The organism is Marinobacter litoralis (assembly GCF_003336705.1).
GTDB lineage: Bacteria > Pseudomonadota > Gammaproteobacteria > Pseudomonadales > Oleiphilaceae > Marinobacter > Marinobacter litoralis.
The window spans coordinates 114,992-345,677 of the sequence record NZ_QMDL01000003.1 but is presented as its reverse complement, the minus strand read 5'-3'; the positions used below and the strand labels follow the sequence as shown (position 1 = coordinate 345,677).

Here is a 230,686-nt window from a genome sequence, read left to right as displayed (position 1 = left end):
ACGGTGAACGTTGGCGGTGGCTGGCTGTTGCCACGGTTGTACTTGGCACAATGGCAACGGTGCTCAGTGCGACGGTGGTCAACGTTGCGCTTCACGACATAATGCTGGAGTTCGGCCTGCGCCAGGGTACCGTTCACTGGTTAGCCACCGGTTTCATTGCGTCCATGACCACCACCATGCTGGCGTCCGCTTGGTTGCTTGACCGTTTCGGCGTGCGTAAAACCCTCGCGATCGCAATGGCGTTGTTTGCAGTGATTTCCGTGGCCGGTGGTTTTGCCCAAACGCCAGCCCAGTTGATCTCTGCCCGGGTGGGCCAGGGCGCCATGGCTGGTTTGATGCAGCCGATGGGCATGTATCTCGTATTCCGAATCTTTCCGGCTGATCGGCGTGGTCAGGCCATGGGTATATATGGCATGGGTGTCATTCTGGCACCTGCGTTGGGGCCGGTGCTCGGTGGTTTTCTTGTCGATCAGTTTAATTGGCGTTATGTCATGTTCGCCCCTGCCCCGGTGACCTTGATTGGTGTTTTGATGGCCTGGCGTTTTTTGCCGGTTCCGGTATCCCGGCCTGCACGTTATGCCTTTGATTGGCCGGGGCTGGTGATGCTGGGCGCGATTGTTGGTTTGACCCTGGATACTCTGACTCGGTTTCAGTCGTTTGAGGGTCATGAATTGCGGCTGCTTGTGCAGGCCCTTGTGGACGTTTTGCTGCTGATCATTTTCGTCAGACGCGAGCGAACGATCAAACACCCGCTGGTGAATCTTGCTCTGTTACGACAACCGGTTTTCCTTTACGCAACCATTGGTGCCATGGCACTTGGGCTGGCGCTTTTCGGTTCTACGTATCTGATTCCACTTTTTGTCCAGACCACGCTGGGATTTTCAGCCACCGAAGCAGGTTTGCTGATGTTGCCTGCGGGTGTGGTACTGGGCGTTATCTTCCCGCTCTCCGGCCGGCTGGCGGATAAGCAAAGTGCGCGCAGTTTGGTGCTGTTCGGTATTGCAATGTTTGCGCTTTCAGCGGTTCTGTTTGCCTCTACGGGGCAGTTTGCCGGTTTTGGCTGGCTGGCGTTTTGGGCGGTTCTGGGTCGCATCGGTATAGGCTTTATGCTGCCGGCTCTCTCAATGGGTGCCTTGAACCCCCTGCCGCCGGAACTTATGGGGGCAGGCTCCAGCAGCATTAACTTTGCCCGTCAGCTTGGTGGAGCATTGGGGGTGAATGTGGTGGCACTGACCATCGAATTTGGTGAGCACCAAAATGGTATTCCAACGCTGCAGGCATTCGAGTCCGCTTGGTGGTTGGTCGCCATTTTCGTTGCGCTGGCGGCCATACCTATTTGGAAAATGCGCGTTTAGTCAGTATTTGCGCGTTACGAAAATGCAAGATACCCGCGATTACCCAACGTCCATGGATGTTGGCGCGTATTGATGCCGATATAATAGGTTGTTCTTGCTATACGAGAACGCGGCCCGGTGATCCAAAATGAACTCTTAAGCCGAGTGCCGGTCAGTGATACCAACCGGCCTTGAACCGATGTGGAGTGTTATGCAGTTGAAATACGTTATTTCGTTGTTGCTGAGCCTTGCTCTATGGGCCCCCACGCTGGCAGCGGCTGAAACCGGCCAGGCATCGCCTGCTGGAACTTCCAAGGATGCGAGCGACGCCAAGCCCGATCGCTCACCCCGGGTGCCTACCTTTTCCCTGAACGGCGATCTGGCCGGTGACCTGCAGGTGTTCACCACAGCCTATGAAGATACCTTTGCCGGTATCGGCAACGAGCTGGCGTTGGGGTATCTGGAGCTGGTGAAGGCGAATCCGGGCATTGATCCGTGGTTACCGGGCGAGGGTACCCAGATTACGTTGCCCAGAATGTACGTTCTGCCGGATTCGGCCCGTGAAGGCATCGTGATCAATTTGGCCGAATACCGTCTCTATTACTTCACAGGGGGCGGTGTGCAGGTGTACCCGGTGGGTGTCGGTACCGAAGACAACCCTTCTCCGCTGACCAATGCAAAGGTTACCATGCCACTGGAGTCTCCAGCCTGGTACCCGCCAGCAAGTATTCGGGCGGAGTATGAAGCGTCAGGCGATTATCTGCCGCGTATGATTCCTCCCGGGCCTGACAACCCGCTGGGCACCCACGCCTTGATGTTGAGTGAGAAAGGTTACTTGATCCACGGCACGAACAAGAAATTTGGTGTTGGTATGGCGGTTAGCCACGGCTGTTTTCGCATGTACAACGAAGACATTTCCCGGTTTGCCTATCAGGTTTCAAAAGGCACCCCTGTTCAGGTTATTCGCGAGCCGGTAAAGGTCGGGTTATCCGGTGGTGAAATCTGGCTGGAAGTCCATCGTCCTGGTGAAGATTACACGCAGGAGGATCGGGAAAAGCTCTGGCGTCAGACCATGGCCAAAGTGGAGGCGTTCCAGAAACAGCATCCGGAAGTTCAGGTCAAACGAATGGCTATCGAGGTTGCCGTTGATCAGGCTGATGGCATACCCAGGATGATCGGAGAAAAGCTGACACAAGTCGCGGCAGATGAAAGCTCGGATAAATCCACGCCCAAGGCGACATCAGATTCCGGACAAACCCTGTATTTCTGACACAAAAAAAGGCCGGTTGAACCGGCCTTTTTTATGCTAAGCGTCAGCCTTACTTCTGGCTGGCACGCTCCAGCATACGCTTGGCGCGCTCGTTCGCTTCGTTAGCGGACTTCTGAGCAGCACGGGCAGCAGCCAGAGCTTCTTCAGCAGTCTGCTGAGCAGTACGAGCAGACTTGGAAGCGCTGTTCGCAGTGTTCAGAGCATTGTTAGCAGTTTGCTCGGCGGAGCTTGCAGTTGCATTCGCTTCGTCGATAGCAGCTTGATCAGTAGTGGCACAACCTGCAGTCAGAGCAGCGGCCATTGCAAACCCAGCGATTGTAAGTTTACGCATTGTAAATCCCCTTATTGGTCGTTTTATTTCCTGAGACCCGGAAGTCAGTCGGACGACTTCCTGTCAGTCATGCCAGCAGGCAATGACTACCGGAGTCGTTAAACAGTGTAAAACACTCTGGAAGAAAATGTTAACTGGGTATAGGGGAATTTGCATAGCTCATGACAACAACGTAATGCACTGATGTCATGGCGTTAATCATTGACCGAAGCGTTTAAGGCAAAATCCGGATCGGGGTTCCGTCATCGACCAGCTCCCAGATCTCGTCAATTTCTTCGTTGGTCACGGCAATACAGCCATTGGTCCAGTCCAGCCCCGTGAAGGCGAAGGCCAGATCGCCTGCGTCATTGGGCAAGCCGTGAATCATGATGCTTCCACCGGGCTTCAGGCCCCAAGCTTCCGCCGCTTCTCTGTCGTCCCGATTGGGATAGGAGATGTGAATGGATTTGTAGAAATCGCTGTTGGAATTGCGCCAATCAAGGAGATAGCTGCCTTCGGGCGTACGTTCATCGCCTTCGTAGAGCTTGTGGCCGACGGGGTTGTCACCCAAAGAAATACGATAACTCTTTACCTTTTCTTCACCGTTGAGCAAATACAGGCGGCGCTCGCTTTTCTTTACCAGGACTTCGGTGATATCAAACGAGAGCGGTGCTTTGGGTTCAGGCATGATCATTCGCTCATCGGCCCGAGCTAGCAATTCGGTGGCTGCCACCAAGCTTGGCAGAGCAAGGAACAAAGCTGTCAGAAGGGATCGAAAAATCATAAAGCCGCACTATCGTCAGAACGTTAAATTTTGTACATGGAGTTTATAGCATAGGGTGCAGGGGTGTGGGTAAGAGGGTTTTGTTACATTTGTTGGCTTTACGTACCTCTGCACAGTTTTCGGTCAGGATTCCATTTTCAGGCCGACTTTGGTCACCCGATCGGCTTCAATCGCCCTGGCAACCAACGATACCGGGCCAATGGTCACAATATCGCCGACCACCGGATGCCCTTTGGTGCGCAGGTCAAAGCACTTGGCCAGCGTCAGCTCGGAAGGCATTTCTTTGAGCTCGATGCCATAAACCTGTTCGACATCGCCAAGCAAAGCGTCTCCATTGAGCACGAAGTCCCCGAAGAAGGTCCGTTCTGCCAGGTGTTTGGGGATGTCTCGCGTGCTGAGCACCTTGCTGAGTTCCGTCACGCCCACGGGTGTTGCGAACAGCGCGAGTACATCACCGGCGCTGACGGCCAAGTCCGGGCGAGGCTGAAGGTATTCACGGTCGCGAAAAACGCCGGCGATGGCGGTGTGGTCGGGCAGGCGCAACAAACTGATTTCCTTCGGCTGGTTCCAGCTCTTGCCGCGAAGGGGGAAAAGCATCAATTCGTGGTCGCCGGTGGCAGGGACATCCAGAGGAAACCGACGAAATGGCGCTTCAGTTGCGGGTACTTCCAGTTTCAGTTTTCGGGCCAGAGGCGCCATGGTAGTGCCTTGCACAAGAAGCGAAACGAGTACGATAAAGAAGGCCGCGTGGAATACCAGCTTGGCGTCTGGCAGCCCGGCCAGCACTGGGAACAGCGCCAGCACAATAGGTACTGCGCCGCGTAAACCGACCCAACTGATAAACCCAATTTCCCTGCGGTTGAAACCGAACGGCCAAAGGGTGGCAATCACGGTAACGGGCCGGATCACAAAGATCAGAGCGAAGGCCAGAATCAGGCCGCTGCCAACCAGAGGAACCAATTCCGATGGGCTCACCAGCAGGCCGAGAATCAGGAACAGGCAAAGCTGCGCCAGCCAGGCCAGTCCGTCATGGACTTGTAGGATCAGTGGCATCATCTTCACCTGACGGTTCCCAATGACCACACCGCTTAGGTAAATGGCCAAGAAACCACTGCCGCCTACGGCATTGGTGGCCGCGAACACCGCGAGCCCCGCCGCCGCCACCAGCAGAGGATAAAGCGCGGGGGTCAGATGAATCCGGTTCACCAAGGCCACGATCAAATACCCGCCCAGCAAACCCGCAGGAGCGCCAATGCCAAATTGCTGAAGCAGCATCAGCAGCCCGGAAGCAATGGCACCGTCTTGATGTTCGCTGATGAGGGTCACCAGCATCAGTGTCAGGAAGATGGCCATCGGGTCGTTGCTGCCGGACTCGATTTCCAGGGTTGCGCTCACCCGTTCATTCAGATGCAGGCCTCGACCTTGCAACAATGAGAATACGGCGGCGGCGTCGGTGGAGGAGATGATGGCACCGATCAGTAATGCCATGAGCCAGTGAAGGTCGAAGACCCACCAGGCAACGATGGCCGCGCCCATTGCAGTCATGGCCACACCTACCGTAGCCAGTAGCAATGCCGGTTTCAGGCCGACCCGGAAGGTTTCGGCCCGGGTGCGCATGCCGCCATCGAGCAGTATGACCGCCAACGCTAAACTCGCGATGATGACGGCAAGCTCGACATCGTCAAACTCAATGCCGCCAGGACCGTCCTCGCCCATCAGCATGCCCACACCCAAAAACACCAGAAGAACCGGCATGCCGACCCGGCTGGAGAGGGGGCTGAGGACGATACTGAAAACCAGCATCAGGGCGCCGATGAGCGTGAACGTGGGATCCATGAGACTCCAGATCAGAAGGTATGCCCGAGCGTTGGCCCAAACAAAGTGTTGCTTGAACTGACATTATGCAGGGGGGCTTACCGCAATGGTAGCGTCCCCTTGTTGCCTAGTGGAGTTTAAGTCGCGGGTGCATCGCGCGGCTGATTTTGTCCATTAGCCAGATCACTCCGGTGCGCACAAAACCGTGCAGCGCAACTTGATGCATCCGGTACAGCGAGACATAAAACAGCCGTGCTACCTTGCCCTCGATGTACATGCTGCGACCTGACAGATTGCCCATTAGATTGCCCACAGTGGTGTAGTGGCTGAAGTTAATCAGTGAGCCATGATCTTTGTAGACAAAAGGTACCGGAGCTTTTCCTTCCAGCCGGTTGCACAAGGTTTTTGCGAGTGCGTCAGCTTGCTGGTGAGCCGCTTGGGCCCGAGGTGGTACTGGCCGGTCTGAGTCGGGTTGGGGGCAGGCAGCACAGTCGCCGAACGCGTAGATGTTGTCATCATTGGTGGTTTTCAGGGTTTGCTCAACCACCAGCTGATTGCCGCGATTTGTTTCCAGGCCTTCCAATTCGGCAAGAAACGCCGGTGCTTTGATGCCCGCGGCCCAGATGGTCATGTCTGACGGGATTTCCGAGCCGTCTTTCATCACCAGACAGTCGCTCCTTACTTCGCTCACTGGCTGGCCGGTTAAAACCTTAACGTTCTGTCGCTTCAGTTCTTGCGTAGCCGCAGCAGACAATCGGCCGGGCAAAGCCGGCAAAATTCTGTCGGCGGCTTCAATCACGCTCACCGAGACGTCCGAAGGCTTGAGATGGTTCATGCCGTACACCGGCAGCTCGCGGGAGGCCAGGCGCAGTTCGGCGGCAAGCTCTACACCGGTAGCTCCGGCACCGATGATGCTGATGTTCAGGGCGTGAGGATTGCCCAGCAGCGCTTCATGGTTTTTGCGGAGGAACGCGTTCAATAGCAAGCTGTGAAAACGTTGGGCTTGGTGAAGGCTGTCCAGAAACAAACAGTGTTCTTGCGCGCCGGGTGTGCCGAAATCGTTGGCGGTGCTGCCAACCGCAATAACCAGCGTGTCGTATTTGAGGCGCCGCTCCGGAACGACTTCTTTGCCGTCACCGTCGTGAAAAGCGGCGATGACGATTTCCTTATTGCTACGGTCGAGATCGTTCATGCGGCCGAGCTGGAACTCGTAATGATGCTTGCGAGCGTGAGCCCGGTAATTAACTTCGTTGGTGCTGGCATCCAGAGAACCGGAGGCTACTTCGTGAAGCAGGGGTTTCCAGACGTGAGTCAGGCCGTCGTCGACCAGAGAAATGCGCGCTTTTTTCTTTTTACCGAGTTTGTTGCCCAGGCTGGTAACGAGCTCCAAGCCCCCGGCGCCGCCGCCAACGACGACAATGTGGTGCAGACTTTCCATAACGGTGAAACCTTAAAGAAGTGAAAGCCAAACACTCTTGAACGGATCAAAAACGCTTGGCTATCGCCTCTGGTTCCAGCTGGGCGGGGGCACGTGTGGACACCAATATTAGCTGCAAAGTGGGTGTAAGGCAATTGCCTGCCTGTTGGTATTACGTCTAAAGTATATAATTATCAGTGGGTTGTGTTTGTCAGTGCTGGTTTCAAACGTTTGTTGATTTGTGTCGGAACAGTGGATCTGCAGCGAACAACTGTGAACCCGTACCGCTTGGGTATAAGCTAGTCTAAGACAATAAAAGGACCGAACAACAGGAGATAAGATCGTGAAATTAGAGGTTGGTGGTGTTACCGAAGGGCATCCGGTACCGGAGAAGTTCGCATTTGGTGTGTTCAATCCCGATAATCACATGAGTTTTGGGCCCAACCGTAACCCGGAACTCAGCTGGGACGGTGTTCCTGAAGGCACCAAGAGCTTCGTTGTGATGATGTTCGACCCGGACGTACCGAGCGTTGCGGATGACGTGAACCAGGAAGGAAAAACCATACCCGCAGACCTGCCCCGGGTAGACTTTTTCCATTGGCTGCTGGTGGATGTGCCGGCCACGACCCGCCTGATTCCGGAAGGTGAAGACAGTGACGGCGTCAGCCCGAAAGGTAAGCCGGTCGGGCCGGGGCCGGTAGGTGTGCGCGGTATCAACAACTACACCCAGTTTTTGGCAGGCAACCCGGACATGGCCGGCACCTATGCTGGATACGATGGCCCCTGCCCGCCCTGGAACGATGAAATCATCCACCACTATCACTTTGAAGTGCATGCGCTGGATGTCGAAAGCCTGAATCTGACCGGCGAATTTGACGGTAATGCGGTGCGGGAAGCAATGGCCGGACACGTATTGGCCAGTGCCCGGGTAACCGGCACCTACACGCTGAACCCTGCGTTGCGTTAAGCCCATAGCTTCTGCCCGACAGATTGTCGGGCAGAAGGTCGTAACAATTTGCCCCCGGGGGTGTCCGGTATGGGTAGAACACTGACCGGAGAAGCCTTGTGCCGCTAAAAGCCCTTTTATCTTCTTGCTTAGCCTTCCTTTTGCTGTTGGCGGTGATGCCGGTTCAGGCCGATGCCTCTGAAGCCCTGTATGCCCCTTACCAGAAGCTGTTGAGTCAATACGTTATCGAAAGAACGTTGCCGGGCAACGGCTTGGTGTCGGCTTTCGATTATTCCGGAGCGCTTGAGGATGATGGAACAGATCGCTTGCTACGGAGCCAGCGCCGGGCCTTGGCCAACTTTAACCCGGACAACCTGAAAGGCCGGGACGCGTCCATCGCCTTTTGGATCAACGCCTATAACTTTTTCATGATTGACCAGATACTGACCGACAGGCCTGAGGGTCGTTTGGTGGCATCTGTGTGGGATTACGGTGGGCGAATCAATCCGTTTGTGGATTCGGTGTTCGAGCGCGAAATCTTTAACGTGGGTGGTCGAGCCTTGAGTTTGGACGGCATTCAGAAAAATATTCTGCTGGGCAAAGCGTATCGAGCAAAAGGCTGGAAAGAGCCCCGAGTGCACTTTGCCGTGAATTGCGCATCAACCGGCTGCCCACCGCTTCGCAACCAGCTCTACACCGAGAGTAATCTGGAAACATTGCTGGCGGACAATACTCGGCGCGCACTGAATACTCGGCGGCACCTGGATATGAGCTCCGGGCAGCTCACAGTCACCGAGCTGTTTAAGTGGTATGAGGAAGACTTTGTTGAAGCATCCGGCTCGGTGAAGGCGTTTATTCTTGAGTGGGCGGCACCGGAGCTGGGGGATCAGATTAAAAACGTTTCGAATTACAGGTTCATCGATTATGACTGGACGCTTAACCGGCCTGAAAACTTCCCGGAATTAAGGTAGTTCCACGTCTGAAACTTCATCACCCCAGTTCAGAGCACGGTAATCGAAATTTGCTTCAATCGTGGGTTTAACGATTCGGAAATAAGGCGAGGCGTCAAAATCTCTCGGGGTGAACAAGGAGTGATGCTTGACCCGGTACAGCTCCCGAATGCAGTCATGGCAGTCCGGGTCGTCTGCGGGCAGAAGTTCTACGACCGGCAGAATCGGGTACCGCAACCGTTGAAAAGCTTCGGCGATAAACGTTGAACAGATGGCACGGGTGGGATCGCCACTGCCAAAGGCCAGCAGCTTGTGCCGGTGTTGTGCTGGCACCGGTGGTGTAGGGAGCAGGTAGCGGGCCAGATCAAACACGTTCCTCATATCGTACTGATGACCGATACGGCTGCGAGCGTATTCGGTCAGGGTGGCAACATCACGTTCAGACAGCCCCACTGGGCGGCAGATACGCGTGTGCGCGTGCCGGTAATGCGACAACGGCAGTGGTCGAATGCCCTGTTCAAGATCTGCTTCGATCAGTGTGTGAGTTTCGCCTTTAGCCGAGGTGCCGAGCCCGGCATCCGGCCCCAGATACAACGCAGCGTGAGACCAGGTCGATTGGGTCAGGTACTTGATGGCCACACTGATTCTGGTTGTTCCTTCCACCAGCAAAACGTCCCCGGGTTGAATCGTGGTTACCAGAGCATCCCAGGTTGAGGTGCGAATGGAGTTGTGGGAAATCTCTTTCGTCAAATAAGCGGCCAGTTGCCGGGTCAGCCAACGCAGTAGCATGGAACCTCCTGATCACAACGCTTTTTTAATTAGTAGCACAGTCATCGGTGCAAAGCCTGTGTTCCGGTATCAGGCCGCACACCGGGAGCTAAACATAAACTTTGTAACAACCCGCTTGTCAGGGTGTCTAACATTCAACCGCTTTTGTTAGCGGTGGCGGGCTTTGAGGGCTCGCAACCTGACTCCTGAACGGAGAGAGACATCATGACAACCACACATGCTCTAACCCACGCAGTTCGTAGCTTTGGACAAAACCGTCATGCCGCTTGGTGGTCGGCCGCCCTGATGACCGCCATGTTGGGCACCGGCGGTGGTCAGGCCATTGCCGGTTGTGGCCCCTGTTCCCCGTGTAAAGGGAAGTGTAAAGCCGGGCAGTACGGCAAGGCTGGCTGCAAAGCCGGGTGCAATCCCTGTGCGGCCAAGAACCCGTGCGCCAGTAAAAACCCCTGCGCGACGAAGAATCCCTGTGCACCAAAGGGCTGCAATCCGTGCGCGGCAACCGGTCAGTGCGGCGCCAAAGCCAACCCTTGTGCCGCCAAGAAGGTGACTCGGCCAGCCAGCTATCAAGCCTACATGGGTAATCCCGACACCTTGGTAGCCATGGGTAAGAAGCTGTTCAATGACCCCTCCCTCAGCAGTAACGGACTGGCTTGTGCCAGCTGTCACAATGACGGTGCGGGTTATAGCGCGACTTTTACCAACGATTATCCGCACCCGGTCGCCATGGCGAAAAACATCTTCGGTATGGATCAGGTGCATCTGGATGAGATGGTGCAAATATGCATGGTGCAGCCGATGGCCTCTGAACCCTTTCCGTGGGACAGCCAAGAGCTGGCTGCGCTCACGGCCTACATGAGCAAGGTTCAGGCTAATCAGGCTCAATAAACTATCAGAGGGCGAACGCTGTTTTCGCTGTAGCGGGTGACAACAGCGTCCGAGGAGAAACCCGATGACCGAAATTATCCGGATTCCTGAACTCACAAGCCTGAGCAGTCGCCAGTTGGCGACGTGTCTTGCCGCCATAGACGAGATTCGGGAATGCTATCGCGTACTGAAGAAAGGGGGGCTGAACATCGTCGGTGAAGTGCTCAAAGACCAAGGCCCGTTCTATGAAATGGACCACTACCCGAAAGAAGATGTGTATGACCGGGAAACGGCCTCCCAGTACTACTACCATGCTCACCGGGAGGATCATGCCGAGCATGGCCATTTCCATTTGTTTGTGCGTGATTCAGCCCTGCCAGAAAGCGCGGAGCCTGTACTTGGGCCTGTGGGCGAGGACCGGGTGGCGCATTTGGTCGCTATATCCATGGATGCCTGGGGTTACCCGACCGATTTGTTCACGGTCAACCGGTGGGTTACGGATGAAAGCTGGCTACCGGCAGAATCGGTGATAGCGGCACTGGATCAGTTTGCTATTGATCATGCGCATCCAAGTTGGCCGGTGAACCGGTGGCTGACGGCGATGGTGCGTTGTTTTAGACCGCACGTTGAAGCGTTGTTGAAGCACCGGGATACGGTGGTTAACGATGGGCAGGGGCAAGCTTTGGAGTGGGTGTTGGAGGATCGTTCCTTGGAGATAACCGGCAGTATGCCAATTGAGGTAGAAAGCTGGGCGGCTAAGCTGACAGCAGAGCAAGCCAGAAGGGCGCGAAAGGATCAGCCTTTTTTGCGGGCTTTGAGCGCCTCGGCGATGCGTTGATCAATTCGGCACATCATTTCTTCATCAGGCTCTGCATACGAGTGAGCTTGTATCAGGTCAGTGCTTGCCCGGAGGTTGCCGATAAACGAGCGGCAATGTTTACACATCATCAAGTGCATTCTGACGGCCAGACTCTGCGGTGTGGACAGCTCGCCATCAATGTAATCGCTGGCGATTTCCGCCAGATCTTTGCACATCAACATTCGCCGGACTCCTGGAAGGTTTCCACCATCAGAAAGATTTTCTGCCTTGCTCGGTGTAACAGTACTCGGAGGTTAGATGCACTGACATCCAGAATGTTACAGACATCTTCCGATGTGTGCTGGTGGGCCTCATACAGCATCAACGCAGAACGCTGGGTTTCCGGCAAGGCCGACAGGTGTTTGTCCAGGCAGTCACTCAAGGCTCCGTTTTCCAACAAAACATCGGCAGATTCATCAAATCGCAGGCGAGGCGGTTGGTCCCACCGGCGTGAAGCATTGAATCGTTCGGCCAGTTCGGGGTCCAGAAGCTCGGAGAAGTCCGTGATCACTTCACGCTTGTTGGAGCGGAGTTTATTTTTGCAGCGATTGGCCACAATCCGGTGCAGCCAGGTTTTCAGGCCCGACCGACCTTCGAACTTTTGAATGGCGTCTATCACCGTTACCCAGCAGTCCTGAACAATTTCTTCGGCGCTTGAGGGCTCCAGATAGAAGCGGGCGACGGCAAGCATGCCGGAGGAGTAAGCACGCACGGCTTTTTCGTAGGCGGAAGCGTCCCCTTGCTGGAGAGCTTCGATCAGGGCGTATTCGGAGTCTTTTTGCACCGCTGTGTCCATGAGTGTGCGTCCCGGGCGCGCTCAGCTTGCATGTGGGTATATTGAATAGTGTTTCGGAACGCCAAAAAGTTCCTGTAGTGTGGAACCGTTGTGTGAAAGATTAGGGTAAAACCGGTGTAACATCCAATGGTTGAGCGTGTCAGGGTGTGTGCAGCACTCTATCAATGCACCTCTAACAGGCCTACTTATGAGTCGACAAAAGCTTTATCTTCTCCTGGTTATCGCAGTCATTGTGGTGGCTTTTATCGGTTTCGATCTGCATCAGCTGCTGACCTTGGAAAACCTTCAGCAGCACCGGGATGCGATTGCTGACTGGATTGACCAGAACCTGTTTGTGGCGGTGATTGGTTACGCCGCTGTCTATGTGCTGGTGACGGCTCTGTCGTTGCCGGGAGCGGCGATCATGACCCTCGCCGGCGGCGCATTTTTTGGCAATTTGTATGGGCTGGCGGCGGTGTCTGTGGCATCGACGATCGGGGCATCAATGGCGTTCCTGGTCGCGCGCTTCCTGCTTCGGGATACCCTTCGTAATCGCTACCAGGACACCGTTGCCAAAATTGACCGGGGCATCGAAAAAGACGGTGCTTTCTATCTGGCAGCCCTGCGTTTGGTCCCCGTATTCCCGTTCTTCCTGATCAATTTGGCCATGGGTTTAACGGCCATGAAATTGCGTACCTACGCATTGGTCAGCTGGATTGCCATGTTGCCGGGTACCTTTGTGTTCGTGAATGCCGGCACCCAGTTGGGTCAGATCAAATCCACCGGCGATATCCTCTCCGGTGATTTGTTGCTGTCGTTTGCCTTGCTCGCGTTGTTTCCGCTGCTGGCTAAATTTGTGGTGGGCTTTATCCGTAACCGCAAAGTGTATGCGGGCTGGGAGAAGCCTAAGCAGTTCGATTACAACCTGTTGGTCATTGGCGGTGGCGCGGCTGGGCTGGTTTCGGCGTACATTGGCGCTGCGGTCAAAGCCAAAGTGGCGCTGATAGAGAAGGATAAGATGGGCGGTGATTGCCTGAACACCGGCTGCGTTCCTTCCAAAGCGCTGATTCGCAGTGCCAAAGCGGCAGACACCCTGCGTCATGCCAACCGTTACGGCCTTGAATCCGTGCCGGTGCAGGCTTCGTTCAAACACATCATGAACCGCGTCAAAGACGTGATCGCGCAAGTAGAGCCCCATGATTCTCCGGAGCGCTACCAGCAGCTCGGCGTGGATTGCATTGCCGGTGAAGCGAGCTTTGTGTCGCCCTGGGAACTGGAAGTGCGCCACAACGATGGCCGCACCGAACGCCTGACCGCCCGCAGCATCATTGTGGCCACTGGTGGAAAGCCGGCCTTGCCGCCGATTCCGGGTCTGGATGCCATGGCCCCCCTGACCTCGGACAACCTTTGGGACCTGCAAGAACAGCCGGAACGTTTGCTGGTGCTCGGCGGTGGCCCCATCGGTTCGGAGCTGGCCCACGCCTTTGCCCGGCTGGGCAGCAAGGTGGTTCAGGTTGAACGCGGAGACCGTCTGTTGGCGCGAGAAGACGAAGACGTTTCGGCGGTGCTCAAGGCGCAGTTCGAAGCCGACGGCATTGACGTGCGACTGGAGCACTCTGCCGCCGAATTCTGCCTGGAAAACGGTGAGAAGGTTGCCTACTGCGAACATAACGGCGAGCGGGTTCGTATCCCGTTTGATCAAGTGCTGGTGGCTCTGGGCCGAGCGGCCAATACGAACGGACTAAATCTGGAGCGGATTGGTGTGGAAACTCTGCCCAACGGCACCGTACCGGTTGAAGACGACATGAGCCTGCGCTTCCCCAATGTCTTTGCCTGTGGTGATGTGGCTGGCCCCTATCAGTTCACTCATGCAGCAGCCCATCAAGCGTGGTATGCCGCGGTCAACGGCCTGTTCGGGGCGTTCAAACGCTTTCGGGTGGATTACCGGGTGATGCCTTGGGTGACCTTCACTTCACCGGAAGTGGCCCGGGTCGGCTTGAGCGAAGCCGAGGCCAAGACGCAAGGTGTGGCTTATGAAGTCACCCGTTACGGCCTCGATGATCTGGACCGGGCCATTGCGGAAAGCGAAGCGCAGGGCTTCATCAAGGTGCTGACCGTGCCGGGTAAGGACAAGATTCTGGGCGCTGTGGTGGTGGGGTCTCACGGTGCAGAAATTCTGGCAGAGTTCACGCTCGCCATGAAACACGGTTTGGGCTTGAACAAGATTTTGGGCACCATCCACCCTTACCCAACCTGGAACGAGTCCGCCAAATATGCAGCCGGTGAATGGAAACGAGCCCATGCGCCCCAGAGAGTTCTGGCATTTCTGTCTAAACTGCATGCATGGCGGCTGGGAAAACGTTGATGGTGTTTGTAACAAACCGCTGCAGGCCGTGTCTGTGTTCAAGATAACTCATAAAAACGAGGAGCAACTATGCCCCTGACGGAACTTCAGACCCCCCAAGGTGAGCGCATTCCAGCGGTGGAAGTACTGGCCCCCAGAGCTCGTGACAGCTGGACTCACACACGCAGTGGCGACCCCCGTGGCTTCATCGATGCCGACAAGTTAAAAGAGCTGTGGATTCACACCGGCACCGCCTGCAATTTGGCCTGCCCGTTCTGTCTGGAAGGTTCTCACCCGGGTGATGGGCGCATTCCCGGTATGAAGCTCAGCGATGTGAAGCCGTTTATCCACGAAGCCATTGCGATGGGGGTGGAGCAGTTTTCGTTTACCGGTGGCGAGCCCTTTGTGATTCGGGATTTTGTGAACATCCTGAACTACGCCAGCCAGCACCGCCCCTGTTTCGTGCTGACCAACGCCACCGAGCCACTACTGAAGCGCCGGCATCAGATTCTGCCTTTGCTGGAAAACCCCTATCCGATTCATTTCCGCGTTAGCCTGGACTTCCCCGATCGCGCCCGGCACGACAAAGATCGCGGCGACGGCAGTTTTGATCTGGCGCTGGAAGGCATTCACTGGCTTATCGAGCAGGGTTTTAAAGTGTCTGTTGCCCGCCAAACCGACCCGGGTGAAGTGCCTGCGGATGTCGAAGCGGCGTTCCGAGCCATCTTCCGCGAACACAAAATCCCTGAAAACCTGGCGTTCACCGCATTCCCCGATTTAGGCGCCCCGGGTTCCGAAGACGGTAGCCCTGAAATAACCGAAGGCTGCATGGAGAAGTACCCAACGCCGGAATCACGGGCCCATTTCATGTGCACCTATACTCGGATGCTGGTGAAGAAAGGTGATCAGGTTCGGGTGTATGCCTGCACGCTGGTGGATGATGACCCTCAATACGATCTGGGTGGCACGCTGGCGGAGAGCATGGATGAACGCATCATGTTGCGGCATCACCGGTGTTTTTCCTGTTATCGGTTTGGGGCTAGTTGTTCGGCTCCTGTTTGAGTTTTGTTTGGGAGTGGTCGGCCTTTCGGGCAGGGGTGGCCCTCCAAAACCAACAAGCCAAAAAAAGGGCGAATCAAACAATGAATGCGACCGAAGGCACCCTGTTCTGGGGATTTCTCATGGTATACGGCGTGGTCATGTATGCGCTGTCGCCGAAGAGCAAAAACGCCAACTCGTTTTACAAAGGCGCAGACGATCAGGGCAATCCCGTTGGTCAGTGGTCACTCACTGCGAGCATTTTTATCAGCTGGATCTTTGCCAAGTCCGTGACCAATGCGGCCAACTTGGGCGCAAGTTACGGCGTAGTAGGAGGCCTGGCCTATGCCAGTTATTGGCTGTCGATCCCGGTGGCCGGCTATGTGATCTACCTGATACGAACTCAAACCGGAGCCCGAAGCCTTCAGGAGTTTCTGACCTCACGGTTTGGCCGGCTTGCGAGCCTAGCCTTTGCGGCCGCGATTCTGATCCGACTCTATAACGAAGTCTGGAGTAATACCGCGGTAGTGGGCGGCTACTTCGGCTTGCCCGGAGAGTGGGAATACTACGCAGCTGCGATGGTGTTTACCGCGTTTACCCTCGCCTACAGCCTCAAGGGTGGGTTGCGTTCATCGATATTCACCGATGTGATTCAGGCCTTTGTCTTCGTGTTCTTCGTTGGCGCTGTGTTGTTTCTGATCATTCCGGGAAACGATACCAGCGCCCTTCTGAGCAATGGTCAGTTCCGGCTGGAAAGCGGAGTGGATCTGTTGCTGGTGGCCTTGCTGCAGATGTTCAGCTACCCGTTCCACGACCCCGTGCTAACCGACCGGGGCTTTGTGAACAAAGAGAAGACTATGCTCAAAAGCTTTGTGGTGGCAGGTCTGCTCGGATTCGTGGCGGTGTTTATCTTCAGTCTGGTGGGTGTGCATGCCCGCCTGAACGGTATTGAGGCTATGGGTAACGCCCCTGCGGCGGTGGGCCAGTCTCTGGGCTTGGCGGCCTTGTTCTTTATGAGTGTGGTGATGATGACCTCGGCAGGCTCTACCTTGGATTCGACATTTACTTCGCTAGCGAAATCTCTTGCGGTGGATTTGCCGAAGCTGGCCAGGCGAGCCGGGGGTAAGTTGCCAAGCATCCGGGCGGGAGCGGCGGTGATGGTGGTGTTCGCGTTCGTGGGGAATATCCCGATGTTTGCCGGTACCGACATTCTGACCGCCACCACCATATCCGGCACCATGGTGATGGGGCTGGCGCCGGTGTTCCTGTTCTATGGCTTCACTCGCTGGTCGCCCTGGAGTTTTCATCTGAGTTTTTGGACTGGTCTCGGGCTCGGGGTATTGCTGACGGTGGGTTTAATTCCCGCGAGCTGGGCCATAGGAGAGGGAAAGTACGCCATGCTGTTGGGAGTGAACGCTTGGGGCATTCTGATCTGTACGACCGGATTCTTTGTCCCGTTGCTGGTGCGCCGATTGGCGAACGTCGTTGTGCCCGGGCGCAAGGGTGATTCCGAAGCGTGGTAACGATCAGGAACTGCCAATCCTAGCCGTGAGGGCTCCAATATTTGGAGCCCTAAAGGTTTTGGTGGCCATTATTTTTTATTGGCGCGTTTTTGGGGCTTGGACTATCTTTAGGGTTAGAGGGGGGTTCTGTGGCTAAACGCCCATGGCACAGTGGTTTTGGCGGCGTTTCAAGCTGATTCATTCCCTTCGGATCGCGCAATGGGCGCGAATCAAAGCCGGGTTTCAAGTGGTCGCCTTTGGTCGATTTGGGCGCTCAACTTGAAATATATTTCGTGGTCTATATAATTTGGACCTGAATTTTGACGCGAATTGACAACGTTATGACCTCAGAAGGATCGAATACCACCGCCATCACCCTGCGGAAACCTACCAAGGATGATGGCTTCAGGCTTTACCAGTTGGTGGCGGAATGCCCGCCTCTGGACCCCAACTCGATTTACTGCAACCTCCTGCAGTGCAGCCATTTTGCCGACACCGGCGTGGCCGCGGAGAAAGACGGCGATTTGGTCGGCTTTATCTCCGGATACATTCCTCCCCAGCAGCCCGAAACAGTATTTGTCTGGCAGGTGGCCGTTCACGAGAAAGGTCGTGGGCAAGGCTTGGCCAAACGGATGCTGAAAGAGATCGTGGGTCGTGACGCTTGCAAGGGCGTTACCCATATGGAAACCACGATTACGGAAGACAACGACGCTTCCTGGGCTTTGTTCCGCTCGTTCGCCCGTGATCTAGGTGCAGAGCTCACCTGCCACGAGCACTTTGAGAAAGGCACCCATTTTGGTGGCAAGCACGATTCCGAGTTCTTGCTGCGCATCGGACCTTTTACAAAGCCTGTCTGAGAGCTCTGATTCACAGCTAGTGAATTATTGACCGATATTTTATACAGCCCGGGCCGCCCGAGGTGGGCCTGTTATGTGGCTGAAATAAACGCCCGGTAAGTTTGTTGCGACCGACACGTTTTACCAGCAAACCGCCGAGCACAACCTCGAACCTACTATGCTAAGAGGCAAGACAATGGAAATTTTTAAGTCTACTGAATCCGAAGTACGTGTTTATTCCCGCGCCTTTCCGGTGGTTTTTAACCGCGCCAAGAACGCGCATTTGTACACCGAAGATGGCAAGCAATACCTCGACTTTTTGGCCGGTGCCGGTTCTCTGAACTATGGCCATAACAACGACATTCTTAAGAAAGCACTGCTTGAGTACGTCGAAGCCGACGGTGTGAGCCAAGGTCTGGACCTGTTCACCACCGCTAAACAGGACTTCATGGAGTCCTACAAGAAGAACATCCTTCAGCCCCGTGGTCTGAACTACAAGATGCAGTTTACTGGTCCGACCGGGACTAACTGTGTTGAAGCGGCCATGAAGCTGGCCCGTAAGGTGAAAGGTCGTACCAACATCATCTCGTTCACCAACGGTTTCCACGGTGTGACGGCCGGAGCCGTTGCGGCGACTGGTAACAAGCATCACCGTGGCGGTGTTGGCGTACCTCTGGGCAACGTTGATTTCATGTTCTATGACGGTTACCTGGGTGAGGACGTTGATTCACTGGCCATCATGGACAAGATGCTGTCTGACAGCTCTTCCGGCATCGAGCTGCCTGCCGCAGTGATTGTCGAAGCGGTTCAGGGTGAAGGCGGTCTGAACGCAGCGCGTGCGGAATGGCTGAAAGGTTTGTCTGAGCTGTGCGAGAAGCACGACATTCTGCTGATTCTGGACGATATCCAGGCGGGTAACGGTCGTACTGGCGAATTCTTCAGCTTTGAATTCGCGGGCATCAAGCCGGACATCGTAACGGTATCCAAGTCTCTGAGTGGCTATGGCCTGCCGATGGCCTTGGTACTGTTCAAGCCGGAGCTGGATATCTGGGAGTCCGGCGAGCACAACGGTACCTTCCGTGGTAACAACATGGCCTTCGTAACTGCGCGTGCAGCCATCGATACCTACTGGAAAGACGACGAGTTCGCGAACTCGGTGAAAGCCAAGTCCAAGCTGTTGGGTGAGGAGCTGCAGGCCATCTGTGACAAGTATCCGGGTGAGTTCAAGGTTAAGGGTCGTGGTCTGATGCGCGGCATTGAAGCGGCGAATCCGGAAGTGACCGGTCCGATCACCAAGCTGGCGTTCGAGAAAGGCCTGATCATTGAAACCAGTGGCCCGAATGATGAAGTTATCAAGTGTCTGATGCCGCTGACCACCAGCGAAGACGATCTGCGCCTTGGTGCCAAGTTGCTGGGCGAGAGTGTCGCTGAAGTCATGCAGAAGAGTGTCAGCGAGGCGTCTTAAGACGCCCGCTCAAACTTGTACCTCTTCTGCAGATGACAAAGGCAAGACTATGACTACGGCACAGCATACCGTCGAGAAAATTGGCGGTACTTCAATGAGCAACTACGAGGCCGTGCGCGACAATATCATTATTGGTAATCGCGATGAGGCGGACCTCTACCAACGGATCTTCGTGGTGTCGGCCTACGGTGGCGTCACCAACGAATTGCTGGAACACAAGAAAACCGGTGAGCCGGGCGTTTACGCCTTGTTCGCCGATGCAGAGTCGGATTGGGCGTGGGGCGACGACCTGACCACCCTGATCAAACTGCTGACCGACATCAACGGTGATCTGTTTACGGACCCGATGCTGAAGCAGCAGGCCGACCAGTTTATTACCGACCGCATTGAAGGGGTTCGGGGTTGTCTGATCGATCTTCAGCGCCTGTGCTCCTACGGTCAATTCCAGCTGGAAGAACACCTGCTGACGGTACGGGAAATGTTGGCGGGTATCGGTGAGGCCCACAGTGCGTTCAACACCGCGTTGAAACTTCAGCAGGAAGGCATCAACGCCCGCTTTGTAGACCTGACTGGCTGGCGTGACAGTGAATTGATGCCTCTCGATGAGAAGCTGAAGCAGGCATTCGACAATGTCGATCTCAGCCGTGAGCTGCCCATCGTGACCGGTTACGCTCAGTGTAAAGAAGGTCTGATGCGTACTTTTGACCGTGGCTACAGTGAGATGACGTTCAGCCGCATTGCGGTCATGACCAACGCCTGTGAAGCCATTATCCATAAAGAGTATCACCTGAGTTCTGCTGATCCGAACATCGTCGGCGAAGACAAGGTGGTGCCCTTGGGCCGTACCAACTACGACGTGGCAGACCAGCTGGCGAACCTGGGTATGGAAGCTATTCACCCGCGTGCGGGTAAAGGCTTGCGCCAGAACGAGATTCCTCTGCGGGTGATGAACACCTTTGAGCCGGAGCACACGGGTACTTTGATCACGGGCGACTACGTCAGTGAGAAGCCGCAAGTTGAGATCATTGCGGGTGCCAAGGGTGTGTTTGCGATCGAAGTGTTCGATCAGGATATGCAGGGTGAACCGGGTTCTGACCGGGCTTTGCTGGATATTCTGTCACGTTACAAGGTGCGTTTTATCTCCAAAGACACCAACGCCAACACCATTACCCACTATGTGGATACAACGCTTAAGCATGTGAAGCGTGTGGTGAAAGCGATGGAAGAAGCCTTCCCGAATGCTGAACTGAGCACACGAAAGGTTGCTTTGGTGTCGGCCATTGGCAGTGATATGAAAGTGCCGGGCATTCTGGCTCGTTCAGTAAAATCATTGGCCGACAACGATATCAGCGTTCTGGCGATTCACCAGTGCATGCGCCAGGTGGATATCCAGTTTGTCATTGATGAAGACCACTATGACTCCGCTATCTCTGCGTTGCACGGAGCGCTCATTGAGCCTCACAACCATGAGTATGCGATTGTCGCGGCGTCTGAGACGCCCTGAAAATTACCCGCAGGCGAACTCGGTCGCTTCGCTTGCGGGTAATGGAGGTTGTCTTGCCTCCCGATCGGGCGCCCCGGTCGGCCGTTCTATAGATGGCCGGGCGTGTCCGATCACCCTTCCCGACGCACTTTTCCTTTCTCTTGAAGCTAATCCTGCGCAGACAGTTCCCGACATTCCTGATGCGCTTTGCAACTCACCAAGTGGTCGTTGACCATACCCGTGGCCTGCATAAAGGCGTACACAATGGTTGGGCCAACGAAGTTGAAACCGGCTTTCTTCAAGGCCTTGGACATAGCTTCTGATTCCGGCGTAGTGGCTGGAACCTCTTCAATCGAGTGCCATTGGTTTTGTATCGGTCGGTGTGCCACGAACTGCCAAAGGAACTCGGAAAACCGAACCCCCTGCTCTTGCAGTGCCAGATAAGCTCGCGCGTTTCGAATAATCGACTGAACTTTCAGGCGATTCCGGATGATGCCGGGATCATTGAGCAGCCGAGCCTGATCCTGCTCTGTAAAGCGCGCGATTTTGTTCGGGTCAAAATCGGCGTAAGCGGCTCGGTAGGTGTTGTGTTTCCGTAGAATGGTGAGCCAGCTCAGTCCCGCTTGTTGGCCGTCCAGGCACAGTTTCTCAAACAGTGCCTGATCGTCATACTCTGGCCGACCCCAGACCGTATCGTGGTAATGCACGTACAGTGGGTCTGTGCCGCACCATGGGCATCGCTGTTGCGTGTCCGGCATAGTCGCTCCTAGCGTTTGGCTCGAATCGTCCTATGGTAGAGCGGGTCCCAAATGGTATCCAGAGGCTCTGCCGGTGCAAGGTTATAATCCTCCGGTGGCGGCTCCAGCAAGGTAACGGTCGGCCAATTGGCTTCGTGGTTGGGGTCGTTGGCCTGATACACCAGCGTGGCAAGAAACCCTTCGACGTAACAGCAGCAACTGTGCCACTGACGATCGGGTTGGTCGCCATACAGCTCAAAGTCTTTTCGAACTTCCAGTGTTTGCAGGTTACCGGCAATGCCCCGCCGCGTAGCTTTAAGCCAGGCCTCTTTCAGCGTCCAGACCTTCAGGAAGTTGTAGGGGTCGTTTGCCCGCAGTAACCATTCTTGCTCAACCGGTGAAAACCACCGCTTGGCAACGCCCTGCCAATCCGGCTTGCGTTGGCTGGGTTCAACATCTATGCCTAACGGCGTTGGACCAATCGCTACCGCGTTGAGCCCCTGGCTGTGGCTGAGGGACATATGCCAGCCGACCGGAAACTGCGAGGCTATGGGGCGGCCATCAACAGGGAAGCATTGTTCCGCGGGTACGTTGCCGCTTTTGCTCAAGCCTTGGCGAATCAACCAGCGGCTGGACAAATATTCTCCACGGCGTGGGCCATCCAGCTTTGCCAACGTGTCTCGCTCAAACGCGGTCAGCCAGTACGGCAAAGAATCCGGTACGCTCGAAATTTGATGGCACAGCCAGATTTGCGGTGTTTCAGGGTTGTAGTCGTTGGATCGTCCAGGCATCCGCTTCTCTCACGTATTCAAATCGGTCGTGAAGCCGGCTGGGTCGTCCTTGCCAGAATTCGATTCGCTCCGGAACCACTCGGTATCCACCCCAGAAATCAGGCAGAGGAATTTCGCCAGAGCTAAACTTGCGTTTCATTTCCGCAACTTTTTGCTCGAGTAAACCCCGTGATGTAATGGCTTTGCTTTGTTCGGAAACCCAGGCGCCGATCTGGCTGCCCCGGGGTCTTGAGGTGAAATACCTCAGTGATTCCGACTTGCTGACTTTCTCGACCGCGCCTTGAATGCGTACCTGACGGTTCAGGCCGATCCACGGGAACAGTAATGCCGCGCGGGGGTTCTCGTCGAGTTCGCGGGCTTTGCGGCTGCCGTAGTTGGTGTAAAACACAAAGCCGCGTTCGTCGAAGTACTTCAGCAATACGGTTCGGATATCGGGCATCTGGTCTGCGCCGCTCGTGGCCAGAGACATGGCATTAGGTTCCAGAATGCCAGCTTTGCGACTGTCTTCGAACCAGTTCTCGAACTGAATCACCGGGTTGTCATTTAAATGTTGCCGGTCCAGACCCTCACTTTCAAAATCCCGACGCATATCGCCGATATCCATACTGCTTTTCTCCGTTGGCGGTCACAGGAGTCGTAATTGGTTGAGGATATAGGGTTCGGCGGCCGCTGTCAGGTTTGGCTGACAAAACCGGGCTGGGAGCGCTATGCTTGGGGGATCATCAATACGTGTGAGCATACCGAATAAGGGAGTGTTTTGTGGGCCAATCAGTGGCGGGAAGTCATTGGGTAAGAAACCTGTTGATCGGGCTGTGTGTCTTGCTGGTGCTGTATGCGCTGGCAGGCTTTCTATTGCTGCCTCGGTGGCTTCAAAAAGAGCTTCCGGGCCAGTTGGAACAAAGAATGGGGTGGCAGGCTCAGGTTTCTGACATCCGCTTTAATCCCTTTGCATTCAGCCTTGAGGCCGATGGGTTTTCAGCTCAAGACTCCGATGACCGTGCGGTTGCCGCGTTTGAGCATTTGCGAGTCAATTTGGATGTGTTGCAGCTGACCAGAGGTGTGGTGGGGTTTGATGACATTCATTTGACCAAGCCGGACGTGCGTTTGGATCTGCTGGAGGACTATACCGTTAATTTTGCCCGGGACTGGCAACGAGCGAACCCGAGTGCAGACGAGGCAGCGCCCGAGGCTGATAAAGAAGCGTCTGAGCCGCCTAAACTCTATTTCCGACACTTGGCCATTGAAGATGGCCGGTTGTTGTTCAGAGATTTTACTCAGGATGACACCGTCGAATTGCAGGTTGAACCGCTGGATCTTGCGATTGACGATCTGGCGACTTGGTCGCGCGGTAAAGAGGATAGCCGCTATTCCATTACGGCCGCCATCGGTGATCAAACACTCGAGTGGGAGGGCGATCTGAGCCTTAACCCGCTGTATTCCGAGGGTCGGGTTCGATTTTCCGAAGTGAGCTATGAAACCTTGGCGAAGTATCTGGAGCCGCACCTGTCATGGCGGCTGCAGGATGGACGGGTTACGGTTGAATCGGATTACTGGCTCTCAAATGAACGTGGCTTCCAGTTGGAAACGTCCAACGGTGCGTTACGGGTAGAAAGTCTGGCGCTGGCTCTGGCAGAAGACCTCGAAGAACCTGCGTTGAGCATCGAAGCGTTGTCGGTTGATGGCATAGGTTTCGATCTGGCCGGGCGAGAAGCACAGGTCGGCATGGTGACGATTGAGCAACCGTTTGTCTCAGCAACCCGGCGAGCGGATGGCCGTATCGATTGGCAAGCGTCGTTGCCGGCCCCAGCGCCCTCTTCAGAGCCTGAAGAGCAACAGCGAGCCAGCTCGTCGGATCAGGCGTTTCGCTGGTCTGTGCGGGGCGTAGAGCTCACTCAGGGCCGCGTACGCTGGCGCGATGAGGCAACTGCCCAACCCGCTGAGTTGGAGTTGGTCGATTTTGGAGCCACCTTGGGTGAGTTGTCCCACAGTATGGATGAACCCGCCTCCTATGACCTGTCGGCCAAGCTGGCTAGTGGCGGCCAAATCACGGCTAAGGGGCAAATCACTCCGAGCCCTTTCAATTTCGAAGCGGCACTGGCCGGTTCAGGCATTGCTTTGGCAGCGGTTGATCCTTACATCCAGCTTGGCGCCAATGTCGCGGTAAGAGACGGCAAACTCGGTTTCGATGGCAATCTGGATCTTGATGGACAGGACGCGCCGATAACAGGCACCTTCAGCGGCTCGGCACAGATAACCGATTTCGACCTGCGCCTTCCGGACCAAGACGGCGAATTGATGTCTTGGCGGCTGCTGCGCCTGGCCCCGGTGGAGTTCAACGTTAATCCGGCCCGGTTGGAAATTGGCACGGTAACGCTTGAGCAGCCCTCTCTCAATTTGGTTCGGGCAGAAGGCGGTGCTCATAATGTTGAACGCATTGTAAAAGCAGACCCAGCGCCCGGTGTGTCAGAGAAATCCGGTGACGACGCTTCTGCATCGAAAGGTGATGAGCCCGGGTTTATTTTCCGAATCGGAGAGTTGCTGATTGATGATGGCACGGTGGGATACACCGACCGCACCCTCAAGCCTGTATTCCATACCACCTTTGAAGCTTTATCAGGTTCTGTGAGTGGTATCAGCAACGTGCCGCCCCAGCAGGGGCTGGTCAATTTGAAAGGCGAACTGGCGGGCGGTGCCCCAGTGACATTCGAGGGCACATTGGGTGCTTTAGGTACGGATGAAACCAGCGATTTGAAGCTGACCATGGAGGATTTATCGTTACCGGTACTTTCGCCTTATCTCGGCCGTTATCTGGGTTACGCCGTGGATGCCGGGAAACTGGATCTTGCATTGGATTACGAAATTACGGGCACGAACCTGAAGGCCTCGAATCAGCTGATTCTGGATCAGATGCGGCTTGGCCAATCGATAGCGAGCAAAGAGGCGGTAAATGCGCCGGTGAAGTTAGGCCTGGCCTTACTGACCGACCAGCAAGGCATTATTGAAGTTGATTTGCCCATTGAGGGAGATATTGCCAATCCGGACTTCCGCATTGGCCAAGTCGTGATGCGTACCTTTGTGAATCTTTTGGTCAAAGCGGCGGCTTCCCCGTTCAGTATGCTGGGGTCGTTGGCGGATTTTTCCGGCTTCAGCAGTGAGGAGTTGGGGCGTGTGAGCTTTGTGCCGGGCAAGGTTGCCCTGGCGGACGGTGAAGCTGAAAAGATCGCTGCATTGGCAAAGGCACTGAACGACCGGCCGGACTTGCTGTTAAGTATTCGTGGCGCTGCGGCACCCAATGCCGATGGCCTGGTGCTATTGAAAGAGAGCATGAAGGCGGCTGGCGAGTCGGTTTCGGGAGATGCCTGGGCTGACGCGCAGCAGGAATACCAAGCGGGTGAGCGTCAGCTTCCTCCCGAGGCGCTGAGTCAACTGGCGGCCAGACGAGGGCAAGCCATCTTTCGACTTTTGAAGGACACTCACGGTGTACCCTCGGGGCAGCTTTTCACCTTAGATACCTCGCAGCAATCGGAACTCGATGAGCAAGGGAACGTCATCGTGCCCTTCACACTGGATGTGCGCTGATCGTACCCTCAACAGGAAGCTTTGAATGAGCCTGAAAAATACACCCGCTAGCCATTTTTTTGCCTATGTGTCCCGGCTGCGCTGGATCAAACGCTGGGGCCTGATGCGTAATGCCATCGAGGAAAATGTGGCAACCCACTCGTGGGAAGTGGCCACCATTGCCCATGCGCTGGCACTGATCCGCAACACGCAGTTTGGCGGACAAGTAAACGCTGACCGCATTGCGACCGCCGCGCTCTATCACGATGCGACCGAAGTGATTACCGGGGATATGCCGACACCCGTGAAGTACCACTCGAAAGTGATGCGGGAAGCGTTCGGCGACATTGAGCACAAAGCCGAAGCCGAGCTGTTGGCGTTGTTGCCCGATGAGTTGCAGGATGCTTTTGCGCCCTACCTGCGGGAATCGCAGTGGACTGAGGAAGAAAAAGAGCTGATCAAATCCGCGGACCGGTTGTCTGCGCTGTTGAAGTGCCGGGCTGAAATCCAGACCGGTAACAAAGAGTTCGAGCCGGCGGCGGAGCAGATACTCCACCGCCTGGAAGAAGACGCTTCGCCGGAAGTGATGTACTTCCTTGAAGTATTCGCGCCCAGCTATGAGCGCCCGCTGGACCACTTATTGGGTTAGCGAGCGCTTCAGCGCTGTCAGTTGGTGCCGGCTGAAGCCACCATGCCGCTGCGCAAGCCTTGGCGAACGACATCTTCGGGGCTGCCAGCCAACTCTCGGAACATGCCCATAGAGCCCAGCAGCGCAGTAGATTCATAGGGCACGAATACGCGCTCGCCGTCTTTGGCCATGGTTGGCAGGGCCTTAATGTAGCTCTGACCCAGCAGGTAGCCAACAACGGTGCGTTTGTTTTCTTCGTTTTCGCCGATGGCATTCAGTACCAAACGAATGGACTCTTGCTCACCTTGAGCGCGCAGAATAGCGGATTCCTTATCGCCCTGAGCGTTCAGGATGGCAGATTCGCGCTGGCCTTGAGCCATGGCAATGGCTGCAGCTTTTTCACCCTCCGCTTCCGTAACAGTGGCACGACGCTTACGCTCGGCGGCCATCTGAAGACGCATGGCCTCTTCCACTTCTTCCGGCATGCTGATGTCTTGCACTTCCACACGGGTCAGTTTGACGCCCCACTTTGAGGCGGCCTCTTCCATTTCTGCCTGAATGGCGCTGTTTACTTCACTGCGGGATTCAAACAGCTTGTCCAGTTCCATCTTACCGACCACGGAACGCAGCGTGGTTTTAGCCAGTACTTCCACCGCTTGGCTCATGTTGGCGACTTCGTATACGGCCCGGCGAGGATCGATGATCTGGTAGTAAAGCGCGCCGTTAATTTTCACCGTCACGTTATCGGTGGTAACAACCGGCTGGCCCGGGAAATCCATGACGGTTTCACGGCGGTCGATGCGAATTTCATCGCTGGTCACAGGGTGGTATTCCTCACCCATGCGCATGTAACGAATCATGCTGATGGGGCGGGGTTTTTCGATAAACGGAATGATGATGTTGATGCCGCTTTCCAGTACGCGGTTAAACGAGCCCAGCCGCTCGATGACCATGACTTCAGATTGGCGAATGATCACTAGGCCTTTGGCAATAACGAAAATGCCAACAGCGACAATGATTAAGCTGATAACCAGCCCCGGGGTAATGAATGCTTCCATGATTAACTTTCCTGTTTGGGTTGGGCGAGGTGCACGATGGCGGTAGTGCCATCAAACTTGTCGAAAATGACGGCTGTACCTTCCGGTAATTCGGGGCTGCTGCCATCGGCGAATTTCAGACGATAGAAGTCGCCGTTGATTTTGATGCCGGTAGCGCCATCGAAATCGCGTAACAGCGTGCGATAGGTTTTGCCGTGTTCGACACCGGTTCCGGTGGTGCCGTAGGCCACGCCTTTGGGCGAAAAACGAGGGCGTATCCAGCGAATGGCAACGGGCACCAGAATGCCGGACATCACGCCCATAGTGACCAGCTGCCATTCAAATGAAGCGCCCAGAAAAGACGCCAGGGCTGTCAGTGCCGCCGCAATGCCGAGGGCTAGCAGCAAAAGCACGCCGGAGGTGAGTTCAGCAAGGCTGAGGACCAAGGCCAGAATCAGCCATAAGTGGGTAAGACTCCATTCCATAATCAGTTCCAAGCGAAGGGCATGAATTCAAAAGAGCTTTGATTGTAACTAATGAACTCGATGCCGTCTCGGACTGGCTGCACCGATCGGGCACCGGTGGGTTGGCTGAAACGACCTCGTTGAGAACGATTACATGCCATGGCGAGGTCAAATCTAAGTATTACTGTGCAGAGGAACTAAAATATCTTGTCAGACCAACAACAAAACAAAAGGTTGTCCGCATGAAAGATCTCAAGAATAAAGTGGCGGCGGTGACGGGAGCCGGCTCAGGAATCGGCCGAGAGCTGGCCACGTGGTGAATATCTCCAGTGTGTTCGGCTTTATCGGAGTGCCGAAACAGAGTGCCTACAATGCCGCTAAATTTGCCGTGCGTGGGTTTACGGAATCTTTGCGACAAGAGATGAAGCTTGAACGCCAGCCAGTTCAGGTTAGCTGTGTGCACCCGGGGGGTATTCGCACGAATATCGCCAACTCGGCTCGTATGGGTAAAACAGAAAATGCCGAGGCCCAGCGCAAGGGGTTTGACAAATTGGCCATCACGACACCCGAAAAAGCCGCCGAGATTATCGTGAAAGGGATTTTGAAGAATGAATCCCGGATTCTGGTCGGGCCTGATGCCTGGGGAATCGATGCCATCAACCGGTTGTTGGGAGCGGCATACCAACCCTTGGTTGAACGCTTCTCCCGTAAAAATCTCTATAACTGACCGTGTTCAAAACCGTTAGGGAAAAACGGACTAAGTGTTTTATAGTCAGTTAATCCGCGATAATAATTAGAAGCCTGATCTAAGGCAGACTCTGTATGCACATGTTAAACCACCCGGATTTGGGCAAGGCGATGACGCTGAGCCGGTCCGGGCTGAGGGATAACCACCGCCGATCGCTCGCCCGGTTTTTGTTGTGGGTGACGGGCTTGTCTCTCATGGTGTTCGCCACTCTGCAATTGTTCAGTGGCTACCCGTGGGTATCGGCCGTTGAATTTGTATTTGGCGGCCTGGCGTTCGTTGGTGTTGCCCGTATCAATCACACCCCGCATTTCGAGCGCTGGGTTTACGGTTACCTGTTTACCCTGTTCTCGTTTTTCATTGTCATCATGCTGTTGCCGGATGCCTCCATGGCGGCGTTTGTTTGGGTGTTGATGATGCCTGTGCTGGCGTATCTTCTGCTTGGCAGGCGCGAAGGCCTGTTGTTGAGCGTACCTTTCATGCTCTTGGGTTGCGCTGTATACGTTGCTTTTCTGAGTGGCATAGAGGGCCTTAGCACCGCCGATTTCGTGATTGATTTCCTGAATATGGTGCTTTGTAGCAGCCTGATGCAGGTGTTCATGTACATGTACGAAGCCCGGCGCGAGGAAGCAGAACTGCGCTTGATTGAAGTGGCCCAGACGGATGCACTGACGGGGCTGGCTAATCGAGGGAGCTTCCAGTTTACGCTGACTCGAACCATCGCCGAGAGTGAACGTAGCAAGGCAGCTTTTGCGTTGGTCATGATGGATATTGACCATTTTAAAATGATCAACGACACCCATGGCCATGAAGCAGGCGACTATGTTTTACAGGAAATTGGCAAGTGTCTGCAGGAACGATTGCGCGTCACAGACTTCGTAGGGCGGTTGGGCGGTGAAGAGTTTGGCCTGATCTTGCGGGATGTTCAGCCCGAAGCCGCCTATGAGCTGATTGAAGAACTCCGGCGGCGTATCGCCTCCCGAAAACTGCGCCTGGGCGATTCTGATATGGCGGTCACCGCCTCGTTCGGTATGGCGCACTGGCCCGAAGATGGCCGTCAGGCAGATAACCTGTTCTCGGTGGCTGATCAGCACCTTTACCGGGTAAAGCGGGCTGGCCGAAACCAGGTTGCCTCATCTTTTAACGCACAGGCCTCTCAAGCAAAAGATGCAGCGGCTGGAGGTGAAGACTGAATACGGTATGCTTACGCCGACCGTTTATTTTGCTCGAGGAACTATCGATCCATGTGTGAACTGCTGGCCATGAGTGCCAATACCCCGACAGACCTATGTTTCAGCTTTACCGGTCTGACGCGGCGGGGGGGAGAAACGGGGCCTCATAAAGACGGCTGGGGAGTGGCCTTCTATGAAGGCAAAGGCATTCGCTGCTTCCACGATTCCGATGCCAGCGCCAGTTCACGTCTTGCGGAAGTGGTACAGACTCATCCGATCAAAAGCGAAGTAGCGCTCTGCCACATCCGACAAGCCAATGTGGGCGAGATATGTCTGGCCAATACCCACCCGTTTATTCGTGAGCTCTGGGGCCGTTATTGGGTGTGTGCCCACAATGGCCAACTCACCGGCTTTCGGGCTCCGGAGGGTTTTTACGAGCCGGTCGGCAGCACCGACAGTGAAGCGCTGTTCTGCGACATGCTCAATCATCTGCGCAGCCATTGCCACCGGGACGACAGCTTGGAGCAGATGGTCGAGAGGCTGGTTAAACTTTCATCGCACTACGCCAGCCAGGGTGTATTCAACCTGTTACTCAGCAACGGCGATTGGTTGTTTACCTACTGCACCACCAAAATGGCCAGTATTACCCGCCGGGCGCCTTTCGGCCCTGCCCGACTGAAAGACACCGATGTGACCATCGATTTCGAAGCGGAAACCACCCCGAACGACGTGGTCAGCGTGATCGTGACTGAGCCTTTAACTACCGACGAAAAGTGGGATATTTATCAGCCCGGGGAATGGCGGTTGTGGCGTCAGGGTGAGGTCGTGATGAAAGGCGGTGCAGAAAACTAACTTATTGCAAACATTCGGGAGGATGCAAACAAACATGATCGAAAGCGGCAATACCCACAGTAAGATTATTGGTTACCTACTCTGGATTTTCGGGTTTCTGGGCTCGCATCGGTTTTATTACGGCAAGCCCATTACTGGCACCATCTGGTTCTTCACGCTGGGTCTGTTTTTTATTGGCTGGATCATCGACTTGTTCTTGATCCCGGCCATGGATCGCGAGGCCGACAGCCGGTTCCAGCAGGGTGAAGTTGATTACAACATCGGCTGGATACTGCTGACCTTCCTAGGTGTTTTTGGTGTACACCGCATGTACATGGGCAAGTGGATAACAGGCATTATCTACCTGTTTACCGGTGGCCTGTTCTTCATTGGTGTGCTGTACGATTTCTGGACGCTGAACGATCAGATTTCGGAGAAGAACAGCGAAGTTCGCTTCGGATAAAAACAGGTTGAGGGCCGCGCCTTAAGGGTGCGGCCCTCTCAAAGATTTCACCTTAGCTTCCAATACCTCTGCGCTGGCGGCTTCTGGGCTCACGGGGTGATCGGCCAGCAGATGAATGCGTGACCAGAAGCGCGTGGGCAGGTGAGTCAGCGCGGGCCCACCGCAATGACTGAAAAAGCTCCCCCACAGGCCGCGAAGCGCCAAAGGCACCACGGGTACAGGCCGGCGCTGCAAGATCAGCTCAACGCCGGATTTGAACGCAGCAACGTCACCATCGGAGGTCAGCCGACCTTCGGGGAAAATACACACCACGTTCCCAGCTGCCAGCTCCTCATCGATCCGCTCAAACGCCGATTCGTAGATCTCCGGTACCTTTGCTTTCGGGCCGATGGGGATGGTTTTGGCCATTCGAAAGAAGGTGCCCAGCACCGGCGTGGAGAAAATGTGGTGGTCCATGACAAAGCGAATCGGCCGTTTGACCGCCCCGGCGATCACAGGCGCGTCCATGTAGGACACGTGATTACACACCAACAGCACCGGCCCTTCCTCTGGAATTCGCTCCAGATCATGGTGCTTAACCCGGTAAATCGTGTGCGACATCATCCAGATCACGAAACGCAGCGCGAACTCCGGCACCTGCTGATACACAAAGGCTGCGACCAGCAGGTTCATGATCGAGAGCACCAAGAAAAACTCCGGAATGCTGAGCCCGATCACACCAAGCATCAACATGCCCAACAGGGCGCTGGCGACCATAAACAGGGCGTTGAACACATTCAGCGCCGCAATCACCCGGGCCCGGGTTTCCGGTGGGGTTTCCTGCTGGACAAACGCATACAAGGGCACGATAAACAGGCCGCCAGAGACACCGATACCCAACAGATCCAGCGCAACCCGGCGGTAACTGCCATCGGTAAAGATCATCCACCAATCCGACGGCACGGGCTGTGCTGGCATGTGCAGGTAGAGGTCGATACCGAACAGACTCAGCCCAAGTGAACCAATAGGAACAATGCCCAGCTCTACCTTGTGGCCAGACATACGCTCACAAACCATGGAGCCCACCGCAATCCCGACCGTGAAAATGGCCAGCAAGACCGTAACCACGGTTTCATCACCGAGCAGTTCATCCTTGGCAAAACCGGGGAACTGAGTCAGGTAGGCCGCGCCCAGAAACCAGAACCAGGAAATCGCCACCACGCTCAGCAGAACGTTGTGGTTCTCCTTGGCAATGGCCATCAACTTCCAGGTTTCTTTCAGCGGGCTGAAATTGATCTTCAGGTCTGGCGCGGCCGCTTCGGCCTTGGGAATCTTCAAAGCGGAAAGCAGCCCCAAACCCGCAACCACCAACACCGCTATGGCGATCATGGGCCCCGGCAACGGCGCTTTCATCATCACCCCGGCTACCAGCGTGCCGAGCAAAATGGCCACGAAGGTGCCCATCTCCACCAAGGCGTTGCCACCCACCAGTTCGGAGTTGTCCAAAGTTTGCGGAAGAATGGCGTACTTCACCGGGCCAAAAAAAGCGGATTGAACCCCCATCAAAAACAGCAACAGCAGCAACATCTCGTGCCAGCCGAACCAAAGCCCGACCGCCGCCACCGCCATGATGGCAACCTCCGCCAACTTGACCCAGCGAATAATGCCGGACTTCTCGTAGCGATCCGCAATCTGGCCCGCCACGGCCGAGAACAAGAAGAAAGGAAGAATGAACAGCATGGCGGCCAGATTGACCACCACATCGGAAGACAGACCGAACAAGCCACCGGCGTTATAGGTTACCAGCAACAAAAGCGCGTTCTTGAACAGATTGTCGTTAAACGCACCGGCAAACTGGGTAACAAAAAACGGTGCAAACCGCCGTTCCGACAACAAACGAAACTGGCTGTGATCTTCCATAACCTGGGGCACTCCGAATCCGCGGGGGTTTGCCGCAGACTATACGCGGCTTACCACCCGGTCAAGCACAGCGGAATGCCAGAGTCAGGCCGCTTGAGTGTCCATCTGATCGGCCGAAACAGGCAACTCCAACAGAATTCGGTCGCCATCCAGAAGCACCGGATAGGTCCGGACCTGAACACCGTCATCTTCAAGACAGACCCCGGAACGCAAACTGAAATGCTGTTTGTACAACGGCGAAGCCACCACCGGCTCACCTCCTACATCCCCGGTAATTCCCCGTGCCAGCACGTTCGAACCACTGAACGGGTCGGTATGACTGACCGCAAACAACGCCGGCAACCGATGCGGCAGATAAAACACCGCAACCGGCCCGTCTTTCGTCCAAACCGCAATGCCGGAATCCGGAACCAAGTCTTCAACGGTACAAACCACATCCCAACGAGTACGAGCTTTCATAAGTTTTCTCCAGTTTTTCTTCCGAGTATTTCACCAAGGCCTGTGAGCCAGGTGGTGTGGGGATGCTTTTCTGCAGGAAAAAAGATGTCTGAGCGAAGCGAGTTATTTTTTCCGAAAGAAAAGTATCCCCATGCCGCCGGGCTCCGCCCCTAAAGCCAAAACAGGCTACGAAGAAGCCAACTCCAAAACAGGCCGACGCTGCCCCCGCTCCGAAGTCCACTGCTGCACCGGGTCCTTCTGCTCCGGCGCATTCACAAACTCCCGGAAACGCTTACGCTTCTCCGGATCCTCAACCGCCGTCTTCCACTCACACTGATACGTGTCCACAATCTCCGCCATGTGCTGCTCCAGCTCCGCACCAATGCCCAAACTGTCCTCCAACACCACCTGCTTCAAATACTCCAAACCGCCTTCCAGGTTCTCCAGCCAAACACTGGTGCGTTGCAACCGGTCCGCCGTGCGAACATAAAACATCACAATCCGGTCAATCGCCTGAATCAGCGCCTCATCGGACAAATCCGTCGCGAACAAATCCGCGTGCCGGGGCCGCATACCGCCATTACCGCACACGTACAGATTCCAGCCCTTCTCCGTAGCAATCACCCCGAAATCCTTGCTTTGCGCCTCGGCACACTCCCGGGTACAGCCCGACACGCCCATCTTCACCTTGTGAGGCGCTCTCAGGCCCTTATAACGGCTCTCCAGAAGGATCGCCATGCCCACACTGTCCTGCACGCCATAACGGCACCAGGTGCTGCCGACACAGGACTTCACCGTCCGCAGCGACTTGCCGTAGGCGTGACCGGTCTCGAAACCGGCCGCAATCAGCTTTTCCCAAATCGCCGGCAACTCGCTTAGCGTGGCGCCGAACAGATCCACCCGCTGGCCGCCGGTGATCTTGGTGTACAGGTTGTACTCCTTGGCGACTTCGCCGAGCACAATCAGCTTGTCTGGTGTGATCTCGCCACCGGGAATGCGCGGCACGATGGAATAGGTGCCGTTCTTCTGCATGTTGGCCATGAAGGTGTCGTTGGTGTCCTGCAGAGGCACGTGATCCGTGGCCAGAATGTGGTCATTCCAGCAGCTGGCGAGAATGGAGCCGACCGTGGGTTTGCAGATATCGCAGCCTTGGCCTTTGCCATACTGGTTGAGCAGCCCACGGAAGGAGCGAATGCCATTCACCTTTACCAGATGGAACAGCTCCTGACGGGTGTAGGGGAAGTGCTCGCACAGATCGGTGCAAACCTCCACGCCGCGCTTTTCCAGTTCGCTGTCCACCACCTTCTTCACCAGCGCGGTACAGCCGCCGCAGCCAGTGCTGGCTTTGGTTTCGGCCTTTACGCCCCCAAGATCCGTGCAACCAGCATCAAGGGCGCCACAGATGTCGCCCTTGGTAACGTTGTGGCAAGAGCAGATAGAGGCGGTGTCGGGTAGCGCATCGGCACCCAAAGTGGGCGCACCGCCTTCGCTTTCAGGCAGAATCAGAACCTCTGGGTTACCGGGCAGGTCCAGACCGTTGAGCGCGTATTGCAGCAAGGTGTCATAGTGGCTGTTGTCTCCGACCAGAATCGCACCCAGCAGCTTTTTACCGTCGGAGCTGACCACCATGCGCCGGTAATGCCCCGTTTGTTCGTCGTGGAAACGGATGTTACGCGCACCCGCGGTCTGGCCGTGGGCATCGCCAATGGAGCCGACATCGACGCCCAGCAGTTTCAGTTTGGTGCTCATGTCGGCACCGGTGAAGGCAGCCTCGTGGTCGTTGTTCAGGGCCGCCGCGAGGGTGCGGGCCATGGTGTAGCCCGGCGCCACCAAACCAAAGATCCGGTTGTTCCACAGCGCGCATTCGCCGATCGCGTGAATCCGGGGGTCGGAGGTGGTGCATTGGTTGTTGATCACGATGCCGCCGCGCTCGCCGATTTCCAGACCGCAATCTCGGGCAAGCGTGTCCTGCGGACGGATGCCGGCGGAGAAGACGATCAGGTCGGTCTCGAGGTGGCTGTCATCGGAGAAATTCATTCTCAGCCGGGCTTCAGTACCTGGCACGATGGCCGTGGTGGCTTTCTCGGTGTGCACCTGAACGCCCAGTTCTTCGATCTTGTGCCGCAGCAAAGCGCCGCCCTGGTCATCCAGTTGCACCGGCATCAGGCGCGGAGCAAACTCCACCACGCTGGCCTGTAACCCCAGACTCTTCAGTGCGTTGGCGGCTTCCAGGCCGAGCAGTCCACCGCCCACCACAACACCGGTTTTAGCCTCGTTAGCGCTGGCGCGAATGGCGTCCAGATCGTCCAGAGTCCGGTACACAAAGCAGCCGTTGTGATCGTTGCCTGCAATAGGCGGTACAAACGGGTAGGAGCCGGTGGCGAGCACCAACTGGTCATACTGATAAACACCTTTGGGTGTACTGACCACCTGGTTGTAGCGGTCGATGGCGGTGACTTGCTCATTCAGATGCAGGTCAATGTCGTTGGTTTCATACCAATCGGCGGTACCCATCGCCAAGTCTGAGTGGCTGGAGCCCGAGAAGTATTCGGACAAGTGCACGCGGTCATAAGCCAGCTGTTTCTCTTCGCCAAAGACGAGGATCTGAAACGCTTTTGCCGCCGGGGATTGCACGAACTGCTCGAGAAAGTGATGGCCGACCATGCCATTACCGATCACGATCAAAGTTTGCTTACTCATGGAGTGTTCCTCTCTCAAGGCAGCGCTCAGGCTGCTGCTTCACAATAGGGTTTGCCGAAAGCAATGGCGTTTCGGTAATCGGAAATGTCTTGGGCGCTGCGAATCAGGTCCGTGTACCAAGCGCCGTTGGTGGTGTCGCCTAGCAACAGGGCACCGACCACGCGGTTGCGTTCAATCAACAGCCGGCCATAACGGTGCTTGGGGCCATCGCGCCATTGAATGGTTTCGGTATCAGGACCGGGTTCGACACGGCCGCAGGAATAAATAGGAATGCCGCTGATCTTCAGGCGGGTGGGTATCTCAACGGGCGTAAAGCCTTGGGTATCCGCTTGCAGGCACAGATGCTCGGCGAGGACTTGGGCCTGATGAAAGCCGGGTTCAACCAGTCCGAAGGTTTGGCTACCAAATTGGCTGCACTCTCCAAGCGCGTAGATGGACGGGCTGGAGGTGCGCATCTGGGGATCGACGCAGATGCCTCGATCGCAGAGCAAGCCGGCTTCCACGGCCAGCTTTGTATTTGGTGTAATACCGGTGGCAATGACGACCAAATCGGTGGCGAGCACTGTATCGTCGTGCAGTTGAACGGCTCTGACTTGTTTTTTGCCCAGCAAGGCTTTTGGCGAATAGCCGGTCAAAACATTCAGGCCACGCTGCTCCAGCAGGGCTTTTAGTACATCGCCGGAGGTACGATCCAGTTGCCGGTTTAAAACGTGGTGGCTTCGATGCAGTACCGTGACTGCCATGCCCCGCGCGCGCAGGCCTTCCGCTGCCTCCAAACCGAGAAACCCACCGCCGATCACCAAGGCGCGTTGGTGGTGGCCGGCTTTTTCGATCATGGCCCGGGTGTCTGCCAGGTTACGAAACATCCGCACGCCGTCCAGATCTTCGCCCGATAGGCCAAGGGCGGATGGACTGGAACCGGTTGCCAGCACCAACTTGCTGTAGGGCTGAACCCGGCCCTGGGCGGTGACGACTTGGCTTTGCTCGATATCAATACGGGTGACCGGTTCGTGATTGTGCACCTCGACTTGATGCTGCGAGAACCATTGGGCGGGTTTCAGTTCAAGATCGGTTTCGGTGACTTCGTTGGCGAGTAGGGAGGACAGCTGAATGCGGTTGTAGGCAGACACCGGCTCCCCGTTAAAAACCACAATCTTGCTGAAAGGGTGGCCATTGGCGACAAGGTGTTCAATCAGGCGCTGAGCCACCATACCGTGGCCGCAGATCACTAAGGGAGCGTTCGGGTTTGTCGTCATAATGAGCTCCTTTTCCCGGGTCCAAAAAAAAGCCGGGGCACCGTCCTCTCCTGAGAGAGCGCGATGAACCGGCGCCAATGCCAACAACAATGATCTTGTGGTTCAGCCATCCGTGGCCGATTCGTCGTCCCTGAATTTACTAATGCGATCTCCGTGCCAGTTTTTAAAGCATATAAAAATCAGCGGCTTGCATGATTATCTAACGGTTTTCTTGGCTATGCCTGCCCTTTGCTGGGGCGCGATGCCCGAAGATGAAGCTTTTTGGGGCTGGCCTGTTATTTGCTCGGTTGATCCTTGGCGATGTGACTCAGCCATGGTGATGACAGGAGTAATAACGTGAGCAAGATATCCGGTTCGGCCAGTCCACAGGTGGCTACCGCAGCTGATTTTCTGATCGCTTCGCGACAATGCGAAGTTCGAAGCCTGGAATATTTTTTGTTGATGGGACGATTGGTGCAGAGCACCGGGCACCTGATCCACGAGTTGCAGCGCGAGCGAGGCGTGACGAGCCTCTATCTGGGCTCGGATGGCCAGCGGTTCGGAGGCGAGCGGGCGGGCATTATTCTGCAGACGAGTGAACAGTTAGAGATGTTTTATCTGGCTTTGAACGATATTCAACATGAACTGATCAGTCAGCCGGTCAGTAGTCCGTTGCTCGGCCATATTGCCCGCGCGCTTCATGGTTTGGGCCAGCTTGAAGACATCCGCCTTCGAATCGAAAAACAGGCGATTGCGGTGCATCCGGCGGTGGACTGGTTCAGCGATACCATCCATCAGTTAATTACGGTGGTGTGTGAGGCCGCGGATACCGTTGTGGAACCCTCCATTGCGGGCCTGCTGGTCGCCTTGGTGCAAGTGATGACAGGTAAGGAGTATTGCGGGCAGGAGCGGGCAGCTGGGTCAACCGGATTTGCACGCGGACGTTTCGATCGCGCACTGTCACGGCGCATGCTGCACCTTGTTGAGGCGCAGGATCGGTGTTTTGAGGTATTTGTTACGCACGCTCCGGAGGACAGTCTTGCGCTTTGGCAGAAACTTCGTGGCCGCCCTCGGGAGACGGAGATAGAACGGCTCCGCCAGATCGCTGTATCCATCGGCCCCTACAAGCCGTTGGATCCGAAGCTGGCTGAAACTTGGTTCACGTTGATGACGGAACGAATGGACGATCTGAAACAGATTGAGGATTCGGTCGAAAGTGCGTTTCATCACCGTTGTGTGGAACGTTATACCGAGGCCCGGTGTTCGTTGGCGGATCAGTCCACGCTATTGGCTTCACTGGAGCAAGGCGTGCAGGCAGGCGGGTCGATTCTGGATTTAATTCAGGAGCAGAACCAACGATTGCAGCAGATGTCTGATGAGCTGCAAAGCGCGAAAGAAGCGCTTGAGGAGCGTCGGGTTCAGGAAAAGGCGGTTCTGCTATTGATGGAGCACCGCAATATCAATGATGACGAAGCCCATAGAGTGTTGCGCAAACTCGCGATGGATCAGGGCAAACGCCTGTCCGAGGTTGCTCGCGCGCTCATTTCCATAGCAAATGTGCTGACCTGAAGGCGAGCGCCCGGGCTTTGCCAATGCAGAGCCCGGGCGTGCATCATGCCGTGGCTTTGGCGGGAATAGTGTCGCCAGAAGCTTTCTGCTGGTTGTTTCGGCGGGTATTGATGGTTTCAAACTTCCGCTGCTTTTCGTACAGGAACGACAACACTTCTTGTCGGTAATGAACATACTCGGGGTTATCTGCCAAAGCGACCCTGTCCCGAGGTCGGGGTAATTCGATCCGCAAGTCCTCACCGACGGTGGCTGAAGGGCCATTGGTCATCATGATGATGCGGTCCGACAGCAGCACGGCCTCGTCGACATCGTGGGTGATCATGATCACGGTATTGTTCAATTCCTGCTGGATGTCCATCAACGAATCCTGAAGATGGGCTCGGGTCAGAGCATCCAGCGCCCCGAAGGGTTCATCCATTAGCAATACACTCGGTTTCATGGCCAGAGCCCTGGCGATGCCCACCCGTTGAGCCATGCCCCCGGAAATTTCTCCGGGGCGCTTGCCGGCGGCGTGGGCCATATTGACCAGTTCCAGATTGTGCAAAATCCACTCTTTACGTTCCTGCCGGCTCATCGTTCTTTTAAACACTTGTCGTACCGCCAATTCGACATTCTCGTAAACGGTCAACCAAGGCATCAGAGCGTGGTTCTGAAACACAACAGCCCGCTCCGGCCCGGGTGAATTCACTTCGTGCCCGTCCAGAACGCAGCCTCCTTTGGAGGCTTGCAGCAGCCCGGCCACGATATTGAGTACGGTGGATTTGCCGCAACCCGAGTGCCCGATCAGGGAAACAAATTCGCCTTTCTTTATTTTCAGGTTCACATTATCCAGCGCAATGAACGGACCTTTTGCCGTTTCAAACGCCATTTCAACGCCCGTCAGTTCAAGATGTAACTTAGCCATGGAATTCACCTTATTCGCTTACGGAGTGCCGAGAACGGCCTCTTCCAAAGTCAGATTCACAGAGTCGTGCTTAGTGGCCTTCGTTCCAGGCCACCTTTCGCTGAATCACTTGCATCACTCGGTCCAGAACAAACCCGATAAACCCGATGGCGAGCACCGCCACCATAATGCGGCTGAGTGACTGGCTGCTGCCGTTCTGGAATTCGTCCCAGACAAATTTGCCGAGCCCCGGGCTCTGAGCCAGCATTTCGGCTGCGATCAGTACCATCCAGGCTATCCCCAAAGACACTCGCAGCCCGGTAAAGATCATCGGAATTGATGACGGCAAAACCACTTTACGAACATGGCTCCAGAACGACAGGTTGAGTACCCGGGACACGTTCATCAGGTCCGGGTTGACTGCGGCTACGCCGACGCTGGTGTTGATAAGCGTGGGCCACAAGCTGCAGAGGGTGACGGTGATCATCGAGGTCAGGAACGACTTCTCGAACATCGGGTCGTCGCTGACATAGGTGGCGGAAACCACCATGGTGACCAGTGGCAGCCACGCCAGGGGCGATACCGGTTTGAAAATCTGAATCAGTGGATTCACGGCCGCCTGGAAGTGTCGGTTCAGCCCGAACAGGATGCCCAGCGGAACGGCGATCAGTGCCGCCACCAGAAAACCGGCAAGGACCGTGATCAGGCTGGTGCCAATTTGGTCAATGAAGGTGGGGGCACCGGGGTAGTCACGGATGCGGACTTCGGCGTCCGGGTTGTCTGCCAGAATGCGCGCGTTGCGTTCTTCTTGCATGGTGATGAAGCGGTCGGCCTTCGCGCGCTGATCCGAATGTTCCTGCCACAGCTGCCCGGCCTGCTCCCAAACCTGTGCCGGTCCGGGGAAAGTGCCCAGGGAGGTGTTTACCTGAGGCGCAGCGAGATGCCAGAAGCCCACGAACACCAAGATGCCAACAAACGGGAGGATCAATTGGCGGCCTGATGACGCCAGATTCGAGGGTGTAAAACTCTCAAGGAGCTGCCTGAGGCTGAAGCCCATGGATTGGCCGAATTTTCCGGTTAGCGAATTCATTTGCATACCCCCTTAAGGCGTCTGATCAGCTTTTAGGCCGATCTCGAAACGATCGATGTAAGCGTTTGGTGTTTTTGGTGTGAAGGGCACACCGTCAATTAACGTGCCCTGAAACGGACGCTCGAAGTTTTCTTCTGAGAAATCCGGGAAATCGCTGGCGGCCAGCAGGCCATCGTCGATCAGTGATTGGGCGGCTTGGGCGTAAAGGTCGCCCCGGTATACTTTTGCGGCAGTTTTCATGTACCAGTCGTCGGACTTGGGTTCGGGAATCTGGCCCCAGCGACGCATCTGCGACAGGTACCAGATGGCATCGGACGGGTACGGGTAAGTGGCGTGATAGCGGAAGAAAACATTGAAATCAGGCACCTCGCGGACATCCCCTTTCTCGTACTCAAAGGTTCCGGTCATGGAGTTGGCGATGACTTCCGGGTCGGCGCCGACATAACTCGATTGCGAAAGAATCTTGACTGCTTCGGCCCGGTTCGCGTTGTTGTTCTCGTCTAGCCAATGGGCGGCCCGGATCAAGGCGCGAAGCAGTCGAAGGTGGGTGTTGGGGTATTTTTCAGCCCACGCCTCGGTGACTCCAAAGACTTTTTCCGGGTTGTTGGGCCAAATCTCGAAATCGGTAATCACAGGTACACCAACGCCTTTGAACACGGCTTGCTGATTCCAGGGTTCACCCACGCAATATCCCTGAATGGTGCCGGCTTCCATGGTGGCGGGCATCTGTGGCGGGGGCGTTACCGAGAGGTGGACATCGGCTTGCAGGGTGCCGCTGGTGTCGCCGCGCTGGGGGGCGTAGTAGCCGGGGTTCAGGCCGCCGGCCGCTAACCAATAACGCAGCTCGTAGTTGTGAGTGGAGACCGGGAAAACCATGCCCATCTTGAAGCGCTCGCCACGGTCCCGAAACTCTTCAATGACGGGCTTCAGGGCTGCTGCGTTTATAGGGTGTACCGGTTGGCCACCCTCTTCAGATAGTTGTGGTTTCATGGCCTCCCAAACCGCATTGGAGACGGTGATGCCGTTGCCGTTGAGGTCCATGCTGAAGGCCGTGATGATGTTGGCCTGGGTGCCATACCCGATGGATGCGCCAAGGGGCTGGCCTGCCAGCATGTGGGCGCCGTCTAGTTCCGACGTAATGACGCGATCCAGCAGAACCTTCCAGTTGGCCTGAGCCTCGAGCTCAACAAACAGCCCTTCATCAAGGAAGTAGCCCTGTTCCCAGGCAATGGCCAAAGGCGCCATGTCGGTAAGCTTGATAAAGCCCAGCTTGAGATCCGGCTTTTCCGCAGGGCCGATCTCGGCCTGTGCCAATGAGGCTAATCCCAGCAGCAGTGCCGTTATGCCTGACCGTAGGTGTTTCAGGGTTGTTGCCATGATGTGACTCGCTCTGATCTTCAGCATCCTTCTTTAACGCAAAAGCGCCCGCCCTCCGTTGCCGGAAAGCAGGCGCCTTTGCCTAGGGGGAGTGCTGTCATGTTTTGATGGTTCACAGAGTCTTCAGCACAAGCTGTGCCAGCTCATGAAAACCCCAGAGTTACCGGCCTTCGAGCGGGTTAGGAGGGTTTGTATTCATCAATATCCGGCACCGCTGCTTGGCGCTTTCTGGTGCACCCGCGAGTGCTTTGCACCACCGTGAACCTTTTATCTGGCCTGGAACCGTGTGCAACCCCGTGTTTAGGGGCTGGCCCTTAAATTGCTACAAGTAAGCCAGGCCGAACCGGCAAAAAAGCAATAGAAGAGGACACCCCGTGAGCCGTCATCAGAATGCATCAATACCCATCACCACCACCTGCCCATACTGCGGCGTAGGCTGCGGTGTGCTTGCCCGAGTGGATGGTGTGGCCGGCGATAGCAGCCATCCAGCGAACCAAGGCCGGTTGTGCGTAAAAGGCTCGGCCCTGCATGAAACCTTGGTGACGGGCAGCGAACCGTCTTTTGGCCCGAGGGTGGGCGGTAAAGAAGTCGGTTGGGAGCACGCCATTGACCGCGTGGCTTCAGCCATCACCGACGCGGTTCGTGACCATGGCCCGGGATCCGTAGCCTTTTATCTGTCCGGCCAGCTCCTGACGGAGGATTATTATGTTGCTAACAAGCTGGCGAAGGGGTTCGTAGGCACGCCTCATGTGGATACCAATTCCAGGCTCTGCATGTCGTCGGCGGTGGCAGCCCACAAACGGGCATTCGGTGAGGATTGCGTGCCCGGCTGTTATGAAGACCTCGAGTTGGCGGACCTGCTGGTATTGGCCGGCAGCAACGCTGCATGGGCTCACCCGGTGTTGTATCAGCGCATGAAAGCGGCGCACCGGGCTGGCCGAAAGGTGGTCGTGATTGACCCTCGGCAAACCGCAACGAGTGAACTCGCTGATTTGCACCTGAAACTAAGGCCCGGCACCGATACCCAGTTATTCAACGGGCTGCTCGTGTGGATGCACGAACAACAGGCGCTGAATGTGGAATACCTGACACAGCACTGCAGCGGGGTTGAGGAAACGTTAAAGGCCGCAAAACGGTCCGCACCAGACATAGACGCTGTGGCGCAGGTGTGCGATTTAGCCCTGGAAGATGTGAAAGCCTTCTATCAATGGTTTACCGAAACCGAACGAACGGTGACGGCGTTCTCACAAGGCATCAACCAGTCAGTCGCCGGCACCGACAAAGGCAACGCCATTATCAATTGTCATCTGGCAACGGGGCGTGTGGGACGGCCCGGTGCCGGCCCCTTCTCGTTAACCGGCCAGCCCAATGCCATGGGCGGGCGCGAAGTGGGCGGTTTGGCAAACACCCTGGCAGCGCACATGGACTATGACACGCCGGGTGCACGGGAGCTGGTGGCGGATTATTGGCAAACGGATCGGCTGGCGGACGGGCCGGGGCTCAAGGCAGTGGATCTGTTTGAAGCGGTGCATCGGGGCGATATTAAAGTGCTTTGGGTGATGGGCACCAACCCTGCTGTCAGCCTGCCAGACAGTGCGCGCGTTCGTGAAGCACTGGCTCGTTGTGACACGGTGATTGTGTCTGACTGCGTCAGTACCACCGATACCACCGCGTTCGCCGATATCCTTCTGCCGGCCGCAGGCTGGGGGGAAAAGGATGGCACCGTGACCAACTCCGAACGGCGAATCTCGCGGCAACGCCGGTTTCTTCCGCTGCCAGCAGGGGTAAAGCCGGACTGGCAGATTATGAGCGAGGTTGGCCAAGCGTTGGGTCACACAAAGGCGTTTAGCTATCGCAAACCTGTGGATATCTTTCGGGAACACGCCGCCTTGTCCGGTTATCGCAACGCCGGGGAGCGAGTGTTCAACATTGCGGCTCTGGAGCACCTGACGGACGATGCCTATGAGCAGATGCAGCCGGTCCAGTGGCCGGTTAAAGCCGGTGGGTCTGGTGGTCTGCAGCAGACGTCTCGTCTATTCAGTGATGGCTGCTTCCCGACGCCGGATGGCCGGGCCCGACTGGTGCCGGTGCATACACTGCCTCCCGGCCAACAACCCGGGGAGCATTACCCGTTGGTGGTGAACTCCGGTCGCATTCGTGACCAGTGGCATACCATGACCCGTACCGGACTGGCTTCCAAGCTGTTTGCCCACCGGGATGAGCCGTTCATAGAGGTTCACCCCGATGACATGGCCGGTTCGGGGCTGTTAGAAGGTGGGCTGGCTGTTTTGAACGGGCCTTCAGGCCAGTTCATCGGTCGGGTTCGGCGCACTTCGCACCAAAGGCCGGGAGAAGTGTTTGTACCGATCCATTGGAATGGCCAGTTTGCGTCTTCGGCTTTGGCTTCAGATCTGATGGCACCGACGGTTGACCCGATATCCGGTCAGCCTGAGAGCAAACACGGTATAGCCGCTATCAAACCATTGCTGGCGAAATGGCAGGCGCGGCTGGTGTTGCCGAAGAATCAGACCGTGTTGCCCACACCGATGGCGGCGGCCTTTGAATATTGGAGTCGGCAGGTGCTGCCGAATAGCACTGGGTGGTGGCTGGCGGGTCGGCATCGGGCAGACTGGCTGGCGTTGGGCTGGCAGTGTTTTGGCCGTGAACCGGAACTTGTCATGGAGGATGAATCGAGCGGCCGGTTTCGCGCGGTCTGGTTGATGGACGAGCGGTTGGAGGCGGTGCTTCTGGTGGAGCCGGAAATCGGATCAATGCCCGGAGTTGAATGGCTGGATCAGTGTTTTGCGGAAAGTGAGGATGGGCTCGAACAACGTTGGTCGCTGCTGGCCGCAGGGCAGGCAGATGCCGAGCCGGTGGGAGCCTTGGTGTGTAGCTGTTTTCAGGTTGGTGAGAACGCGATTCTGCGTGCCATCCATGAGGGCTGCCGCAGTGTGGAAGCACTAGGTGAGACACTGAAATGCGGCAGTAACTGTGGCTCTTGCCTTCCCGAGGTACGGGCGCTGCTGGCGTCAGTGCCCGAACAAGGAACCGAGCAGGCAGACCTGTCAGCCTAGTGGGCTTAACAGTGAAAAAGGTACTCGATACAGCAGCTTGCGAGGGCTTTGGTTGACTTCGACGGTGCAGGTTTTGCGATTGACCCGGATGACTTTGCCTTGCTTCTGCTTGTTGCCTGCGCCAAAACAGACTTGATCCCCTGTTTGCCACTGGGTGCTTTGCAGGCGCGGGCTGTGTATCTCAAAGGGGGCGCTAGAAAGCTCTAACCCGGATTCGTCCGCCTGCTCGGTTAGAAAGTGGCGGGTCGCATCGGCCGCGCCGCTGGCGTGCAATTGGCCCAGTACCTCATAAAAATGACGATTATGAACCGAACCATAATGACGTTGCCCGGCGCTGTATTGCAGCAGGTGGGCAAATTCATGGCAGCAGGTATGAGCCAGCAGGTTTAATTCGCTGACCTCCCCGCCAAAATAGCCCCGCTCGCGAATTTCCCGGGAAGACAACCAGCCTTGGGCCGTCTCCGGCTGACGCTTGGCGGCAATCATTCGCGCACCGTAATTGATCAGGTGCTGCTTGGTGCGTGGGTCGTAGCGGTGGTAGGTGGCCTGCCCTGAACCAACCCGCAATACCAGCTCTGCCCGGCTGTTGCGCTCTTGCACCCAGGCCTGCGCCGGCTGCCAGAGGATGGTCCGGGTGGCCTGGCACATGAGGGTGCCAATTTGTTGGTTTAAATGACGTGCGCTGACCATGAGATCCCCAAGTATTGGGGGGCATGTTAGTCCTGAAGTCTTGTGGGCTCAAACAAAAAACGGCCAGCCCGAAGGCTAGCCGCTTTTGCATGACCGAACCTGAAAGATCAGGCTTCGATCGGCGAACGCCAGTCGTCTGCACCGGAGGTGCCTGCAACTGCGTGCTCCCAGGTGACCTTGCGGTAGGACAGAGACACGGTAACCAACTGAGTGAAGTCAGCGTTGGCCGCGTCCTGGCAGTGAGGCATGTTGCAGTCGATGTCGATGATGGTGGCATCTTCCAGGATGGTCGAGAAGAAGTGCTCCTGCTTACCTTCAACGGAAGTGCGGTACCACTTGAGTTCTACCTTCGGCAGCATTTCACCGGAAGCCAGAGCGTTGTACATCAGCGGGGTGGACTTGTTCAGAGCAGAGGTGAACTTGAACGGCTTGTGTACGCGCTGACCGGAAGGCTGACCAGACTGCGGGTCAGTCGGAACGGTAACAACGTGGCTGAATTCCTGCACCAGCACTTCGTCTTCGTGACCTTCAACGTAGATGTTACCTACGGAATCTGAAGTGAATGCACCCGCGGTGATGTTGCCCTGAGTTTTACCTTCGATACTGATATAACAAGGAGTTGGCATAGTCTGCTCCATGACGTGTGAATGAATAATGGTCCGTAGGGTCTTCCCTGGACGCACTCAGGAATTACAAGTAGCGTGCCAGTTGTTTAAAGCTTTTATAAAACAGCTGCTTAGAGATTTTTCGGGCGAGAGTTTTCGTGCGCTGGGTAAGTCCTTGCTTGGCTTTCGGGCGAGGTCTTGCTGGGTGGGCAAAAAGTTGCTCGGTCAATTCCGGTGGGCGAGCGACACCACCAAGGCAACAAGCAAGAGTGCCGATACACCTTGCCAGAAGGCCAATGGGTGGCGCTCGATCAGGGGGGCTTGATGTTGTTGGTGCCAGCGTGGGTTTGGCTGGCGTAGGTCAAACAGAAATTCCGACAGTGCCGGGTAGCGTTTGTGAGGTTCCGGGTTCAGCGCTCGCGCGAGCGCCAGATCTACCCAGCCGGGCAGGTCGTCTCGCAGCATGCTGGCGGGCTGATAGTTCAGCTTACGGAGTTGGCCTCGGTTGCGGATGCCCGGTACTCGCGTGCCGTAAGGTAGTTGGCCGGTCAGCAACTGATAGGTGATGACGGCCAGAGAAAACTGGTCAGCCTGCCAGCTAGTGGCTTCCCCTAAAAAGCATTCAGGCGCGCTGTAGAGTGCAGCCCCGCGAGGCCAGCAAGGCTCTTCATGGCCAATGACTTCCTGTAGGCCAGCAATTCGGGTGGCACCAAAATCAATCAATATTACCGTGCCCTGTTGGTCAATCAGGATGTTTTCGGGCTTTAGGTCCTGATGCACCATCTCCAATCGGTGAAACGCGCGCAGCCCGCGAGCAATTTGCTCGATCAGCTGACGAACGGTTTCCAGCGGTGGTTTGGGGTTGTCCAACAGCCATTGCCGAAGGTTGGTGCCTTGCACGAAAGGTGTGGCCAGATACAGGGCACTGCGCTGCCGTTCCGGGGCAAAGGCTTTGATGACATGGGGGCTGTTGATGCGCTGAGCAACCCAGTGTTCGGTCGCGAAATGCCCAAGGGCGCGGACATCTTGTTGTAATTCAAGCGCGGGAAGCTTTAGGGCGACCTGTTGGCCGCTGTCGTCATCCAACGCAAGATAGACATGGCTTCGGCTACTGGCATGAAGGAGACGAAGGATTCGATAACCGTCCAGCACCTGACCGGGTGACAACTCTGGAAGCAGAGGAAGTTGATGTGCCCCCTGTTGGGCTTCATCCCGGTTCAAGGCATTCGCTACGGAGTCTATGCGAATAATCTGTACGGTCAGGTTGTCTGTGCTGCCGTTCGCTAGCGCAGTACTGCAAAGCTCTCGGGCGGCCTGATTTAGATCACCATTGAATTGATGGATCGTTTTTGCCATGTCCCGAGCAGATACATGCTCGTAGATACCATCTGTGGCAAGCACAAAGGTATCGCCCGGCCACACGGCTGTTGTGAGGTGGTCGATGTCCAGTTGTTGGCTCAGGCCCATGGCCCGGTTCAGGCAGCTTTCTTCCGGAGATAGCCAAACTCGGTGGTCTGTGGTGAGCTGCTCTAGGGTGCTTCCTTGCATCCGGTAGATGCGGGCATCGCCGACATGGAACACGTATGCGGTAGCCGATTTAAGAATCACCACGCTCAGAGTCGTGACATAGCCCCGATCCTGGTCATAGCGGTATTGGCTTTGCCGGGTTTGCGCGTGCAGCCATGCATTGCTGGCACGCAGTACGCGCTGGACTGACTGTTTGACCGACCAGCTTTCCGGGGTTGAATAGTAGTCGCTGAGAAACCCTGCCACGGCGGATTCACTGGCAATCTGGCTGACATTGCTGGAGCTGATGCCATCAGCGATGGCCACGGCGATGCCTTTGGATTGGAGTTGGTGGTCATCAGGAATCAACAGGCCGTGGAAATCCTGATTAACGGACTTCTTGCCCGCTTCTGAGTGTTGCCCGGTGGTGACAGAAAGGTGGGTCATGCCTTGCTCGGCTCCAGATGCCAACACAGCCCGATAGATACGGCTATCAGGCTGTGGGAGGGTAGATATCAGTTAGAGCGCGCGAGCTCTGCGTTGTAGCCAGCAGGCACGGTACGTTTAGGCGCAGTGCGGATGTGGGTGGCGTAAAGGGTAAGCCCCGTGAAGGACAGGCCACCAACAAGATTGCCAAGAACGGTTGGAACTTCATTCCAGATAAAGTAATCCATAATCGAGAACTCGCCACCCATCATCAGGGCAAACGGAAACAGGAACATGTTAACGATGGAATGCTCAAAGCCCATGTAGAAGAACAGCATGATCGGCATCCACATTGCTAAGACTTTACCGGGTACGGTGGTGGAAATCATAGCGCCGACCACGCCCATGGATACCATCCAATTGCACAGCATGCCGCGCAGGAAGATTGTCATCCAGCCGGCTACCCCGTACTCGGCGTAGCCGAGCGTGCGTGCTTTGCCGACACTCGCGATTTTATCGCCAACAGCACCGGGATCGGTGTTGAAACCGTAGGTGAAAACAAAAGCCATGATCACGGCAACGGTTAATGCGCCGCCGAAGTTACCCAAGAACACCCAGCCCCAATTGCGCAAGACGCCCCCGATATCAACGCCAGGGCGACGATCCAACAAGGCCAGTGGTGTCAGCATGAATACCCCGGTGAGCAGGTCGAAGCCCATCAAATAGAGCATACAAAAACCGACAGGGAACAGGACGGCACCCAGCAGTGGGCTGCCGGTTTGTACCGCGACCGTGATCGCAAAGACGGCTGCAAGGGCGAGGATTGCACCGGCCATGAAAGCCCTGATCAGTACATCCCGGGTGGCCATGTAGATTTTGGACTCGCCGGCGTCCACCATTTTGGTGACGAATTCCGAAGGCATGATGTAGGACATAAGTTAACCCCTGATTGTTCGCTTCCATAAAACCGAAGAACGGCGCGCTTACCCCCGTATCGAGCGGTAGCAAGCAGACGCCGTTGTCTGGATGAATCGTGTGTTTGGGCAGAAATCGGTTTCTGCTGGGAAGAGCTCAGCAGGTGCCGTGCCAGCTTAAGTGGTCGCTAAAATAGTGTTTGCTATTCAGTGGGTTGTGGTTTTTCCTGACGGAGCAGGTAGGCCGGGCTTAGCTGACATTGCACCGAGCGAGTGCGCACTGTGCTGCCTTGGTGCGTAGGGCTATCTGAGCTGGAAGCGAACCGGCAAGGCATAGGTGAAGCTTTTGCCACGCATTTCCGCGGGTACTTTCGGTAGGGGCGCCGCTTTGGCCAGCATTTGCATGGCGGCGTCATCCAGCAGGGTGTGGCCGGAACTGTCGCGCAGGGAGTGGTTAATTAGCGAGCCATCCCGGCGGAATTCGAACACCACAACCGGAGCGCCCTGCTGGCCGAGGCGGCGGGCCCTTCGGGGATAGTTGTAGTAGCGGGCCAAGTGCCGGCTGAGTTTGTTCAGATAACTCTGGATTTCCGACGCACTGCCCGCGGTTTGTAGTGGCACGGATGTCTGCTGTTGTTCGGCCTGGCCTTCGTCACCGGAAGACACCGAGGTTTCTGTGGTTGGTGTTTTCGGGGTTTCCGGTTCTGAGGCCTCAACCGGGGCTGGCGCAGGCTCCGGGTCTGGCTCGACAATGGGCTCTGGCTCTGGCTCTGGCTCTGGCTCTGGCTCTGGCTCTGGCTCTGGCTCTGGCTCTGGCTCTGGCTCTGGCTCTGGTTCAGGTTTGGCGACCGGCTGGGGAGGAGGAGACGGCGCGGGCTCGGCAACCGGCTCCGGGGTTTGGCGCCCTGCCAGGCTGATCTTAATCGCAGGGGCGGAATTCACCGCGTTGTCTCCCAGGGTGGGGAGTTGCAGCGGTTGGTTAGGCGCGGCGAGCGCCAAGGCGGCCACCGTGGTGCCAACGGCAATCACCAGAAACAGAACTTTGAGGCCTTTGGGTGGCGTGTTCATGCGCCCGGCTCCGTTAACAACAACACTTCGGTGTGGCCCCCGTCTTCCAGCACCCGCAACAGGTGCTCCAGATCGACCATTGTGAGGCTTTGGTCTGCCGCGAGTTTCAGCGGTTCCGAAGCGTCCGGCTCTGGCAGTGCGGCCAGCAAGGTGTCTTCCGTGAGTGTGCTGCCGTTGACCTGCCACTGACCATCGGCTTTTACAATCAGATCGGCCTCCGGTGCCTGCTCCTGTGCCGATTGGGTGCCGCCGGGCAATTCCGGAAGAGGCTCCTCGGTCAGTTGCCCGGCCACAATGAAGAACATCAGCAGCAGAAAAACCAGGTTGATCAACGGCAACAGCGCGTCTTCAACCCGGTCCAGCAGGCCTTTTCCGGACGTGGTCGGTGGTGGTACCAGTGCCGTCATGGGGTTTCACGCTTCCAGTGCGCGGTAATGCCAGCGTTGTCGAGTGCGCTCAGGGTGCGGGTGAAATCGGCCAGCGCCGAGTCGGGCGTGGTGCTCAGATTTGCTTCGTCTATGCCAGCGGCCTTCAAGGCTGGGAGCAATTCCGGCAAGGAATACGGGTTCTCTCGCCACAGGACGGAGCCGCCGGCGGATATTTGCAGTTCTGGCAAGGGCTCGCCCGCTTCGCTCTGGCGGTCTTGGGTGCTGTTGGCCAGTTCAAGATGGTCCAGCGGCATCAGCCGTGTGGTCAGCATGAAAAACACCAGCAAAATAAACACCACATCAATCAGTGGTGTAATCCGAATGGGCATTGGCCGGCTAGGCCGGGGCTCAACCAGCTGCATGAGCAAGGCGCGGGTTGTTATCGAAATGATCGGACGCAGGGTTTGATTCTGTTACCGCTACTTCCGCCTGCTTTGGTTCGGGCTGAGTCGCATCGGCTGTGGCGGCGACGATATCGTCAGCTGGCAGCACGTTAAATACACTCACCAACGCACTGTTGATGGTTTTGTGGATCCGCCTTAGGCGAAACTCGATCCATGCTGCCAGCGCAGCAAATGGAATTGCCACCACCAGCCCCGCTGCTGTTGTGGCCAAAGCCTCGTAAATACCCCCGCTGAGCTGGCTGGCGTTGGCCCGGCCCTCGGTAGCTGCCATGGCACTGAAGGCTTCCATCATCCCCATCACCGTGCCGAGCAGACCCAGCAGGGGCGCAAGTGCGGCAATCACTTCAATGATTTTAAGCGGTGCTTCAAAGGGTTCGAGCGCGTTCTGGGCGTCTCGTACCGCGGTTTCCCGTACTGCCGCAATGTTGGTGCCCGACTGGCAAGCCGACATAGTATTGACCAGCAAGTGCATCAAAGGATTGGCACGCCCGAAACGGCTGGCATTGGCACGAGTAGCTTCTACCCGGGTGTCGGCCGGTGATTGCTGCCAATGTGCAACGAGTCGCTGCAGCGGCTTGGTAAACCGGGGCGTGTAAAACGCGCCAAACAACATAAGGTAGAGGAAAGTAGCCACGCCGATAAAGGCAATAGCGATCAAAACGACCATCACAGGGCCGCCCATGCTGATTAATTCGGCAAGAGGGCCGTTATCGGTGAGGGCGGATAGAGTGCCTTGGGATGAAAACATACGTTCTGTCCGATCGATGGATAATTGATCGAAATGGTAATGATTATCAGTTGAATTGCAAGTTACGATTGCAGAGAGTGTTGGTGGCTAAAGCAGGCTCAAGGGTCAGCCTGTGGCCGCTTGCCACAAAAGTCTCAGCGCCAGCAAAGTGAGCACCACATTGAAGGCGGTGCTGAACCAGCGGTTGCTCATGGTTTTCAGGATATGGAGTCCAATCCAGGTGCCTGCGAAGCCGCAGGCAATCATGGCGAGGATAAACAGCAGCCAATCGGAAAAAATAAAACCGGTAAATCCGAATATGAACGCCTTGGGAGCGTGCTGCAGGGTCATCGCTGTTGCGAAGGTTGATACGGTTTTGAAGCGGTCTTCGTGGATCTGTTTGATAAACGCCGCTACCAACGGACCGGTGGCGCCAACAAACAAGCTGATGAAGCTGGTAATGCCAGAGGCTACAAAAATACCGGTCGATCCAAATGAGGTTTTCGGCAGTTTCGGCCCCCAACAGAGATACAACACGAACACCGCGATAGAAAGTTGCCAAAGCTGTGGGGGCATATCGATCAGAAGCCAGGCGCCCAGCGCTGCGCCCACCAGCACGCCGGGGGTAAATGCGAGAATCACGCGCCAGTCTATATGGCGCCAGGTCAGCACTGCACGGCCAGAATTTGAACCCAGTTGGATCATGCCATGAACAGGAATGATTGCTGCTGCGGGCATCCACGAGGCCATGAGCACCAACAACAATACCCCACCCCCGGCTCCCAGCATGGCGGTGAGCATGGAGGTTACGACGGATGCCCCGAGCAGGAACAAGGCGACGGCAGAGCTGAGGGCTTCGGGAAGTAGGGGCAGGTCCATGGCACTCACTTTGGTAATGACGTAAGCTCCTGAGTTTCCGGTTTATACGACAAATGTCTATAGGTCTTTGGGTAGATAACAACAACAGGGTTACCGATGAAACAGTCTGAATATCTGTGCTATGACGCCACGGCCTTGGCGGATTTGATTCGCAGGGGTGAAGTGACATCACAGGAAGTGGTGGAAGCGGCCATCGAGCGCGCCAACACCGTCAATGGCAAGCTGAACGCAATCTGTCAGCCACAATTCAGTGAAGCGAAGGAGCAATTGTTTCCCGCTGACGGTCCGTTTGCCGGTGTTCCCTTGTTGTTGAAAGATCTGGCTCAGGAGCAGGCGGGCTACCCTTGTACCTACGGAAGTCGCGCTTATCGCGACCATATACCGGCCCAGGATTCAGAATTTGTTTGCCGCGCCCGCAAGGGTGGTCTGGTGTTTCTTGGCCGCACCGCTACCCCTGAATTTGGTTTGAAAGCGGTGACGGAGTCGGAGCTTTGGGGGCCGACCCGAAACCCTTGGGATCTTAGCCGAACGCCCGGTGGTTCCAGTGGTGGTTCAGGAGCAGCGGTTGCTGCCGGCATTGTGCCTATGGCGGGCGCTAACGACGGTGGCGGCTCGATTCGCATTCCAGCCGGGTATAACGGACTTTTTGGGTTGAAGCCGTCCAGAGGTCGTATTTCACCGGGGCCCAACGTGGGTGAAGCCTGGACAGGCGCTTCTGCCGACCACGTGGTGACCCGCACGGTGCGTGATAGCGCTGCCATGCTGGATGTTCTGGCGGGTCCGGCCAGTGGCGACCCGTTCCGAATTCCCGAGCCGAAAATGCCGTGGCTGAAGGCGATGCAGCAATCGCCGGGTAAACTGAAAATTGGAGTGTTTACGTCATCGCCCTATGACACCGACGTTGCTCCGGAGTGCGTGGCGGCGGTAGAAGAAACCGCCCGCCTGCTGGAAGGCATGGGGTATAAAGTGGAATATGCTCGCCCCGAATTTGATGGTCTGGCCCTGGCCCGTTGTTACCTCTCGTTGTACTTTGGTGAGGTCTCGGTGATGGCCCAGCGCGCTAAGGAACACTATGGCGCGACCGACAAAGATCTGGAGCTGGATACCCGCCTGCTGGCGATGCTGGGTAACACCATGCCTTTGCCCGACTATGTTGCCCGGCGCCAGCAATGGAACGACTTTGCCCGGGCACTGGGGGCTTATTTTGAGCGGTTTGATTTGTATTTGTGCCCCACAGCCGGGCAACTTCCTGCCAAAATTGGTGAGCTTGATACGCCTGCACATCTGAAAGTCGCTGCGAAACTGATGTTGGCTCTGAAAGCCGGTAAATTGGTGCATCGCAGCGGTCAGGTGGACCAGATTGCCATGGAGAGTCTGGCTCGCACGCCGTTCACCCAGTTGGCGAACCTCACCGGAACACCGGCTATGTCCGTGCCGATGCACTGGACTCAAAGCGGCCTGCCCGTTGGCGTGCAGTTTGGTGCGGCGCATGGTGGCGAAGCCCGGTTGTTGCAGCTGGCGGCTCAGCTGGAAGAAACGAATCCGTGGTTTGAGAACTATGAGCGCCTGAACGACGTATTCTGAATGACGCGGCAGGATTTGGGTGCAGGGTTGAGATCTGCGCCCAAGCCCCCACGTTTATCTTTTCTACAGTGAACACGCTATGCTGTATGTCAGGGGCAGGTCCCCTGACCACTCTGATGGCATCGAGGAGGCGAGCATCTTATGAACCAATCGATGGCAATCGACGATCTGGTATCCGTAGCACAGGCGGAAGCCATGGGGGAGTTAGATGCCCCGATGATGGCGATCGTGCTGTCCAGTGACCAAAGCTATGACCTACCCATCCAATCGCTGGAGACCGATGCCGACAAGGCCCGTTGGGGTTTGATTCTGCGGGCGGCGCGAGAACACGTAGAGGCCGATGCGGTCGCCGTGCTCTACCCTGCCTGGACAACCGTTCGGCGTAAACCCACCGAAGAGCAGGCCGCGGAAGCGGCGGTAGACGATGACGAAAATCCGGACGACGATGCCGGTCCTATCGACACCTTGTTTGTGCAGCTGCATACGCGGGATCGTATCTATTGGCGCGGATTTGAGCAGATCAGGGATCCCAGGCACCAGCGCATCATCGGTTTCCGGCGGATCAAAGCGTTGTCTTCCGATTATGATCGGGACAGCGCCCCCAACATTGCGGCATGGCTGAACACCCTGTTTGAGCCTCTGCCCGATGAAGGCGAAGAAACGGCTATCGATCGCGAGCTGGCAGACCTGCTGGAAGAGCCGGAAGTCAGTGCCGCACTTTACCCCAGGCAGTTGCGTTCTTTGCATTGATGCGGTGAGCGCCTCCCGCTCCGGGTAAGGGCAACTACCCACAAACGGCCCTTGGACAGTGGTTCGGGTTTGGCCGCCGAATACGTTATAATCGGCGGCTTTCACTCTGCCCCACGACGCTTTGACGAAAGCGCTTATCCAAGGCACTGACCATGATTGTATTTGACGAGGTAAGAAAGTCGTACCAGGTAGGTGGCCGGGACATTCCCGCGTTGCGCCCTACCAGTATGACCATCGAAACCGGTGAGGTTTTTGGCATTGTTGGCCATTCCGGCGCAGGCAAATCCACACTGATTCGATTGATTAACAAGCTCGAACCGGTTTCCGGTGGCCGCATCTTGATTGAAGGCGAAGACATTACCGGCTATTCCGCCGCGGAACTGCGTGCTTTTCGCCGCAAAGTTGGAATGATCTTCCAGCATTTTAACCTTTTGTCCTCAAAAACGGTTGCCGATAACATCGCGTTTCCGATGAAGCTGGCCGGGATCTATAGCAAAACCGAGATCCGCGAACGGGTTGAAGAGCTGCTGGCACGGGTGAGCTTGAGTGATCACGCCAACAAATATCCCTCGCAGTTGTCAGGCGGGCAGAAACAGCGAGTGGGCATCGCGCGCGCATTGGCATGCCGGCCGACCGTGTTGTTGTGCGACGAGGCCACCAGTGCATTGGACCCTCAAACCACCCAATCGGTATTGAAGCTGCTGGCCGATATCAACAAAGAGCTTGGCCTGACCATCGTCCTGATCACCCACGAAATGGACGTAGTGCGCCGGGTGTGTGACCGGGTCGCCGTGATGGATGCCGGGCGCGTGGTTGAAATGGGGCCGGTCAGCGAAGTGTTCCTGCACCCTCAACACCCGACTACCCGGGATTTCGTGCTGGAAAGCGAAAGCATCGACGGTGATGAGTTGCAGGAAAACCTGCAGAAAGCGGAAGGCCGGATTCTGCGCCTGACTTTCAAAGGCGAGTCTACCTATAAACCCCTGCTGGGCAGCGTCGCTCGGCAGTCCGGCGTTGATTTCAGCATACTGTCTGGGCGTATCGATCATATTAAAGACACGCCCTACGGCCAGCTGACCCTCTCACTGATCGGCGGTGATGTTGAGGTGGCGCTGAAAGCCCTCGAAGCCGCAGAGGTACACGTGGAGGTGGTGCGCTGATGGAAGCTTTAATGGAAAGCCTGATGGGCAACGTCGATTGGGCTGAAATCGGTATCGCCAGCTGGGACACGTTGGTGATGGTGGGTATGTCACTGTTGTTCAGTGTGCTGATCGGGCTGCCGATCGGCGTGCTGCTGTTTTTGTTCGGCAAGCGTCAGTTGCTCGAGCAGCCGGTGGCTTATGCGGTGCTGTCGTTCGTGGTCAACGTGTTACGGTCCGTGCCGTTTATCATTCTGTTGATCGTGATGATTCCGTTTACGGTCATGCTGATAGGCACATCCTTGGGCGTGGCCGGTGCGATCCCGCCGCTGGTTGCGGGTGGTGCGCCGTTCTTCGCCCGCTTGGTTGAAACGTCTCTGAGAGAAGTAGACCGGGGCATTATTGAAGCCACGCAGGCGATGGGCGCGAACATCCGCCAGATCGTATTCGGTGCCTTGCTGCCTGAAGCACTTCCGGGCATCATCGCGGGTATTACTGTTACAGCGATCACATTGGTTTCTTATGCCGCCATGTCGGGTGTTATCGGTGGTGGTGGCTTGGGCGATTTGGCCATTCGATTCGGTTACCAGCGTTTCCAGACCGATGTGATGGTGATTACCGTCGCTCTGCTGGTGCTTTTTGTGCAGTTGCTGCAAATGACGGGTGATCGTCTGGTGCTGTATTTCAGTCGTAAGTAATCAAGAATAATGAGCTATTAAAGCAGGAGTATGTGTAGATGAATCTGAAGAAAACACTGGTGGCTTTGGCCGCCGCAGCGACATTCTCAACCGCGGCATCAGCAGAATCCCTGTCTGTAGCCGCCACTCCGGTACCTCACGCCGAGCTGCTGGAATTTGTGAAGCCGACGCTGGCCGAACAAGGTGTCGAGCTGGACGTGAAAGTGTTCACCGATTACGTTCAGCCCAACATCCAGGTTGACCAGAAGCGGATGGATGCGAACTTCTTCCAGCACCAGCCGTATTTGGATGAATTCAACAATGGCCGTGGCACCAGCCTGGTTACGGTAACCGGCGTTCACGTTGAGCCGTTCGGTGCCTACTCCACCAAGATCGAGTCTCTGGACGATCTGAAAGAAGGTGCGGTTGTGGCGATCCCGAACGACCCCACCAACGGTGGCCGTGCGCTGCTGCTGCTTCAGAAAGCTGGTTTGATCACTCTGAAGGACGAAAGCAAGATCACTGCGACCCCGCGTGATATTGCCAATAACCCGAAAGACTTGGACTTCAAAGAGCTGGAAGCTGCAACTCTGCCACGTATCCTGAATCAGGTAGACGTTGCCCTGATCAATACCAACTATGCGCTGGAAGCGGGCCTGAACCCATCTGAAGACGCCTTGATTATCGAGGGTTCTGAGTCTCCTTACGTCAACATCCTGGTTGCGCGTCCGGACAACAAAGACAGCGAAGCCATGCAGAAGTTGGCCAACGCATTGAAATCCGATGCGGTTAAAGACTTCATCATGGAAAAGTATGAGGGTGCGGTTGTTCCGGCATTCTGATCGCCGGCAATTGCTAACTCACGGAAATAAAAAAGGGCAGGTATGACACCTGCCCTTTTTGCGTTTACAGCCTGCAGTGATTAATCGCCGCCCCAGTTGGTTTTGGGGTCTGGGGTCATCCGCAGGTAAGACTTAACGGCCTTATAACCTTTCGGGAAACGTTGCTTGATTTCCTCTTCGTCCTGAAGCGAGGGCACGATCACGACATCGCCACCCTGTTCCCAGTTGCCCGGTGTCGCCACTTTGTGGTCGTCGGTCAGCTGCAGGGAGTCGATCACACGCAGAACTTCGTTGAAGTTCCGGCCGGTGGATGCCGGGTACGTGATGATCAGGCGAACTTTCTTGTTCGGGTCGATCACGAACAGAGAGCGAACCGTCAGGCTGCTGTCTGCGTTCGGGTGAATCATGTCGTACAGCTCGGAAACCTTGCGGTCCTGGTCTGCAATGATCGGGAAGTTCACCGTGCAGCCTTGGGTTTCGTTGATGTCTTTGATCCAATCATGGTGAGAGTCGACCGGGTCAACACTCAGGGCGATGGCCTTCACGTTGCGCTCGGCGAACTTGTCTTTCAGCTTGGCAGTCAGGCCTAGCTCGGTTGTGCACACAGGGGTGAAATCGGCCGGGTGCGAGAATAAAACACCCCAGCTGTCACCTAACCATTCGTGGAAGCGGATAGTGCCTTCGCTGGATTCCTGTTCGAAATCCGGTGCGGTATCTCCTAGGCGTAAGCTCATGCTCGGTCTCCTTTCACGCATTGTTGTAAAAACAGGGGTTTTGGCGGCGCTGGTGCACAGCCAACTGGAAAGCCCAGTGTATACAACTAACCATGGAGCCGCAGTGGGGTAAATGCAAGGGGGCTTGATCTACCTCATCTGCGGCGCCCACTTCCGTGTGGGTGGATTCGTGGTTCGAATCAGTGCGTGCCCGGGCTCATCTGTTTATCAAAATAGTCTTTGGTTAGGCGGAATACCACCGGGCTGAGCAGCAGCAGGGCAATCAGGTTGGGCAAAGCCATCATGGCGTTCAGAGTATCGGCCAGCAGCCAGATGAAACCCAGATTAACGGTGGCGCCCACGGGGATCGCAATGATCCAGACAATCCGATAAGGCACAATCGCTTTTACACCGAACAAGAACTCGATGCTGCGCTCACCATAGAAAGACCAGCCCAGAATCGTGGTAAAGGCAAAAATCGCCAGTGCTATGGCCACCATGTAATTGCCCAGACCCGGAAGGCCTGTTTCGAAGGCCAGAGAGGTCAAGGCGGCGCCGGTTTCGCCGGATGTCCAAACGCCGGAGGTGATAATCACCAACCCGGTAATGCTGCACACGATGATGGTGTCGATAAAGGTACCGAGCATGGCCACCATGCCCTGACGAACCGGGTCTTTAGTTTGCGCGGCCGCGTGAGCGATGGGTGCAGAACCCAGACCTGCTTCGTTGGAGAAAATGCCACGTGCAACACCAAAGCGGATTGCCGCCCAAACCGCTGCGCCGGCAAAACCACCCTCGGCAGCCGCTGGGCTGAAGGCATAGCTGAAAATCAGTTCAAATGCTTCGGGAATTTCATTGGCGTTAATGGCCAGAACCACCAGCCCGATCATCACATAAGACACCGCCATGAAGGGTACTAGCGCACTGGCAACCTGCCCGATGCGCTTGATGCCGCCGATCAGAACCATGCCCACCAGTGCCATAAGCACCAGGCCTGTAACCCAGTGTGGAATGCTGAAGTTAACTTCCAGCACATCGGCAACCGAGTTCGCCTGCACGGTGTTGCCAATGCCGAATGCCGCGACCGAGGCAAAAATGGCGAACAGCACACCCAGCCACGCCCATTTCTTACCCAAACCGTTGCGAATGTAGTACATCGGTCCACCGACGTGGGCACCGCGCTCATCCACTTCGCGGAACCGAACTGCCAGCACCGCTTCGGAATATTTCGTAGCCATGCCGACCAGTGCCGTTAGCCACATCCAGAACAAGGCTCCCGGCCCCCCTAAAAATACGGCGGTGGCTACACCCGCGATATTGCCCGTGCCAACGGTTGCCGACAGCGCGGTCATTAACGCTTGAAACGGTGGGATATCCCCTTCGTCGTCTCCGCCGCGAGCCCGGCCGTTCCACATCAGGCGGAAACCGGCGCCGAGTTTCATGATGGGCATGAGTTTGAGGCCGAGACTCAGAAATAAGCCGACACCCAAAATCATGACCAACATGGGTGGGCCCCAAACCAACCCGTTGATTTCATTTACGAAGTTAGAAATTGCTTCCATGAGGACTCCCGGTGATTGCAATGGATTGTGCGGCGGCTATGGTGCGTTAAGAGATAACTGCTTGAGTTTAGTTGATAATTTCCACCTATGAAATGCTTGGCTGTGACGGTTTCCCATTTCGCAAAGAATTGCCTATGTTTAAAGAAAGATCTATCTGCCAGATAAGCGATTCATAACCACGATCAAGGGGGTTGCCGATGCATTCATTGAAGGTTTCTGAGGTTATGTGGAACCACATAGAGCCGATTAGGTGCGGGGAGCCCCTGACCAATGTGGTTAAAACGTTGTTGGCCAATCACGTTACCGGTTTGCCAGTGGTGGATGCGCAGCGACGAGTGTTGGGCTTTGTCTCTGAACAGGATTGTATCCACGCGCTGTTGGTCAGTAATTATCACAGCGAAGGTGAGCCCAACGTAGACGACGTGATGTTTCGCAACCCTGTGACGGTGAATCCGGATATGTCCGTGGTGGATCTGGCGCAGAATCTGGGCGCGGGTAAGCCGAAAGTTTATCCGGTGGTGGAAGACGGTAAGCTGGTAGGCGTGGTTACCCGTTCAGCGATACTGGCGCAGTTAGCCAAAGCAGGCCAAACCATGGAGCGGTCACGGTTTGCGGACGCTGAAGATTAGCATCTTGGGAATTACAGGTTTCTGAACCCCCAGATCAGGCTGAAATCCATGGATGGCATCACTTCCGTATCTTCAAACCGGATAATGGCGTATTCGGGTTCATAGGTGTTCCGCTCGAAGGTTCCGGTATAACGCTGCCCTCTTGGACTGATGATGCTACTTACCACGGCTCCCCGGTGGCCTTCGGGGCGCTTTTTCACGACACCGATTTCATCGTTCGCAAGGCGCACCAGCACCCCCGGCGGGTAGTCGCCGAGTATTTCGAGTAAGGCTCTCGGAATAGAAGGCCGAAACTGGCCATTACTGAGGGTATGTAACAGTTTTCGGGCCGCAGCAACGTCCATTCGGTCTCGGTAAGCCCGTTTTGTAATCATGGCAACGTATCGCTCTGCCAGCGCTAAAATTTCTGCTTCCGGCAATATGTCTGACCCTGTCAGGCCGGCAGGGTAGCCCGAACCATCGGCTTTTTCGTGATGCTGCATGATGCACTGCAATATGCGAGTGTTCGAAATGCCAGCGGCCCGAAGCGCTTCTACGGCCCGTTCGGGATGTTTGCGAATGACGGCGCGTTGCTCGGCGGTCAGGACATGGTTTGAAGCATTTAACTGGTCGGCAACCGGGATCAGGGCGAGATTAGCGGTCAGCGCGGAGACGACCAGCGACGTAGTGCGCTTATGCTCTAAATTAAATTGGCGAGCGATGAAGTGGCTAAGGATGCCGTAGAACAGAGTCTGTTCATAGATGTTCGGGTTGACCGAGTATAAGTGGACCAGTGCGAGGGTTGCGTCAGGTGCCTGCTTGCAAATCCGCTCAAGCATGCGCGCGGACCCCAGTAAACGACTCTTCGCGCTCGGTGCCCGGGACGCTACAGCAGACAGGGTCGTTTCAAGCGTTGCCAGCAGTTCAGCGTATTCGGCGAAGGGGTTACAGGGGCGCTCGTCAGTGTGTTGCTCGAGCTTTCGGGGCCTGGGCGCAATAGGTTTGAATTGACCCCGTTCATACAATTGTTCGACTTGAGCGTCTGAATGAATAATGTAGCCCTGCCGTAACAGCACATTGCCGTCCACATCGTAAACGTCCCATGGCAGAGGTTTTCCTATAACCAGCGCTCCAGGCGCAATGCGGACCAAGCTCGTCAAAATTCACATCCCTGTTTATGCCGTCAAGCGATACATACCACTATTATGATCTTATACTCGCTGCCAATACAATTTAGCCAGCTTTAGGGGATACTTTCGAACAAGATTGTGTCTTTCAATGCATATTTGTTAAGAATCGTAGCCACTTGGCGACCATCGCCCGAGCGTGCGCTAGGCTGAGGATTCTCCACCACTTTTGTTGGGCACTACGCTGCATGCTCTACCGCCTGAAAAACGATTTCCGGTTGTCCATCGTTACTCTGCTATCGGGCAGTGCGATTCTTGGTGTCACACCTTTTGCCATTATGCGGTTTCTGGATGGCAACTTACTCGCAGGCTTCATTGATCTCGGCATTTTGGTGGCTCTTGCCGGAAGCCTGGTTTACGCTTGGCGCACTCACGACACCTATCGCTCCGGTATTTTCGTGGCCATAGCCTCCTGCTCCGGTGCGGTCGCGGTGGGTATGTTAGTGGGTGAAGTCGCTTTGTTTTGGCTCTATCCTTGTTTGGTTACAACCTTCTTTCTGGCGCCCAGTCGAATCGCGGCGATTGTGAATCTGGCATCGGTTCTGGCGATGATGACCGTCGAGAGTGCGTTCACCTCTTCCGTGCAGATGTGGACATTCTTTGCCAGCACCACGATTGTGAGCGCCTGTTCATATGTATTTGCCATGCGCAATAAAGAGCAGCGAGATCGCCTTGAGCAGTTGGCGACGATTGATCCATTGACTGGCGTGAAGAATCGCCGATCAATGGATCAGGAGCTGGATCTGGCGGCGGCCAATGCAGAGCGGACCGGATTGTCCTATGCACTGGTGATTCTGGATATTGATTACTTCAAGAAAATTAATGACGAGTACGGTCACGGTGTCGGTGATAACGTCCTCCGTGATTTGGTCGGTTTGATTGAAGAGAACACCCGCCGAACCGACCAGCTGTTCCGGTTTGGCGGGGAAGAGTTTGTGGTGTTGTTTCCCGGTGTAGATGAAACCAACCTGAAAACCGTGGTGACCAACCTCCAACAAGGGGTGCGGAAATCGCTCAAAGGCCCGGGAGGCCCGGTCACGTCGTCCTTCGGGGTGGCCCTGTTGCGTCATGGCGAGAGTGTGGCGAGCTGGTTGTCGAGAGCCGATCACGCGCTCTATCGGGCCAAAGAATCCGGCCGTGACCGGGTGGTCTATGGCGATGATTTCTGAAGAAATCTGGTAAACCTGACACTTTTCCCTCGGTTATTCACCTGGTTCCGCCTCAGGTTGGTAGCGGAACAAACGCCATCCAAGGAATAGGCTGGCGGACGTTAAACCGGCGGTAAGTCCTACCCAGAACCCTGCAGCGCCAAGCGAAGGCGCGATCCAGTCGGTAAACGTCAACACGTATCCCAGCGGCAACCCTACCACCCAAAACGAAAACAGCATGATCAGCATGGGTATCCGAGTGTCTTTATAGCCTCGCAAAGCACTGATGCAGGTCACCTGGATAACGTCAGCGATCTGGAACATGGCGGCAAAAGAAAGTAATCGAATGGTCACCGCTTGTACCTGGGGGTCGTTGGTGTAAAGCGCTGCAATGGAGCCGGAAAACACGAAAAGCAATGTCGCAAACACCAAGGCGACGGCTGAGGCCAGCAGCAGCGAGCTGCGGGAGATCAACCGGGCGCTGTCGGGCGCTTGGGCACCCACCAGAAAACTCACCCTTAACGTAAGTGCCATTCCAATGCTCAGGGGTAGCATGAACAGCAATGACACAACGTTCAGGGCGATTTGGTGGCCGGCGACGATCACCGGCCCCAGCGGTGCCAAAAACAAGGCGATTACGGAAAACATGCTGGCTTCGACAAAGATGGTAAAGCCAATTGGCACGCCAAGTTTTAGAATGTAACGAATGCCCGCCATATTGGGCTTAACCCGTTCCGCCAGCAGATGAAACTGCTTGAAGGTTTTGCTGCGATTCAAGTAGACCAGCAGTGCGATGGCGGCAATGCCGTTTGATAACGACGTGGCCCAGCCACAACCCACTCCGCCCATGGCAGGTAACCCAAGCTTGCCGTAGATGAAAATGTAATTGAGCGGCAAGTTAATCAGGGTGCTGAGCACCGAGAACATCATGATTACCCGGGTATGGCCTAAACCGTCTGTAAGCCCACGCAGTGCGTTCATCAGCAACATGGCAGGAATGCCCCAGGCAAACGCATTCAGATAACCTTGGGTGATGAGTGCCGTGTTGGCGTCCATATTGAGCAGGGCGAGTACAGGGTGCACGTTGGTCAGTAGCAAGGCCATGATGACGGTGCCGCCGAGGGCAATATAAATGCCCTGCCAGGTTGCCGGCATTATTTTGCTGGTAGTGCGGGCACCGTTGTAACCGGAAATAATCGGCTGCAGGGCACCTAACAAGCCCATAAAGAACAGGAAAAGTGGCATCCACAGGCTGCTCCCGATGCCAACGGCCGCAAGATCTTCAGCGCTGGCGTGGCCTGCCATGACGGTATCGATAACGCCGTTAGCCATTTGTGCCACTTGCGCGATCAGGATTGGCCCGCCGAGCAATGCCAAGGTTTTCCATTCGGTGAGCGTGCGGCCCACTAAAGGTTGTCGGGTTTCGGGTAACGGCTGGTGTGTCTCGTCCATGGTGCTTAGGGCTTTGCTGCAGGTGTGTGAGAACGCGATATTCAAAGAGAATGGGCAATCTTACTGCATTCATGTGAGCGGCGCTTATAGGGAGTTGCACCGCTGCTGACGCTGCAGGGAGCGGTTAAAACAAGTAAAGTATGACCCCGGATATTCTAAGGTATCGCGATATGTTTTTTTTGCTTCTGGTGACGGTTCTTTGGGCCTTCTCGTTCAGTTTGATCGGCGAGTTTCTCGCGGGACAAGTGGATAGTGATTTCGCTGTATTAAGCCGGGTATTGCTGGCCTCTCTCGTGTTTTTGCCGTTTACCCGTTGGCGCGGTGTGCCGAACGGTATGAAATTGTGCATCATGGCGACCGGCATGCTGCAGTTCGGCATCACTTACGTTTGTCTGTACCGTTCTTTTGCTTACCTGTCGGTCCCTGAAGTTCTGTTGTTTACCATTTTCACGCCTTTGTACGTCACGTTGATTGACGATGCATTTTTCCGGCGCTTCTCGCCGGTTGCTTTGCTGGCTGCGGTTGTTGCAACGCTGGGAGCAGGTATTATTCGCTACGATGGATTGAGTGAAGACTTCCTTACCGGCTTCTTGTTGCTGCAGGTTGCCAACATCGCCTTTGCCGCCGGCCAGGTAGGCTATAAACATGTCATGCGCAGGTACCCGTTGGATCTTCCCGGCTACCGCACGTTCGGGTACTTCTTTTTCGGCGCGCTGGTGATCGCGTTGCCGTCGTTCCTGATTTTTGGCAACCCCGACAAGTTACCCGCCACTAGCCTGCAATGGGGCATTCTTGCGTGGTTAGGACTGGCGGCATCCGGTCTGGGCCTGTATCTCTGGAATCGCGGGGCTTGTGAGGTTGATGCGGGCACGCTGGCGGTGATGAACAACGTGTTGGTGCCCGCTGGCTTGTTGGTCAATTTATTGATTTGGAATCGGGACGCGGACCTCGCCAGGTTAGCGCTTGGCGGCGCGGTAATCGCGTTGTCACTCTGGGTGAACGCAAAGTTTCACCCACGTGCACGAATGCAGTTGGCCAGCTAAAGTCTGAAAAGGGACGGTTTCCCTAGCCGCAGCTTATCGCCTGCTAAGCTTGCAACCTATCTACGATCTCTCGGGGTATCTCGTACTATGCGAAAAAATCTTCCGGTCACCGATAAAGAAATTGAGGTGGCCGCTGGCATGCGGCTGATCAGTGCCACCAATCTCAAGGGTGTGATCACCTATTGCAACGACGATTTCGAAACCATCAGCGGGTACCCGCGTGACGAGCTGATTGGCCAGCCTCATAACCTGATTCGCCATCCTGATATGCCGGAAGCGACCTTTGCCAACATGTGGGGCTATTTGAAAGCAGGTAAGGCCTGGATGGGCGTGGTAAAGAACCGCACCAAGTGCGGTGGCTATTATTGGGTGAATGCCTACGTTACGCCTATCTGGGAAGCGGGCGAAAAAGTGGGCTATGAATCGGTGCGTGTTGCCACCACCCGAGAGCAAGTTGAGCGTACCCAAAAACTGTATGCACGGCTTTCGGCAGGTCGGATGCCATCGGCGCGTATCAGTCGCGTTATGTCTACTTTGCGCTCAGGCGCTCCGTTCATTCTCTCGCTGGTGCTTACCTTGCTCGCTCTGCAGCTAACGTCGCCAGTATGGGCGGTGGTGGTTGCGGTGCTCGGGCACGGTCTGGCAGCGGCGTGGATGTACGGCTCCTTGACCAAGCGCCTGAAAAACATTCTTGGCCTTCGGGAAGATGCTTTTCAGGATCCCTTGATTGCCCAGACATACTCTAATGAACAAGGGCTGTTTTCGAGGTTGGCGTTGGTGTTGGTGAGCGAGGAAGCGCGTTTGCGAACGGCACTGGCCAGAATTGATGATCAGGCTGAGTATTTGAATGCGCAGGCGCAGGCGTCCCACACCTATATTGCCGATGGAGCAGCGGCCATTGCCCGTCAGCGGGCTGAAACGGACCAGACTGCGTCAGCGATCAATGAAATGACGGCGTCCATTCAGGAAGTGGCCTCGGCCGTTAACGATAATGCCCAGGAAGCCGAGCAAGCGCACCGTCTGGCCCATGATGGTAGTGCGCGCAGCACCGAAGCACTGGCGGCGATCGAGCAATTGGTCGATCGGGTCAGTAGTATTGGCGCCTCTGTTAGTCGTTTGGGCGAGTCCACCCAAACCATTGGTGAAGCGGCTAATCTGATTTCCGACATTGCCGATCAAACCAACTTGTTGGCGCTGAACGCGGCGATCGAAGCCGCGCGAGCAGGGGAGCAAGGGCGTGGCTTTGCGGTAGTTGCGGATGAAGTGCGCTCCTTGGCCCAGCGCACACGAGAGTCTACGGTGAAGATTCAGGAAGTCATTGAAAGTTTTCGGGCTCAGGTCGAAGAAACCAATAAAGCCGTTCGGGCCGGTGAGGCCATCGCAGGTGACGGGCTGAGTAAGGTCCAGGGAGCGGTTGGTGCGCTGAATGCGATTGTCAGTTCTGTTGATTCGATTTCTGACAGTTTCATCACTATGTCGGCGGCGTTCGAAGAGCAGAGCCAGGTTTCTGATGAAATCAATCAACAGATCGTGAACATTGCAGGTTTGGCGGATCAGAGTGACGAGCAGGCCGAAGCCGCCCGGAGCAGCAGTGACAAACTGAGCACTATGGCTCACGGTTTGAAAGACTTGGTTGCGCGTTTTATCGATAAAAACCGTTAAACATCGGTAGCTTGGCAAGAATAAGCCCGAGCCTCCGGTCGCCTCTGAAAAGGCCAGCACTGGCATCATGTCGCCAGTGCTGGCAGAATTCTGCACCAACTGCGCCAGAGCCCTGCGCCGGCGCGCACAAATTAGTAGTTTCCTCAGCCAAAAGCACAGGAAGAAAAACACATGACACAGTCTAACTCCGCAGCTGGTTCCCGCGGACTTTGGTCGTCAAGACTTGCGTTTATTCTGGCGGCGACCGGGTCAGCAGTCGGCCTGGGTAACGTCTGGAAGTTCCCGTATGTAACCGGTGAGAACGGTGGCGGTGCCTTTGTACTGGTATACCTGCTTTGCATTTTTATCATCGGTATCCCCATCATGATGGCGGAAGTGTTTATCGGCCGTAATGGTCGTCACAACCCGATTGCCAGCTTTCGTTTGGTCGCCGAGCGCAACCTGGCGTCTCCAGCCTGGCGCGCCTCTGCGATTATCGGCATGTTGGCCGCTTTTATCATTTTGTCGTTCTATTCCGTGATCGGCGGGTGGGCTGCCTCTTATATTGGCCACTCGGCCATGGGCGATTTCACCGGTGGCACCGCTGAGAGCGTAGGCAAGCTGTTCGGCGACCTTCTAGCCAGCCCGGTTCAGCTATTGGCATGGCACACTGTGTTTATGGCCTTGGTGGTCTTGGTGGTGTCTCGCGGCTTGAAAGGCGGTCTCGAACGTGCGGTTACTATTCTGATGCCGGCGTTGTTCGTGCTGTTGCTGGTGGTGGTTGGTTACGCAACGACAACCGGCCATTTCGGTGAGGCAGCCAGCTTCCTGTTCACGCCGAATTTTGAGGCCCTGACGGTTAAGGGTGTGCTGGTAGCTCTGGGCCATGCCTTCTTCACGCTGAGTTTGGGTATGGCCATCATGATGGCCTATGGCTCGTATTTGAGTCGTGACGTGCCTATTGGCCGCACGGCTGTCAGTGTTGCATTGATGGACACTGTGGTTGCTCTGCTGGCCGGTTTGGCGATCTTCCCCGTGGTGTTTGCCAACGGCCTGGAAGCGGGCGCCGGTCCTGGCCTGATCTTCCAGACGCTGCCTTTGGCGTTCGGTAACATGCCAATGGGCGATCTGTTTGGCACGCTGTTCTTCGTACTGCTGTTGTTTGCGGCCTGGACCTCCGGCATTTCGCTGTTGGAGCCCGTGGTTGAGTGGGTCGAGGAAAAAACCGAGATGGGTCGTACCTTCAGTGCGATTCTGGCCGGTGGCGCGTGTTGGGCGCTGGGCATTGTGTCCATCTTGTCCTTGAACGTGTGGTCAGATATCACGCCGCTGGGTATGTTTGCCGCGTTTGAAGGCAAAACCATGTTCGACCTGTTGGATTACTTCACCGCGAACATTATGCTGCCGCTGTCCGGTTTGCTGACGGCCCTGTTTGTGGGCTGGTTTGTGGCCAAGGAAACGCTGCAGTCTGATCTGGTGATGACCGGCGGTGCCTTTACGCTTTGGCACGTGCTGATTCGCTATATCACGCCGGTAGCGGTTGTGATTGTGTTTGTGTACAACCTGATCGGTTAACAAGCACAAGCCTGTTAGAAGAAAACCCGGTGCTGTTTCCAGCGCCGGGTTTTTTTGTGCCTGCTCAGATGACGCTGGTTTCAGTGCGCAGCGGGCTAAACTTTTCCGCCGAGCAGAATCCGCACGGCCGTACAGGCATCCTCAAGTTCGTCTTCTCTGGGCTCCCTGCCGCCGATAATGTCGCTGTACAGGCAGGACTCCGCGATGCGAACCATAAAGTAAGACAGACTCTGGATGTTCATGGGCGGAGTCAGGTGTCCGGTGCGAATCTCGTCCTTCAGTAAGCGGGTATTCACTTCTACGGTTCGGGCGTGCAACGTGGAGTGCGATGACGTGAGCATCTTCAAGGCGTATTCCGGGTCTTGATGCAGGAACTTGCGCAGGGGTGAAAAATGCAGAATGGTGGTGTTGATATGGCGGAACACACCGACCACGTAATCAACGCCATGCCCGGGTGTGATCTCGCGGGCTTCTTTATACAGTGGCTCGTAAAGCGACCATAAAATCTCACCAATCAGCAGATCACGATTGCCAACCCAGCGGAACAGGGTCGCCCGGCCGATACCTAAATCGTCGGCAAGGGCGGCAAGGCTGATTTTTTCCCCTTTTAACCACATTCTTCGCGCCCGTTTGAAGGCGTCGATGGGGGTTGTTTTGATGATGGATTCGGTCACTTTTGGCTCTTAGCTATGTTTGTCCTCATTCTAGCGGTTGCAGAGGGCTTGGGCTATGGTGGCCTATACCCACAGATCACCGATGGGGGTGTCCGGGCTGAAATGATGGGCAATTTGCGCCTGCAACAATTCGGCCGTCGCAATGGCATCGATCAGGGCGTTGTGACCGGCATAGTGGGGTAAACCATATCGGGTGCGACTGTCGGGCAGGCGGATTGATGTGGGCTTCTTACCCACGAGTTGCTGCCAGCGCGAAGGGCGACGCCGAGGATGCAGGTAGGCTTCGATGGCCATGGTGTCGATGACCGGGAAACGAAGCTGTTCGTTCAAGCGCCACTGCAGGGCAGTATTGAGGAACGGCCGTTCGATGTTGCGGTAATGTACCACCGGTATTCGCCCGGTCAGGTGTTCGAACAGAGGGTCGAGCACTTCTTCCAGATCCGGTGCGTCCTGAACCTCCGCGTGGGTGATGCCGTGAATGGTGACCGACTCCTGATGCAACGGCAGTTTCGGGCGCACAATCTGATGCCATGCTTTGCCAAGCTGGATACCTTGCAGGGTAAACGGAACCAGGCCGATACTCACGATTGAGTTCTGGGTAACATCCAGTCCGGTGGTTTCGAAATCCAGCGCCAGCAGCGTCACGTCTTTGATCGGCGTCTCCGGGTTGGGACAGCCGGCTTCGTAAAAGGCACGGATCCTCGGATCAACGGCCTTTGTTGCCTGTGTACGATAGTTTTCCGGCCAGTTTTGTTTGCTGTTTCGGCTCTTGATGTTACTAGGCATTCCTGACTGTCCCTGCGTTGTAGCGGAATCTCAGGAATCTCTGAGCATTGCTGACAATCTGAAAGGCGTCTTTCAGGTGGCTTCGTTCGAAAGGTGACAAGTCTTCGGGACGCACGTTGTTGTCCGGTTCACGGCCCTCTTCGATGGCTAAGGCCTGATGGCGAACCCGGACAATGGATATAAACTCCAGGGCATCACGCAGGTTGCCGGCATCGTCGTCGACCAGCAGTTTGGTGTTGGCGATGTCTTTCAAGCGCTCAAACGAGTTCTGTGAGCGCGAACCGCAGGCCAGTGCGTGTACACGGATCAGGTCTGACAGAGGCGCGGTGCCGCGCCGTTTCAGGTTGAAGGATTTTTGATGCTTGCCGTCTTCTTCCAGAACGAAGGTGCGGAAGAAGCCCAGTGGCGGTGTCCGGTTCAGCGCGTTGCGTGCCATCAATGTCAGGAAGCGCTGGCTGCTGGAGGCTTTGTTGGCGACCAGAGTTTTCAACTGTTCGGCGAAACCGGTTTCACCGTGAATGCCATCCAGGTCGAAGAAAATGTTGCTGTTGAGCAGGGTCTGGCCGTTGGGGTTTTCGATCCAGTCCGTAAAGTACTTTTTCCAGACGCGCAGGGGTTGGCGCCATTTGGGGTTGGTAGCCATGATGTCGCCGGTGCAGTAGGTGTAGCCACATTCTGCCAAACCGTCTGAGACAAACTTGGCCATCGCCAGAAAATACTCGTCGTGCTCTTCCGGAACAAAGCTGTCATCCAGGATCAGAGCATTATCTTGATCGGTGACCACCAGTTGCTCATCCCGAGCCATAGAGCCGAGTGCCATGAAGCAGTAGGGAACGGGTGGTGGCCCGAGCTTTTCTTCCGCAAGTTCCAGCAGGCGCTGGCTGAAACTGCGGCCAATACCGGCCATGGCGCTGCCCACCATGTGGGAGTTAGCATCTTCGTTGACCATGCGCACGAAACTGTCGCGTACGTCCACACTGATTTTCTTCAGGCCCTTCACATTTTGCTGGCGGAAGATGTTGCTGACCAGATAGATGCTGCTCTGGCTTTCGTATTTGATGATGTCCGACAGTGCGATAACGCCGCGCACTTCGTTACCGTCCATCACGGGCAGGTGATGCACGTTGTTGTGCAGCATGGTCAGCATGGCTTCGAAGATAAAGGCGCGGCTACTGATGGTAATTAACCCTTCGGTCATGATCTCACTGACCGGGGTTTCAGAGGCTAAGGCATGGTTTACGGCCCGGGTGCGCAGATCCCGATCGGTAATGATGCCCACCAATTTCGGCGAGTCGCCGCTTTCATCCATCAGTGGCAAAGACGACACGCCGTTGTCGGTCATGATTCGCGCCGCTTCCTGCAAACGCACGGTCGTGGGAGCGCACACCAGCGAGCGGGAAATCAGCCGGGTCACCTTCGCTGTCATAAGCTGGTTTGATTTTTCCCGCCGGGAAACGGCGGAACGTAAGCGACTGCGGTCTTCGATTTCAACAAAATCGGCGAAGTTGTCGTCATGCTCCCAAAGATAGTGAAAGACATGATCGGGGATTTTGTAGATGAGGCTGTCTTCTATGGCTTTGACCGGGAAGCGCACCTTCTTGTTCATCATCAAACCGAACTGGCCGAAGATCTCGCCTTCACCAACCCGGCTGTATAGCTCGCCTGAGCGCCGATAGATCTCAACGGCGCCGCTGCGAACGTAGTGCAAACTATCCGCTTGATGGCCAAGCTCGACGATCTGTGTGCCGGCCCGAACGTAGACCACCTCGATGTTGGTGACGATTTTGTCCAGCAGTTCATCGGACATTTCATCAAAGGGAGCGTGTTGGGTAATGTGATTTTGAATGTCCAGCAGTTCGGCCTGCATGCTATCTCCAGCTAGTGCGTATACTCGCCAAACTATAGCAGTTGTGCATTTTTTTGGTGTACCTTTGCGCACTTACTTATGGGCCTTCAGGAGGCTTGGCATGGCTAACAAGTTGCTGGTGATCGGTGGTATTCGTTCCGGCAAAACCGCGATGGCAGAGCAGCGAGCGCAAGCGGCTGGAGAGCCGGTGGTGTATGTCGCAACCGCCACCGCGGGTGATGACGAGATGGCGCAGCGCATTACCCGGCATCAGGAGCAACGACCAACCCGCTGGGGGCTGGTGGAAGAGCCGTTGCAGTTGGCCAAGGTGCTTAAGGACGCTCAGACCGAAACGGCTAACCCCCCTCTGTTGCTCATTGATTGCATGAGCTTATGGGTGAGCAATTTGCTGTTTGCTGGCGACGAGGTCTTTGCTCGGGAGCGGGAGGCGTTTCTTAACGCGGTAGAGCACTATTCCGGCTCGGTGGTGGTGGTCACCAATGAGGTGGGGCTGGGCACCATCGGTATGGACCCGCTCACCCGACGCTTTGCGGATGAGCTGGGCTGGTTGAATCAGGCGCTGGCCCAGCGCTGTGATGAGGTGGTTATGTCAGTCGCTGGCCTGCCGCTCGTGCTCAAGGGTGCTTAAAAGCATAGCGTTTAGGGCTGGTGGCTGATCACGCTGCGAAACAGACCAAATTCAGACTGGTCGATCTGAATACGGCTGCGGCAGGCGTAAGGCACGGCAAAGCCGGTGAACGATTTTTCAAGCGGTATGCCCAATACGTCTGCCAGTGCCATTCGGATAACACCGCCATGGCAGACCACCAGCACCTTTTGCCCGGACAGCTTGTCCTGCCAGTGATGGATGCTGTGGATAACGCGGTCATAAAAGTCGGGCACCGGTTCACCGCCGGGTGGGATGAAGTTGATAGGGTCCTGCCAGAAGCGGTTCAGACGATCACCGTAAGCTTCTTCGACTTGTTCAGCCGTCAGCCCTTCCCACTCGCCAAAGCCGATTTCCCGCAGCTCGTGTTCGATGTGCAGCGGAATGCTGCGTTGCTCGGAAAGCGTTTCGGCAAACCGTTGGCAGCGCGCCATGGGGGAGCTGACAATGGCGTCCCAGTGGTCGGTGCTGGCGATGGCAGCTTGCATTTGCTGCCAGCCTTGCTCGCTTAACGGGTCATCCTTGCTGCCCCGGAACATGGGGCCGCCTTCGGGTTCACCATGGCGGATCAGGTCGAGAATGGTGGTCATGGTGTTTTACTCTTCTGATTTTCCGCTGATGTTGGCATCTGCAAAGCTTGCCATATGATTGTGCAAAGCACAGGCCGAACGAAGCAAAGGCACCGCCACAGCCGCGCCGCTGCCCTCACCCAAGCGCATGCCGAGATCCAGCAAGGGCGAAGCTTCCAACGCTTCCAACACCGCGTTGTGGCCGGGTTCCGCTGAGCGGTGGGCGAACAGCAGCCAGTCTCGCACGCCCGGTTGCTGGTGCACGGCAATCAATGCGGCGGCCGAGACGATAAAACCATCTACAAGCACCGGAATGCCCCGGGCGGCACTGCCCATAATGGCACCGACTAGACCAGCAAGTTCGAACCCGCCTAATGAGGCCAGTACGGTCAGTGGGTCTTTGCTGTCACCGTGGCGAGCCAAGGCTTGCTCAACCACTGCGGCTTTTCGAGATACACCTTCCGCGTTTAGACCGGTGCCCGGCCCGACCAACTGCTGGGGGCTGTGGCCCAAGAGCGCACAGGCAATGGCCGAGGCGCTGGTGGTGTTGCCAATGCCCATGTCGCCACCGATAAATAATCGGCAGCCCGCCGTTTTGGCTCGCTCGGCAGCGTTATCTCCGCTGGTCAGCGCCGCTTCGACCTGTTCGCGAGTCATGGCGAAGGTGTGCGCCATATTGGCTGTGGAGGGTGCGATGACCTGGTCAATGACACCGGGTAGCTCGGGTACTTCTCCGACAGTGCCCAAATTCACCACTTCCAGACTGGCGTTTAGTTCCTTCGCCATGACGCTGATGGCAGCGCCGCCATGGGCAAAATTGGCAATCATTTGCGCGGTGACAGCCTGTGGAAAAGCGGATACGCCTTCGGCGCAGACACCGTGATCACCCGCGAAAATAACCATACGAACCGGATCAACGGCCGGCGTTTCGCTACCCGACAGGCCTGCAAGCGTAATAGCAACCTGCTCCAGTTTCCCCAACGAGCCGGGGGGCTTGGTGAGCACTTGCTGACGAGCCAAGGCAAGCTCGGAATGCGCTTGGGAAGGCGTGGGGGGCTGCTGAAGCCAGCTTTGGGGCAGAGGCATGGCGTGTTCCTTGTGAACAGAAAGTGGGGATGGTCTATCTGTGGCGGAATAGTGTCAAGGAGAGGTGCCGGTCGGGTAGACTTGCCGGCATTCGTAGGAGGGTTTGGTTTTGGAAGCGTTTTCGATCTCGGTTGCCGTATGCTGTGTCGCGGTTTTGCTGGATGCTTTGGTGGGAGAGCCGCGTCGCTGGCACCCGTTGGTAGGCTTCGGCCATGTGGTTGCCTGGTTTGAAGCGCGCTTTAACCGTCAGCCGCAACAAGCGTGCCGCAGCCTGATTTCTGGTGGACTCGCCGCGGTGCTGGTGATGGCGCCAATGGTTGCCGTCGCGGTGGTTTTGCAGACGCTGTTGAATGGCTGGGCGGCGTTGTTGGTGCACGCGATTGTAGTGTGGCTGGCCATTGCGCTGCGTGGCTTGGCTGAGCATGGCAAGGCGGTATCGGACGCTTTGCTGCAAGGAAACGGTGAGCAAGCTCGTGAAGCCGTTGGGCGCATTGTCAGCCGGGATGCCGAATCGCTTTCTGACAGTGGTGTGGCCGCAGCCGCTGCCGAGTCCATGCTGGAGAACGGTGCGGATGCAGTCTTTGCCAGTTTGTTCTGGTTCCTGGTAGCGGGTTTGCCGGGGGTGGTTTTGCATCGCATGGTGAATACGCTGGATGCCATGTGGGGCTACCGTAATGAACGCTACCTGTATTTCGGACGCTTTGCCGCTCGCTTGGATGACCTTATGAACTGGTTGCCGGCCCGATTGACGGCGCTGACCTACGCGTTGGTGGGAAACACTCGGGTGGCTATGAAGTGTTGGTTTAGTCAGGCCAAAACATGGGATAGCCCCAATGCCGGCCCTGTGATGGCGGCCGGGGCCGGAGCGCTGGCCGTTTCGCTGGGTGGCCCTGCGCCCTACGCCAGCGGAATTAAACAACGGCCACAGTTGGGCTGCGGCCCAGAAGCAACCGCTCATACGGTGGACGGCGCGATTGCGCTGGTACAGCGCGGCGTCGGCCTGTGGTTGATCGTCTTGGTGGTGTTCGCGCTCGGTTTCTGGGCCGGAGGTGCAGGGTGATTCCGTTTTGTTCTTCTGAGAGTCCAGAACACGGCGGCAGGCTGGAAGCCGCGGTGCGGAAATGGGGGATCCCCCGAGAGCAGTGGCTTGATCTTTCTACGGGTATTAACCCCGTGCCCTACCCGGTTCCTGTGATCCCAATGGAGGTATGGCAACGCCTGCCCGAGCCGGATGACGGGTTGGAAGACATCATCCGTAACTGGGCTGGCGCACCGGCCGATGCGGCCTGTCTGCCCGTTGCTGGCAGCCAGCAAGCCATTATGGCTTTGCCGGCAGTTCGTACGCGCCTGCATGGCCTTGGCCAAGTGGCGGTACCCATGCCGGGTTACCGGGAACACGGTCATGCCTGGCACCGGGCCGGTTTTGACGTGGTGGGTATTTCCGCTGAACAGGCGCTGGCGGATGATCTGGACTGGCTGGATTCGGTGGATGTGGTGGTTTGGATTAATCCGAATAATCCTACCGGCCAAGTGCTGTTGCCTGAACGATTGTTGGCTTGGCGGGAGAGGCTGCAGCGGAATGGTGGGTGGTTGGTTGTGGATGAGGCGTTTATGGACACTACGCCAGAATTCAGTGTTTGTTCCGATGCAGGTTTGCCGGGACTGACGATACTACGCTCGTTAGGTAAATTTTATGGCCTAGCAGGCGTACGCGCAGGTTCTTTGCTCTGCGATCCCTCCATAGCTGAACCGTTGCAGAGGGTGCTCGGCCCTTGGGCTCTTGGCGGCCCCGCTCGCTATATTAAGGCGCGGGCGCTGGTGGATACCGAGTGGCAAGACAAGAATCGCGTTCGCTTGCAGCGGGAGGCTAAGAAATTGTCGGATATTTTGGGCGCTGCAGGGCTAGCATTACTCGGCGGCACAGCACTGTTTCAGACCGTCAGAACTGACGATTCTCTGCTGTTGGCGGACAGGCTTGCTGCACAGGGGGTGCTCGTCAGAGCTTTTGATGCCCCCCGTATGTTGCGGTTTGGGTTGGCGGCAGATGAAGGGCAGTGGCGACGGCTTGAAGCAGCATTGGAGGTCGCGACTAGTGATTAGTCATTGACCAGACATTAACGCATTGTTAGCCTTGCCCCGCGTTTGTAGGTGCTGCTATGGCAAAATCATCATTGTCAGATCAGTGAAACGGGAAGCCGGTTAAAGTCCGGCACTGCCCCCGCAACGGTAAATGAGTGAACGGCAAAGACGGATGCCACTGTGCACATGCATGGGAAGGCTTATGCCGGTCAGAATAGCTCATGAGTCCGGAGACCGGCCTACAAATACACCGAACGCTGCGGAGGGCAGTTGCGGTGGGTAAACACCGGACTATCTCACGGAATTTCCCCACCCTTTTAATGCGTTAATCTCGCCTTTAGCCAGTACCTCCTCCCTTTGCAGCATGTTATTAATCAGCCATACGGGTGCGTATGGTGTGACTTTGAGTGAGCTCAATGAAATTCTCCCGCATGTTTGCCAGAACTCTGGTGATCCCTTTCGCCTTTAGCCCCCTTTCCATTGCTGTTGCGCAGGATGCTCAGGAAGAGCCTTTAAACGTTATTGTTGTTACCGGGACCTATGGCCCTAAAACAGTTGGAGAGAGCCTGTCATCTGTTACCGTTATAACGGAAGAAGAGATTCGCTCCAAAGCACCGGCTGATTTTTCTGAGCTTTTGCGCAGTCAGCCTGGCATTAACGTAGTTGGTAACGGTTCTTTCGGAAAATCAACGAGCGTGAATGTTCGTGGCGTCCGTAATGCAGGAACTGTATTTCTTGTCGATGGTGTAAAAATGCACTCAGCGACTAGTGGTGGTGCTTCTTGGCAATATTTTCCTACCGAGCTCATTCAGCGTACAGAAATTGTTCGTGGTCCGCGCAGTTCACTCTATGGTGCAGATGCTATGGGGGGGGTGGTCCAGGCTTTCACCCTGGATCCAAAATACGGGCAACGCGGCTGGGTTGAGGCCGGTGCCGGAAACTTTGATACCCAAAAGGTAAGTGCCGGTATCTCAGGTTCTGCTGGCAATACCCGCGTTAGCCTCAGTGGTTTGCATAAGGAAACTGACGGTACTGCAATCGTTGAAGATGGAGAGGACAAGGGATTTCGTAATACAGCCGGACTTGGGCGGGTCGTGCATGACTTCGATAATGGCGGTCAGGCGAATGTCGTGATGCTTCAGTCGGAGGGTAATACAGAATACGAGGGCGGTAATATTGACTACATGGTACGCACCTTCGGCTTCGGCCTGATGACGCCCCTGAACGACTATTGGAAAACGGGGGTTCAGTTTTCAGAGTCGAGGGACGAAACGGATACATATGCCAGTTGGGGTGACTCCACTTACAACACACGGTTACGACAAGCCCGCTGGGAAAATACTTTTTCGTATAGTGTCCACGAGTTAGTTGTCGGCACTGAGCTGCAACAAGATGAAGTAAACAGTACTCAAGACTACTCTGAAACCAGTCGCACCAACACTGCTGTGTTCGGCCAGCTGCGCTTGAACTTTGGCCCCGTTGATACCCAGCTGAGTCTGCGCAGTGATGATAACGAAGCATATGGCACCAAAGAAACTGGTGGCTTGGCAGTTGGTTACAGCTTTGATCGTTCCCACCGTGTTCGTGCCAGCTACGGAACTGCTTTCCGGGCACCTACGTTCAATGACTTGTATTGGCCATTGTCTTTTAATTATCAGGGCAACCCAAATCTGAAACCTGAGAAATCAGAAAATTACGAACTAGGTGCCAGCGGAAACTATGACCGCTGGTTCTGGGATCTGGCAGTGTATCAAATGGATATTGATGACCTGATTGCTTCTGGACAGATTGGTGGTGTCGATACACCGGTTAACGTTAATGAAGCGCGTATCCGGGGTACAGAAGTTTCCGGCGGCTATGAGTTCGATGGTTGGCGAACGTCTATCGCACTGACTTATATGGACCCAGAAGATCGTGAAACTGGTAATCAGCTGCGGCGCCTTACGAAGCAGACTGCCCGTATTGATTTGGATAAATCGGTTGGCAACTTTGTGTTTGGTGGATCAGTGATTGCTGAAGGCGATCGCTATGATGATGCGGCCAACAAGAATGAGCTGCCGGGCTTCGCGACCTTAGACCTGCGGGCTGGTTGGCATTTTGCGCCCGGCTGGAGCACGCGTCTTACCTTGGCAAACGTATTGGATAAGGAATACTCGACGGCTCGCAAGTCCGCTACTCAGAACTACATCGCGGCTGGCCGCACTGGCATGCTGACTGTGCGTTATGATCTCCACTGATAAAGTGAGCTGACCCATGACTCTATGGCCGGTTAGGACACTGTTTTGTGCACTTTTGCTCATGCCCGTAATGGTGTGGGCAGAGGTGTGCGCTGAAGATAATATGGGGCAGCAACTGTGCCTGCCAGAACCGGCCAAACGCATCGCCACCTTGTCCCCCGGCGCCACGGAACTGGCGTTTGCGGCAGGCGCAGGCGATAAGGTGGTCGCTGTGGTGAACTACAGCGATTATCCTGAAGCAGCCCGCAAGTTACCCTTGGTGGGCAATCACACCCGAATAGATCTGGAAGCTCTGCTGGCGCTTAAGCCTGATTTGGTGATCACGTGGCGAACCGGTAATCCCCCCGCGCAAATGGAGATGCTGCGGGCATTAGGTTTGCCCATGTTTGCCATTGAACCCCGCACCTTCGAGGGCGTTTCCAAAGTCATTGAACAGCTCTCGATTCTGGCGGGCACCGAACAGGAAGGTTTTGCGGAAGCGGAACGTTTCCGGAAAGGGATCTCCTTGATTGCAGAGCAGTACAGGGATGCAGAGCCTTTACCGGTCTTCTATCAAGTTTGGCAAACTCCGCTGATGACGATCAATGATAACCATCTGATCGGTAAGGTAATTCGGCTTTGCGGTGGGGCGAATGTGTTTGGCGACATGCCGCGACTGGTGCCGAGAATCAGTGCAGAAGTGGTGTTAGAGGCCGATCCTCATGCAATCATCACAGGAAGTGTTGAGGGTGCCGAAGATAACCAGCTTGATCGCTGGCAGAGTTACACCGGAATGACTGCTGTGGCAAAAAATAACTTGTTCTTTGTCCCGGCATCACCCATCTCAAGGCCGACGCCCAGACTTCTCGAGGCGAGCCGGGACATTTGCCAAAGACTGGATGTTGCCCGTGAACGCGAGTAAGGCCTGCAAACACCCGTGTAAACAGGTGCCAGTAAGATGACTCGCTCTTTGCTGGTACTCGGCGCGATTTCTCTGGCCGCGCTGATATTGGCCTTGGCCATCGGCAGCGTGAATATTGCGCCCTCAGAACTCTGGGCTGTCATCCAGGGCGAAGGCAGCGCATTGCATCGTACCTTGCTGCTGGACCTGCGTCTGCCGCGCACCCTTGCGGCTTTCGCGACCGGTGGCCTGTTAGCGGTAGCGGGTGCCCTGATGCAGGTGCTACTGCGCAACCCGCTGGCGGACCCTTATGTGCTGGGATTGTCTGGTGGCGCCGCTGTTGGTGCGCTCTTGGCAATGCTGACCGGAATGGGAGCCTTGGTGATCTCGGGGTCAGCCTTTGCCGGTGCCATGCTGGCAATGGTGTTGGTGTTTGGCCTTGCCCACGGCACGGGCAGTTGGACGGCCTCGCGTCTGCTGCTGACCGGTGTTGTAGTGGCTGCCGGCTGGGGAGCAGTGATTACGCTCATGCTGGCGGTTACCCCGTCTTACAAGCTTCCCGGCATGTTGTATTGGCTAATGGGCGATGTTTCCTACGCGCGCGCGCCTTGGCCCGCATTGGTGGTTCTGATATTCGCGATCGCGGTGATTTTACCGCTTGCTCGTAATCTGAACGTGCTGGCGCGTGGCCCGATGCAGGCCGCGGCACTCGGGGTGTCGGTACGGCCGCTTGAGTGGACTATCTATGTGCTCGCCAGCCTGCTGACCGCGACGGCGGTAACAACCGCAGGCAGTATCGGGTTTGTAGGCCTGATTGTGCCGCATATGCTTCGGCTGGTATTGGGCAACGATCAGCGCATTATTTTGCCTGCCAGCGCCTTGGCTGGCGGGACTCTGCTTGTGTTGGCAGATACCCTCGCTCGCACAGTGATCGCGCCTGAGCAGCTTCCCGTGGGCGTTATTACTGCATTACTGGGCGTCCCGACCTTCCTGTATCTTCTGCACCGGAGCCGTTAATGAGCACGCTGCACACCCGCGACCTGATCATCAATGTGCCCGGTAGAACAGACGGCTTCCCTCTGAATCTGAGTGTTGAGCCCGGTCAGACTTGGGGCGTGTTGGGCCCTAACGGGGCCGGCAAAACCACTCTGCTGCATACCCTCGCAGGCTTGTTACCTGCACGCAGTGGCCGGGTAGTCTTGAGCGACGCTCCGCTGATTGCGCTAAAACGCCGCGACATTGCGCGGCAACTGGGATTGGTATTTCAGGAACGGCAAGACAGTTTTCCCGCAACGGTCATGGAAACCGCACTGATTGGTCGTCACCCGTGGTTGTCGCCTTGGGAAAGTGAACAAGCTGATGACCAGATCCGTGCGCAACAGGCGTTGGCGGCGATGGATGTTGATCATTTGTCTGGGCGCTTGCTGAGCACCTTGTCGGGCGGTGAGCGTCAGCGGGTTGCGATCGCAACACTGATGACTCAGAACCCGGATATCTGGTTGCTTGACGAGCCGACTAACCACCTCGACCTACACCATCAGGTCAAAGTAATGAGCCTGCTGAGAGACCAGTCGGTTGCAGGAAAGGCAGTGTTCATGTGCCTGCATGATCTGAACCTGGCCGCACGGTGGTGTAGCCACGTGTTGCTACTTTACCCCAACGGTGACGCTTGTTGGGGGCCTGCCGACAGCATGTTGAAACCATCCGCACTTGAGCAATTGTATAACCAAAAGCTGGTGACGGTAGAGGCCGATGGCGCCCCGGTGTTTGTCCCCGTGAGCCCCAGTTAATAACGATGACAGTGGTGAACTTATGAGCAAATCCGTACCGGCAGTCATGATTACTGGCCCCGCCTCTGGGCAGGGGAAATCCATGGTGACAGCGGCGTTGGCCCGTCTGCACCGGAATGCCGGGCGTAAGGTGCGAGTGTTCAAGCACGGGCCGGATTATCTCGACCCAATGGTGCTGGAGGTCGCATCCGGCCACCCTGTCTATCAATTACATCCATGGATGACCGGAGAAGATGAGTGCCGCTGGCGGCTGTCTGAGGCGGCACAAGACGCCGACCTTATTCTGATCGAAGGTGCGATGGGGTTGTTCGACGGCGATCCATCCAGCGCTGATTTGGCAAAGCTTATGGGTATTCCTGCGCTGCCCGTGATCGACGCGGGTGGCATGGCCCAGACCTTTGGTGCGCTTGTATTGGGGCTTGCTCGCTTTGACCCGGAGCTGTCCATTTATGACGTGATTGCGAACAAAATTGGTAGCCCCCGCCATGGTGAAATGCTGAAAGAGCGACTACCAGAAGGGATTCGTCTGTTGGGGGCTATCCCCAGAAACGACGCCATGAGCATACCCGAGCGACACCTGGGATTGATGCAACCGGCAGAGCTGGGCAACCTCGACCAGAAACTGGATGACGCTGCCCAAGTGCTGAAAGAAGCGGGGCTCGACGAATTGCCGAAAGCGGTGGAAATTCCCGCCGTTGAACCGGCAACTAAGCCGAAAACGTTGTTGGCCGGTGTTCGTATAGCGATCGCTCGTGACGCCGCCTTCAGCTTTATCTATCGCGCCAACACCGAGCTGTTGCTGGCCATGGGGGCTGAACTGCACTATTTCTCCCCGCTGGAAGACTCGGAGCTGCCGCCCGCGGATGCCCTTTGGCTTCCAGGTGGTTACCCGGAGCTGCATGGCAATACTCTGGCAGAGAATACCGCGATGGCGAATGCTATTCGTGCCTTTCATAACGCGGGTAAGCCGATATTGGCGGAGTGTGGCGGCCTGATGGCCTGCGCGGAAGAATTGTCGGATAAAGAAGGCCGTGTGCATTCCCTGTACGGTTTAATCCCGGGGCGGGCGGCTATGGCGAAGCGTTTACAGGGTATAGGTATGCACAGCCTGACGGCGGAACAAGGCGAGTTGCGGGGCCACACTTTTCACCGATCCACGCTGGACACCACGTGGCAACCTGCTGCCCACACTCGAAAACAGGCGGGCACGGGCAGTGAAGCCGTTTTTTCTAAGAACGCTCTCGTGGCCAGTTATTTCCACGGCTATTTCCCCTCAGCCCCCGAACTTGTGGCGGCGATGTTCCGCGGTGAGGCGCTGACATTCCCCGGCTACTCCGAGAACGATCATTCGTAATCGACCATAACTCGTGAAAGGGCATTCTACGAATGCGATATCTGAAGGTATTTCTGGCGGCCATGACGGTCATGTTTTGGGCGCCTTCAGTGATGGCGGCTACCGTCGTGGGCATTATTTCCGAGCGTTCAGCCGCAGAAATGGCGGCGGGCGCTCATCGGTTTTTAGACCACAACCCAGACCACCGCGTGTTGCTGCGAACTCCCGATCAACTGGCCACTCAGAGCGACCAACAAGTGCTCGAGTTGCTCAAGAACGCTGATGCCATCGTGTTGGCGGCGGTGTTTGGTGACCAGGTGGAGCGCCTTGCCGGGTTGGTGAAAGTCGTCGTAGCGGGTGACGCTGCCGGGCAGATGCCAGTGCTAGGTATCAACAGTGATTGGCGTATTTCACGGCTGTCTCAGCTCAATGGACAAAAGCCATTGGCGGAGCTGGATGCCGCTGGACTCAAGGCCTTGGTCGCCGCGCCGGCAGCCGGAGTTGATGCTGCTGAGGATTTGGTAAACCGGCAGGCCCGGTTTCCCGGCCAGGCTGACTGGTTGGAAGGCCGTGCTTTCTATCAGGGCCGGACGCCGAACCATCTGGATGGCCTGATACGGTGGCTGTTGGCCAAAGCGGGACACGGCATGGATTACGAAAAGCCCAAGCCCCGCGCCAGTATCCGTTATTACCAGAATGGTGAAGCGAGCGTTGATGCTTCAGCACTGACGCTGACCGACGCCCCCGTAGTCGTGGTTCTTGATCTGGACAGCGGAGACCGGCCGGGAGATCGGGATTTACTGGACGATGCCTGTGCGGCTTTGGAAGCTCGGGAGCTTCAGTGTTTTGCGATCCTATCCCGATGGGGTGGTGCCAGCCTTGATGCCTTGCACACGCTCGAAGAAGCGATTCAACCCGCAACATTGGCGGGCATTGTCAGCCTGCAGGATTTCACCATTGGCGGAGGTGAGGGCCGCCGGGAGGTGACGGAAGAGTTGATCCGTCTCAACGTGCCTGTCATCAAAGGCCTTAGGCTGGCTTCCCGGACTCGGAATCAATGGCAGCTTTCCGTTGATGGTATCCCCACCGATCAGGTGCATTACAACCTGGCCATGCCGGAACTTCAGGGTGTAAGCCAGCCCATGGTATTGGCAACGGCGGAGCCTGAAGAGATCGATCCCCAAACTGGCGTTGCGTTGACGCTGACACAACCGGTTCCAAACCGTGTTGCTGCATTGGCTGAACGCCTTCAGCGTTGGCAGGTGCTGCAAACCAAAGATAATGCCGACAAACGGGTGGCTATTGTTTATTACAACCATCCCCCCGGGCGCCAGAACATAGGCGCGGACAACCTGGATGTTCCAGCTTCACTGTTCCAAATGCTGAGCTGGCTAAAAGCCGAGGGGTACAGCACCGGCCCCCTACCTGACAGCCCGGAAGCCTTGCTCGACCTGGTTCAACAGCGCGGGGTTAGTCTGCCGGATGACCCGCGCTCGATGAAGGAAATGGCGACTGGGGTCCCTTCGATGAGCGCGCAAACCTACCAGGGTTATCTGCAATCTCTACCAAACGTTGTGCAGCAAGAAATAACGCACGGTCCGCTGGGGTATTTGCATGAACGCTTGGAACAAGCCCATGAATTGGGGGAGCAGGACTTGGCTCTGGGCCTTCTGGATCGCGGCGTTAAGGATCTGCGCAATTTAATCGAGCATGTACAGCACCCGAACCGGCCTACAGCCCTCGCCCAGCTTGATCAATACGAAGCGCTGTGGAGCCAGCGACTAAAAGAAGGTGGGCACAAAAGCGAATTGAACGAACAGCGAGCTTTATTGGCCGATACGGGCATACCGGGGCTGAAAGGCTGGGGTGAAGCGCCGGGGCTGTCGATGGTGGTGGACGACCGCTTGATCTTCCCCGGCCTGCGATTCGGGAATATTTTCATTGGGCCCCAGCCACCAAGAGGCTGGGAGGTGGATGAAGAGCTGCTGCACGCGAATACCACTTTCCCACCAACGCACCAATATGTGGGCTTCTACCATTGGTTGAGAGACCACTATAAGGCCGATGCGCTGGTATACGTGGGGCGGCATTCCACCCGTGAATTCCTGCCACGGCGTCGCGCTGGCCTGACTGAGGATGATTACCCTGATTTGCTGGGGGGTAACCTGCCATTGATCTACCCCTACATCGTCGACGGAGTTGGTGAAGGCATTCAGGCCAAGCGGCGTGCGCTGGGCGTGATGATCAGTCATCTGACACCGCCCCTAGCGGTTACTGAGCTGTACGACGACCTGCTTGAAATAAGGCAGTTGGTGGAAACCTGGGAGTCGGCGACCGATCCTGATAGCCCAACCCGTGAGCGGGCGTTGCAAATGCTGCGAGAAAAAATCTTGCTGCTGGACATCGACGACGATATCGAGCAGGAAATTGCCAATGAAATGGGGCTTTCCGCCGATGAAGTTTCGATAGAAGAGCTGTCGCCCGAGCTACTGGTTCACGAAGCCGGGCACTATGTAACGGACATTCAGGAGCATTTCATGCCTCTGGGGTTGCATGTGTTTGGGAAGGACTGGACCGACGAGATGCTGGACACGATGCTGACCTCAATGGCGAGCAAGTCGGGTAAGCCAGAACCGAGCTGGCGACAGAGGTTGGCGATGTCACCTGCGGCTGAGCGGAAGAGCTGGCTGAACGCGCTTAATGGTCGTTTTGTAGCGCCCGGGCATGGCAACGACCCGCTGCGAACTCCGGAAGTCTTGCCAACGGGGAGAAATTTTCATGCGTTGTCTGACGACCTGATTCCGACGCGAGTGGCCTGGTCACTGGCCGAGGATTTAGCCGCAAAAGCAGAAAAAACGGGCACCCGACAAAGTAACGAAAGTGATGCATTGGTTCTCTGGGCGTCGGACACGGTGCGTGACGAAGGCGTGATGATTGCCTTCGGCCTGAAACTTATGGGTATCCGCCCGGTGTGGAATAGCCGAGGCATTGTTAATGGTCTGGAGCGACTGCCCGCAGGACCGGGCACAGATAACCCGGTTCGGCGTAATGTGCTCTTTACCACATCGGGGCTCTTCCGGGATCTATACGGAAGCAAGCTGGAGTGGTTGGATCTGGCTTCTCGGTACGCGCTGGCGGGCGCAGCAAAAACCATAGCAACTGAGCACCCGGATTTGGTGCCCGCACTCGATCAGGCTTTGTCGGTTTTACCGGTAGCCCTGCAAGAACGCGGTAGCGAATCGCTGGAAATCAATGGTGTGGCCGCACGCTGGGTGGCTGATACTCGGGTTCTCTTAACTGCCGGACAGTCGGCACAGGATGCAGGTAATCAGGCGGCCTACCGGGTGTTTGGCACAGCGCCGGGAGCGTACGGAGCTGGGGTGAACCGGCTGGCTACCCGCACTGGCGCATGGCAGGGGCGGCAGCAGCTGGGCGATGCCTATCGTCGTCGAATGGGGCATGTTTACGGTAAAGAAAGCCTAGGTGAACCGGCGCACGAAGCCTTTGATCGCCAGCTGCTTTCTGTCGACAAAACCTATCTGGGACGATCCAGCCATTTGTATGGTCTGCTTGATAATGATGACGGCTTTGACTTCCAGGGCGGGTTGTCCAATGCGGTTGAGCATTTTCGGGGTGAGCCGCCGGAGAATATGGTTTTACAGTACAAGGATCCGAAGAACCCGACAGTGGACTCGCTTCAGCGGGCACTGCAGGTTGAGCTTCTTGCCCGAAATTTGAATCCCCAATGGCTCGCACCGTTGATGGAGCATGGGTATGCCGGTGCGCGCACCATGGGCAGTGATTTTCTGGATAACCTCTGGGGCTGGCAGATTACCAGTCCACAGGTGCTTCGCTCGAGTGTCTGGGATGAAATTAATGAGGTGTATTTTCAGGATCGCCACGGGCTGGGCCTGAGTGACTTCTTGGCAGAGGGGCACAATGTTCACGTAAAGATCCATATGCAGGCCATTGCCCTACTGGCAGCCAAGCGTGGTTTCTGGGAAGTGAATGTGTTCACCCTGAAGTCCCTCGTGCGTGATTTCGCCGGCAATATCATTGACCATGGCTTGCCCGGAAGCGGCCACACTCGCCCGGATCATCCCTTGATGGACTGGGTTGCGGGCCAGTTAGACCCGCAACAGCGGGAGGCTTTTGATTCCGCCCGCAAGGGTGGATCTTCGACTTATCAGCTCGCACCCCAGGGCTGACATTCCAAAATGACCAGGAGAATACCCATGCGTGAACGCGCTAAAGATCCCGAACGCCACGCCAAGCGAATGGCGGCCAAGCAAAAAATCATGCAGGAGCGCATAGCCAAAGCCCAAAAAGAGCAAGGCATATTGCTAGTGCTAACTGGCCCGGGTAAAGGTAAGAGTAGCTCCGGCTTCGGCATGGTGGCCCGCGCACTGGGTCATGGCATGAAAGTGGGCATTGTTCAGTTCATCAAAGGGGCGTTCAGCACCGGTGAAGAAGCTTTCTTCCGAGATCTGCCGAATGTCACCTACCACGTGATGGGCCAAGGCTACACCTGGGACACTCAGGATCGGGAACAGGACGTCAAGAGCGCTAACGAAGCCTGGGACATCACGGCAGCCATGCTGAAAGACGACAGCTATGACTTGATCCTGCTGGACGAGCTGAACATTGCACTTAAGTACGACTACATCGACCTTGATCGGGTGCTAGACGATCTGCAAGCCCGCCCCGAGATGCAGCACGTCGTAGTAACCGGCCGCGGTGCGCCACAAGAGCTGGTTGATTTGGCCGATACGGTTACGGAAATGGGCGTAGTGAAGCACGCATTCAAAGACCAAGGCATCAAAGCCCAGAAGGGTGTGGAGCTGTAAATGCCCACCTTGATGGTTCAGGGCACAACGTCGGATGCAGGCAAGACCACGGTTGTAGCTGCTTTATGCCGCTGGCTGGCCCGCCAAGGTGTATCGGTAGCACCGTTCAAACCACAAAACATGGCGTTGAACAGCGCGGTGACGGTGGATGGCGGCGAAATTGGCCGGTCCACCGCGTTGCAGGCCTTGGCGTGTGGCCTGGAACCGCACAGCGATATGAACCCGGTTTTGCTGAAACCGCAAAGTGACTGCGGCGCTCAGGTGATTTTGAGAGGCAAAGTTCACGGCAATATGGATGCTTTGGACTATCACGCCTACAAGGCCGAAGCCATGGCGTCAGTGATGGCCAGTTGGCGCGCGCTGAGCGAGCGCTACGATGTGATCATTGCCGAAGGTGCCGGCAGCCCAGCGGAGATCAACCTACGAGCCAACGACATCGCCAATATGGGCTTTGCCGAGGCAGCGGATTGCCCCGTACTGTTGGTGGGCGATATCGACAAAGGCGGTGTCTTCGCGCAGTTGGTCGGCACCCTGGAGTTGTTGTCTGAAACCGAGCGGGCGCGAACAGCGGGTTACATCATCAACCGCTTTCGGGGCGATATTGCTCTGTTGGAACCGGGGCTCGACTGGCTTGAAGCCCGCACGAGCAAGCCGGTGTTCGGCGTACTGCCGTATCTTCACGGGCTGGTGGTGGATTCCGAAGACAGTGTCAGCACCGAAGGGAGTAGCGAAGCCGGCGCGTTGAATGTGGTGGTGCCGGTACTGCCCCGCATTAGCAACCATAACGACTTTGATCCGCTGCGGCTGCATCCGGGGGTGAACCTCACCTTTGTCGGCCCGGACCAACCCATACCGCCCTCTGATTTGATTATCCTGCCGGGCAGCAAAAGCACCCGTCACGACATGCAGTGGTTGAAACAGCAGGGCTGGCCGGATGCCCTGCGCAAACACCTGCGCTATGGCGGCAAGGTGTTGGGGATTTGTGGTGGTTTCCAGATGCTGGGGCAATGGGTGGAAGATCCTGACGGCCTTGAGGGCGAAACTGGCCGCACCGAAGGCTTGGACCTGCTGGAGATGAGCACGCGAATGGTGTCCGGTAAGCAGCTGAAGCAAGTGTCCGGTACCTTAACGCCCAGCGTCGCCGGGGCGACGACAAGCGTGACGATGCACGGCTATGAAATGCACAATGGAGTGACTGAAGGTCCGGCACTGGCTCGCCCTTTTGCAGTGCTGGAAGGCCAGCCCGACGGCGCGGTCAGTCAAGATGACCAAATAGCCGGCACTTATGTGCATGGCCTGTTCGATGCCCCCGAAGCATGCGATGCCATCCTTGCATGGGCGGGTTTGAATCGGGCGGCTACGCAGGCTGTGGATTACCAGAGCCATCGGTTGCAGCAGCTAGACCGCTTGGCGGATCAAGTAGAAACCTGTTTGGATACCGACCGGCTAAGGAGCCTGTTGCAGCTATGAACAATCACAATGATCCGTTCACCGAAGCCCAGCGAGAAGGGCTGTACCGCGCTATTTTTGAGCGCCGAGACGTGCGCTCGCAATTTCTGCCCGACCCTATTCCGGACGATGTATTAGCCCGCATCCTGAAAGCGGCCCACCACGCGCCGTCTGTGGGCTTTATGCAGCCGTGGGACTTCATCGTGATCGACAGCCTACCGGTACGGGAGCAGGTGCTGGCCAGTTTCGATGAAGAGAACGCCAAGGCCGCTGAAAACTATACCGGTGAGCGCAAGGAAACCTATCGTAGCTTAAAGCTCCAGGGCATCATCGAAAGTCCGATCAACCTGTGCATCACCTGTGACCGTTCCCGGGGTGGCCCGCATGTTTTGGGCCGAAACTCCATCATGGAGATGGACCTGTTCAGCACCTGCCTGGCGGTACAAAACCTCTGGCTATCGGCCCGGGCGGAAGGCATTGGTGTGGGTTGGGTCAGTATCTTGGATCAGGACCGGTTGTCGGATATTCTGCAATTGCCTGAGCAGGTATACCCTTTGGCGTATCTTTGCCTGGGCTATGTCAGCGAATTTCTGGGCCAGCCAGAATTGCAGGCGAAAGGTTGGCGCTCTCGCCTTCCCCTGGAAGAACTGGTGCACGGAAATGGTTGGGGTAAGCCGTTAGATCAGGTTGGCTTGTCTGAGCAATTGAAGAAGCATTGAACATGCCTTGCGTCGTTTTAAAGGTCTCAAATTGGGTACGTTAATCCCCTAAATGGGGCTTTATTCGGGAGGGATATGGAATTTTCCGTTTTCTATCAACAGGCCCTTGCCCGAAAAGGTGGCGAGGAAGCGATGAAGACACTTCTGCCGACGTTGCCGGAGCGCGGGCGACTGATGGATGTGAGCGATGACCGTTACCTATCCGAAATCACCCGCTGTATTTTCAAGGCCGGGTTTGTCTGGCGGGTGATTGAGAACAAATGGTCAGATTTTGAAGCGGCCTTTGAAGGTTTTGTGCCCGCCTACTGGCAGCAGGTTCCGCCAGAAGTTCTGGAAAAACTGGCCGAAGATACGCGAGTTGTCCGAAATATGCAGAAAATACGCACGGTGCCGGAAAACGCTCGGATGATTATGGAAGTGGCACAAGACCACGGCAGTTTTGGGCAGTTTTTGGCGGAGTGGCCCAGCGAGGATCAGGTTGGCCTGCTGATGTATTTGAAGCGTAACGGCGCTCGGCTGGGCGGAAATACGGCCCAGTATTTTCTGCGCCGGGTGGGTTGGGATGGCTTTATCATGTCTCATGATGTGGTCACGGCCCTGTCCCGCGCGGAGATTCTAGACGCGTCACCCACCAGTAAAAAAGGCCTGACTCAGGCGCAAAGTGCATTCAATCAATGGCATGAAGAAACCGGTTTGCCCATCAGCCACTTATCGCGAATTGTCTCGTTTACGGTGGATAACGGCTAAACCGTCGACTTCACAGGAACATCAATAGCGCCAGTTCGCTGAACACCACGCTGGCGCCCAACGCATCCCCGGTGTAGCCGCCTAACTGGCTGCGTAGGTACGCGCCCCAGCACAGCGCCACCAACAGCACCGCTGGCAAGGTGCCGATGATCAGAAGCGGGTGCCAGAATGACAGCACCAGGCTTAAAACCACCACAAAGGCCGCCGCGATGGCCAGCCGCAAGTTAGAAAAACCGTCGGCAACCGGTTTGGATTTGCTTTTGTCCGGGTCGGTGACATACGGCAGAGTCGCCATCAACAACAAGGGCGTTAGGCGGGAAACGGCCGGAGCGACCAGCAGCGCCAGCCAGATATGCTGTGCGTCCACCAGCAGTGTGACCTTCAACAACAGCGCCATCACCAAAGCCACGGTACCGTAGGTGCCAATCCGGCTGTCTTTCATGATTTCCAGTCGTTTCTCAATGGTATAGCCACCGCCGAGCGCATCGATACTGTCGGCCAGACCGTCTTCATGGAAAGCGCCGGTGATAAACAAGTGCCCAATGGTGACCAGAATGATGGCAACTAATGGGCTGGCAACCATCGAAAACAGCGAGAACGCCACGGCGTAAATAACGCCCAGCAGCAGGCCGACGAGAGGAAAGTACAGGCTGCTTTGGTTCATCAATCGCTGGGAATAGTTGATCTTGGCCAGCATCGGAATGCGGGTCAGAAAACCAACAGCCAGCCAGAAGGCCTGCCATTCATTGTTCGGGGAAGGTTTGGTCGCCATGAAAACTCCGCTAAGTCGTAAGCGGAGCATTGTACCTTCAGGCCAAAGGGGATTCCTTCCGGATATCGCTGTTAAGGACGGGTAATTTCCTGCTGCTATGTTGGATATTGGAAATCACTACTTCACCGCATATCTCTAAATGGTATATGCTTATTCAAAATTTATAAGTTAAGCCAGAGGGTAGTGCCATGAGTCAGCCCATCGTCCAACATTTTTTCGATGAACCCACCAACACGTTCAGCTATGTGGTGAGAGATCCGGACAGCCAGGCTTGTGCCATCCTCGATTCGGTTCTGGACTTCGATTACGCCGCAGGCCGAACGGATGTTCGTTCCGCCGACGCCATTATCCAGTACGTCCGCGACAACGATTTGTCGGTTGAATGGGTACTGGAAACCCACGTACATGCGGATCATTTGTCCGCCGCACCGTATCTGCACGAACAGCTGGGCGGCAAAACCGGCATCGGCGCCCGTATTACCGATGTTCAGGAAATCTTTGGTAAGGCCTTTAACGCAGGTGCCGAGTTCGCTCGGGACGGCAGTCAGTTTGACCGGCTGTTTAAAGAAGGCGATACCTTCAGCATAGGTGGTCTGGAAGGTCGTGTGCTCCACACGCCCGGTCATACCCCGGCCTGCCTGACCTACGTTATTGGCGATGCCGCCTTCGTAGGCGACACCCTGTTCATGCCGGATTACGGTACGGCCCGCTGTGATTTCCCAGGCGGTGATGCCCGCACCCTATTTCGGTCGATCCAGAAGGTGTTGGCCCTACCGGAGCAGACGAGAATTTTCCTTTGTCACGATTATAAAGCGCCGGGCCGGGAGGAATTCCATTGTATGACCACGGTGGCGGAGCAGCGCAAAGCTAACGTGCATGTGCACGAGGGCGTTTCCGAAGACGAGTTTGTGAAGATGCGCACCGAGCGTGATGCAACGCTGGGGATGCCTCGCCTGATCTTGCCTTCGGTACAAGTGAATATGCGGGCCGGCGAGATGCCGCCGGCAGACGATAGCGGGCAGGTCTATCTGAAAGTCCCTGTGAATCTGTTCTGAGCCGGGTATGAACCTGAAACGTTACTTGCCAATTCTGCAGTGGGCGCCGGGCTACAGTCGTGGGGACGCCACCAGCGATTTGATCGCGGCGGCGATTGTGACGGTGATGCTCATTCCCCAGTCGCTGGCTTATGCGCTGCTGGCGGGCCTGCCGGCTCAGGTCGGTTTGTACGCCAGTATTTTGCCGTTGGTGGCTTATGCCGTGTTCGGCACCAGTCGCACCCTTTCTGTCGGGCCGGTGGCGGTGGTGTCTTTGATGACGGCAGCCGCTTTGGCACCGTTAGCGGAACTGGGCTCAACCGAATACATTGCGGGTGCGGTGTTGATAGCGGTCATGTCAGGCCTGATGCTGACTGTGATGGGTATCCTGAAACTGGGGTTTCTGGCGAACTTTCTGAGCCATCCGGTGATCTCCGGGTTCATTTCAGCATCCGGTTTGGTGATTGCCGCCAGCCAGTTGAAACACCTCTTGGGCGTTCAGGCATCCGGCCATAATTTGCTGGATATTGGCACCTCGTTACTGGATGCCTTCGGTGACATCAATACGCCGACGCTGTTGGTGGGCGCGGGAACGCTGCTCTTCTTATGCTGGGCGCGGCATGGCCTGAAACCTCTGTTGGTAAAGTTGGGCCTGACGCTACGCCTAGCCGACATCCTGACCAAAACTGCCCCTATCCTTGCTGTTCTGATCACAACGCTACTGGCTTGGTACTTCAGACTGGACCAGCAGGGCGTGCGCCTGGTTGGGGAAATTCCATCGGGTTTGCCCTCGTTTACATTACCGAGTCTGGATACGGCGCTTTGGTCGCAGCTGGCGGTCAGTGCGCTGTTGATCAGTGTTGTCGGCTTTGTTGAATCGGTCTCTGTGGGCCAGACCTTGGCGGCGAAGCGGCGCCAGCGCATCGATCCGGATCAGGAATTGATTGGTTTGGGTACGGCCAACCTCAGTGCCGGCTTTTCCGGGGGCATGCCGGTTACGGGCGGTTTCTCCCGCTCTGTGGTGAATTTCGATGCGGGTGCCGAAACCCCCGCGGCGGGAGCCTACGCAGCAGTGGGTATCGCGCTGGCTACGCTGTTTCTCACTCCGGCAATTGCGTGGCTGCCTCAGGCAACCTTGGCCGCAACCATCATTGTGGCCGTGGTCACCTTGGTTGATCTACCCGCCCTGCTCCGCACCTTCCGTTACTCGCGCACCGATTTTGGCGCCATGCTGGCGACCATTGTGCTGACCTTGGTGCACAGTGTCGAAGCCGGCATCATCGCCGGAGTAGGCTTGTCGATCGGCTTGTTCCTGTACCGCACCAGCCGCCCGCATTGCGCGGTGTTGGGCCGAGTGCCGGGCACTGAGCACTTTCGGAACATACTGAGGCACGATGTTGAAGTTTGCCCGAAAGTTACCTTCCTGCGGGTGGATGAAAGCCTGTACTTCGCCAACGCGCGCTTTCTGGAAGAGACCGTCATCGAACTTGTGGCCCGGGAACTAGAGCTGAAGGATCTGGTGTTGGTGTGCCCGGCGGTCAATCTGATCGATGCGTCGGCGCTGGAAAGTCTGGAGGCGATGAACGAACGTCTTTCTGATGCAGGCGTCCGGTTGCATTTGTCGGAAGTGAAAGGGCCGGTGATGGATCGACTGAAAGGCACGGAATTGCTGGAACGCATGGGCGGTCAGGTTTTCTTGAGCACGTATCAAGCTTGGAGAACGCTGACCGGGCACCATAGTGCGATGGCGCCTTCCGAACGCTGAGTCAGCGTCAGCGCCAGCGGGAATGCTTTTGCAGTTTACGTTGCAAGGTTCGGCGATGCATGTTGAGTGCGCGCGCAGTCGCGGAAATGTTGCCGTCGTGTTCGCTTAATACGCGTTGAATATGCTCCCATTCCATTTCTTCAACGGAAGGGGGCGCGGGGCGTAGCTCGGGCTCGCTTTCAACCGGGTCAAAGCCGCGCATCAGTTGTTGAACGGTGACGGGCTTGCACAGGTAGTTCACCGCGCCCCGCCGAATCGCCTCGACGGCGGTGGCAATGCTGCCATAGCCGGTCAGTACCAGAACTTCGAGTTCCGGCTTTGTTTTGAGCAGTTCTGGCAATAATTGCAGACCACTTTCGCCGGCCAGGTTCAGGTCCAGCACGCAGCGTTTAATGCCAGCTTCAGTGACGGCTGCCAAAGCCGAGGCGTGATCGTGGGCCGTTTTTGCTTCAATCCCCTGTCGGGCGAGCGACCGAACCAGCACTTGGGTAAACGCCTGATCATCATCCACTAATAACCAATGTTCTTGTGGCATATCAGTGGGCTCCGCTCGTTTTACCCGTGACAGCAGGCAGTACAATCATCATGGTGGTACCCGATCCGCTGGTTTTGGCCTTCAGGCTTCCGCCGAGCCTTTGAATGGTGGCATTGGACAGAAAGAGCCCGACCCCCAAACCATTGCGAGAATCGACGATTTCTTCCCCCGGCGCACCTTGTAGCGAAGATTCCAGGCCGTCACCGTGATCTTCAACGATAATCTCAACCTGGTCGTCATCCGATAATCGGCTGCTGACGGCGACCCAATACGGGCTTGCGGTCAGAGCGTTGTCCAGTAAGTTGAGCACCGCTTGGTCCAGTGTTGCGTCCACGTTAACGCTGGCCTTGGGGTAGTTCGTGGGCCAGTGCAGTGGGCCGGAAGGCCACAACAAGGTGGCGGACTCCCGCAGCCGTGCCAGCCAGTGTTTGACCGTTACGGTTTCCAGCTGTGCGGTTTTGGCATCCACCGCTGTTTTGGTGAGTTTTTGCAGGTGGCCACTGCAGAGCTGCACTTGCTGCTCCAGCATGTCCAAATCTTCAGACAGTTCCGGGGAGGCCTTGCTTTGCGTGTAGGCACGGACTTCGTCAATCAGCAGTGTCATTGTGTTTAGGGGCGTACCCAAGCGGTGCGCTACGGCGGCAGAGGACAGTCCCAAGGCAATCACCTGTTCATCCCGAAGCCGGCTTTCACGAAATGTTGCGAGCTGACTTTGTTGATGTCTCAGGCGGCGGGCAAGTGTACCCACCACCAACAACAGAATGCCGGCGGTCAAAGTAAAAGTGGCCCACATTCCGATCAGATGCAGTTGGGCCAGATCGCCGTCTTGGTGATGAAGTACCACCGGGGTATGCCACAGCGCCAGGGCCGTGTAGACCGCAATACCTGCGAGTGTGAGCACAAGGCTTTGTCGTGTTGGCACCAGAATAATGGCCACGGCAATGGGCAACAACAACAGGGAAACCAGTGGGTTGGTATAACCGCCCGTGAAGTACAGCCACCACCCGATCAACGCGAGATCAATGGCCAGGGTCAGGCTTACGGGCGAGGCCGCTTGCGGAGGACGACGGTTGAACCAGAGCCACCCTAATGTGGCAAGTACGCCGTACAGCAGGCAAACCAGCAGCGCTTCAGCCCGGTGGGCCAGTTGAACCATGGTTTCAGCAATGGCAATGGCCACCAACTGGATGGCCATGATGGCTAGCCGCATGCTCAGCAGATAGCGAGCTGCCTGACGAAAACCGGTTTGAGAGTGAGTGAACCATTCCATTGCCGCATTCTAGCAGCAAGCGCCACTAACGCCTCCGGGTAAGCTGCGACTTATTGTCTCGGATCAACCGGTGAAATAGCACACCAGCTGCTGACTGAGGACATCTCCGGTCAGTTGCAGATGGCCTGAAGTCAGGGAGTGTACGTGAACGGCCGCGGCGACCGGGTTGTCGGGTTCAGCTTTGCTGTCGGCATTGTCCGGGTGCAAACGGTCCGGGTGGTATTGGCAGTGTGGCATGTCCGGGAACAACGCCCCGTAAGCGATGCCGCTTTCAACCAAATCCTGAAAGAAGTGCGAGCCGTAGGACAAGTCCGGCACCATGTCACCGGCGTTCTCCGACACTTCAATCAGTGCGGCGACGCCGGCAATATCGGAAAATCGCGCGGGTACGCCGAGTTCCGGGCTGCTGGTGCCCCAGCGGCCGGGGCCAACCAGCATGGTGGGTTCGGCCGACAAGCGCATGATTCGTCCAATCAGCCGGGCCACTTCGTAGCGTTCGGTGGTGTTCAGGTTGGCATAAACCGAAGCATCCACACGAATGACCCGGGTGATGGCAAGGTTGATGTTGCCACCCATAAAATGCCCTCGGGTTTGGAACAGCAACCGGGATCGCGGTAAAGGGTCTGGAATGTGTACGGGCCCGGTTTCACCGATGGTGGCCAGCGGGCGACATTGCACCAGATTGAAGGAAGTCTCGCCCTGGTCATTCAAGTGCAGAGTGAACTCCACGTCTACGGGGTGTCGGTAGCCGGCTTCAAGCGTGGTCAACAGGCTGGATAATTGGGTTATAAATCGGCTGCCTTTCACCAACGGTCGGAACGTCAAACGCCAGACTGGGCCTTCAAGGCCGATTTGCTCCGCTCTGTTCGTGGCGGCTCGGTCTAATTCCGCCAAATATTTCATGGGCAGAGTTTTTGCTGTCTCGAGAAGCTGTCTGAGCGGGCGGGTTTCGAGGTCCCCGGTTTCCAGGTCCAGCAAGTCGACCAGATGCTGGGAATATTGGAAGCTTTCATCCTGATCGCGAAACGGCTGCCGGGTGGGGTAATCCAATGCCATCACACAGGCGTGGTCGCCCTCGATGCGGTCAACGGCCCGGGTGCCTAGCCCCATTACCAGCCGCACCATGCCAGCCTTGGGGTCCATTTTGCTGTCCCAGGCGAAGGTGTTGCGCGATACGCCTACGCCAGCCGCGTCCGGCAGGTAATAGCGGTCATGAAAGCGGCCGTTTACGCGTTGAATCAGTAGGGCCATGGGTTCTTCACGCTGGTCCAGCCCTCGTCGTTTTCGGTACACCAGCGCATCCTCGCTCATGGAGGAGGCATAGACTTCCCGGATGGCATTTTCCAGAGCGGCCAAGCGTTCTTCGGGGGAGCCCTGATTTACCAGAAAAACACTGTCGTATTTTCCCGCAAAGGCGTTGCCAAACCCGTCTTCCTGCAGGCTGGAGGAGCGCACCAGAATCGGGTATTGCCCGTAGTGATCAAGCAGTCGTTCCAGATCTGCCCGAATTTCGTCTGGAAACTGGCCATCCAAAATGCCTTTTTGCAAAGCCGGTGCTTCGCTCAAATAACCGCCGTCGGAGCGTTGCCGCATGATGGCCGGCCACAGGCCGTTATGAACCAAAAACGCGTAGTAGGCATCGGTGCCCAGATAACTGGAGTCGTGAGGTTCCAATAACTCGGCCCATTGCTCAGGGTCGTCTTTTAGCAGGATGTTGCGGGCCACCAGCATGCCCGTGGCTTTGCCGCCGATATAACCGCTGCCGATTAGCCGGCTGCGGATGCTGAGCAAATCTTCCAGTGATAAATAGCGCCGGGCCAACTCCAGTATTTGCGGGTCCCGGCTAATCAGAACCTGCAGGACCTGTTCCTGCAACGCGGCGATGGTGTCAGGGTTCTGGTTGGCTAAGGCTCGGCTGGCATCCTGAAACAGGCGGTCCCAATAATCCAGTAACGGTTGATGGTGAAGGCTTTCCTGCTCAAGGGAGGCTTGGACCCTCGTCGCATCGCTACTGTAGGTAATGGGATGAAACTGCCCGTGAAGTTCTCGGTGAGGCAAGAACATCGTTGGTGATTGCCGCCGCCAGACTTTGATCGGTTGCACCTGCACATCGTCGCCATGGCGGTGTACGTCCAGAAGCACTTGGGTGGTCTGCCGGATGCGGTCCAGTGTCATCCGGGAGTGGCGGTCCGGGTGCAGAGCAAACCAGGCGACCGTGTCCAGCTCAAACAGAAACGGGCAAATAACCCGAAAGAAATTGCCCACCATGGCATCGGTGGCCCAGGCATTGAGCAATTCGCTGAGGCTATCGCTGATGTAAAACGCGCCCCGGCCATGTTGTTCAATCAGGCGCCAAACCCGGCTGGTGAAGCTTTCGAAACCGCCAAGAGCGTCTATTTCGATGGTACGTACGGCGGGGTGGTTTTCAATGATCGGCGAATGATCGCCAAAGCGAAGATAGAGAATTTGTCGGCCTGAATTTGCGGCCGCTTCTACAAAGGGGAGAACGAAACGGCGATAGTCATCAAGGTCGGAAACCCGCCAGACAACGTTATCGCCGATTCTGAGATGATCCAGAACCTCGTCCAGCCCTGCCAGACCGGTGGATACCCGGTCTGGTGAGTGGCGAGGCTGGTCTTTGTTCATGACAGGGTCAGATAACGCCCATGGCGGTCATGGCCTTGGCGACGCGCAGGAAGCCGTTGACGTTCGCGCCCAGCACGTAGTTACCTTCGGAGCCGAACTCGGCAGCCGTTTCGTAACAGTTCTTGTGGATATCGATCATGATTTCCTCAAGGCGCTTTTGGGTGTAGTCGAAGGTCCAGGAATCGCGGCTGGCGTTCTGCTGCATTTCCAGTGCGGAGGTGGCTACACCACCGGCGTTGGCTGCTTTGCCCGGGCCGTAACAGATCTTGGCGTCTTGGAACAACAGGATACCTTCCGGAGTGGTCGGCATGTTTGCGCCTTCGGCCACGGCAATACAGCCGTTTTCAACCAGAGTTTTGGCATCGCTGGCATTCAGTTCGTTCTGAGTGGCGCAAGGCAGAGCCACGTCACACGGAACGCTCCAGATGTTGCCGCCTTCAACGTACTTGGCATCTTTATGGATTTCAGTGTAGGCGCTGATGCGGCGACGCTCAATTTCTTTGATCTGCTTGAGAGCCTTAAGATCGATGCCCTTCTCGTCTACGATAATGCCCTGAGAATCGGAGCAGGCAATGACTTTAGCGCCCAGTTCATGACACTTCTCGATGGCGTAGGTGGCTACGTTGCCGGACCCGGAAACCACAACGGTCTTACCGTCCAGAGAGTCGCCACGGGCTTTCAGCATTTCGTGGGTGAAGAATACGGTACCGTAGCCAGTGGCTTCGGTACGGGCGCGACTACCGCCCCAGTCCAGACCCTTGCCGGTAAATACGCCGGACTCATAGCGGTTGGTGATGCGCTTGTACTGGCCGAACATGTAGCCAATCTCGCGACCGCCTACACCGATGTCGCCGGCAGGTACGTCAGTGTACTCGCCCAGATGACGGTAAAGCTCGGTCATCAGGCTCTGGCAGAAACGCATGATCTCGTCATCGGAACGACCCTTCGGATCGAAGTCGCTGCCGCCTTTACCGCCGCCGATGGGCAGGCCGGTCAGTGCGTTCTTGAAGATCTGCTCAAAGCCCAGGAACTTGATGATGCCCAGGTAAACAGAGGGGTGGAAGCGCATGCCGCCTTTATAGGGGCCCAAAGCGCTGTTGAACTCTACGCGGAACGCGCGGTTGATGTGGATCTCGCCTTGGTCGTCCTGCCAGGGCACACGGAAGATAATCTGGCGCTCAGGCTCGCAAATGCGCTGGATAATTTTCTTGTCTGCGAACTCAGGGTACTTAACCAGAACTGGGCCGAGAGTTTCCAATACCTCGTGCACAGCTTGGTGGAACTCCTTCTCGCCCGGGTTACGGTGAAGGACGTCCTGGTAGATCGGTACCAGCTTTTCGTCGAGTTTTGCTGTCATAGGAATAGCCCTCGGGATACGCGTATTGAAACCCGATAAAAATTCGGGTGCCCAAAAAAAGGGCAGTGATTGCACCACAGTTGTGCACCCTTTGGCAAGTGGGTTGCTCAATTATTGGGATTTTGCTTATTAGTAGGTTTCTAATTTTCCGAGGTAAACCTGCTTCAGCCAGATGAACCGCCTTCCCAATAACGCTGCATCTTCATAAACAGGAACGAAGCGCTCCAGGTAATCAGTACCAATCCTGTGAGCCCTTCGATGCCGGTCAGAAAGCGCAAAGCGCCAACGGGTTCTATGTCGCCATAACCAACAGTGGTGAAGGTGCTGAACGAAAAGTAGATGCAGTCCAGAAAACTGCCGTTAAAGTTACCTTGCAATGAACCCCAGGTGTCGGCGTGGTGCATGAGATAGTAGGCAACCGCAAATACCCACACCTGGGCGGTGTGTGCAATGAGTACGCCTAAAACAGCCGTCACCAAGCGTAGGTTGTGGCGAGTGTGCATGATTTTCAACAGGGCGCTCAGGCGAACGAGCGCCTCGCGGTGCATAAGTACGACAAGCACTACAATGAAAGCATTAATGAGTGTGGCGCTTGCAAGATTGGCATAATCTGCTGAGAACAAACGTATAGTACTCCTGACCGTGCTTTTTATAGCAATCCGGAGATGCCTCCCGGAAGTATATATTGCTATTCGTCGCCTTGTTATGGCGGAACTTAATTTACCTTAGCCGGCTAACTCGCTATGTCCAAAAGAATTATACCCGTCATTATTCTGATCGCCGGGGTGTTGGGGTTTCTTTATCTGAAGATAACTCGCCCGGAGCCTGCTCAGGTCACTGCCGTTGAGCGTGGCTGGAGAGTGCAGGTTCAATGGGTTGAGCCAAAAGCCCATACACCGGTGCTACCTTTATACGGCGAGATAGTCGCACCCGAGCAGGTATCCGTGGTCGCCGCAATGGCTGGGCGCATCGCCGAACGGCCGGTTACAGAGGGGCAGAGAGTAGAGGCGGGTACCTTGTTGGTCGCGCTGGACAGCCGGGATGTGGAGCCGCTACTAGCGCAAGCAAGCGCCCAGGTGGCGGACCTTGAAGCACAAATTCGTTCAGAACAGGTGCGCTACCGAAATGATCAGGCCTCGCTTAAAAGCGAACAGGCTATTCTGGCCAATGCCCGCCGGCAGATGGAGCGTGCTCGGGCGCTGGTGGAGCGCAAGCTGGCCTCGCGGGAAAACCTGGAAGCCGCTACAGACTCCGCCGCGCGCGCCGAGCTGACAGTGAGTGTGCGCCAAAGAGCCGTAGACGAACATCCGGCGCGCCTGCAGAGTCTGAAAGCCAGGCTGGCTCAGGCGCAAGCGACTCTTGTGAGCACCCAGCGAGATGCCGAACGTGCCCGGGTTGTTGCGCCTTTTGATGGCGTGGTCACTGATGTGCAAGTTGCCGTGGGTGATCAGATATCTCGCAATCAGAAGCTGCTTTCGATTTACGACGTTAATGGTTTGGAGCTGCGAGCCAGAGTGCCCGACCGGTATCGGGCAGAGTTACTTGCTGCGTTGGCTGAGGGCGGGGAGCTATTGGCCTATAGCGACCAACCAGAGATTCGTTTCAGGTTGGAGCGTTTTTCCGGCACCAGCGACCCTGCCGGAACCGAAGCTATTCTCTCGCTCACCGAAGGGGCGGGGGGATTGCGGCCCGGGGCTCTGCTGCCCGTTAGCCTCGAACGGCCCGTGCGCAGAAAAACAGTGGCCATACCGTTCGGCGCTTTGTACGGAGCAGACAGCGTGTACCTGATGACGGATGAGGGTCGGATGAAACGCGTTGAAATTGAGCGAATCGGAGAAGCAGTAAGCGAAAATGGAGAGCGCCGATTATTGATATCTGGCGAGCAGCTTACGCCCGGGGCCCAATTGATCACCACTCATCTTCCGAACGCGGTTACAGGCCTCAAGGTTGAGCTGGCGGGCGCTGCGGGAGAAGCCGTCCAGTGAAACGTAAAAAGGGTGTGATCGGGTTCTTTGTTCACCATCGGGTTGCCGGCAATCTGGTGATGTTAGTGATGATTCTGGGTGGGGTGCTGGCGCTGACCCGCATGAATCTCCAGTTTTTCCCGACTTTTGCGTTGGATTACGTCAGTGTTCGCGTGGTTTGGAGCGGTGCCTCTGCGGAGGATGTCGAGAGCGGGATAACCGGCCCGCTGGAGCAGAGGCTGCGAAGCGTCGATGGTTTGAAGAGCATGACATCCACCTCGGCCCAAAGCATATCGTCGATTACCCTGGAGTTTCACGAAGGCACAGATCCCATTCAGGCGGTGGACGACGTACGCCAGCAGGTGGACGAATTTAACAATCTGCCCGCGGATGCAGAGGAACCACGGATTACCCGCATCGAGCGCTATGAGCCGGTCGCCAGAGTGCTGATATACGGCGATGTGAACCGGAGTGAGCTGCGCCAGCTGGCCTATCGGTTCGAAGATGAGCTGCTGACCCGGGGTATTGATCGGATCAGTATTCGTGGCTTACCTGAACAACAGGTCAGTATTGAGGTGCCCGTTGAACGTTTGGAAACCATCGGGCTGACGCTGGAGCAAATAGCGAACCGGGTGGCCTCACTGTCCCGGGACCTTCCCGCCGGCATGATGGCACAGCAAGACGCCACCCGGGAGTTGCGCTCGGTGGAACAGCGCCGAAGCCCCCAGGATTTCGAGACCCTGCCATTGCTGAGTGGGGACAGGGTGCGTTTGCAGCTGGGTGATATCGCCATTATTCGACAGGAAAACCGCGATAGCCAGCGGCTGATGGAAAACAAAGGGCAGCCGGCGATAGAGCTGCAGTTGCAGCGAGTAGAGAACGGTGATTCTTTGGCTGCCGCCGCCGTTCTGGAGAACTGGTTGGCTGACACGCGCCCTGTGCTACCGCCCACGATTCAGCTGGAAGTCTACGACGAAACCTGGCAATTGCTGGAAGACCGGATTTCCCTGTTGGTGACCAACGCCTTGAGTGGTCTGGTTGTGGTGATCACGCTCCTGTATCTGTTCTTGCCCGGCCGGGTGGCTGCGTGGGTAGCCATTGGTATCCCGACGGCATTTCTGGCGGCGATGGCGGTGCTTTGGTTGCTGGGTGGCTCCATTAACATGATCTCGCTGTTTGCCTTGATCATGGCCTTAGGGGTGATTGTCGATGACGCCATCGTGGTGGGCGAAGACGCCGATGCTCATGCCCGCATGGGAGAAGAATCACTATACGCCGCCGAAGGAGCCGCCAAACGGATGGTCTGGCCGGTGCTGGCGTCATCGCTCACCACCGTGGCGGCATTTATGCCGCTATTGGTCGTGGGCGGCATCATTGGCAACATCCTGGGTGATATCCCGCTGGTGATGATCTGCGTTTTGGTGGCATCGCTGCTGGAATGTTTTATTGTCCTGCCGTCCCATTTGCGAAATGCTTTCAGGGTAAAGGCGAAGGGTGATCGAACCGGCGGTATGCAGCCGCCCAATAGCAATCCGATCAGCCGTTTTCGGGATGGCTTCGAACATACGTTCGATCGTTTTCGGGAAGGGCCGTTCCGCCGATTCTCCCTCCGCAGTTTGCAATACCGGGGCGTCACGGTGGCCGCGGCCTTGGCTCTGGCGCTTATAACGGTGGGGTTGTTGGCCGGTGGGCGGCTGGGCTTCAATTTTTTTCCCACGCCCGAACCCTCGGTCTTCTACGCGAATGCCAGTTTTGTTGCCGGCACCGACCAGCGCACGGTGCACGCGTTTATGCGGGAGATGCAGGAAACTCTCTCGGAAACCGAGGCAGCGCTGGGCGGCGGCCTGATTCAGCACGCAGTCACCACCTACGGTGCCACGTTGGGCGCAGAAGGCAGTTCTCGCAGCGGCGACGAATTGGGTTCCATGCTGGTTGAGCTGGTGCCTTCTGACCGCCGCTCGGTGCGTAACCCGGAGTTTATACGGGAGTGGCGCAGCCGACTGAACCTGCCGGCAGGTCTGGATGCGCTGAACATCAACGAGCGCCAGGCAGGCCCGCCCGGGCGAGACGTGAATATTCGATTGACGGGCAACAACGCTAACGACCTGAAAAAGGCGGCCGATGAGCTGGCCCAAGCACTCTCAACTTTGCCCGGCGTACTGGATGTTGAAGACGATATGCCGTGGGGACGGGAGCAGCTGATTTATCAGGTAAGCCCCTTTGGCGAGGCGTTAGGCTTGACGACCGTTGATCTGGGGCGTCAGTTGCGTGCTGCGTTTGATGGGCGGGTGGCTCAGATCTATCAGCAGGGGCGCGATGAAGTGGAAGTGCGGGTGCAGCTGCCGCGAGCCCAGCGCGAGCAATACTCCACCTTGGAACGTATGACTGTGCGTGTGCCGGATGGCCGATTCGTGCCTATGGCACAGGTGATGAACCTTGATCACCGGCAGGGCTTTCAGGCATTGCGGCACGCCGAGGGTAGGCTGGCGGTGGAGGTTGCATCGGCCCTCAATACCCGGGTTGCAACCACGGATCAGGTGCTCGAAAGCCTGGAAGCCGAGGTGTTGCCCGAAATCGTTAGCCGCTATGGCGTGCGCTACAGTTTCGAGGGCCGGTCAGCGGACCAGCGCGAGACCATGGACGATATGAAGGCCGGCCTGGTGATTGGCCTTGGCTTGATGTACGTGGTGTTAGCCTGGGTGTTTGCTTCTTGGGTGTTACCCCTGATCGTGATGGCGATTATTCCGTTTGCCTTGATTGGCGGGTTGCTGGGGCACTGGCTGATGGGATTGCAGCTTACGATTTTATCGTTGTTCGGCCTGTTTGGCCTGTCCGGTATCGTGGTTAATAACGCGATTATTCTGGTGGCTTTCTACAACCAGCAAAGGCAGAAAGGACTGGCTATAACAGATGCCTTGAACGAAGCCGTTGTGCAGCGGGTTCGGGCGGTCCTGCTCACCTCTCTCACCACCATTGGCGGGTTGACGCCCCTGCTGTTCGAAACGTCGCTGCAAGCCCAGTTCCTGATTCCCATGGCCACGTCCATAGCCTTTGGCTTGGCCCTGTCTACGGTTCTGGTGTTGCTGGTTATTCCGGCCCTGTTGTCGTGGGTGGAGCATTTCCGGGCGTGGCGGAGCGAACATCAATAACGGTTTCGTTTTGCTGGGCACTGCGTTCAAGCAATTCTCTCAGCCGCATACGCTCTTCTTCCTGCGGGGTGAGCATATCGACAATGATCTCGACCCGGCGGTTCTTGGCGCGGCTTTCCGAGGAATCGTTTTCAACCCGCGGTTCGGTATCCGCGAGCCCTTTAACCGCCAACCGGGTGGGTTCAACCGCTCCGGTTGCCAGCAGTGCGTTGGCAACGGCTGCGGCGCGGGCCGCTGACAAATCCCAGTTGCTGTAAAAACGCGAGTTGCGAATCGGAATATCGTCGGTATGGCCTTCAACGGTCAGCTCGCCGGGGATATCCGCCAGTACCTCGGCCATTTCCAGCAGCAAGGTTTCAAACTCCCAGGTCAGCTCGGCAGAACCGGATGGGAAGGACCCTTTCTCCTCAACCCGAATAACGATACGGTGCTGATCCAAGTCGGCTTCAACGGTGATTCGCCCGTCCTCAAGAGCTTCTGCCAGTACCTCGCGAATCCGTGACGCGTTGTCCTCGAGGGCCTCCTTGGCCGCCTCTTCCCGAGCTTCCTCTGTCGGGCTCTTGAGCGTCTCCAGCTCGGGCTTTTGGTCGGTGGTGGTCTGACGGATTTCGTTTACCACCGTGGGCTCCGGTGGAGCCGGAGAGAACTTGTCAAAAATAGGGCTGGTACCTTGAGGAATCTCCAGCGCGGGAACCTCACGCTGCACCCCGAAAGCTTTCGAAAGTTCACCGGCAATCTGTTTGAACTTCATGGCGTCGATCTCGGAGAACGACAACAGAAGCACAAAGAAGCACATCAACAACGACATCAGGTCGGCGAAGGTGACCACCCATGCCGGAATGCCCGGTTTTTCTTCTTCTGGCAGTTCTTCCATAGTGCTTATCCGCCGCTAGGCTCGGCCTCAGGCGCTTTGTCTCGCTGATTCGGGGGCAGGTAACTCGACAGCATCTGTTCGATAACACGAGGGTTAGTGCCTTGCTGTATGGCAACCAGGGCGTCGGTGTAGAGCATTTGCATGCGAGCCTCTTCGGTCATCCGAAGGGAGAGCTTGTCGGCTATGGGTGATGCAATCATGGTAGCGATCATCGCGCCGTAGAGAGTCGTGAGCAGCGCTACTGCCATGGCTGGCCCGATGGATTTCGGGTCTTCCATGTTGGACAGCATTTGTACCAGGCCGATCAGGGTACCGATCATGCCCATCGCCGGCGCAACATCGGCCATGGCGGTAAATACTTTGGATCCGGAGCGGTTGTAATCCAGGGTCATCAAGCGCTCTTTGTCCAGCAACTGTTTGATGGTTTCGTCATTCTGACCGTCGACCAGCATTTGAATGCCGCTGGCGAGAAACGGTGAGCTGACATCCCGGCCTTCCAGCCCCAAAGGGCCTTCTTTTCGGGCAATGCTGGCGATTTCGACCAGCTCCTCAATGCTGTCCTGGGTTTCCGGCAATTTAAACTTAAAGGCTCGGAGGGCTGCTTTAAAAGCGCCAAGAAACTGAGGAATGCTGAATTTGGCTAACACCACGAACATGGTGCCGCCCACGACAATCAGCAGGGAGGACGAGTTAATGAAAACATCGGGAGATACGCCGAGAATAACGGCTGAAGCGATGAGTAACAGTGCGCCGACAAGGCCGACCAGAGTAGCGAAATCCACATGCGCTCCGGAAATCTATTGAGTGGGGGTTGGTTGAAGGTTACTGACTGTCCATGGTTCAGGCAATTGCTTTATGTATCTATTTGCTATCTGAAGAGAGTTCTTTCCACGCTGCATATTTGTGCAAATCCGATTCGACCCATTTCAAGCAAAGCGCCACGACACCTGCATCATCAAGAAACCCGAATCCGAAGATGAGATCAGGGATCAAATCCAACGGATTCATCACGTACAGTAAGGCGCCAGCAACCGCGGCAATGGTTTTCCATGGCACGGCGCGGTAACGACCGTTCCAATAATCCCGAATCAGGGAAAACATCAGTTTGATGTCGGTGCCAAAACGTTGGAGGCGGCCGCTGCTTTTAACTTTTGCCTCGATCGCCTCTTGCCGTTGCAGCAGTGTTTCCAGATCGTCCTTACGGACCTTACTGGCTTCTGCGTTCAGTTGCTGTTCTGCGGTTCTTTTGGAAAACACTGCCATGACTGTACGCCTATAAGTTTTAGCCTACGAAGATGCGTTTGGCCAATCCTGCACCTTTCAGACCCTGAATGGAAAGCGTGGTGATCAAGCCGCCAATCATCGCGCCGACAAGGCCGCAGGTCAAAATGTCCTGCCCGGTCAGGTACAAGCCGGGGATGTCGGTTTTCGGCCTTAACCAGCGTTGTTCAAAGCGCTCAGGGGTATGGTCCAGTCCGTAGAGTTCGCCTTCTTCATAGCGGCAGAACCAGGCGGTGGACAGCGGCGTGGACGTTTCCACGTAATCGATCTTACCGCGCAGCTGAGGCAGCTTGTCGTAAACTTCTTCCAGCAGCCTGTCAGTAATCTCGGCTTTGAGTGCCTCGTACTCCTCGCCGCGCTTGCCCCAAGTGCTGCCTTGCCAGGACTCGAACATCTCCCAGGAGGTAGGCGCCACCACTTCCAGCGTGGATGTGCCCAGCCAACGGTTCTGGTAATCCGGATCTTTTGCCGCCGGAAACGACAGGTAGACCACCGGGAAAGGCGCGTTGTGAGGGTCTTTCAGGAAGTTATCCACACTGGCATCGTGATCCGCACCCGGATAAATCCAGAAGTTGGTGCGCGGTAATCCGAGTTCTTCTGGCGTGCCTTTCAGACCAATGTACAGGCCGATATGCGCCATGGAAGGTTTGATGTGCTTGCGGTCTTGTGGATAACCGACCTTTTCGGACACTTCCTTTGGCAGCAGTCGCTCATAGGTGTTGATAACCCCTGCGCCACTGATGATCTTCGGCGCCCGGATTTCTTCACCGTCGGCCATGCGAACGCCCACGGCTTTGCCCTTCTCAATCAGAATGTCGGTGACATCGGCGTAGGTAAATACTTCGCCGCCCGCGGCCTGAATGCCCGGAATGATCGTTTTGGCGATTTCCGATGCACCGCCGACCGGATAGTAGCCGCCGTGCAAATAATGTTTAGCGATGATGGCGTGAATCATGAAGCTGGACTGCTTCGGGGTTACACCGCAGTCGCCCCATTGGCCGGTAATGGCCCCGATGAGTTCTTCGTTATCGGTTAGCTCTCGCAGCACGTCGTAGGTGGTGCGGTTAAAACAATCCGGCAGTACTTTGTTCAACCCTTTCGATACCAACGGGCTAATCAAAGAGGGCGAGAGTTTGGACAGGGTATACCACTGCATGCCGCTGGTGACCTGATCAAGCAGCGCAACGTAACGATCGATGGCCTCGCCTTCGTCGGGGAATGAGGCCAACAGCGAATGGCGCAGGCCTTCTTTACCGGCCCGCAGATTGACGACTTTGTCGCCGAGGAAGAAACGGTCGTAGTTTTCATCCATCGGGGCCCACTTGAGCTTGCTGTCGGTAATGTAGTCGAACAGACGCCGGGCAAGCGTGGTGCTCACACCCATATCACCAATGTAGTGGACGCCTACATCCCATTCGTAGCCGTTGCGGGCGTAGCTGTGAGTATAGCCGCCGGCCGTGTAATGTTGTTCCAGCACCAAGACTCTCTTACCCGCGCGGGCGAGACATGCCGCTGCAGTCAGCCCACCGATGCCTGAACCGATGACAATGGCATCGTAGGGGCCCTTCAAGCGGTTGGCGCGGTACCGGGTGCCGATTCTGATGGTGCTGGGTTTGAGTTTTATTGGAGTTGTTGTCTCTGCCACTGCGGTGTCCTCAAGATCATGGATCGGGGCGGTCTGCTGAAGGGCTTCCAGTCAGCCGTCCCGGTATTATTTTTGGTATGACTTTTAGGATCCTATGGTTCGCTTTGCTTGTCCAGATTTACACGCTGAACCTTTGAAGAGAAACGCCGATGTCTCGCTGGTTACTAACGCCCTTGCAGCATGAAGGTTTCGTATTCGAGCCGGTCGAACTTCCGAGACAGCAACGCCAGCCCGATGACCGATGACAGGAAGGTCGCGCCTGCGTATCCGTAACCGTAGAAATTTGCACCCAGTTCGATGGTGGTGAAGGTGAAGATCACGTTGCTGGCGAAAAAGATCACGCACAGAGACACGTTGATGTGGCGAGAATCCAGATAAAACAGCACGTTCTGGATCGCCAGCAAAATCAGCTGCATGCTCACCGATACCAGATCAATGTAGAACATGGGCAGGTATAAGGTGGAGATACCGATAGCGGCGAGAATCTCGTCGGCCCAGATGAACAGAATGATCAGTGTGAAACTTTGCACCTTGCAGATTTCGTAGATGCCATTGCGGGCCACCCGCACCATGTCATCACGAAAACCGTTAATGTGGGCAAGGGTATCGCCTTCCCGGACGGCGGTGTAGAAACGGTCGTAGGCTTCGGAAAAATCGGTTTCCATACGGACAAGAAACACCGCCATGCCGGGAATGATGGCGAGATAAGCCAGGAAAATGGCAAGGTCGTAAATAGCCGATGCCCGCAGAGTCCCGATCACGTGCTGCGAGGTGTCCGGATGAAACCAGAAGATGAACTTATCGGCCCAGACGGCGGCGTTAAACAGCAAACCGGTTGCGATCAGTGCAGGAAAGATTTGTGAGCGCCGGGTGAAGCTGAAATCAATCAGCTTGTCGCTGGGGTATTGCCGAATGATGGTGAACAGGAAACTGAACAGCAACAGACTGTGCCCCAAAAGCAGTCCGCCTAACAACCCCTCGAGCCCGAGGCCCGAAAGCAGTAATGAAGCGATAATCGCTGTGGTGTAGCCAACGGCGAACAGCACCACGATCAGGTAGTAGGATTTCATCCCCGACAGGAAGATGGTGACAGGCCAGAGATTGCACAGGACCACGAAGTTAGCCAACATCAGCAGTTTATAAAGCGTGCTGGTGTCCGGCAGTAAAAACAGGATGGCAGGCAAGCCGCCGAGCAGGGCTAGCACGGTTGAAAGCCACAGCACGCCCATCAGGTTGGGCAGAATCAGATGGTTGCGTTTTTCATAGAGACGGTCGGCAACCCAACGTGTAAACACATGCTGGAATAGCCCGGAAAGCACCAATGAAATCGCCATGAGGTAGGTGACCGAAACCAGAAACTGCACGATTTCCAGATCACGGACGGCCAGTGTCAGACTCACGATACCGATCAGCATCACCCCGAGTACCGAGAGCACCCATGGGCCTGAGCTGATGATGCTGGCAAGCCCGTAGGCACCGATCAGGCTGCTCAGGCTATCGCGTTTGAGTATGCGTCTGAGTTCGAATCCTATACCCGCCATCAGTTTTCCCGGTTTTCGGCCGATAACGCCGTGTCGTAGATGTTTTGATACGAATCGTACATGGAGTCCAAGGTGTAAAATTGTTTAACGCGAGCCAGCCCGGCGGTGCTGGCGGCTTGCCAGCGTTGCTTGTCCAGCAGAAGCCGGGTGGCTGCTCTGGCAGTGGCTTCCGGATCGGCAATGGGCACCACCGCTCCACTGCTTCCTAAACGCCTGTCTTCAGCGGTGCCGCCTTCGATTAGCTCCCGACAGGCGCCCACGTCGGTGGCAAGGCAAGGCAGGCCCGCAGCATTGGCTTCCAGTATGACCAGGGGCAAGGCCTCGGAAATCGAGGTCAGCACCATCAGCCCAAGCTTCGGGAGGATGTCGTTCACGTTCTGGAATCCCAGGAATTTAACGCAGTTTTCCAAGCCCAGACTGCTGACCAGTTCCCGGCATTCTTTCACATAGACGGGGTCTTCTTCTTCCGGCCCGACGATCCACCCTTCAACGTTGGGAATCACCTCGTATACGGCGCGCATGGCACGGATAAAGGTTTTTATGTCTTTGATCGGAACCACGCGCCCTACAAGGCCCATTACCATTGGCGTTTCCTCGGGACGAGCGGCTAAAGCGCCTTCGAATCGCCCGGGATCAATTCCGTTGGGAATGATATGGGTGCGAGCGGGTTCCGCACCGTCTGCCAGCTGGCGTTGCTGGTTGCCAATGTAGAGCGAGATGATGGGGTCGGCCATTTGATAGGACATGCGCCCCAAGGATTCGAAAAAGCGGATCCAAAGCTTGCGAATGTAACCTAAATCGTCATTCAGGTTAGTGCTGACCTTGTCGGTGACGTCTTTGATCCACGCAGCCTGTGACAGGTCGATTTTTCGTTCTTTGGTATAGATGCCGTGCTCGGTCAGAATGTAAGGGATGCCCCGAGTCTCTTTTAGCATCGCACCCATCAAACCAGCGTAACCGGTAGACACCGCGTGAACCGCCCGGGTAGGCGGAATGTTCCGGGCGATCTCGGCAATTCGAAACAGCGGCCCATGCATGATTTTGATGGTCCAGAAGTAATCGATGAACGAAGGGTCGGTGCAATATTTGTTGTAACTTTCGTCGATTACTTTCCAGCTTTCTTCGCTGTACAGAAAGTCTTCTTTACTGATGCCGCCTTTGCGGCCGAGGCTTTGAAAGATCTCACTGAACACCCCTTTCGGCACAGGGGCTTTGTTGCGCAGCTGGTTGTGTAACTTACGCTGGGTGTCGAACGCAGCCCGATTGCCCTTGCGGGCTTTCGGCTTGGACTCCACCAATGGGTCCATCAGGTAATGACATTCCAGGTGAACCACGTTCTCCGGCAGCTCGTATTGCTGTTCGCCGTAATGGCTGCGGTCCCCGCCCAGAAAAATCAGCGAGAAACGGTACTGGGGCAAGCCGGAAATGATCTGATGTACCCAAGACGAAACGCCGCCGCGGACAAAGGGGTAGGTGCCCTCAAGTAACAGCGTGATGTCTGCCAAGGGTGTTTCCGGCGCTGCGGTTTTTCGCCAGATCATAGCCAACCCTCCATTAATTCTTTTACCGGGGCAGACGGGCCGAAACGTGAACAGTTGGCCAGATGGAAACGCACTTTTTGGAAGTCTCGAGCCAGAAAAGCGACTTCGGCCAGATACGGGTAAATCAATTCGGGGGGTGCTCCGTTAGCCAATGAGGCTTCGAATGCGTTGTTGGCCGCTTCGACATGGCCCAAGGCCAGCTCAATACGGCCGAGCAAACGCCAGTCGTTGTGAAAAGACTTTGCCTCTGTCAGTTGGACCAGCAGATGACGGGCGTTTTCCAAGTAATACTGTTTTAGCCCGCCTTGGGCCAAGCCCAGATACGCGATTTCCCACCAGGTATGGGCTAGCCGACGAGTCAGCCGGTGTCGGTCAGGGTGATCCGGATTGTCGAGCAGCCTTTTCAGTTCCTGGGCTCGGGTGGCGAGCTGCTTTTCCTTTTGTTCGAGCATCGAATACGCCAGCAGCCGGATGTCGTCGGAGGGGTCTTTGAGTGCTTCTTTCAGAACGTCGACGGCTTCCTGATCGCTTAATTGCCGGGATGCGAGCAATGCTTTCAGGCGTTTTTCGGAAGAGCTTGCCTCTCGGAGCACCTCTCGCAAACCACCGTCACTGAACCCCAACTGATCATCCATATCCATCGGACGATAGGGCAGCTCCGGTATGTCGGTTTCTTGCCAGGGGTTGTGTTGCTCGGCTCGGGGCAGTCGCAGCGGCAGCAATATACCCGTGAATACGCCAATGGTGCCGATGACAGGCATGGCGAATTGCAGTGTGAATAAAAAGATACCGGCCAATACCAGTTTGCGTCGATAGCTGGCGGGTAACAGCGGCAGGCACACTACTGTGAACACCAGTGTCGCCAATGCGTGCGCTGTTAAATAGGCCGACAGTGCCAGTAATGAAGGCAGCTCCGTAAACAGCGCAGCAAGGCCTCCGGCCTCCAGCGTTAGCCCAAGCGAAATGAGCCAACCGCTCATGCCGGCTCCTTTTGTTGGCGCTCGAGCCATTCCGTTGGGTTGGTCTTCTTGCCCAATGGCAATTGCTGAATGCGTGCGAACGATTCCAGATAACGTCCGGATTGTTGTTGTACGGCATCGGCCAAGCGCTGCAGGTAGGCAGCAGCGCCAAGCTCGTCGGTCAACGGCAGCAGCACAACAATTTGGGTGTCTTCCGCTTCCGGGGGCTGAGTAATCACGTCTAAGCCTCGACGCATCTGCTGTATCATTTGGTGGACATGATTGGCTGACGCTGCGCTGTTGAAGTCGAAATGAACGAGCGTAGAGGGCAAGTTGTGGTCACGGGCATCGCTATTGACCCGCGCAAGCTGGAACAGGAAGTGGCGCCAATCAGCCTGTGCTTGACCAGAAACCTGGCTGTGTTCCAGCAACATATCGGTCATGTGTCCCGCCATGATTGCCAGCAGACGGAGTGTTTTAGGCTGGAAACTGAAAAAGGGCATGGCCTCGACAGCGACAACACCGATCATGTGCTGCTCTGAATCAATCAGAGGGAGCGCGAGCAATAAATGAGTGTCCAAATCACCGCGGTTGTCGCGGTATTCGGTGTGCACGGAAACCAGAGTTCTCTGTTCCAATGCATGCACCAACAGCGGGTCATCAGGATTGAGCCGACCTGAGTTGCCCACGGTTGCCACGGGCTCTTTGACCAGCTCGCCTGCGTGGATCGGATAGATTGCCGCCACTTGTAATTGCCCGTAGCGGACCAGCAACCGCATGATCAACGCTCCGGTTTCGGCGTTGAGTCCGGTGCCCCGGGCATGCGATATCTCGCTGTAAAGCCGCCGCAGAGCTTCGCGAAGGCTGTTGGAGTTGCCGGCAAGTTGTTGCTCTAGGCGATCGTGGGAAACTTTCAGAAGGTAAAAGTTGCGAGTAAATTCTTCCAGACGCACGTGGCGGTATTGATTGGCCGCAACAAGCTTTTCAATGCGCCGGTCCCAATAATCCCGGAACTCCCCTGCGAGCAAGCTGGTTGCCAGAATCCCGACACCCCAGGTGTAAGGTAGTTGGTCACCCGGCACCACGCCGGCCCGGTACATTAGCGCAGCACCGGTGAACATCAGGGCGGAAGATACCAGAGCCATCATAAAACCGTATCTCAGGCCTGCGCCCAACGCAGCCAGTACCGGCCACGGGAAGGTCTCCCCGATAAACAAGGGATTTTCCGGATTCAGCCAAATCCCTACAGCGAGAAACAGCAGGGTCATGAGAATGGTTTCCAGCCATTTCACCCAAGCAGCCGTTTCTTTGCTAGAGAGGCTAAGATCGCCGTATACGTCGGATTTTATCATGTCGGTTTAACGCGCAGTTTCTATCACAGGCATTTCGTCCAGCAGATCTTCCAGGACTTTGTGGCCGGCAACTGCAACGCCTTCGCGGCCCCAGCCAGTGCGGGCTCCGGTGCCGGACCAGATCACTGAGTTGTCCTCAGCATCGCGGAACACCAGTGTCAGGCCAACGGCCGGCTCTCCATCGAGGCCATTCTTATAGCGCCATTCATCAACGGTGCCTTCCACGATGATATCAGCGCCTTGGTCCATAGCGGAGGCAATAGCATCTTGCTGACGATCATGATTGTCGTAAATCAGCGGGTTGTCATCAGCCGGGAGGTAAAGCTCAACCTCTGCAGCGCCTCGCGCACGCAGCAACGCGCTGAGAATGCTGGCCGCTTGATCGCCGGCTTGCGGGGTCTGTGACAGGTTGCCCAGTGGAATTACCGCGAAGCGGCTATCGAGATCGACGGGCTCGGATTGAGTTTGGCTCTGCATAACTGAGCAACCAGCCATTAAGGCCAGAGAAAGCCCGACGGTAAGGGATCGCATGAGCATCATAAAAACTCCTGTTAGTGACCTAAATAAAGGGTATACGTTAATTTTGCGTTTGCACGGGGCTGGCCGCCCAGACTGTCGGAGCTGTAGCCAGTGGATAGAGCCAGTTCGTCATCGCCCACAACGCGCCATCCCAGCCCGACACGGGCGCCGAAGTCAAAGCTGCCATTGGATAGTACGTAACCAGTGTCCAGCGCTAAAAAGTAACGCGGCGAAGGCCGGGTTCGATACAGGGCATGAGGTTCACCGTGGGACCATTCGGAGGTGAAGCCGATGCGCTCATAATCCTCGCTCAGCAAGTCGCCGGGTGCGAGTGGCGTTTCCAGCAGTGATAAGGCTTTGGGTGATAAATCATCACCAACGTTTAATGACTGGCGTTGATAATTCAGTGACAGGCGCCAAGCGGGATCACTTTCGAACAGACGATAGGTGGCTTGCAGATTGGCGTTGTACCCGGTGCCTATCTGACCAACGAAGGCTTCATCGATAGTGCGGTGATCTAGGATTCCGCTGAGCGTCAGTCTGGACCACGGGGTGTAGCTTGTCGCGAGCGTCAGACGGTTGCCCGAGGTAAGCCACCATGCCTCGGCGCTGTCGCTGACCCGCTCGTTAAAGGAAACGCTGGCGGAGAGTGTCACGCTGTCAGTGGGTTGGCTGTCCAGTTTGATTTGGCCGGTGGCTTGTTCTCCGCCCGCGAAGGTATAGGTGCCAACTTCGGCTGTGAACAAGTGATCGACAAAGTTGTTCTGCCACTGCAGTGTGCCGCTTGTGCCCGGTTTCGGTGTTTGTTTGAGCTCGCCCTGATCGTTGGCGCGGCTTTGTTCCGCCGAAAACAGCCAGCGGTAACGGTCGTGACTGAATTGGCCGGATACGCCAGCAGTGTTCAGAGAGAAGCCGCCGAGGTCGCGTAGCTCGACACCGGCTTGCAAGGCGCGATTGTCGGACTGGTAAAGTGGTTCTCGAGCCGATGGTTCAGGATCCCGAAGTTTTGCGTAGAGTCGGTCAATAACCTCGGGGCGCAGCGCTTCACGTTCTTGTGCGTGCAGAACGGCTTGTTGTCGCAGCGCTTCGGCTTCTGCATGTTTACCGGTTTCGTAAGTTTCTGCGTAATCGGCCAGAGCGAGGAGCTGGTTTGGCTCATCGGTCAGTTGTTGGCGTGCCGCGCTTAGCCATGCATTCGCCTTTCCGGGGTCCCCCAGTGCGAAGTGGCCATAAACCTGAAGGGCGTAGTCATTGGCTGCCGGTGAGTTTTCCAATAGGGCTAAGATTAGGGGCAAGCGCCCGGGTAAAAGGTCTGGCTGGCTTATCAGGAACCAGCCCCAGCTTGCCAGAAGCCCGGTGTTCTCGGGCGCCAAGCGGTAGGCTTGAACATACGCGTTCTGCGCTGCTTCGGTATTGTTTTGGTGTTGGTGCATTCGTGCACTGAGACGCCAGAACAGCGGGTCGCGTTTCGTTTGGCCTAAGCGTTCGCTCCAGGTTTTGAGCGATTTCGACAGCTCCTCGAAACGGCCCAGCGAGGCTTGTAGCTCGGCGATGATCGCTAAATGGCGGGTTTCTCCGGTTTCCTGATATTGCTCCTCACTCAAACGAAGTGTTTCTTCGGGTGTGCCGAATTGCCAGGAATAGCCAATTAGTTGATCTCTTGTATCGACCGTCAACGTACCTGCAGGCCGTGCGGTGAGACGATGGTAGTACTGCTCAAGAATGTCAGTACGGTTCAGAATGCGGGCCAAGTTCAGTCGCATGGTTTCGACTTCCTGTGCCAGTGCTGGTTCTGTTGGTGAGAAATCCAGCGCGGCTAAAGCGGCTTCCGGATTTCGAGTGCGCCAGTGCAGGTTGGCTAGCTGAACTTGTTCTTCATCTGTCAGGTTCGGCGCGGCTTCCAATAGATCAATCGCCTCGAAAAATTGGCGATTGTTCGTTAACAGAGCCAGTTCACGTTGCCGAAGTGTGGAGCTGGCGGGGTATTGTTGGGTGCCTTCCAACAAGTAACGGGTGGCGGCTTGAAAGTTTCCGACGCTGACCAGTGCGTCGGTGAGCTGTATGTAACCCTCTTCGGACAGCTGACGGCGCTTGGCCCGAACTGTGTGTAGCTCAACCAGCGTGGGCCACTGAAACAAGCCTTCCGCCAGATTTGTGGCCCGATCGTAAGCCCGCGTGGAGTCGTCAGTCGGGGATTGTTCTAAAAACAGTGTGCGCCAATACGCCAAAGCTTTTTTCGGTTGATTGCTCCATTCATAGAGCTGTGCCAGTTTTTCCTGGTCGGTTCGGCTGAGATTCTTGCCGCTGGCCTCCATGCGTTGTGCTGTTTTCAGTGCCTCGCGGAGGTTGTTTTGCCCGAGCTGATGCGCCAGCAATTGGCGCTGGATGTCGATGTTCGACGGTTCGGCTTTTGCCAGTTGTGCTAACCAGCGATTGCCGATTTCGGGCTGCCCGGCAAAGTTGGCGAGGCGGATACCTTGGCGCAATTGTTGTGGATTTAGCTCGCTTGTGCCGTGCAGGGTAGTGAACCGTTGTAAAGCGCGCTTTGGTTCATTGGTCGCCAGATCGAGACGTATCAGGTTCGCTACGAAGGCTTCTTTTTCCCCTGATGGTACGAGTTTTTCAACAGAATCCAGTGTGTAAGCGGCATCCCTTGGATTGCCCGTCGCTTCCTGAAGTTTTGCAAGCGCTTGGCCTGCTCTCAGCCGTTTAGTACCGGTTGCCAGTTCAAAGAATTGCTGTCGAACGGTCAGTTGATCGTTGATTGTCAGTAGTGGCAGGTTGTCTGCCATGAGCGTTTCTTTTTCCACAATGGTATAGGGCTGTAACAGAGCTTGTCTTAACGTGGTGGCAAGTTGGCTGCGCACCAGTACCTGCCCCAGCGACGTTTGAGCGCGAAAAAATTTTCCCCGAAGCAGCTCGGTGTAAGCGGACATGGCTTCGATAGATACATCGGCCTGCTTGATCAGGGGCGAGAGTGTGCTGATTGCTTTAGTGTGTTCCCCAACTTTTTGTTGCATTCGGCCCAACGTAAGGCGCAACGCCTGATTATCCGGGTCAGATTTGAGGAGAGTTTCGAGATAGGCCAGTGAGAGACTGTCGGGTGATTCGAGATACCCGGGGTCTTCGTAAATCGCCTGCCGTGGAAACAGCAGGTATAACGTAACCATAATCAGCGCCGCCAGGGCCAATAACGCAGGAACGCTGAAGAAAGCCGGTTTACGTTGACGCATGGATTAACGGCACTCCATATCGAAGCGGCCAGCCTGTTGAGTGCCAGAGCGGAAGTGCAGTAAATCGTTGCTGGTGTTTTGGGACAGCTTGGTTCCCCTGACGCGGCATTCTGAAGTGCCTGACAACGCAAAGTCCAAGGGCTGATAACCTTTCAGCTCGAATTGAAGATGCCAGCGCCCGTTTTTGCGGCTGCGCTGCCAGTCTACGAGCTCAGCGTTGGCGGAATCGAGCATAGGACCCGGTGAAGGTTCGGGCGCGAGTACTAACAAGGGGTCGTTCCCGGCGAGATGCACGAAACGCACGTCGCCCACATCATGATAGCCCGCAACGCCTTGGCTCCGGGCCATATCGGGGAATTGATTCTGACTAATACGCACGGTGGAAGGTGCCCGTGCGCCCCGCCAGCGGTAGCTGTTCGGGGCGGGTTGCAACAGAGCGGAATAGTACTGCCCCTGAACGCGCTTGGCGTAATCACTCAGATACAGGGGCGTTACCGGTTGTGACAGCGCGTAATCGTAGATCTCTTTCAACGCCTGAATCGCCTCGGGCTTGGTACCAGAGTAAAAATGGTAGTAGATACCGATAGGCTTCAGGCGATGGTGGGATTCCAGAATTTTGAAGCTTTCGATGACGTTACGATAGCCGAAGAATGGACCCGTCCAGAGGTTGGTGTACACGTTTTCATTCATCACCGGTGCATAAACCTGTAATTCATCACCGATTGGCCGTGCATCGGGCCAAACCCCGGCCAATTCAGAATCGAACGGTAGTGGGTGGGTGTCGCCACCGTTCACGTTGACCAAACCCAATTCCCGAACAGCTCTCAGGGCTTCCGGCCCAGGGCGTGCATCTCCGGTCCAGAGGAAGACGGATGCCGGTTTGTTCTTCGGTGCCAGGCGCCGATTGATGTACGCAATGGAATCGTTAATTTCCCGGTTGATGAGCGGCGTATAGCGTGGCACCTCCATGGAGTAGCCGTAGAGCGTTTCATCCAGTTTCGGCGCTGCCCGGGTGTCACCTTCAAGCATGGCCCAGAAAAAAGGGTGACTGTAGGAATGCGAAGCCACTTCTACCTGATCCATGCGGAACATGGACCGGGCACTGGCCTCCGCTTCAGCGCTGACATCGGGGTAAAGGCCTTTGGGGGAGGTTTCGGCTTCAATCACTGAGAGGGTGTGGGGAATGTCGTACACCTGAAGGATTTTCTGCTGGATGGCTTCTGAGCCGAGTGGCCGGCCGGGCAGCTCGGCGCGGGAAACCAGGCCGTCGCCGTCAATATGCGCGGTAAGGATGCGCCGACCGCTTTCCGTGGTGCTGTCGATGGCCGGAAAATCTGACAGTTTCAGCGCTTCTTTCAGGAACGCGAACGGATCAAATAACCAATAGGCCTGATCATCCGGCCCTTTCTCGAAGATAAAGCCTGTGGTGGCGACGGCCCCTTGTGCGTGGGTATAAACCGGCATGAAGCGCGCACCGGACGCATCGGTGACCGTTAACCATGAATTCGCTGCGCCGGGTTGAGGCAGTGGGTCGAAAGCCGCCGAGGGAATACGAGTGCTCTCGAAGTTGCCCATGGATGGGTGGTCTTTGGATACTTTCAGCTCCCCCTGAGGGGCTGCTGTGCGCCGACTTTGCATGAGCTTGTTGCATTGGGTTGCAGTCGGGCGCAGGCCGAACAATACCACCGGAAAACCGGTCGATTGTGCTTTGCCGGCCCAGCGGCAAAATCGGGATTTTCTTGCATCAGTTTCCCACCAGGTGACAATGCCGACGTATCGATCGGTTACCGGCTCGGTCGGAAAAGGTTGTTCGAGAGAGCGATAAACCGGCACCAGCCCCAGCCGTTCCAGAACAATGCCAAGCCGCCGATGGGCAGCGCTGCGGTCGGTTTCGGCTTCTGGCAGGTCGTGATAAACCAGCACGTGGCGCTTTTTAACCACAGGATTTGTTGGGCCAAGGCGGTTCAGGTTGTGGTCTGAAACATAGGGAATAAAGCCATCCTGCCTGAGTTGCTTCGACAACTCGAAGGCGTCGTCTTCTGAGCGGGTATAATCAATGGCAATGACGGGAAGTTCCGGGTGTTTTTCACGCCAGTGGCTGAGTTGGCCCGCAAGCCACTCCCGGTCCTGGTCGGATACCTCGTAGTACCGGCGTCCACCCGCCTCGAAACCGTTGCGCCATGACTCGAAAGCAAGAGCATCGACTTTTTTATGGACTGATTCGGGCAAATGGAAGCCGCGATTGATAATAATGAGGCTGTCGGGGAAGCGTTCGCGGATCGTGGCGATTAACAGCCCCTGCGCTTCTGCGAATGCTTCCGGGTTCTCCCGGCCTTCAGCAGTCAGAAGGTGGCTGTCCAGAGTGTCGAGAAAGACTCCTTTGAAACCGCGTGCCATGGCCGGAGCAACTAACTGTTCGACCATAAAATCACGAACACTCTCTTTGCGAATGTCGAGCACATAGCTCTTCCACGCAGTGTTCTCTCCAAGCACCCAATCTGATTGCATACCTTGTACGGCCTGATCGGTAAAAGCCATTTCCCCAGCGCTCAAATAGGCAATCGGGTGAGTGTTACCTTTATACAATAAGTCGAGGCGGGCGTTGGTGGTCTGGCTGGGCTGGAGCACCAGCCAATCGTAGGCATAGAGATTGCCGATAGGTGCTTCTTTACCGTAATAAAAACCAATATTCCGGGGCGAGTCAGGGTTTGGCTGGCTGGCCGCCAGTGTGTGTATCGACAATAACATTGACGTGAGGAACAGAAAAAATCGATACATCGGGCGCAGGGCGAGTTCTCTTTTGTTCAGAGGGGTGGTTGCTCGATACCGGTCCCCAAAGTTTGTCTTAGCTGGCCATTGAGGTTATAGCTTTGCTACGTGGGACACAAGGCTCGCCGAGTTCGAAATGCATGGTGCGGCGGATTGATACTCATGGAACTTAGAGCACTCAATGCGGTCCTGTAACGAATTGATGGCTAGAGGATGAGGTATGACAACCATTCGGTTATGGGATATGCCCACGCGATTGTTTCACTGGCTGCTGTTGTTGGCGGTTACGGGGGCGGTTATTACGATAAAAACCGGCATGCCCGAGTGGCATGGCCGTTTCGGTTTGTTCGTGATCGGTTTGTTGAGTTTTCGGCTTATTTGGGGTTTTGCCGGTTCCACCTACGCGCGTTTCCGTTCATTTGTTCGTGGACCGTCAGCGATTGTTCGATACCTCCGCGGCCAATGGCAGGGTGTGGGCCACAACCCTCTGGGGGCGCTGTCGGTGTTGGCCTTGTTGGGTTTGTTCGGGTTTCAGGCCGTAACGGGATTGTTTGCCAACGACGAGATTTCCTTTCAGGGCCCGTTGTACCCGCTTATTTCCTCAGGTTGGAGCGATACGCTGAGTAGCTGGCACAGGCTGACCGAGTGGTACCTGTATGGCTTGGTGGCTCTGCATGTGCTGGCGGTTCTGTGGTACTCGAAAGTGAAGAAAGACAACATCGTGACACCGATGATTACCGGAAGAAAACGAGTGCCATCGGGCCTTGCATCGGATGCGCAGGGGGGCGGCACCGTGGCTTTTCTGGTGTCTCTGGTATTGGCTGCGGGTGTTGTTCTAGGCGCCAGCGGTAGTTTGGTGTCACCGCCGCCGGCTCCGGAGCCACCACCCCAGAATCTGGGATGGTAAAGCGCGCTACTTACTTAGCACGGAAGTTGTCATGGCAGGCCTTGCAAGTCTTGCCCACGGCCGCAAACTGGCGGGCCAGTGCGGCTTTGTCACCCTCGGCGGCAACTGCTTGAAGTTTGTTGGCTTCGCGGCCAAAGTTCATGCCCACTTCCCGGGCTTTTTCCGGCTGTTCGAAAAACTCGGGCTTAAGCCGGGTGTCGTCAGCCTTGTCTAAAGACGATTCCGGGCTGAACAAGGCGCCCATGCCGGAGTTGGCAACAGCGGCAATGGCGTTTGCGGCGGCTTTCATCTGGTCCGCGTTGTAGGCAATATCGCCATCGACGGCTTGCGCTTTGATTTTGCTCATGTTCCAGGCCATGAACTGGTAAGCGCCCTGACGCGCTTTGATCTGGTCTTCAACGCTCATTTGGGCGGCTGCGGGCAGGGTAATCGACAGTGCCAGAGCAGCGGTGGCGATTAGGCGTGTTTTTTTCATTTTTGATCCCTCTCTTTCTAGTTCTGGTGGTACATGGTAAAAGCGTTTATAAAGGCGTGGTTCTAAGCATGCTACCTGTATAGACTCACCCCATGACAACTACATGCGATTAAAGTTCAACCCGGAGACACTTCACAATGGCAATTTGGACAGTAACCCCCAGTATTGAACAGATGACTGAGGCCAGCAAGAACACAGCGGTCGGTCATATGGGCATTGAATACCTCGAAATCGGTGACGATTATGTGAAAGGTCGTATGCCGGTGGATGAGCGCACCATCCAGCCGTTTGGCATTTTACATGGAGGCTCTTCGGTAGTGCTGGCGGAAACTCTGGGCAGCATGGCAGCCAACTGTGTTCTGAAGGACAAGGGTACCGTTGCGGTAGGGCTCGACATCAACGCGAACCATATTCGTCCGGTGAGTAGCGGCTGGGTGTATGGTACGGCTAAGGCCCAGCACATTGGCAGTGCGACTCAGGTTTGGGAAATTCGCCTAGAGAATGAGCAGGGTAAGCTGACCTGTATTTCACGATTGACCATGGCGGTGACCAAACGCCGGTAATCGCGTTGCGTTGAGGAGCAGGGTCAGTCGGTATAAATGGAGATTCGGTCGCGACCCTGCTCTTTGGATTGATAGAGCGCTTGATCAGCCCTTTGAAGAAGGGCTTCGAGATTGGGGTCGTTTGGCCTGTTACTGGTAATGCCAAAGCTGGCGCTAAGTTCGATGGTATGGCCTTCATGCAGCACACCCAAAGCGCGGATGATTACTCGCAGTTGCTGAGCGATTTCGCAGGCTTTGTTGATGGGCGTTTCGGGTAGTAGCAGTACGAATTCCTCCCCGCCCATTCGGGCTATAAGATCTGAATCGCGCAGCCGTGCTTGCATGACTTCAGACACTCGAATGAGCACTTCGTCACCGGCCTGGTGGCCATAGGTGTCGTTCACTCTTTTGAAGAAATCCAGATCGACCATCACCATCGACAGGGTTGAGCGATTGCGCAGAGCTTGATGCAGCATTTGCTTACCAAACTGGAAGAAGGCGCGGCGATTAGGGAGCCCGGTAAGCTCGTCTTCAAGGGCGGCGGTTTGTGCTCGCTCGTGGGCTGCCTGCAAGGCCAGCTCGATTTGTTTTCGCTCGGAAATGTCGGTGGCAATTTCCAGGCGCACGAGTTTGCCGTTGGGCCAAGGGATGGCTTGATCCCGGCACTGATACCAGCGTTGGTCAATGGGATTCCGGAATTCCCACACGTGGGGCGGTGTGGGAGAACCCTCGGGTGTACGTAACAAATGGTTGGTGCAGAAGCTGCAAGGGCCGTCGGCATTTTGAAGCACCTGCCAGCATTTTCTGCCGTCAATTTCACCCCATCTCTGTCGCCCATAGGCATTCATGTATAGGAGCTCGTGGGTTTCGAAGTCAGAGACGTAAACCAAGGCATCGAGATTATCGAGTACAGCTTGCAGTCCGCCCGCAGAAATCATTGCGGCTGGTGAATTCGTATCCGGCTCGTCCGGGAGCTCGGTAGACGGGATTTGGGATGACATGGCGGGTGGTGCCTGCATTCAGTTCCGTTGATCGCTAAAGTATGGCCCAGATGGCCGTGACTTCCAGTGTGTCGTTTTTATTTGCATATTGGGTGGTGTTTGGCGTGTTTTCAATTAGACCATAGCCGTCTAGGTGACGTTTTATTGTTTCAAGAGCGAGAGTTTTATGGATGTAGCGAACTCACCTGCAGTTTGCCCGTGCGGCAGTGGGGCAGATTACTCACGTTGTTGCCAACCTTGGCATCTCGGCCAGTCAGCACCCACACCGGAAGCATTGATGCGCTCCCGGTATGCGGCTTTTGTTAAACACAATAACGATTACCTGCTTGCGACCTGGCACAGCGATACGCGCCCTTCTGAACTGAACTTGGAAGGCTCGCCGGAGTGGACGTCGCTGCAGGTTATCGAGGCCAGCGAGACGGCGCATCAGGGAAAGGTTCATTTTAGGGCGCTATATCGGTCGGGTTCCGGCTGGGGCTATCTGGAAGAGCAGTCTGATTTCATAAAAGAAGACGGGCGCTGGTACTACCTGAGCGGAGCAACGAGTGAAGGCCAGCTTAAACCCGGCCGAAACGATGTCTGCCCTTGCGGCAGCGGCCGCAAATACAAAGTATGTTGTCTGCGTAAGTGAGTGATTCATGAACAAGGCGGTTTCGGAAACCAGTAAAGGTGTGGCCTATGGTTTGGCGGCCTACACCATGTGGGGCAGTTTTCCGCTGTATTTCGCGCTTTTTGAGGGCATTCCCGCCTGGGAAGTGTTGATTCATCGGGTGGTCTGGTCCTGCGTATTTCTGGCCGTGGTTATTTCGCTGCTGAAACGTTGGTCTCCGGTTAAGGTCGCATTGAGGCGTCCCAAGCGTCTTGGTTTCGTGTTGGGCTGTGCCATTTTTATCGCGCTGAACTGGGGAATCTATATCTACGCGGTGGAAACGCGGCAAGTGATGCAGGCTAGCCTGGGTTACTTCCTGACGCCGTTAGTTAACGTGGCCATGGGGATGCTGATTCTGGGTGAACGCATATCCCGGCTGCAGGTGGTGGCCGTGGTGTTGGCGGCTGTGGCCATCGTCTACCAGATTGTTCTTCTGGGCGTTTTGCCGTGGATTACTCTGGCGTTGGCGTTCAGCTTCGGAACCTATGGGTTGATGCGTAAGAAGGTTGATCTGGATGGTTTGTCGGGTTTGTTTGTGGAAACGCTTTTGCTGTTACCGCTCGGCCTGCTCGCGTTGGCATGGCTCTCGGCGCAGGAAATGTCGCATCTGGCTGAAAGTACCAACAGCGCCTTGCTATTGATGTCCAGCGGTATCGTGACGGCCATTCCACTACTGGCTTTCGCCGGCGCTGCCCGGCGGTTACGCCTGTCCACCGTCGGGTTTCTTATGTACATCAACCCTACCCTGCAGTTTCTGATTGCAATGTATGTTTTCCACGAACCGCTGGGTACTGAGAAACTGATCAGTTTTGTCATGATATGGGTGGCTTTGGCTATCTATTCCTGGTCGGCCTGGAACGGCAGGGCCCGGGCATGAAACAGCCCATTGCCGGTTACCACAAAGACATTGAAAACCATTGGGTCGCCCAGTTAGGCTGCGGGCACAACCAGCACGTGCGCCACGATCCGCCTTGGGTGAATCGGCCGTGGGTCATAACGCCCGAGGGTAGGGAATCCATGCTGGGGTTTGAATTGGACTGCAAAAAATGCGATCTCGGCGCACCGCCGGATGAACAGCCTTAAACCATGGTTTCCAGATAGGTTTCCAGCTCGTTAGCCAGCCAGCCGACCACGGCACCACCTTGGGCCTGCTCGGTCTCCAGTGCACTGAAGACTTTCCACCACCGAGCACTCCGGTGCTTGATGGTCTTCAGTTGTTCTTTTCTTAAGGCCTCTGCGATCAGTGGTAAAGGCAAGTCGGCCCAGCCCGCGCCCTCTATAACGGCATCCCGAATCAATTCGTACTGCGTAAAAGCGAGATAGTTTGCCGTCTCTGGCGACTCCGCCACCAACTGAGCATCTTCCATATAGGCGATGGTGACTTCGGTGTGGGCTATGAGCTGGTCTTGTGTCACGCGCTTCAGCTGACACAGTGGATGATCGGGAGCAGCCACCGTGAGCATGCGCACGTCAGCCAGTTCCCGGAACCATTGATACCCCTCGCTCAGCAGTTCGGGCATCAGGCCGTAGGCAACATCCACGGATTGATTGCGCACCAGATGCGTGAGCTCTCTGGGAGGGGCGAGGTACACCGACAAGCTGGTTTGGGGGAACTTCTGTTTCAGCCGTTTAAGAATATCCCGCCAGATGACTTCCGGAATGGCATCGTCCCGGGCGATACGCAGCACTGACTCCGCGCCACTCAGGTGATGCTGGCAGCGGGATTGGATTTGCCCGGCCACTTGGTCAAAACGCCTGCAGTCCGTCACGATCGATTGGCCGATCGATGTCAGGTGCAATTGATTGCCACTGCGATCAAACAGGGCGACACCCAGCTCATCTTCTAGCGCGGCTAAAACGGTGCTAATGGTTGTACGGCTGCGGTTCAGTTGGCGGGCTGCGGCTGCGATGCTGCCGTTATCGACGATGGCCAGAAATGTTTTGATTTGAGAGGTTTTCACGATGGCTTCTTCCCGACGGTTTTTCCGTCGCTCAGTGACTCACGCCGGCAAATTGATCCCGTTAATATGGCGCTATATTAACAGGAGGTCAAAATGTTTACTTCTCTAGCGCGGGAAAATATGGCGCTAAAACTATCTGCAGTCGGGGCCGGCTTGTTTGCAGTTGCCGGTATCATCTGGGGTCTTTGGGTAGATTCTCTAGTCATTCTTTTCGACGGTGCCTATTCCTTGGTCAGTTTGGCGCTATCACTTTTGTCACTGTATGCCGCTAGGATTATTCGCCGCCCCGCAACGGAAGACTATCCGTTTGGTATGGGTGCCGTAGAGCCGCTGGTTATTGCGTTTAAAGGTCTGGTTATTGGCCTGGTGTGTGTGCTTTCGTTTGCCTCGGCGGTTGTGTCTATTTTACAGGGCGGCCGCCCGGTAGAGGCTGGCATGGCGCTGATTTTTGGCGCTGTCAGTGTTGTGGGTTGTTTGGTGGTTTGGGTTTATTTGCGCTGGACCAGCCACCGCAATGGCTCTGGCTTGGTGTTGGCTGAGCAGGGTCAATGGTTGATGGATACGGTATTAAGTGCTGCGGTAATGCTGGGCTTTGCTATCGCATGGTTGATAGAACGCAGTGAATGGTCCGCGATGGCGGTATACGCCGACCCGGTGATGATGCTGCTGATTTCCGGTTATTTCATGACCGTCCCCGTGAAAATGGTTCTGGGAGCCGTTCGGGAGCTGTTGCTTGCGGCGCCTGCGGATGAGGCCATGGATGAAATTCATGACGCCTTGAAAGATCTGGGGGTGAATCCGGACGCGGTGAAGGTGGCGAAGCTTGGTCCGAACTTGCTGCTAGAGGCAAAGTTGGTTCGTATGGGGTGAGCTTGCGCTCCGAGGTGAAAATTTGGTTAGACTGCGCTTAAGTTGCGGCTGTAATGGTCGATACCCATGTCAGCTAAAGCCGTCTTAAGGCTATCGTCAAAACTAACAATAACCCGGAGTCACCGATATGCCCCTGATAAGCGCCCTGCGAATACGAACTCGACTGTTGATCGGTGTCCTGGTACCGGTACTTCTGACCGCAGGAGCTATTGCTTGGATCACGGCTGTAGAAATTAATGCCAATGGTCAGGCCGAGCTGGAGCGTCTCGAAGAAGAGTTGTTTGCAGCAAAGAAACAGGGGCTTCAGGATCTGATTGAAGCCGTCAATGATGTTGTTGAAGAGGCCAAGAATAACCCAGCCCTCTCACCCGAAGAAGCCAAAAACGAGGCGCGGAAACGCATTCGTGCCATCTCGTTCGGCGAATCCAATTACGTGTTTGCGTATACCCGAGATGTCTTCAATCTGGCGTATGCGCCGAGCCCCGAAAAAGAGGGGCCGACCACCAATCCCAAGGTCCGCAGACTGGTAGGTGATTTGTTTCAGGCGGCAAGTCGAGATGGTTTTTACCAATACGAGTGGCCGAACCCGGCCTCGAGCGGCGCTATTGAACCAAAATTGTCGTACACCACGTTGGTGCCAGGGTGGGACTGGATGATCGGCGCAGGTGTCTATATTACCGATATTAATCGGGTGCTGGCTGCGGCAGAGCAAGACATCGAAGGCACCATATCCGAGGCCATGTTATTTACCTTGGTTGCAACCATCGTTGTTGTGATCGTTGCGCTGATAGTGGGGTTGTTGATCGGTCGCACGGTGACGGTACCGCTGAAGAAAGTCAGTGACATGATGCAGGAAATCGCAAACGGCGACGGCGATTTGCGCCAGCGCCTGCCGGAAGATGGCACGGATGAGTTGGCGGAGTTGGGGCGCCGGTTCAACCAATTTGTGATCAAGATGCAGAACACCATCCGTGAAGTGGGTATCACCACGGACCAAGTGGCTTCCGCCGCCGAGGAGCTCAGCCGGGTGGCGAATGAAACCAGCCAGTCTGTGCAGGAGCAAGGCTCGGAAACGGATCAGATTGCCTCGGCGATTAATCAAATGGCGGCGACAATCCAGCAGATTTCCGGCAACACCAACGAAGTGGAAAGTGCCGCGTCAGATGCGGATCGCATGGCCCGTGAAGGGGGTGAGACCATCGCGAGTGCCCAAGTTGCCGTTACACAACTGTCTGGCGAAATCGAAAGCACCGCTGCCAGCATCAATGCGCTGGCTGAGAAGTCTGGTGACATTCAGCAGGTGTTGGATGTGATTCATGCGGTAACAGAGCAGACTAACCTGCTGGCCCTGAACGCAGCGATCGAAGCCGCACGAGCGGGCGAGCACGGCCGTGGGTTCTCGGTGGTTGCCGATGAAGTACGCCAGTTGGCGCGCCGGTCTGCGGAATCTGCAGATCAGATTGGCGAAATGATTGGCGGCTTTGTGGCGGAAACCAAAGCCTCGGTTGAGCGGATGAACCATTCCCGCCGAAGTTCGGAGGAAACGGTTGAACGCATAAACCACGCGACCTCCGCACTGAACACGATTGTGAGTTCGATTGCTCAGATTCATGACCAAGTGACTCAAATTGCCACCGCTGCAGAACAGCAAAGTCAGGTTGCGGAAGAGGTAAACCAGAACGTCGTGCGCATTGTTGATGCGGCGCAGCGAAGCGACACCGGTGTTACTCAAACCAATGAGGCCAGTAACGAACTGGCACGTTTAGGTGAAAGCCTGCGCGACTTGGTTGCCCAGTTTAAGGTTTAACGTTGATTGCAGTCTTGCCGACAAGAGCACAAAGGGCGAGACTGTGCGTTTAGTGTGGTTTAATAACAGGTTACTGCCTGTGACCTATAGCGATAATAACGGAACCTTTTCTATGTTTATGCGTAACACCATCCTGGCCGCCTTCGCTGCGGTTGCTGTCCTGGCCAGTCCCTTTGCGGCAGCAGATAAAACCTACACCATCCGTCTTGCGGAAACTTGGGGCCCTAACTCCGGATTGCTGGGCGACACGCCCCGAAATATGGCCGCCATGGCTGAGAAAATGTCCAATGGCCGCTTGAAGTTTCGAATTGATTCTTCCAACAAGCACAAAGCCCCGTTCGGCATCTTCGATATGGTGCGCAACGGTCAGTACGATATGGGGCACACCGCCTCGTACTACTACAAAGGCACCATTCCGAACGCCATGTATTTCACCACCACACCGTTCGGTATGATTGCCCCGGAAATGTACGCCTGGTTCTACCATGACGACGGCATGGAACTGATGCAGAAGGTGTACGAGCCTTTTGGTTTACTGTCTTTTCCGGGTGGTAATACCAGCAACCAAATGGGTGGCTGGTTCCGCAAAGAAATTAACTCTCTGGATGACCTGAAAGGTCTGAAAATCCGCACGCCCGGGTTTGCCGGTGAGGTGATGTCCGAGCTGGGTGTCGCGGTCACCAACTTGCCACCGGGCGAGCTGTATACTTCTCTTGAGCGTGGCACCATTGACGCGGTGGAATGGGTTGGCCCAGCGCTGGACCTGAAAATGGGCTTCCACCAGATTGCCGACTATTACTATTCCGGCTGGCAGGAGCCAAATGCCGAAGTTCAGTTTCTGATTAACCAGAAAACCTGGAACAAACTGCCTGAAGATCTGCAGGAAGTGCTGCGAGTGGCAATGCGTACGGCGGCTTATGACATGTACATCCAGAGCACTCATGAGAGTGGGGCCGCTTGGGCGAGCATGAAGGAAGAGTACCCGAATGTGACCCACAAGGTGTTCCCGCCAGAGGTGATTAATGCCCTTCGTGAGACCACCAACCGTTTGTTGAATGAGTTCGCCGCCAAAGATGAACTGGCGAACGAAATCATTACGTCTCAGCGCGACTACCTGAAGCAGGTTCGTCCTTGGACAAACATTTCGGACAAGGCGTATTTGAACAGCGTAGCTGACCAGTAAAACCGTCCTTTAAAGCGAAGGGGCGCGGGGTTGTGGAATACCCTGACGCCCCTTTTTGTTGGCCGGGGTTTCTGGAAAAATACGCCGCTAACTTTTTAGGCGGCGGCCGATGAAACAGACACTGCTTTCTTTGAGTAAGCTCTCCAAGCAATTTGATGACCGCAAGGTATTGGATTCGCTGGATCTTGAGATTCTTGACGGTGAGTTTATTACGTTGCTGGGCCCTTCCGGCTGTGGAAAAACCACGCTTCTGCGCATGATGGCCGGCTTTGAGCACCCTGATGAAGGTTCCATTACTCTCGGTAGCCAAGACCTGACCCACACACCTCCAGAGGCTCGACCTCTGAACACCGTGTTCCAGAACTATGCGCTGTTTCCGCACATGTCGGTTTTCGACAATGTGGCCTATGGCCTGAAAATGGAAAAACGCCCGAAGCCGGAAATCCAGCAACGGGTCGAAGAAGCGCTGGCCATGGTGCAACTGGAAGAGTTTGCCAAGCGCAAACCGCACCAGCTTTCCGGTGGACAGCAGCAGCGGGTCGCGATTGCCCGGGCCGTGGTCAAACGACCGAAAATGTTGCTGCTGGACGAACCCTTGTCCGCGTTGGATTACAAACTGCGCCGCACCATGCAGGTGGAGTTGAAACGTTTGCAGCGAGAGCTGGGCATTACCTTTGTGTTCGTGACCCACGATCAGGAAGAAGCCTTGTCGATGTCTGATCGCATTGTGGTGCTGAAAGACGGCTTGATTCAGCAGCTTGGCACCCCTCGTGAAGTCTATGAGCGCCCTGCTAACCTGTTTACCGCACGATTTGTGGGCGAGACCAACTTCTTCCCGGGGCGGGTGGATACCCTCAACGAAGACGGCACCATTATTGTGGATGTCTTCGGTCTGAAGCGTCGATTCCGCAAACCAGACTTTTCCGTTGTTGAAGGGCAATCCTTGCACGTATTGCTGCGGCCGGAAGACATCCGTGTGCTGGCGCCGGGCGATAACGACGGCGTAGCCGGAAAAGTGGTGGAGCGGAACTATAAAGGCAGCACATTGGATTCGGTCATCCATCTAACCGACGGCACCGAAGTGTTGGCATCTGAATTCTTCGATGAAGATGACCCCACCTTCGACTACCGCTTGGGCGAGCCGGTCCGGGTCAGCTGGGTTGATGGCTGGGAATGGTTGCTGCCGGAAGAACCGGCGGTTGTGACCGAGGAAGACACCGTTGATGGGTAACACATTGCAGCAGCCGTTCAGAACCGCAGTGCTGGTTCTGGTATGGGGTTGGTTGCTGTTTTTGGTGTTCACCCCCAACCTACTGGTGGTTGGTGCCAGCGTGATGACCCGGGACCCGAGCAACTTTATTGCTTTCCCGCTTAATCTGGATGCCTACCGTCAACTGCTGAACCCGCTCTATCTGGATGTGTTTCTGCACTCTCTGTATATGGCGGCTATGACCACGTTGATTTGCTTGCTGATTGGCTACCCGTTTGCGTGGTCGTTGTCCAAAGTCGCCAGAAAGAATCGAGTATTACTGATTTTCCTGTTGATCGTGCCCTTCTGGACCAACTCGTTGGTGCGTACCTACGCCCTGAAGTTGATTCTGGCGACCAACGGATTGCTGAATAACGGCTTGATGGCCATGGGCATCATCGATGCACCTATGCAGATGCTGTATACCGAAGGCGCAGTCATCATTGGTTTGGTGTATCTGTTGTTGCCGTTCATGATTCTGCCGTTATACACGGTGTTCGAGGACTTGCGTGAAGACTTCCTGCGGGCTTCCCACGACCTGGGCGCGGGCCGTTGGTCAACGTTTATCCACGTTATTGTGCCGTTGACCCTGCCCGGCGTTCTGGCTGGCGTCATGCTGGTGTTGTTGCCGGCCATGGGCTTGTTCTTTGTACCGGACGTGTTGGGTGGTTCGCGCAACTTGCTGGTGGGTAACGTCATCAAAAACCAGTTCCTGGATGCCCGAAACTGGCCATTCGGTGCTGCGGCTAGCATCATGCTGACCTTGGCCATGGCGTTTTTGATGTTTGCCCATCGCTTGAGCAAACGGCGAATCGGGGAGGATGGCGTATGAGCCGCTGGCTGCCACGGACCTACCTGACCTTTGTTTACGTGTTGCTGTATGTGCCCATTGCCGTGCTGGTGGTGTTTTCGTTCAACGATTCCCGTACCGGCTATGAATGGGGCGGGCTGAGCCTGCGCTGGTATGAGGCGCTGTTTAACAACCGTGCCATGGTACAAGCCATGTGGAACTCCCTGTGGCTGGCGCTTTCGGCGGCAACTGTCTCGACCCTGATTGGCGCACTCACAGCCTTAGCCTTGCACCGGTACCGATTCCGGGGCAAACAGGTGCTGAACGGTATGTTGTTTATCGTGATGATGTCGCCGGAAATTGTTCTGGCGATCTCGCTGCTGGGATTGTTCCTGATGGTGGGGCTGCAGCTGGGTTATGTGTCCTTGTTGTTGGCTCACGTCACCTTCTGTCTGCCCTTTGTGGTCATTACGGTGATGGCTCGTCTGAGTGGTTTCGACGAGCGCCTGCCGGAAGCAGCTCGGGATTTGGGCGCGAGCGACTTCACCATGACCCGCACCGTGTTGATCCCGGTGATCATGCCGGCATTGCTGGCGGGGTGGCTGCTCGGCTTTACGCTATCGCTGGACGATGTGGTGGTGAGCACTTTTGTCAGTGGCCCCAGTTATGAAATTTTGCCGTTGCGCATCTACTCTATGGTGCGAGTGGGCCTGAAACCGGAAGTGAATGCCCTAGGTACGCTGTTGCTGGTGTTTTCACTGGTGATGCTGATGTTATCTCAATGGATTCTGTTAAGGAGTAAACGATGAAGAAACTGGCACTGGCCACTATGCTGGCGGTTGGACTGACCGGCTGCAGCAGCTCTGAAGAAACCCAAGTGTTGAACCTGTACAACTGGTCGGAATACATGCCGCAGGAAGTACTGGATCGTTTCACCGAGGAAACCGGCATCCAGGTGGTTTACACCACCTATGACAGCAACGAAGCCATGTACGCGCGCCTAAAACTTCTGGACGACAGCGCGGCGTATGACTTGGCCGTGCCATCGACTTACTACGTGAGCAAAATGCGTCAGGAAGACCTTCTGATGCCGATCGACCGCAGCAAAATTGAAGGCTTCGAAAATCTGTCGCCTGAGCTGGTCAATCTGGATATCGATCCTGAAAACGCCTACAGCGTGCCGTTCTTGTGGGGCACCACCGGTTTGGGTGTGGATACCGCCGATGTGGAAGGCGAAGTGACCGCCTGGGCTGACCTGTGGGATGAGCGTTTTGAAGGTCGCATCGTGCTGACCAACGACATGCGGGAAGTGTTCCACGTTGCTTTGCGAGTGTTGGGCCACTCTGGCAACAGTACAGACCCCGAGCATATTGAAGAAGCGTACGAGAAGTTGACCGAGCTGATGCCATCGGTTCGCACCTTTAACTCTGACGCTCCGCGCATGCCCTTCCTGGAAGGCGAAACCGACATTGGCATGATCTGGAACGGCGAAGCCGTAATGGGCCGTGACGCTTTGCCAACTCTGGATTATGTGTACCCGGCTGAAGGCATCATCGCCTGGTTGGACAGCTTCGTGATTCCGAAAAACGCGAAAAACCCGGAAGCCGCACACCAGTTCATCAGCTTTGTACTGAGGCCTGAAATCTCTGCATTGATCAGTGAAGACATCGGTTACGCCACGCCAAACCTCGCAGCGCGTGAGTTGCTGGATGAATCGGTGGCCAGTGATCGCGCCAGTTACCCGACGGCTGAAGACCTGATTAATGCAGAGTTCCAGACCGATATCGGTGACGAAGCGTTGCAGATCTATGCGAAGTACTGGGAAAAACTGAAGTCCGGTCTTTAATACGTTAGTGCGCACGAAATTGAAAAAGGGAGGCTTCGGCCTCCCTTTTTCGTGAGCGGTTTTCACATAACCGTCATATATGGTCTATAACTTCCTGATAACAAGAAGTTAGCTAAGTGCTTCGCCACTGAAACCAGAGGAAGGAACGACCATGAAAGCGAATAAAACACGGAACGCGGCACTGTTGTGTAGCTCTCTGTTGGCTGTATCGGCTTCCAGCTCTTTGTTAGCTGAAGAACTCCGACTGATCACATGGGGTGGTTATGCTCCGGATGAGGTAGTGGCGCAGTTTGAAAAAGAAACCGGCATTGATGTAAAGATTACCCTGTCGAACAACGAAGACATGATTTCCAAATTGCGGGCCACCGGCGGTGCCGGTTTTGATCTGGCTCAGCCGAGCCAGGACCGGATCGTTGGGGTTCAGCGCCAGTTCAATGTGTACAAACCCATCGATTACAGCCGAATCAATACCGACCAACTGCAACCGTCTATGGTCAAAGCCACTCAGGAAGCCACCGCATTGAATGGCAAATTTTACGGTGTGCCGGCTGTTTGGGGCACCAGTGGCTTGATCGTACACAGCTCCGTGGCGGATACCGTCAAGGATTACACCGACCTGTGTGATCCGGCTGTCGCTGGCAAAGTGAGCTACCGCCTTAAGCGCCCGACCCTGATGGGCTTCGCGTTTGCCATGGGAATGGACCCGTTTGCCGCCTACAACGACCGTGATGAATACGCCTCGATCATGGCGAAGGTGGAGGACAAGCTGATCGATTGCAAAGCCAACGTGAAAACCTACTGGACCGGTGGTGATCAATTGCTGTCGCTGCTGCGTACCGAAGAAGTGATCGCCGCCATGGCTTGGGATGCCGGCGGTTGGAAACTGAATGCCGAGAATCCGGAGATCCAATTTGTTGCGCCGGAGTCTGGCGCGTTGGGGTGGATAGATACCTTTGCGATTCCACGCCGTAGCGAAAACGAAGAGGCGGCCTATAAGTGGATCAATTTCGTGATGCAGCCAGAAATTGCCGCGAAGATTACCAACGCGTCCGGCAACTTCACGGCGTCGAAAGCTGCCGATGAATTTGTAAAGGCGGATCTGCGTGATGCCTACCGAGCGAGCTTTGACGAGCAAGCCATCACCAACATCAAGTGGTACCCGCCTGTGCCGCCGGGACTGGAAGCCACTGAAGGGCAAGTGCTGGATCGTGTTCAAGCGGCGAACTGATCTGCTGCATGGCTACACAATCAGACCTTTCCTGTAACGGGCTGGTGCGGCGCTTCGGCGTCCACGCAGCGGTCAATAACATTTCACTGGATGTGCCTGCGGGCACGTTCTTCTCCATTCTCGGCCCGTCCGGTTGTGGTAAAACCACGCTGCTGCGCTTGCTGGCGGGCTTCGATAAACCGAATGAGGGTGATATCTATATCCGCGGTGAGCGGATGAACGATGTGCCGCCCAACCGCCGGCCGGTGAACATGGTGTTTCAGCATCTAGCTTTGTTTCCCACCATGTCGGTGGGCGACAACATCGGCTATGGCTTGAAACGGCGGAAAGTGCCTGCGGCCGAACGCCGGAAGCGGACGGCAGAGGTGCTGGAGCAGGTAGGCCTACCGGGGCTCGAAAACCGTAACCCGATGGAATTGTCCGGTGGCCAGCGCCAGCGGGTGGCCCTTGCCCGTTGTTTGGTGCTGAAGCCTACCCTGTTGTTGCTGGATGAGCCGCTAGGTGCCCTTGATCTTAAGCTGCGGGAACAGATGAAGGTGGAGCTCAAGCACCTTCAGAAACAGTTCGGCACAACCTTCGTTTACATTACCCATGATCAGTCGGAAGCCATGGTGATGTCCGATCAGGTGGCGGTGATGAAAGACGGCCGCTTTGATCAGCTGGCCCCACCAGAGGTGCTCTATCGGGAACCCGCGACTCCGTTCGTTGCGGGCTTTGTTGGCGATAACAATCGGCTGGCGGGAGATGTGGTCTCACTGGCAGACAACCTGGCCCAAATCCGGCTGGATAGCGGTGAGGTGGTACGGGGCCGATTGGCTTCCAATGAGTTGCGGCCGGGTGCGCGTGCGGAGCTGTATATTCGCCCCGAATCTCTGACGTTTGCGGATTCTGCGACGAATAACGATTATTCGGTGATGCAGGCGAGTGTGAAGGCAACACTGTTCGACGGTGCGAATAGCCGGGTTGAGGCGGAAAGCAGTGGCAGCCCCGTGTATGCCCGTTTACCCCAAGACGGTTCCGCGCCAGCTTTGACCAGCGACAGTACGATCAAGCTGGCTTGGGACCCGATGCTGGCTCGTGTGTTCGGGGTGGATGGGGCATGAACTCTTCAGCGAGTCGTCTCTCACTCTGGCTGCTGCTAACCCCCTTTCTGTTGTGGATTGTGTTGTTGGTGCTGGTGCCCCACATACAGATGCTCAGAGTGTCGTTTCAGGTTCGCGAAAGCTGGGATACGCTGGCTTGGGGGTTGGAGCAATATCAGAACTTCTTCACAGAATCGTATTACTGGCGCACCTTCGTACGCACCGGCGTGATGTCATTGTTCACCACATTTCTGACCCTGCTGGTGGCTTTCCCGATTGCTTGGTACATCGCCAAAATGGCCCGCGGCCGCAGCAAGGGCATTTTGTTTCTAGCCTGCCTGATTCCTTTCTGGGCCAGTGAGTTAGTACGTACTTACGGTTGGATGATTCTGTTGCGTGAAAGTGGCTTGTTCAGTTCTTGGTTGCAGGCGCTGGGCTGGGCCGATGGCCCGGTGGAAATGCTTTATAACGATGTCGCGGTCATTATCGGACTTGTCTATAACGGCTTGCTGTTCATGGTGGTGCCTCTGGTGACCACGCTGGATGGTATGGACGAGAATCTGGTGGAGGCGGGTTACGATCTTGGCGGCGGCCACGCCACTGTACTTCGTGAAGTTGTGGTGCCTTGGGCCATGCCTGGCATTGTGTCGGGCTGTATTGTGGTGTTCATGTTAACGCTCGGCAGTTATCTGACCCCGGTTCTGATGGGCGGCAAAGACAGCGCCTGGTTTACCGAACAAATCTTCACCCAGTTTATTACCCGCTTCAATTGGGAACAGGGCGCTGCGTTAGGGGTTTTGTTGCTGGTGTTGTCGTCGGTGATGGTGTGGCTGGGGCTGAAATTGTCGGGCCAGTCTCTGCGCAAGGTAATGGGGTGAACACATGATTCGTTCCGTACCTCGTTCCCGCTTGTTTGATGGCCTCTACTTGGCTTATCTGGTGGCCTTTTTCGTGTACCTGGCAATGCCGCTGCTGGTGACGGCCGCCTTTGCGTTCAACGATTCCCCGTTTCCCTCGCTGCCCTGGCAAGGCTTTTCGCTGGATTGGTATCTGGCGGATGGCAGCGAAGGGCGAACGGGCCTGTTCCATGACGATGGCCTGCTCAGTGCCTTGTGGGTCAGTACCAAAATTGCTTTTTGGGTGACGCTGGGCAGTGTTGCATTGGGTTGCGTGAATGCGGTGTTGTTTGAGCGCCTGCAGTTTCGCGGCAAGGAATTTTTGTATCTGCTGATGCTGTTACCGTTGGTGATTCCCGGGGTGATCCTCGGGGTTTCTATTCTGGTGTTCTACAGCGGGACGGCGAACGAGGTGTCGCGGTTGTGGGGAATCGAGCTGGATATCTTTCGACCGGGCATGACGCTGGTCGTTATGGGGCAAGTGACCTTTATCACAACATTGGCCACGCTGGTCATTGGCGCACGGTTGCGAAAGTTTGATCCACAACTGGAAGAAGCGGCGCTGAATCTCGGCGCTACGCCATTGGTGGCGTGGTTCACCGTGACTTTGCCTTGGTTGATGCCCTCGATTTTCGGATCAGCCGCTATGGCGTTTCTGATGTCGTTCGAGAATTTCAATACCACGGTCATGCTGACCGGTAGCGACACGCCGTTGACGGTAGCGCTCTTTAATCGATTGCGAGAGGGGTCGACCCCGGTGCTTAATGCTGTGGCGCTGTTCTTGATGGCCGTGTCGGGGCTGTTAGCGATGCTGACGTTGCGTCAAAACCGAGGAGATCAATAGTTCGCGGAAAGGAAAGAAGTTGCCCTGCAGCTATCACCGGATAGCTGCAGGGCATTACAGATCAGTGCCAGATATTGCTGTCGATCTTCTCGTGCAGCTCCGGATAATCTTTTGATTTGAATTGCGGGACCAAGCCTTCTTTGCGCTGCGCCAAATAGTCTTTGGTCAGTTTAACCACTGTGCCGGACAAGAGCACAATGGCAATCAGGTTGATCACCGCCATCAGACCCATGGACGCATCCGCGGCATTGAATACCGTGACAACGGCCTCGTAGCCACCCCAAATCACCATGCCTAAAGCGGCCAGGCGCAGAATCGTCAGGCCCAATGTGTTGCCGCCTTTCAAGTACACCAACGCGTTTTCAGCATAGGTGTAGTTGGCCACAATGGAGGTGAAGGCAAAGAACAGAATGGCTACAGCAATGAAGTAGCTGCCGAACTCGCCAAGGTGAACTTCCATAGCCTGCTGAGTCAGTTGGGTGCCTGTCACGCCGGAGCCTGGCTCAAGAACGCCGGCGAGCAGGATCATGACCGCCGTGGCGGTGCACACAACGATGGTGTCTACAAACACGCCGAAAGCCTGTACCAGGCCCTGAGAAGACGGGTGATGTGGCGCAGGTGTGGCGGTGGCGGCGATGTTCGGCGCCGAGCCCATACCCGCCTCGTTGGAGAACAAGCCGCGCTTGATGCCGTTGAGCATGGCGGCGGTGATGGAGCCTGCAGCGCCACCGGCCGCTTCTTCAAGGCCGAAGGCACTTTTAACGATCAGGGCCAGCACGCCCGGTACTTCCGTAATGTTCATCGCCATGACAACCAGCGCCAACAGGACATAAGCGCCGGCCATAAAGGGCACGACGAACTCCGCAAAACGAACGATTTTGCGCAAACCGCCGAAAATGACCAAGCCCGCACACGCGGCAATCACCACACCCACACCCAGTTTCGGGGTGCCAAAGGCGCCCTGCATGGCATCGGCAATGGAGTTGGCCTGAACGGCGTTGAACACAAGCCCGAAGGAAATGATCAGGCACACCGCAAAAATGGCTGCGGCCCATGGGGCTTTCAGGCCCTTGGCGATATACACCGCGGGACCACCCCGGTATTGGCCTTTGCCGTCACGAACTTTGTAAAGCTGTGCCAAGGTGCTTTCAGCATAGCCGGTGGCCATTCCCACCAGCGCAACCATCCACATCCAGAAAATGGCACCTGCGCCGCCCAGATAAAGAGCGACCGCTACACCGGCGAGGTTACCGGTACCTACACGTGAGGCAAGACTGGTGCACAACGCCTGAAAAGGGGAGATACCGTGAACGTCACTCTCACGGGAGCCGCGGATAGCGCGTACCATTTCTCCGAAATGACGAAACTGAAGAAAACCGAGGCGAACGGTGAAGAAAATGCCTACAGCGAGCAAGCCGTAAACGAGAACATAGCCCCAAATAATAGAGTTGAGAAAATCGACAATTGCGGTCATCGACTAGCGCCTTGTGATTTGTGAATGAAAGTTAACCGAGAGGCGCGGCAGTTTATCACGGTGAAATTTCACGCAGCTTGCGGATATCCGTGATACCCCGACAGCAAAAAATCTGCTGTCGGGATTGTTCAGAAGGACGCGAAATGCGTCAGACAACCAGTACGGGGCATTTCGCTTGGGAGGCCACCCGGTGAGAAACGCTGCCCAAAAACATGCCGTCTTTGTCGCTGTTGGTGCCTTTGGTACCGACCACGATGAGGTCGGCGTCCTTTTCCTGGGCGAACTTCACAATCACCTTGGAAGGTCTGCCCGCTTTCACGAAACCGCGCACTTTTGTGGCACCGTGCTCTTTCGCAAACTCCTTCGCGTGGTTAACCACTTCTTTAGCGTATTCCGACAAAACCTTATCCGGGATGTCCATGTCGTCGGGCCGCCCAATGGATAAGGAGGCTTCGAATAAACTGTGATGTTTGTAAACGCAGAGGATGAAAATCTCAACCTCTGGCAACAGCCGTTGCAGTTCAATCGCCTTGTCCAGTGCCCTCAGCGAAGTTTTGGAACCATCAACGGCCGCCAGAATTCGATTAAACATAGCAGTCTCCTGTTATTGGCCGGGTATCCGGCTTACTGTGGGTAAGCCAGATCCCTCAGGAACAGCGCAATTTGCGGGAAGGCGATGATCAGGCCAGCGGCTGCTACCAGCATGAAGATAAACGGCGGCGTGCCACGGATGACTTCCAGATACGGCCGTTTGAAAATCGCAATCGCGGTGAATATGTCGCAACCGAACGGCGGTGTGGCAGAGCCAATGGCCACCTGCAAGGTGATCAGAACGCCCACCAGAACCGGATCAAGGCCGGTGGACTGGATCGCCGGCGCGAAAATCGGTGTGAGCACCAAGATCACCACGATGGGGTCCACAAACATGCAGGCAATGAAGAACGCGATACAAATCGCGATCAGAACGCCCACCGGGCCGGCTTCGTTAACGCCAACAGATTCCAGGATCGCTTGTGGAATCTGAGCGAAGGAAATAATCCAGGAGAAACCGTTACCTACTGCAACGAGAATGAACACCACCGCTGTGATCAGACCGGTAGATTTGGCGATGCGGTAGACGTCATTGAGTTTCAGTGAGCGGAAAATAACGAATTCCAGCAGGAAGGCGTATAGCACACACACCGCCGCCGCTTCCGTCGGGCTGAAGATGCCGCCATAGATGCCGCCGACAATAATAACCGGGAACATCATGGGCCAAGACGCATCCCGTACCGACAGGGCACGCTGTTTCCAGCTGGCTTTTGCTTCGGTGGGTACATCGTTCTTATAGGCGTAGATCAGGCAATATATTGAAAACATAAACAAAATCAGAAGGCCCGGGCCAATGCCGGCAATAAAGAGCTCGGCAATGGAGGTTTCCGAGATAACGCCGTAAATGATCATGCCGATACTGGGCGGAATCAGGAAAGCGATGTCACTGGCGTTGATGATCAGCGCCAAAGTGAATGAGTCTGAGTAGCCAGCTTTCAGCATTTTAGGGCGCAGCGGAGAACCCACGGCGACAACGGTTGCCTGCGTGGAGCCGGATACCGCGCCGAACAAGGTGCAGGAGGTGGCGGTACTGATCGCTAGGCCACCTTTCACGTGGCCGATAAACGACATCACCATGTTGATCAGGCGGTCGGCTGACTGGCCGCGGGTCATAATGTCCGCTGCCAGAATAAACATGGGTACTGCGATTAACGATGCCGGCCGGATGCCACCCATCATTTGCTGGATGAACGTTCCCATCTGGCCGAAACCGTCGAACATCATTACGAAGCCAATCACTGCGGCAGTGATCAGCGGAATCATCATCGGGAAGCCCAAAAGCAACAGCCCGATCATGGTGAGCATCATGATAGTTGCCATAGTATACGTGTCCTCAACCTTCCAGGTTTATGCTGCTTTTAGACTTCTGACTCAGTGTCGGCATAACCGTCAACCACCCCTGTTGAAAGGTAAACGTCCTTGCTGGTGAAGTTCTTGATGGCGGTGAGGAAGTACTGAATACCCGTGACGGCAAATCCAATGGGTGCCCAGACGTAAATCCACCAGATAGGTAAGCCTAGCGCAGGCAGGATTCGACCTCGGCTGTACAGCGTTTCGATGTAACCGTAGGAGTAGTAACACAGGAAAAACATCACAACAGAGGTAAAGAGCGCGATGATGATCATCAGAACTTTCCGACCGCTGGCCGGAAACGCATCGTAAACTGCAGACATGCGTATATGGCGACCGTGCCGGGCTGCATAACCAATGCCGGCAAAGGTGATCAGAATAATGAGGATTCGGTTGATCTCGCCGGAGAAAAACAGACCTTCCCCGAAAACAAAACGGCCAATCACGTTAATACAGGTGTTGATGGCCATCAGGATAACGCCGGCAGCCAGCATGACTGCTTCGGTTTTGGCAATCCATTCGTCGATGGTGCCAAGAATGCCGGGCAAACCGGATTCATAGGTGCCGGTATCGTCTTCAACAGCCTCTTGAGGATGCTCAGACATGGGTGGTGCTCCACAACTGAATGCTCCCGGCGGGCAAAGACTCCGGCGGGGCGGGTTTAAACCTTAGCCGGACAACAAAGGGTGGCCTGAGCCACCCTTTGAATCCTGCCGCTTATTCGCCTTTAACGGCTTCAAGGTCGGCTTTGAACTGTTTCAATAGTTCTTTGCCACGCTTACCGGTCATATCGATGAACTTCTCTTCAACCTGCGGCGCGCGGGCGCGGAAGGCTTCGATCTGTTCTTCGTTCAGGCGGGTAACGGTGACTTCGTCGCTCTTCGAGGTAATCTTTTTCAAAGCCTCGTCGGCCAGACCATCGATATGCTCAATGATCTCTTCGAAGGCGTAGTCGGCTGCATCCTGAACCAGCTTCTTGTCTTCATCGGACAGGCCGTTGTAGAAGTTCTGATTGGCCATCATGGCGGTGGTGAACCAGCCGTGACCGGTGAACACCAGGTTTGGAGAAACCTCGTACAAGCCGCCGGATTCAATCCAGAAAATCGGGTTTTCCTGACCCTGGATCATGTTGGTTTGCAGTGCACCGTAAACTTCACCCCAAGGCAGAGGTGTCGGGGTAGCGCCGAAAGCCGAATAGGTTTCTGACAACAGCGGGTTGGTCATAACCCGGATCTTTTTGTTGTTCAGTTCTTCAGGGGAAGTGACGGGCTCGTCAACGGTGACCACCATTTCACCTTCAGGGTACATTTGCAGAAGTTCCAGACCCTGTTCGGCATACAGCTTGGGGAAATCCTCGTTGATCGCCTTGGATTCACGGAAGAATTCGATCACCGTGTCCATGTCGGTTGGCATCAGATAGGGGATAAAGAAAATCTGGGCTTCAGGAATCAGCGCGCCGGTGAATCCCGGGGACTGGTTCACGAAATTCAGGATGCCAGCCTGGGTCTGCTCCATGATGTCGTCAGACTCACCCAACTCGCCAAAGCGGAAGATCTGCAACGTGTGGTCTGAGTTTTCTTCGATGTATTCTTTGAATTTGTAGGCGTAGACGTCTTGAACATCACCCTCGTATTCTTCGTGGGCGTAACGCCAGTTGGCGGCATTTACTGCATTGGCAGCGGTCAGCCCGGCAAAAGCCAATGCTGAAATACCGACCAGTTTCCGGAATTTGTTTGTGCTGTTCATTGCGTGATCTCCGCTCGCTTTTTTTAGTTAGTTCCTTGTTAACTTTACAAAGACTGGCAAAACAAAGCGGTTTTCGCAAGGAAACTGCCAAAATTAGAATAGGTGTAAAAGCGAACAAGCGGAGAATGCAACGCTCTGATTTTAGTCTGGATTCTGTTGGAGTAAACACACTTTCAGGAAGCGGCGAAACTCTCTCGATACCCTGCCCACACTGCTCTCAAGCCGATGCCCGTCGGGTAATACCAAGGCTTCCAGTTGCTGCTGACGAGCAAGCTCGAGAACGGGCATGACCGGCACCACATCGTCGTTCCAGCCATGAATGATTTTTACGTGTTCAGCCCGGATAGTCGGGCTTGATTGCGGGTACTTCGCTAAAGCGAGCGCCGGGGCCAAGAGAAAACAACCCAGTACCGGTGTATTGGCACTGGTTTGTGCACAAACCCAGCCGCCCATGCTGGAACCAGCCAGAATGGTTCGCTCCGGGGTGGCACCCGCAGCATCCATAGCATCCCGCATTTGTTGCAGGCGGGTTTCCGGGTCTTTGGTGCTGGTGTGGTCGATCGCCTCTGCGATCACACCGGGAAACTCTTCGGCCACGGCTTTCATGGCCTGAACTTTGGTGCCTTTCGGGCCGCTTTCGAGCCCGTGTGATAGAAAAACGAAAAAACGGTTATCCGTCATTGGACAAACTCTCGGCCAGAATGTTGAGTGCGTGCCGGCGCTTCTCCGGCTCGTAAATATCGACAGTAAACATGAGCTCCTCGATCTGTATATCGGAAAGTAACTCGTCAAGCTGCTGCTTGATGTCCGTCGAGTTGCCGAGTACCTGCAAGCCCAGAAAATCTTTCACGCCGGCTTCTTCGGCGGCGTTCCAAAGACCTTCCATGGAATCGACCGGCGGTTTCATCCATAACGGCTGTCCCCGGAACAGCGCCAGAATCCGCTGGTAGCTGGTGGTGGTCAGGCGTTTGGCTTGGTTCATCGAGTCAGCCGGTACAGCCGGGATGGCAAGCATGGCGTAAGGCTGTTGCAACTGCTCCGAGGGTTGGAAGTTTTCGCGGTACACCCGCAGTGCTTCCCGGTACAAACGAGGCGCAAAGTGGCCAGCAAAGGCGTAGGGCAGTCCCCGCATAGCCGCCAGTTGAGCGCTGTAGAGGCTGGAACCCAGCAACCAGATGGGTACATTGGTGCCGGCGCCCGGAATGGCTTTAACCTGCTGCCCCGGCTGCAGGGGTCCGAGCAAACTTTGCAGGTGTGCAACATCTTCCGGGAATTGCTCGGCGCCAATGCCGTCCCGGCGCAAGGCGCGGGCGGTTATCTGGTCTGTGCCCGGTGCCCGGCCAAGCCCCAGGTCAATACGGCCCGGGTACAGGCATTCCAGCGTGCCAAACTGTTCGGCAATGACCAATGGCGGGTGATTTGGCAGCATAACACCGCCAGAGCCGACCCGAATGCTGTTGGTCTGGCCGGCAATGTGACCCACCAGCACCGACGTGGCAGAACTGGTGATGCCTTCCATATTGTGATGTTCGGCCAACCAAAAGCGTTTAAAACCGAGCTTCTCCGCGTGCTGGGCGTAAGCAACGCTGTTCGCCAATGTGGCGGAAACGGAATCACCTTCGCGCACGGAGGCCAGCTCAAGCAGCGAATAGTCGAGTTTTTTAGACATGTAGCTCCCGGATCATGAAAAAGGTGTGGCATGGCTATCTAAACATGGCGTCGATGAGGCAACTCTTCAAGGGCACTGCTGGAAATGGCAAGGCGAGAATTTGCTACTATATATGTATTGCGCAAGCACTTGCCCCAACGGTAGTTTGAAGGTCTTCCGCGCTTATTTGGTAAAGGACGGGATTGATGGTCGAATTCACGGCAGTCGTGGTTGAGCAGTTAAAGAAAAATCTTGGGGATACGCTGAGCGCCTTTGGCGGCCACGATTATGAATGGCGTGAAGTGGGAGCGTACGTTCTCAGTCAGATGCTGATTTCGATTCTGTATCTGGCTTTGTTTTTCGGGGCTTACTTGGTGTTGATTGGGCTTATTCGGCTAGTGATCGGTAAGCGCAATGTTGAGCGTTCCGCCTTCAAGCACGGGAGAAGCGGGCTACGGTATTTGGCCGGGCTGGGTGCGTTGCTGGTTATCCTGGCGCAATTCGGAGCGGGGGTTGAGTTTCTAAAAGCGGTCGCGAGGGCCGGTTTGCTGGCGCTGGGCTTCTACGTGGCCTGGCTGGTTATCCGTCGCCTGACGGCCGAAACGCTGCGCCGTAACCGGTTGGATGCATCTATTCAGCAGTTGGCGGGCAATGTGTTGTCGGTGGTGATGGCAACCTTTGCGGTGGTTACGATCCTCGCGCAGTTCGGGTTTGACCTGTTGTCGATTGTCGCGGGCCTCGGGATTGTCGGTATAGCCGTGGGGTTCGCAGCCCAGTCGACGCTTTCAAACTTCATCGCCGGTATCACGTTGTTGATTGAGCGGCCGTTTCGCATTGGTGACTGGGTCACCATCAATGGCCAGGATGGCAAGGTGGTGAAGATTGCGCTGCGCACCACGTGGCTGCGGACTCGGGACAATATTTTTACCATGATTCCCAATGACAGCGTCGCTTCGTCAGAGATCGTTAATTACAGTGCCGAAGGCGCTACAAGGCTGAACATCTCGGTGGGTATTGCCTACAAAGAATCGGCCAAGGCCGCCCGAGACGCGATTATGCCGGTACTTTTGGCGCACCCGGAGGTGCTGCAGTCACCGGGCATGGAGCCACGGGTAGTGCTTAAAAATCTGGGTGACTCGTCGGTGGATCTGGAAGTCAAAATCTGGATTACACCGGATAACCTGGATGTGCAGCCAACCATCATGGCGGACGTCCTGGAGCAGATTAAAGAGACGCTGGATGAGGCTGGTATCGAAATACCCTTCCCGCATCTTCAGCTCTTTGTTGATGAGGCTAAAGGCCTGAAGCCGATCCTTGAGCCACTTTACCCAAAAAACCGGGTAGATCGTGCCGCAGAGACTGGGGGCGATAGCGCGTGAGTGAACTGTTCTACGATGCCGCACCCAATGCCACGCGGGTCGCTCCAGCACGGCCTGCACCAAGAGCATATCCAGCGAAGCCCACCGAGGTGACGCTGTTTGGAACCTGCGTGCTGGACCTGTTTTTTCCGGAAGCCGGACTGGATGCCATTCGTTTGTTGGAGCGCGAAGGCATTCGGGTGCATTTTCCGCAGCAACAATCCTGTTGTGGTCAGCCGGCTTGGACATCCGGTTATGCAGATGAGGCAAGGGACGTAGCCCGATCTCAACTGACCGTGCTGGATAACGGCCTGCCGGTGGTGGTGCCGTCCGGGTCCTGCGCCGGCATGTTTCGCCAGCATTACCGGGAAGTCTTCGCGGAGGAACCTGCAACGCTGAAACGGGTCGAGGATTTAGCTAGCCGAACGTTTGAGCTGACCGAATTTTTGCTTCATGTGTGCAAGGTTGAGTGGCGGGACTTGGGCCAGCCCACTCAGGTTGCACTGCACACGTCTTGCTCGGCCCGCCGGGAAATGAACACCCACCTGCACGCCCGGGAGCTGCTGGGCAAGCTGGATAAGGTGGAACGGTTGGACCACGATCACGAAAGCGAATGCTGTGGTTTTGGTGGCACCTTCTCTGTGCGCATGCCGGAAGTGTCCGGCGCCATGGTGCTCGATAAAACACGAGCCTTGCGGAACAGCGGAGCGGTCGAAATGGTGACCGCCGATGGAGGATGTTTGCTGAATATCAATGGCGCGCTGGATAAGCAAAAGCAGGCCTTCCGGGGCCGGCATCTGGCCAGCTTTCTGTGGGAGCGAATCAGTGGCGAGGGCGCGTCATGAGCCAGCGTATTCCGGTGACAGAACTCACCAGCAGCTTCCGTGGCCGCGCCACAGACGCTTTGGCGGACAGCCAACTGCGGACAAACTTCCGGGTGGCCATGGATTCGCTGATGCAAAAGCGCTCCGATGCCTTTCCCGATGAGGATGAGCGTGAAGGGCTAAGAGAGTTAGGGAATCAGATCAAAGCCCGGGCCCTGTCCCGGTTGCCGGATTTGCTGGAACAGCTGGAAGCGAAACTGACCGAAAACGGCGTTCACGTCCATTGGGCAGAAACCACGGAAGAGGCCAATCGCATTGTGCACACCATCATCGAGTCGAAACAGGGCTCGCAGGTGGTGAAGGGCAAGTCCATGGTCAGCGAAGAAATGGAGATGAATGATTACCTGGCCGAACGGGATATCGAGTGCCTGGAGTCCGACATGGGCGAGTACATCGTCCAGCTGGATGGCGAAAAACCGTCCCACATCATCATGCCGGCGATTCACAAAAACCGCCGGCAGGTTTCGAAACTTTTCCACAACAAGCTGGGTGTGGACGAAACCGACGATGTGAACGAGTTGATTCAGATTGGCCGGCGCACCCTGCGCAAGAAGTTTCTGGAAGCGGACGTCGGGGTGTCGGGTGTGAACTTTGCGATCGCGGAAACCGGCACCTTGCTGCTGGTGGAAAACGAAGGCAACGGCCGCATGAGTACCACGGTTCCTCCGGTGCATGTGGCGGTTACGGGTATCGAAAAAGTAGTGGCAAACCTTCGGGATGTGGTGCCTTTGTTGTCGCTCTTAACGCGCTCGGCACTGGGTCAGCCGATTACCACGTACGTGAATATGATCTCTGGCCCTCGCAAAGCGGATGAACTTGACGGCCCGGAAGAAGTGCATTTGGTGCTGCTGGATAACGGCCGAAGCGGAGCTTTCGCGGACGCACAACTGCGCCAAACCCTGAACTGCATTCGCTGCGGTGCCTGTATGAATCACTGCCCGGTGTATACCCGAGTGGGTGGCCACACCTACGGCGAAGTGTATCCCGGACCAATTGGCAAGATTGTCACCCCGCACATGGTAGGCCTGGATCACGTGCCCGATCACCCCAGCGCTTCATCATTGTGCGGTGCTTGTGGTGAGGTATGCCCGGTGAAAATTCCCATTCCGGAATTGCTGCAACGGCTGCGGCAGGAGAACGTGAAAAGCCCGGAGGAACCACCGGTTGTCAAAGGAAGCGGTGCGAAATACTCCCGCAAAGAGCGCGCCCTTTGGCGCATATGGGCAACGTTGAATAGCCGGCCATCGTTGTATAAAGGTTTGCTATGGGCCGCAACCCGCTTTGGCAAGCTGACGCCCGGAAAACTTGGCCCATGGACCGATAATCACACTGCGCCGATACCGGCTCGCCGTTCTCTGCACGATTTGGCGAAAGCCCACCTGAACGCCCAGACAAAATCGGGAGGCCAACCATGAGCGCCCGCGACAATATTCTGAACAAACTCCGGGCCGGCTTAGCGGGAACAACGCCAAGGCCCGATCAGTTTGACGAAGCGCTGGTAACCGAGCCTTGGCAGTACGCGCCAGAAGACCGAGTCCAGCGCCTTCGCAGCCTGATGGAAGCCGTTCATACCGAGGTGTATACACTGGCTGCAGCCAACTGGCCTGCGAAAGTGCAGGAGTTATTGGATAGCCGCAAACTCAGCAACCTGCTGTACGCACCGGGTACCGAGCATGGGCAGCAGCTGGCGGAGTTCTGGGCGCAAGTCGCTGCCGAGCCAAACCTGCTGGCCTACGATCGCCCGATAGAGGAATGGAAAGAAGAACTGTTCTGGCAAGTGGATGCGAGTATCACCAGCACTGCCGGTGCCATTGCTGCAACCGGCTCTCTGGTGTTGTGGCCAGACCGGGATGAACCGCGTTTGATGAGCCTGTTGCCACCGCTGCACATCGCTTTGCTGAAGGCCAGCGAGATCGAAGACAACCTGTACGGCATGATGCAAAAGCAGAACTGGTCGGCCGGTTTGCCGACCAACCTTTTGTTGGTGTCCGGGCCTTCGAAAACCGCGGATATCGAGCAGGTACTGGCCTATGGCGCCCACGGCCCGAAAGAGTTGGTTGTCCTCATCCTTGAAGACGCTTGATTCTCTTCGTACGAAGCCTGTGCTTACTTCAGGCCAAAGCCGCGTTTGTTCAAGAACTCTTTCATATGGGCGCGCAGTTTGCTGGTGAACAAGGGTTTTAACTGTTCAGACCAGTTGGTGCTTTTGTTGCCACCTGTGCGTTCCCGATAGTAACGAGCCATGGTGTCGTCAAATTCCGCCACCAATGCCTCATCACTTGAGTCGTCGTAGACGTCCTGTTTCAAAATGCTGGCCAGTGGCAGGCGAGGTTTCACTTCCGGGTTTTGGTCCGGATAGCCCAGGCACAAACCGAAAACCGGATAGACATGCTCGGGTAGTTTCAACAGCTCGCTGACTTCTTGCGGATTGTTGCGAATGCCGCCGATGTAACAAATGCCTAAACCTGCCGATTCAGCTGCAATCACCACGTTCTGAGCCATCAAAGCGACATCTACACTGGCAACGAGGAGTTGCTCGGTCATACCGCGGGTAACGTCGGCACCCGATCGCTCGGCGGCTTCGGTCGAGCGCTTCATGTCGGCACAGAACACCAGAAAATCGGAGGCGCTTTCGACATAGGGCTGGCCGCCCGCCAATTCCGCCAAGCGCGCGCGGCTTTCCGGATTAACCACATGAATCACGGTGTAAGCCTGCACGTGGCTAGAAGTGGCCGCGCTTTGACCTGCCCGAATCAGCTCCTCAAAAAGCTCTCTGGGGATCTGCTGATCTTTGAACTTGCGGATGGAGCGGTGTGACTTCAGAAGTTCGATGGTTGGATTCATAGCCCCTCATTGGTTGTGAATAAAATCCTAAGCAAGGCTCCTATCCTCGGTTAATTGCGTGTACTATGCTACTGTATAAATATACATGCATTTAACGACTGCGAGGACGCCTCATGGCAGTGCAATCATTATACTTTTCTGATCGGGACGGACTGGAAATGGCGCTAAGCAACCCAGATACCATGCTCTTTCAAAGCAAAGCCGAAGCCGATGCACGGGATAAAGTGCTGGAGCTGGCAGAGAATGTAGCGCTCTGGTTGGAGAAAAACGTAGAAGGGCTTTCTGAAGACTTGGCAGAGCAGTGTGCGATGAGCATCGCCGAAAACAAAGACCTGTTCGCGAAAGCCATGAAAAAGCCGGAATTGCTGGCCGAGGCTGCGCCCGCAGAAAGCTGAGCGCCTGCTAAACCCTGATAATTACGGATTATCCCCGATTCAGTTCGTAAGCCGCCATATTCACGGCCGAGGCCAGATTCAGAGACTCAATCGCCGCTGCGCCAGGGATGGTGTATCGATGAGCGTTGAGCTTGGTTAAGGCTGCGGCAGGCACGCCACGGGCTTCGTTGCCGAACAGGTAACAATCGTGGTCTTGAAAACCGGGCTCTGTAAGGCTGTCACCACCAATGTCCAGGCAGGCAATGTTCGGGTAACGCTGGCTCAGGGCATCTAAGCTGATGTCGATTTCCAGTGGAACATGAAAAATAGCACCCATGCTGGAGCGGACGACTTTCGGGTTGTAAGGATCAACACTGCCGGGGCTAAGTAGGCAACGCATCCCGCCAAACCACGCCAGAGTACGCAAAATGGTGCCAAGGTTACCGGGGTCTTGCACTTCGTGCAGGTAAACGGCTTTGCCCTCGTTGGCTGACTCGGTGCTGGCGGGGGTAGGCAAAGGAACCACCGCGAGAATGCCCTGCGGGGTTTTGGTGTCAGCCAGCTGAGCCATTTGCCGATCACTGATCACTTGCTTGTGCCACGGGCTGCGCCAGCTTTCGTAGGCGCTGGTGACAAACAACTGAGCCCGCTTCCAGTGTGGATTGCTGGCGGCCGCCTTTTCCAGCTCGAGCACCAAGTGTTCGCCTTCCACCAAGAAGTGCCCCAAGGATTGGCGATATTTCTTTTGATGCAGTTTCTTGATGTCGTCCAGCTTCACGGCAGGTTTCCAGTGTTAAGCATTGCGTGGCGGTGTTGCGCCATTGTACTGGTGCGCCTGATGCTTGTCAGGCGCTTGGCGGCTTTTGCGGTCGTGTAGGCAGCGGCGTACAATGGCGCTTTCCCGCAGTAAACAGAAGACTATTCCGATGGCCCGTTCAAAAAGCAGTAACCGCTGGCTCGAAGAGCACGTCAACGATCCCTTTGTGAAGCAGGCTCAGTTGGACGGCTATCGCTCCCGCGCCAGTTATAAATTGCTGGAAATCAACGACAAAGATCGGCTGATTCAGCCCAATGGTTTGGTAGTCGATCTTGGCTCAGCGCCGGGCGGATGGTCGCAGGTGGCGGCCAAGCTGGTGGGCCACAAAGGCCGGGTGTTGGCATCGGACATCCTTCCCATGGATAACATCGCCGGGGTTGAGTTTATTCAGGGCGATTTCACCGAAGAGTCGGTGTTTGACGAACTGATGGCTGCATTGGATGGCGCCAAAGCCGATGTGGTCATTTCTGACATGGCGCCTAACATCAGCGGCGTGAATGCTGCAGACCAGGCTGCGTCTATGTATTTGGTGGAGCTGGCTTTGGACATGGCCTGTCAGGTGCTGAAACCGAAAGGCAGCTTTGTCGCCAAAGTGTTTCACGGCGAAGGTTACGATGAGTACGTCAAAGCGGTGCGCGCTGCCTTTGACAAGGTGTCCGTGCGCAAGCCGGATTCCTCAAGAGCCCGGTCCCGGGAAGTTTACTTGGTGGCCAAGGGATTCAAGGGCGCCTGATTCATTAAGGGGCCCTCCGTCCCCTTAAAACCTATTGTTTTATAGGGTTCTCCTTCCTGAAAGTGCTCCTCCTTGGGGCGACTTCTTGTCTTGTGCCGTCCCTGAGTAGCGCCTTTTTCCCTCTTTTTTAAAAAAATCCGTGGATTTGCTTCTGATTTTGCCAATCGAGGTTCGGCTATATCCGTCTAACTGAATGATTTAAAAGATAATCTGATCCGTGGTTTTGTTCCTCTCTTGGGGTTCCAAATAAACTTACTCGAAAAACCAAGTAAAAACCATTGATTGTATGGGTGTTAATGCCTAGTATTCTGTTGGAGAGTAAATCCTAAGCAGTAGCATTTCCAAATTCCGATGGATGGAGAACAAAAACAATGTCCGTGCAGAAGAGACCAACAGGTGGCGAGCAGCCATCAGCGTTAGGGGCGTTAAAATTGCGCGTGCCCTTCGTGCACTACAAACTAGAAATTCCGGATATTTTGCAGGGTGCGATACTTTGTGTTGTTCCATTGAGTATCACGGCTCTTATGACTTCAGTGTTGGGTATTCCGTTTGAAATCGCGGTTGCCTTTGTACTCTTCAACAACATTCTTTATTTGCTGCATACGCATTTTGGTGACCCAACCGTTGCTGGCTGGATCACCGCGGGAATCCCTCTGTACGTGGCATTTTTGATGGGCTATCCAGAGGGGGAGGCGAGGATACTGGCGCTCATTGCACTGCAGTTAACGGTCGCCTTGGTTTTCTTGGGGCTAGGGGTTTTTAAGGGGGCTGACTCGCTAGTACGAAAAATGCCCATGTCTCTAAAGGCAGGCATCCTTATCGGTGCCGGGGTTTCTGCGGTGATGGGTGAATTTGCGGCTGATGGTCGTGTTTGGACGATGCCAATCACCATTTTGACGGGCGCCGTGCTGGGCTTCTTCATGCTCTTTTCCGAAACCGCAGGACCACTCCGCGCTCGTTACGGTTTTTTCCGCTTTGTTGCTCAGTACGGTATCGCGATACCTTTTCTAATCGCTTACGTGTTCGGCTTGATTATCGGAGAGGTCGAAATGCCCGTAATCGAGTGGGGTTTCACGACGATTCCGGTAGGTACAATCCTTCAGGAATACAGCATCATTGGTCTTGGAATTCCGCCGTTTCAGTACTTTATTGATGCTATCCCGCTGGCTTTGGCTGCTTACATCATTGCCTTTGGCGATATCCTGGTGATGGACTCGCTATTCAAAAATGCCGATAGCGCACGCAAGGACGAGAAACTTGTCTTTAGCCCCCGCCGTAACAGCATCATCGTAGGGATTCGGAATACTCTTCATGGCATTTTTGCGCCTTTCATCAGTCTGTCGGGTCCGGCTTGGACCGGTGGGCAGGCGCTGGTTATTAACCGCTATATGAACAATCCACGTTCGGTCATGGACAGTTATTGGGGTGGCGCAACCAGTCTGTACTGGGGGATGACTATCGCTATCGTGTTGGTGCCCGTTGTGACTTTGTTTAAACCCGGCCTCAATATTGGTATGGCACTGACCTTGCTGATTCAGGGTTACTTGTGTGGGTATTTAGCGATCGAAATGCTGGAGCGAGAGAGCAACCTTGAACGAGGCGTTGCAATAATCGTTGGATCAGTCCTGGCAGTCAAAGGTGCTGCATGGGGCTTGGGTATCGGTCTCGTGCTGTGGCTAGCATTGGAGAAAAACTGGTTCGCAAGTGCCTGTGCAGCGACACACCCAAGTAATGATGAGCCTGCTGGCGATGCAGAAATAGCTTCCGAGCGAAGCTAAAGGCGGCAGCGCCTTTTAGATAGAAAAACAAGAGGTTAAGTGGAATGGAAAATATGTATGAGGCAGGGCTCGATAAAACAGAGGCGAATTATACGCCGCTGACACCGATCACCTTTATCCAAAGAACGGCCCTGGCGCATCCGTCACGCACAGCGGTTATTCACGGAAGTATCCGCCGGAATTGGGCAGAAACCTATGAGCGCTGCCTGAAAATGGCCTCCGCTCTGCGCAAACTCGGGGTGCGTAAAGGCGATACGGTCGCTGCTTTGTTACCGAACATTCCTGAAATGCTGGAATTGCATTTCGCGGTGCCGATGATCGGTGCGGTGTTGAATGCCCAAAACACCCGGCTTGATTCAAAGACTATGACCTTCATGCTTAATCATAGCCGTGCCAAAGTATTCTTTACCGATAAAGAATACAGCGGCCGAGCCAGGGAAGCACTTCAGGGTTGTGATGCCAAACCCACAGTCATCGATGTCGACGATCCGAACTTCGACGGCGGCGAGCTAATTGGCACCTTGACCTATGACGCTTTGCTGGCGACCGGTGACGATGATTTCCAATGGGATATGCCTGACGATGAATGGCAGGCCATTGCTCTGAATTATACCTCTGGCACTACCGGTAACCCAAAAGGCGTGGTTTACCATCACCGTGGGGCCAATTTGAACGCCATGAGTAATGTGATTGGGTTTGGATTGCCTGCAGGAGCTGTTTACTTATGGACACTGCCGATGTTCCATTGCAACGGCTGGTGCTACCCGTGGGCAGTGACCGCTGTGGCGGGCACTCATGTTTGCCTGCGCTCACCGCAGCCTAAGGCCATCTATGAGGCGCTTTCAAAACACGGTGTTACTCACTTTTGCGCAGCACCGGTTGTTATGAACATGCTCATTAATGCCCCCGAGGAAGATAAGAAACCGTTTAGCCAGCACGTGACAGCCGCAACTGGAGGCGCGGCCCCCCCAGCTGCAACCATTGAGGCTATGGAAGCCATGGGCGTGCAGGTGGTTCACTTGTATGGATTGACGGAGACCTACGGTCCGAGCCTGATTTGCGAATTCCAGGACGAATGGAATTCCATGGATGCCAAGGACAAAGCCAGTAAGATGGCGCGGCAAGGGATCATCTCTCTGTCTATGACAGACATGATGGTGGCAGATCCTGTCACGCTTGAGCCCGTTGCAAAAGACGGGATGAGCATTGGTGAGCTGTTTGTCCGAGGCAACTCCGTGATGAAGGGTTACCTTAATAACCCAGAAGAAACTGCCAAGGCGTTTAATAACGGTTGGTTCCACACGGGTGACCTAGGTGTATGGCACCGCGATGGCTATGTGGAAATCAAAGACCGTTCCAAAGACATTATTATCTCCGGCGGCGAAAATATTTCGACGTTAGAAGTCGAAAGCACACTATACGAGCACCCGGCGGTATTGGAAGCGGCGGTCGTTGCGGCTCCGGATGATCATTGGGGTGAAATTCCGTGTGCCTTTATTACCCTGAAATCCGGGAGTGACGGTTTGACGGAAGCGGATATGGTGGCTTTTTGTCGCACCAAGCTTGCCGGATTTAAAGTACCTAAGAAGATCGTATTCGCAGATAATTTGCCGAAAACATCAACCGGTAAACTGCAGAAGCATGTGTTGAGGAGTCAGCTGACAGCATAGCGGTGGGCTTGTTGTAAAGCTGTAGCTATTTCCCCCGGCCTCGGCCGGGGGCTTTTTTTGGCCCAAAAAAACCCGGCTAAAAGCCGGGCATAAGCAGTGAGAAAGCAACCTAGAGGGCAAAGCCCCCCAATTTGGTTTCCAGATATTCTTCAATACCTTCCTGCGCGCCTTCTCTTCCGAGCCCGCTGTTTTTCATGCCACCAAACGGCGCTGAAGCGCTGGTCGGGTTGATGTCGTTAATGCCAATGATGCCGAAATCCAGAGCTTCAAATGCCCGCATGGCAGTGGTCATGTTGTTGCTGTAGATATAGGCAGCTAGGCCATACTCGGTGTCGTTGGCCATAGCGATGACATCATCTTCTGAGCGATAGGTGATGACCGGAGCAACCGGGCCAAAGGTTTCCTCCCGATAAATTTTCATCTCAGGGGTTACACCGGATAGCACGGTTGGAGCATAGAAGTAACCGTCTGACAGGTCGTTATCCATCAAACGTAAACCACCGGTCTCTACCTTTGCGCCTTTGGCAACTGCGTCTTTAACCTGACTATCAACCTTCTGGATGGCTTGGTTGTTGATCAACGGGCCAATACCCACTCCTTCGGTCATACCGTTACCGGCCACCAGACGGTTGGCGCGGCTGGTGAGCTCCTTAATGAACGGCTCCAGCTGATCTTCGTGCACGAAAATACGGTTAGGGCTGATGCAAGCCTGGCCAGTGTTCAAGAATTTGACCAGCGACAGGCCTTTGGCCGCATGCACCGGATCGGCATCAGGGAAGACAATGGCCGGTGCATGGCCACCGAGTTCCATAGAGACGCGCTTCATGTTAGCGGCGGCCAAACCGTTTAGTTTTTTGCCGACAGGCGTCGAGCCGGTGAAGGTCAGTTTGCGCACGCGCGGGTCGGTACAGAACGCATCGCCCACCCGGGAAGGATCCTGTACGGTCAACATGTTAACCACGCCAGCTGGGAAGCCTGCTTCGGCGAAAATTTCCATCATGGCCTTTGCACACAAGGGTGTGCTTTCAGCCGGTTTCAGGATGACGGTACAGCCAGCGGCCAGTGCGGGAGCAAGCTTGCGGGTAATCATGGAGATCGGGTAGTTCCAGGGCGTAATCGCGCCGACCACGCCAACCGGTGATTTCTGCACCATAAAACGCTGGTTTTCACGGGCAGAAGGAATACTTTGTCCGTATACGCGTTTGGCCTCTTCGGCAAACCACAGTAGAAAATCGGCACCGTACTGAACTTCGTTGAGCGACGCCTTCAGGGGTTTGCCCTGTTCGCGGGTCATCAGCTCAGCCAGTTCGCGCTTTTGCCGGATCATCAGTTCCCAAGCCCGGTAGAGTAATTGGGAGCGGTGGTAAGCGGTGGTCTTTCGCCATTCTTTAAAAGCACAATCGGCGGCCGTAATGGCCGCCTCAATATCCTGATCTGTGCAATCGGGCACCTGTCCGATGACTTCACCCGTTGCGGGGTTGGTTACCGAGAGCTCAGGGCGCCCGGTTAACCATTCTCCGTTAATGTACATGAGGCGATACCTCTTGGTTGTTATTAAAAGTCTGTTTCCGATAGCGCCATGATGGCGTCGTCACCGGATCGCATCGAGCTCAGGTGCGCAGAGCAGCGTGGCAGAATGTGATCGATGAAAAAGTTCGTGGTGGCCAGTTTGTTTGCTGCGAAAGCACTCTGGTCAGCCTGATCATTTGCGGCTGCAGTAGCGGCTTTTAGCATCAGCCAGCCTGCTGTCACGATTGAACTCAGCATCAGGTAGTCGAAGGCAACGGCACCAGTGAACTGGTCGTCATCGCCGCGTTCCAGAACTATTCTGGTGGCATCTTCGAGGAACGCCACTGCTTGGTCAAATCTAGCCTGGCGCTCAGCGGTGAGCACTGAGCTACTTTGCAGCGGGCCGGTGAGTGGGCGAATATCATCAATCAGCTCGGCCATGGCCTGGCCTTTGTCACGAATCGTTTTACGGCCGATCAGGTCAAGGGCCTGAATGCCGTTGGTGCCTTCGTATATGGGTAGAATGCGGGCATCTCGATAGTGCTGTGCAGCGCCGGTCTCTTCGATAAAACCCATGCCGCCGTAACATTGAATACCCAGAGAAGTGACTTCCTGTGCAATTTCTGTGCACCAACCTTTAACCAGGGGTGTCAGCAGGTTAGCCCGTCGGGTGTAGCGGCTTTTGATCTCGTCTGGCAGGTTCTCAGCGTTGGCGTAATCAACAGCGACGCAGCCTGTGTAGGCGAGCCCGCGAGCAGCCTCCGTTAAGGTTTTCATGATCATCAGCATGCGGCGGACGTCCGGGTGCTTGATGATCGGGGAAACACCTTGTTCGCCGGGAGCTGTGCCTTGAGTTCGCTCGAAGGTATAGTCCCGCGCCTGTTGGTAAGCGCGTTCGGAAATGGAAACGCCCTGCAGGCCAACGGTTAGCCGTGCGTTGTTCATCATGGTGAACATACAGGCTAGGCCACGATTCTCTTCGCCCACCAGATAACCGATGGCGCCTTCATTATCGCCATAACTCATGACGCAGGTGGGGCTGGCGTGGATGCCAAGTTTGTGTTCAAGTGAGACCGCGTGACAGTCGTTTCTTTCCCCAAGTTCCCCAGAAGCATCCGGCAGATACTTGGGGACTGCAAATAGTGATATTCCTTTGACGCCGGGAGGGGCATCGGGCAGGCGAGCAAGTACAAGGTGGATGATGTTCTCCGCCATGTCGTGCTCACCCCAGGTGATGAAAATCTTTTGGCCTTTTATCCGGTAGGCATTGCCATCCGGACGGGCTTGGGTACGAATGTTGGATAAATCTGAGCCGGACTGTGGTTCGGTCAGGTTCATCGTCCCGGTCCATTGCCCGGAAATCATTTTGGGCAGCAACTGCTCTTTCAGTACGTCGCTGGCATTCTCGGAAAGCGCCTCTACGGCGCCTTGAGATAACAAAGGACAGAGCCCCCACGCCATGTTGGCAGCATGCCACATTTCCTGAACAGGAATGGCCAAAGAAAAAGGCAAGCCCTGACCACCGAACTCCGGGTCAAACTGCAGGCTGGCCCAGCCGCTCTCTGCGTATTGCTGGTAAGCCTCTTTAAAGCCTGCCGGGGTGGCCACCTTGTAGCCGCTATCCAGGCGCACACCGGTTTGATCACCGGTGACGTTGGTTGGGGCGATGACTGAACCGGCAAAGCGAGCGGCTTCTTCAAGAATGGCTGCAACGACATCTTCGGAAGCATCTTCGTAGCCGCAGGCTTTTGCCATTTCTGAAAACCCGGCGACTTGCTGCAGGGTAAACGCCATCTCACGGGTGGGTGCTCTGAACTCTGTCATGGTGTACTCCCTTAAGCCATGTACTGGCCGCCGTTAACCGACATGTTAGTGCCGGTCACGAAGTTGGCCTCATCCGCGGTCAGGTAAGCTACGGCTCTGGCGATGTCTTCAGGCTTGCCAAGGTGGCCAACCGGAATGCCGGCAACAATGTTGTTCAGTACTTTTTCAGGCACCTGACGAACCATTGGGGTATCGATGTAGCCAGGGGAAACCGAGTTGGCGGTTACGCCTTTACGGGCGCCTTCCTGAGCAATGGACTTAGTGAAACCATAGATGCCGGCTTTTGTGGCCGCATAGTTACACTGGCCGAACTGACCCTTCTCGCCATTCAACGATGAAATGTTCACGATACGGCCAAACCCACGCTCACACATGCTTTCAAATACCTGTTGGCACATGTTGAACATAGACGTCAGGTTTACGTTGATGACCTGGTTCCACTGTTCGGGTTGCATTCTTTTTAGTGGAGCATCATTGGTGATGCCGGCGTTGTTAACAAGAATGTCGATTGGGCCAAGATCTTGTTCAACGGCGGCAACAAATGCTTTGCAGCCGTCAAAGTCGGTGACGTCTAGTGCGTAAATGGCGGCATCGATGCCTTCCTCGCGGAGGTTTGCCTGCCAGTCATTGGCTTGCGCCTCTTCGCCGGGCAAGTGAGTGCCTACTACTTTGCGACCCTGAGCGGCCAGCGCTTTAGTCATGGCGGTACCCAGGCCACCGTTTGCTCCGGTAATAACTGCGATGCGATTAGTCATGGTGTTCTCCTTTCGTTTTACGGATTGTCTATTTCAAGAGTTTCTTGATGTGTGATGATTGGGAAATGACTCCCTCGGAGGTGTACCGATTGCTGCGGTCAACAATCTTCGGTAGCTCGTACAGGTAATTCACCATCAGGCCGGCAGATTGCTTCAGGCCTTTGTCTGAGGTGTCGGCCATCCAATTAAGTCTCGCAACCTGAGCACCGTTGCTTAAATGGAAGTTGGCCACCGGGTCGTTGGCACGCGGCTTACCGGGTTTCAGGGAACACAGGTAGGACGCCGCCAACTTCATGATGGCTTCTTGCTGGGCTCCGGTAGGATCGGCCTGGCATACTCGAACCGGATCTCGGGGCGGTGGCGAACTTAGCCATTCTTCTCCGCCCGGCAGCTGAGTCAGTTGATCTGCCGGTGTGTTTTCCAGCCAGCGTCGGAAACCCGGAATGGGGGATAGCGTGGCGAACTGTTTTAACTGGGGGAACTCCACCTGAAGCTTGCTGACCACCTGCTTGATGAGGAAGTTACCAAAGCTGATGCCAGCCAATCCCTGCTGGGCGTTGGAGATTGAATAGAAAATCGCAGTATCAGCTTTGTCGATGTCCTGGGTGGGGGCGTGCTCGTCCAGAAGCTTTTGAACGTTATCAGCGAGGCCGTTCACCAAAGCCACTTCAACGAAAATCAGCGGTTCGTCGGGCATATTCGGATGAAAAAAGGCAAAGCAGCGGCGGTCGAAATCAAGGCGATTTTTGAGGTCGCTCCAGCTCTTAATGGCGTGGACGGCCTCATAGGCAATCAGTTTCTCCAGAATGGCACCACTGGAATTCCAGCTGATTTCTTCCAGTTGTAACAGGCCGATGTCGAACCAGGTCGCCAGCAGGTCACGGAGGTCGGTTTCCAGTGGTTTCAGTTCCGGATAGTCTTTGCACAGCTGTAGCAGCTCTTCGCGCATATCCACGAGAAACTTAACCCCGGAGGGTACGCCGTTGAACTGTTTCAGCAGCGCCGTGCGGCTAGGAATCAATGCCTTACGTAACGACTGCGCGGCTTTGGTTTTCTCGTTGGCCTTGGCGTTATGCCATTGATCTATGGCGCTCTCTACGCTGGCTTCATTCACACCATAGTGTTCTGCAAGCAGGCCCAAGAAACGGGTTCTTCCCGTCATAGACAGCTTTAGATAAGCGCGGCCGAGCAAGGCTGCACGCTTGCGAGCTTCTACTTGGCCGCCGTTTTCGGCAAGGCAGTCATCAATCCATTCTTTAACAGTGGCAAGATCCGACTCGGGTAGGTCTTCGGCGATGTTCATGATGTCTGAGCCACGACGGCCCATTGATTCCAATCCGCCCGGAACCAGTTTTTTAAAGGCTCTTTCAAAAATGCTTACGGGTTGCCTCTGCATAACCGCGACTCCCTATGTACACAGCGGTGTTGTCTTTGTGAATGACAGAAGGCTACCAGAGCATTTTAGAAAAACCAAGTAAAAGTACTTGGTTTGATGGATATAAACCAGTAATGTAGTAGGCGTATGGATCAACCAGAGGAAACAACAATGCAAGAATTACATGGCTACTACCTAGAAGACCTTGAAGTTGGAATGGAGGCGTTTTACGCCAAAACGATTACCGAAGCTGATGTGGTGTTGTTTGCCGGTATTAGTGGTGATGACAACCCGGTGCATATTAACGCTGAGTATGCGAAGACCACGCCGTTTAAAGAACGCATTGTGCACGGCATGTTCAGTGCAGCTCTGATCTCTGCCGTACTGGGTACACGCATGCCTGGCCCAGGCGCCATCTATATCGACCAGCAGATTAAGTTCAAAGCGCCGGTTCATATTGGAGACACTGTTGTTGCTTCTGCCAAGATTATTGAGATCAATAAAGAGCGACGTCGAGTAAAGCTGGAAACCGTCTGTAAGGTTGGCGACACCGTGGTCGCTGAGGGCGTTGCTACAAACATGGTTGACCGCCGCCCGGCGTAAGTCTGGAGATTATTATGTTAATGGATCAAGAGAATTGCATCGTTGCCGTGATCGATGTGCAGGCCCGTTTGTTGGGCGGGGTACATGAAAACGAGAAGCTGGTGAACAACTGCAGTTGGTTGGTGCGCCTTGCCGGGTTGATGAACGTACCGGTGATTGGATCTGAGCAGTACCCGGATGGCCTTGGCCATACGGAAGAGGGTTTACGCGAGCTGGTGGGGCCTGCCAACATTTACGGCAAAACTTTCTTTGCGTGTATTGACGACCCGGGTTTCGAAAAGGCGTTTCAGGCGCATGACCGCAAGCAAGTCATCCTGTGTGGAATGGAGTCTCAGGCTTGCGTGATGCAATCGGCCATAAGGCTTCTGGATAAGGGGTTGGAGGTGTTTGTGGTAGCGGATGCTATTTCCGCACGCAACTCCTACGACACTGAAGTGGCGCTGCGCCGGATGGAGCAGGCCGGAGCCAGAATCGTTACCAAAGAAATGGTTGGGTTCGAATGGCTTCGACGCTCGGATGCGGCCCAGTTCAAGGCCTTCAGCAAGGAATTTTTGCGCTAGTCAGTCGCGGGGCCCAGGCACGTTGTGGCCAAGGGCCCCGGAGACCTTCAGAATAGGGTTGATTAACGCACCCTGAGTTCCAGAGAATCCCATAGACATGAAAAACCGCACCCCGGAAGAAGGGCGAACTGCACTGACGGACGATGCCGAACGTAACCGCTTGCTGGCGGAAATGGCGGAACAATCTACCGATATGATCTCTCGGCACACACCGGAAGATTGGCGGTTTATCTATGCTTCTCCGGCGGTAACGCACTTGCTGGGGTATTCTGTTGAGGAGATAGTGGGTATCTCCGCCTACGACTTGTATCACCCCGATGATGTGGAAGATTTCCGTTTGCGGGCGCCTACGGTTAATTACGACCGGGGTTTGTATACCCATACCTATCGGTTTCGATGTAAAGATGGCCATTACACGTGGCTGGAAAGCACGAGTCGAACCATTCGGGATCCTGAAACTAATGAGATTCGGGAAATCTTGGTGGTGTCCCGAGATGCAAGCCACCGAGTTAAGGCTGACAAAGCAAGTCGTCGGTTAGCGCGAGTCCTAGAAAGTACTCAGGATCTGGTTATTTTTGCGAACCTCGATTTCACGGTTTCACACCTGAATGAAACGGCTCGCAATGCGCTAGAGCTGGAGCATACGGACTATAGTGCTTTTCCTCTATCCTGCTTTGTCACCGAAAAGGGCCTCACGACCTTGATGGAAGAGGGCTTTCCTACCGCGAAAAAAACGGGGAACTGGCGTGGGGAGCTGACCATGCAGAGCCTGAAATCCGCCCGTATACCGGTCATGCTGGAGCTGCTTGCCCACCGCTCCTTGCATGGGGATATCGAGTATTTCTCATTGGTGGCCCACGACCTAACCGAGAAAAAAGCCGCAGAAGAACAACTCAAGCAGTACCAGGCTGACATCAATCACGCTAGTCGGCTGGTAACCATGGGTGAGCTGGCGTCGAGTCTGGCCCATGAATTGAATCAGCCACTCTCGGCGATGGTGAACTATCTCCGGGGGATTGAACGACGGTTTGCCGATAAGCCTATATTGTCTTGGAGTGACGTAGAGTTACCGATTACCCGAAGCATCAAGACAGCGTTAAGGGCCGGTGAGATTATCCACCGAATGATGGACTTTACCCGCAAACAGGAGCCGGTTGTTACCCGCCTCAGCTTGCCGGAATTGATCGGTGAAATGATCGACTTTTGCGAGAACATGGCGGAACGGCATAACGTCCGGATCGTGTTTGAGCAGCCTTCAGAATTGCCTCTCGTCAAAGGTGATAAAATTCAGCTGGAACAGGTGTTGTTGAATCTGATCGTGAACGCGATAGAAGCAAGCGCCTCAACCGACGATGAAGAAGCGACCACCACCGTGACAATCAGCGTTAAACCTCATGAGAACGCGCAATTGCGGGTTGAAGTGGATGATCAGGGGCGGGGGGTTTCGGAATCGGATATGGCTCGCCTTTTTGATCGTTTTTTTTCAACCAAGGAAGCCGGTCTTGGAATGGGGCTGGCCATCAGCCGTTCATTGGTAGAGAATCTTGAGGGTGAACTCTGGGTAGAAAACATCCCTGCCGGAGGAGCTCGCTTTTCATTTACTCTTAATATTGCTGATTGATCACTCATGAACCCGAATAAAGATGCACAAACAGTTTTCGTTATTGATGACGATACGGACGTAAGAGACTCTTTAAAGTGGCTGCTTGAGTCTGTCGGCCTCAAAGTGCAGTCCTACGAAAATGCGTTGGCCTTTTTCGAGGGGTTCGATGCGAGTGCGAGCGGTTGTATTGTGATGGATGTGCGAATGCCCGGCCTCAGTGGCATTAACGCCCAGAAGAAGTTGCCCGAATACAATATCGAACTGCCTGTGATCATGATTTCTGCCCACGGTAATGTGGATATGGCCGTGACTGCGTTGACGCAGGGTGCCACTACGTTTATCGAAAAGCCCTTTGATGATCAGGTACTGATCGATCACGTTCACAATGCTCTGGAAAAAGACCGAACCCGATTTGCGCAGCGCCGCTCCCAGTCGCGTATCCGGGAGCGCTACGACAGCTTAACCCGCCGAGAACGCCAGGTTTTGGAGCTGATTGTGAAGGGCCTATCGAACCAAGATGCGGCCGATGAACTCGGTATCAACAGGAAAACCGTTGAAGGGCACCGGGCGAACATGACAGCAAAAATGAAGGTAGATTCGTTTGCCGAGCTGGTGCAAGTAGCCATAGCATTGGGGCTTGTGCAGGGTATAGCACAGTAATATCTAGCTTAACCGGTGCCTGCTTCTCCCTCTGTTGGGCACCGTATTTCCTCTCTTTTGCAGCGTGCCTTCTCGGTGCGTTTTTCAATTATTTTCCATGACCGACGGCGTGCACGAAATCATGAGTGTTTGCGCCTGTCTGCTCTTGTCTCTGTAGCATCTATCCCTCTTTATACTTCGCCTTAATTTATCCAAGTAAAAATAATTGGTTTAAATCAACTATTTCGAGTACATATACTTGGTTTTGGTCTATGCTGTCATGAGAAAATAACAACAGTAAGAGGGCTTGATCGATGAAACCTGAGCATGAAATCGAAGGAACGCTGACCAGCAGCCATTGGGGAACCTACCGTGTTTGTACCAAGGATGGGAGTGTTGTTGCGCTCAAGGGATTCGAGAGGGACGAAGACCCTTCCCCCATCGGTCAAGGCATAGTCGATGTCTTAGATGGCCCGACACGTATTAAAGCGCCGATGGTTCGACGAGGATGGCTGGAAAACGGACCGGGCCACGCCAAAGGTGAGCGCGGAGCTGATGACTTTATTGAAGTTTCATGGCCTAGGGCGATCAAGCTGGTCGTGGAAGAATTAAACCGCGTGCGAAGTCGTTATGGTAACCAAGCTATTTATGGTGGCTCTTATGGGTGGTCCAGTGCAGGGCGTTTCCATCACGCGCAAAGTCAGCTCAAGAGGTTCCTCAATTCGATTGGCGGCTATACCTATTCTCTGAATACCTACAGCTATGCGGCAGCGGAAGTCACTTTGCCTCACGTACTTGGCGACTTTTACTCCATGGTGAATGGTGCAACCAGCTGGGAGGTTATCAAGGAACACACTGACCTGTTTGTGGCGTTTGGTGGGGCGCCGACTAAAAATGGCCAGGTCACCAATGGCGGTGTTGGTCGTCATGTGCAGAAGCGCGGCATGCTGGAGGCAACGGCCAACGGAACGAAGGTGGTGAATGTCAGTCCCTTGCGCTCAGACGTTCTGGAGGAAATGAACGCTGACTGGCTAGCGATCTACCCTGGCAGCGATGTCGCATTGCTGTTGGGTATTGCTTACACCCTCCAAGAGGAAGGGTTAGCCGATACAGAGTTTCTATCCACCTACACGGTAGGCTATGAGAAGTTTCTAGAATACCTAGTGGGAAAGGTCGACGGTATAAAGAAAGACAGCGCGTGGGCAGAGGTTAAAACAGGTCTATCTGCAGCATGCATTCGCGATCTTGCGCGGGATATGGCTCGCCAGCGGACGATGATTTCTGTGAGTTGGTCTCTGACGCGCCAAGACAATGGCGAGCAGCCATACTGGGCTGCTATAGCGGTTGCTTCAATGTTAGGACAACTTGGCCTTCCGGGTGGAGGCATCGGCTTTGGTTACAGCGCCATGAATGCTATAGGTGCTAATTATCAAGGCATTCCCGGGGCGGCTCTGCCGCAAGGGAACAACCCAGTACAGAGCTTTATCCCCGTTGCACGAATTACAGACCTATTGATGAACCCTGGTGAGAAATTCGAGTACAACGGAAGAACCGGGACCTATCCTGAAATCAAGCTGATCTACTGGGCGGGCGGAAACCCATTTCACCACCATCAGGACCTCGTTCGTATGAGGGAGGCCTGGCAGAAACCGGATACGGTGATTGTCCATGAATGGTGTTGGAACGCTCAGGCGAAACACGCCGATATTGTGTTACCTGCAGCGACGTTTTTGGAACGTAATGATATTGCGTCGTCCAGTCGCGATCCTTTCCTTATCTATATGCAGAAAGCAGCGGAGCCAGCGGGACAAAGTCTGTCGGACTACGAGATCTTTAGTAAGCTGGCCGAAGAGCTTGGTGCCCGAGAAGACTTCACGGAAGGACGCGACGAAGAGCAGTGGTTAAACGTGATCTACAACGAAACCCGGGAAAAGGCGGGTGCCAACGGCATAGAGCTGCCAGATTTCGAGGCGTTCAAGAAAAAAGGCTGGTTTGAAAATGCGATGCCACAAGAGCCGCAGGTTCTCCTGAAAGCCTTTCGCGATGATCCGAAGGCAAATGCACTACGAACACCCAGCGGAAAAATAGAGATCTTCTCAGAGACGGTGGCAAGCTTTGGCTATGAAGAATGCCCGGGATACCCGTTCTGGAATGATCCTAAAGAGTGGTTAGGGCAGGCAAACCCTGAATACCCTATGCATCTGATTTCTAACCAACCAAGAACCAAACTGCATTCTCAGCTGGACCATGGTTCCCACAGCCGGAACTCGAAGATCAATGGGCGTGAACCGATTGTCATTCACCCGATTGACGCAAAGATCCGGAACATTAACGACGGCACCTTGGTACGCATCTTTAATGGCCGGGGCGCTTGTTTGTGCTCAGCGGTGGTGAGTGACGAAGTGCGCCAGGGTGTTTTGCAGTTAAGTACCGGGGCTTGGTTTGACCCACCAGAAGCGGGCAACTCGGATGTGTCATGCCGGCATGGTAACCCGAATGTTCTGACACGAGATGAAGGAACTTCACGTCTGTCGCAGGGCCCAAGTGCTATGACCTGCATGGTGGATATTGAGGTCTACTGTGGTGAGGTGCCGCCTATGAAGGCGCACACTCCACCTGTGATTCGGCGCGAAACGTAAAGGCCCCATAGCCCTCGGTGCCTTGTGTGGCCGAGGGTTTTAGGAGGTTTTCTTAAGCTTCACCATCATCTTGGTATAGCCACGCACAAAGTTTGATTGCACATACTCCGGCTCGCCCAGCACTTCGATATCATCAAAGCGCTTCAGAATTTCTTCCCAAAGAATGCGCAACTGCATTTCCGCCAAACGGTTGCCCATGCAGCGATGTACTCCAAAGCCAAAGGATAGGTGTTTTCGCACGTTCTTGCGGTCGATGATGAACAGGTCTGGGTCTTGTTCGAATGCACGTTCATCCCGGTTGCCGGAGGCGTACCACATCACTACTTTGTCGCCCTTCTTGATCGTTTGGCCGTTCAGTTCAACGTCCTGCTTTGCAACGCGGCGCATGTAAGCCAACGGCGTTTGCCAGCGAATGATTTCCGACACCATGCTGGGGATTAGACTCGGATTCTGTTTGAGCTTGGTGAATTCTTCCGGGAACTGATTCAGCGCTAACACGCCGCCGGTCATGGAGTTACGGGTAGTATCGTTTCCTCCCACGATCAGAAGCACCATGTTGCCAAGGAACTCCATGGGGCGGTTAATCATCGTGCGGGTGTTTTCGTTGGCTAGCAGCAAACTGATGAGGTCGAACCCGGGCTCTTCTCCCGCGGCTTTCCTGGCTTCTTTTTCGCGCCACAGCAAAGACATTTGCTTGGCCATATCGGCTGATGCAATGAAAGATTCATCAATGTCTGCGGTCCCGCCGGTAGATTCCGGCGGTGCTGCGGCCATGTCAGACCAGTAGGCCAGTTTGTGGCGTTGTTCATAGGGGAAGTCGAATAGAGTGGCCAGCATCCTGGACGTCAGGTCGATGGACACCTTCTGAACCCAGTCAAAAGGCTCATCGATAGGCAAGTGATCCAACACGTCTTCTGTGCGACTGCGAATCAGACTTTCCATTTGCGCCAGATTTTTAGGCGCCACCACGCCTTGAACCGCCTGACGTTGAACATCGTGCTTGGGAGGGTCCATGGCGATGAAGGTTTCTATTTCCAGGCCGGGTGGGGGCGGGCCGAGGGAAATGATGGGCTCGGCTGAAAACAGGTCGTGGTGGGTATCCACAAACATGATGTCTTCATAACGGGTAACCGACCAGAAGGGCCCGAAGGGGCTGTTCTTCTTATAGTGCACCGGACACTCGTCCCTAAGCCGCTTGAAATAGGAGTGCCACAAGCCTTGCCGGTACAGAAACGGGTTGCTGACATCGATGTCTTCCAGCGCCAGTTCAGACACGGCTGGAAGCGGGACCTCTTTGAAAACGGGCGGCTGTTCACGCTTCCCGATACGCTTCTTCAGATTTTGAAGCGCGTGCATTCCTTTGATCTGCCAATCAATAGGCAAAGTGGCCGCGGCTTTGTTCGCTACGGGTTCAAGGAAGGGACTAAGTCGGCTCATGCAAACCTCCAGGGTCAGCTTTTTTATTGAATAGTTATCATCGACCAAAAACCGGATTCATAGGCGCCAGCCTACATTTGAAACTCTGGCAGTCGCACCACCAGCCCGTCTAGGGATTCCGAGAGGGTGACCTGACAGGACAAGCGCGAGGTTTCAGATTTGTCGGGGGTGAGCTGCAGCATGCCCAGCTCATCGGCATTAATACTGCCGGTGGCATGAATCCAGTTGTTGTCCACAATGACATGGCAGGTGCCGCAGGCGCAGGCTCCGCCGCAGTCCGCGTCGATTCCGGGAATACCGTTATCCACCGCCGCCTGCATCAGGGATTGGCCCTCTTCGATCTCCACCACATGCTCTGTGCCGGTGTGTTCGATAAACGTAATCTGCCCCATAAACACCTCGTTTGTGTTATCTCAAGGAATGGTTGTGCTCAGCTCAGGTTACGTTTTGCGGTGTGCTCCAGGCAGGTCATTACTTGACAGGCGGGGGTCATTAAAAGACTCTTGATTAATGTGTGATCGATAAGCAGCACGCTTCAGCAACACATTAACGAACGGATATAACAATAATGACGAGCGTAGTTGATGTTGATGAACCCAGCATTCCTTCCAGTTATAGCCGCCTAGCTGCCCGAGAGTTGGGCTTGCTGGCCCGTGACGTGTCGGAGGTGCTAATAGGAGCGCAGCTGTCTGTGGAGCAGTTTCTACAGGAAAGCACCCTGCTGACGCCGCGTCAGCAACTTCAGATTCTGAGAAACTGTTTGCGGATCGCGAAGGACGACGCCTTCGGGCTGCGTTTTGGTCAGAGGCTGACCTCGCCAACCCACGGCGCATTGGGTTTTCTGGTGAACAGCAGCCCGAATTTGCTCACCGCTCTGAAGGCATTTCAAGCGTACTTGCCAACGCGCATGAATCTGGCCCGGCTTGATCTGGAGATTGAGGGCGAATGGTTGGAGCTAAGCTGCGAATACGCTGTGGATCTCGAAGATGAACTTCTCCGCTTGCTAAGCGAGATCTTTACCGTGATTTTTTTCGACACGGCTGAATTCATTATCGGGCGCCCGCTGCGTGAAGCCAACATCGATTTCATGCACCAAAAGCCGGCTTACGCGGCGCGCTACGACGAACACATTCCCGCAACTATTGGTTTTGGTGCCCTTGCCTATGTGCTGAAGATCCCGCTCGAGGTCTGCCAGATTCCGAACGCCTCTGCTAACCACGAAAGCTATGTCATGGCGCTCAGGCATTGTGACGCCATGTTGGCTCAGCTGAAGCCGAATAAAAGTACTTGTAAGTACCAGGTTCAGAAGATGATGTTATCGCACCCGCCGGGCGTGTTGAGTGAGGAGGAAGTTGCCGCGGCTCTGTTTATTTGTAAGCGCACGCTGGCCCGGCGATTGAAGCAGGAAGGCACCAGCTTTCGAAAGGTACGGGATGAAATTCTGTCGCAACAGGCGGAGGGGTATTTGCTCGACAGCACGCTATCGGTGGAGGCAGTCGCCGAGCTACTGAACTACCACGACAGCGCGAACTTTCGGCGGGCGTTTAAACGCTGGTTCAACCTGACACCGGACCAGTATCGCCGTCAACATTCGGCCTCTGAGAACAGCGTATTGGGCTGATTGTTTCAGGAACTTTGTTGGTTCTGCCTGCGATACTCACCGGGAGACATGCTCATCCACCGCCGAAATGCGCGGGTAAAGCTGGCGGTATCGGTGTAACCCAGGTGAATGGCCAGCTCATCCAGTTTCATGTCGCTGCCGCTGAGTATTTGAGTGGCCGTTAGGCGACGTTCCTCCTCAACGATGGCCCGGAAGCTGCTGCCTTCCTGCTCCAGCTTTCGGCGCAGGCTACGGGATGACATGGCGAGTTTACTGGCGACTTCGTCGAGGGTGGCGACTAGGCCTAAAGAACCCAACACCTGTTGTCGCACCAGTCCTGTCAGGCCACTGGTTTGCCTTTGCTCAAGCTGAAGTCGGCACTGGTCATCCAGCATGCGCACGAGTCGAGGACTAAAGGTCGGCAGCGGCTGATCCGCCGCTTCGGCAGAAACCAGCATGGCGTTACGGCTGGTATGGAAGCGTGGGGCTACGCCCATGGTTTCGGTGAACAGTTCAGCGTAATCGGGCGGCGGTCCCTGAAATTCGGCTGCACAGATGCTCAGGCCCGATAAGCTCAGTTCTTTCAGTAGATTTATTCCGGTGGCCAGGTCCCGTTCCAGCAGAAATTGGCGCAAATGTGGGGGGATGGGGTCTGGATCCAGTCCGATCCCAAAGCGGCCATCTTCCTCAAACGTGTACATACGGCAGTAGGCCGTGCTCAAGGGTAGGTAGCGCAGCGCCGTGTTGGCCGCATCTCGCAGGGTTCGGCAGGTGCGTAAGGCAAATCCCCACACACCGAAGGTTGCCACGTTGTATTGCAGCCCCAGTTTGAAGCCCAGTGCAGGCTCGTCCGGCAGTGCATGAATCAGGTTCTCAATCAGCCGGATTTCCTGATCCCGGGTAATCAGCGCTTCCCCGTCCTGTAAATCATCGCGAGTGATGGCCGTTCCGTTCAGACAAATCTCTGCCGCAATACCATGGCTAGCAGCAAAGTTAATCATGACCTGACTGATGGCAATCGGGTGAAGCGTGGATTCTTGTTTTAGCATGGTCGAAGTTTAGCTGTTTCGGTGACCGCATGGTACTTGGCCGAAAGAGTCCCGCGATTGGCCATAGATGTCCTTGGGCAATGGGTTTCGGGCGACTAATCTGCATGGGTGATCGAATTCTAAGCATGAGACCGAGGCTATGGGGCACAACAAGAAGAATCCTAACCGCGAAGCGGTGGAGTACGCCAAACTCTATATGGGCGAGATGGCCTGGCCAACGGTGGTGCTGGTGGCGTTGGTGCTAACAGGCTATGTGGCGGGTTTGTGGTTGTTTGCCATCGGGTGGCTGAGCCCGCTAGCGACCGTGCCGGTGTTGGCGATGTTGACGTACATGTCGTATACGCCGGTGCACGAGGCTGTTCATGGCAATGTGCATGGTAAGCACGAGAGCCTACGATGGCTTAATGACGCGTGCGGCTACTTAATGGCGCCGTTTATTGCCATACCGTATGCGTCCCACAGGCTGGAGCATATGACCCACCACCGGTACACCAATCAACCGGATAAAGACCCGGATTTTGTGATTAGCGGTATCGGTAAAGGGCCTCTCGGCGCTGTGATCACCGTATTCAAGTTTCTTTGGCTGCAAAATACGTTTTTTGCCCGTACTCATTGGCATAAAGCCACCACCAAAGAGCGGGTGGTTTATTGTACGGAAATCGCCGTGTCCCTGGGTTGGCGGGTAGCCTTCGTCATGCTGGCGGACGTGGCCTATGCCGGGTGGGTGCTTTTTTCGAGTTATTTCATCGGCGGTTTCTTCACTGCGTATTGGTTCGCTTACCGGCCGCATATTCCCTATAAGGATTCTGCTCGTTACCGCAACACCAATAGCTTGATCATGCCTGTCTGGATGAAACCGTTCGGCTGGTTCTGGTTAGGGCAGAATTTACACTCCATTCACCATCTGTTCCCGCGCGTGCCGTTTTACCGTTACCAAGCTCTGCATGATGACATTGAACCGATTTTACGTGAGCAGGGCACACCGATTGTCGGGATTTTCAGCCGCCAGCCGATCGAGAAATCGGGGGCTGAATCGCCCCCGGTGGAACGGTCATCCGTTATGCGTTGGTTTTTTTGAACCGACGGGACAGACCCAGCCCAAGCATGCCCAGAGCAATCAGACCAAAACTGCTTGGCTCGGGAACCGATGCGCTCGGATCGCTGGGGTTTGACGCAGAATCGGGGCCGTCAAGCCAAACGCTCCAGTTCGGTCCCATGCCGCGACCGTTTGCGGGTTGATCCCAATCGGCCAGTGCAATGGGTGCCTCGCTGTCAAACGCGAAACCATCACTGATATTGTTGCCCAACGCAAAGTTATCGTAGGTGGCTACGGAGAAGATGTAGTCGCCTGCGGCCAAACTGGCCAGAGAGAACCCGGAGTCATAGTGGGTTTGGGTCGCCGGATTGATGCTGTCATCGTCATCATTCTCGAAAAGCAACGTGCCGTCGCCCTTCCATAATGCGGTGATCGGATCAAAGTTATCCCCATTGAGATAGGAGTCTGTCCAGACACGAACGTTCGTGGTGTCTTGATCCAGCGTGAAGTAGGTCAGCACAACATCGTTGTGGTAGTCGATCGTGCCTTGAAAATTGATTAAAGCAGCATTTGCAGTGGTTGTGGCGGCAAGGAGCGCAGCGCCGGCAATTAAAGATTTTAGCTGTGTCATAAACGGATCCATCCTGGAATGTTTTATAAAACATCGCCATACAGCGACGGCCGCTTAGTCAGCAATGTTTGCGCCAAAGCCATTTAACCTGCTGTTTTATATTTATATTGTGTTTTAGTTGAGCGTGGGCGCTGGGCGCCCTGTAAAAGGATCTGACACTACGAAGACAATCCCTGTGCTCGTAGTGTGATGAGAAACCGGGGGGAATGCGGCCTGCTCGGTTCTAATCCGGCAGTAGCGCACCATAGAGTTTGCGAAGCAATGGGCCATCAAACAGGGCGAATAGCGGGCTGTCCAGCGTGGCAACGCCAGCCCACTGCTGGTTCCAGTTGCCCGAACAGCCGTAGGTGATCAATCTGTCGTTGCTTCGATCGTAGTCTAGGCACTTGCCGCTGGCTTCGTTCCGCAGCTGTAGTAGCTCTGCGTTGTAGGCCCAGCGCTGGTCTGCGCGTTCATCGAGACAGGGTGCCAAGCCGATGCGGCTGGCCACAGGTGTCAAGCACTGCCACGGGGCATCAGCTGGATGGATGCGGCCTCTTAGATCTCTGATCCAGTGGCTGGCATTGCTGATGTCGTCAGGCAGTTCGGTCAAAGCAATGTGAGTGGCATCCTCTAGGTTGCTGTCGAAGTAGCGACCATTTCCTCGGATGACATCTCCAATGGGGACCAGCTCGTCCGGCGATTGAGCTAATCCGTTATCGGTCAATGCCTGAAGCAGATGCTCTCGGGTTTTCTGGCTAGACCACTGGTCGCGTTCTGCTTTGCCAAGAAGGATGGCAATCTGGCGGACGGCAGCCTGTTGTTTTTCCAATCGCTGTAGGAGCCCCCACGCTGCTTCGGGCAGATGGTTCTTCAGTTCAGCCGCGCTATAGCTGGCTACTTTAATCGCCAGCGCGTCATCCAGAATATTGAGTCGGTTTGAGTCCATCGCCTTCAGTGCTTGGGCAATATGTACCATATCTTGCTCACGAAGCTGCTGATACGCCGCGCCTTGGCCTACAACGGCAACGGGTGGCAGATCGGGGATCTCACCGTCAAACGCGGTTTGTGTGAGCATTTGATCGATACCATCTCGACGGCAGTGCAGGCTGGCATTTGTTGGCCGGAAATCGGCGGCCAGGTTGAAGTGGAACTGGTTAATGCTGTTTGCGTTGTGTCGAGACGCTGCGATCTGGATGCGTTTTTGTTCATCGGATTGGTTTTTAACCGTTACCCAGCACTGGTTGTTCGTCGCGTTGAGATCGGGCTCGGGAAGATCAAACACATTGCCGTAGTTGCCGTGGAACACCGGGTAAATCACAGCCGCTGTACCATCCGGATCATAGCCCCCTAAAAGGGTTGCGACAGGCACGCCGGTACGGACCGGAACGGGGTGTTCGCTACGGTAATCCTGGTATTGCCCGGTGGTGGTGTCCCATTTTTTGTAGCCGCTCGGGTAATTCTCATCGGGAACGGGGAATTTGGCGATGTCATTCTGGATAAACCTGGCGGAATAGCCGGTGTAGTGGGTGTAAACCGAGAAAGGCCCACCGTCAGAGCCTCCGGACATGGCATCGCGTTTGAAATTATAGCTGCCGTCTTCGTTCAGCCCGAACAGGTTGGCACGCATGCGGTTGCGGTGGGCAATATAGCCCCAGCCACTATCGGCGTGGTGCACAGCCCAGCGGCCATCGTCGGTTAGCCCTTTGCCCGGGTAATGGCCAAGGCCATACGCGTGGCCCCACTCGTGACTCGCCTCGTTGCCCCAGGAATGATAGAGCGTGCCGATGCCATTGCCCCCGCTGAGGCCGTGGTCAACACGGCCGTTGGCATACATGCCCCAGGCGTGATGGTTGGTGATTTGTTTAAAAACGTGGGGATGGCCTTGGTTCATGTGGTGGCTGGTATAGCCGAAGTTGGCCATGTTAATGCCTACACTGACTTGCGATTTGGCGACGTTTTCCCGCATATCACCAGAATAGACACTGCCTTCAACGGCGCTGGCGCCGTCAATGTCTTTATCGTAGATAACCCCGGATCGAATGATCACCCGATCGAGTATCGCATCGGCGTAGCTGCCCATGACCAATCTTGAGACGGGTAGTGTCTGGAAATAATCCGTTGCTGCCATGACAGGGTCGCGAAGCGTATAGTGGCCGTTGACCTGCGAGGGGGCTGTTAGCATGCCCAAGCGAATACTTTGGAGCACAAGTTGCGAGGCTTCGCCGATCTCTATCTCAGAGGAAGGTAAATTCCCGAATGTGCGAGATCCAGCATCCTTATTGGCGACAAATCGCAGGGATAAACCGTTACGGACGGCATCCCACGGTAGTCGCACGGACCAGGCTTGCTTGGAATATTGGATGCCGTTGGTACCGGTTACATCAGACTCGGGAAGTGCATTAGGGTGCGCCATCGGCAAGGTCATCAGTGGCTCGCCGTTCACGCTGACTTCTACGTGTACGGTGGTTGGCTCTGTATCGTTCGACGGAATGAACAGTAGAAGGGCATCCCGAAGGGCCGTGAGCTTGGGCATGTACCGGCTTTGTGTTTCATCTCCGATGTTGCGCTCATAATTACCCGCAGGTGCCACCGAATGTGACTGCACGAACTGAACCTCGCCGGCCAGTGCGCCGCCAGACAGGTCATTTCTCAGTGCTCGGGGTTCCCCCTCGAAGTTGGTCGAGTAGAAGTCCAGCGCCGGTTGCTCAAGAAATGCCTCGGCGTGTTCGACCACGATCGTACCTTTTAGAACCAGGCGGCGGGAGTCGTTGGAGACGATAACGGAAACGGGGCTTTCAGCGGATGCGTCCTCTGGTCCGGGAATGCCCGCAATGAGGCCGGTTTCAGGGTCAATGGTGGCCCAGCCAGGCAAAGTGTCGGCACTGTATTTCAGGTTACCGGCGAGTGCGTCGTGTTCTGGCTGAAACTGGTAGGTGAGTGAGGTAACGGCATTCGGGACTTCGAGAGTGTGCTGGGACACGGTCAGTTGGTTCGCGGAGTTATCTTTGTTCTCGCCAGAGGAGCTTCCGCCGCAGCCTGCAATCACTAGGCTGGTTATTCCGCACATCATTATCCGCCCAAATACCATCTCGAATCCCTGCAAGTTAACGTGGTTTAACAAAGGGTTGGCATTGTGTGCTGTTATCTGTTGAGGCTAAACGCATGATTTGTAGACGAAGTGTAATTGTGTGAGCGAAGTCACCCGCGGGGTGAGAGATAGCGCCGTATGATCGACCGCAACGTCTGACTAACGCATGCTTTGCAGTGAGTGATTGAATGTGTCCAGATCAACGGGGCGACTGAAATAGAAACCCTGGAAGTAATCGCAGCCCATCGCGGCCAGCAGCTCATGTTGCCGGAGGGTTTCGATGCCTTCAGCCACGACATGCATATTTAGTTTGTGAGCCATCGTTATGATGGTTTCAATGATGATCCACTCGTTGCTGTTTTCACGAGTGTCTGCCATCTGAACAAACGATTTATCAATTTTTACCTCGTCAAAGGGTAGTCTGGACAAATAGGCCATGGACGAGTAGCCGGTCCCGAAATCATCCATAGAGATCTGAATGCCATAGACTCTGAGGGCCTGCATTTTCGCCATCGCGTTGTCCAAGTCATCGAGTACCATCGATTCGGTCACTTCGATGCACAGACCAGTTGGAGCTGACTTGGCTTGCTGCAGTGCCCGCACGACGCTTTCGACGAAGTCGGGTTGGTAAAATTGTTTCGAGCTTACGTTGACGGAAACACGCATGTGTTGTGTCTCCGGCATGCTTTGCCAAAGCGCCAGCTGTTGGCAGGCGGTTTCGAGAACCCACAAGCCTAGCGGTACAATCAGGCCGTTGCTTTCAGCAATCGGAATGAACTCGGATGGCGGTATGTTGCCTTGTTCGGGGTGTTGCCAGCGGAGCAGCGCCTCCACACCGGTGGCCCCGCCATCGAGGCCGACCTGCTTTTGATAAGCGAGCGAAAGCTCCTGACGTTCTACGGCTTGCCGCAACTGGCTTTCAAGGCGGAACCGTTGTGCGAGAACGGACTGAACTTCTGAGTCGTGAAATCGAATGACGCTCCGCCCCGCAGATTTGGCTTCGTACATTGCCGTATCTGCGCGTTTTAGAAGTTCTTCTTGAGGCTGACCAACCCCCTTGAACAACGCAATGCCAATACTTGCTTCGCATTTATACTGGTGATTTTTCAAGTAAATCGGCTTACTTAGAGCTTCCAACAGGCTCTCAGCCATTTGGTGTGCATTTTTGGTTGCGGCTTCTTCTGATGTTCCCAGATCATTGAGGATCATTACGAACTCATCGCCACCCAGGCGAGAAACGGTATCGGTTTCACGAAAATTACGGGTGATGATTTCGGCTAGATTCCGTAGCAGCGTGTCCCCGAACGAGTGCCCCAAGGTGTCGTTAAGACTCTTGAAGTCATCCAGATCCATATAGAGCAGGGCGCCATATACCTGATGCCTGGCAGAAGCTACGAGGGCTTGCCTCATGCGGTCTGCAAAGAGCCGTCGATTGGGCAAGCCTGTCAGCTCGTCATAGAACGCCAGTTGATGAATGCGCGCCTCTGCCTGTTTTTTATCACTGATATCGGTGATAAAGCCGCTCCAGATGATGCTTCCATTGTCCTGGCGCTCCGGGATCGAGTTCGCGGCTAGCCAGAGCTCCCGGTCGCTTAACTGCACGCTGTATTCAAAGTTCTAGGGGGGCCATGTTCTCGGCCGACTCGGTGATGGATGGCAGAAGCTCTGCCAGATCATCCGGGTGAATGGCATGGAAAAGGTTGTCAGCGTTGTTCGTTACATCGCTGGGTTCGATACCGTGTAGAAACCGTATCGCCTCGCTTACGTAGGGCATGCTCATGGTGCCATCCGGATCTAGCTGGAACTGGTAGACAGCCCCTGGCAGGCGCGTCACCAATCGTTGAAAGCGATGTTCCAATTTCCGGGCTTCGTGTTCCGATTGTTTAGCCCACTTTTCGGACGCCAGAATCCGGGAGCGCAAGATAACGGTGACCGTTGCTACAGTTAGAATGGCGATGCTCGTAATGACGGCAGAGGTAACGAGCAGGGTGCTATCAAGGGCATGATTCGGTAGCGGGAGCACAGTTTCTTCGGCAGGTAAAAATACAGTCGCCGCCATCGCAATGTAATGCAGACTGGAGATCGCAAGGCCCATGAAAATGGCTGTGACGATGTTCGTTTCGAAACGGCCTTGAAGGCTCGCCAGCGCGCGCGGGACAGCCAAAGCCAAGCTGGCCATGATAAACGCGCTTAAAATAGAAAGTGTAAATAAACCCGGCTGATAGAGCATTGTTGCGCTCACTAGCATGCCGCCCATACCAATGTAATGCATGAACGCTATGCCCAGCCCCGCCAATGTGCCGCCACATAGAATCGTGACGCCGCTTGGCTTCTCGTTTTTCAGTACGTGCAGAACGATATACCCAGAAAAAATCGCCGGCAAAACGGACGCTGCGGTTGTCAGAGGCTCAAAGTACACCGCCAACGGTAACCGGAAAGCGGCCATTCCAACAAAATGCATGGTCCATACACCAATGCCCATCACGATGGATCCGATGATGTGCCAGCGCTGAACGCTCGAGGGGCGATGGGTTAGGCGCATCAGATCGATGTGACTTACGCTGGCAAAGGCGGCGAAAATTGCGGATGAAGCATGGGGCAGCCTATGTCAAAGTGGGTTTCCTTACTATAAAACACCTGCTCCAATATGTAGCAAAAAAAACGTGCAAAAATCACATATTCTGTCCTGATTGAAATAATAAAACGCCCGACGAGCTACGGCTTCATCCATTCTTAACCGATTGATGCTGTACGGAAACAGAACGTCAGCACCAAACGGAGGGTGGTCTATATTGCTAGGGAGGAAAAACGCTGATTTTGATTCGATTTTTCAGGGAAAGGTCCCTGGCCATGATGGAAACAGAAGCGATTCATAGGTAGATTCGATCGAACCGATCGGAATTTTCTAATAAGAGCCACGGAATGACTTGAGAGGATCAATGGCCGACAATCATTTTTGGACCGATGAATTGCACCAGGACGAGCCTCACCGTCTTGCTGCACTGATCAAGCGCAGAGGGCTGGATTTACCCCCGGATCGCCATTTCGATGACCTTGTCGAACTGGCTGCACAAATCACTGGGAAGCCGACTGCGGTGGTGTCTTTGGTGCCCTTTGGGCGGCAGTGGTGTAAGGCGACCAAGGACGTTTCGTTCGAAAAAAATGGTTGGGATGAATCGTTTTGTGCTCAGACTATACAGGATGCCGGCCTTCTTGAAGTGCTTGATACACAGGCGGATGAGCGTTTCGCCGAGAATGCGTTGGTCGTTGGCGAACCGCATATCCGGTACTATGCCGGAGTGCCGTTGGTTGGTCGTTCCGGTTATGGATGCGGCACCTTGTGTGTGCTTGATACTTTGCCGAACCGCCCTCTTACCGAAGAGCAGCAGGCCGGTTTGGAGCGCCTTGCGCGATTAGCCGGTGACCGCCTTGAGGACTGGACCCATCGGCAACAGGCGGATGCTAATTCAAGAATCTTGTCGACCCTGCTCGATTCAATGCCAGACGCTGTCGTGTCCTGTGACAGTGACGGTAATCTCGCCGAGTTTAATTTTGTGGCCAGACAATGGCACGGCGTTGATCCGCGCTCGTTGCCGCCGGAGCAATGGGCTGAGCACTTTGATTTGTACGGGCCAGATGGCCAAACCTTACTTGCCACTGAACAGATACCGCTCCTGCGAGCATGGCGCGGAGAGCAGGTTCGCAATGCCGAACTGGTGATCCGGGCAAAGGGGCAGCCGCCAAGAGTGGTTCTATGTAATGGGCAGCACCTTGTGGATGCTTTCGATAGGCCCTTTGGTGCCGTAGTAACCATGAGCGACATTACCGAGCTAAGGCATGCCTACAGCGATTTACACCAAACCCGAGCCTACCTTCAGTCTGTCATCGATGCATCTGTGTGCGTTTCCATCATTGCAACCGACACCCGTGGATGCATTTCGCTTTTTAACCCTGGGGCAGAAATGCTGCTTGGTTATCGCGCCGACGAAGTGGTGGGCCGTCATACGCCAGCGTTGTTTCATCTGGACTCTGAAGTGGCTGCGCGTGGGGCAGAACTTTCTAAGCAGCTTGGCAGGCGGATAGAAGGTTTCGATGTTTTTGTCGCGTCGGCAGAGGCGGGCATTCCTGAGACATCCGAATGGACATACGTTCGTAAAGACGGCGAGCATCGAACGGTGCAGTTGTCTGTCAGTGCGCTTAAAGATGACGGGAATGAGGGGATCGGCTATTTAGGCATGGCCGTTGATGTGACGGATCAGCGGCGTGCTGAACAAGAAGCACGGCTTGCTAACGAACGGTTCGGCGAAGCGTTCAACTCGGCTGCGCAGGGCATGGCCCTTGTATCGCTTGAGGGCCGTTGGCTGGATGTGAACGATGCGTTGAGCAAACTGTTCGGCTATTCGCGAGAGGCGTTATTGGCGACCGATTTCCAGACGCTGACCCACCCGGAAGATCTGGAGTCAGATCTGACATTGCTGCATGATTTGCTGGCCGGTCGAATCGACCAATATCAGATGAAAAAGCGTTACTACCGGCGTGACGGTTCAGTCATGCACGCTATGCTCTCTGTTGGCCTGGTTCGTGATGACGACCGACGGCCGCTGCATTTCGTATCACAGGTTCAAGACATCTCCGTTGAACACCAAGCGCTGAACGAACTAGAGGCTAACAGTGCCTTCCTGATAAAGCTTTTCGATTCGTTGGCGGATGCCGTATTAGTGCTGGATACCGAAACTCGGATTATTAACCACAATCTGGCAGCTGTAGCTCTTTTCGAATTACCCGCCGATGCGACCGGGTCGCCTTTAAGCGCCCGTTTGCCAGAGCTGATCGAACGCTTAGACGGAGCTCCCGAGCAGGGCTCAGGGGCATTGCTTGCCAGATGGAATACATCACTTGTTATGGCGGGTAAGCCGCCGTTGCCGCTGGAGCTCAGTCTCACGCAGGTGCTGAGTTCCAGTAAGTTGGATCAGCGATGGGTATTGGTCGCTCGAGATTTGTCCGAAAGCCAGAAAAATGAGCTGCTTAAGAATCAGTTTGTTTCTACGGTTAGCCATGAGCTGCGCACACCATTAACCTCAATTTCAGGATCGTTGGGGCTGATTGCCGGAGGAGCCTTGGGCGAAATCCCTGAGCGGATCTGTGGGATGCTGAGTATTGCACAGCAAAATACACAGCGATTGATTCAGTTGGTTAACGATCTGCTGGATCTGAATAAGCTGTCATCCGACGAGATGAACCTCGACATACAGCGCATTGAGGTGTCGAAGATTCTGGAGCAGGCCATGGAACAAATGGAGGGTTACGCCATTCCTTACGGTGTGCAGCTCAGAATCACCGGCGATACAACTGGGCATGTCAACGCTGACCCAAGTCGGCTTTTACAGGTTTTGTTCAATCTTGTGTCTAACGCCTGTAAGTTTTCCCCGCGCGGCGAAACGGTCGAGATCCATTGTGAGCCAAATGCTGAAGATGGTGCTTTGATCAGTGTGGTGGATCGTGGCCCCGGAATTCCGGAAGTCTTCCGCAGTCGCATTTTCGAACGTTTTGCTCAGGCCGATTCTTCTGAAAACCGCATCAAAGGTGGCACCGGTTTGGGCCTTGCCGTCACCAGAGAACTGGTCGAGAGAATGGGAGGCGTGATTGGGTTTGAGTCGAAGGAAGGTGAGGGCGCCCGCTTCTGGTTCCGGTTCCCGCGGGCAGAGGTTCGCCTGCCTGCGGAATCAACCGTTGCGCGGGTTCTGCATGTAGAAGATGACGACGACCTGGCTGCGGTTGTCAGAGGGCAACTGGGTGCCGTAGCGCGAGTTGATCGGGCCGAAACATTGCGAGCAGCCCATGAACGACTCCGGCAGACGTCGTACGACCTGATTCTTCTTGATCTCAAACTGGAAGATGGTGACGGGCTGTCACTCTGGGAAACGGTACACCGATCTCAGCCTGATGTGCCGGTTGTTATCTTGTCGGGGTACGAAGTGCCACGGGCGATCGCAACGAAAGTGGCGGCGGTCGTACAAAAAGCATCGGTAACGCCGGATGAGCTGGAAACCCGAGTGGTTGCTTTGCTCAAGAGTAAACGCGGTCAAGCAAACTGAAGAAGGGGGAAAGCCATTAAAATGGCGCGCCCGAGAGGATTCGAACCTCTGACCTCTGCCTCCGGAGGGCAGCGCTCTATCCAGCTGAGCTACGGGCGCATTCGAAATCGATGGCTGGCATTAATTTCGAGTGCGCAATCTTACGTGCGCGGGAGGTTTCTGTCTAGCCCTTGGGGGCAAGTCACTGCATCATTGTTGCGGCAGGCGTTGTTCGGGCGTGATGCTGACCAGACTGGCGTCGTTACTGAAGGTCACTTCGCCATCCTGGATCGAAACCTGAAGCGTCATCGAGCGTTCCGCCAGAGTTGCCAATTCGGCAATCGGGTCAGCGGGAAGTTCGACCACGGTCAGGTTGCCAAATCTCGTTAGCTTGTTATGGTGTTTTTCCCACCACACCGGCACCGCTCGGCCGCCGTAGGTGTACAGTATGACCTGTTTCGAACGGTTGCAGGCTTTACGGATGCGGTCTTCGTCGGGCAAGCCCAGCTCTATCCAGAGTTCGATTTCGTCAGACAGAGACTTTTGCCAAAGCTCCGGCTCGTCGTCACTGCTGAGCCCTTTGGTAAACTCCAGCGTGTCGTTGGCATTCAGGGCAAAGGCCAGTAGCCGGATCATCATGCGTTCGTCGGTTTCAGACGGATGGCGCGCGACGGTCAGGTGGTGGTCGCCGTAATAGTGCTTGTCCATATCGGCGATATGGAGCGTGGCTTTGAATATGGTGGCTTTCAGTGCCATTGAGAATCCTGTCTGTTAAGTCGGGCAGGGCCGTAGTGTAAAGCAAATTAGAAGAGGCAGTGCATAGCAGTATGGTGATGTTGCGTGGTTTTCTGGTTTTGGTGGTGTTCTTTCTGCTTGGGGAAGCGCTGCGTGTGATGGCTGGGTTACCGGTTAGCGGTGGAGTGCTCGGCATGATCATGGTGACCTTCACGCTAATGCTCAGGGGTAAGGTCAGTGATGAATTGGCTGAAGCCAGCCGGGGCCTGATCTCGGTGTTGGTGCTTTTGATTACGCCGGGCGTGGTAGGTGTATTTTTTATCGTTGATCAATTCACCGGTTACTGGACCACGGTTGTAGTGGCGTTGGTTGTGGGAACGCTACTTAGTGTGTTCACCACGCTGGTGTTAATGAAGAAAGCTGCAGGCACGGCAGAAGACGGTGGTGATCATGACTGAGACTAATGCATTAACGGTTTTGACAGCCGGGCCGATGCTGTCCGTCGCGTTAACGTTGGGCGCTTTCATCGCGGCGCAATGGCTGTTTTCCCGTTTCCGAAAACCCTTGTGGATGCCTCCGGTTCTGATCGCCGCGGTGTTATTGGCTGTGGTGGTGGCGATTTCCGGCCTGGGGTTTGATCGATATTACAACGGGGCCGCCTGGCTGACTGTATTGCTGGGCCCGACAACCGTAGCCCTGGGTGTCCCGCTGTACCAGCAAATGCATCACATTCGCGCGCTTTGGAAACCCATTGTGATGACGTTGCCGCTCGCGGCAACCCTCGCGGCTGTGTATGCGCTCGGTATTGCCTGGTTGATGGGGGCGACTCCGCTGGTTCTGGCGTCGCTGGCACCGAAATCCGTAACCGCTCCTATCGCTATGGGGATTGCGGAGCAAGTTGGAGGCTCAGTATCACTCACGCTGGGCGCTTTGCTGATTACCGGTGTGCTGGCGTCGTTGTTCGTGGATTGGATGGCGAGGTGGCTGAAGATCAAGGACGACCGGATTATTGGTTTCGCGCTTGGCTTGAATGGTCATGCCATTGGCACCGCAAGAGCGTTCGAGATCAGTCCTATGGCGGGGGCGTTCGCGTCTTTGGGGATGGGCCTGACCGGTGTTTTTACCGCGTTGATCCTGCCGTTGATCTGGAGCTTAGGCTAGCTCGATATATTGGTCGGTGCTATTGTTAAGCAAAAACAACTAAACGATGTTGAGCGCGGCTTAACGTCAGTGCCGACTGAGGAGCCATTGTCATGGCTGATCCTGCATCCATCCTGCCGGAATGGCTGGATATGACGTTCATGGGGCATGGGCACTGCTATCTCTGGCGGTCTGACCTGTTAGCTCTTCATGCTATTTCCGATACGCTCATCGCTGCCGCCTATTTTACGATTCCCCTCGCTTTGTACGTGCTGCTTCATAAACGCAAAGACATCGAGTTTGAATGGATGTTTCTGCTGTTCGCGCTGTTCATTTTTTGCTGTGGCGTCACCCACCTGATGGCGGTCTATAACATCTGGAATGGCGCGTACTACCTGTCCGGTTTTCTCAAGGCATTGACGGCCGTGGTCTCTTTGATCACTGCGGCTTTAGTGTGGCCGCTGATTCCGAGGGCGATGGCCTTGCCTCGCCCGGCCGAGCTGCAAGCTGCCAACCAGGGTTTGGAATCGGAAATTGTCCGCCGAACCGAATCTGAGCAGAGTCTTAAAACGGCAAGACGTGAGCTGGAGGAGCAGATAGAGGAGCTGACACGCACCAAGCAGCGCCTAGAGCAAGAAATCGAGCAAAGGACACAGCTTGAACAGCAGCAGCAGCAGCGTCAAACCCGCGCGCTGGAGCGGTCGAACGAAGACCTTGAACAGTTTGCCTTTATTGCCTCTCATGATCTCCGGGAACCGCTACGGAAACTGATGGCGTTTACCCAGATGCTATTGAGATAACAACCCGTCCGAGTGAGTTGCCGGGTCGTTGTGAGGTGACCGTCACCGACAATGGCATTGGGTTCGACGCTGCTTATAAAGACCAGATATTTGACGTGTTCAAACGCTTGCATGGTCGAGGTGAATTCGAGGGTACCGGGATGGGGCTGGCCATTTGTCGCAAGATTGTCGAGCGACACGGAGGCACTATCTCGGCTGAGGGCAGGGAGGGCGAGGGTGCACGGTTTCGGTTTGACTTGCCGCTGGCCACTGAGTCCGGAGGCAGCCTTTGAATCCCGTGCCGACATCGCCAAGCCTGTGGATTTCGAAAAGCTGGTGACCCAGGTGAAAGCGTTCAACGCCTATTGGTGTTCAGTTGTGGAGCTGCCTAGTGGTTAGCAACAAGAAAACGATTCGGGTGCACATCATCGACGATGACCCCGCCGACTTCCTTATTCTTGACGAGCTGCTTCTTGGTTCAACCCGGTTTCGGTACGAGCTGAGCCATTTTGGCTCCTTTGATGAAGTGCGTCAGGAATTGTTGGCCCCTGAATGCGACGTGTTTTTGGTGGATTACTTTCTGGGTAGAGACACCGCGGGTGACATCCTGCGGGAAGCCAGAAGAGCCCATTGCGAAGTGCCCATCGTTGTTTGGACCGGAGCGGATTCGCCAACATTAGATGACGAGGTACTCGAGCTTGGGGCCGCCGATTTTTTGCCCAAGGACGAGATCAGTTTGCCTTTGCTGGAACGGACGGTCCGCCACGCGATCCGGCACAAAGAGGCTGAACTCGAGCTTCAAAGGTTAGCGAAGCGAGATCCGTTAACAGGGTTGGGCAACCGGCTTCTGTTTGAAGAGATTCTTGAAAGCTCGCTGGCTCGATGTAAGCGTTCTGGTGGCAAGCTGGCCGTGCTTTTCCTAGACCTTGATCGCTTCAAGGAAATCAATGATTCGCTCGGACACCCGACGGGTGACTTACTGTTGTTGCTCATATCAGATCGCTTGAAGGCCGTGGTCCGGGAGTCGGATTTCATTGCGCGGATTGGCGGTGATGAATTCACCATCCTTATTGATGAACTGCACAGTGTTGACGATGCCTTGATCGTTGCGCAGAAGATCGTACGAGCTCTCGCGCACCCCTCTCCGGTCGGAGGCCATGAACTAAACATAACGGCCAGTGTCGGTGTCGCCCTGTATCCAGAAAACGGCGATACGCCCATCAAGCTGATGCAAAAAGCGGACATTGCGCTTTATGAGGCGAAACGAAAGGGTGTCAGTAAAATCAAGTGTTTCACCTCGAACTTACAGACCCAGCTGGAGAGGCACCTTTACCTCGAAAAAGGGTTGAGGCATGCACTTGAACACGACCAGTTTGAACTGGTTCTCCAGCCTCAGTGGAGGTTGGAAGACCAGGGGTTAACCGGCTTTGAAGCCCTGTTGCGCTGGCATGCCGGTGCGGACGGGATGATATCCCCCTTTGAATTCATTCCGGTTGCCGAGAAAACAGGCTTGATTGTGCCCGTCGGTGAGTGGGTGGTTTCCAAAGTTTGCGAGTACCTGCGTGAGTGGAAACAACACGGAGTTTCGGATTGCCGGATTGCACTCAACGTGTCGCCACTGCAGCTGAAGTCGGGCAAGTTCGTTGAGGCCCTGGAGTCTATGGCGGTGGCCCACGGGGTGGCGTTGGATCAGATAGAGGTAGAAGTCACAGAGGAAAGTTTGCTGGATGGCGTTGAGGAACATGGTCGTGTTTCAAACGAGCTGGTTCGTTTGCGCGAACTGGGGGTCAAAATAGCCATTGATGACTTTGGAACCGGGTACTCGTCTCTGCGCTACCTGCGGCAATTCCCCGCCGATATCGTGAAGATCGACAAAAGCTTCGTGTCGGAAGGTTCGGTTGCACTGAAAGAATCTGAAATTTGCACGGCTATAGTGACGATGGCGAGGTCCTTAGGCATGGAAGTGATTGCTGAAGGAATTGAAACGACGGAGCAGTTGTCCTCGCTTCGTGAAATAGGGTGTTCGCTGGGTCAGGGGTACCTCGTATCCATGCCCTTGAGTTTTGAAGAAGCCAGTGATTGTGTCTTGCAGGGGCGAACAGACAGCAAGAAACAGTGACTGTAGCGGCAGCAAGTATAGGGAGAGACGATGCTGTATCCACGAAGAGTTGGTTTGAACGTGTGGCTGATTGCCGCGCACAAAGAAGGTCAGGATCTCGAAGAAGCGCTGCGGATGAATGCCTTGGGCCACAACCTGACGGTGTTGGCTAGCGAAGCAGAGTTTGACGCGTGCGCGGCTGGTCTGGAGGCGGATTCCGAGTCCTTTCCCCATCTGGTGATGTATCTGATCAGCGAGAATACGGCCAATGCTGAGGAGTGGGTCCTGACTATGAAGGCCTCCGGAAAGTTCCGGCACGTACCACTCATCGTTTTCTTCGTGGACCCCCCCAAATTTGATCTTACCGGTCTCTACGCACAAGGTGTTGCTTCGGTGATTCGTGTGCCAGTCCGCTTTCAGGGGCTGGTTGAGGTTATGCGGGTCATTGAGGCCTATTGGTTCAAGGTGGCGTTAACGCCTTGAACTGCCAAGGCAGCGAAAGCGTCCTCTCCATTTTCTTCTGAAAGAACCCTGACTAATAATTTCTATTGATGTAACGTATTTTGCCAGCTAGTTTTGAGCTTAGACGTCGAATGCATATACAGCATCGATGCATCCAAAATTCTTATAATGGCGATGGGATACGCGATGAAAAAATTATTGGCAGCTTTGATCGGTTCGATGGCGCTGGCTTCCGCGCCAGTGGCTTTGTCCGCTGAGGCAACGAAAGAACTGAAGGTGGCGTACGATTCTGATCCAGTCACTCTGGATATCCACGAGCAACTGTCTGGCGGTATTCTGCAGTTGTCCCATATGACGTTTGACCCGCTCGTGCGTTGGACAAAAGATCTCGGCTTCGAGCCGCGTCTGGCGGAAAGCTGGGAGCGTGTGGATGAAAACACCATGCGCTTTACCCTGCGTAAAGGCGTGAAGTTCCACTCAGGTAACGAGTTCACCTCGGCCGATGTGAAGTTCACCTTTGACCGTCTGAAAGAAAGTCAGGACTTCAAGGCCATCTTCAAACCGTTCAGCGGCATCAACGTCATCGATGATTACACCTTCGAGCTGAAGACGTCAGAGCCGTACCCGCTGCTGCTGAACACGGCGACCTACATCTTCCCGCTGGACAGCAAGTTCTATAGCGGCAAAACCGAAGACGGCAAAGACAAAGGTGCCATCCTCAAACACGGCAACTCCTTCGCCTCTGAGAATCTCTCCGGTACCGGGCCTTTCACGGTCGCCGACCGCCGCCAGGGTGTGCGTGTTGAGTTTGAACGCTTCGATAACTACTGGGATACCGAGTCGCCGGGTAACGTCGGCAAAATCGTGCTGACTCCGATCAAAGAAAACGCGACTCGCGTGTCGGCACTGCTGTCAGGCGGCGTGGATTTCATCGCGCCGGTGCCACCGAATGATCTGGACCGCATCAAGCGCGATCGCAACAGCGAACTGGTGACCATGAGCGGTACTCGTATCATCCTGTTCCACATGAACCAGGAGCGAGTCGAAGCCTTCAAGAACCCGAAGGTGCGTCAGGCCATTGCGTATGCCATCAACCAGGAAGGCATCGCCGCCAAGATCATGAAGGGCTTTGCCACGCCTGCAGCCCAAATGTCGCCAGCCGGTTATCAGGGCCACAATGAAAACCTGAAACCACGGTTTGATGTGGCGAAAGCTAAGCAGTTGATGAAAGAAGCGGGTTACGAAGACGGTTTCACCATCACCATGATGGCGCCGAACAACCGCTACGTGAACGATGACAAAATCGCGCAGGCGGCTGCGGCGATGTTGGCGCGGATCAACATCAAAGTGGATCTGAAAACCTTGCCGAAAGCTCAGTACTGGCCGGAGTATGATAACCGCGCCGCGGACATGATGCTGATCGGCTGGCATGCCGATACCGAGGATTCTGCGAACTTCTTCGAGTTCCTGACCTTCTGCCCGGATTCTGACTCTGGCTCTGGCCAGTACAATGCAGGCAACTACTGCAACCCGGAAATCGATGCGCTGGTGCAGAAAGCCAACGTTGAGACCGACCTCGACAAGCGTGCAGCCATGTTGCAAGAAGTTGAGCAGCGCTTGTACGATGACGCCGCTTTTGTACCCTTGCACTGGCAGGATCTGGCATGGGCCGCCAAAAAAGGCGTCAACATCGCACCTGTACTCAACGTGATGAACTTCCCGTATCTGGGTGATCTTGTCGTTGAATAACAGGCACTAGTTCCTGCCTTCAAACCCCTCTCCCGCAAAGGGAGAGGGGTAAATTAGTACTCACCAACGGTAAAACCTTCATGCTAGCTTTTTTAGTTCAGCGGATATCCCAGGCGTTGCTGGTTATGTTTGTAATCAGTGTGATCGCCTTTGCCATACAGGATGGCCTTGGGGACCCGCTTCAGGAAATGGTGGGCATGTCCGTTTCAGAAGAGGAACGGGAAGCCATTCGAGAAGAGTTGGGATTGAACGATCCCTTCCTCGTTCAGTATTTTCGATTCGCCGGTAACGCCATTCAGGGCGATCTCGGCAACTCCTATTTTTACAGCAAGCCGGCGCTGGAAGTGATCGGGGAGCATCTGCCCGCCACCCTCGAGCTGGTGATCGGTGCCAGTTTAATCATTATCTTTTTATCGGTTCCGATTGGCGTCTATTCGGCCATCCGTCCACAAGCATGGCTGTCTAAATTTTTTATGGGCGTGAGCACCGTGGGTATCTCCATACCGGTGTTCCTCACGGCCATTGTCTTGATCCAATTGTTTTCCATCGGTGTCACCGTGAACTGGTTTCCGGGCGACACCGGTTGGGGGCAGTGGATGAACGAATTCCTCACCACCGAAGGCGGATTGCCGTCTTACGGCCGTGGTGATGATCTCGTTCACTTGTTTGGCACCTGGCATTCTGGATTGTTTACCCGCGAAGGCTTGGCGCACCTGCTGCTGCCGTGCATCTCGCTGGCCTCGATCATGTTGCCTTTGTTTATCCGCTTGATCCGCGCGGAAATGATGGAGGTGTTGCAGAGCGACTACATCCGTTTTGCCCGCGCCAAAGGCTTGAGTGCCGGCCGCATTAACTTCCTCCATGCCTTGAAAAACACCATGCTGCCGGTCATTACCGTGGGAGGTGTGCAAATTGGCATCATGGTGGCCTACACGATTCTGACCGAGACGGTGTTCCAGTGGCCCGGATTAGGGCTAATGTTCCTGGAAGCCATTACTCGCAGTGACATCCCGCTGATTGTGGCTTACCTGATGGTGGTAGGTCTGATCTTTGTGATTACCAACACACTGGTGGATTTGATCTACGGACTGGTCAACCCCACCGTCAAACTGGCAGGTAAGAAAGCATGACAACGGCAACGGTTTCCCGCTGGGACCGCTTCCGCGAGTCCTTTTTCTGGTACAGCTTCAAGCGCGACAAAGTGGCCATTCTCAGTTTTGTTGTCTTGTTGCTGATGGTGCTGGCGGCGGTGTTTGCGCCGATGCTGGCGCCCGCTGATCCCTACGATCTGGCACAGATCGATATCATGAATTCCGAGTTGCCACCGGCCGGGCTGGATGGGGCTGATCCTGCGTTCCCGCTGGGCACCGATGCTCAGGGGCGTGATTTGCTCTCCACCATTCTGTACGGCACCCGGGTGTCGTTGATGATCGGTTTCGGCGCCGTGTTGCTGCAATCGATTCTCGGCGTTCTGTTCGGTCTGATGGCCGGCTACCTGGGCGGCAAAGTAGACGCAGTCCTGATGCGTATTGCCGATGTGCAGCTGTCTTTCTCCACCCTGATGGTCGCCATCATTGTGGGCGCGGTTTTCAAAGCCAGCTTCGGCAACCTGATGTTCGGGGAAATTGCCATCTACATGCTGATCTTCATCATCGGTGTGGCCGAGTGGCCACAGATTGCCCGTACCGTGCGAGCCTCGGTGCTGGCGGAGAAAAAGAAAGAGTATGTCGATGCGGCCAAGGTGATGGGTTTCGGTACGCCTCGCATTATGTTCCGCCATATCCTGCCTAATACGTTGTCGCCGATTTTTGTCATTGGCACGGTGCAAATCGCTAACGCCATTATTTCCGAAGCGGCGCTGTCGTTTCTGGGTTTGGGTATGCCGGAAACCCAGCCGTCATTGGGTTCCTTGATCAAATCCGGTTTTGATTTCATTCAGAGCGGCTCCTGGTGGATTACTTTGATCCCGGGGTTAGTGCTGGTGGTGCTCGTGCTGGTCATCAATCTGTTGGGTGACTGGTTGCGGGATGTGATGAACCCACGGCTGTATAAGGGGTAACGCCATGGCACTGTTGGAAGTGAAAAATCTGGATGTACGTTTTGCGGTGCGTGGTGGTGATCTCACGGCCTTGCGCGGCATCAGTTTCAGCCTGGATAAGGGCGAGCGCCTTGGCTTAGTCGGGGAGTCCGGGGCCGGCAAATCGGTGGCGGCATTCTCCATCCTGAATCTGATCGCCAAGCCGGGCTACATTGCCGGTGGCCAAATCCTGTTTGAAGGCAAAGACCTCGCTGCCATGAGCGAGCGAGAATTGCGCAAAATTCGGGGCAATCGCATTGCGATGATTTTTCAGGATCCGATGATGACCCTGAATCCGGTGCTGACCATTGGCACCCAGATGGTTGAGGCCATTCTGGCGCACCGGAAAATCAGCAAAAAAGAAGCCCGCGCCATTGCCTTGGATCGACTTCAGAAAGTGCAGATTCCGTCGCCGGAGAAACGGCTGGATCAATACCCCCATGAGTTGTCTGGCGGCATGCGCCAGCGGGTGATCATTGCGATCGCCCTGTTGCTGGACCCGGAAGTGATCATCGCCGATGAGCCAACCACCGCTCTGGATGTCACCATTCAGGCCGAAATCATGGATTTGCTGCTTAACCTGTGTGAGCAGGAAAACGTCGCGCTGATGCTGATTACCCACGATCTTGGCGTGGTGTCTCAGGTGACCCAGCGGATGCTGGTGATGTACTCCGGCCGTATCATTGAACAGGGGCCGACTCGGGACATAATCGACAACGCTCAGCACCCATACACGGTTGGTCTGATCAGCGCCTTGCCGCAAATGGGCGAACCGGGTGCAAGGCTGTTTCAGATTCCCGGCTCTATGCCGTCGCTGAAAAACGTGCCCACGGGTTGCCCGTTCCACCCCCGTTGCGACTATGCGACCGATCAGTGTCGGCAGGCTATGCCGGACTATGTACATGCGGGAAATGTGGATGTGGCGTGTTTCGAAGTCAGCAAACGGATGGAACAGGAGAAACACATGCAGGAGGAGCGCTCATGACCTCCCCCTTGGTTGAAATTCGCGGCCTGGAAAAACAGTTCGATCTGTCCGGCAGTCTGCTCGAGCAAATCACTTTCAAAGACGGTCGCTTCCAGCGCAAACAGGAGGCGGTTCACGCCATCAATGGGGTAGACCTGCAGGTGCAGAAAGGCGAGGCCCTGTGTGTCGTGGGTGAATCCGGTTGCGGCAAATCGACGGTGGCCCGCACCGTGATGGGGCTGTTATCTCCCACCGCTGGCGAGATCCATTACGACGGCAAGCGCATTGATAACCTGAAGGGGCGTGATGCACTGCCGTATCGCCGCAAAATGCAAATGATCTTCCAGAACCCCTATGCGTCGTTGAACCCGCGCATGACTATTCAGCAAACTCTGGAAGAACCGGTTCGCTTTCACCAGCCGGATCTGTCCCAGAGTGACGTGCGCGCCAAAGTTCAGGAAGTCATGCAGTCGGTCGGGATTGATCCGGATTGGGGTAGCCGGTTCGGTCACGAATTCTCCGGCGGTCAGCGCCAGCGTATCGCCATTGCCCGCGCGCTTGCTGTCGACCCGGAGTTCATTGTGGCCGATGAGCCCATTTCGGCGCTGGATGTGTCCATTCAGGCGCAGGTGCTCAACCTGATGATGGAAGCGCAGGAAACCCGCAACCTGACCTACCTGTTCATCACTCACGACTTGGCGGTGGTAGAGCACTTTGGTACCCGGGTGGCGGTGATGTATCTGGGCCGGGTGTGTGAGTTGGCGGATACTAAATCCTTGTTCGCAACCCCTCGGCACCCGTACACACAGGCACTGCTGTCAGCGATTCCCCGATTGGAAGATGAACGGCCTAATTACATTCGCTTGCAGGGAGAAGTGCCTACGCCGGTGAACTTGCCGTCAGGGTGCGTTTTCCACGGTCGTTGCCCGCACGCCAACGAGCGCTGTCGTACCGAAGTACCAAAGCTGATTGCCACCGACGCCAATGTGCAGGTTGCCTGCCACGGTGTGGAAGAAGGGCGGCTGTAACGAGCTAGGGCAATCCAGGAAGACAGCAGGGAGGCTTTCTTCAACCCTATTTACTGAACAGGAACCCGACATGCCGGACACCGATTTGCTGATGCTTCAGCGCGATCACATCAAAACGCTTCAAGCCCGATACCAGGCCTCGCTGGCGGAACACGGGTATGATGGATTGCTGATCAGCTCCGGAGCGTCGCCTTTGCAATACGGTGACGATCAGGGCTGGGCGTTTCAGGGCTATGGCCCGTTTCTGCATTGGACCGGCCTGGCCGGGTTTGAACATGCGTGGCTGTTGATCCGGCCCGGGCACAAACCGTTGTTGTCGTTGTATCAACCGGTGGACTTTTGGCATGCGACTCTGGAGCTCACGCCGGAGCCCTGGCATGAAGACATCGAACTGACCTACCGCGACCATCGCGCCGCTCCTGAGGTTGAGGGTGTAAGCAAGCTGGCGGTTATCGGCGACCCAAACCTGCTTTCCGGCTTGCCCGGCACTCATAACCCGGAGGCTCTGTGCGCAGCGCTGGACGAAACCCGGGTGCACAAAACCCCCTATGAAATAGCCTGCCTTGCCAAGGCCAACGTGTTGGCAGTGGCCGGCCATCGCGCGGCACGCGATGCCTTTTTGGCGGGCGCCAGTGAGTTTGATATTAATCTGGCCTACCAGCAGGCAACCCGACAGCGTGAGGCTGATGCGCCGTACCACAGCATCATCGGCATCAACGAACACGCCGGCACGCTGCATTATCAGTACTACGACACCGCAACGCCGCTAAAGTCACGCAGTCTGCTGATCGATGCCGGTGTACGTTATCGAGGCTATTGCTCGGATATTACCCGCACCACAGCCGGGGTAGAGGAGGGGCGGTTTGCCGCCTTGGTGCACGGGCTTGAGCAATTGCAGTTCCGTTTGTGCGACATGGTGGCCCCAGGGGTGGAGTATGTGGATATTCATCGCCGGACCCATCAGGGGATTGCGGCTCTTCTGAATGCGGCGGGCCTGGTTACCGGGCTGAGCGATGAAGAAATGGTGGAGGAGGGCATTACCCGTGCGTTTTTCCCTCACGGCATTGGTCATTTTCTCGGTGCTCAGGTACACGATGTTGCCGGTAAACTCGTACCGCCACCTGCCGATGCACCTTTCCTGCGTCTGACTCGCACGCTGGAGCCGGGCATGGTGGTGACCATCGAGCCGGGGTTGTATTTCATACCCTCCTTGCTCGAACCGATACTGGGCGGGCCTCTTGGGCAACACCTGAATCGCGAAAGGTTGGAAGTACTGCAAGGCTGCGGGGGCATCCGAATTGAAGACAACGTGGTGGTGACAGAGGCAGGAAATCGCAACCTGACCCGCGAAGCAGAATCCTAATCCCGCAGGTTGCACAAAAATAACGCAACCGGGGTTGCAATCGGGGATGTGAATGACAATAATTATCACTAACATTGTTATCGTTAGTGAGATCCTCGTATGTACGTATGCCTTTGCCACGGCGTAACAGACAGAGACATTCGTGAAGCTGCCGAAAATGGCGCTTCTTCCGTTCGCCAGTTAGGCAAAGAACTGGGTGTCGGTACCCAGTGCGGCCGTTGCGCCAGCATGGCCCGCAGCATATTGAAAGAGGCTCGTTCTTCAGACTATCTGGCGATGGCCAACATGCTGGCGACCCCCGCCTGACGGGTTTTTCCCCTCTCCGATTTAGAAAACTGCAATAACACGCTATCCTTGTCTGGTGAAACGCGAGTTCAGTATGAATTCGCAGGACCCGAACCAGCCGCTGGCCATCGTTTTCAGTTTGAAACGGCCACGGAGATCAAGGAGAGCTGCAATGAAAGGTGATAAGAAAGTCATCCAGTACCTGAACAAGGTACTCGCCAACGAACTGACGGCCATCAACCAGTATTTCCTGCATTCACGCATGTACAAAGACTGGGGCATCACCAAACTCGCCGCCAAAGAATACGAAGAATCCATCGATGAAATGAAGCACGCCGATCAGCTGATTGAGCGTATCCTGTTTCTCGAAGGCCTGCCCAACCTGCAAGACCTGAACAAGCTTCTTATTGGTGAGCATGTGCAGGAAATGATCGAATGCGATCTGAAAATCGAACACATGGCTCATGTGGATCTGAAAGAAGCGATTGCCTACTGCGAGCAGGTGAACGATTACACCACCCGACAGCTGTTCCGCAGCATTCTAGACAGTGAAGAAGAACACATCGACTGGCTGGAAACTCAGCTCGAAATGATCAAACAGATGGGCATCCAGAACTACATTCAGCTTCAGTCATCCGCAGCGGAGTAATTACTTACAATGGATTTGTCTTGTTTTAAAGCCTATGACCTGCGCGGCAGCGTGCCGGACCAACTGAACCCCATCCTGGCCGAGAAAATCGGCCGGGCGTACGTCGAAATCACCGGTGCGAAAAAGGTCATCGTCGGCTACGACATCCGCTTGTCCAGTCCGGAAATCGCCGAAGCCCTGAACTCTGGCTTGATGGCGGCCGGTGCCGACGTACTCGACATCGGCTTGTGCGGCACCGAGTACGTGTACTTCGCGACCAGCCATTACCGTGCAGACGGCGGCATCATGGTCACCGCCAGCCACAACCCCAAGCATCACAACGGCATGAAAATGGTCGGCCCGGAATCCCGGCCCATCAGCTCGGACAACGGCCTGAACGAGATTCGTGATCGGGTAAAAGAGCCGTTTGCCGATGCCCCGGTACAAGGCAAATACGAAACACTGGAAGTCACCAGCGCCTACATTGACCACCTGCTGGGTTACATCGACGCGGCTGCCCTGAAGCCGATGAAAATCGTGGTAAACGCCGGCAACGGCGGTGCCGGATTGGTCATTGATGAACTCGAAAAGCACCTGCCGTTCGAATTCATCAAAGTGCATCACCAGCCCGACGGAAACTTCCCGAATGGCGTGCCCAACCCCATCCTCGAAGAAAACCGCGCGGCCACCGCCGACGCCGTTAAAGAGCACGGCGCCGCCATGGGCATTGCCTGGGACGGCGACTACGACCGCTGCTTCTTCTTCGACGAAAACGGCCGTTTCATCGAAGGCTACTACATCGTCGGCCTGCTGGCAGACCAGTTCCTGAGAAAAACCGGCCCCGGCAGCGTCATCCACGACCCAAGACTGGTCTGGAACACCCAGGATCTGGTAGAAGCTGCGGGCGGCAAAGCCATCGAAAGCAAAACCGGCCACGCCTTCATCAAACAAAGAATGCGCGACGAAGACGCTGTATACGGCGGCGAAATGAGCGCCCACCACTACTTCCGCGACTTCGCCTACTGCGACAGCGGCATGATCCCGTGGCTACTGATCGCCGAACGCCTGTGCCAATCCGGCCAAACCCTGTCGTCCCTCATCGACGCCAGAATCGAAGCCTACCCGGCCAGCGGCGAAATCAATCGCACCATCAACGACCCGGCGAAAGTCATCGCCGCCATCGAAGAGAAATACTCCTTCGGCGCGAAAAACATCAGCTTTGTTGACGGTTTGAGCATCGAGTTCGACAACTGGCGCTTCAACCTGCGTATGTCGAACACCGAACCGGTGGTTCGCCTGAACGTAGAATCCCGAGCGGATATCGCCCTGATGGAAGAGAAAACCAAAGAACTGCTAGAAGAAATGGAAAGGCTGAACGCGTAACGAAAGGCGTTCAGCACAAAGATCGGGAACAAGGTGCGGGGCACCCCTCTGAAACTATCAGGGAAACCACGTTTTCCGTTTCAGAGGGGTGCCCCGCACCTTGGTTTACTCTAGTGTTCAGAGCCAGTCGTTCAACATCACCCCAATGCCAAACCGCTCAATCCGCACGTTATAGTCAATCAAGCTCTCCCCATACCCGTTGTAATACTGGAAGAACCCCTTCAACGAATCCCCCATAGGAAAGCTATAACCAAACTCCACCGACGTCCGGTTATCCGACCGCAAATTATTCAACAGCTTCAAAGAAAACGTACGATCCTCAGTCAGCTTATACACCGCATGATAGCTGGCGTGCCCCAAATACCGCTCAATGTCCGCATTATCATCATCACTGCTTCGCTCAGGCAGCCGCAACCAAGGCTTCACCATAAACAGCCACCGGTTATAACTGTAAGCCGCCGAGCCAATAATGCGATTCCAGCTCCGCGAACGCGGATCCGCCTGCCCGTTCGATTGATGATTTAGCCCCACCGACACCGTATTTAGCGTACCCGGGCCAATGTTCCAGTTCAGTTGATGGCGAAAAAACAACTCCGGCTCGTAATTGGTTTCCCGGAACGGAGCCGACTCATCCTGGTTATACACCTGCCAAAGCGACTTCTGGGTATAACCAAACCAGAACGTGGTTTTCTTATCGAAAATCCCCGTTAAAAGAGGAATCTTGAAGCTGAGCTGATATTTCGCTTCCTCACGGGTGAGATCGTAATCGTAAAAGGTACGGCCTAACCGGGGGCTGTAAGGTGTGTAATTCGGGTCTTTCACCCAAGTCACGGGCAAAATGTAATTGGGTTTGTGGGAAACAAAGCTGCCGGTGAAGTAAAACAGACTCTTCTCTGCCTCCAGATAACTGCTGACCAACGAATCCATAACGCCGGAATCCGGATCGTCCTCCAAGGCATTACCCACAATCTCCTCGCGCTTCTCCTTGTCTACAGCCAAGACATCGGCGCGTTGGTTTGCTTCCTCGACAGATTCTTCCTCTGCATTTTCCCTCGCCGCTTTCGGATTATGCTGAGCATCGTAGCAAGCAAGCCGGCGAACACCGTCCAAAATGAGCGCGCAGTTCACATTATCCGGATCTTTCTTCGTATCGGCCCAAGCCGGTAACGCCATTGTCAGCGTGACAGCGCACAGCGAGAAGACAAAGTAAATTCGTGACGTCATGCGTAATTCCTTTAACGGGCGTTGAGACTGATCCACGTGTTGCCTATGCCGTATACCCAAACACCCAGCAGCGTGACGGCGAGTAAGGCAAAAATCACTTTGTGGCGACTGCGGCGCTCATCCGTGGCCGCAGCCACCCAGCGTAGATACATCAGGCCGATAAAACTCAGAAAAACACCAAGGCTGGCGAACGCCGGAACTAATAGCCAGGCTGGACTGATCGGATGATCGGCGCTGGACTGACTACTGAACCAGCCCATCGAGAACAGGAGAATCGCCAAAGAGCTAAACTCGAGAATCAGCAGGGGTTTGCGCCGCTTATCGGGCTGGTTGTCAGGTATTTGGGGCATATTAAAGCTCACAGATCGTGAAGGGTGGTACAGTAGCGCCTATGGTAACCGGAAATGATTGCTATTGGGTTGCGGCCTACAAAACTGTCATTAAATGGGTTGAGATCAACTTCTGATTCTGCTGTTTGGTTTTTTTGCAGGGGCTCAATCGCTATAATGCTTCGACCGAAATATTATAACGCTCAAATGCGAGGTGCATTGTGAAGATGAAGAGAGTCCTGGCTGTTGGTTTGCTTGGCTTTAGCCTGGCTGCCGGTACTGCACTGGCAAGTGTTGAAGATGAAATCCGCGAGCGCATCAAGCCGGTAGGCGAGCTGTGTTTGCAGGGTGACGAGTGCGGCCAAGCGGTTGCCGCATCGGCCAGCTCCGGGCCGCGTTCAGGCAGCGAAGTTTATGAAGCTTCCTGCACGGCATGTCACGCTACGGGCGCTGCTGGCGCGCCGGTTGTTGGTAATGCCGATGCCTGGGCTCCTCGCATCGATAAAGGCCTGGAAACCTTGTTTGAGCACGCGCTCAACGGTTTCAATGCCATGCCTCCGAAAGGTGGTTGCGCCAGCTGTGCGGATGAAGAAATCACCGCAGCGGTTGAGCACATGGTTGAGTCAAGCCAGTAAAATTGGTTTGCAATGCAACAAAGCCCCGCAATGCGGGGCTTTGTTGGTTTAAAGGCCAAGGTCTCCGATCAGTGCGCTGAGAGTCGCTTTGCCTTTTTTCTGATTGGCTTCTTTGTCCTGATCGCCCAAGCCCTCCCACTTCACGTCTTCTTCCGGTAACTCGTCCAGAAAACGGCTGGGGATGGTTTCCAGTTTTTCGCCGTATTGCTTGCGTGAGGCTGCATAGGTCAGCGACAGGGTTTCCCGCGCGCGGGTGATGCCCACGTACATGAGCCTGCGTTCTTCCTCGATATTGCCTTCTTCAATGCTGCTTCGGTGCGGCAGAATTTCTTCTTCAAGCCCCATGATAAACACGTGCGGAAATTCCAGCCCTTTGGACGCGTGCAGCGTCAGCAGCTGTACCTTGTCGCTGTCGTCTTCCTCTTCCCGCTGTTCCATCATGTCGCGCAGAATCAGTTTGGCGATGGCATCTTCAATGCCCAGCTCATCCGCGGTGCCTTTGCCGTCGTCCAGCATGCGCTGGATCGATTCCACCAGATACCAGATGTTTTCCATCCGGCGTTCTGCCTGTTTTGGGCTGCCGGAGTGCTGATGCAGCCATTCTTCGTACTCAATGTCGGTAAACAGTTGCTTGATCACCGGAATCGGGTCTTCAGAAAACAGCCGCTCGCAGGTTTTGTCGACCCAGTTAGCAAAGCGGCGGAGGCGATCCAGACCTTTCTCGGTGACATGGGTTTCTGCGCCCATATCACTCAAGGCCTTAAAAAGGCTGACGTTGCGTGATCGGGCGTAATGGCTCAGTTGTTCCAACGTGCGAGGGCCGATTTCCCGGCGGGGTACGTTCACCACTCGCAGAAACGCCGCATTGTCATCCGGGTTAATCAGCAACCGCAGGTACGACATGGCGTCTTTGATTTCGCTCTTGGAGAAGAAAGACTGGCCGCCGGATAACCGATAGGGAATCTGATAGGCCTGCAGCTTCATCTCCAGCAACCGGGCCTGATGGTTGCCCCGGTAGAGCACCGCAAAATCCTGGAAATTCAGGCCGTTTTTAAGCTTTTGGTCCAGAATCTCGGTGGCAACGCGTTCCGTTTCGGCATCTTCGCTGCGGCACCGGATGATGCGGATTTCCTCACCGATGGTGTGGTCACTCCACAGTGCTTTTTCAAACACGTGCGGGTTGTTGGCGATCACGGTGTTGGCGCTGCGCAGAATTCGGCCGGTGGAGCGGTAGTTTTGCTCCAGTTTAACGATTTTCAGGCTTGGGAAGTCTTCTTTGAGCTGCACCAGATTCTCCGGGCGCGCGCCTCGCCAGGCGTAGATCGACTGGTCGTCGTCGCCTACCACGGTAAACGCGGCGCGTTCGGCTACCAACTGTTTGACCAGTTCGTACTGACAGACGTTAGTGTCCTGATACTCATCCACCAGCAAGTAGCGAATCTTCTTGCGCCACTTGGCCAAGACGTCCGGGAAATCCCGGAACAACTGCACTGGCAGCAGAATTAAATCGTCAAAATCGACAGCGTTATAGGCTTTTAGGTACTCGTTGTACTGCTTGTAGATGATGGCGATGCGTTGTTCCCGCTCGTCGGCGGCTTTGCTATAAGCCTCGGCAGGGCTGCGCAGTGCGTTTTTCCACGACGAGATGGTCATCTGCACGTCGTTGACCTCGTCGCCCGCCTCGGCGCTGCCACCGCGCATCATCAGGTCTTGCAGCAAAGCTTTGGCGTCTTCCGCATCGAAGATCGAAAACCCGGGGTGGTAACCCATATGCGGGTGTTCATCCCGAATAATGTTCAGTCCCAGGTTGTGAAAGGTCGATACAATCAGACCGCGCGCTTTCCCGCGGTCAACGATTTTGCCGACTCGCTCCTTCATTTCCCGCGCGGCTTTGTTGGTAAACGTCAGCGCGGCGATGTGGCGGCCGGGAATGCCCAGCTCTTCAATCAGATGGGCGATCTTTCGGGTGATCACACTGGTTTTGCCACTGCCCGCTCCGGCCAGCACCAATAGGGGACCGTCTGCGTAACGAACCGCTTCTCGTTGTCTGGGATTGAGCTTGTTCACAGTATTGAGGCCAAATAAAAGAATCGTGCAGGGGGTGTCACTGTTTTTCTATTCTACACCAGCCCGGCAGTATGTACCTTCGGGATCTATACGCTATGCTAGAAACTACGGACGTTACGCTTAACGATACATGGATCTCGTGCGATGACTTTGCCACCCGACAGCAGGCACGACCGCCTGCGTCTTCTTGTTTTGACCCCCGAGTACACAGATTTTTTGTGGTATCAGGACATGCTGTCCGGGGATGCGGAATTGAGTCTGGATGCGACTTGGTGCCCCGACCTGATTGATTGTGACGACCTGATCTATAACGCCAGCTTTGATGTCATCGTTTGGGATTGCGTGTTTCATGCCGGATGTGAATCTTCCTTTCTTCAGTATTTAACCGTCTCCGGTGGTGATAAGCCGGTTCTGGCGATCAGTGCTGAGGTCGGCGAAGAAAAAGGGCGCGAGATGGTCGCTGGCGGAGCGGCGGATTATGTGTGCCGGCAAGGCCTGGAAGCTTGGGGCTTTCGGCGCTCTGTAAAATGCCTGTGGTATCGGGAGCAGCTTGCCGGGTTGTCGAACGGTCAGTTAGGCCGCGAGGTCGCCTCGGGCTTTATCAATCGGGACCTGTTTTTTGACCGCTTGCAGCAAGCTTTGCTGCGCGCGGAACGAAGCAACAGCCGGCTCGCATTGATGCACTTGAACGTGGACAGTTTTCGCAGCATCAATGAGTCCTTCGGTTATCAGAAAAGCGATCAGCTCATTGTCCAGCTGGCTGACCGGCTGAGGCAGAAGTTGCGGCGCGTGGATTCGCTGGTTCGTATTGGTGGCGATGAACTGGCGATTATTATTGAGAAAGTCGAGGATTCTCTAGATCTCAGTCAAGTCATTCGAAAGCTGGTAATGACGGTGCCCGAGCCGGTGATGATTGATGGACAGAGTATCGTGATCAGCGCCAGTCTGGGGGTGGCGACATACCCGGAAGCCGGCGACAGCCCGGAAGAATTAATGCGCAGAGCAAATCGGGCCATGTTTGAGGCCAAACGGGATACCGGCACCAGTTACCGGTTCTATAACCGTGAATTGCATATTTCAACCGGGTACCAATTGCGACTGGAAACGGATTTGCGCCATGCAATCCGGGCTCAGGAGTTGGAGTTGTATTACCAGCCGCGGATTGATCTGGCCACAGGGGAAGTGCGCGGTATGGAGTGCCTGTTGCGCTGGAATCACCCGAAACGAGGCATGATCGGGCCTGACGAATTTATCCCGGTGGCGGAACGCAGCGGGCTTATTGTGCCCATTGGCTACTGGGTGATCGAACAAGCGTGCCAGCGCTTGCAGGAAAGTGCCGAATTGGGCTTCCCGGGGTTGGTGCTGGCGGTAAATTTATCGTTCCGGCAATTCCACGATCCGAAAATGACCGAAACCATATTTCGGATTATTTTCAATGCCAATGTCGATACCAGCTTGCTCGAGCTGGAACTCACTGAAAGCGCCATGATGCACGATCCTGAATACGCCCAGCGGTGCTTGCGTGAGCTCAATCAACTGGGTGTCAGCTTTGCTCTGGATGATTTCGGCACCGGATATTCCTCTTTGAGCAACCTGCAGCACTTGCCGATCTCGCTCGTGAAAATTGATAAGTCTTTCATTCAGGACTTGGGAAAATCCGCGGATGCGGAGCACATTATTCGAGCGATTATTACGCTGGCCCACAGCCTGCATATGAGTGTTGTCGCTGAAGGTGTGGAGACCAAAGAGCAGCTCGAGTTTCTGCAACAGCAGCATTGTGACGAGATCCAGGGCTACTACTTCGCACGACCCATGCCGTGGAACGAACTTGTTCAATTTTTGACCCAACAGAGCCGGTCCGCTTGCCTGTAAGAGTAAGCCGCTGTACCTTTGCGCTTTAATTTCGCAAGCGATATCACAGAGGTTGCATGAACAGTATCTCCCAGCGCATTGCTGAAGAACTTGGAGTACGCGAGCAACAGGTTAACGCCACGGTTGCTATGCTGGACGAAGGAGCCTCGGTTCCGTTTATTGCCCGCTACCGGAAAGAAGTAACCGGCTCGCTGGACGACAGTCAGTTGCGAACCCTGGAAGAGCGCTTGCGTTATTTGCGAGAACTCGAAGACCGTCGCGGGGCGATCCTCAAGAGTATCGACGAGCAAGGCAAGTTGACCGATGAGCTGCGCGCCAGCATCAGTGCCGCCGATACCAAGAACCGCCTTGAAGATTTATACCTGCCCTACAAGCCCAAGCGCCGGACCAAGGCCCAGATAGCTCGTGAAGCGGGTCTGGAGCCCCTTGCGGATGCGCTTTATGACGACCCCACTCAGGATCCGGAAACCACTACTGCAGGCTATCTAAATGCCGAAGCTGGTATTGACGATACCAAAGCCGCGTTGGATGGCGCTCGCTATATTCTGATGGAGCGCTTCGCCGAAGACGCTGAGTTGTTGGGGGCTCTGCGAAACTTTGTTTGGCAGGACGGGCAATTGAAAGTCACCGTAGTGGCCGGCAAAGAAACCGAAGGCGCCAAGTTCCGCGATTATTTCGACCACGTTGAGCCGCTTAAGAAAGTACCCTCGCACCGGGCATTGGCGATTTTGCGTGGCCGGAATGAGGGTGTGTTGACCTTTTCGATTGTGATGGGCGATGCGGAAGACGATCGCCGTCAGCCGCACCCGGCCGAACAGCGCATTGCCGCGCATTGGAATATTCGTGACAACGGCCGTGCCGCCGATAAGTGGCTCAGCGAAGTGGTGCGCTGGACCTGGCGCGTGAAACTATCCACCCAGATCGAAACCGATCTGATGGCGCAGGTGCGCGAAGCCGCCGAAGCGGAAGCGATCAACGTCTTTGCTGCTAACCTAAAAGACTTGTTGTTGCTGGCACCTGCCGGACCTCGGCCAACCCTGGGCTTGGACCCCGGCCTGCGCACCGGTGTCAAAGTGGCGGTTATCGACGGCACCGGTGAGGTGCTGGATCATGGCGCTATCTTCCCCCATGCACCCCAGAATCAGTGGGACCGTTCCATTGCCCAGCTGGCGGCCTGGTGTCAGAAATTCAAAATTGAGCTGGTGGCTATTGGTAACGGTACCGCATCCCGGGAAACCGAAAAGCTGGTGGCGGACCTGACCAAGCGGTATCCGGAATTGAAACTGGCCCGTATTGTGGTGAATGAATCCGGTGCTTCCATTTATTCCGCATCGGAATTTGCCTCGCGGGAACTGCCAGATCTCGATGTGACCATCCGTGGCGCGGTGTCTATCGCTCGCCGCCTGCAAGACCCGCTGGCAGAACTGGTGAAGATCGAGCCGAAATCCATTGGCGTAGGCCAGTACCAGCACGACGTTTCCCAGGTGCAGCTGTCCCGCAGCCTGGACGCGGTGGTCGAAGACTGTGTTAACGGTGTTGGCGTAGATCTGAATACGGCTTCCGTTCCGTTGTTGGCGAGAGTGTCTGGCTTGAGTCAGACCATCGCGCAAAATATTGTGGATTTTCGGAGTCAGAACGGTGTTTTCAAAAGCCGTAAACAGCTGCTGAAGGTTGCTCGCTTAGGCGAGCGGACGTTCGAACAGGCGGCAGGTTTCCTGCGGATCGCCAGCGCTGAAAACCCGTTAGACGGTTCTTCGGTGCACCCGGAAGCCTACGGCGTGGCCGAAGCCATCGCCAAGCGCAACAACCGGAAGGTGGAAAACATCATGGGTGATACCAGCTTCCTTCGCAGTTTGAATCCGCAGGATTACGTCACCGAACAGTTCGGTTTGCCCACCGTGAAAGATATTATCGCGGAACTGGAAAAACCGGGCCGGGATCCTCGTCCTGAATTCCGCTTCGCCAGTTTCGAAGAAGGCGTTGAAACCCTGAGCGATCTGAAACCGGGTATGGTGCTCGAAGGGTCTGTTACCAACGTGACCAATTTCGGGGCTTTCGTCGACATTGGCGTTCATCAGGACGGCTTGGTACACATCTCTGCCTTGTCTAATACTTTCGTCAAAGATCCCCGCGAAGTGGTGAAAGCGGGTGATATTGTGAAGGTCAAGGTCATGGAAGTGGACATCCCCCGTAAACGGATCGCCCTGTCTATGCGTATGGATGATCAGCCGGGCGCTGATACATCCGCCAAGCCTGCCAAAGGCAATGATCGGGCAGGCAAACGTTCCAGTAGCAAGCCGCAGGGCAGCCAGGGCCAAGGTGCCATGGCTGGCGCGCTGGCCCAGGCTTTGGCCTCAGCGCGAAAAGACGGTCGCTGACCCCTATTCATGATTCAGTAGCGGCATACGCAATAATTGGGTGTGCCGCCATACAGGAGCATACGATGGCTGATTCCCGCCACTCCCTGTTTTACCAGTTTTCTGCGTCCGACTGGGACGGCTTTCTCAAGGGTGTCGAAAAAGAAGGTTTGCGGGCAGATGCCAGCGGCTTTATCGCGCAAACACCGCATCCGTCTGCGCTCGGGGCAGCGTTAACGCATCCTCAGATCACCACGGATTACTCCGAGGCTCTGTTAGAGCTGATCACTCCTGTGTTTAGCAGCACCGACGACATGCTCGCGTCGCTGCGGGATACCCACCAGTTCGTGCAGCAGAACCTTAACGATGAGGTGTTCTGGGCTGCCAGCATGCCGTGCGAGATTAATGGCAACGAGAGTATTCCGGTAGCGGAATTTGGTACCTCTAATATCGGCCAGCTTAAGCACGTCTACCGTCAAGGACTGGCGGTGCGTTATGGGCGCATCATGCAGAGTATTGCGGGGGCCCATTACAATCTTTCGCTGCCCGACAGCTTCTGGAAAAAGTGGCAGGAAGTCACCGGGAATACCGGCGCGCTGAAAGACTTTAAATCCGAACAATATTTCTGGATGATCCGGAACTTCCGTCGCCGGAGCTGGTTGCTAATGCTGCTGTTTGGTGCCTCGCCGGCCCTGGACGCCAGTTTTGTTGCCGGTGTAAAGCACGACCTCAAACGCTTTGATGATCGCACTTGGGCCGGGCAGTATGCGACCTCGCTGAGAATGGGCGATTTGGGGTATCACAACAATGCTCAGGCATCGTTGAACATTTGTTTCAACGAGCTGACCACCTACACCCAGACGCTGGATCAGGCTATTCATACCGACTGGCCAGACTACGAGGCTATCGGCACGCGCCGGAATGGCGAGTTCATTCAGTTAAATACCAGCATCCTGCAGATCGAGAACGAGTATTACAGCGCGATTCGCCCCAAGCGGACGACTGAACGCGGCGAAAAGCCGATCCAGGCGCTGGATGCCCGTGGAGTGGAATACATTGAAGTGCGGTGTCTGGACCTCGACCCGTTCTCGCCGATAGGCATCAATCGTGAGCAGGTGGACTTTCTGGACCTGTTTTTGCTGGACTGCCTGCTTTCAGACTCTCCGGTGATTGGAAAAGACGAGTGCGACCGCTTGGACGACGGCTACAAAGACGCTGTTGCCCATGGGCGCTGGAAAGATCTCACTTTATGTCAGGGTGGTAGCCGGGTATCAGTTGGCTCCGCGGCGAACGAGCTGCTGACGCGCTTGCGGCCTTTAGCTGAACTGCTGGACCGCTGGCAGGGCTGTGAGACCTATCAGGCGGCGTTGTCGGCTCAACAGGGTAAAATCGAAGGTGACGACTGGTCTGTGCCCTCGGCGCGGGTGATGGAGGCCATGACAGCTTCCGGTCTGGGGCATCGGGATTGGGTGCTGTCTGTGTCGCAGCAACATAAACAGACACTCACCGAAAAACCGATGCCGGCGGAAACTTTAGCGCGCTTTGAAGCCATGACCCGAGATTCCAAGGCTGAGCAAGCCGCTATGGAAGCCGCTGATACTCAGCCCTTTTCTGAGTTTCTGGAAGACTATCTGAAATCCTGAGCGGCACTGTGCGTCCGGTCGAAAAGGGACTTGACGCACAGATTGCAGATTTGGGTTTGCGGCCTCAGTTACCTGCTGTTACGTTGTGTAATACAAAGTAGGGAGGCAGGTTATGGCAAAGGATAGTGGGCTCGGTTGGGATGTCGAAGCGCTGAATAAAGCGTATCGCCAAGGTGCGATGGCTGGGTCTATGGGCATGGATAAGTCCCGTTGCCCTTATCGTGGCGAGGTGGTGATCGCAGCATGGGAAGCGGGCTGGGATGACGCGCAAGAGACTGTCGAAGCTCAGAAACAGCAGCAGAACGACAACCTGTTCGCACGCATCGCATAAATCGGCGCTTTAACGCTGCACCACAAACTCAGTAAACAACACGCCGGTAATTTGCTCTCCGGTTTGTTGTTCTTCAAGTACGCCGTTAATTCTTCGAGTCGCTTCTTCCCGCAAGGCTTGTTGCCCTTCCATCGAGGATAGCGTGTCCAAATCGGTTTGTTCTCCAAACAGCATCACCAGTTCATGGCGTAGCCGTGGTGTGTGAGCTTCTACCGCAGGCCTTACCGACTCGCTGGAAGCACGCAGAGTAACGGCGGCTTTCAGGTAGTTTATCTTGTTGCCCGGTTTTCCTACGTGGGTAACGAACGCAGGCTTCATTTCAATGTAGTCGGTGACACTTTTCTCCTCGGGGGCGCTTTCTTCGGCCTCATCAGCCGAAGCTACGCTCTGCCACAAGCTTATCGAACAAATTACCAACAGTAGGCGTAAGTAAAATAGACCGTTTATGGTCATGTGCTTAGCGTTGTTCATGGGTTACGATTGGATCCTTCAATTAGTTGTAACTGACATCATGATTCCGAGGTGACGTTTTGACAAGTAGATGGGTGTTCGGCTTTGTGTTTTTAACCTGTGCGGCGCTGTTAGGTGTGGCGTTTTATATGGAACACGTCATGGGCCTGGCGCCATGCCCACTTTGCTGGTTGCAACGTTTCGCGTTTATGGGGGCAGGCTTGGTCAGTCTGATCGCTTTTCTGCATGGCCCCGCAGAGATTGGTTGCCGGATATACGGATTCCTCCTGGTCATCACGTCGGGTGCCGGTGTGGGTATCGCAGGTCGGCAGCTTTGGCTGCAAAACTTACCGGCGGATCAGGTGCCGGCGTGCGGGCCTTCGGTTGATTACCTGTTGCAGGCTTTGCCGTGGCTCGATGTCCTCAAAACCGCGCTTCGCGGCACCGGAGATTGCGCCGAAGTGGTATGGCGATTCCTCGGTTTAAGCATTCCGGGGTGGACCGCCGTATTCTTTGCCGGATTGGTTCTGGTAGGTTTGGCTATGTTGTTTTGCCCCCGTTGGTTCGGCCATAAGTTGCAGAACTGAAATAGTTGCGACTCACGGTAGCCTTGGGGTAACTTGATTAGACGAAAGCGAAACCACTCGAATAATAAAACCAGTGAACTGGTTGCTTGGTCGAAGGGAGACAGGCGTCATGTTGGAGAATTGTCGGAATGCCAAGGAGCGCTGGGGCGGCGTCAGTGAGTTGATTGACCGCTGGTTAAAAGAACGGCAGCAGCTACTGGTTCATTACTGCGAGTTGTCCGGCGAAAACGATCGCAGCCCATCGGAAGCCCTGAGCAAAAAGTTCATCCGGTTGTGCGAAGTCCTGGTGGATTATGTGTCGGCGGGGCACTTTGAAGTCTATGAGCAACTGATACAGGAGGCTCGGGACTTTAACGACGGTGGCTTGGAATTAGCTGCCAAGGTGTATCCGGAGATTCAGAAAACCACCGAAGTGGCATTGGCTTTCAACGATCAAGTGGATAGTCGTATTCTGACGCAAGAAGACGTAGATACCTTGTTTAACGAACTGTCCCGCTTAGGCGAAGTGCTGGAAAGCCGGTTTGAGATGGAAGATTTCCTGATCGAGAATTTGCACGATGCCCACGCGGAGAAGATGGCGTCGGTCTAATGCCGGCATTGCGTTACAACTTTGTTGGGTTCCATAAAAAGCCGGTCTGGGGTTGCCCCTCAGACCGGCTTTTTTAGGTGCCGACCGTGATTATTCGGCTTCTGGATTAATCTTCAGAAGCTCAACGTCAAAAATCAGCGTTTCGTTTGGAGCGATGGCTTGGTTGCCGGCGGCACCGTAGGCCAGCTCGGCCGGGATATAAAACTTGTAACGAGCGCCTTCGCTCATCAGCTGCAGGCCTTCAATCCAGCCAGGGATCACCTGACCCACACCAAAGGTGGTCGGCTTGCCACGCTCGCGTGAGCTGTCGAATACCTCTCCGTTGATCAGCTCGCCGGTGTAGTGCACTTGCACGCGATCTGAAGCGGTTGGTTTCTCGCCTTCGCCTTCTTCAATCACTTCGTATTGAAGGCCGGATTCAGTCGTTTGTACTTCTTCACGCTCGGCGTTTTCGGCTAGAAAAGCGTCGCCAGCTTCTTTGTTCTTCTGGGCCAGCTCTTCGTACTGCTCTTTTTGCTGGCTTTGCAGCTCTTCCTGATAAGCCATAAGCGCTGTTTGGATTTCTTCGCGAGTCAGCCGCTTGGCCTCTTCGTCTCCAGATTGACCGTGCTCAAAACCCTGAATGAACTGTTGCAATTGCAGGTCGGGAAGGTCATTGCTCATGCGCTCGCCCATGACAAGGCCCATGCCGTAGCTGACTTTCTCGGGTGTGGTTTCCAGCGAGGGATCCGGCTCGGTGGTTGAGCAACCGGCAACAACACCGGCCATGGCTACGGCTAAGAGTGTTTTCTTCATGAATCGTTCCTTTGCACATGTTTCAGGGCTCTGCGGCCCTGTTGGAAATTTAGGGTCAACAACTTAACGGGTTCTGTAAGAGGATGCTACTGAACAAGTGTTAAGGCTGCGGCATGATGATTGTCATGATTCTCTTTTATAGGCTGGGCTGTTCAGCGAGAAGGGCGCGCTGTAAGGCGTCTGCCAGTCTCCACCTGCAGTGCCAGAGGGCGCCTTTTTAGAGGAAGGCTCGTTGCGCTCGATAGCCAACGCGTTCCATTGGCCTTGAGCGGGCGGCTGATCGGCGTAGTGCCAGTGTCCGTCGGTGTCTTTCCACTTGAATACGATGTCAGGCCCATTAGTGGGGGCCGGAGAAGGAACGAGCCCTTCGAAGGGGGGCAATGTTTCCTGAGTTTCTGCGTTGCGCACCGGCTCGGCCACTTGTTCCGGGTCACCCAAGCCGAAAAAGATCAGCAGTAACAGTAAACCAAGAGCAGGAAACGATAACCGTATCAGCCATTTCATCAGCATGGCTCGGTGCTCCGGGGAGAGTGCTCAGCCAGCAGGCCAGCAAGTTTGGTGATCTGGGTCATTGGGTGCAATTCCCGTGTCGTGAGTGGAGCCGCGCTAAGTAAATTCTGCACGGTAACGGTCGTGCAGTTTTGCATGCTCGCAACTTCCGGGTTGCGTTCATAAAGCGTTTGCCATGCCAGCGCCAATTCAGTTTGCTCCGCCTGTAACTCAGCTTTTGCAAGAGCGCTCCGGAGTTCTTGTGTCGGGCCATGGTCCCGGGGAATCGATTTCCGTGCGGAGCGAATGCGACCGGTTACATGCTCGCGCCACTCTGTTACCTTAGCATCCTCGATACCGGTGAACGTACGTCCGTTCACGCCTAACCAGCCAGCACAAAGAATACGGGTTACGCTCCAACCTTGCGCCTGAAGATCCAGGCAGGTTTCGGCCAATTCCGGTTTTTGCCAGCAGGCCAGTGCATAACGCCAAAGGGGGTTGTCCGGTTCCATTAAGGCCGGCAGAGTCAGTGGATCTGTCTGCGTAATGGTCACGGTAGTCCTCTTCCTTGGCTGACATCCATGAATTAAAGTTGCTCTATGTTAACGATAACCGATCTCAGTTTACAACGGGGCGGCGTCTGGTTGCTAGAAAACGTCAGCGTGACGGTTCAGCCGGGCCAGCGTGTTGCCATTGTCGGTGCCAATGGTGCCGGTAAATCCAGCTTGTTTCAGCTCTTATTGGGCCATTTAAGCCCGGAGCAGGGCAATGTTTCGTTGCCTGGCGGGTGCCGAATTGCGCACATGGCGCAAGAGGTGGCATCGTCATCCCGGTCAGCGCGAGATTTCGTACTCGACGGCGACCTGGAGTTACGCCGGCTGGAAGCTGAGCTGGAGGCTGCCGAAGCCCGCGGGGATGATTACGCCATTGCTCACATCCACGGGGAGCTGGATATTCACGAGGCTTGGTCGGCAACGCGACGGGCCGAGGCTCTGATCCGGGGGCTGGGTTTTGCCGATAGCGATGCAGACCGCCCGGTTTCGGCTTTTTCGGGGGGCTGGCGTATTCGGCTAAACCTGGCACAAGCGCTAATGCGGCCGTCGGATCTGCTGTTGCTCGATGAACCGACCAACCACTTGGATCTGGATGCGTGTCTCTGGCTCGAAAACTGGTTGCGCAAGTATCAGGGCACTTTGCTGTTTATTTCCCACGACCGTGATTTCATGGACCGGGTTTCTACCCATCTGGTGCACTTCGACCAGAAGAAGCTGGAACTTTATACGGGGAATTATTCAGCGTTTGAAATCCAGCGCAGTGAACGATTGGCCCAGCAGCAGGCTAGCTTCGAGCGACAGCAGGCACGCATTGCTGAAATTCAGCGCTTTATCGATCGCTTCAAAGCGAAAGCCACCAAGGCCAAACAAGCGCAAAGCCGAGTCAAATCGCTGGAGCGCATGGAGCGGATTGCGCCGGCACACGTAGACTCGCCGTTCAGCTTCGAGTTTCCGGTTGCCGACAAGGTGTCGAGCCCGTTGTTGTCGATTCGTCACGGGTCGGCGGGCCATGGCGATACGACGATTCTAAAAAACATCAACATCTCGTTGTTGCCCGGTTCTCGCATCGGTTTGTTAGGCCCCAACGGTGCAGGTAAATCGACCTTTATGGACGCGCTTCGGGGTGAAGGCACGCTGATGTCGGGGGAGCGCTCGGCAGGTGAGAATCTGGCCATAGGCTATTTCGCCCAGCACCAACTCGAGTCTTTGGATTTGGATGCCAGCCCGTTCCTTCATCTTCAGCGGCTTGATCCTCGGGCATCCGAGCAAAAGGTAAGAAACTTCCTCGGTGGTTTTGATTTTCATGGTGATGAAGCTCTGAGTCCGATCCGTTCGTTCTCCGGTGGTGAAAAAGCCCGGGTGGCGTTGGCTGTGATTGCCTGGCAGAAACCCAATCTGTTGCTGCTCGACGAGCCCACCAACCATCTGGACCTGGAAATGCGCCAAGCCCTGACCATGGCGCTGCAGAATTTCGACGGTGCCATTGTGGTGGTTTCGCACGACCGTCACTTGCTGCGCAATACCGTTGACGAATTCTGGTTGGTATCTGATGGCGCGGTGAAAGAATACGACGGTGCTCTGGAAGATTACGAGCGCTGGCTGGCGGAGCGTCGCAAAGACGATGAAGAGCCACCCCAGCGGCAGGTTGTTGAGGAAACCATTGGCAATAAAACCGGCACGGCTACTTTGAGCGCGGACGAACGTAAAGCCAGGAAACGGCAGGAAGCCGAGATTCGTAAGAAAATCAGCCCGTGGCGTAAGAAGCAGAGCACACTTGAAGCGCGCATGGACCAGTTGCAGGAAAAACTGTCATCGGTTGAAGCGTCGCTATCTGACCCGTCGGTATACGACGATAACCAGAAAGTGCGGTTAAAAGAACTGCTGGCGGAACAAGCGCAGTTTAAGCGCGAACTGGAAAACACCGAAGCCGAGTGGCTGGAGGTCAGTGAAACCGTGGAAAGCCTCGAAGAAGAGCTGACGCTCAGCTCGGCCGAGTCCTGATTTCCAATGTAAAATCTTGTCGCGCCAGATAGTCTTGCTCGTTGTGCAGATCGGCCAGCGTCAGCGGCCGATCGTCCAGCCAGCCTTCCGGGAACTCGACAGTCAGCTTGTTTTCCTCGGCGTTGAGGACAAAGTCCGGGGCTGGCTCAAGATTTCGGGAGTGCTGGATGACTACCGCCAGTCGCAGCAGAATGCACAGGTATCGGAGCCGGGGCTTGTCTTCTGGTTCTACGTACTCGAACACTGAGGGGACAAGTTTTCGACGGTGCCCACGTACTAAGGTGGCTAACGCTCTCTGAAATTGCAAAGTAAAGCCCGGTAAGTCCGAGTAATGCAGTAAGTAAGCGCCATGCTTATGGTATTGCGAGTGGGAAATGGTCAGGCCGATTTCATGCAGCCGGCAGGCCCAGCGCAGGGCGTCTTCGTCTGTCGGGGTGTGTAAATTCCAAGAATTTGCAACCTGCTCCCAGGCGGCAAGCGCAGTGTGTTCTACGGCAGTGCCATGAGCCTGATCGACATGATAGCGCTCCTGCAGCGCGGCAATGGTTCGCTCACGAACGTCTTCATGCTGAATGCGTCCAACCAGATCGTACAACAGGCCTTCCCGGAGCGCGCCGTCGGCAAACTCCATCTCGTGAATGTCCAGTGCCCGAAACGCAGCCAGAAGGATGGCAAATCCGGCCGGAAAAATGCTCTGGCGGTCTTCCCGAACGCCCAGCTCAGCAAGCTTATCGATATTGCCCATATCCACCAAACGTGTGCGAAGTTCTTCCATTGCTTCGCGGGTAATTCTGCCGTCGGTGAGCTTGAGGGTGGCTAAAACGTTGGATATTGCCTTGATCGAGCCTGACGAGCCCACGGCACTTTGCCAGCCCACCGCGCGATAACGCCGCCGGATGCTCTGCAGTTCCTGCTCGGCGTGAGTCACGGCCTTGTCCATTTGCTTGCGGCTGATCTTGCCATCCGGGAAGTACAAATTTCGGAAAGACACACAACCCATGTGCATGCTAGAGAGTTCTTGCGGTTCAAAACGCTCACCGATAATAAATTCGGTACTGCCGCCGCCGATATCGATCACCAATCTGCGGCCTTCGTCATCCGAGAGTGTGTGAGACACACCAAGGTAAATCAGACGGGCTTCTTCCCGGCCGGCGATAACTTCCACGGGATAACCCAGCACTTCTTCCGCTTTGTCGATGAACTCCTGAGCGTTGCGGGCGACTCGTAGCGCATTCGTGCCTACGATCTGTACGCCTTCTGGGGGTGTGCCCTGCAGCCTTTGTGCAAATCGGCGGAGACACTCAATGCCCCGTTGCTGCGCTTCTTCACTCAGATTGTTGTCCGCATCCAGCCCAGCACCAAGCTGAACTTTCTCGCCCATTTTCTCAACGGTACGGATTTCACCGTGAACCAGACGAGCGACAACCATGTGGAAACTGTTGGAACCCATATCAATGGAGGCCAGCAGGTCTGGGGTAGGGGCGTCGTACTCGGCAATAGAGGCGGCCGTCACGGTGATAAGTGTCCTGTGTAGAATGAGCTTGGCTGTACTATAAGGGAAACATCATCAAAGTGTCAGTAGCCGAATGCGGACAATACTGACGACAATCCAACCGGCCGTGGATACAACTTACTTCACATACACGCCGCCAATCGCGTAAAGTATTGGCTATCAACTTTCGGGTAGGCGGCTTCAGTGAACAGAAGTTTAACCGTCTGCTATAGCCAACAGCGACTCCAGTGCTGATACGGAATCAGCTTGGAGCGCCTGAATCAGGAATACGTAATGAGCGGAAATATCGTTAATGTCACCGACGCTTCCTTCGAGCAGGACGTACTGAAATCTGACGTTCCGGTACTGGTAGACTACTGGGCCGAGTGGTGTGGTCCTTGCAAAATGATCGCGCCGGTTCTGGAAGAAATCGCCGACGAATACGAAGGCAAGCTCAAAGTCTGCAAACTGAACATCGACGAAAACGAGCAGACTCCACCGAAGTTCAACATCCGTGGCATCCCGACTCTGATGCTGTTCAAGAACGGCAACGTGGACGCGACCAAAGTAGGCGCGCTGTCCAAATCACAGTTGGCCGCCTTCCTCGACAGCAATCTCTGATCTGCTGTTGATGAAAACCGCCCCTGAATACGATTCACGGGCGGTTTTTTTGTGCCATGAATAAGCCCGAACGCATAATCGGTCTGCTTTTGGCCGGCGGAAAAGCCAGCCGGATGGGCGGTATAGATAAAGGTGCCATGCTCTGGGAAGGTGAGCCGATGGCCCAATGGGTGCTGCGAGCGCTCAGCGTAGTTACGCCACGCTGCTTTATCAGTGCCAACCGGTCAGTGCAGGGTTACCAAAGTCTTGCCTCTGGCCGAGTTCTGCCAGACCTCGAGCATCTTCGGGACCAGGGGCCGCTCGCCGGCCTGCTGACCGGGCTGATCGCCGCTCGGCAACAAGGTGCCAGCGCTGTATTGGTGTGCCCCTGCGATACTCCGGGCATCACCCCGGAGATCTTTCAAAGCCTTCTCAGTGCCTGGGAGAAGCAGCCCAGCCGACCTGCCATTGCCGAAAACCACGGCCGAATTCACCCGTTGCACGGGGTTTACCCGGTTAGCCTGATAGAGGTGCTGGAACATTGGTTGGCAACGGGTAACCGAAGAGTGATGGGGTTTGTAAAAAGCGTAGGGGCAGTGACAGTAAATTGTCCGGAAGCCGAAGAGGTGTTCAAAAACCGGAACCGGCCGGAAGACTTAATCCGCTAAAAAACTACTCCCAAGCCTGAGTACGAACAACATCAGAAGCCTTTTGCTCAACCCAATGCTCTGAGTCTCCCGTAATCTCCTTCTTCCAAAAAGGTGCCGAAGTTTTTAGAGCGTCCATGATGAACTCGCAAGCCGAAAATGCATCCGCTCGATGGGCACTGCAAATCCCGACAAACACAATTTGATCTGATAGCGCCAAGCGACCAACCCGGTGAATCACTCGCGCCTGCCGGATATCCCAGCGTTGGCACGCTTCATCAATCAATCCTTGAATTACCTGCTCCGTCATCCCCGGATAATGCTCCAGAAACAACCCCGTCACCCCGGACACATCGCCGGAATCCCGCACCAGCCCGGAAAATGTCGCAATCGCACCCGTACCCGAGCCGCTAGACCGTAATGCCTCGTACTCGGCACCCACATCGAAATCGTCTGTCTGCACAGAAATCATCTCAACCTCCCGTCACGGGTGGAAAGAATGCGACCTCATCACCGGCGTGAACCTGTGTAGAGTGTTTCGCCATTGCCTGATTTACGGCCACCATCACCGGTTGAGTCCCCTTGAGCTGAGCCCAGGCACCGCCGCGGCTCGCCAGTTCAGACAGTACATCGTTGACGGTTTGGCCCGGAACAGCCGGTAATTCAAGGCTCTCGGTGCCAAGCTCCTCCCGCAGGCGGGCAAAAAAACGGATGTTCAGGATCGCTTTCGACATAATCAACTCATCAACTCCGCGAACGAGTAGTAAGTAATAACATCCCCCCGGTTGACGGTCGAGTTCTCCGGTATCACGGCAAGGCCGTCCCCCCAGCACGCTGAGCTGAGCACCCCGGAGCTCTGATTGGGATAGGCGGCGACCGACAGGGCACCGTTAGAAAATTCTTTCCGGGCCCGGACGAATTCACGGCGAATAGAGGCGGAGAGGATGTCAAAGCCTGCCGGTAAACGCTCTCCCAATGGTTGAACCTGCGGGCGCCCTTGGCAACGGCGAATATAAGGCATAGCTGCCACCATAAAGGTGACCAAAACCGCCGCCGGATTGCCGGGCAAACCCAGAACCGGAGTGCCATCGACTTCGCCAAAGGCCAAGGGCTTTCCGGGCTTGATCGCCAGGCGCCAGAGCGACAGTTTGCCTGAGGCTTCCAGCACGGCCCGGACATGGTCTTCCTCGCCCACGGAAACACCGCCGCTGGTGATCACCAGGTCCGCCAAGGCACTTGCACGCTTTAATGTGCTTTCGGTAGCTTCGCGAGAGTCTCTCAGCGTTTCACACAGCACCACGTCACAGCCTGCCTCCGCCAGAAGCCCCAGCAGAGTGAAACGATTGGTGTTGTATATTTGCCCCGGAGCAAGCGGCTCGCCCGGCTCGACCAGTTCATCGCCTGTGGTCAGAATGGCTACCTTCAGACGCCTGAACACGGTGATCTGATTAAGCCCCATTGATGCCAATAAGCCCATTTCCTGCGGCCTCAGGCGTGTGCCTTGGGCCAGCGCAAGATCACCGTCAGCCAAATCCTGCCCCCGGCGGCGAATGTTTTGGCCGGGCTCAACCTTCGCCTGAATGACAATGCGATTTCCGTCGCGATCAACCCGCTCCTGCATGACAACGGCGTCTGCTCCGGCCGGTATCTCCGAACCGGTAAATATGCGGGCCGCGGTGCCGGGCTGAAGTGGTGTCGGGGCAACTCCGGCAGGGATTCGGTCTGATACCAGCAGCGGCTCATTGGCAGCCAGGTCACTGTAGCGGATGGCATAGCCATCCACGGCACTGTTGTCGGCCGGGGGGACATCTGCAGGCACCCGGTAGTCCTGCGCCAGAACCCGCCCCAAGCTATCGCTGAGATTTACCGTTTCTGTTCGGGTAACCGGTGACGCATGATTCAGTAGGTGGCTCAGGGCGTTGTCCAGCGAGGTTAAGTTTGTCTTGGTCATGGTGCCCCCTGATTAACGTTCAGCAACTGTGCCAATGACTTCGTTCAGGCGCCGGAAGGCCCGGTCCGGTTTGCGCAACACCAAGGCGGAAAAGTTGCACGGGCCATGACGGCTGTCCAGCTGACTTTTCAGAATGCCGTCCCAGCCCGTACGACAAGCGCCGGTCGATCCGGGTAAGCAAAAAATGACAGTGTGGTTGGCTAATCCACCGAAGGCGCGTGACTGTATGGTCGATGTACCAATCTCGCCTGCCGAAATGCGGCGGAATTCCTCTCCGAAACCGTCAATGGTTTTATCCAATAAGGGAGCAATGGCTTCTGGCGTACTGTCGCGTTCGTGGAAACCTGTGCCACCTGTGATCATAACCACATGAATCTCCGGGTCCGCGATCCATTGGGCAACCAGAGCCCGCATAAGGTAGGTGTCATCCGGCAGGATGCGGCGGGCAACCAGGCGATGTCCTGCCTCCAACACGCTGTTTTCCAGGAATTGGCCAGAGGTGTCCTGTTCCGCCGAACGGGTATCCGATACGGTAAGAATGGCGATATTCAGGGGGGTGAGTGCGTTGGTGGAATCACTGCTCATGACAAGGCTCCGGACCGGGTGAGTTCGAGTGTTTTCCTAGTATCCGCATCAAGAGGGCGGATGGGAAGGTTGGTTTAATTTTGGGCAAGGACTTGACATATCCGGTCAAGGTGGTCGATTATGCTGACTGCCCGGCGAACAGTTGTTCCCACTCTACTGGCACTAGCAAATATATCCGGCTTCCCTCTGCACCGGATGCTCCATCTGCCAGCACCTTGTTTCAATATATATTTATGATCAACGCGTTCAGGGGCATCCCTGCAATTTCAACCGTCGTTTACTTCCATTCCTGAAAAATCCTACAAATTATGAATCTTACTGAACTCAAGCAGAAATCTGTGCCCGAATTGCTCGAAATCGCGCAAGAAATGGGCCTCGACAACCTCGCCCGTTCGCGCAAACAAGACGTCATCTTCAGCATTCTGAAGAAGCACGCCAAGAGCGGCGAAGACATATACGGTGATGGTGTACTGGAGATTCTGCAGGATGGCTTCGGCTTTCTACGTTCTGCCGATGCGTCCTACCTGGCCGGCCCTGACGATATCTACGTGTCCCCGAGCCAGATCCGCCGCTTCAACTTGCGGACCGGCGATACGGTTGCCGGCAAGATCCGCCCACCGAAAGACGGTGAGCGTTACTTTGCTCTGTTGAAAGTGAGCGAGATCAACTTCGACAAGCCCGACAACGCCCGTAACAAGATTCTGTTTGAAAACCTGACGCCGCTGTTCCCGGATGAGCGTTTGGTGCTGGAAGTGGGTAACGGCAGTACCGAAGACCTTTCTTCACGAGTACTCGATCTGGTATCACCGATCGGTAAAGGCCAGCGTGGCTTGATCGTATCGCCACCCAAGGCCGGTAAAACTCTGCTGATGCAGGGTATCGCCCAGTCTATCGTTCGGAACAACCCAGAATGTCATTTGATGGTGCTTCTGATTGACGAGCGTCCGGAAGAAGTGACCGAAATGCAGCGCACGGTGCGCGGCGAAGTGATTGCCTCTACCTTTGACGAGCCGCCGGCCCGTCACGTTCAGGTGGCCGAAATGGTGATCGAAAAGGCCAAGCGTCTGGTTGAGCACAAGAAAGACGTGATCATTCTGCTGGACTCCATGACCCGTCTGGCTCGCGCCTACAACACGGTGATTCCGTCTTCCGGTAAGGTACTGACCGGCGGTGTGGATGCCCACGCTCTGGAAAAACCGAAGCGCTTCTTCGGTGCGGCTCGTAATGTTGAAGAGGGTGGCAGCCTGACCATTCTGGCGACTGCACTGGTAGACACCGGCTCCAAAATGGATGAAGTCATCTACGAGGAGTTTAAAGGTACCGGTAATATGGAAGTCCACCTGGACCGCAAGATTGCCGAGAAACGCGTTTACCCGGCCATCAACGTGCGTCGCTCCGGTACTCGCCGTGAAGACCTGTTGATGTCAGAGTCGGAAATCCAGCGGGTCTGGATTCTGCGTAAGTTGCTGCACTCCATGGACGACGACACAGCGTCACTGGAGTTTCTGCTGGACAAGCTGCGGGATACCAAAACCAACGACGAATTCTTCCAGTCTATGAAGCGTCGTTGAGTTTGAACTTCGGAGTCGGGCGAGCACCGCGTATGCGCGGAACCCAAGCCTAACGTTCGAAGAACCAAGCCGGGCGAGGGGGCCAAAACATTCAGGAAAACCACGTTTTCCGGTTTGGCCCCCTCGCCCGGCTTGGTTCCAACTCCCCAGTCCAAACACTGACTTTAGCCCTCCGAACCCTCCATGGACGGCTAAAAGCGGAGCATAAGATGAAATACAACGACCTGAGAGACTTCATTGCCCAGCTGGAAAAACTGGGCGAGCTAAAGCGCATCAGCGTAGAAGTTGACCCCCACCTGGAAATGACCGAAATCTGCGACCGCACCTTGCGGGCAGGTGGCCCAGCGTTGTTGTTTGAAAATCCCAAAGGCTATGACATGCCGGTGCTGGCTAACCTGTTCGGCACGCCCAGACGGGTTGCTTTGGGCATGGGGCAGGACGATGTCACGGCTCTGCGTGAAGTTGGCAAGTTGCTGGCATTCTTAAAAGAGCCGGATCCCCCAAAGGGCTTCAAAGACGCTCTGGAAAAGTTACCCATCTTCAAGCAAGTCATGCGCATGAGCCCGAAAGTGCTGCGCTCCGCGCCTTGCCAAGAGGTGGTGATCGAGAAAGATAAAGTCGATCTCTACCAGATTCCGGTTCAGCACTGCTGGCCCGGGGATGCCGGCCCTCTGGTGACCTGGCCGCTTGTGATTACCCGTGGCCCCAATAAAGAACGCCAGAATCTGGGCATCTACCGGCAGCAGGTCATCGGCCGCAATCGTCTGATCATGCGCTGGCTCAGCCACCGCGGGGGTGCGTTGGATTATCAGGAATTCCGCAAAGCGAACCCTGATAAACCCTACCCGGTCGCGGTTGCCTTGGGGGCCGACCCGGCCACCATTCTCGGCGCAGTAACGCCGGTGCCGGATAGCCTGTCAGAATACGCTTTTGCGGGTCTGTTACGCGGTTCACGTACCGAACTGGTGAATGCCGGGCTCAGTGATCTGCAAGTGCCGGCCAGTGCCGAGATCGTGCTGGAAGGTTTTATTTATCCCGATGACACGGCGCCAGAAGGGCCGTTTGGGGACCACACCGGCTATTACAACGAAGTAGATGAGTTCCCGGTGTTTACCGTTGAGCGCATCACCCACCGTAAAGACCCGATCTACCACAGTACCTACACAGGCCGTCCGCCTGATGAGCCAGCGGTCTTGGGCGTGGCTTTGAACGAAGTGTTTATTCCGATTCTGCAGAAGCAATTCCCGGAAATCGTCGATTTCTATCTGCCGCCGGAAGGCTGCTCCTATCGGCTAGCCATTGTTACCATGAAAAAACAGTACCCCGGCCATGCCAAGCGGGTAATGATGGGCGTATGGTCGTTTTTGCGGCAGTTCATGTACACCAAGTTTGTGATCGTCACTGATGACGATGTGAACGCTCGGAGTTGGGAAGACGTGATCTGGGCGATGACGACCCGCATGGATCCGACCCGGGACACCACGCTGGTCGACAGTACGCCGATCGATTATCTGGATTTTGCCTCGCCGGTCTCTGGGCTTGGCTCCAAAATGGGGCTGGATGCGACCAACAAATGGCCGGGTGAAACCGATCGCGAATGGGGCGTCGCCATCACCATGACCGACGAGGTGAAGCAGCGGGTGGACGACATGTGGGACAGCCTGGGGATTGAAATTCCGGATAAGTCCCCAAAATGAGGGGGTAGCATCCGTGCATTGCGTTCGCTTGCACCCGGCAGGTCTGAGTTATCCGGTAAACCGCACCGATGACTTGCTTTCGGCAGCCGCAGCAGCGGGTATTCAGGCACCGGCGGCATGCCGCAACGGCGTTTGTGAAATCTGCGAAGCCCGGCTGGTTAGCGGGCAAGCTTTGAATACCCGGAACCAGCAACACATACTAACCGGAGGGCGCCTGATGATGTGTCGGACTCAGGCCCTCTCCGATATCGAATTGGAGATACCCGCCGTTATGGCAACAGGAAATCATCAGCCCCGTATATATCAAGCCAAGGTGGTGGACGTAAGCTCCATCAACCACGACGTATACCGGGTAGAGTTGAAGTTGCCCCGGCGCCGGGATGTGAGCTTCCATGCCGGTCAGTACTTATCGGTTAACCTGCCAGACGCAGATCCCTGTTACTTTTCGATTGCCAGCAGCCCTTCGGCGGAAAACATCGTTCTGCATATTCAGGCCACGCCTGAGTGGGTTTCCGCACAGAAGGTGATCGATGCGCTGACATCAGGAGAAGATGTCTCGGTGCAGTTGCCTCACGGTAAGGCGTGCCTGGCGGCCGCGCCGGATAAACCGTTGGTGCTTGTAGCCGCGGGCACCGGCTTTGCGCAGATGAAGAGCTTGGTGGAGTACCTGAAAGAAACCAACTTCAGTCATAGCATCAAGTTGTTCTGGGGCGTTCGTAAACACGAAGATATGTACCTCCGCTCTCTGGCTCAGCGCTGGCACGACGAGTGGGATGCCTTCACCTTTATGCCGGTGGTCGGCGATGATGAAGATAACGACTGGGGTGGCCACCACGACCAGTTGGTTCGTGCGGTGCTTGCAACGGGTATCGACTGGCGCTCGGTAGAAGTGCACGCCAGCGGCTCACCGACGATGGTGTACTCCCTGATGGATGCGTTGGTAGAGGCAGGGCTTTCCGAGCAGGATTTCTTATCGGATGTTCTGGAGTATGCCCCAAGGGCCTGATAAATCAGGCCTTGGGCATGGGTAACTCGGGCAGGGCGTTGTCTGATTCAAGTTCTTGCATGATCAGTTTTACGCTGCTTTCTTCTTCGCCCATATGGGCATTCAGTCGGCTCAACTCGGCCATGGTCTCACGATCCCGCTTCAGCTTCAGGCTGGCGGTAAAGTACTCTTTAGCTTTCCCCCACAGCTGATTTCGCAGGCTCAAACGCCCCAATGCCAGCAACAATTGCGGGTTGTTGGGACGGTCTTTGTACCATTGTTCTGCGGTGAGTAGCTGTACTTCGGGGTCGCTGCCTTCCAGTCGCCCGTAGAGATTGATCAACTCGTCGCTCCAGTGGTTTCTAAGCACCTTGCGCAGCAGGGTTTCGGCTTGCTCTTCATCGCCCAATCGCGCGAGCAATCGTGCGTAGTCATGAATGGTGTGTTCGTCCCGGCGCACGAAGCGAGGCAGCTCGTCCCACAAGCGGGTGAGGGGCTCTAAAGACGCTTCCGGATCGTTCTCACGTTTGCGTTCGCAATCTTCAGCCGCACGTTCCAGCAAGTTCTTCCAAACCTCACGCTCCAGGTCGTCCAGCTCTCGCTCGGTCAGCACGCTGCGCTTGCGCAGTTCCGGCACCAACTTGGAAAGTTCTTTCCAGTCTTCCAGTCGCAGGTAGGTGGTTTTCAGCAGCTTTAATACGAAAGGATGGTGGGGTGCTTCTTTGCGCAGGCGAAGCAGTGTCGCCAGTGCCTGCTCCAAACGGTTGGCGGATAGCTGCAGCTGGGCTTGTGTGATGCCAACGGCAAGGCTGGAGCCCGGCGTGCTTTCAAAGGCAAGTCGCAACAATTCATCAGCGCCTTCATGATCGCCGGTTTCCGAGGCTGCCTGGGCAGCCGCCAGATAGTTGATCAGGGGAGTGTCGGCATGACTTGCTGCACTGGACAGCAGTTTACGGGCTCTTGGCCAGTTGCCCTCTGCCAAAGACAGTAGCCCTTTGGTGGTGCGACGTCTGGCGCGGCGTTCATGGCCCCGGCTAATCCAGGTTGCCATCAGGCTGGTGCCTCTGCGGAAGCGCTTGATGGTATTGATCACAAGCAGGCTGACAATAACCAGCAAAACAATCAGCGCCAATCCGACCCAGAAATTGGTTTCGATCAGATAGTTGCCCAAGCTAATTCGGATGTAGCCTAAATCGTAGGCCAGACCAAGCGACAGACCTGTTCCAATCAGCAGCGCACCTAGAATGATCAGCAGCAGGACAATCATGAATCTTTACCCTCGCTGTCGGTCGCCAGTCGGCCCGCGAGGCGCTCTTTAAGCAAGCTGAGCGATTGGCTGACATCCGGCAACTTCGGGTCAACGTGCTTGTCGGCCAGTTCAGTAAGGATGTCGGACAAACCTTTAACGGCCGGGTTGCTTGAATCGTACCATTCACTGACGGTGCGTCTGGCTTTGTCGAGGGCGCGTTCGTACAGTGTTTGGTTGCCCCGAAGGACCGCCATTTCAGCTTCTTCCAGCATGAGCTGCAGGTTCAGCCGGGCCCAGGCGCTTTGGTCCGGAGACATCAAAGGCTTGATCGTTTCATCCATTCGGCGCACCACAACGACGTCTTTTAACGTGCTCAAGAAGCGGTTCCAGCCGCGGGTAAACATGTTGCTGCCATCTTCAGGGGCGTTGGTGTCTTCGGTCATGTTGAAACCCGGTGCCTGATCGTGAATCAGTGCTTGGGTTGTCAGCTCGTTCACGCTGGCAATGGCCGCTTCAAGCTTCAGGTACAAGCCGGTACGATCAACGCCCTGAATGCTCTTGAGCGCCAGGATTTCCTTGGCCAGTTGCTCGCGAACCGGATACACACCGATGTCATCGGATTCCGCCAGCACCTCATCGGCGGATTCCAGAGCAGAGAGCGCGCCGCGAATGTCTTTTTCGATCATCAAACGCTGGTTGCCTACGCGCAGCAGGTATTCGGCTTCCGCCAATAACCAGTCCGTGCGGGTGCGATTGCCGGCTTCCAGTAGTTCCCGGGCGTTGTGATCAATCTGCCGTTGCTGAGTGGCGATCAATTCACGCTGTTCGGCCAGTTTGTTTTCGAGTGTTTGAATGCGCTGGCTTTGCTCGCTGCCACGACTGCCGTAGAGGTTTTCAAGTTGCTCGGTGTCTTGTTTCAGATCCTGAAGGGCTTGCAGGCTGGTGTTTTGCCGGTTCCATTGCTGCCAGTTCCACAAAGCAAGCAAGATCACCAAGACCAAGGCGACGATGGCGATGATCCAGACAGGCCAAAGGCGCGGTTTTTGGGCGTCGGTTTCTTCAACCGGGGCGGGCAATTGGTTCGTTGTCTCAGTCACGGGCATCCTTACTCGGTTATCCGTTGTTGTTAGCGTTTCGCTGCAAGCGTCGACGCGACGCTGATTACCAGATTTTGATCGTCCAGACCGTCGGGAACCATCAGGTTTTGGAATCCGGATTCCTCGGCCTGCCGAGCTACTCGTTCGGCCGGCACCACCACCAGAATGCGGTGCAAGCTGGCGTGGTAATCAGGCGCAAGTGCATTGAGATTGTTCAGGGTTTCTCCGGAAAGCGCAATGACCACTTCAGGCCGGAAATCGCCAAAAATCTCGTCTACCTGTTCTGGAGGATAGTACGGCTGAGCCCGTCGGTACAGTGGCATAACGGAGACTTTCGCGCCCCGTTGCTCCAGAGTCTGGCGAATTAGCTCACGGCCTTGCTCGCCTCGGGCCAATAAAACCTTGTCTCCGGCCAGACTTTGCAGCGACGGAAGCTCAAGCAACGCTTCGCTGGTCCAGCCTTGTTTGGGCTGGCGTGCTTTCAATCCGTGACGGGCAAAGACAGAAGATGTCCCCGACCCTACGCCGTACCATTGAAGGCCTAGCGGAATTTGAGGCCACCAGTTGTCAATGTGATCGAGTAACAGGTTCGCCGCAAAAGGGCTTACGGCAATGACATGGCTGAAGTTATCCAGTTCCTGCAGCAGCGTTCGCTGTTCAGGTGTCTCGGGCAGGGGTTCCCGAACCAGCAACGGCATGGTTCGGCATTCCGCGCCGGCGGCCCGGAAAGCTTCAGCAAGGCGTGACGCTTCCGGTTCCGGTCGGCAAATGAGGACTCGTCGGCCAATCAGGTTTGGCCGATCCTGTTGTCCGTCAGGTTGGGGTGTGGCCATACACTTCAGCCAAAACTTTATCGGCTCCCATGCCTAGCAGCTGTTCAGCCAGCTCCCGGCCCAGACGTTCGCCTTCGGCTCTTGGTGCCCGGCCTTCAACACGAAGGATTTGGGTGCCATCAACCGACCCTACCAGGCCTCGAAGCCACAAGGTGTCATCGTCTTCCAGCAGGGCGTACGCCGCGATTGGTACCTGACAGCCGCCTTCAAGGCGGCGGTTCATGGCGCGTTCCGCTTTAACCCGGTCTGCTGAATCTGCGTGATTCAGCGGCGCCAGCATGTCTCGCAATTCGTCATCGTTCAGCCTGCATTCGATACCGAGGGCGCCCTGACCGACTGCGGGTAGGCAGAAGGTGTCCGGCAAGCAGTAACGGATGCGGTCACTGAAGCCCAAACGCTTCAAGCCGGAACTCGCCAGAATGATGGCGTCGTAGTCGCCAGCATCAAGTTTGGCCAAGCGGGTGTTGACGTTGCCCCGAAGCACTTTGATTTCGAGATCCGGGCGGTTGGCGCGGATTTGAGCTTCCCGGCGCAAGCTGGCGGTACCCACTACAGCTCCGGCAGGCAGCTCGTCAATGTTGGCGTAGTGGTTGCTGATGAAGGCATCTGTTGGGTCTTCACGCTCACAAATGGCAACCAGCCCAAGCCCTTCCGGAAATGCCATGGGTACGTCTTTCATCGAGTGCACGGCCAGATCAGCACGGCCATCCAGCATGGCTTCTTCCAGCTCTTTGACGAACAGGCCCTTACCACCAATCTTTGCCAAAGGCACATCCAGAATTTTGTCGCCTTGGGTTTTGATTTTGATCAGTTCGACGGTGATATGGCTGTGAAGCCTTTCCAGTTCGGACTTGATGAATTCTGCCTGCCACAATGCCAGGGCACTGCTGCGGGTTGCGATGCGAAGAATACGTTTGGACATTGCACTCACTGTCGTTGAGAAAAATGTATCTACAAGGTTACCTTGAGAGATTAGAAAAGTCCCGTAAGGTGCCTGGATGTACCTCTTTTGGATAGTTCGAGCACCCCGTCAGGGGGAGGGTTGATGCTCCTGCAGCCACTGGCGCACCGAACTGGCGTGCCTGCGGCTGACCGCGAGTCGGCTGGCCACACCGCGTAGTTCCAACTCGTTCTGGCCGTCGCCGGTTCGCCGCAGTGCCTGAATATAGCGCGCGCCCACCAGTGTGTGCCGGTGGATGCGCAATAGCTGCTCGGGGTAAGCCTGCTCGAGTTCTTTCAGGGTGTAGTCACAGACGGTTTCACCGCGGCTATGGTGAAGGGTGACGTACTTCTGATCCGCTTCGCAGTAATGAATGTCCGCTAACTCGATCAATTCAGTGCCGCGATGGGTGCGAACAGCAAGTTGCTCACCTGTTGTTTCCGCTTCGCGGTTTAACGCCTGCAGCTGCACCCGGTTGATTTTCCCCGCTCTGGCCAGCGCATCCGCCAGAGCCTCGCGCCGCACAGGTTTTAGCAAGTAGGCGACGGCGTGTACCTCAAAGGCCTGAATGGCGTAATGATCATACGCGGTGCAGAAAATGACGGCCGGCGGGTTGTTCAATTGGCTGAGTTTTTCGGCCGTTTGCATGCCGTCCAGCCCTGGCATGCGAATGTCCAGTAATACGATGTCAGGATCAAGTTCGGCTACTTTGAGCAGCGTATCGTTACCGTCGGATGCTTCGCCACAGACCTGATAGCCATCGTGTGCCTCCAGCAATCGCTGGATGCGCTGACGGGCAAGGGGTTCGTCGTCAGCGATGAGAATGCGTTGTGGTGCTGTACTCATGATGACCTTATATCTTTATCGTTGGCTCTGTTGGTTAGCTGTCCGGCGCGGCAAACGCAGCGTTACGGTATAGGTATCGCCCTGCTGGCTCTGTTTGAGTATGGCAGGTTCGCCAAACAGTGCTTGCAGTCTGGCCCGCGTATTGGCAAGGGCGACCCGATTACCTTGGTGTTGTTGCTGCTCGGTATCTGGTTTGGGATTCTGCACCATCAAATACACGAAATTACCCTTTGCGTAGGCTTCAATGCGAACGGTGCCTCCGGCCGCCCGGGGTTGGATACCATGGTAAATGGCATTTTCAACCAGTGGCTGCAAGGTAAGCGGGGGGATGGCCTGCTGCTCCAGGCCGGTTTGTATCTGCCACTCAAGATTGAGCCGATCCCCCAATCTTAATGCTTCGATGGCCAGATAGCGTTTGCTGAGCTCCAGCTCTCGTTTAAGAGGCACCAACTGGTCGTCGGTGCGTAAGCTGGCGCGAAAAAGCTCTGACAAATCGAGTACGGCCTCTTCCGCCCGCTCCGGACTGCTGGCGATCAGGCTCGCAATGGTGTTCATGCTATTGAATAGAAAGTGGGGTTGGATTCTGGCCTGCAGCGAGGTGAGCCTGGCCTGCATCTCGGCTTCGGTTTGCTGTTGCCACTGGTATTGCAGATAGAAATACCGGAGTACCATGAGCGAGATCAGCAGCGCCAGTAGCAGTTTTTTGGCAATGCTTTGCCAGGGCGTGAGCGCTTGCTTCGGGTTCAGAACAGTGTCGGCGAACAGGCTGAAAGCCAGCACGTCGAGCAGCACTATACTGACGATGACGAACGTAGCATGGGCCACGCTACGGCGGGCTAGCCAGGGCCGAAGTGAACAGATCAGTGCAGTGCTGGTGAGCGTGGTCCATTGCACGAATAGCGACAGCAGTCCGAAATAGTTCCAGTCGATCCAGGTGCTTTCGGCTTGCACAATCGCGAGCACCAACACCAGCAACTCGCTGGTAACAAGCAACATGAACACGGCTCTTACCCGGCATAAGTCGGGTACGAAAAAATTAGCAGTGCTGGAAACGGGTGAGGTGTTGCTCGGTTTCAGGGAAGTCTCCTTAACCCGGGTCGGAATGTTATACTGCCCAAAATTTCATTTACCCACGGCCGGCCTGATGATGCCGGGCTATCAGCAGGAAAGATAGACCATGACGGATCAGAAAAAACCTGACCAGACCACATCCTCCGAAAAACCTTGGGGCGGCCGCTTCAGTGAGCCGACGGACGCTTTCGTCGAGCGCTTCACGGCGTCGGTGGGTTTTGATCAGCGTCTTTATCACCATGATATTACCGGCTCGATTGCTCACGCCACCATGCTGGCCAAGGTGGGTGTGCTGACCGATGCCGAGCGTGACCAGATCATCGAAGGCTTGAAGGGCGTAAAAGAAGACATCGAGGCCGGTCGTTTCGAGTGGTCGGTGAGCCTTGAAGATGTGCACATGAACATCGAAGCCAAACTGACCGAGCGCATCGGTATTACCGGTAAAAAGTTGCACACAGGCCGCAGCCGGAATGATCAGGTGGCCACCGATATCCGTCTGTACCTGCGCGATGAAATTGACGTGATTGCAGAAGAGCTGACACGCCTGAGGTCTGGTCTGCTGGATCTGGCCGAGCGTGAGGCCGCCACCATCATGCCGGGCTTTACCCACCTGCAAACGGCCCAGCCTGTGACTTTTGGTCATCATCTTCTGGCTTGGTACGAAATGCTGGTGCGGGATGCCGAGCGCCTACAGGACTGCCGTAAGCGTGTGAACGTGATGCCATTGGGCGCGGCGGCGCTTGCTGGCACCACCTATCCAATCGACCGCAACATGACGGCAGAGCTGCTGGGCTTTGACCGTGCCTCCGAAAACTCGCTGGATTCCGTCAGTGACCGGGATTTCGCCATCGAATTCTGCAGCTTTGCGTCTTTGTTGATGACGCACCTGTCCCGCTTCAGCGAAGAGCTGGTGTTGTGGACATCGGCTCAGTTCGATTTCATCGATCTTCCAGACCGTTTCTGCACCGGTTCTTCGATCATGCCCCAGAAGAAGAACCCGGACGTACCAGAACTGGTGCGTGGCAAAACTGGCCGGGTGAACGGTCATTTGATCAGCCTGTTGACCCTGATGAAGAGCCAGCCTTTGGCCTACAACAAGGACAATCAGGAAGACAAAGAGCCGCTGTTTGATACCGTGGATACCATCAAGGGCTGTTTGAAAGCTTATGCCGATATGGTCCCGGCCATTAAAGCGAAAGCGGACAACATGCGGGTAGCCGCTAAACGCGGTTTCTCTACAGCGACCGATCTGGCAGATTACCTGGTGAAAAAAGGTGTGCCGTTCCGCGATGCCCACGAAATTGTCGGTAAGTCTGTCGCGTTTGGTGTTGCTGAAAACCGTGACCTGTCTGAAATGACTCTGGAAGAACTGCAGCAGTTCTCTGACGTTATCGGCGAAGACGTGTTTGATGTGCTGACGCTGGAAGGCTCGGTACAGGCTCGTGACCACCTGGGTGGTACCGCACCGAACCAGGTTCTGGCAGCGGTTGCCCGCGCCCGAGCAGCGCTGTAACGAGTAAGTGCTCAACAGAGTGCCGGCCCGCATAGCGGCCGGCACTCTGTTATCCCCCGATTCGCCCGGTGCTTAAGTCCACCACCGCGGGCGTTAGGTCTTCCAGTGGTTGCGGCCGTGCCAGCCGGAAGCCCTGTCCGAAATGAATGCCCAGCGAGCGCACTTTGCGAAGTGTTTCGTCGTTCTCAATAAACGTCGCAACGGTTTCTTTGCCGGTTGTTTCGGCAATTCGGTGCAGGGCATCCACCATAATCTGTTGCACCGGATCACTTTCAAGCTGATGCATAACCCGCTTGTCGAGTTTGATGATATCGACCGGTAAATTGGCCGCCAGGCTGTAGCTTTCCACCGAGGCCCCTGCACCTTCCAGTGCCACGCGGCATCCGATTTGGTGCAGCGAATCACAGAGAACCGCAACTTCGTCGGGATAGCGCGTCGCGTGGGATTCGCGAATCTCCAGACAAAAACAACCGGCGGTAAAAGGCGTTGTAGCCACGGCTTGTTCCATAAAATCGGTAAAAGTGTCATCCAGAACCGATGCCAGAGACAGGTTGAACCCGCAGTATTTCAGGCGTGGCACCAGTAACCGGTGCTGACTCAGCCAAGCCAGGGTTTGCCGGATCACTTGCCGGTCCAGCATTTTGGCCAGGTCGTAGCGTTCGGCCACCGGCAGAAAATGTTCGGGTTTGAGCAAGTCGTTGTCCGGGCCAGCCGGAATGCGACACAGTATTTCGATGTGATCGCCCCAAGTGACGCTGGCCACCGGTTTCAGTGCCTGAAATTCCAACACCAAAGCCTCGTCATCCAGTGCCTGGCGCAGCTGTTGCAGTCGCCGTTCGCTCCCGCTGTCACTGTCTTTTTCCGTTGGTAGGGCATGCGCGGTGTGAATCCGGTCCCGGCCGGAGGTTTTCGCTGTGTGGCACAAATCCGCGGCTTGGCTCAGGAGAATATCGGGTTGTTCCGGGGCATCCTTGTCAATGACGAGCAAGCCGCCGCTGACGGTTGTCTGAAGGACAGTTCCCTGCCACTCGAATTGAAA

At 55.4% G+C, this 230,686-nt stretch carries 204 protein-coding genes, 1 tRNA gene, 1 pseudogene and 1 riboswitch (2 of these 207 cut by a window edge); of the genes and pseudogenes, 108 read left to right on the top strand and 98 right to left on the bottom strand.

What is annotated here, in order from left to right:
* Window positions 1–1,355, top strand: the 3' portion of a protein-coding gene (locus DOQ08_RS11310) for a DHA2 family efflux MFS transporter permease subunit (protein ID WP_114335030.1). It extends 37 nt beyond the left edge of the window; only the last 1,355 of its 1,392 coding nucleotides appear in the window; its start codon lies off the left edge, out of view; it ends in the stop codon at window positions 1,353–1,355.
* Window positions 1,356–1,545: 190 nt separating this feature from the next.
* A complete protein-coding gene (locus tag DOQ08_RS11305; protein ID WP_114335029.1) occupies window positions 1,546–2,604 on the top strand; it encodes a L,D-transpeptidase family protein in 1,059 nt (352 codons plus the stop codon).
* A gap of 49 nt (window positions 2,605–2,653) precedes the next feature.
* On the opposite strand, the gene DOQ08_RS11300 is transcribed toward DOQ08_RS11305, so the two are convergent.
* From DOQ08_RS11300 to DOQ08_RS11285, 4 genes are all read right to left on the bottom strand, one after another.
* On the bottom strand, window positions 2,654–2,935 hold the full coding sequence (locus DOQ08_RS11300; protein WP_114335028.1) for an Lpp/OprI family alanine-zipper lipoprotein: 282 nt from the start codon (window positions 2,933–2,935) through the stop codon (window positions 2,654–2,656).
* A 214-nt stretch (window positions 2,936–3,149) separates the two neighbouring features.
* Window positions 3,150–3,698 carry a L,D-transpeptidase family protein gene (locus DOQ08_RS11295; protein ID WP_114335027.1) on the bottom strand — a complete coding sequence of 183 codons (549 nt, stop codon included), beginning with the start codon at window positions 3,696–3,698 and terminating at the stop codon, window positions 3,150–3,152.
* A 123-nt stretch (window positions 3,699–3,821) separates the two neighbouring features.
* Complete coding sequence (locus DOQ08_RS11290) at window positions 3,822–5,534, bottom strand: potassium/proton antiporter (RefSeq protein ID WP_114335026.1); 1,713 nt, start codon at window positions 5,532–5,534, stop codon at window positions 3,822–3,824.
* A 106-nt stretch (window positions 5,535–5,640) separates the two neighbouring features.
* Window positions 5,641–6,951 (bottom strand): NAD(P)/FAD-dependent oxidoreductase, encoded by a 1,311-nt coding sequence (locus tag DOQ08_RS11285; RefSeq protein WP_114335025.1) that lies wholly within the window; start codon window positions 6,949–6,951, stop codon window positions 5,641–5,643.
* 322 nt (window positions 6,952–7,273) lie between these two features.
* Here DOQ08_RS11285 and DOQ08_RS11280 point away from each other — a divergent pair, with 322 nt between their 5' ends.
* Window positions 7,274–7,897, top strand: a complete 624-nt coding sequence (locus DOQ08_RS11280) for a YbhB/YbcL family Raf kinase inhibitor-like protein (protein WP_114335024.1) — start codon at window positions 7,274–7,276, stop codon at window positions 7,895–7,897.
* Window positions 7,898–7,995: 98 nt separating this feature from the next.
* Window positions 7,996–8,847 (top strand): DUF547 domain-containing protein, encoded by an 852-nt coding sequence (locus DOQ08_RS11275; protein ID WP_227537613.1) that lies wholly within the window; start codon window positions 7,996–7,998, stop codon window positions 8,845–8,847.
* On the opposite strand, the gene DOQ08_RS11270 is transcribed toward DOQ08_RS11275, so the two are convergent.
* Complete coding sequence (locus DOQ08_RS11270; protein WP_114335023.1) at window positions 8,839–9,615, bottom strand: YiiX/YebB-like N1pC/P60 family cysteine hydrolase; 777 nt, start codon at window positions 9,613–9,615, stop codon at window positions 8,839–8,841. The two genes, DOQ08_RS11275 and DOQ08_RS11270, sit on opposite strands and share 9 nt — an antisense overlap.
* Before the next feature lie 204 nt (window positions 9,616–9,819).
* On the opposite strand from DOQ08_RS11270, the gene DOQ08_RS11265 reads away from it, so the two are divergent.
* Window positions 9,820–10,500, top strand: a complete 681-nt coding sequence (locus DOQ08_RS11265) for a cytochrome-c peroxidase (RefSeq protein WP_227537612.1) — start codon at window positions 9,820–9,822, stop codon at window positions 10,498–10,500.
* Between the two features lie 64 nt (window positions 10,501–10,564).
* Window positions 10,565–11,317 (top strand): DUF6969 family protein, encoded by a 753-nt coding sequence (locus tag DOQ08_RS11260; RefSeq protein ID WP_114335022.1) that lies wholly within the window; start codon window positions 10,565–10,567, stop codon window positions 11,315–11,317.
* On the opposite strand, the gene DOQ08_RS11255 is transcribed toward DOQ08_RS11260, so the two are convergent.
* Together DOQ08_RS11255 and DOQ08_RS11250 are read right to left on the bottom strand one after the other, a co-directional pair.
* Window positions 11,275–11,520 carry an anti-sigma factor family protein gene (locus tag DOQ08_RS11255; RefSeq protein ID WP_114335021.1) on the bottom strand — a complete coding sequence of 82 codons (246 nt, stop codon included), beginning with the start codon at window positions 11,518–11,520 and terminating at the stop codon, window positions 11,275–11,277. The genes DOQ08_RS11260 and DOQ08_RS11255 overlap by 43 nt on opposite strands.
* A complete protein-coding gene (locus DOQ08_RS11250; protein ID WP_114335020.1) occupies window positions 11,514–12,134 on the bottom strand; it encodes an RNA polymerase sigma factor in 621 nt (206 codons plus the stop codon). The genes DOQ08_RS11255 and DOQ08_RS11250 overlap by 7 nt, the downstream gene beginning before the upstream one ends.
* A 187-nt stretch (window positions 12,135–12,321) precedes the next feature.
* Between DOQ08_RS11250 and DOQ08_RS11245 the strand changes: the two genes are divergently transcribed.
* From DOQ08_RS11245 to DOQ08_RS11220, 6 genes are all read left to right on the top strand, one after another.
* Window positions 12,322–14,478: an FAD-dependent oxidoreductase gene (locus DOQ08_RS11245; RefSeq protein ID WP_114335019.1), complete on the top strand. Its 2,157-nt coding sequence runs from the start codon at window positions 12,322–12,324 to the stop codon at window positions 14,476–14,478.
* A 69-nt stretch (window positions 14,479–14,547) separates the two neighbouring features.
* The gene (locus tag DOQ08_RS11240; protein WP_114335018.1) at window positions 14,548–15,519 is read left to right on the top strand and encodes a radical SAM protein; all 972 of its coding nucleotides are present in this window, start codon (window positions 14,548–14,550) and stop codon (window positions 15,517–15,519) included.
* 80 nt (window positions 15,520–15,599) lie between these two features.
* Window positions 15,600–17,018 carry a sodium:solute symporter family transporter gene (locus DOQ08_RS11235; RefSeq protein ID WP_114335017.1) on the top strand — a complete coding sequence of 473 codons (1,419 nt, stop codon included), beginning with the start codon at window positions 15,600–15,602 and terminating at the stop codon, window positions 17,016–17,018.
* A 320-nt stretch (window positions 17,019–17,338) separates the two neighbouring features.
* Window positions 17,339–17,854, top strand: a complete 516-nt coding sequence (gene ectA / locus DOQ08_RS11230) for a diaminobutyrate acetyltransferase (protein ID WP_114335016.1) — start codon at window positions 17,339–17,341, stop codon at window positions 17,852–17,854.
* 175 nt (window positions 17,855–18,029) lie between these two features.
* Window positions 18,030–19,298 (top strand): diaminobutyrate--2-oxoglutarate transaminase, encoded by a 1,269-nt coding sequence (gene ectB / locus DOQ08_RS11225; RefSeq protein WP_114335015.1) that lies wholly within the window; start codon window positions 18,030–18,032, stop codon window positions 19,296–19,298.
* Between the two features lie 49 nt (window positions 19,299–19,347).
* Complete coding sequence (locus tag DOQ08_RS11220; protein WP_114335014.1) at window positions 19,348–20,802, top strand: aspartate kinase; 1,455 nt, start codon at window positions 19,348–19,350, stop codon at window positions 20,800–20,802.
* A 146-nt stretch (window positions 20,803–20,948) separates the two neighbouring features.
* Here DOQ08_RS11220 and DOQ08_RS11215 read toward each other — a convergent pair whose 3' ends face one another.
* The 3 genes from DOQ08_RS11215 to pdxH are packed head-to-tail and all read right to left on the bottom strand — an operon-like array spanning window position 20,949 to window position 22,913.
* A complete protein-coding gene (locus DOQ08_RS11215; protein ID WP_114335013.1) occupies window positions 20,949–21,539 on the bottom strand; it encodes a DNA-3-methyladenine glycosylase I in 591 nt (196 codons plus the stop codon).
* An 8-nt stretch (window positions 21,540–21,547) separates the two neighbouring features.
* The gene (locus DOQ08_RS11210; RefSeq protein ID WP_114335012.1) at window positions 21,548–22,309 is read right to left on the bottom strand and encodes a 4'-phosphopantetheinyl transferase family protein; all 762 of its coding nucleotides are present in this window, start codon (window positions 22,307–22,309) and stop codon (window positions 21,548–21,550) included.
* Window positions 22,278–22,913: a pyridoxamine 5'-phosphate oxidase gene (pdxH, locus tag DOQ08_RS11205; RefSeq protein WP_114335011.1), complete on the bottom strand. Its 636-nt coding sequence runs from the start codon at window positions 22,911–22,913 to the stop codon at window positions 22,278–22,280. The genes DOQ08_RS11210 and pdxH overlap by 32 nt, the downstream gene beginning before the upstream one ends.
* Window positions 22,914–23,068: 155 nt before the next feature.
* Here pdxH and DOQ08_RS11200 point away from each other — a divergent pair, with 155 nt between their 5' ends.
* Window positions 23,069–25,888, top strand: a complete 2,820-nt coding sequence (locus DOQ08_RS11200; RefSeq protein ID WP_206074862.1) for a DUF748 domain-containing protein — start codon at window positions 23,069–23,071, stop codon at window positions 25,886–25,888.
* 25 nt (window positions 25,889–25,913) lie between these two features.
* Window positions 25,914–26,516 carry a 5'-deoxynucleotidase gene (gene yfbR / locus DOQ08_RS11195; RefSeq protein ID WP_114335009.1) on the top strand — a complete coding sequence of 201 codons (603 nt, stop codon included), beginning with the start codon at window positions 25,914–25,916 and terminating at the stop codon, window positions 26,514–26,516.
* 17 nt (window positions 26,517–26,533) lie between these two features.
* Here yfbR and DOQ08_RS11190 read toward each other — a convergent pair whose 3' ends face one another.
* A complete protein-coding gene (locus DOQ08_RS11190) occupies window positions 26,534–27,553 on the bottom strand; it encodes an SPFH domain-containing protein (RefSeq protein ID WP_114335008.1) in 1,020 nt (339 codons plus the stop codon).
* A gap of 2 nt (window positions 27,554–27,555) precedes the next feature.
* Window positions 27,556–28,017, bottom strand: a complete 462-nt coding sequence (locus DOQ08_RS11185) for an NfeD family protein (RefSeq protein WP_114335007.1) — start codon at window positions 28,015–28,017, stop codon at window positions 27,556–27,558.
* A gap of 286 nt (window positions 28,018–28,303) precedes the next feature.
* On the opposite strand from DOQ08_RS11185, the pseudogene DOQ08_RS11180 reads away from it, so the two are divergent.
* The 4 genes and pseudogenes from DOQ08_RS11180 to DOQ08_RS11165 form a co-directional block, all read left to right on the top strand.
* Window positions 28,304–28,723, top strand: a pseudogene (locus DOQ08_RS11180) (SDR family NAD(P)-dependent oxidoreductase); the annotation flags it as partial.
* Window positions 28,724–28,818: 95 nt separating this feature from the next.
* Window positions 28,819–29,934, top strand: a complete 1,116-nt coding sequence (locus DOQ08_RS11175) for a GGDEF domain-containing protein (RefSeq protein WP_114335006.1) — start codon at window positions 28,819–28,821, stop codon at window positions 29,932–29,934.
* 51 nt (window positions 29,935–29,985) lie between these two features.
* Window positions 29,986–30,765: a class II glutamine amidotransferase gene (locus DOQ08_RS11170; protein ID WP_114335005.1), complete on the top strand. Its 780-nt coding sequence runs from the start codon at window positions 29,986–29,988 to the stop codon at window positions 30,763–30,765.
* Window positions 30,766–30,799: 34 nt separating this feature from the next.
* Window positions 30,800–31,207 carry an NINE protein gene (locus DOQ08_RS11165; protein ID WP_114335004.1) on the top strand — a complete coding sequence of 136 codons (408 nt, stop codon included), beginning with the start codon at window positions 30,800–30,802 and terminating at the stop codon, window positions 31,205–31,207.
* Between the two features lie 21 nt (window positions 31,208–31,228).
* Here the strand turns inward: DOQ08_RS11165 and DOQ08_RS11160 are convergent, their stop codons facing one another.
* The 4 genes from DOQ08_RS11160 to DOQ08_RS11145 form a co-directional block, all read right to left on the bottom strand.
* Window positions 31,229–33,106 (bottom strand): MFS transporter, encoded by a 1,878-nt coding sequence (locus DOQ08_RS11160; protein WP_114335003.1) that lies wholly within the window; start codon window positions 33,104–33,106, stop codon window positions 31,229–31,231.
* Window positions 33,107–33,190: 84 nt separating this feature from the next.
* A complete protein-coding gene (nirD, locus tag DOQ08_RS11155) occupies window positions 33,191–33,565 on the bottom strand; it encodes a nitrite reductase small subunit NirD (RefSeq protein ID WP_114335002.1) in 375 nt (124 codons plus the stop codon).
* A 165-nt stretch (window positions 33,566–33,730) separates the two neighbouring features.
* Complete coding sequence (gene nirB / locus DOQ08_RS11150) at window positions 33,731–36,244, bottom strand: nitrite reductase large subunit NirB (RefSeq protein ID WP_114335001.1); 2,514 nt, start codon at window positions 36,242–36,244, stop codon at window positions 33,731–33,733.
* Window positions 36,245–36,270: 26 nt separating this feature from the next.
* Window positions 36,271–37,500 (bottom strand): NAD(P)/FAD-dependent oxidoreductase, encoded by a 1,230-nt coding sequence (locus tag DOQ08_RS11145; protein ID WP_114335000.1) that lies wholly within the window; start codon window positions 37,498–37,500, stop codon window positions 36,271–36,273.
* Window positions 37,501–37,836: 336 nt separating this feature from the next.
* Between DOQ08_RS11145 and DOQ08_RS11140 the strand changes: the two genes are divergently transcribed.
* Entirely contained in the window at window positions 37,837–39,048 is a 1,212-nt protein-coding gene (locus DOQ08_RS11140; protein ID WP_227537610.1) for a nitrate regulatory protein, read from the top strand.
* Between the two features lie 43 nt (window positions 39,049–39,091).
* Here the strand turns inward: DOQ08_RS11140 and DOQ08_RS11135 are convergent, their stop codons facing one another.
* The 3 genes from DOQ08_RS11135 to DOQ08_RS11125 all read right to left on the bottom strand — a co-directional run bounded on the left by DOQ08_RS11135 (window position 39,092) and on the right by DOQ08_RS11125 (window position 42,398).
* The gene (locus DOQ08_RS11135; protein ID WP_114334999.1) at window positions 39,092–39,952 is read right to left on the bottom strand and encodes an ABC transporter ATP-binding protein; all 861 of its coding nucleotides are present in this window, start codon (window positions 39,950–39,952) and stop codon (window positions 39,092–39,094) included.
* A 70-nt stretch (window positions 39,953–40,022) separates the two neighbouring features.
* Window positions 40,023–41,021, bottom strand: coding sequence for an ABC transporter permease (locus DOQ08_RS11130; protein ID WP_114334998.1), 999 nt, complete (start codon window positions 41,019–41,021; stop codon window positions 40,023–40,025).
* 12 nt (window positions 41,022–41,033) lie between these two features.
* Window positions 41,034–42,398, bottom strand: a complete 1,365-nt coding sequence (locus tag DOQ08_RS11125) for a CmpA/NrtA family ABC transporter substrate-binding protein (RefSeq protein ID WP_227537609.1) — start codon at window positions 42,396–42,398, stop codon at window positions 41,034–41,036.
* A 374-nt stretch (window positions 42,399–42,772) separates the two neighbouring features.
* Here DOQ08_RS11125 and DOQ08_RS11120 point away from each other — a divergent pair, with 374 nt between their 5' ends.
* Window positions 42,773–45,472, top strand: a complete 2,700-nt coding sequence (locus DOQ08_RS11120) for a nitrate reductase (protein ID WP_227537608.1) — start codon at window positions 42,773–42,775, stop codon at window positions 45,470–45,472.
* Here DOQ08_RS11120 and DOQ08_RS11115 read toward each other — a convergent pair.
* The 9 genes from DOQ08_RS11115 to DOQ08_RS11075 form a co-directional block, all read right to left on the bottom strand.
* Complete coding sequence (locus DOQ08_RS11115) at window positions 45,464–46,162, bottom strand: hypothetical protein (RefSeq protein ID WP_227537607.1); 699 nt, start codon at window positions 46,160–46,162, stop codon at window positions 45,464–45,466. The genes DOQ08_RS11120 and DOQ08_RS11115 overlap by 9 nt on opposite strands.
* A gap of 107 nt (window positions 46,163–46,269) precedes the next feature.
* Complete coding sequence (locus DOQ08_RS11110; protein WP_058342275.1) at window positions 46,270–46,788, bottom strand: Hcp family type VI secretion system effector; 519 nt, start codon at window positions 46,786–46,788, stop codon at window positions 46,270–46,272.
* A gap of 204 nt (window positions 46,789–46,992) precedes the next feature.
* Window positions 46,993–48,720: a bifunctional protein-serine/threonine kinase/phosphatase gene (locus DOQ08_RS11105; RefSeq protein ID WP_114334996.1), complete on the bottom strand. Its 1,728-nt coding sequence runs from the start codon at window positions 48,718–48,720 to the stop codon at window positions 46,993–46,995.
* Between the two features lie 68 nt (window positions 48,721–48,788).
* On the bottom strand, window positions 48,789–49,634 hold the full coding sequence (locus tag DOQ08_RS11100) for a formate/nitrite transporter family protein (protein ID WP_114334995.1): 846 nt from the start codon (window positions 49,632–49,634) through the stop codon (window positions 48,789–48,791).
* Between the two features lie 282 nt (window positions 49,635–49,916).
* Entirely contained in the window at window positions 49,917–50,681 is a 765-nt protein-coding gene (locus DOQ08_RS11095; RefSeq protein WP_114334994.1) for an energy transducer TonB, read from the bottom strand.
* The gene (locus tag DOQ08_RS11090) at window positions 50,678–51,088 is read right to left on the bottom strand and encodes an ExbD/TolR family protein (protein ID WP_114334993.1); all 411 of its coding nucleotides are present in this window, start codon (window positions 51,086–51,088) and stop codon (window positions 50,678–50,680) included. Before DOQ08_RS11090 ends, DOQ08_RS11095 begins: the two co-directional genes overlap by 4 nt.
* The gene (locus DOQ08_RS11085) at window positions 51,085–51,438 is read right to left on the bottom strand and encodes an ExbD/TolR family protein (RefSeq protein ID WP_227537606.1); all 354 of its coding nucleotides are present in this window, start codon (window positions 51,436–51,438) and stop codon (window positions 51,085–51,087) included. The genes DOQ08_RS11090 and DOQ08_RS11085 overlap by 4 nt, the downstream gene beginning before the upstream one ends.
* Before the next feature lie 19 nt (window positions 51,439–51,457).
* Window positions 51,458–52,261, bottom strand: coding sequence for a MotA/TolQ/ExbB proton channel family protein (locus DOQ08_RS11080; protein WP_114334991.1), 804 nt, complete (start codon window positions 52,259–52,261; stop codon window positions 51,458–51,460).
* Window positions 52,262–52,366: 105 nt separating this feature from the next.
* The gene (locus DOQ08_RS11075) at window positions 52,367–53,119 is read right to left on the bottom strand and encodes a sulfite exporter TauE/SafE family protein (RefSeq protein WP_114334990.1); all 753 of its coding nucleotides are present in this window, start codon (window positions 53,117–53,119) and stop codon (window positions 52,367–52,369) included.
* A 96-nt stretch (window positions 53,120–53,215) separates the two neighbouring features.
* Here DOQ08_RS11075 and DOQ08_RS11070 point away from each other — a divergent pair, with 96 nt between their 5' ends.
* From DOQ08_RS11070 to DOQ08_RS11050, 5 genes are all read left to right on the top strand, one after another.
* Window positions 53,216–54,703, top strand: a complete 1,488-nt coding sequence (locus DOQ08_RS11070) for an amidase (RefSeq protein ID WP_114334989.1) — start codon at window positions 53,216–53,218, stop codon at window positions 54,701–54,703.
* A gap of 141 nt (window positions 54,704–54,844) precedes the next feature.
* Window positions 54,845–55,453, top strand: coding sequence for a hypothetical protein (locus DOQ08_RS11065; RefSeq protein ID WP_114334988.1), 609 nt, complete (start codon window positions 54,845–54,847; stop codon window positions 55,451–55,453).
* Window positions 55,454–55,605: 152 nt separating this feature from the next.
* Window positions 55,606–56,613: a methionine ABC transporter ATP-binding protein gene (locus tag DOQ08_RS11060; protein ID WP_114334987.1), complete on the top strand. Its 1,008-nt coding sequence runs from the start codon at window positions 55,606–55,608 to the stop codon at window positions 56,611–56,613.
* Complete coding sequence (locus tag DOQ08_RS11055) at window positions 56,613–57,290, top strand: methionine ABC transporter permease (RefSeq protein ID WP_114334986.1); 678 nt, start codon at window positions 56,613–56,615, stop codon at window positions 57,288–57,290. Before DOQ08_RS11060 ends, DOQ08_RS11055 begins: the two co-directional genes overlap by 1 nt.
* A gap of 38 nt (window positions 57,291–57,328) precedes the next feature.
* On the top strand, window positions 57,329–58,111 hold the full coding sequence (locus tag DOQ08_RS11050) for a MetQ/NlpA family ABC transporter substrate-binding protein (RefSeq protein ID WP_114334985.1): 783 nt from the start codon (window positions 57,329–57,331) through the stop codon (window positions 58,109–58,111).
* 80 nt (window positions 58,112–58,191) lie between these two features.
* Here the strand turns inward: DOQ08_RS11050 and DOQ08_RS11045 are convergent, their stop codons facing one another.
* Together DOQ08_RS11045 and DOQ08_RS11040 are read right to left on the bottom strand one after the other, a co-directional pair.
* A complete protein-coding gene (locus DOQ08_RS11045; protein WP_114334984.1) occupies window positions 58,192–58,845 on the bottom strand; it encodes a peroxiredoxin in 654 nt (217 codons plus the stop codon).
* Window positions 58,846–59,024: 179 nt separating this feature from the next.
* Window positions 59,025–60,386, bottom strand: a complete 1,362-nt coding sequence (locus tag DOQ08_RS11040; protein ID WP_114334983.1) for an alanine/glycine:cation symporter family protein — start codon at window positions 60,384–60,386, stop codon at window positions 59,025–59,027.
* Between the two features lie 197 nt (window positions 60,387–60,583).
* Here DOQ08_RS11040 and DOQ08_RS11035 point away from each other — a divergent pair, with 197 nt between their 5' ends.
* Window positions 60,584–61,015 carry a CBS domain-containing protein gene (locus DOQ08_RS11035; RefSeq protein ID WP_114334982.1) on the top strand — a complete coding sequence of 144 codons (432 nt, stop codon included), beginning with the start codon at window positions 60,584–60,586 and terminating at the stop codon, window positions 61,013–61,015.
* 11 nt (window positions 61,016–61,026) lie between these two features.
* On the opposite strand, the gene DOQ08_RS11030 is transcribed toward DOQ08_RS11035, so the two are convergent.
* A complete protein-coding gene (locus DOQ08_RS11030) occupies window positions 61,027–62,154 on the bottom strand; it encodes an HD-GYP domain-containing protein (RefSeq protein ID WP_114334981.1) in 1,128 nt (375 codons plus the stop codon).
* A gap of 215 nt (window positions 62,155–62,369) precedes the next feature.
* On the opposite strand from DOQ08_RS11030, the gene DOQ08_RS11025 reads away from it, so the two are divergent.
* Entirely contained in the window at window positions 62,370–63,350 is a 981-nt protein-coding gene (locus DOQ08_RS11025) for a GGDEF domain-containing protein (RefSeq protein WP_114334980.1), read from the top strand.
* A 33-nt stretch (window positions 63,351–63,383) separates the two neighbouring features.
* Here DOQ08_RS11025 and DOQ08_RS11020 read toward each other — a convergent pair whose 3' ends face one another.
* Window positions 63,384–64,781: an MATE family efflux transporter gene (locus DOQ08_RS11020; protein ID WP_114334979.1), complete on the bottom strand. Its 1,398-nt coding sequence runs from the start codon at window positions 64,779–64,781 to the stop codon at window positions 63,384–63,386.
* 170 nt (window positions 64,782–64,951) lie between these two features.
* On the opposite strand from DOQ08_RS11020, the gene DOQ08_RS11015 reads away from it, so the two are divergent.
* The 3 genes from DOQ08_RS11015 (at window position 64,952) to DOQ08_RS11005 (ending at window position 69,040) form a co-directional block, all read left to right on the top strand.
* Window positions 64,952–65,824: a carboxylate/amino acid/amine transporter gene (locus DOQ08_RS11015; protein ID WP_114334978.1), complete on the top strand. Its 873-nt coding sequence runs from the start codon at window positions 64,952–64,954 to the stop codon at window positions 65,822–65,824.
* Between the two features lie 87 nt (window positions 65,825–65,911).
* Window positions 65,912–67,486 (top strand): methyl-accepting chemotaxis protein, encoded by a 1,575-nt coding sequence (locus DOQ08_RS11010; RefSeq protein ID WP_114334977.1) that lies wholly within the window; start codon window positions 65,912–65,914, stop codon window positions 67,484–67,486.
* A 171-nt stretch (window positions 67,487–67,657) separates the two neighbouring features.
* Window positions 67,658–69,040 carry a sodium-dependent transporter gene (locus DOQ08_RS11005; protein WP_114334976.1) on the top strand — a complete coding sequence of 461 codons (1,383 nt, stop codon included), beginning with the start codon at window positions 67,658–67,660 and terminating at the stop codon, window positions 69,038–69,040.
* Window positions 69,041–69,135: 95 nt separating this feature from the next.
* Here the strand turns inward: DOQ08_RS11005 and DOQ08_RS11000 are convergent, their stop codons facing one another.
* The 3 genes from DOQ08_RS11000 to DOQ08_RS10990 all read right to left on the bottom strand — a co-directional run bounded on the left by DOQ08_RS11000 (window position 69,136) and on the right by DOQ08_RS10990 (window position 72,367).
* Window positions 69,136–69,714 carry a QsdR family transcriptional regulator gene (locus DOQ08_RS11000; RefSeq protein ID WP_227537605.1) on the bottom strand — a complete coding sequence of 193 codons (579 nt, stop codon included), beginning with the start codon at window positions 69,712–69,714 and terminating at the stop codon, window positions 69,136–69,138.
* Between the two features lie 63 nt (window positions 69,715–69,777).
* The gene (locus DOQ08_RS10995) at window positions 69,778–70,500 is read right to left on the bottom strand and encodes a 3'-5' exonuclease (RefSeq protein ID WP_114334975.1); all 723 of its coding nucleotides are present in this window, start codon (window positions 70,498–70,500) and stop codon (window positions 69,778–69,780) included.
* Window positions 70,493–72,367 (bottom strand): putative nucleotidyltransferase substrate binding domain-containing protein, encoded by a 1,875-nt coding sequence (locus DOQ08_RS10990; RefSeq protein WP_114334974.1) that lies wholly within the window; start codon window positions 72,365–72,367, stop codon window positions 70,493–70,495. Before DOQ08_RS10990 ends, DOQ08_RS10995 begins: the two co-directional genes overlap by 8 nt.
* Before the next feature lie 100 nt (window positions 72,368–72,467).
* On the opposite strand from DOQ08_RS10990, the gene cobU reads away from it, so the two are divergent.
* A complete protein-coding gene (gene cobU / locus DOQ08_RS10985; RefSeq protein WP_114334973.1) occupies window positions 72,468–72,995 on the top strand; it encodes a bifunctional adenosylcobinamide kinase/adenosylcobinamide-phosphate guanylyltransferase in 528 nt (175 codons plus the stop codon).
* Between the two features lie 11 nt (window positions 72,996–73,006).
* Here the strand turns inward: cobU and DOQ08_RS10980 are convergent, their stop codons facing one another.
* The gene (locus DOQ08_RS10980) at window positions 73,007–73,603 is read right to left on the bottom strand and encodes a histidine phosphatase family protein (RefSeq protein WP_114334972.1); all 597 of its coding nucleotides are present in this window, start codon (window positions 73,601–73,603) and stop codon (window positions 73,007–73,009) included.
* 6 nt (window positions 73,604–73,609) lie between these two features.
* Window positions 73,610–74,662 carry a nicotinate-nucleotide--dimethylbenzimidazole phosphoribosyltransferase gene (gene cobT / locus DOQ08_RS10975; protein ID WP_406565366.1) on the bottom strand — a complete coding sequence of 351 codons (1,053 nt, stop codon included), beginning with the start codon at window positions 74,660–74,662 and terminating at the stop codon, window positions 73,610–73,612.
* 115 nt (window positions 74,663–74,777) lie between these two features.
* Here cobT and cbiB point away from each other — a divergent pair, with 115 nt between their 5' ends.
* The 12 genes from cbiB to DOQ08_RS10915 all read left to right on the top strand — a co-directional run bounded on the left by cbiB (window position 74,778) and on the right by DOQ08_RS10915 (window position 90,749).
* The gene (gene cbiB, locus DOQ08_RS10970; RefSeq protein ID WP_114334970.1) at window positions 74,778–75,728 is read left to right on the top strand and encodes an adenosylcobinamide-phosphate synthase CbiB; all 951 of its coding nucleotides are present in this window, start codon (window positions 74,778–74,780) and stop codon (window positions 75,726–75,728) included.
* Window positions 75,725–76,768, top strand: a complete 1,044-nt coding sequence (gene cobD / locus DOQ08_RS10965) for a threonine-phosphate decarboxylase CobD (RefSeq protein WP_227537604.1) — start codon at window positions 75,725–75,727, stop codon at window positions 76,766–76,768. The genes cbiB and cobD overlap by 4 nt, the downstream gene beginning before the upstream one ends.
* Window positions 76,769–76,797: 29 nt before the next feature.
* Window positions 76,798–77,004, top strand: a riboswitch (cobalamin riboswitch).
* 159 nt (window positions 77,005–77,163) lie between these two features.
* Window positions 77,164–78,984, top strand: a complete 1,821-nt coding sequence (locus DOQ08_RS10960; protein WP_227537603.1) for a TonB-dependent receptor domain-containing protein — start codon at window positions 77,164–77,166, stop codon at window positions 78,982–78,984.
* A 61-nt stretch (window positions 78,985–79,045) separates the two neighbouring features.
* Entirely contained in the window at window positions 79,046–79,885 is an 840-nt protein-coding gene (locus DOQ08_RS10955) for a cobalamin-binding protein (protein ID WP_227537602.1), read from the top strand.
* 36 nt (window positions 79,886–79,921) lie between these two features.
* Complete coding sequence (locus DOQ08_RS10950; RefSeq protein WP_114334968.1) at window positions 79,922–80,881, top strand: FecCD family ABC transporter permease; 960 nt, start codon at window positions 79,922–79,924, stop codon at window positions 80,879–80,881.
* Window positions 80,881–81,654 (top strand): ABC transporter ATP-binding protein, encoded by a 774-nt coding sequence (locus DOQ08_RS10945; RefSeq protein WP_114334967.1) that lies wholly within the window; start codon window positions 80,881–80,883, stop codon window positions 81,652–81,654. The genes DOQ08_RS10950 and DOQ08_RS10945 overlap by 1 nt, the downstream gene beginning before the upstream one ends.
* 22 nt (window positions 81,655–81,676) lie before the next feature.
* Window positions 81,677–83,008, top strand: a complete 1,332-nt coding sequence (locus DOQ08_RS10940; protein ID WP_114334966.1) for a cobyrinate a,c-diamide synthase — start codon at window positions 81,677–81,679, stop codon at window positions 83,006–83,008.
* Between the two features lie 32 nt (window positions 83,009–83,040).
* Entirely contained in the window at window positions 83,041–87,195 is a 4,155-nt protein-coding gene (locus tag DOQ08_RS10935; protein WP_114334965.1) for a cobaltochelatase subunit CobN, read from the top strand.
* Between the two features lie 27 nt (window positions 87,196–87,222).
* Window positions 87,223–87,834: a cob(I)yrinic acid a,c-diamide adenosyltransferase gene (gene cobO / locus DOQ08_RS10930; RefSeq protein WP_114334964.1), complete on the top strand. Its 612-nt coding sequence runs from the start codon at window positions 87,223–87,225 to the stop codon at window positions 87,832–87,834.
* Window positions 87,835–89,304: a cobyric acid synthase gene (locus tag DOQ08_RS10925; protein WP_114334963.1), complete on the top strand. Its 1,470-nt coding sequence runs from the start codon at window positions 87,835–87,837 to the stop codon at window positions 89,302–89,304.
* Window positions 89,301–90,002, top strand: a complete 702-nt coding sequence (bluB, locus tag DOQ08_RS10920) for a 5,6-dimethylbenzimidazole synthase (protein ID WP_114334962.1) — start codon at window positions 89,301–89,303, stop codon at window positions 90,000–90,002. The genes DOQ08_RS10925 and bluB overlap by 4 nt, the downstream gene beginning before the upstream one ends.
* Window positions 90,003–90,077: 75 nt before the next feature.
* Complete coding sequence (locus DOQ08_RS10915; RefSeq protein ID WP_114334961.1) at window positions 90,078–90,749, top strand: DNA-3-methyladenine glycosylase I; 672 nt, start codon at window positions 90,078–90,080, stop codon at window positions 90,747–90,749.
* A gap of 10 nt (window positions 90,750–90,759) precedes the next feature.
* On the opposite strand, the gene cobS is transcribed toward DOQ08_RS10915, so the two are convergent.
* Entirely contained in the window at window positions 90,760–91,521 is a 762-nt protein-coding gene (gene cobS, locus DOQ08_RS10910; RefSeq protein WP_114334960.1) for an adenosylcobinamide-GDP ribazoletransferase, read from the bottom strand.
* Between the two features lie 188 nt (window positions 91,522–91,709).
* On the opposite strand from cobS, the gene DOQ08_RS10905 reads away from it, so the two are divergent.
* Window positions 91,710–92,576 carry an MBL fold metallo-hydrolase gene (locus DOQ08_RS10905; RefSeq protein WP_114334959.1) on the top strand — a complete coding sequence of 289 codons (867 nt, stop codon included), beginning with the start codon at window positions 91,710–91,712 and terminating at the stop codon, window positions 92,574–92,576.
* A gap of 7 nt (window positions 92,577–92,583) precedes the next feature.
* Entirely contained in the window at window positions 92,584–94,320 is a 1,737-nt protein-coding gene (locus tag DOQ08_RS10900) for a SulP family inorganic anion transporter (RefSeq protein ID WP_114334958.1), read from the top strand.
* A gap of 7 nt (window positions 94,321–94,327) precedes the next feature.
* Here the strand turns inward: DOQ08_RS10900 and DOQ08_RS10895 are convergent, their stop codons facing one another.
* The 5 genes from DOQ08_RS10895 to DOQ08_RS10875 form a co-directional block, all read right to left on the bottom strand.
* Window positions 94,328–94,855 carry a response regulator transcription factor gene (locus DOQ08_RS10895; protein WP_114334957.1) on the bottom strand — a complete coding sequence of 176 codons (528 nt, stop codon included), beginning with the start codon at window positions 94,853–94,855 and terminating at the stop codon, window positions 94,328–94,330.
* Between the two features lies 1 nt (window position 94,856).
* Window positions 94,857–96,125, bottom strand: a complete 1,269-nt coding sequence (locus DOQ08_RS10890) for a sensor histidine kinase (RefSeq protein ID WP_114334956.1) — start codon at window positions 96,123–96,125, stop codon at window positions 94,857–94,859.
* A gap of 63 nt (window positions 96,126–96,188) precedes the next feature.
* On the bottom strand, window positions 96,189–98,771 hold the full coding sequence (locus DOQ08_RS10885; RefSeq protein WP_114334955.1) for a PEP/pyruvate-binding domain-containing protein: 2,583 nt from the start codon (window positions 98,769–98,771) through the stop codon (window positions 96,189–96,191).
* Between the two features lie 7 nt (window positions 98,772–98,778).
* On the bottom strand, window positions 98,779–100,128 hold the full coding sequence (gene gdhA / locus DOQ08_RS10880; RefSeq protein ID WP_114334954.1) for an NADP-specific glutamate dehydrogenase: 1,350 nt from the start codon (window positions 100,126–100,128) through the stop codon (window positions 98,779–98,781).
* Between the two features lie 164 nt (window positions 100,129–100,292).
* The gene (locus DOQ08_RS10875) at window positions 100,293–100,676 is read right to left on the bottom strand and encodes a potassium channel family protein (protein WP_114335480.1); all 384 of its coding nucleotides are present in this window, start codon (window positions 100,674–100,676) and stop codon (window positions 100,293–100,295) included.
* Window positions 100,677–100,871: 195 nt separating this feature from the next.
* On the opposite strand from DOQ08_RS10875, the gene DOQ08_RS10870 reads away from it, so the two are divergent.
* Both DOQ08_RS10870 and DOQ08_RS10865 read left to right on the top strand, forming a co-directional pair.
* On the top strand, window positions 100,872–102,113 hold the full coding sequence (locus DOQ08_RS10870) for an efflux RND transporter periplasmic adaptor subunit (protein ID WP_114334953.1): 1,242 nt from the start codon (window positions 100,872–100,874) through the stop codon (window positions 102,111–102,113).
* Window positions 102,110–105,241: an efflux RND transporter permease subunit gene (locus DOQ08_RS10865; RefSeq protein WP_114334952.1), complete on the top strand. Its 3,132-nt coding sequence runs from the start codon at window positions 102,110–102,112 to the stop codon at window positions 105,239–105,241. The genes DOQ08_RS10870 and DOQ08_RS10865 overlap by 4 nt, the downstream gene beginning before the upstream one ends.
* On the opposite strand, the gene DOQ08_RS10860 is transcribed toward DOQ08_RS10865, so the two are convergent.
* The 11 genes from DOQ08_RS10860 to DOQ08_RS10810 all read right to left on the bottom strand — a co-directional run bounded on the left by DOQ08_RS10860 (window position 105,180) and on the right by DOQ08_RS10810 (window position 120,934).
* Entirely contained in the window at window positions 105,180–106,115 is a 936-nt protein-coding gene (locus tag DOQ08_RS10860; protein WP_114334951.1) for a MotB family protein, read from the bottom strand. The two genes, DOQ08_RS10865 and DOQ08_RS10860, sit on opposite strands and share 62 nt — an antisense overlap.
* Window positions 106,116–106,120: 5 nt before the next feature.
* Entirely contained in the window at window positions 106,121–106,897 is a 777-nt protein-coding gene (locus tag DOQ08_RS10855; RefSeq protein ID WP_114334950.1) for a MotA/TolQ/ExbB proton channel family protein, read from the bottom strand.
* Between the two features lie 79 nt (window positions 106,898–106,976).
* The gene (locus DOQ08_RS10850; protein WP_114334949.1) at window positions 106,977–107,378 is read right to left on the bottom strand and encodes a YkvA family protein; all 402 of its coding nucleotides are present in this window, start codon (window positions 107,376–107,378) and stop codon (window positions 106,977–106,979) included.
* A 19-nt stretch (window positions 107,379–107,397) separates the two neighbouring features.
* Window positions 107,398–109,041: a phytoene desaturase family protein gene (locus DOQ08_RS10845; RefSeq protein ID WP_114334948.1), complete on the bottom strand. Its 1,644-nt coding sequence runs from the start codon at window positions 109,039–109,041 to the stop codon at window positions 107,398–107,400.
* Window positions 109,042–109,205: 164 nt separating this feature from the next.
* Complete coding sequence (gene pelG / locus DOQ08_RS10840; RefSeq protein ID WP_114334947.1) at window positions 109,206–110,582, bottom strand: exopolysaccharide Pel transporter PelG; 1,377 nt, start codon at window positions 110,580–110,582, stop codon at window positions 109,206–109,208.
* Window positions 110,582–112,123, bottom strand: coding sequence for a GT4 family glycosyltransferase PelF (gene pelF / locus DOQ08_RS10835; RefSeq protein ID WP_114334946.1), 1,542 nt, complete (start codon window positions 112,121–112,123; stop codon window positions 110,582–110,584). Before pelF ends, pelG begins: the two co-directional genes overlap by 1 nt.
* Window positions 112,120–113,103 (bottom strand): HEAT repeat domain-containing protein, encoded by a 984-nt coding sequence (locus tag DOQ08_RS10830; RefSeq protein WP_227537601.1) that lies wholly within the window; start codon window positions 113,101–113,103, stop codon window positions 112,120–112,122. Before DOQ08_RS10830 ends, pelF begins: the two co-directional genes overlap by 4 nt.
* Window positions 113,100–114,434: a PelD GGDEF domain-containing protein gene (locus tag DOQ08_RS10825; RefSeq protein ID WP_114334944.1), complete on the bottom strand. Its 1,335-nt coding sequence runs from the start codon at window positions 114,432–114,434 to the stop codon at window positions 113,100–113,102. The genes DOQ08_RS10830 and DOQ08_RS10825 overlap by 4 nt, the downstream gene beginning before the upstream one ends.
* 6 nt (window positions 114,435–114,440) lie before the next feature.
* Window positions 114,441–114,974, bottom strand: coding sequence for a hypothetical protein (locus tag DOQ08_RS10820; protein ID WP_165823657.1), 534 nt, complete (start codon window positions 114,972–114,974; stop codon window positions 114,441–114,443).
* A gap of 11 nt (window positions 114,975–114,985) precedes the next feature.
* A complete protein-coding gene (locus tag DOQ08_RS10815; RefSeq protein ID WP_114334943.1) occupies window positions 114,986–118,186 on the bottom strand; it encodes a tetratricopeptide repeat protein in 3,201 nt (1,066 codons plus the stop codon).
* Window positions 118,187–118,189: 3 nt separating this feature from the next.
* Complete coding sequence (locus DOQ08_RS10810) at window positions 118,190–120,934, bottom strand: endo alpha-1,4 polygalactosaminidase (protein ID WP_406565361.1); 2,745 nt, start codon at window positions 120,932–120,934, stop codon at window positions 118,190–118,192.
* A gap of 241 nt (window positions 120,935–121,175) precedes the next feature.
* Here DOQ08_RS10810 and DOQ08_RS10805 point away from each other — a divergent pair, with 241 nt between their 5' ends.
* Window positions 121,176–121,862 carry a cytochrome b/b6 domain-containing protein gene (locus DOQ08_RS10805; protein ID WP_114334941.1) on the top strand — a complete coding sequence of 229 codons (687 nt, stop codon included), beginning with the start codon at window positions 121,176–121,178 and terminating at the stop codon, window positions 121,860–121,862.
* A gap of 10 nt (window positions 121,863–121,872) precedes the next feature.
* Here DOQ08_RS10805 and DOQ08_RS10800 read toward each other — a convergent pair whose 3' ends face one another.
* Window positions 121,873–122,337: a c-type cytochrome gene (locus DOQ08_RS10800; protein WP_114334940.1), complete on the bottom strand. Its 465-nt coding sequence runs from the start codon at window positions 122,335–122,337 to the stop codon at window positions 121,873–121,875.
* A gap of 137 nt (window positions 122,338–122,474) precedes the next feature.
* Between DOQ08_RS10800 and DOQ08_RS10795 the strand changes: the two genes are divergently transcribed.
* On the top strand, window positions 122,475–122,900 hold the full coding sequence (locus tag DOQ08_RS10795; protein ID WP_114334939.1) for a hotdog fold thioesterase: 426 nt from the start codon (window positions 122,475–122,477) through the stop codon (window positions 122,898–122,900).
* 23 nt (window positions 122,901–122,923) lie between these two features.
* Here the strand turns inward: DOQ08_RS10795 and DOQ08_RS10790 are convergent, their stop codons facing one another.
* Window positions 122,924–123,880 (bottom strand): sensor domain-containing diguanylate cyclase, encoded by a 957-nt coding sequence (locus DOQ08_RS10790; protein WP_114335478.1) that lies wholly within the window; start codon window positions 123,878–123,880, stop codon window positions 122,924–122,926.
* A gap of 166 nt (window positions 123,881–124,046) precedes the next feature.
* On the opposite strand from DOQ08_RS10790, the gene DOQ08_RS10785 reads away from it, so the two are divergent.
* From DOQ08_RS10785 to DOQ08_RS10775, 3 genes are read left to right on the top strand one after another with little or no spacing between them, the layout of a single operon-like run.
* Complete coding sequence (locus DOQ08_RS10785; RefSeq protein WP_114334938.1) at window positions 124,047–124,511, top strand: YchJ family protein; 465 nt, start codon at window positions 124,047–124,049, stop codon at window positions 124,509–124,511.
* A gap of 7 nt (window positions 124,512–124,518) precedes the next feature.
* Window positions 124,519–125,406 carry an EamA family transporter RarD gene (gene rarD / locus DOQ08_RS10780; protein WP_114334937.1) on the top strand — a complete coding sequence of 296 codons (888 nt, stop codon included), beginning with the start codon at window positions 124,519–124,521 and terminating at the stop codon, window positions 125,404–125,406.
* Window positions 125,403–125,612, top strand: a complete 210-nt coding sequence (locus tag DOQ08_RS10775; protein ID WP_114334936.1) for a DUF3565 domain-containing protein — start codon at window positions 125,403–125,405, stop codon at window positions 125,610–125,612. Before rarD ends, DOQ08_RS10775 begins: the two co-directional genes overlap by 4 nt.
* Here the strand turns inward: DOQ08_RS10775 and DOQ08_RS10770 are convergent.
* Window positions 125,609–126,490, bottom strand: a complete 882-nt coding sequence (locus tag DOQ08_RS10770) for a LysR family transcriptional regulator (RefSeq protein ID WP_114334935.1) — start codon at window positions 126,488–126,490, stop codon at window positions 125,609–125,611. The genes DOQ08_RS10775 and DOQ08_RS10770 overlap by 4 nt on opposite strands.
* Before the next feature lie 93 nt (window positions 126,491–126,583).
* Here DOQ08_RS10770 and DOQ08_RS10765 point away from each other — a divergent pair, with 93 nt between their 5' ends.
* The 11 genes from DOQ08_RS10765 to DOQ08_RS10715 all read left to right on the top strand — a co-directional run bounded on the left by DOQ08_RS10765 (window position 126,584) and on the right by DOQ08_RS10715 (window position 138,285).
* Window positions 126,584–127,360 carry a cation diffusion facilitator family transporter gene (locus DOQ08_RS10765; RefSeq protein ID WP_114334934.1) on the top strand — a complete coding sequence of 259 codons (777 nt, stop codon included), beginning with the start codon at window positions 126,584–126,586 and terminating at the stop codon, window positions 127,358–127,360.
* Between the two features lie 127 nt (window positions 127,361–127,487).
* Window positions 127,488–129,167 carry a methyl-accepting chemotaxis protein gene (locus tag DOQ08_RS10760; RefSeq protein ID WP_114334933.1) on the top strand — a complete coding sequence of 560 codons (1,680 nt, stop codon included), beginning with the start codon at window positions 127,488–127,490 and terminating at the stop codon, window positions 129,165–129,167.
* A gap of 112 nt (window positions 129,168–129,279) precedes the next feature.
* Window positions 129,280–130,350 (top strand): TRAP transporter substrate-binding protein, encoded by a 1,071-nt coding sequence (locus tag DOQ08_RS10755; RefSeq protein WP_206074860.1) that lies wholly within the window; start codon window positions 129,280–129,282, stop codon window positions 130,348–130,350.
* 109 nt (window positions 130,351–130,459) lie between these two features.
* Complete coding sequence (gene potA / locus DOQ08_RS10750; RefSeq protein ID WP_114334932.1) at window positions 130,460–131,581, top strand: spermidine/putrescine ABC transporter ATP-binding protein PotA; 1,122 nt, start codon at window positions 130,460–130,462, stop codon at window positions 131,579–131,581.
* On the top strand, window positions 131,574–132,431 hold the full coding sequence (gene potB / locus DOQ08_RS10745; protein ID WP_206074858.1) for a spermidine/putrescine ABC transporter permease PotB: 858 nt from the start codon (window positions 131,574–131,576) through the stop codon (window positions 132,429–132,431). Before potA ends, potB begins: the two co-directional genes overlap by 8 nt.
* Window positions 132,428–133,198: a spermidine/putrescine ABC transporter permease PotC gene (potC, locus tag DOQ08_RS10740; RefSeq protein WP_114334930.1), complete on the top strand. Its 771-nt coding sequence runs from the start codon at window positions 132,428–132,430 to the stop codon at window positions 133,196–133,198. Before potB ends, potC begins: the two co-directional genes overlap by 4 nt.
* Window positions 133,195–134,235, top strand: coding sequence for an extracellular solute-binding protein (locus DOQ08_RS10735; protein ID WP_114334929.1), 1,041 nt, complete (start codon window positions 133,195–133,197; stop codon window positions 134,233–134,235). The genes potC and DOQ08_RS10735 overlap by 4 nt, the downstream gene beginning before the upstream one ends.
* Before the next feature lie 151 nt (window positions 134,236–134,386).
* Window positions 134,387–135,463 (top strand): extracellular solute-binding protein, encoded by a 1,077-nt coding sequence (locus DOQ08_RS10730; RefSeq protein WP_114334928.1) that lies wholly within the window; start codon window positions 134,387–134,389, stop codon window positions 135,461–135,463.
* 8 nt (window positions 135,464–135,471) lie between these two features.
* Window positions 135,472–136,566, top strand: a complete 1,095-nt coding sequence (locus DOQ08_RS10725; protein WP_114334927.1) for an ABC transporter ATP-binding protein — start codon at window positions 135,472–135,474, stop codon at window positions 136,564–136,566.
* Window positions 136,563–137,423 carry an ABC transporter permease gene (locus DOQ08_RS10720; RefSeq protein WP_114334926.1) on the top strand — a complete coding sequence of 287 codons (861 nt, stop codon included), beginning with the start codon at window positions 136,563–136,565 and terminating at the stop codon, window positions 137,421–137,423. Before DOQ08_RS10725 ends, DOQ08_RS10720 begins: the two co-directional genes overlap by 4 nt.
* 4 nt (window positions 137,424–137,427) lie before the next feature.
* Window positions 137,428–138,285: an ABC transporter permease gene (locus DOQ08_RS10715; protein ID WP_114334925.1), complete on the top strand. Its 858-nt coding sequence runs from the start codon at window positions 137,428–137,430 to the stop codon at window positions 138,283–138,285.
* 61 nt (window positions 138,286–138,346) lie between these two features.
* On the opposite strand, the gene DOQ08_RS10710 is transcribed toward DOQ08_RS10715, so the two are convergent.
* The 7 genes from DOQ08_RS10710 to DOQ08_RS10680 form a co-directional block, all read right to left on the bottom strand.
* The gene (locus tag DOQ08_RS10710; RefSeq protein ID WP_114334924.1) at window positions 138,347–139,759 is read right to left on the bottom strand and encodes an alanine/glycine:cation symporter family protein; all 1,413 of its coding nucleotides are present in this window, start codon (window positions 139,757–139,759) and stop codon (window positions 138,347–138,349) included.
* A gap of 148 nt (window positions 139,760–139,907) precedes the next feature.
* The gene (locus tag DOQ08_RS10705; RefSeq protein ID WP_114334923.1) at window positions 139,908–140,351 is read right to left on the bottom strand and encodes a universal stress protein; all 444 of its coding nucleotides are present in this window, start codon (window positions 140,349–140,351) and stop codon (window positions 139,908–139,910) included.
* A gap of 32 nt (window positions 140,352–140,383) precedes the next feature.
* Entirely contained in the window at window positions 140,384–141,670 is a 1,287-nt protein-coding gene (locus DOQ08_RS10700) for a TRAP transporter large permease (RefSeq protein ID WP_114334922.1), read from the bottom strand.
* Window positions 141,671–141,708: 38 nt separating this feature from the next.
* On the bottom strand, window positions 141,709–142,305 hold the full coding sequence (locus DOQ08_RS10695) for a TRAP transporter small permease (RefSeq protein ID WP_114334921.1): 597 nt from the start codon (window positions 142,303–142,305) through the stop codon (window positions 141,709–141,711).
* A 112-nt stretch (window positions 142,306–142,417) separates the two neighbouring features.
* The gene (locus DOQ08_RS10690; RefSeq protein WP_114334920.1) at window positions 142,418–143,446 is read right to left on the bottom strand and encodes a TRAP transporter substrate-binding protein; all 1,029 of its coding nucleotides are present in this window, start codon (window positions 143,444–143,446) and stop codon (window positions 142,418–142,420) included.
* 141 nt (window positions 143,447–143,587) lie between these two features.
* Window positions 143,588–144,127, bottom strand: a complete 540-nt coding sequence (locus DOQ08_RS10685) for a YqiA/YcfP family alpha/beta fold hydrolase (RefSeq protein WP_114334919.1) — start codon at window positions 144,125–144,127, stop codon at window positions 143,588–143,590.
* The gene (locus DOQ08_RS10680; protein WP_114334918.1) at window positions 144,117–145,115 is read right to left on the bottom strand and encodes an LLM class flavin-dependent oxidoreductase; all 999 of its coding nucleotides are present in this window, start codon (window positions 145,113–145,115) and stop codon (window positions 144,117–144,119) included. Before DOQ08_RS10680 ends, DOQ08_RS10685 begins: the two co-directional genes overlap by 11 nt.
* A 185-nt stretch (window positions 145,116–145,300) precedes the next feature.
* Here DOQ08_RS10680 and DOQ08_RS10675 point away from each other — a divergent pair, with 185 nt between their 5' ends.
* Genes DOQ08_RS10675 through DOQ08_RS10660 form a run of 4 tightly spaced genes read left to right on the top strand, consistent with a single transcriptional unit; the run spans window position 145,301 to window position 149,419 of the window.
* Entirely contained in the window at window positions 145,301–146,473 is a 1,173-nt protein-coding gene (locus tag DOQ08_RS10675; RefSeq protein WP_114334917.1) for a mechanosensitive ion channel family protein, read from the top strand.
* On the top strand, window positions 146,470–147,297 hold the full coding sequence (locus tag DOQ08_RS10670) for a (Fe-S)-binding protein (RefSeq protein WP_114334916.1): 828 nt from the start codon (window positions 146,470–146,472) through the stop codon (window positions 147,295–147,297). The genes DOQ08_RS10675 and DOQ08_RS10670 overlap by 4 nt, the downstream gene beginning before the upstream one ends.
* Window positions 147,294–148,751: a LutB/LldF family L-lactate oxidation iron-sulfur protein gene (locus DOQ08_RS10665; protein WP_114334915.1), complete on the top strand. Its 1,458-nt coding sequence runs from the start codon at window positions 147,294–147,296 to the stop codon at window positions 148,749–148,751. The genes DOQ08_RS10670 and DOQ08_RS10665 overlap by 4 nt, the downstream gene beginning before the upstream one ends.
* On the top strand, window positions 148,748–149,419 hold the full coding sequence (locus DOQ08_RS10660) for a LutC/YkgG family protein (protein WP_114334914.1): 672 nt from the start codon (window positions 148,748–148,750) through the stop codon (window positions 149,417–149,419). The genes DOQ08_RS10665 and DOQ08_RS10660 overlap by 4 nt, the downstream gene beginning before the upstream one ends.
* 23 nt (window positions 149,420–149,442) lie before the next feature.
* On the opposite strand, the gene nfsA is transcribed toward DOQ08_RS10660, so the two are convergent.
* Window positions 149,443–150,180, bottom strand: coding sequence for an oxygen-insensitive NADPH nitroreductase (gene nfsA / locus DOQ08_RS10655; RefSeq protein ID WP_114334913.1), 738 nt, complete (start codon window positions 150,178–150,180; stop codon window positions 149,443–149,445).
* Window positions 150,181–150,293: 113 nt separating this feature from the next.
* Here nfsA and DOQ08_RS10650 point away from each other — a divergent pair, with 113 nt between their 5' ends.
* Window positions 150,294–150,575: a YebG family protein gene (locus DOQ08_RS10650; protein WP_114334912.1), complete on the top strand. Its 282-nt coding sequence runs from the start codon at window positions 150,294–150,296 to the stop codon at window positions 150,573–150,575.
* Window positions 150,576–150,603: 28 nt separating this feature from the next.
* Here DOQ08_RS10650 and DOQ08_RS10645 read toward each other — a convergent pair whose 3' ends face one another.
* Window positions 150,604–151,332, bottom strand: coding sequence for a TrmH family RNA methyltransferase (locus tag DOQ08_RS10645; protein ID WP_114334911.1), 729 nt, complete (start codon window positions 151,330–151,332; stop codon window positions 150,604–150,606).
* Window positions 151,333–151,480: 148 nt separating this feature from the next.
* Here DOQ08_RS10645 and rlmE point away from each other — a divergent pair, with 148 nt between their 5' ends.
* From rlmE to DOQ08_RS10630, 3 genes are all read left to right on the top strand, one after another.
* Window positions 151,481–152,104 carry a 23S rRNA (uridine(2552)-2'-O)-methyltransferase RlmE gene (gene rlmE / locus DOQ08_RS10640; RefSeq protein ID WP_114334910.1) on the top strand — a complete coding sequence of 208 codons (624 nt, stop codon included), beginning with the start codon at window positions 151,481–151,483 and terminating at the stop codon, window positions 152,102–152,104.
* Window positions 152,105–152,475: 371 nt separating this feature from the next.
* Window positions 152,476–153,882, top strand: a complete 1,407-nt coding sequence (locus DOQ08_RS10635; protein WP_206074856.1) for a hypothetical protein — start codon at window positions 152,476–152,478, stop codon at window positions 153,880–153,882.
* 44 nt (window positions 153,883–153,926) lie between these two features.
* The gene (locus DOQ08_RS10630) at window positions 153,927–155,552 is read left to right on the top strand and encodes an AMP-binding protein (protein ID WP_114334909.1); all 1,626 of its coding nucleotides are present in this window, start codon (window positions 153,927–153,929) and stop codon (window positions 155,550–155,552) included.
* Window positions 155,553–155,661: 109 nt separating this feature from the next.
* Here the strand turns inward: DOQ08_RS10630 and DOQ08_RS10625 are convergent, their stop codons facing one another.
* The 4 genes from DOQ08_RS10625 to DOQ08_RS10610 are packed head-to-tail and all read right to left on the bottom strand — an operon-like array spanning window position 155,662 to window position 161,036.
* Window positions 155,662–157,083, bottom strand: coding sequence for an NAD-dependent succinate-semialdehyde dehydrogenase (locus DOQ08_RS10625; protein WP_114334908.1), 1,422 nt, complete (start codon window positions 157,081–157,083; stop codon window positions 155,662–155,664).
* A 23-nt stretch (window positions 157,084–157,106) separates the two neighbouring features.
* On the bottom strand, window positions 157,107–158,885 hold the full coding sequence (locus tag DOQ08_RS10620; RefSeq protein ID WP_114334907.1) for an acyl-CoA dehydrogenase: 1,779 nt from the start codon (window positions 158,883–158,885) through the stop codon (window positions 157,107–157,109).
* Window positions 158,886–158,896: 11 nt separating this feature from the next.
* Entirely contained in the window at window positions 158,897–159,640 is a 744-nt protein-coding gene (gene phbB / locus DOQ08_RS10615) for an acetoacetyl-CoA reductase (RefSeq protein ID WP_114334906.1), read from the bottom strand.
* Window positions 159,641–159,668: 28 nt separating this feature from the next.
* A complete protein-coding gene (locus DOQ08_RS10610; protein ID WP_114334905.1) occupies window positions 159,669–161,036 on the bottom strand; it encodes a malonyl-CoA decarboxylase in 1,368 nt (455 codons plus the stop codon).
* Between the two features lie 150 nt (window positions 161,037–161,186).
* Between DOQ08_RS10610 and DOQ08_RS10605 the strand changes: the two genes are divergently transcribed.
* The 5 genes from DOQ08_RS10605 (at window position 161,187) to DOQ08_RS10585 (ending at window position 167,059) form a co-directional block, all read left to right on the top strand.
* A complete protein-coding gene (locus tag DOQ08_RS10605; RefSeq protein ID WP_114334904.1) occupies window positions 161,187–161,618 on the top strand; it encodes a MaoC family dehydratase in 432 nt (143 codons plus the stop codon).
* 14 nt (window positions 161,619–161,632) lie between these two features.
* Complete coding sequence (locus DOQ08_RS10600; protein WP_114334903.1) at window positions 161,633–162,178, top strand: hydrolase; 546 nt, start codon at window positions 161,633–161,635, stop codon at window positions 162,176–162,178.
* Window positions 162,179–162,275: 97 nt separating this feature from the next.
* Complete coding sequence (locus DOQ08_RS10595; protein ID WP_165823653.1) at window positions 162,276–163,799, top strand: PAS domain-containing sensor histidine kinase; 1,524 nt, start codon at window positions 162,276–162,278, stop codon at window positions 163,797–163,799.
* A 6-nt stretch (window positions 163,800–163,805) separates the two neighbouring features.
* A complete protein-coding gene (locus tag DOQ08_RS10590; protein WP_114334901.1) occupies window positions 163,806–164,441 on the top strand; it encodes a response regulator transcription factor in 636 nt (211 codons plus the stop codon).
* A 293-nt stretch (window positions 164,442–164,734) separates the two neighbouring features.
* Window positions 164,735–167,059 carry a molybdopterin-dependent oxidoreductase gene (locus tag DOQ08_RS10585; RefSeq protein ID WP_114334900.1) on the top strand — a complete coding sequence of 775 codons (2,325 nt, stop codon included), beginning with the start codon at window positions 164,735–164,737 and terminating at the stop codon, window positions 167,057–167,059.
* 39 nt (window positions 167,060–167,098) lie between these two features.
* Here DOQ08_RS10585 and DOQ08_RS10580 read toward each other — a convergent pair whose 3' ends face one another.
* Entirely contained in the window at window positions 167,099–168,496 is a 1,398-nt protein-coding gene (locus DOQ08_RS10580; protein ID WP_114334899.1) for a cytochrome P450, read from the bottom strand.
* A 71-nt stretch (window positions 168,497–168,567) separates the two neighbouring features.
* Window positions 168,568–168,888, bottom strand: coding sequence for a 2Fe-2S iron-sulfur cluster-binding protein (locus DOQ08_RS10575; RefSeq protein ID WP_114334898.1), 321 nt, complete (start codon window positions 168,886–168,888; stop codon window positions 168,568–168,570).
* A 176-nt stretch (window positions 168,889–169,064) separates the two neighbouring features.
* On the opposite strand from DOQ08_RS10575, the gene DOQ08_RS10570 reads away from it, so the two are divergent.
* On the top strand, window positions 169,065–170,117 hold the full coding sequence (locus tag DOQ08_RS10570; protein WP_114334897.1) for an AraC family transcriptional regulator: 1,053 nt from the start codon (window positions 169,065–169,067) through the stop codon (window positions 170,115–170,117).
* Between the two features lie 5 nt (window positions 170,118–170,122).
* Here the strand turns inward: DOQ08_RS10570 and DOQ08_RS10565 are convergent, their stop codons facing one another.
* Window positions 170,123–171,145, bottom strand: a complete 1,023-nt coding sequence (locus DOQ08_RS10565) for an AraC family transcriptional regulator (protein WP_114334896.1) — start codon at window positions 171,143–171,145, stop codon at window positions 170,123–170,125.
* Window positions 171,146–171,284: 139 nt separating this feature from the next.
* On the opposite strand from DOQ08_RS10565, the gene DOQ08_RS10560 reads away from it, so the two are divergent.
* Window positions 171,285–172,223, top strand: a complete 939-nt coding sequence (locus DOQ08_RS10560) for a fatty acid desaturase family protein (protein WP_114334895.1) — start codon at window positions 171,285–171,287, stop codon at window positions 172,221–172,223.
* On the opposite strand, the gene DOQ08_RS10555 is transcribed toward DOQ08_RS10560, so the two are convergent.
* From DOQ08_RS10555 to DOQ08_RS10540, 4 genes are all read right to left on the bottom strand, one after another.
* A complete protein-coding gene (locus tag DOQ08_RS10555; protein WP_114334894.1) occupies window positions 172,204–172,812 on the bottom strand; it encodes a DVUA0089 family protein in 609 nt (202 codons plus the stop codon). The genes DOQ08_RS10560 and DOQ08_RS10555 overlap by 20 nt on opposite strands.
* 223 nt (window positions 172,813–173,035) lie before the next feature.
* Entirely contained in the window at window positions 173,036–175,840 is a 2,805-nt protein-coding gene (locus DOQ08_RS10550) for a M66 family metalloprotease (protein ID WP_165823651.1), read from the bottom strand.
* Between the two features lie 201 nt (window positions 175,841–176,041).
* Window positions 176,042–177,484: a putative bifunctional diguanylate cyclase/phosphodiesterase gene (locus DOQ08_RS10545; protein ID WP_114334892.1), complete on the bottom strand. Its 1,443-nt coding sequence runs from the start codon at window positions 177,482–177,484 to the stop codon at window positions 176,042–176,044.
* A 7-nt stretch (window positions 177,485–177,491) separates the two neighbouring features.
* Window positions 177,492–178,424, bottom strand: a complete 933-nt coding sequence (locus DOQ08_RS10540) for an MHYT domain-containing protein (protein ID WP_114334891.1) — start codon at window positions 178,422–178,424, stop codon at window positions 177,492–177,494.
* Window positions 178,425–178,821: 397 nt separating this feature from the next.
* Between DOQ08_RS10540 and DOQ08_RS10535 the strand changes: the two genes are divergently transcribed.
* Window positions 178,822–181,977, top strand: coding sequence for a PAS domain S-box protein (locus tag DOQ08_RS10535; RefSeq protein WP_114334890.1), 3,156 nt, complete (start codon window positions 178,822–178,824; stop codon window positions 181,975–181,977).
* Window positions 181,978–181,999: 22 nt separating this feature from the next.
* Here the strand turns inward: DOQ08_RS10535 and DOQ08_RS10530 are convergent.
* Window positions 182,000–182,076, bottom strand: a tRNA-Arg gene (locus DOQ08_RS10530).
* 90 nt (window positions 182,077–182,166) lie between these two features.
* Window positions 182,167–182,712, bottom strand: a complete 546-nt coding sequence (locus DOQ08_RS10525) for a YaeQ family protein (RefSeq protein WP_114334889.1) — start codon at window positions 182,710–182,712, stop codon at window positions 182,167–182,169.
* A gap of 71 nt (window positions 182,713–182,783) precedes the next feature.
* On the opposite strand from DOQ08_RS10525, the gene DOQ08_RS10520 reads away from it, so the two are divergent.
* From DOQ08_RS10520 to DOQ08_RS10450, 15 genes are all read left to right on the top strand, one after another.
* Window positions 182,784–183,149: a CidA/LrgA family protein gene (locus tag DOQ08_RS10520; protein WP_114334888.1), complete on the top strand. Its 366-nt coding sequence runs from the start codon at window positions 182,784–182,786 to the stop codon at window positions 183,147–183,149.
* A complete protein-coding gene (locus DOQ08_RS10515; RefSeq protein ID WP_114334887.1) occupies window positions 183,142–183,852 on the top strand; it encodes an LrgB family protein in 711 nt (236 codons plus the stop codon). The genes DOQ08_RS10520 and DOQ08_RS10515 overlap by 8 nt, the downstream gene beginning before the upstream one ends.
* A gap of 92 nt (window positions 183,853–183,944) precedes the next feature.
* On the top strand, window positions 183,945–184,631 hold the full coding sequence (locus DOQ08_RS10510; RefSeq protein WP_114334886.1) for a phytochrome family protein: 687 nt from the start codon (window positions 183,945–183,947) through the stop codon (window positions 184,629–184,631).
* A gap of 35 nt (window positions 184,632–184,666) precedes the next feature.
* Entirely contained in the window at window positions 184,667–184,903 is a 237-nt protein-coding gene (locus tag DOQ08_RS16085) for a sensor histidine kinase (protein ID WP_264756361.1), read from the top strand.
* Between the two features lie 98 nt (window positions 184,904–185,001).
* Complete coding sequence (locus tag DOQ08_RS10500) at window positions 185,002–186,729, top strand: putative bifunctional diguanylate cyclase/phosphodiesterase (protein ID WP_114334884.1); 1,728 nt, start codon at window positions 185,002–185,004, stop codon at window positions 186,727–186,729.
* A gap of 30 nt (window positions 186,730–186,759) precedes the next feature.
* A complete protein-coding gene (locus DOQ08_RS10495) occupies window positions 186,760–187,191 on the top strand; it encodes a hypothetical protein (protein WP_114334883.1) in 432 nt (143 codons plus the stop codon).
* 165 nt (window positions 187,192–187,356) lie between these two features.
* Entirely contained in the window at window positions 187,357–188,919 is a 1,563-nt protein-coding gene (locus DOQ08_RS10490; RefSeq protein WP_114334882.1) for an ABC transporter substrate-binding protein, read from the top strand.
* A gap of 80 nt (window positions 188,920–188,999) precedes the next feature.
* Complete coding sequence (locus tag DOQ08_RS10485) at window positions 189,000–190,049, top strand: ABC transporter permease (RefSeq protein WP_114334881.1); 1,050 nt, start codon at window positions 189,000–189,002, stop codon at window positions 190,047–190,049.
* Window positions 190,046–190,978, top strand: coding sequence for an ABC transporter permease (locus DOQ08_RS10480; protein ID WP_114334880.1), 933 nt, complete (start codon window positions 190,046–190,048; stop codon window positions 190,976–190,978). Before DOQ08_RS10485 ends, DOQ08_RS10480 begins: the two co-directional genes overlap by 4 nt.
* Window positions 190,979–190,982: 4 nt before the next feature.
* Window positions 190,983–191,981 (top strand): ABC transporter ATP-binding protein, encoded by a 999-nt coding sequence (locus DOQ08_RS10475; RefSeq protein ID WP_114334879.1) that lies wholly within the window; start codon window positions 190,983–190,985, stop codon window positions 191,979–191,981.
* Window positions 191,978–192,988, top strand: a complete 1,011-nt coding sequence (locus DOQ08_RS10470) for an ABC transporter ATP-binding protein (RefSeq protein WP_114334878.1) — start codon at window positions 191,978–191,980, stop codon at window positions 192,986–192,988. The genes DOQ08_RS10475 and DOQ08_RS10470 overlap by 4 nt, the downstream gene beginning before the upstream one ends.
* A 70-nt stretch (window positions 192,989–193,058) precedes the next feature.
* Complete coding sequence (pepQ, locus tag DOQ08_RS10465) at window positions 193,059–194,351, top strand: Xaa-Pro dipeptidase (protein ID WP_114334877.1); 1,293 nt, start codon at window positions 193,059–193,061, stop codon at window positions 194,349–194,351.
* A 99-nt stretch (window positions 194,352–194,450) separates the two neighbouring features.
* Window positions 194,451–194,657 carry a bacterioferritin-associated ferredoxin gene (locus DOQ08_RS10460; protein ID WP_114334876.1) on the top strand — a complete coding sequence of 69 codons (207 nt, stop codon included), beginning with the start codon at window positions 194,451–194,453 and terminating at the stop codon, window positions 194,655–194,657.
* A 151-nt stretch (window positions 194,658–194,808) separates the two neighbouring features.
* Window positions 194,809–195,285 (top strand): bacterioferritin, encoded by a 477-nt coding sequence (gene bfr, locus DOQ08_RS10455; RefSeq protein ID WP_114334875.1) that lies wholly within the window; start codon window positions 194,809–194,811, stop codon window positions 195,283–195,285.
* A gap of 9 nt (window positions 195,286–195,294) precedes the next feature.
* Window positions 195,295–196,647: a phosphohexomutase domain-containing protein gene (locus DOQ08_RS10450; protein ID WP_114334874.1), complete on the top strand. Its 1,353-nt coding sequence runs from the start codon at window positions 195,295–195,297 to the stop codon at window positions 196,645–196,647.
* Window positions 196,648–196,764: 117 nt separating this feature from the next.
* On the opposite strand, the gene DOQ08_RS10445 is transcribed toward DOQ08_RS10450, so the two are convergent.
* Together DOQ08_RS10445 and DOQ08_RS10440 are read right to left on the bottom strand one after the other, a co-directional pair.
* Complete coding sequence (locus DOQ08_RS10445) at window positions 196,765–197,820, bottom strand: phospholipase A (RefSeq protein WP_114335476.1); 1,056 nt, start codon at window positions 197,818–197,820, stop codon at window positions 196,765–196,767.
* A gap of 62 nt (window positions 197,821–197,882) precedes the next feature.
* A complete protein-coding gene (locus DOQ08_RS10440) occupies window positions 197,883–198,221 on the bottom strand; it encodes a hypothetical protein (RefSeq protein ID WP_114334873.1) in 339 nt (112 codons plus the stop codon).
* Between the two features lie 206 nt (window positions 198,222–198,427).
* Here DOQ08_RS10440 and DOQ08_RS10435 point away from each other — a divergent pair, with 206 nt between their 5' ends.
* Entirely contained in the window at window positions 198,428–198,835 is a 408-nt protein-coding gene (locus DOQ08_RS10435) for a c-type cytochrome (RefSeq protein ID WP_114334872.1), read from the top strand.
* A gap of 48 nt (window positions 198,836–198,883) precedes the next feature.
* On the opposite strand, the gene rep is transcribed toward DOQ08_RS10435, so the two are convergent.
* Window positions 198,884–200,902 (bottom strand): DNA helicase Rep, encoded by a 2,019-nt coding sequence (rep, locus tag DOQ08_RS10430; protein ID WP_114334871.1) that lies wholly within the window; start codon window positions 200,900–200,902, stop codon window positions 198,884–198,886.
* Between the two features lie 144 nt (window positions 200,903–201,046).
* Between rep and DOQ08_RS10425 the strand changes: the two genes are divergently transcribed.
* The 4 genes from DOQ08_RS10425 (at window position 201,047) to rmf (ending at window position 207,105) form a co-directional block, all read left to right on the top strand.
* Complete coding sequence (locus DOQ08_RS10425) at window positions 201,047–202,774, top strand: putative bifunctional diguanylate cyclase/phosphodiesterase (RefSeq protein WP_114334870.1); 1,728 nt, start codon at window positions 201,047–201,049, stop codon at window positions 202,772–202,774.
* A 56-nt stretch (window positions 202,775–202,830) separates the two neighbouring features.
* On the top strand, window positions 202,831–205,152 hold the full coding sequence (locus DOQ08_RS10420) for a Tex family protein (protein WP_114334869.1): 2,322 nt from the start codon (window positions 202,831–202,833) through the stop codon (window positions 205,150–205,152).
* A gap of 65 nt (window positions 205,153–205,217) precedes the next feature.
* Entirely contained in the window at window positions 205,218–206,774 is a 1,557-nt protein-coding gene (gene gshA, locus DOQ08_RS10415; protein WP_114334868.1) for a glutamate--cysteine ligase, read from the top strand.
* A gap of 112 nt (window positions 206,775–206,886) precedes the next feature.
* Window positions 206,887–207,105, top strand: a complete 219-nt coding sequence (rmf, locus tag DOQ08_RS10410; protein WP_114334867.1) for a ribosome modulation factor — start codon at window positions 206,887–206,889, stop codon at window positions 207,103–207,105.
* A 9-nt stretch (window positions 207,106–207,114) separates the two neighbouring features.
* Here the strand turns inward: rmf and DOQ08_RS10405 are convergent, their stop codons facing one another.
* Entirely contained in the window at window positions 207,115–207,576 is a 462-nt protein-coding gene (locus DOQ08_RS10405) for a flagellar basal body-associated FliL family protein (RefSeq protein ID WP_114334866.1), read from the bottom strand.
* 59 nt (window positions 207,577–207,635) lie between these two features.
* Between DOQ08_RS10405 and DOQ08_RS10400 the strand changes: the two genes are divergently transcribed.
* Together DOQ08_RS10400 and rsd are read left to right on the top strand one after the other, a co-directional pair.
* On the top strand, window positions 207,636–208,142 hold the full coding sequence (locus DOQ08_RS10400; RefSeq protein ID WP_114334865.1) for a disulfide bond formation protein B: 507 nt from the start codon (window positions 207,636–207,638) through the stop codon (window positions 208,140–208,142).
* Window positions 208,143–208,251: 109 nt separating this feature from the next.
* Window positions 208,252–208,731, top strand: coding sequence for a sigma D regulator (gene rsd, locus DOQ08_RS10395; RefSeq protein ID WP_114334864.1), 480 nt, complete (start codon window positions 208,252–208,254; stop codon window positions 208,729–208,731).
* 90 nt (window positions 208,732–208,821) lie between these two features.
* Here rsd and DOQ08_RS10390 read toward each other — a convergent pair whose 3' ends face one another.
* The 3 genes from DOQ08_RS10390 to DOQ08_RS10380 all read right to left on the bottom strand — a co-directional run bounded on the left by DOQ08_RS10390 (window position 208,822) and on the right by DOQ08_RS10380 (window position 210,569).
* A complete protein-coding gene (locus DOQ08_RS10390; RefSeq protein WP_114334863.1) occupies window positions 208,822–209,526 on the bottom strand; it encodes an FKBP-type peptidyl-prolyl cis-trans isomerase in 705 nt (234 codons plus the stop codon).
* Between the two features lie 123 nt (window positions 209,527–209,649).
* Window positions 209,650–210,036: a DUF4124 domain-containing protein gene (locus DOQ08_RS10385; protein WP_114334862.1), complete on the bottom strand. Its 387-nt coding sequence runs from the start codon at window positions 210,034–210,036 to the stop codon at window positions 209,650–209,652.
* Window positions 210,030–210,569 (bottom strand): DUF2390 domain-containing protein, encoded by a 540-nt coding sequence (locus DOQ08_RS10380; RefSeq protein ID WP_114334861.1) that lies wholly within the window; start codon window positions 210,567–210,569, stop codon window positions 210,030–210,032. The genes DOQ08_RS10385 and DOQ08_RS10380 overlap by 7 nt, the downstream gene beginning before the upstream one ends.
* Window positions 210,570–210,614: 45 nt before the next feature.
* Here DOQ08_RS10380 and DOQ08_RS10375 point away from each other — a divergent pair, with 45 nt between their 5' ends.
* Window positions 210,615–212,570: an ATP-binding cassette domain-containing protein gene (locus DOQ08_RS10375; protein ID WP_114334860.1), complete on the top strand. Its 1,956-nt coding sequence runs from the start codon at window positions 210,615–210,617 to the stop codon at window positions 212,568–212,570.
* Here DOQ08_RS10375 and ppx read toward each other — a convergent pair.
* The gene (gene ppx, locus DOQ08_RS10370; RefSeq protein ID WP_264756360.1) at window positions 212,551–214,083 is read right to left on the bottom strand and encodes an exopolyphosphatase; all 1,533 of its coding nucleotides are present in this window, start codon (window positions 214,081–214,083) and stop codon (window positions 212,551–212,553) included. The genes DOQ08_RS10375 and ppx overlap by 20 nt on opposite strands.
* 273 nt (window positions 214,084–214,356) lie before the next feature.
* Here ppx and trxA point away from each other — a divergent pair, with 273 nt between their 5' ends.
* Window positions 214,357–214,683, top strand: coding sequence for a thioredoxin TrxA (trxA, locus tag DOQ08_RS10365; RefSeq protein WP_014420340.1), 327 nt, complete (start codon window positions 214,357–214,359; stop codon window positions 214,681–214,683).
* A gap of 56 nt (window positions 214,684–214,739) precedes the next feature.
* On the top strand, window positions 214,740–215,330 hold the full coding sequence (gene mobA / locus DOQ08_RS10360; RefSeq protein WP_114334859.1) for a molybdenum cofactor guanylyltransferase MobA: 591 nt from the start codon (window positions 214,740–214,742) through the stop codon (window positions 215,328–215,330).
* A 4-nt stretch (window positions 215,331–215,334) separates the two neighbouring features.
* On the opposite strand, the gene DOQ08_RS10355 is transcribed toward mobA, so the two are convergent.
* The 4 genes from DOQ08_RS10355 to moaB are packed head-to-tail and all read right to left on the bottom strand — an operon-like array spanning window position 215,335 to window position 217,845.
* Entirely contained in the window at window positions 215,335–215,781 is a 447-nt protein-coding gene (locus tag DOQ08_RS10355) for a molybdenum cofactor biosynthesis protein MoaE (RefSeq protein ID WP_114334858.1), read from the bottom strand.
* Window position 215,782: 1 nt separating this feature from the next.
* Window positions 215,783–216,043, bottom strand: coding sequence for a molybdopterin converting factor subunit 1 (gene moaD, locus DOQ08_RS10350; RefSeq protein WP_114334857.1), 261 nt, complete (start codon window positions 216,041–216,043; stop codon window positions 215,783–215,785).
* Window positions 216,044–216,045: 2 nt separating this feature from the next.
* Window positions 216,046–217,260: a molybdopterin molybdotransferase MoeA gene (locus DOQ08_RS10345; protein ID WP_114334856.1), complete on the bottom strand. Its 1,215-nt coding sequence runs from the start codon at window positions 217,258–217,260 to the stop codon at window positions 216,046–216,048.
* A gap of 12 nt (window positions 217,261–217,272) precedes the next feature.
* Window positions 217,273–217,845 (bottom strand): molybdenum cofactor biosynthesis protein B, encoded by a 573-nt coding sequence (moaB, locus tag DOQ08_RS10340; RefSeq protein WP_114334855.1) that lies wholly within the window; start codon window positions 217,843–217,845, stop codon window positions 217,273–217,275.
* A 308-nt stretch (window positions 217,846–218,153) separates the two neighbouring features.
* Here moaB and rho point away from each other — a divergent pair, with 308 nt between their 5' ends.
* From rho to DOQ08_RS10325, 3 genes are all read left to right on the top strand, one after another.
* The gene (gene rho, locus DOQ08_RS10335; RefSeq protein WP_114334854.1) at window positions 218,154–219,416 is read left to right on the top strand and encodes a transcription termination factor Rho; all 1,263 of its coding nucleotides are present in this window, start codon (window positions 218,154–218,156) and stop codon (window positions 219,414–219,416) included.
* A gap of 209 nt (window positions 219,417–219,625) precedes the next feature.
* Window positions 219,626–221,113: a 4-hydroxy-3-polyprenylbenzoate decarboxylase gene (gene ubiD, locus DOQ08_RS10330; RefSeq protein ID WP_114334853.1), complete on the top strand. Its 1,488-nt coding sequence runs from the start codon at window positions 219,626–219,628 to the stop codon at window positions 221,111–221,113.
* 13 nt (window positions 221,114–221,126) lie between these two features.
* On the top strand, window positions 221,127–222,119 hold the full coding sequence (locus DOQ08_RS10325) for a 2Fe-2S iron-sulfur cluster-binding protein (protein WP_114334852.1): 993 nt from the start codon (window positions 221,127–221,129) through the stop codon (window positions 222,117–222,119).
* A 4-nt stretch (window positions 222,120–222,123) separates the two neighbouring features.
* Here the strand turns inward: DOQ08_RS10325 and DOQ08_RS10320 are convergent, their stop codons facing one another.
* From DOQ08_RS10320 to DOQ08_RS10295, 6 genes are all read right to left on the bottom strand, one after another.
* Window positions 222,124–223,365 (bottom strand): heme biosynthesis HemY N-terminal domain-containing protein, encoded by a 1,242-nt coding sequence (locus tag DOQ08_RS10320; protein WP_114334851.1) that lies wholly within the window; start codon window positions 223,363–223,365, stop codon window positions 222,124–222,126.
* Window positions 223,362–224,450, bottom strand: a complete 1,089-nt coding sequence (locus DOQ08_RS10315; RefSeq protein ID WP_114334850.1) for a uroporphyrinogen-III C-methyltransferase — start codon at window positions 224,448–224,450, stop codon at window positions 223,362–223,364. The genes DOQ08_RS10320 and DOQ08_RS10315 overlap by 4 nt, the downstream gene beginning before the upstream one ends.
* 23 nt (window positions 224,451–224,473) lie before the next feature.
* On the bottom strand, window positions 224,474–225,277 hold the full coding sequence (locus DOQ08_RS10310) for a uroporphyrinogen-III synthase (protein WP_114334849.1): 804 nt from the start codon (window positions 225,275–225,277) through the stop codon (window positions 224,474–224,476).
* Window positions 225,258–226,199 carry a hydroxymethylbilane synthase gene (gene hemC / locus DOQ08_RS10305; RefSeq protein WP_114334848.1) on the bottom strand — a complete coding sequence of 314 codons (942 nt, stop codon included), beginning with the start codon at window positions 226,197–226,199 and terminating at the stop codon, window positions 225,258–225,260. Before hemC ends, DOQ08_RS10310 begins: the two co-directional genes overlap by 20 nt.
* A gap of 108 nt (window positions 226,200–226,307) precedes the next feature.
* Window positions 226,308–227,063, bottom strand: a complete 756-nt coding sequence (locus DOQ08_RS10300; RefSeq protein ID WP_114334847.1) for a LytR/AlgR family response regulator transcription factor — start codon at window positions 227,061–227,063, stop codon at window positions 226,308–226,310.
* A 15-nt stretch (window positions 227,064–227,078) separates the two neighbouring features.
* Window positions 227,079–228,059 (bottom strand): sensor histidine kinase, encoded by a 981-nt coding sequence (locus DOQ08_RS10295; protein ID WP_114334846.1) that lies wholly within the window; start codon window positions 228,057–228,059, stop codon window positions 227,079–227,081.
* A gap of 181 nt (window positions 228,060–228,240) precedes the next feature.
* Here DOQ08_RS10295 and argH point away from each other — a divergent pair, with 181 nt between their 5' ends.
* A complete protein-coding gene (gene argH / locus DOQ08_RS10285) occupies window positions 228,241–229,647 on the top strand; it encodes an argininosuccinate lyase (protein ID WP_114334844.1) in 1,407 nt (468 codons plus the stop codon).
* A gap of 49 nt (window positions 229,648–229,696) precedes the next feature.
* On the opposite strand, the gene DOQ08_RS10280 is transcribed toward argH, so the two are convergent.
* Window positions 229,697–230,686, bottom strand: partial view of an EAL domain-containing protein gene (locus DOQ08_RS10280; RefSeq protein WP_114334843.1) — the 3' end only. 1,455 nt of this gene lie beyond the right edge of the window; the window shows 990 of its 2,445 coding nt (coding positions 1,456–2,445); its start codon lies off the right edge, out of view — the gene reads right to left on this strand; its stop codon occupies window positions 229,697–229,699.

Coding starts and splice junctions, on each gene's coding strand:
- DOQ08_RS10990 (WP_114334974.1), bottom strand. CDS start 72,367: ATGCAGGCCGAACTGCTGGACATTCAAAATCACATTACCCAACACGCT.
- DOQ08_RS10675 (WP_114334917.1), top strand. CDS start 145,301: ATGGTCGAATTCACGGCAGTCGTGGTTGAGCAGTTAAAGAAAAATCTT.
- DOQ08_RS10760 (WP_114334933.1), top strand. CDS start 127,488: ATGCCCCTGATAAGCGCCCTGCGAATACGAACTCGACTGTTGATCGGT.
- mobA (WP_114334859.1), top strand. CDS start 214,740: ATGAATAAGCCCGAACGCATAATCGGTCTGCTTTTGGCCGGCGGAAAA.
- DOQ08_RS10905 (WP_114334959.1), top strand. CDS start 91,710: ATGAGTCAGCCCATCGTCCAACATTTTTTCGATGAACCCACCAACACG.
- DOQ08_RS11095 (WP_114334994.1), bottom strand. CDS start 50,681: ATGAACACGCCACCCAAAGGCCTCAAAGTTCTGTTTCTGGTGATTGCC.
- DOQ08_RS10805 (WP_114334941.1), top strand. CDS start 121,176: ATGACAACCATTCGGTTATGGGATATGCCCACGCGATTGTTTCACTGG.
- bfr (WP_114334875.1), top strand. CDS start 194,809: ATGAAAGGTGATAAGAAAGTCATCCAGTACCTGAACAAGGTACTCGCC.
- DOQ08_RS11055 (WP_114334986.1), top strand. CDS start 56,613: ATGGAAGCTTTAATGGAAAGCCTGATGGGCAACGTCGATTGGGCTGAA.
- DOQ08_RS10890 (WP_114334956.1), bottom strand. CDS start 96,125: ATGGAATGGTTCACTCACTCTCAAACCGGTTTTCGTCAGGCAGCTCGC.
- DOQ08_RS11060 (WP_114334987.1), top strand. CDS start 55,606: ATGATTGTATTTGACGAGGTAAGAAAGTCGTACCAGGTAGGTGGCCGG.
- DOQ08_RS11045 (WP_114334984.1), bottom strand. CDS start 58,845: ATGAGCTTACGCCTAGGAGATACCGCACCGGATTTCGAACAGGAATCC.
- DOQ08_RS10900 (WP_114334958.1), top strand. CDS start 92,584: ATGAACCTGAAACGTTACTTGCCAATTCTGCAGTGGGCGCCGGGCTAC.
- rlmE (WP_114334910.1), top strand. CDS start 151,481: ATGGCCCGTTCAAAAAGCAGTAACCGCTGGCTCGAAGAGCACGTCAAC.
- moaD (WP_114334857.1), bottom strand. CDS start 216,043: ATGTCGAAAGCGATCCTGAACATCCGTTTTTTTGCCCGCCTGCGGGAG.
- DOQ08_RS10715 (WP_114334925.1), top strand. CDS start 137,428: ATGATTCGTTCCGTACCTCGTTCCCGCTTGTTTGATGGCCTCTACTTG.
- DOQ08_RS11105 (WP_114334996.1), bottom strand. CDS start 48,720: ATGACCCACCTTTCTGTCACCACCGGGCAACACTCAGAAGCGGGCAAG.
- DOQ08_RS11295 (WP_114335027.1), bottom strand. CDS start 3,698: ATGATTTTTCGATCCCTTCTGACAGCTTTGTTCCTTGCTCTGCCAAGC.
- argH (WP_114334844.1), top strand. CDS start 228,241: ATGACGGATCAGAAAAAACCTGACCAGACCACATCCTCCGAAAAACCT.
- DOQ08_RS10815 (WP_114334943.1), bottom strand. CDS start 118,186: ATGCGTCAACGTAAACCGGCTTTCTTCAGCGTTCCTGCGTTATTGGCC.
- DOQ08_RS10960 (WP_227537603.1), top strand. CDS start 77,164: ATGAAATTCTCCCGCATGTTTGCCAGAACTCTGGTGATCCCTTTCGCC.
- DOQ08_RS10445 (WP_114335476.1), bottom strand. CDS start 197,820: ATGGCGTTACCGGCTTGGGCCGATACGAAGAAAGATCCGGATAATGTG.
- DOQ08_RS10450 (WP_114334874.1), top strand. CDS start 195,295: ATGGATTTGTCTTGTTTTAAAGCCTATGACCTGCGCGGCAGCGTGCCG.
- DOQ08_RS10375 (WP_114334860.1), top strand. CDS start 210,615: ATGTTAACGATAACCGATCTCAGTTTACAACGGGGCGGCGTCTGGTTG.
- DOQ08_RS10540 (WP_114334891.1), bottom strand. CDS start 178,424: ATGCGCCTAACCCATCGCCCCTCGAGCGTTCAGCGCTGGCACATCATC.
- DOQ08_RS10945 (WP_114334967.1), top strand. CDS start 80,881: ATGAGCACGCTGCACACCCGCGACCTGATCATCAATGTGCCCGGTAGA.
- DOQ08_RS10765 (WP_114334934.1), top strand. CDS start 126,584: ATGTTTACTTCTCTAGCGCGGGAAAATATGGCGCTAAAACTATCTGCA.
- DOQ08_RS10490 (WP_114334882.1), top strand. CDS start 187,357: ATGAAAAAATTATTGGCAGCTTTGATCGGTTCGATGGCGCTGGCTTCC.
- potA (WP_114334932.1), top strand. CDS start 130,460: ATGAAACAGACACTGCTTTCTTTGAGTAAGCTCTCCAAGCAATTTGAT.
- DOQ08_RS10790 (WP_114335478.1), bottom strand. CDS start 123,880: ATGTCATCCCAAATCCCGTCTACCGAGCTCCCGGACGAGCCGGATACG.
- DOQ08_RS11125 (WP_227537609.1), bottom strand. CDS start 42,398: ATGGCAACAACCCTGAAACACCTACGGTCAGGCATAACGGCACTGCTG.
- DOQ08_RS10605 (WP_114334904.1), top strand. CDS start 161,187: ATGCAAGAATTACATGGCTACTACCTAGAAGACCTTGAAGTTGGAATG.
- DOQ08_RS11050 (WP_114334985.1), top strand. CDS start 57,329: ATGAATCTGAAGAAAACACTGGTGGCTTTGGCCGCCGCAGCGACATTC.
- DOQ08_RS11305 (WP_114335029.1), top strand. CDS start 1,546: ATGCAGTTGAAATACGTTATTTCGTTGTTGCTGAGCCTTGCTCTATGG.
- DOQ08_RS10560 (WP_114334895.1), top strand. CDS start 171,285: ATGGGGCACAACAAGAAGAATCCTAACCGCGAAGCGGTGGAGTACGCC.
- DOQ08_RS11165 (WP_114335004.1), top strand. CDS start 30,800: ATGATCGAAAGCGGCAATACCCACAGTAAGATTATTGGTTACCTACTC.
- DOQ08_RS10440 (WP_114334873.1), bottom strand. CDS start 198,221: ATGCCCCAAATACCTGACAACCAGCCCGATAAGCGGCGCAAACCCCTG.
- DOQ08_RS10595 (WP_165823653.1), top strand. CDS start 162,276: ATGAAAAACCGCACCCCGGAAGAAGGGCGAACTGCACTGACGGACGAT.
- DOQ08_RS10875 (WP_114335480.1), bottom strand. CDS start 100,676: ATGCACCGCGAGGCGCTCGTTCGCCTGAGCGCCCTGTTGAAAATCATG.
- DOQ08_RS11010 (WP_114334977.1), top strand. CDS start 65,912: ATGCGAAAAAATCTTCCGGTCACCGATAAAGAAATTGAGGTGGCCGCT.
- DOQ08_RS11240 (WP_114335018.1), top strand. CDS start 14,548: ATGCCCCTGACGGAACTTCAGACCCCCCAAGGTGAGCGCATTCCAGCG.
- DOQ08_RS11020 (WP_114334979.1), bottom strand. CDS start 64,781: ATGGACGAGACACACCAGCCGTTACCCGAAACCCGACAACCTTTAGTG.
- DOQ08_RS11080 (WP_114334991.1), bottom strand. CDS start 52,261: ATGTTTTCATCCCAAGGCACTCTATCCGCCCTCACCGATAACGGCCCT.
- DOQ08_RS10475 (WP_114334879.1), top strand. CDS start 190,983: ATGGCACTGTTGGAAGTGAAAAATCTGGATGTACGTTTTGCGGTGCGT.
- DOQ08_RS10520 (WP_114334888.1), top strand. CDS start 182,784: ATGGTGATGTTGCGTGGTTTTCTGGTTTTGGTGGTGTTCTTTCTGCTT.
- DOQ08_RS11245 (WP_114335019.1), top strand. CDS start 12,322: ATGAGTCGACAAAAGCTTTATCTTCTCCTGGTTATCGCAGTCATTGTG.
- DOQ08_RS10940 (WP_114334966.1), top strand. CDS start 81,677: ATGAGCAAATCCGTACCGGCAGTCATGATTACTGGCCCCGCCTCTGGG.
- rho (WP_114334854.1), top strand. CDS start 218,154: ATGAATCTTACTGAACTCAAGCAGAAATCTGTGCCCGAATTGCTCGAA.
- DOQ08_RS11285 (WP_114335025.1), bottom strand. CDS start 6,951: ATGGAAAGTCTGCACCACATTGTCGTCGTTGGCGGCGGCGCCGGGGGC.
- phbB (WP_114334906.1), bottom strand. CDS start 159,640: ATGACTAATCGCATCGCAGTTATTACCGGAGCAAACGGTGGCCTGGGT.
- DOQ08_RS10755 (WP_206074860.1), top strand. CDS start 129,280: ATGTTTATGCGTAACACCATCCTGGCCGCCTTCGCTGCGGTTGCTGTC.
- DOQ08_RS10925 (WP_114334963.1), top strand. CDS start 87,835: ATGCCCACCTTGATGGTTCAGGGCACAACGTCGGATGCAGGCAAGACC.
- DOQ08_RS11035 (WP_114334982.1), top strand. CDS start 60,584: ATGCATTCATTGAAGGTTTCTGAGGTTATGTGGAACCACATAGAGCCG.
- DOQ08_RS10830 (WP_227537601.1), bottom strand. CDS start 113,103: ATGAGCGGTTGGCTCATTTCGCTTGGGCTAACGCTGGAGGCCGGAGGC.
- gdhA (WP_114334954.1), bottom strand. CDS start 100,128: ATGACAGCAAAACTCGACGAAAAGCTGGTACCGATCTACCAGGACGTC.
- DOQ08_RS11235 (WP_114335017.1), top strand. CDS start 15,600: ATGAATGCGACCGAAGGCACCCTGTTCTGGGGATTTCTCATGGTATAC.
- DOQ08_RS10535 (WP_114334890.1), top strand. CDS start 178,822: ATGGCCGACAATCATTTTTGGACCGATGAATTGCACCAGGACGAGCCT.
- DOQ08_RS10795 (WP_114334939.1), top strand. CDS start 122,475: ATGGCAATTTGGACAGTAACCCCCAGTATTGAACAGATGACTGAGGCC.
- DOQ08_RS10820 (WP_165823657.1), bottom strand. CDS start 114,974: ATGATGCTCATGCGATCCCTTACCGTCGGGCTTTCTCTGGCCTTAATG.
- DOQ08_RS10625 (WP_114334908.1), bottom strand. CDS start 157,083: ATGTACATTAACGGAGAATGGTTAACCGGGCGCCCTGAGCTCTCGGTA.
- DOQ08_RS11255 (WP_114335021.1), bottom strand. CDS start 11,520: ATGTTGATGTGCAAAGATCTGGCGGAAATCGCCAGCGATTACATTGAT.
- DOQ08_RS10995 (WP_114334975.1), bottom strand. CDS start 70,500: ATGCCTAGTAACATCAAGAGCCGAAACAGCAAACAAAACTGGCCGGAA.
- DOQ08_RS10725 (WP_114334927.1), top strand. CDS start 135,472: ATGGCTACACAATCAGACCTTTCCTGTAACGGGCTGGTGCGGCGCTTC.
- DOQ08_RS10480 (WP_114334880.1), top strand. CDS start 190,046: ATGACAACGGCAACGGTTTCCCGCTGGGACCGCTTCCGCGAGTCCTTT.
- DOQ08_RS10555 (WP_114334894.1), bottom strand. CDS start 172,812: ATGACACAGCTAAAATCTTTAATTGCCGGCGCTGCGCTCCTTGCCGCC.
- DOQ08_RS11115 (WP_227537607.1), bottom strand. CDS start 46,162: ATGGTCAGCGCACGTCATTTAAACCAACAAATTGGCACCCTCATGTGC.
- potC (WP_114334930.1), top strand. CDS start 132,428: ATGAGCCGCTGGCTGCCACGGACCTACCTGACCTTTGTTTACGTGTTG.
- DOQ08_RS11100 (WP_114334995.1), bottom strand. CDS start 49,634: ATGTCCTACATCATGCCTTCGGAATTCGTCACCAAAATGGTGGACGCC.
- DOQ08_RS10850 (WP_114334949.1), bottom strand. CDS start 107,378: ATGGCAGTGTTTTCCAAAAGAACCGCAGAACAGCAACTGAACGCAGAA.
- DOQ08_RS10665 (WP_114334915.1), top strand. CDS start 147,294: ATGAGCCAGCGTATTCCGGTGACAGAACTCACCAGCAGCTTCCGTGGC.
- DOQ08_RS11085 (WP_227537606.1), bottom strand. CDS start 51,438: ATGCCCATTCGGATTACACCACTGATTGATGTGGTGTTTATTTTGCTG.
- DOQ08_RS10315 (WP_114334850.1), bottom strand. CDS start 224,450: ATGCCCGTGACTGAGACAACGAACCAATTGCCCGCCCCGGTTGAAGAA.
- rarD (WP_114334937.1), top strand. CDS start 124,519: ATGAACAAGGCGGTTTCGGAAACCAGTAAAGGTGTGGCCTATGGTTTG.
- DOQ08_RS10735 (WP_114334929.1), top strand. CDS start 133,195: ATGAAGAAACTGGCACTGGCCACTATGCTGGCGGTTGGACTGACCGGC.
- DOQ08_RS10405 (WP_114334866.1), bottom strand. CDS start 207,576: ATGAACAACGCTAAGCACATGACCATAAACGGTCTATTTTACTTACGC.
- gshA (WP_114334868.1), top strand. CDS start 205,218: ATGGCTGATTCCCGCCACTCCCTGTTTTACCAGTTTTCTGCGTCCGAC.
- DOQ08_RS11110 (WP_058342275.1), bottom strand. CDS start 46,788: ATGCCAACTCCTTGTTATATCAGTATCGAAGGTAAAACTCAGGGCAAC.
- DOQ08_RS11065 (WP_114334988.1), top strand. CDS start 54,845: ATGAACCAATCGATGGCAATCGACGATCTGGTATCCGTAGCACAGGCG.
- DOQ08_RS10300 (WP_114334847.1), bottom strand. CDS start 227,063: ATGAGTACAGCACCACAACGCATTCTCATCGCTGACGACGAACCCCTT.
- DOQ08_RS10700 (WP_114334922.1), bottom strand. CDS start 141,670: ATGGCAACTATCATGATGCTCACCATGATCGGGCTGTTGCTTTTGGGC.
- DOQ08_RS11215 (WP_114335013.1), bottom strand. CDS start 21,539: ATGCCGGACACGCAACAGCGATGCCCATGGTGCGGCACAGACCCACTG.
- DOQ08_RS10800 (WP_114334940.1), bottom strand. CDS start 122,337: ATGAAAAAAACACGCCTAATCGCCACCGCTGCTCTGGCACTGTCGATT.
- DOQ08_RS10785 (WP_114334938.1), top strand. CDS start 124,047: ATGGATGTAGCGAACTCACCTGCAGTTTGCCCGTGCGGCAGTGGGGCA.
- DOQ08_RS10710 (WP_114334924.1), bottom strand. CDS start 139,759: ATGACCGCAATTGTCGATTTTCTCAACTCTATTATTTGGGGCTATGTT.
- ubiD (WP_114334853.1), top strand. CDS start 219,626: ATGAAATACAACGACCTGAGAGACTTCATTGCCCAGCTGGAAAAACTG.
- DOQ08_RS10690 (WP_114334920.1), bottom strand. CDS start 143,446: ATGAACAGCACAAACAAATTCCGGAAACTGGTCGGTATTTCAGCATTG.
- DOQ08_RS10585 (WP_114334900.1), top strand. CDS start 164,735: ATGAAACCTGAGCATGAAATCGAAGGAACGCTGACCAGCAGCCATTGG.
- DOQ08_RS11290 (WP_114335026.1), bottom strand. CDS start 5,534: ATGGATCCCACGTTCACGCTCATCGGCGCCCTGATGCTGGTTTTCAGT.
- DOQ08_RS11015 (WP_114334978.1), top strand. CDS start 64,952: ATGTTTTTTTTGCTTCTGGTGACGGTTCTTTGGGCCTTCTCGTTCAGT.
- pelG (WP_114334947.1), bottom strand. CDS start 110,582: ATGGCGGGTATAGGATTCGAACTCAGACGCATACTCAAACGCGATAGC.
- DOQ08_RS10730 (WP_114334928.1), top strand. CDS start 134,387: ATGAAAGCGAATAAAACACGGAACGCGGCACTGTTGTGTAGCTCTCTG.
- DOQ08_RS11175 (WP_114335006.1), top strand. CDS start 28,819: ATGCACATGTTAAACCACCCGGATTTGGGCAAGGCGATGACGCTGAGC.
- DOQ08_RS10695 (WP_114334921.1), bottom strand. CDS start 142,305: ATGTCTGAGCATCCTCAAGAGGCTGTTGAAGACGATACCGGCACCTAT.
- DOQ08_RS10680 (WP_114334918.1), bottom strand. CDS start 145,115: ATGTCTAAAAAACTCGACTATTCGCTGCTTGAGCTGGCCTCCGTGCGC.
- DOQ08_RS11260 (WP_114335022.1), top strand. CDS start 10,565: ATGACCGAAATTATCCGGATTCCTGAACTCACAAGCCTGAGCAGTCGC.
- DOQ08_RS11135 (WP_114334999.1), bottom strand. CDS start 39,952: ATGGCTAAGTTACATCTTGAACTGACGGGCGTTGAAATGGCGTTTGAA.
- DOQ08_RS10390 (WP_114334863.1), bottom strand. CDS start 209,526: ATGAAGAAAACACTCTTAGCCGTAGCCATGGCCGGTGTTGTTGCCGGT.
- DOQ08_RS10485 (WP_114334881.1), top strand. CDS start 189,000: ATGCTAGCTTTTTTAGTTCAGCGGATATCCCAGGCGTTGCTGGTTATG.
- DOQ08_RS10860 (WP_114334951.1), bottom strand. CDS start 106,115: ATGGAAGAACTGCCAGAAGAAGAAAAACCGGGCATTCCGGCATGGGTG.
- DOQ08_RS11190 (WP_114335008.1), bottom strand. CDS start 27,553: ATGGAAGCATTCATTACCCCGGGGCTGGTTATCAGCTTAATCATTGTC.
- DOQ08_RS11220 (WP_114335014.1), top strand. CDS start 19,348: ATGACTACGGCACAGCATACCGTCGAGAAAATTGGCGGTACTTCAATG.
- bluB (WP_114334962.1), top strand. CDS start 89,301: ATGAACAATCACAATGATCCGTTCACCGAAGCCCAGCGAGAAGGGCTG.
- DOQ08_RS10320 (WP_114334851.1), bottom strand. CDS start 223,365: ATGATTGTCCTGCTGCTGATCATTCTAGGTGCGCTGCTGATTGGAACA.
- DOQ08_RS10565 (WP_114334896.1), bottom strand. CDS start 171,145: ATGCTAAAACAAGAATCCACGCTTCACCCGATTGCCATCAGTCAGGTC.
- DOQ08_RS10720 (WP_114334926.1), top strand. CDS start 136,563: ATGAACTCTTCAGCGAGTCGTCTCTCACTCTGGCTGCTGCTAACCCCC.
- DOQ08_RS10825 (WP_114334944.1), bottom strand. CDS start 114,434: ATGATAAAATCCGACGTATACGGCGATCTTAGCCTCTCTAGCAAAGAA.
- cobS (WP_114334960.1), bottom strand. CDS start 91,521: ATGGCGACCAAACCTTCCCCGAACAATGAATGGCAGGCCTTCTGGCTG.
- potB (WP_206074858.1), top strand. CDS start 131,574: ATGGGTAACACATTGCAGCAGCCGTTCAGAACCGCAGTGCTGGTTCTG.
- DOQ08_RS10510 (WP_114334886.1), top strand. CDS start 183,945: ATGGCTGATCCTGCATCCATCCTGCCGGAATGGCTGGATATGACGTTC.
- DOQ08_RS11170 (WP_114335005.1), top strand. CDS start 29,986: ATGTGTGAACTGCTGGCCATGAGTGCCAATACCCCGACAGACCTATGT.
- ectA (WP_114335016.1), top strand. CDS start 17,339: ATGACCTCAGAAGGATCGAATACCACCGCCATCACCCTGCGGAAACCT.
- DOQ08_RS10495 (WP_114334883.1), top strand. CDS start 186,760: ATGCTGTATCCACGAAGAGTTGGTTTGAACGTGTGGCTGATTGCCGCG.
- yfbR (WP_114335009.1), top strand. CDS start 25,914: ATGAGCCTGAAAAATACACCCGCTAGCCATTTTTTTGCCTATGTGTCC.
- DOQ08_RS11075 (WP_114334990.1), bottom strand. CDS start 53,119: ATGGACCTGCCCCTACTTCCCGAAGCCCTCAGCTCTGCCGTCGCCTTG.
- DOQ08_RS10635 (WP_206074856.1), top strand. CDS start 152,476: ATGTCCGTGCAGAAGAGACCAACAGGTGGCGAGCAGCCATCAGCGTTA.
- DOQ08_RS10810 (WP_406565361.1), bottom strand. CDS start 120,934: ATGTTATTGTCGATACACACACTGGCGGCCAGCCAGCCAAACCCTGAC.
- cobU (WP_114334973.1), top strand. CDS start 72,468: ATGGCTAACAAGTTGCTGGTGATCGGTGGTATTCGTTCCGGCAAAACC.
- nfsA (WP_114334913.1), bottom strand. CDS start 150,180: ATGAATCCAACCATCGAACTTCTGAAGTCACACCGCTCCATCCGCAAG.
- DOQ08_RS10600 (WP_114334903.1), top strand. CDS start 161,633: ATGTTAATGGATCAAGAGAATTGCATCGTTGCCGTGATCGATGTGCAG.
- DOQ08_RS10885 (WP_114334955.1), bottom strand. CDS start 98,771: ATGAACAAAGACCAGCCTCGCCACTCACCAGACCGGGTATCCACCGGT.
- DOQ08_RS10525 (WP_114334889.1), bottom strand. CDS start 182,712: ATGGCACTGAAAGCCACCATATTCAAAGCCACGCTCCATATCGCCGAT.
- DOQ08_RS11025 (WP_114334980.1), top strand. CDS start 62,370: ATGCTCTACCGCCTGAAAAACGATTTCCGGTTGTCCATCGTTACTCTG.
- DOQ08_RS10355 (WP_114334858.1), bottom strand. CDS start 215,781: ATGATTTCTGTGCAGACAGACGATTTCGATGTGGGTGCCGAGTACGAG.
- DOQ08_RS10435 (WP_114334872.1), top strand. CDS start 198,428: ATGAAGAGAGTCCTGGCTGTTGGTTTGCTTGGCTTTAGCCTGGCTGCC.
- pelF (WP_114334946.1), bottom strand. CDS start 112,123: ATGATCTGGCGAAAAACCGCAGCGCCGGAAACACCCTTGGCAGACATC.
- DOQ08_RS11040 (WP_114334983.1), bottom strand. CDS start 60,386: ATGGAAGCAATTTCTAACTTCGTAAATGAAATCAACGGGTTGGTTTGG.
- DOQ08_RS10630 (WP_114334909.1), top strand. CDS start 153,927: ATGGAAAATATGTATGAGGCAGGGCTCGATAAAACAGAGGCGAATTAT.
- DOQ08_RS11250 (WP_114335020.1), bottom strand. CDS start 12,134: ATGGACACAGCGGTGCAAAAAGACTCCGAATACGCCCTGATCGAAGCT.
- DOQ08_RS11300 (WP_114335028.1), bottom strand. CDS start 2,935: ATGCGTAAACTTACAATCGCTGGGTTTGCAATGGCCGCTGCTCTGACT.
- DOQ08_RS11185 (WP_114335007.1), bottom strand. CDS start 28,017: ATGGAATGGAGTCTTACCCACTTATGGCTGATTCTGGCCTTGGTCCTC.
- ectB (WP_114335015.1), top strand. CDS start 18,030: ATGGAAATTTTTAAGTCTACTGAATCCGAAGTACGTGTTTATTCCCGC.
- nirB (WP_114335001.1), bottom strand. CDS start 36,244: ATGAGTAAGCAAACTTTGATCGTGATCGGTAATGGCATGGTCGGCCAT.
- DOQ08_RS10870 (WP_114334953.1), top strand. CDS start 100,872: ATGTCCAAAAGAATTATACCCGTCATTATTCTGATCGCCGGGGTGTTG.
- DOQ08_RS11070 (WP_114334989.1), top strand. CDS start 53,216: ATGAAACAGTCTGAATATCTGTGCTATGACGCCACGGCCTTGGCGGAT.
- DOQ08_RS11130 (WP_114334998.1), bottom strand. CDS start 41,021: ATGAATTCGCTAACCGGAAAATTCGGCCAATCCATGGGCTTCAGCCTC.
- pdxH (WP_114335011.1), bottom strand. CDS start 22,913: ATGGATATCGGCGATATGCGTCGGGATTTTGAAAGTGAGGGTCTGGAC.
- DOQ08_RS10470 (WP_114334878.1), top strand. CDS start 191,978: ATGACCTCCCCCTTGGTTGAAATTCGCGGCCTGGAAAAACAGTTCGAT.
- DOQ08_RS10955 (WP_227537602.1), top strand. CDS start 79,046: ATGCCCGTAATGGTGTGGGCAGAGGTGTGCGCTGAAGATAATATGGGG.
- hemC (WP_114334848.1), bottom strand. CDS start 226,199: ATGTCCAAACGTATTCTTCGCATCGCAACCCGCAGCAGTGCCCTGGCA.
- DOQ08_RS10310 (WP_114334849.1), bottom strand. CDS start 225,277: ATGGCCACACCCCAACCTGACGGACAACAGGATCGGCCAAACCTGATT.
- DOQ08_RS10980 (WP_114334972.1), bottom strand. CDS start 73,603: ATGACCACCATTCTCGACCTGATCCGCCATGGTGAACCCGAAGGCGGC.
- DOQ08_RS11265 (WP_227537612.1), top strand. CDS start 9,820: ATGACAACCACACATGCTCTAACCCACGCAGTTCGTAGCTTTGGACAA.
- DOQ08_RS11005 (WP_114334976.1), top strand. CDS start 67,658: ATGACACAGTCTAACTCCGCAGCTGGTTCCCGCGGACTTTGGTCGTCA.
- DOQ08_RS10950 (WP_114334968.1), top strand. CDS start 79,922: ATGACTCGCTCTTTGCTGGTACTCGGCGCGATTTCTCTGGCCGCGCTG.
- DOQ08_RS10915 (WP_114334961.1), top strand. CDS start 90,078: ATGGAATTTTCCGTTTTCTATCAACAGGCCCTTGCCCGAAAAGGTGGC.
- DOQ08_RS11090 (WP_114334993.1), bottom strand. CDS start 51,088: ATGACGGCACTGGTACCACCACCGACCACGTCCGGAAAAGGCCTGCTG.
- trxA (WP_014420340.1), top strand. CDS start 214,357: ATGAGCGGAAATATCGTTAATGTCACCGACGCTTCCTTCGAGCAGGAC.
- DOQ08_RS10580 (WP_114334899.1), bottom strand. CDS start 168,496: ATGAGCCGACTTAGTCCCTTCCTTGAACCCGTAGCGAACAAAGCCGCG.
- DOQ08_RS10385 (WP_114334862.1), bottom strand. CDS start 210,036: ATGCTGATGAAATGGCTGATACGGTTATCGTTTCCTGCTCTTGGTTTA.
- DOQ08_RS10425 (WP_114334870.1), top strand. CDS start 201,047: ATGACTTTGCCACCCGACAGCAGGCACGACCGCCTGCGTCTTCTTGTT.
- DOQ08_RS10345 (WP_114334856.1), bottom strand. CDS start 217,260: ATGACCAAGACAAACTTAACCTCGCTGGACAACGCCCTGAGCCACCTA.
- DOQ08_RS10590 (WP_114334901.1), top strand. CDS start 163,806: ATGAACCCGAATAAAGATGCACAAACAGTTTTCGTTATTGATGACGAT.
- DOQ08_RS10610 (WP_114334905.1), bottom strand. CDS start 161,036: ATGCAGAGGCAACCCGTAAGCATTTTTGAAAGAGCCTTTAAAAAACTG.
- DOQ08_RS11160 (WP_114335003.1), bottom strand. CDS start 33,106: ATGGAAGATCACAGCCAGTTTCGTTTGTTGTCGGAACGGCGGTTTGCA.
- DOQ08_RS10935 (WP_114334965.1), top strand. CDS start 83,041: ATGCGATATCTGAAGGTATTTCTGGCGGCCATGACGGTCATGTTTTGG.
- rsd (WP_114334864.1), top strand. CDS start 208,252: ATGTTGGAGAATTGTCGGAATGCCAAGGAGCGCTGGGGCGGCGTCAGT.
- DOQ08_RS10660 (WP_114334914.1), top strand. CDS start 148,748: ATGAGCGCCCGCGACAATATTCTGAACAAACTCCGGGCCGGCTTAGCG.
- DOQ08_RS11210 (WP_114335012.1), bottom strand. CDS start 22,309: ATGCCTGGACGATCCAACGACTACAACCCTGAAACACCGCAAATCTGG.
- DOQ08_RS10895 (WP_114334957.1), bottom strand. CDS start 94,855: ATGCCACAAGAACATTGGTTATTAGTGGATGATGATCAGGCGTTTACC.
- pepQ (WP_114334877.1), top strand. CDS start 193,059: ATGCCGGACACCGATTTGCTGATGCTTCAGCGCGATCACATCAAAACG.
- DOQ08_RS10685 (WP_114334919.1), bottom strand. CDS start 144,127: ATGACGGATAACCGTTTTTTCGTTTTTCTATCACACGGGCTCGAAAGC.
- rmf (WP_114334867.1), top strand. CDS start 206,887: ATGGCAAAGGATAGTGGGCTCGGTTGGGATGTCGAAGCGCTGAATAAA.
- DOQ08_RS10575 (WP_114334898.1), bottom strand. CDS start 168,888: ATGGGGCAGATTACGTTTATCGAACACACCGGCACAGAGCATGTGGTG.
- moaB (WP_114334855.1), bottom strand. CDS start 217,845: ATGAGCAGTGATTCCACCAACGCACTCACCCCCCTGAATATCGCCATT.
- DOQ08_RS10515 (WP_114334887.1), top strand. CDS start 183,142: ATGACTGAGACTAATGCATTAACGGTTTTGACAGCCGGGCCGATGCTG.
- cobO (WP_114334964.1), top strand. CDS start 87,223: ATGCGTGAACGCGCTAAAGATCCCGAACGCCACGCCAAGCGAATGGCG.
- DOQ08_RS11145 (WP_114335000.1), bottom strand. CDS start 37,500: ATGACGACAAACCCGAACGCTCCCTTAGTGATCTGCGGCCACGGTATG.
- DOQ08_RS10570 (WP_114334897.1), top strand. CDS start 169,065: ATGACGAGCGTAGTTGATGTTGATGAACCCAGCATTCCTTCCAGTTAT.
- DOQ08_RS11270 (WP_114335023.1), bottom strand. CDS start 9,615: ATGCTACTGCGTTGGCTGACCCGGCAACTGGCCGCTTATTTGACGAAA.
- DOQ08_RS10420 (WP_114334869.1), top strand. CDS start 202,831: ATGAACAGTATCTCCCAGCGCATTGCTGAAGAACTTGGAGTACGCGAG.
- DOQ08_RS10295 (WP_114334846.1), bottom strand. CDS start 228,059: ATGTTGCTTGTTACCAGCGAGTTGCTGGTGTTGGTGCTCGCGATTGTG.
- DOQ08_RS10650 (WP_114334912.1), top strand. CDS start 150,294: ATGGCAGTGCAATCATTATACTTTTCTGATCGGGACGGACTGGAAATG.
- DOQ08_RS10620 (WP_114334907.1), bottom strand. CDS start 158,885: ATGACAGAGTTCAGAGCACCCACCCGTGAGATGGCGTTTACCCTGCAG.
- DOQ08_RS10775 (WP_114334936.1), top strand. CDS start 125,403: ATGAAACAGCCCATTGCCGGTTACCACAAAGACATTGAAAACCATTGG.
- DOQ08_RS10460 (WP_114334876.1), top strand. CDS start 194,451: ATGTACGTATGCCTTTGCCACGGCGTAACAGACAGAGACATTCGTGAA.
- nirD (WP_114335002.1), bottom strand. CDS start 33,565: ATGAAAGCTCGTACTCGTTGGGATGTGGTTTGTACCGTTGAAGACTTG.
- DOQ08_RS10705 (WP_114334923.1), bottom strand. CDS start 140,351: ATGTTTAATCGAATTCTGGCGGCCGTTGATGGTTCCAAAACTTCGCTG.